The sequence below is a fragment of the Tenacibaculum aquaeponti genome (genome assembly GCF_057221555.1).
Genome location: NZ_CM170147.1, coordinates 3,756,715 through 3,961,830, shown reverse-complemented (window position 1 = coordinate 3,961,830; position 205,116 = coordinate 3,756,715). Strand labels below are relative to the sequence as shown.

Annotated in this window: 164 protein-coding genes (1 of these 164 only partly in view); 82 read left to right on the top strand and 82 right to left on the bottom strand. The window is 30.8% G+C overall.

Annotated features, from left to right (window positions below; all coding sequences use genetic code 11):
- The first annotated feature begins 178 nt into the window (after window positions 1-178).
- The 6 genes from AC2TEO_RS17915 (at window position 179) to AC2TEO_RS17890 (ending at window position 7,062) form a co-directional block, all read left to right on the top strand.
- Window positions 179-577 carry an acyl-CoA thioesterase gene (locus tag AC2TEO_RS17915; protein ID WP_442266130.1) on the top strand — a complete coding sequence of 133 codons (399 nt, stop codon included), beginning with the start codon at window positions 179-181 and terminating at the stop codon, window positions 575-577.
- Between the two features lie 15 nt (window positions 578-592).
- Complete coding sequence (locus AC2TEO_RS17910) at window positions 593-1,165, top strand: cob(I)yrinic acid a,c-diamide adenosyltransferase (protein WP_442266129.1); 573 nt, start codon at window positions 593-595, stop codon at window positions 1,163-1,165.
- 99 nt (window positions 1,166-1,264) lie between these two features.
- Window positions 1,265-1,486 carry a DUF2795 domain-containing protein gene (locus tag AC2TEO_RS17905; protein ID WP_075343250.1) on the top strand — a complete coding sequence of 74 codons (222 nt, stop codon included), beginning with the start codon at window positions 1,265-1,267 and terminating at the stop codon, window positions 1,484-1,486.
- 116 nt (window positions 1,487-1,602) lie between these two features.
- Complete coding sequence (gene secA, locus AC2TEO_RS17900) at window positions 1,603-4,953, top strand: preprotein translocase subunit SecA (protein ID WP_442266128.1); 3,351 nt, start codon at window positions 1,603-1,605, stop codon at window positions 4,951-4,953.
- A 209-nt stretch (window positions 4,954-5,162) separates the two neighbouring features.
- Window positions 5,163-6,041: a UDP-2,3-diacylglucosamine diphosphatase gene (locus AC2TEO_RS17895; RefSeq protein ID WP_442266127.1), complete on the top strand. Its 879-nt coding sequence runs from the start codon at window positions 5,163-5,165 to the stop codon at window positions 6,039-6,041.
- A 1-nt stretch (window position 6,042) separates the two neighbouring features.
- Window positions 6,043-7,062, top strand: a complete 1,020-nt coding sequence (locus AC2TEO_RS17890) for a glycosyltransferase family protein (protein WP_442266126.1) — start codon at window positions 6,043-6,045, stop codon at window positions 7,060-7,062.
- Here AC2TEO_RS17890 and AC2TEO_RS17885 read toward each other — a convergent pair.
- Window positions 7,049-7,714 (bottom strand): uracil-DNA glycosylase, encoded by a 666-nt coding sequence (locus AC2TEO_RS17885; RefSeq protein ID WP_442266125.1) that lies wholly within the window; start codon window positions 7,712-7,714, stop codon window positions 7,049-7,051. The genes AC2TEO_RS17890 and AC2TEO_RS17885 overlap by 14 nt on opposite strands.
- Window positions 7,715-7,748: 34 nt before the next feature.
- Here AC2TEO_RS17885 and AC2TEO_RS17880 point away from each other — a divergent pair, with 34 nt between their 5' ends.
- The gene (locus AC2TEO_RS17880) at window positions 7,749-9,959 is read left to right on the top strand and encodes an endonuclease MutS2 (RefSeq protein WP_442266124.1); all 2,211 of its coding nucleotides are present in this window, start codon (window positions 7,749-7,751) and stop codon (window positions 9,957-9,959) included.
- A gap of 17 nt (window positions 9,960-9,976) precedes the next feature.
- Here the strand turns inward: AC2TEO_RS17880 and AC2TEO_RS17875 are convergent, their stop codons facing one another.
- On the bottom strand, window positions 9,977-12,691 hold the full coding sequence (locus tag AC2TEO_RS17875; protein ID WP_442266123.1) for a carboxypeptidase-like regulatory domain-containing protein: 2,715 nt from the start codon (window positions 12,689-12,691) through the stop codon (window positions 9,977-9,979).
- Window positions 12,692-12,724: 33 nt separating this feature from the next.
- Window positions 12,725-13,552 carry a GLPGLI family protein gene (locus tag AC2TEO_RS17870; protein WP_442266122.1) on the bottom strand — a complete coding sequence of 276 codons (828 nt, stop codon included), beginning with the start codon at window positions 13,550-13,552 and terminating at the stop codon, window positions 12,725-12,727.
- Between the two features lie 160 nt (window positions 13,553-13,712).
- On the opposite strand from AC2TEO_RS17870, the gene AC2TEO_RS17865 reads away from it, so the two are divergent.
- From AC2TEO_RS17865 to AC2TEO_RS17850, 4 genes are all read left to right on the top strand, one after another.
- Window positions 13,713-15,563: a TetR/AcrR family transcriptional regulator gene (locus AC2TEO_RS17865; protein WP_442266121.1), complete on the top strand. Its 1,851-nt coding sequence runs from the start codon at window positions 13,713-13,715 to the stop codon at window positions 15,561-15,563.
- Window positions 15,564-15,625: 62 nt separating this feature from the next.
- The gene (locus tag AC2TEO_RS17860) at window positions 15,626-16,372 is read left to right on the top strand and encodes an SDR family NAD(P)-dependent oxidoreductase (protein WP_442266120.1); all 747 of its coding nucleotides are present in this window, start codon (window positions 15,626-15,628) and stop codon (window positions 16,370-16,372) included.
- A 10-nt stretch (window positions 16,373-16,382) separates the two neighbouring features.
- Window positions 16,383-16,691 carry a carboxymuconolactone decarboxylase family protein gene (locus tag AC2TEO_RS17855; protein ID WP_442266119.1) on the top strand — a complete coding sequence of 103 codons (309 nt, stop codon included), beginning with the start codon at window positions 16,383-16,385 and terminating at the stop codon, window positions 16,689-16,691.
- Window positions 16,692-16,740: 49 nt separating this feature from the next.
- Window positions 16,741-17,787, top strand: coding sequence for a flavin monoamine oxidase family protein (locus tag AC2TEO_RS17850; protein WP_442266118.1), 1,047 nt, complete (start codon window positions 16,741-16,743; stop codon window positions 17,785-17,787).
- Window positions 17,788-17,867: 80 nt separating this feature from the next.
- On the opposite strand, the gene AC2TEO_RS17845 is transcribed toward AC2TEO_RS17850, so the two are convergent.
- Both AC2TEO_RS17845 and AC2TEO_RS17840 read right to left on the bottom strand, forming a co-directional pair.
- Window positions 17,868-18,092, bottom strand: a complete 225-nt coding sequence (locus AC2TEO_RS17845; protein ID WP_442266117.1) for a DUF8828 family protein — start codon at window positions 18,090-18,092, stop codon at window positions 17,868-17,870.
- Window positions 18,079-19,467, bottom strand: a complete 1,389-nt coding sequence (locus tag AC2TEO_RS17840; RefSeq protein ID WP_442266116.1) for an MATE family efflux transporter — start codon at window positions 19,465-19,467, stop codon at window positions 18,079-18,081. The genes AC2TEO_RS17845 and AC2TEO_RS17840 overlap by 14 nt, the downstream gene beginning before the upstream one ends.
- A gap of 90 nt (window positions 19,468-19,557) precedes the next feature.
- Here AC2TEO_RS17840 and tpx point away from each other — a divergent pair, with 90 nt between their 5' ends.
- The 6 genes from tpx (at window position 19,558) to ribB (ending at window position 26,333) form a co-directional block, all read left to right on the top strand.
- Window positions 19,558-20,055 (top strand): thiol peroxidase, encoded by a 498-nt coding sequence (gene tpx, locus AC2TEO_RS17835; RefSeq protein ID WP_442266115.1) that lies wholly within the window; start codon window positions 19,558-19,560, stop codon window positions 20,053-20,055.
- Window positions 20,055-20,441, top strand: coding sequence for a diacylglycerol kinase (locus AC2TEO_RS17830; RefSeq protein WP_299682537.1), 387 nt, complete (start codon window positions 20,055-20,057; stop codon window positions 20,439-20,441). Before tpx ends, AC2TEO_RS17830 begins: the two co-directional genes overlap by 1 nt.
- 37 nt (window positions 20,442-20,478) lie before the next feature.
- Complete coding sequence (locus tag AC2TEO_RS17825) at window positions 20,479-22,953, top strand: FtsK/SpoIIIE family DNA translocase (protein WP_442266114.1); 2,475 nt, start codon at window positions 20,479-20,481, stop codon at window positions 22,951-22,953.
- A gap of 2 nt (window positions 22,954-22,955) precedes the next feature.
- Entirely contained in the window at window positions 22,956-23,630 is a 675-nt protein-coding gene (gene lolA1, locus AC2TEO_RS17820; RefSeq protein ID WP_442266113.1) for an outer membrane lipoprotein periplasmic chaperone LolA1, read from the top strand.
- 109 nt (window positions 23,631-23,739) lie between these two features.
- Window positions 23,740-25,194, top strand: a complete 1,455-nt coding sequence (locus AC2TEO_RS17815; RefSeq protein WP_442266112.1) for an LptF/LptG family permease — start codon at window positions 23,740-23,742, stop codon at window positions 25,192-25,194.
- Window positions 25,191-26,333, top strand: a complete 1,143-nt coding sequence (ribB, locus tag AC2TEO_RS17810) for a 3,4-dihydroxy-2-butanone-4-phosphate synthase (protein WP_442266111.1) — start codon at window positions 25,191-25,193, stop codon at window positions 26,331-26,333. Before AC2TEO_RS17815 ends, ribB begins: the two co-directional genes overlap by 4 nt.
- Before the next feature lie 54 nt (window positions 26,334-26,387).
- On the opposite strand, the gene AC2TEO_RS17805 is transcribed toward ribB, so the two are convergent.
- The 5 genes from AC2TEO_RS17805 to AC2TEO_RS17785 all read right to left on the bottom strand — a co-directional run bounded on the left by AC2TEO_RS17805 (window position 26,388) and on the right by AC2TEO_RS17785 (window position 30,570).
- On the bottom strand, window positions 26,388-26,819 hold the full coding sequence (locus AC2TEO_RS17805) for a hypothetical protein (protein ID WP_442266110.1): 432 nt from the start codon (window positions 26,817-26,819) through the stop codon (window positions 26,388-26,390).
- Between the two features lie 34 nt (window positions 26,820-26,853).
- On the bottom strand, window positions 26,854-27,798 hold the full coding sequence (locus AC2TEO_RS17800; RefSeq protein ID WP_442266109.1) for an NAD(P)H-dependent flavin oxidoreductase: 945 nt from the start codon (window positions 27,796-27,798) through the stop codon (window positions 26,854-26,856).
- A gap of 11 nt (window positions 27,799-27,809) precedes the next feature.
- On the bottom strand, window positions 27,810-28,433 hold the full coding sequence (locus AC2TEO_RS17795) for a hypothetical protein (protein ID WP_442266108.1): 624 nt from the start codon (window positions 28,431-28,433) through the stop codon (window positions 27,810-27,812).
- 159 nt (window positions 28,434-28,592) lie between these two features.
- On the bottom strand, window positions 28,593-29,780 hold the full coding sequence (gene mnmA / locus AC2TEO_RS17790) for a tRNA 2-thiouridine(34) synthase MnmA (RefSeq protein ID WP_442266107.1): 1,188 nt from the start codon (window positions 29,778-29,780) through the stop codon (window positions 28,593-28,595).
- Window positions 29,781-29,865: 85 nt separating this feature from the next.
- Window positions 29,866-30,570, bottom strand: a complete 705-nt coding sequence (locus tag AC2TEO_RS17785; RefSeq protein ID WP_442266106.1) for a toxin-antitoxin system YwqK family antitoxin — start codon at window positions 30,568-30,570, stop codon at window positions 29,866-29,868.
- A 63-nt stretch (window positions 30,571-30,633) separates the two neighbouring features.
- Here AC2TEO_RS17785 and AC2TEO_RS17780 point away from each other — a divergent pair, with 63 nt between their 5' ends.
- From AC2TEO_RS17780 to AC2TEO_RS17765, 4 genes are all read left to right on the top strand, one after another.
- Window positions 30,634-31,215: an adenylosuccinate lyase gene (locus AC2TEO_RS17780; RefSeq protein ID WP_442266105.1), complete on the top strand. Its 582-nt coding sequence runs from the start codon at window positions 30,634-30,636 to the stop codon at window positions 31,213-31,215.
- Window positions 31,216-31,238: 23 nt separating this feature from the next.
- Complete coding sequence (locus AC2TEO_RS17775) at window positions 31,239-32,207, top strand: hypothetical protein (protein ID WP_442266104.1); 969 nt, start codon at window positions 31,239-31,241, stop codon at window positions 32,205-32,207.
- 104 nt (window positions 32,208-32,311) lie between these two features.
- Window positions 32,312-32,545 carry a hypothetical protein gene (locus AC2TEO_RS17770; protein ID WP_442266103.1) on the top strand — a complete coding sequence of 78 codons (234 nt, stop codon included), beginning with the start codon at window positions 32,312-32,314 and terminating at the stop codon, window positions 32,543-32,545.
- 160 nt (window positions 32,546-32,705) lie between these two features.
- Window positions 32,706-32,957, top strand: coding sequence for a hypothetical protein (locus AC2TEO_RS17765; protein WP_442266102.1), 252 nt, complete (start codon window positions 32,706-32,708; stop codon window positions 32,955-32,957).
- A 41-nt stretch (window positions 32,958-32,998) separates the two neighbouring features.
- Here AC2TEO_RS17765 and AC2TEO_RS17760 read toward each other — a convergent pair whose 3' ends face one another.
- The 3 genes from AC2TEO_RS17760 to AC2TEO_RS17750 all read right to left on the bottom strand — a co-directional run bounded on the left by AC2TEO_RS17760 (window position 32,999) and on the right by AC2TEO_RS17750 (window position 36,137).
- Window positions 32,999-34,486 (bottom strand): ASH domain-containing protein, encoded by a 1,488-nt coding sequence (locus tag AC2TEO_RS17760; RefSeq protein WP_442266101.1) that lies wholly within the window; start codon window positions 34,484-34,486, stop codon window positions 32,999-33,001.
- Window positions 34,487-34,642: 156 nt separating this feature from the next.
- Window positions 34,643-35,479, bottom strand: a complete 837-nt coding sequence (locus AC2TEO_RS17755) for a sterol desaturase family protein (protein WP_442266100.1) — start codon at window positions 35,477-35,479, stop codon at window positions 34,643-34,645.
- Window positions 35,480-35,636: 157 nt separating this feature from the next.
- Entirely contained in the window at window positions 35,637-36,137 is a 501-nt protein-coding gene (locus tag AC2TEO_RS17750; protein ID WP_442266099.1) for a YkgJ family cysteine cluster protein, read from the bottom strand.
- 95 nt (window positions 36,138-36,232) lie between these two features.
- On the opposite strand from AC2TEO_RS17750, the gene argS reads away from it, so the two are divergent.
- The 6 genes from argS (at window position 36,233) to AC2TEO_RS17720 (ending at window position 42,125) form a co-directional block, all read left to right on the top strand.
- Entirely contained in the window at window positions 36,233-38,005 is a 1,773-nt protein-coding gene (gene argS, locus AC2TEO_RS17745; protein ID WP_442266098.1) for an arginine--tRNA ligase, read from the top strand.
- 9 nt (window positions 38,006-38,014) lie between these two features.
- On the top strand, window positions 38,015-38,602 hold the full coding sequence (locus AC2TEO_RS17740; RefSeq protein WP_442266097.1) for a hypothetical protein: 588 nt from the start codon (window positions 38,015-38,017) through the stop codon (window positions 38,600-38,602).
- 36 nt (window positions 38,603-38,638) lie between these two features.
- On the top strand, window positions 38,639-40,027 hold the full coding sequence (lpdA, locus tag AC2TEO_RS17735; protein ID WP_442266096.1) for a dihydrolipoyl dehydrogenase: 1,389 nt from the start codon (window positions 38,639-38,641) through the stop codon (window positions 40,025-40,027).
- 161 nt (window positions 40,028-40,188) lie between these two features.
- On the top strand, window positions 40,189-40,470 hold the full coding sequence (locus tag AC2TEO_RS17730; RefSeq protein ID WP_442266095.1) for a histidine kinase: 282 nt from the start codon (window positions 40,189-40,191) through the stop codon (window positions 40,468-40,470).
- A 76-nt stretch (window positions 40,471-40,546) separates the two neighbouring features.
- On the top strand, window positions 40,547-41,275 hold the full coding sequence (locus AC2TEO_RS17725) for a LytR/AlgR family response regulator transcription factor (RefSeq protein WP_442266094.1): 729 nt from the start codon (window positions 40,547-40,549) through the stop codon (window positions 41,273-41,275).
- A gap of 16 nt (window positions 41,276-41,291) precedes the next feature.
- On the top strand, window positions 41,292-42,125 hold the full coding sequence (locus tag AC2TEO_RS17720; protein ID WP_442266093.1) for a hypothetical protein: 834 nt from the start codon (window positions 41,292-41,294) through the stop codon (window positions 42,123-42,125).
- Window positions 42,126-42,152: 27 nt separating this feature from the next.
- Here AC2TEO_RS17720 and AC2TEO_RS17715 read toward each other — a convergent pair whose 3' ends face one another.
- The 7 genes from AC2TEO_RS17715 to AC2TEO_RS17685 form a co-directional block, all read right to left on the bottom strand.
- A complete protein-coding gene (locus AC2TEO_RS17715; protein WP_442266092.1) occupies window positions 42,153-44,489 on the bottom strand; it encodes a hypothetical protein in 2,337 nt (778 codons plus the stop codon).
- On the bottom strand, window positions 44,489-45,475 hold the full coding sequence (locus tag AC2TEO_RS17710) for a hypothetical protein (RefSeq protein WP_442266091.1): 987 nt from the start codon (window positions 45,473-45,475) through the stop codon (window positions 44,489-44,491). Before AC2TEO_RS17710 ends, AC2TEO_RS17715 begins: the two co-directional genes overlap by 1 nt.
- A gap of 56 nt (window positions 45,476-45,531) precedes the next feature.
- The gene (locus AC2TEO_RS17705) at window positions 45,532-46,047 is read right to left on the bottom strand and encodes a hypothetical protein (RefSeq protein WP_442266090.1); all 516 of its coding nucleotides are present in this window, start codon (window positions 46,045-46,047) and stop codon (window positions 45,532-45,534) included.
- A gap of 4 nt (window positions 46,048-46,051) precedes the next feature.
- Window positions 46,052-46,477, bottom strand: a complete 426-nt coding sequence (locus AC2TEO_RS17700) for a hypothetical protein (protein ID WP_442266089.1) — start codon at window positions 46,475-46,477, stop codon at window positions 46,052-46,054.
- A gap of 400 nt (window positions 46,478-46,877) precedes the next feature.
- The gene (locus AC2TEO_RS17695; protein WP_442266088.1) at window positions 46,878-47,255 is read right to left on the bottom strand and encodes a hypothetical protein; all 378 of its coding nucleotides are present in this window, start codon (window positions 47,253-47,255) and stop codon (window positions 46,878-46,880) included.
- A 12-nt stretch (window positions 47,256-47,267) separates the two neighbouring features.
- Window positions 47,268-47,504, bottom strand: a complete 237-nt coding sequence (locus tag AC2TEO_RS17690; protein WP_442266087.1) for a hypothetical protein — start codon at window positions 47,502-47,504, stop codon at window positions 47,268-47,270.
- Between the two features lie 369 nt (window positions 47,505-47,873).
- Complete coding sequence (locus AC2TEO_RS17685) at window positions 47,874-48,095, bottom strand: hypothetical protein (RefSeq protein WP_442266086.1); 222 nt, start codon at window positions 48,093-48,095, stop codon at window positions 47,874-47,876.
- A 186-nt stretch (window positions 48,096-48,281) separates the two neighbouring features.
- Between AC2TEO_RS17685 and AC2TEO_RS17680 the strand changes: the two genes are divergently transcribed.
- From AC2TEO_RS17680 to AC2TEO_RS17670, 3 genes are read left to right on the top strand one after another with little or no spacing between them, the layout of a single operon-like run.
- The gene (locus tag AC2TEO_RS17680) at window positions 48,282-48,455 is read left to right on the top strand and encodes a Lacal_2735 family protein (protein WP_442266085.1); all 174 of its coding nucleotides are present in this window, start codon (window positions 48,282-48,284) and stop codon (window positions 48,453-48,455) included.
- A gap of 1 nt (window position 48,456) precedes the next feature.
- A complete protein-coding gene (locus AC2TEO_RS17675; RefSeq protein ID WP_442266084.1) occupies window positions 48,457-48,861 on the top strand; it encodes a DUF2452 domain-containing protein in 405 nt (134 codons plus the stop codon).
- Between the two features lie 28 nt (window positions 48,862-48,889).
- Window positions 48,890-50,137, top strand: a complete 1,248-nt coding sequence (locus AC2TEO_RS17670; RefSeq protein ID WP_442266083.1) for an FAD-dependent oxidoreductase — start codon at window positions 48,890-48,892, stop codon at window positions 50,135-50,137.
- Between the two features lie 297 nt (window positions 50,138-50,434).
- Here the strand turns inward: AC2TEO_RS17670 and AC2TEO_RS17665 are convergent, their stop codons facing one another.
- From AC2TEO_RS17665 to AC2TEO_RS17620, 10 genes are all read right to left on the bottom strand, one after another.
- Window positions 50,435-51,208 carry a glycoside hydrolase family 16 protein gene (locus AC2TEO_RS17665; protein WP_442266082.1) on the bottom strand — a complete coding sequence of 258 codons (774 nt, stop codon included), beginning with the start codon at window positions 51,206-51,208 and terminating at the stop codon, window positions 50,435-50,437.
- Window positions 51,208-53,469 carry a beta-glucosidase BglX gene (gene bglX, locus AC2TEO_RS17660; protein ID WP_442266081.1) on the bottom strand — a complete coding sequence of 754 codons (2,262 nt, stop codon included), beginning with the start codon at window positions 53,467-53,469 and terminating at the stop codon, window positions 51,208-51,210. Before bglX ends, AC2TEO_RS17665 begins: the two co-directional genes overlap by 1 nt.
- Window positions 53,470-53,539: 70 nt before the next feature.
- Window positions 53,540-55,210 (bottom strand): glycoside hydrolase family 16 protein, encoded by a 1,671-nt coding sequence (locus tag AC2TEO_RS17655; RefSeq protein WP_442266080.1) that lies wholly within the window; start codon window positions 55,208-55,210, stop codon window positions 53,540-53,542.
- Window positions 55,211-55,223: 13 nt separating this feature from the next.
- A complete protein-coding gene (locus tag AC2TEO_RS17650) occupies window positions 55,224-57,275 on the bottom strand; it encodes a PKD domain-containing protein (RefSeq protein WP_442266079.1) in 2,052 nt (683 codons plus the stop codon).
- 14 nt (window positions 57,276-57,289) lie between these two features.
- Window positions 57,290-58,768, bottom strand: a complete 1,479-nt coding sequence (locus AC2TEO_RS17645; RefSeq protein ID WP_442266078.1) for a RagB/SusD family nutrient uptake outer membrane protein — start codon at window positions 58,766-58,768, stop codon at window positions 57,290-57,292.
- A gap of 11 nt (window positions 58,769-58,779) precedes the next feature.
- Window positions 58,780-61,806 carry a SusC/RagA family TonB-linked outer membrane protein gene (locus tag AC2TEO_RS17640; RefSeq protein ID WP_442266077.1) on the bottom strand — a complete coding sequence of 1,009 codons (3,027 nt, stop codon included), beginning with the start codon at window positions 61,804-61,806 and terminating at the stop codon, window positions 58,780-58,782.
- 198 nt (window positions 61,807-62,004) lie between these two features.
- Window positions 62,005-64,800, bottom strand: a complete 2,796-nt coding sequence (locus tag AC2TEO_RS17635) for a helix-turn-helix and ligand-binding sensor domain-containing protein (RefSeq protein ID WP_442266076.1) — start codon at window positions 64,798-64,800, stop codon at window positions 62,005-62,007.
- Window positions 64,801-66,453, bottom strand: a complete 1,653-nt coding sequence (locus AC2TEO_RS17630) for a solute:sodium symporter family transporter (RefSeq protein WP_442266075.1) — start codon at window positions 66,451-66,453, stop codon at window positions 64,801-64,803.
- A gap of 485 nt (window positions 66,454-66,938) precedes the next feature.
- Window positions 66,939-68,099, bottom strand: a complete 1,161-nt coding sequence (locus tag AC2TEO_RS17625) for a M12 family metallopeptidase (protein ID WP_442266074.1) — start codon at window positions 68,097-68,099, stop codon at window positions 66,939-66,941.
- A gap of 384 nt (window positions 68,100-68,483) precedes the next feature.
- Window positions 68,484-71,123: a valine--tRNA ligase gene (locus tag AC2TEO_RS17620; protein WP_442266073.1), complete on the bottom strand. Its 2,640-nt coding sequence runs from the start codon at window positions 71,121-71,123 to the stop codon at window positions 68,484-68,486.
- Between the two features lie 191 nt (window positions 71,124-71,314).
- Here AC2TEO_RS17620 and AC2TEO_RS17615 point away from each other — a divergent pair, with 191 nt between their 5' ends.
- Window positions 71,315-71,719, top strand: coding sequence for a DUF1573 domain-containing protein (locus tag AC2TEO_RS17615; protein WP_442266072.1), 405 nt, complete (start codon window positions 71,315-71,317; stop codon window positions 71,717-71,719).
- Window positions 71,720-71,772: 53 nt separating this feature from the next.
- Here the strand turns inward: AC2TEO_RS17615 and AC2TEO_RS17610 are convergent, their stop codons facing one another.
- Window positions 71,773-73,104: a retropepsin-like aspartic protease gene (locus tag AC2TEO_RS17610; protein ID WP_442267776.1), complete on the bottom strand. Its 1,332-nt coding sequence runs from the start codon at window positions 73,102-73,104 to the stop codon at window positions 71,773-71,775.
- Window positions 73,105-73,296: 192 nt separating this feature from the next.
- On the opposite strand from AC2TEO_RS17610, the gene AC2TEO_RS17605 reads away from it, so the two are divergent.
- Entirely contained in the window at window positions 73,297-74,487 is a 1,191-nt protein-coding gene (locus AC2TEO_RS17605) for a pyridoxal phosphate-dependent aminotransferase (protein WP_442266071.1), read from the top strand.
- 6 nt (window positions 74,488-74,493) lie between these two features.
- On the top strand, window positions 74,494-75,501 hold the full coding sequence (gene murB / locus AC2TEO_RS17600; protein WP_442266070.1) for a UDP-N-acetylmuramate dehydrogenase: 1,008 nt from the start codon (window positions 74,494-74,496) through the stop codon (window positions 75,499-75,501).
- On the opposite strand, the gene AC2TEO_RS17595 is transcribed toward murB, so the two are convergent.
- The 6 genes from AC2TEO_RS17595 to AC2TEO_RS17570 all read right to left on the bottom strand — a co-directional run bounded on the left by AC2TEO_RS17595 (window position 75,498) and on the right by AC2TEO_RS17570 (window position 80,018).
- Window positions 75,498-76,103, bottom strand: a complete 606-nt coding sequence (locus AC2TEO_RS17595; RefSeq protein ID WP_442266069.1) for a hypothetical protein — start codon at window positions 76,101-76,103, stop codon at window positions 75,498-75,500. The genes murB and AC2TEO_RS17595 overlap by 4 nt on opposite strands.
- 5 nt (window positions 76,104-76,108) lie before the next feature.
- Window positions 76,109-76,573, bottom strand: coding sequence for a hypothetical protein (locus AC2TEO_RS17590; protein ID WP_442266068.1), 465 nt, complete (start codon window positions 76,571-76,573; stop codon window positions 76,109-76,111).
- A gap of 151 nt (window positions 76,574-76,724) precedes the next feature.
- Entirely contained in the window at window positions 76,725-77,333 is a 609-nt protein-coding gene (locus AC2TEO_RS17585) for an SCO family protein (protein WP_484730870.1), read from the bottom strand.
- Between the two features lie 34 nt (window positions 77,334-77,367).
- Complete coding sequence (locus AC2TEO_RS17580) at window positions 77,368-77,931, bottom strand: toxin-antitoxin system YwqK family antitoxin (RefSeq protein WP_442266066.1); 564 nt, start codon at window positions 77,929-77,931, stop codon at window positions 77,368-77,370.
- Window positions 77,932-78,699, bottom strand: a complete 768-nt coding sequence (locus AC2TEO_RS17575; protein ID WP_442266065.1) for a YHYH protein — start codon at window positions 78,697-78,699, stop codon at window positions 77,932-77,934.
- 2 nt (window positions 78,700-78,701) lie between these two features.
- Complete coding sequence (locus AC2TEO_RS17570) at window positions 78,702-80,018, bottom strand: sulfatase-like hydrolase/transferase (protein WP_442266064.1); 1,317 nt, start codon at window positions 80,016-80,018, stop codon at window positions 78,702-78,704.
- Between the two features lie 390 nt (window positions 80,019-80,408).
- Here AC2TEO_RS17570 and AC2TEO_RS17565 point away from each other — a divergent pair, with 390 nt between their 5' ends.
- The 5 genes from AC2TEO_RS17565 to lipA all read left to right on the top strand — a co-directional run bounded on the left by AC2TEO_RS17565 (window position 80,409) and on the right by lipA (window position 83,897).
- A complete protein-coding gene (locus AC2TEO_RS17565; RefSeq protein ID WP_299682267.1) occupies window positions 80,409-80,612 on the top strand; it encodes a membrane or secreted protein in 204 nt (67 codons plus the stop codon).
- Between the two features lie 12 nt (window positions 80,613-80,624).
- Entirely contained in the window at window positions 80,625-81,185 is a 561-nt protein-coding gene (locus AC2TEO_RS17560; protein WP_442267775.1) for an RNA polymerase sigma factor, read from the top strand.
- Window positions 81,182-82,408, top strand: coding sequence for an NRAMP family divalent metal transporter (locus AC2TEO_RS17555; RefSeq protein ID WP_442266063.1), 1,227 nt, complete (start codon window positions 81,182-81,184; stop codon window positions 82,406-82,408). The genes AC2TEO_RS17560 and AC2TEO_RS17555 overlap by 4 nt, the downstream gene beginning before the upstream one ends.
- A 115-nt stretch (window positions 82,409-82,523) precedes the next feature.
- The gene (locus AC2TEO_RS17550; protein ID WP_442266062.1) at window positions 82,524-82,970 is read left to right on the top strand and encodes a hypothetical protein; all 447 of its coding nucleotides are present in this window, start codon (window positions 82,524-82,526) and stop codon (window positions 82,968-82,970) included.
- A gap of 42 nt (window positions 82,971-83,012) precedes the next feature.
- On the top strand, window positions 83,013-83,897 hold the full coding sequence (gene lipA, locus AC2TEO_RS17545; RefSeq protein WP_442266061.1) for a lipoyl synthase: 885 nt from the start codon (window positions 83,013-83,015) through the stop codon (window positions 83,895-83,897).
- A 541-nt stretch (window positions 83,898-84,438) separates the two neighbouring features.
- On the opposite strand, the gene AC2TEO_RS17540 is transcribed toward lipA, so the two are convergent.
- The 3 genes from AC2TEO_RS17540 to AC2TEO_RS17530 form a co-directional block, all read right to left on the bottom strand.
- Complete coding sequence (locus AC2TEO_RS17540) at window positions 84,439-85,419, bottom strand: PLP-dependent cysteine synthase family protein (protein WP_442266060.1); 981 nt, start codon at window positions 85,417-85,419, stop codon at window positions 84,439-84,441.
- A gap of 87 nt (window positions 85,420-85,506) precedes the next feature.
- Complete coding sequence (locus tag AC2TEO_RS17535) at window positions 85,507-86,067, bottom strand: hypothetical protein (protein WP_442266059.1); 561 nt, start codon at window positions 86,065-86,067, stop codon at window positions 85,507-85,509.
- 46 nt (window positions 86,068-86,113) lie between these two features.
- Window positions 86,114-87,637 (bottom strand): helicase HerA-like domain-containing protein, encoded by a 1,524-nt coding sequence (locus tag AC2TEO_RS17530; RefSeq protein ID WP_442266058.1) that lies wholly within the window; start codon window positions 87,635-87,637, stop codon window positions 86,114-86,116.
- Window positions 87,638-87,758: 121 nt separating this feature from the next.
- Here AC2TEO_RS17530 and AC2TEO_RS17525 point away from each other — a divergent pair, with 121 nt between their 5' ends.
- The 5 genes from AC2TEO_RS17525 to AC2TEO_RS17505 all read left to right on the top strand — a co-directional run bounded on the left by AC2TEO_RS17525 (window position 87,759) and on the right by AC2TEO_RS17505 (window position 93,231).
- The gene (locus AC2TEO_RS17525) at window positions 87,759-88,265 is read left to right on the top strand and encodes a RidA family protein (protein ID WP_442266057.1); all 507 of its coding nucleotides are present in this window, start codon (window positions 87,759-87,761) and stop codon (window positions 88,263-88,265) included.
- Window positions 88,237-88,866, top strand: a complete 630-nt coding sequence (locus AC2TEO_RS17520; protein WP_442266056.1) for a 7-carboxy-7-deazaguanine synthase QueE — start codon at window positions 88,237-88,239, stop codon at window positions 88,864-88,866. The genes AC2TEO_RS17525 and AC2TEO_RS17520 overlap by 29 nt, the downstream gene beginning before the upstream one ends.
- Before the next feature lie 1,402 nt (window positions 88,867-90,268).
- A complete protein-coding gene (locus tag AC2TEO_RS17515; RefSeq protein ID WP_442266055.1) occupies window positions 90,269-90,496 on the top strand; it encodes a hypothetical protein in 228 nt (75 codons plus the stop codon).
- A 48-nt stretch (window positions 90,497-90,544) separates the two neighbouring features.
- A complete protein-coding gene (locus AC2TEO_RS17510) occupies window positions 90,545-92,545 on the top strand; it encodes an ATP-binding protein (RefSeq protein ID WP_442266054.1) in 2,001 nt (666 codons plus the stop codon).
- A 2-nt stretch (window positions 92,546-92,547) separates the two neighbouring features.
- A complete protein-coding gene (locus tag AC2TEO_RS17505; protein ID WP_299682301.1) occupies window positions 92,548-93,231 on the top strand; it encodes a response regulator in 684 nt (227 codons plus the stop codon).
- A gap of 94 nt (window positions 93,232-93,325) precedes the next feature.
- On the opposite strand, the gene AC2TEO_RS17500 is transcribed toward AC2TEO_RS17505, so the two are convergent.
- The 9 genes from AC2TEO_RS17500 to AC2TEO_RS17460 all read right to left on the bottom strand — a co-directional run bounded on the left by AC2TEO_RS17500 (window position 93,326) and on the right by AC2TEO_RS17460 (window position 133,101).
- On the bottom strand, window positions 93,326-94,279 hold the full coding sequence (locus tag AC2TEO_RS17500; protein ID WP_442266053.1) for an acetyl-CoA carboxylase carboxyltransferase subunit alpha: 954 nt from the start codon (window positions 94,277-94,279) through the stop codon (window positions 93,326-93,328).
- 48 nt (window positions 94,280-94,327) lie between these two features.
- A complete protein-coding gene (locus AC2TEO_RS17495; RefSeq protein ID WP_442266052.1) occupies window positions 94,328-95,230 on the bottom strand; it encodes a DMT family transporter in 903 nt (300 codons plus the stop codon).
- Window positions 95,211-96,290 (bottom strand): LptF/LptG family permease, encoded by a 1,080-nt coding sequence (locus AC2TEO_RS17490; RefSeq protein WP_442266051.1) that lies wholly within the window; start codon window positions 96,288-96,290, stop codon window positions 95,211-95,213. The genes AC2TEO_RS17495 and AC2TEO_RS17490 overlap by 20 nt, the downstream gene beginning before the upstream one ends.
- A gap of 1 nt (window position 96,291) precedes the next feature.
- Window positions 96,292-97,422: a tRNA guanosine(34) transglycosylase Tgt gene (tgt, locus tag AC2TEO_RS17485; protein WP_299682315.1), complete on the bottom strand. Its 1,131-nt coding sequence runs from the start codon at window positions 97,420-97,422 to the stop codon at window positions 96,292-96,294.
- 79 nt (window positions 97,423-97,501) lie between these two features.
- A complete protein-coding gene (gene rluF, locus AC2TEO_RS17480; protein ID WP_442266050.1) occupies window positions 97,502-98,320 on the bottom strand; it encodes a 23S rRNA pseudouridine(2604) synthase RluF in 819 nt (272 codons plus the stop codon).
- A 73-nt stretch (window positions 98,321-98,393) separates the two neighbouring features.
- Window positions 98,394-99,359: a PorP/SprF family type IX secretion system membrane protein gene (locus AC2TEO_RS17475; RefSeq protein ID WP_442266049.1), complete on the bottom strand. Its 966-nt coding sequence runs from the start codon at window positions 99,357-99,359 to the stop codon at window positions 98,394-98,396.
- Between the two features lie 8 nt (window positions 99,360-99,367).
- Window positions 99,368-128,866: a T9SS type B sorting domain-containing protein gene (locus AC2TEO_RS17470; protein WP_442266048.1), complete on the bottom strand. Its 29,499-nt coding sequence runs from the start codon at window positions 128,864-128,866 to the stop codon at window positions 99,368-99,370.
- A gap of 119 nt (window positions 128,867-128,985) precedes the next feature.
- Window positions 128,986-130,878: a PorP/SprF family type IX secretion system membrane protein gene (locus AC2TEO_RS17465; RefSeq protein WP_442266047.1), complete on the bottom strand. Its 1,893-nt coding sequence runs from the start codon at window positions 130,876-130,878 to the stop codon at window positions 128,986-128,988.
- A 6-nt stretch (window positions 130,879-130,884) separates the two neighbouring features.
- Window positions 130,885-133,101: a T9SS type B sorting domain-containing protein gene (locus AC2TEO_RS17460; protein ID WP_442266046.1), complete on the bottom strand. Its 2,217-nt coding sequence runs from the start codon at window positions 133,099-133,101 to the stop codon at window positions 130,885-130,887.
- A gap of 163 nt (window positions 133,102-133,264) precedes the next feature.
- Here AC2TEO_RS17460 and porQ point away from each other — a divergent pair, with 163 nt between their 5' ends.
- Together porQ and cmk are read left to right on the top strand one after the other, a co-directional pair.
- On the top strand, window positions 133,265-134,311 hold the full coding sequence (gene porQ, locus AC2TEO_RS17455; protein ID WP_442266045.1) for a type IX secretion system protein PorQ: 1,047 nt from the start codon (window positions 133,265-133,267) through the stop codon (window positions 134,309-134,311).
- Between the two features lie 55 nt (window positions 134,312-134,366).
- Entirely contained in the window at window positions 134,367-135,059 is a 693-nt protein-coding gene (cmk, locus tag AC2TEO_RS17450; RefSeq protein WP_442266044.1) for a (d)CMP kinase, read from the top strand.
- 88 nt (window positions 135,060-135,147) lie between these two features.
- On the opposite strand, the gene AC2TEO_RS17445 is transcribed toward cmk, so the two are convergent.
- Both AC2TEO_RS17445 and AC2TEO_RS17440 read right to left on the bottom strand, forming a co-directional pair.
- The gene (locus AC2TEO_RS17445) at window positions 135,148-136,185 is read right to left on the bottom strand and encodes an RluA family pseudouridine synthase (RefSeq protein WP_442266043.1); all 1,038 of its coding nucleotides are present in this window, start codon (window positions 136,183-136,185) and stop codon (window positions 135,148-135,150) included.
- Window positions 136,186-136,206: 21 nt separating this feature from the next.
- The gene (locus AC2TEO_RS17440) at window positions 136,207-136,764 is read right to left on the bottom strand and encodes a PASTA domain-containing protein (protein WP_442266042.1); all 558 of its coding nucleotides are present in this window, start codon (window positions 136,762-136,764) and stop codon (window positions 136,207-136,209) included.
- A 109-nt stretch (window positions 136,765-136,873) separates the two neighbouring features.
- Here AC2TEO_RS17440 and AC2TEO_RS17435 point away from each other — a divergent pair, with 109 nt between their 5' ends.
- The 5 genes from AC2TEO_RS17435 (at window position 136,874) to AC2TEO_RS17415 (ending at window position 141,790) form a co-directional block, all read left to right on the top strand.
- Window positions 136,874-137,848, top strand: a complete 975-nt coding sequence (locus AC2TEO_RS17435) for a D-alanine--D-alanine ligase (RefSeq protein WP_442266041.1) — start codon at window positions 136,874-136,876, stop codon at window positions 137,846-137,848.
- 41 nt (window positions 137,849-137,889) lie between these two features.
- The gene (gene coaD, locus AC2TEO_RS17430) at window positions 137,890-138,342 is read left to right on the top strand and encodes a pantetheine-phosphate adenylyltransferase (RefSeq protein WP_299679770.1); all 453 of its coding nucleotides are present in this window, start codon (window positions 137,890-137,892) and stop codon (window positions 138,340-138,342) included.
- 115 nt (window positions 138,343-138,457) lie between these two features.
- Window positions 138,458-140,209 (top strand): M14 family metallopeptidase, encoded by a 1,752-nt coding sequence (locus AC2TEO_RS17425; RefSeq protein WP_442266040.1) that lies wholly within the window; start codon window positions 138,458-138,460, stop codon window positions 140,207-140,209.
- 194 nt (window positions 140,210-140,403) lie between these two features.
- Window positions 140,404-141,117 (top strand): PA3715 family protein, encoded by a 714-nt coding sequence (locus tag AC2TEO_RS17420; RefSeq protein WP_442266039.1) that lies wholly within the window; start codon window positions 140,404-140,406, stop codon window positions 141,115-141,117.
- A 37-nt stretch (window positions 141,118-141,154) separates the two neighbouring features.
- Complete coding sequence (locus tag AC2TEO_RS17415) at window positions 141,155-141,790, top strand: class I SAM-dependent methyltransferase (RefSeq protein ID WP_442266038.1); 636 nt, start codon at window positions 141,155-141,157, stop codon at window positions 141,788-141,790.
- Between the two features lie 197 nt (window positions 141,791-141,987).
- On the opposite strand, the gene AC2TEO_RS17410 is transcribed toward AC2TEO_RS17415, so the two are convergent.
- On the bottom strand, window positions 141,988-143,880 hold the full coding sequence (locus AC2TEO_RS17410; protein ID WP_442266037.1) for a SulP family inorganic anion transporter: 1,893 nt from the start codon (window positions 143,878-143,880) through the stop codon (window positions 141,988-141,990).
- 147 nt (window positions 143,881-144,027) lie between these two features.
- On the opposite strand from AC2TEO_RS17410, the gene pyrR reads away from it, so the two are divergent.
- Genes pyrR through AC2TEO_RS17385 form a run of 5 tightly spaced genes read left to right on the top strand, consistent with a single transcriptional unit; the run spans window position 144,028 to window position 147,131 of the window.
- Window positions 144,028-144,585, top strand: coding sequence for a bifunctional pyr operon transcriptional regulator/uracil phosphoribosyltransferase PyrR (pyrR, locus tag AC2TEO_RS17405; protein WP_442266036.1), 558 nt, complete (start codon window positions 144,028-144,030; stop codon window positions 144,583-144,585).
- Window positions 144,585-145,517, top strand: a complete 933-nt coding sequence (locus AC2TEO_RS17400) for an aspartate carbamoyltransferase catalytic subunit (protein WP_299679749.1) — start codon at window positions 144,585-144,587, stop codon at window positions 145,515-145,517. The genes pyrR and AC2TEO_RS17400 overlap by 1 nt, the downstream gene beginning before the upstream one ends.
- A gap of 3 nt (window positions 145,518-145,520) precedes the next feature.
- Entirely contained in the window at window positions 145,521-145,853 is a 333-nt protein-coding gene (locus AC2TEO_RS17395) for a hypothetical protein (RefSeq protein ID WP_442266035.1), read from the top strand.
- 19 nt (window positions 145,854-145,872) lie between these two features.
- Window positions 145,873-146,193: a T9SS type A sorting domain-containing protein gene (locus tag AC2TEO_RS17390; protein WP_442266034.1), complete on the top strand. Its 321-nt coding sequence runs from the start codon at window positions 145,873-145,875 to the stop codon at window positions 146,191-146,193.
- Window positions 146,190-147,131 (top strand): ribonuclease Z, encoded by a 942-nt coding sequence (locus AC2TEO_RS17385; RefSeq protein ID WP_442266033.1) that lies wholly within the window; start codon window positions 146,190-146,192, stop codon window positions 147,129-147,131. Before AC2TEO_RS17390 ends, AC2TEO_RS17385 begins: the two co-directional genes overlap by 4 nt.
- On the opposite strand, the gene AC2TEO_RS17380 is transcribed toward AC2TEO_RS17385, so the two are convergent.
- A complete protein-coding gene (locus AC2TEO_RS17380) occupies window positions 147,128-147,490 on the bottom strand; it encodes a CoA-binding protein (RefSeq protein ID WP_442266032.1) in 363 nt (120 codons plus the stop codon). The genes AC2TEO_RS17385 and AC2TEO_RS17380 overlap by 4 nt on opposite strands.
- A gap of 157 nt (window positions 147,491-147,647) precedes the next feature.
- Between AC2TEO_RS17380 and AC2TEO_RS17375 the strand changes: the two genes are divergently transcribed.
- On the top strand, window positions 147,648-150,059 hold the full coding sequence (locus tag AC2TEO_RS17375) for a TonB-dependent receptor (RefSeq protein ID WP_442266031.1): 2,412 nt from the start codon (window positions 147,648-147,650) through the stop codon (window positions 150,057-150,059).
- Between the two features lie 78 nt (window positions 150,060-150,137).
- Here the strand turns inward: AC2TEO_RS17375 and AC2TEO_RS17370 are convergent, their stop codons facing one another.
- The 6 genes from AC2TEO_RS17370 to rpmH form a co-directional block, all read right to left on the bottom strand.
- The gene (locus AC2TEO_RS17370; RefSeq protein ID WP_442266030.1) at window positions 150,138-151,463 is read right to left on the bottom strand and encodes a TolC family protein; all 1,326 of its coding nucleotides are present in this window, start codon (window positions 151,461-151,463) and stop codon (window positions 150,138-150,140) included.
- A complete protein-coding gene (locus tag AC2TEO_RS17365; protein ID WP_442266029.1) occupies window positions 151,464-154,634 on the bottom strand; it encodes an efflux RND transporter permease subunit in 3,171 nt (1,056 codons plus the stop codon).
- Between the two features lie 3 nt (window positions 154,635-154,637).
- Complete coding sequence (locus AC2TEO_RS17360) at window positions 154,638-155,771, bottom strand: efflux RND transporter periplasmic adaptor subunit (RefSeq protein ID WP_442266028.1); 1,134 nt, start codon at window positions 155,769-155,771, stop codon at window positions 154,638-154,640.
- Window positions 155,772-155,779: 8 nt separating this feature from the next.
- Window positions 155,780-156,235, bottom strand: a complete 456-nt coding sequence (locus tag AC2TEO_RS17355; RefSeq protein WP_442266027.1) for a MarR family winged helix-turn-helix transcriptional regulator — start codon at window positions 156,233-156,235, stop codon at window positions 155,780-155,782.
- A gap of 139 nt (window positions 156,236-156,374) precedes the next feature.
- A complete protein-coding gene (carB, locus tag AC2TEO_RS17350) occupies window positions 156,375-159,227 on the bottom strand; it encodes a carbamoyl-phosphate synthase large subunit (protein WP_442266026.1) in 2,853 nt (950 codons plus the stop codon).
- A gap of 104 nt (window positions 159,228-159,331) precedes the next feature.
- A complete protein-coding gene (rpmH, locus tag AC2TEO_RS17345) occupies window positions 159,332-159,493 on the bottom strand; it encodes a 50S ribosomal protein L34 (RefSeq protein ID WP_095072834.1) in 162 nt (53 codons plus the stop codon).
- 218 nt (window positions 159,494-159,711) lie between these two features.
- Between rpmH and pyrG the strand changes: the two genes are divergently transcribed.
- From pyrG to AC2TEO_RS17330, 3 genes are all read left to right on the top strand, one after another.
- Window positions 159,712-161,325: a CTP synthase gene (gene pyrG, locus AC2TEO_RS17340; RefSeq protein ID WP_442266025.1), complete on the top strand. Its 1,614-nt coding sequence runs from the start codon at window positions 159,712-159,714 to the stop codon at window positions 161,323-161,325.
- Window positions 161,326-161,482: 157 nt separating this feature from the next.
- Window positions 161,483-162,052 (top strand): Crp/Fnr family transcriptional regulator, encoded by a 570-nt coding sequence (locus tag AC2TEO_RS17335; protein WP_299679712.1) that lies wholly within the window; start codon window positions 161,483-161,485, stop codon window positions 162,050-162,052.
- A gap of 59 nt (window positions 162,053-162,111) precedes the next feature.
- The gene (locus tag AC2TEO_RS17330) at window positions 162,112-162,534 is read left to right on the top strand and encodes an SRPBCC domain-containing protein (protein WP_299679709.1); all 423 of its coding nucleotides are present in this window, start codon (window positions 162,112-162,114) and stop codon (window positions 162,532-162,534) included.
- A 128-nt stretch (window positions 162,535-162,662) separates the two neighbouring features.
- Here the strand turns inward: AC2TEO_RS17330 and AC2TEO_RS17325 are convergent, their stop codons facing one another.
- The 4 genes from AC2TEO_RS17325 to AC2TEO_RS17310 form a co-directional block, all read right to left on the bottom strand.
- The gene (locus tag AC2TEO_RS17325; protein ID WP_299679706.1) at window positions 162,663-162,884 is read right to left on the bottom strand and encodes a hypothetical protein; all 222 of its coding nucleotides are present in this window, start codon (window positions 162,882-162,884) and stop codon (window positions 162,663-162,665) included.
- Between the two features lie 87 nt (window positions 162,885-162,971).
- The gene (locus AC2TEO_RS17320) at window positions 162,972-164,240 is read right to left on the bottom strand and encodes a TlpA family protein disulfide reductase (RefSeq protein WP_442266024.1); all 1,269 of its coding nucleotides are present in this window, start codon (window positions 164,238-164,240) and stop codon (window positions 162,972-162,974) included.
- 450 nt (window positions 164,241-164,690) lie between these two features.
- The gene (locus tag AC2TEO_RS17315; protein ID WP_442266023.1) at window positions 164,691-164,930 is read right to left on the bottom strand and encodes a hypothetical protein; all 240 of its coding nucleotides are present in this window, start codon (window positions 164,928-164,930) and stop codon (window positions 164,691-164,693) included.
- Window positions 164,931-165,182: 252 nt separating this feature from the next.
- Complete coding sequence (locus AC2TEO_RS17310) at window positions 165,183-166,415, bottom strand: ABC transporter permease (RefSeq protein ID WP_442266022.1); 1,233 nt, start codon at window positions 166,413-166,415, stop codon at window positions 165,183-165,185.
- Window positions 166,416-166,419: 4 nt separating this feature from the next.
- Here AC2TEO_RS17310 and AC2TEO_RS17305 point away from each other — a divergent pair, with 4 nt between their 5' ends.
- Window positions 166,420-167,691: an exo-beta-N-acetylmuramidase NamZ family protein gene (locus tag AC2TEO_RS17305; RefSeq protein ID WP_442266021.1), complete on the top strand. Its 1,272-nt coding sequence runs from the start codon at window positions 166,420-166,422 to the stop codon at window positions 167,689-167,691.
- Here the strand turns inward: AC2TEO_RS17305 and capA are convergent.
- Both capA and AC2TEO_RS17295 read right to left on the bottom strand, forming a co-directional pair.
- Window positions 167,669-168,685 carry a cysteate synthase gene (gene capA / locus AC2TEO_RS17300; protein WP_442266020.1) on the bottom strand — a complete coding sequence of 339 codons (1,017 nt, stop codon included), beginning with the start codon at window positions 168,683-168,685 and terminating at the stop codon, window positions 167,669-167,671. The two genes, AC2TEO_RS17305 and capA, sit on opposite strands and share 23 nt — an antisense overlap.
- A gap of 109 nt (window positions 168,686-168,794) precedes the next feature.
- Window positions 168,795-170,891 carry a S9 family peptidase gene (locus tag AC2TEO_RS17295; protein ID WP_442266019.1) on the bottom strand — a complete coding sequence of 699 codons (2,097 nt, stop codon included), beginning with the start codon at window positions 170,889-170,891 and terminating at the stop codon, window positions 168,795-168,797.
- 132 nt (window positions 170,892-171,023) lie between these two features.
- Between AC2TEO_RS17295 and AC2TEO_RS17290 the strand changes: the two genes are divergently transcribed.
- The 5 genes from AC2TEO_RS17290 to AC2TEO_RS17270 all read left to right on the top strand — a co-directional run bounded on the left by AC2TEO_RS17290 (window position 171,024) and on the right by AC2TEO_RS17270 (window position 175,568).
- On the top strand, window positions 171,024-171,347 hold the full coding sequence (locus tag AC2TEO_RS17290; RefSeq protein WP_299679685.1) for a YbaB/EbfC family nucleoid-associated protein: 324 nt from the start codon (window positions 171,024-171,026) through the stop codon (window positions 171,345-171,347).
- 8 nt (window positions 171,348-171,355) lie between these two features.
- Window positions 171,356-171,733 (top strand): VOC family protein, encoded by a 378-nt coding sequence (locus AC2TEO_RS17285; RefSeq protein ID WP_442266018.1) that lies wholly within the window; start codon window positions 171,356-171,358, stop codon window positions 171,731-171,733.
- A 2-nt stretch (window positions 171,734-171,735) separates the two neighbouring features.
- Window positions 171,736-172,050, top strand: a complete 315-nt coding sequence (locus AC2TEO_RS17280) for a DUF2752 domain-containing protein (protein WP_442266017.1) — start codon at window positions 171,736-171,738, stop codon at window positions 172,048-172,050.
- Between the two features lie 14 nt (window positions 172,051-172,064).
- On the top strand, window positions 172,065-172,409 hold the full coding sequence (locus tag AC2TEO_RS17275) for a CCC motif membrane protein (RefSeq protein WP_442266016.1): 345 nt from the start codon (window positions 172,065-172,067) through the stop codon (window positions 172,407-172,409).
- A 183-nt stretch (window positions 172,410-172,592) separates the two neighbouring features.
- Window positions 172,593-175,568 (top strand): DEAD/DEAH box helicase, encoded by a 2,976-nt coding sequence (locus tag AC2TEO_RS17270; RefSeq protein ID WP_442266015.1) that lies wholly within the window; start codon window positions 172,593-172,595, stop codon window positions 175,566-175,568.
- A gap of 55 nt (window positions 175,569-175,623) precedes the next feature.
- On the opposite strand, the gene rocD is transcribed toward AC2TEO_RS17270, so the two are convergent.
- From rocD to AC2TEO_RS17255, 3 genes are all read right to left on the bottom strand, one after another.
- Window positions 175,624-176,868: an ornithine--oxo-acid transaminase gene (gene rocD / locus AC2TEO_RS17265; protein WP_442266014.1), complete on the bottom strand. Its 1,245-nt coding sequence runs from the start codon at window positions 176,866-176,868 to the stop codon at window positions 175,624-175,626.
- A 141-nt stretch (window positions 176,869-177,009) separates the two neighbouring features.
- Window positions 177,010-177,393, bottom strand: a complete 384-nt coding sequence (locus AC2TEO_RS17260; RefSeq protein ID WP_442266013.1) for a DUF6768 family protein — start codon at window positions 177,391-177,393, stop codon at window positions 177,010-177,012.
- 6 nt (window positions 177,394-177,399) lie between these two features.
- Entirely contained in the window at window positions 177,400-177,936 is a 537-nt protein-coding gene (locus AC2TEO_RS17255; protein WP_442266012.1) for an RNA polymerase sigma factor, read from the bottom strand.
- A 138-nt stretch (window positions 177,937-178,074) separates the two neighbouring features.
- On the opposite strand from AC2TEO_RS17255, the gene AC2TEO_RS17250 reads away from it, so the two are divergent.
- The 10 genes from AC2TEO_RS17250 (at window position 178,075) to AC2TEO_RS17205 (ending at window position 185,550) form a co-directional block, all read left to right on the top strand.
- Window positions 178,075-178,428 carry a hypothetical protein gene (locus AC2TEO_RS17250; RefSeq protein WP_442266011.1) on the top strand — a complete coding sequence of 118 codons (354 nt, stop codon included), beginning with the start codon at window positions 178,075-178,077 and terminating at the stop codon, window positions 178,426-178,428.
- Window positions 178,429-178,551: 123 nt separating this feature from the next.
- Window positions 178,552-180,003: a 23S rRNA (uracil(1939)-C(5))-methyltransferase RlmD gene (gene rlmD, locus AC2TEO_RS17245; RefSeq protein ID WP_442266010.1), complete on the top strand. Its 1,452-nt coding sequence runs from the start codon at window positions 178,552-178,554 to the stop codon at window positions 180,001-180,003.
- A 6-nt stretch (window positions 180,004-180,009) separates the two neighbouring features.
- Window positions 180,010-180,492: a DUF6452 family protein gene (locus tag AC2TEO_RS17240; RefSeq protein WP_442266009.1), complete on the top strand. Its 483-nt coding sequence runs from the start codon at window positions 180,010-180,012 to the stop codon at window positions 180,490-180,492.
- Window positions 180,467-181,189, top strand: a complete 723-nt coding sequence (locus AC2TEO_RS17235) for a DUF6048 family protein (RefSeq protein ID WP_442266008.1) — start codon at window positions 180,467-180,469, stop codon at window positions 181,187-181,189. Before AC2TEO_RS17240 ends, AC2TEO_RS17235 begins: the two co-directional genes overlap by 26 nt.
- Before the next feature lie 61 nt (window positions 181,190-181,250).
- Window positions 181,251-182,198 carry an isopenicillin N synthase family dioxygenase gene (locus tag AC2TEO_RS17230; RefSeq protein ID WP_442266007.1) on the top strand — a complete coding sequence of 316 codons (948 nt, stop codon included), beginning with the start codon at window positions 181,251-181,253 and terminating at the stop codon, window positions 182,196-182,198.
- 6 nt (window positions 182,199-182,204) lie between these two features.
- The gene (locus AC2TEO_RS17225) at window positions 182,205-182,528 is read left to right on the top strand and encodes a translation initiation factor (protein WP_442266006.1); all 324 of its coding nucleotides are present in this window, start codon (window positions 182,205-182,207) and stop codon (window positions 182,526-182,528) included.
- Between the two features lie 174 nt (window positions 182,529-182,702).
- Complete coding sequence (locus AC2TEO_RS17220) at window positions 182,703-183,635, top strand: DUF1835 domain-containing protein (RefSeq protein WP_442266005.1); 933 nt, start codon at window positions 182,703-182,705, stop codon at window positions 183,633-183,635.
- A 7-nt stretch (window positions 183,636-183,642) separates the two neighbouring features.
- Window positions 183,643-184,512: a nucleoside phosphorylase gene (locus AC2TEO_RS17215; protein WP_442266004.1), complete on the top strand. Its 870-nt coding sequence runs from the start codon at window positions 183,643-183,645 to the stop codon at window positions 184,510-184,512.
- Complete coding sequence (locus AC2TEO_RS17210; RefSeq protein WP_442266003.1) at window positions 184,513-185,367, top strand: substrate-binding domain-containing protein; 855 nt, start codon at window positions 184,513-184,515, stop codon at window positions 185,365-185,367.
- A gap of 24 nt (window positions 185,368-185,391) precedes the next feature.
- Window positions 185,392-185,550: a hypothetical protein gene (locus tag AC2TEO_RS17205; protein ID WP_157730221.1), complete on the top strand. Its 159-nt coding sequence runs from the start codon at window positions 185,392-185,394 to the stop codon at window positions 185,548-185,550.
- Between the two features lie 396 nt (window positions 185,551-185,946).
- Here the strand turns inward: AC2TEO_RS17205 and AC2TEO_RS17200 are convergent, their stop codons facing one another.
- Window positions 185,947-186,588: a protein-L-isoaspartate(D-aspartate) O-methyltransferase gene (locus AC2TEO_RS17200; RefSeq protein WP_442266002.1), complete on the bottom strand. Its 642-nt coding sequence runs from the start codon at window positions 186,586-186,588 to the stop codon at window positions 185,947-185,949.
- 117 nt (window positions 186,589-186,705) lie between these two features.
- Here AC2TEO_RS17200 and AC2TEO_RS17195 point away from each other — a divergent pair, with 117 nt between their 5' ends.
- Both AC2TEO_RS17195 and AC2TEO_RS17190 read left to right on the top strand, forming a co-directional pair.
- Complete coding sequence (locus tag AC2TEO_RS17195; RefSeq protein ID WP_442266001.1) at window positions 186,706-187,671, top strand: Gfo/Idh/MocA family protein; 966 nt, start codon at window positions 186,706-186,708, stop codon at window positions 187,669-187,671.
- A 32-nt stretch (window positions 187,672-187,703) separates the two neighbouring features.
- Window positions 187,704-188,591: a 3-hydroxybutyryl-CoA dehydrogenase gene (locus AC2TEO_RS17190; RefSeq protein ID WP_299679613.1), complete on the top strand. Its 888-nt coding sequence runs from the start codon at window positions 187,704-187,706 to the stop codon at window positions 188,589-188,591.
- A 145-nt stretch (window positions 188,592-188,736) separates the two neighbouring features.
- Here AC2TEO_RS17190 and AC2TEO_RS17185 read toward each other — a convergent pair whose 3' ends face one another.
- From AC2TEO_RS17185 to AC2TEO_RS17160, 6 genes are all read right to left on the bottom strand, one after another.
- Window positions 188,737-188,862, bottom strand: a complete 126-nt coding sequence (locus AC2TEO_RS17185) for a hypothetical protein (protein WP_442266000.1) — start codon at window positions 188,860-188,862, stop codon at window positions 188,737-188,739.
- Window positions 188,863-189,052: 190 nt separating this feature from the next.
- Window positions 189,053-191,641, bottom strand: a complete 2,589-nt coding sequence (locus AC2TEO_RS17180) for a DUF6923 family protein (protein WP_442265999.1) — start codon at window positions 191,639-191,641, stop codon at window positions 189,053-189,055.
- A 192-nt stretch (window positions 191,642-191,833) separates the two neighbouring features.
- Window positions 191,834-192,955 carry an efflux RND transporter periplasmic adaptor subunit gene (locus AC2TEO_RS17175; protein ID WP_442265998.1) on the bottom strand — a complete coding sequence of 374 codons (1,122 nt, stop codon included), beginning with the start codon at window positions 192,953-192,955 and terminating at the stop codon, window positions 191,834-191,836.
- Window positions 192,956-192,989: 34 nt separating this feature from the next.
- Complete coding sequence (locus AC2TEO_RS17170; RefSeq protein WP_442267774.1) at window positions 192,990-194,231, bottom strand: ABC transporter permease; 1,242 nt, start codon at window positions 194,229-194,231, stop codon at window positions 192,990-192,992.
- Between the two features lie 5 nt (window positions 194,232-194,236).
- On the bottom strand, window positions 194,237-195,466 hold the full coding sequence (locus AC2TEO_RS17165) for an ABC transporter permease (RefSeq protein WP_442265997.1): 1,230 nt from the start codon (window positions 195,464-195,466) through the stop codon (window positions 194,237-194,239).
- A gap of 1 nt (window position 195,467) precedes the next feature.
- Window positions 195,468-196,169 (bottom strand): ABC transporter ATP-binding protein, encoded by a 702-nt coding sequence (locus tag AC2TEO_RS17160; RefSeq protein WP_442265996.1) that lies wholly within the window; start codon window positions 196,167-196,169, stop codon window positions 195,468-195,470.
- Between the two features lie 136 nt (window positions 196,170-196,305).
- Here AC2TEO_RS17160 and AC2TEO_RS17155 point away from each other — a divergent pair, with 136 nt between their 5' ends.
- Genes AC2TEO_RS17155 through AC2TEO_RS17145 form a run of 3 tightly spaced genes read left to right on the top strand, consistent with a single transcriptional unit; the run spans window position 196,306 to window position 198,065 of the window.
- Window positions 196,306-196,722, top strand: a complete 417-nt coding sequence (locus AC2TEO_RS17155; RefSeq protein ID WP_442265995.1) for a thiol-disulfide oxidoreductase DCC family protein — start codon at window positions 196,306-196,308, stop codon at window positions 196,720-196,722.
- Window positions 196,723-197,373, top strand: coding sequence for an HAD family hydrolase (locus tag AC2TEO_RS17150; protein ID WP_442265994.1), 651 nt, complete (start codon window positions 196,723-196,725; stop codon window positions 197,371-197,373).
- The gene (locus AC2TEO_RS17145; RefSeq protein ID WP_442265993.1) at window positions 197,373-198,065 is read left to right on the top strand and encodes an SMI1/KNR4 family protein; all 693 of its coding nucleotides are present in this window, start codon (window positions 197,373-197,375) and stop codon (window positions 198,063-198,065) included. Before AC2TEO_RS17150 ends, AC2TEO_RS17145 begins: the two co-directional genes overlap by 1 nt.
- Window positions 198,066-198,069: 4 nt before the next feature.
- On the opposite strand, the gene AC2TEO_RS17140 is transcribed toward AC2TEO_RS17145, so the two are convergent.
- The 6 genes from AC2TEO_RS17140 to AC2TEO_RS17115 form a co-directional block, all read right to left on the bottom strand.
- Complete coding sequence (locus AC2TEO_RS17140; RefSeq protein WP_484730869.1) at window positions 198,070-199,224, bottom strand: peptidase MATCAP family protein; 1,155 nt, start codon at window positions 199,222-199,224, stop codon at window positions 198,070-198,072.
- Between the two features lie 29 nt (window positions 199,225-199,253).
- A complete protein-coding gene (locus AC2TEO_RS17135) occupies window positions 199,254-200,084 on the bottom strand; it encodes an N-formylglutamate amidohydrolase (RefSeq protein ID WP_442265991.1) in 831 nt (276 codons plus the stop codon).
- Window positions 200,085-200,411, bottom strand: coding sequence for a hypothetical protein (locus AC2TEO_RS17130; protein ID WP_442265990.1), 327 nt, complete (start codon window positions 200,409-200,411; stop codon window positions 200,085-200,087). It abuts the gene before it with no gap.
- A 2-nt stretch (window positions 200,412-200,413) separates the two neighbouring features.
- Window positions 200,414-201,253, bottom strand: a complete 840-nt coding sequence (locus AC2TEO_RS17125; protein ID WP_442265989.1) for a sulfurtransferase — start codon at window positions 201,251-201,253, stop codon at window positions 200,414-200,416.
- 11 nt (window positions 201,254-201,264) lie between these two features.
- Window positions 201,265-202,296: a glutathione synthase gene (gshB, locus tag AC2TEO_RS17120; protein WP_442265988.1), complete on the bottom strand. Its 1,032-nt coding sequence runs from the start codon at window positions 202,294-202,296 to the stop codon at window positions 201,265-201,267.
- A 124-nt stretch (window positions 202,297-202,420) separates the two neighbouring features.
- Complete coding sequence (locus AC2TEO_RS17115) at window positions 202,421-203,746, bottom strand: dicarboxylate/amino acid:cation symporter (protein WP_442265987.1); 1,326 nt, start codon at window positions 203,744-203,746, stop codon at window positions 202,421-202,423.
- A 141-nt stretch (window positions 203,747-203,887) separates the two neighbouring features.
- On the opposite strand from AC2TEO_RS17115, the gene AC2TEO_RS17110 reads away from it, so the two are divergent.
- Together AC2TEO_RS17110 and AC2TEO_RS17105 are read left to right on the top strand one after the other, a co-directional pair.
- Window positions 203,888-204,529, top strand: a complete 642-nt coding sequence (locus AC2TEO_RS17110) for a DUF937 domain-containing protein (protein WP_442265986.1) — start codon at window positions 203,888-203,890, stop codon at window positions 204,527-204,529.
- Window positions 204,530-204,617: 88 nt separating this feature from the next.
- Complete coding sequence (locus AC2TEO_RS17105) at window positions 204,618-204,923, top strand: DUF6787 family protein (protein WP_442265985.1); 306 nt, start codon at window positions 204,618-204,620, stop codon at window positions 204,921-204,923.
- Between the two features lies 1 nt (window position 204,924).
- Here the strand turns inward: AC2TEO_RS17105 and AC2TEO_RS17100 are convergent, their stop codons facing one another.
- Window positions 204,925-205,116, bottom strand: partial view of a hypothetical protein gene (locus AC2TEO_RS17100; RefSeq protein WP_442265984.1) — the 3' portion only. Its footprint extends 105 nt past the window's final position; 192 of the gene's 297 nt are visible here — the last part of the coding sequence; its start codon lies off the right edge, out of view; it ends in the stop codon at window positions 204,925-204,927.

The window sequence follows — 205,116 nt, the reverse complement described above, 5'->3', positions numbered from 1 at the left end:
CTAAGCTCTTCACAAATTTTCTATTTTTCCCACAAAAAAGCAGTAAAAAATAACGTTAAAAATCCTTCTGTTTTGGACGAACAAAAGTGTGAATAAATTTCAGTAAAAAAAAATCAAAATGGTATTGATTATTATTTTTTTTTTATGTAAGATTTGATTTAACAAATTACATACAATTTTGCCTGAACATTATTCAAACATTAGAGTCCGATATGCCGAAACAGATCAAATGGGGGTCGTTTATCACGGTAATTATGCGCAATATTTTGAAATTGGTAGAACAGAGTGGCTTCGTTCCTTAGGGGTGAATTACAAAGATATGGAAAAAAACGGAGTTATGCTTCCGGTAATTTCTTTAAATTGTAATTTTAAAAAATCAGCTTTATATGATGATAAACTTACTATAAAAACCATTTTAAAAAAAAAGCCATCTGTTAAAATCGAATTCGACTATGAAATAACGAATCAAGATCAAGAATTATTATGTGTAGGAAATACAACTTTAGCTTTTATTGATATTGAAACAAAAAAACCTACTCGTTGTCCTGAATATATTTTAAACAAACTTGATATTTAAACAAAAAACAACTAAATGAAAATATATACTAAAACTGGAGACAAAGGCACTACCGCTCTTTTTGGAGGAACTAGAGTTCCTAAAAACCATTTACGAATAGAAAGTTATGGAACAATTGATGAACTTAACTCATACATAGGTTTAATCCGAGATCAAGAAATTGACGATTTAACAAAGAATACTTTAATTAAGATTCAAAATGAACTTTTTACAGTTGGTGCAATGCTAGCTACTCCTCCAGAAAAAGAAACATTAAAAAACGGAAAAGAACGTTTAAACATCCCTAAAATTAATAATGAAGTTATTCAGTTCTTAGAAATAGAGATGGATAGAATGAATGATTTACTTCCTCAAATGACACATTTCATTTTACCTGGAGGACATCAAACAGTGTCATTTTGTCATATTGCTCGCTGTGTCTGTAGACGAGCTGAGCGCTTATCTGTTGCCTTAAGTCATGAAGATGATGTTAATTCTAACGTTTTAATGTATTTAAACCGACTATCTGACTACCTTTTTGTATTGGCACGGAAGTTGTCCAAAGACTTACAAGCAAACGAGGTTAAATGGATACCTAATAAGCTATAGAAAAAGTTCTTTATTTTATTGAATTCAGATTTTTAAGAAAAAACTTGACTTTTTCAGTTAAAATTTTATTTTTGCAGAAAACTAAAAACAGATTTAGAAATGTACTGGACACTTGAATTAGCATCTTATTTGGCTGATGCACCTTGGCCTGCAACTAAAGACGAATTAATTGATTATGCGATTCGTACTGGTGCTCCACTAGAGGTAGTAGAAAATTTACAAGATATTGAAGATGAAGGTGAAGTCTACGACTCTATCATAGAGATATGGCCCGATTATCCGACCGAAGAAGATTATCTTTGGAATGAGGATGAATATTAACACGAAAACAATAAAACTTAAAAGTCTCATATGAGGCTTTTTTTTTGCTTATTTTTAAGCATTTTATAATCAACGACATAAATAAGAAATAAAACTTCTTTATAAAACCACACAGAATGAGCATTTTAAACTCAATTATAAAAATTTTTGTTGGAGACAAACAACAAAAAGATTTAAAGAAATTACAACCTATTATAGACAATATAAAAGCTTTTGAAAGTGATTTATCTAAATTAAGTCACGATGAGTTAAGAGCTAAAACAATAGAGTTTAAATCTAAAATAAACGCAGCTACTAAATCTTTTGAAGATCAAGTATCTCAATTAGAAGAAGAAGCTAAAACAGCAAATATTGATAGACAAGAAGATATTTACACACAAATAGATAAACTAAAAGATGAAGCTTATGAAGCTTCTGAAGAAGTTTTAAAAAATATCATGTCTGAAGCTTTTGCTGTTGTTAAAGAAACAGCTAGACGTTTTGCCACAAATGAAAATATTGAAGTAAACGCAACTCCTTTTGATAGAGAACTTTCAGCTACAAAAGAACACATCACTCTAGATGGAGATAAAGCGCTTTGGGCAAATACTTGGGATGCTTCTGGTAAAGAAGTAACTTGGGATATGATTCATTACGATGTGCAGCTAATTGGTGGTTCTGTATTACATAATGGAAAAATTGCTGAAATGATGACTGGTGAAGGAAAAACTTTAGTTTCTACATTACCAGTGTACCTAAATGCACTTACAGGAAAAGGAGTTCACGTAGTAACTGTTAATGATTATCTAGCAAAACGTGACCGTGCTTGGATGGCTCCTATCTTCGAATTCCATGGTTTATCTACAGATTGTATTGATTTCCATCAACCAAATTCAGAAGAAAGAAGAAAAGCATATAACGCTGATATTACATACGGAACAAACAATGAATTTGGTTTCGACTATTTACGTGATAATATGGCTTCATCTAAAGAAGATTTAGTACAGCGTGCACCTAATTACGCTATTATTGATGAGGTAGACTCTGTTTTAATTGATGATGCACGAACTCCATTAATTATTTCTGGTCCAATTCCACAAGGAGATATTCATGAATTCAACGAATTAAAACCTTTAGTCGCTGATTTAGTTTCTTTACAAAGTAAATATTTAGTAGGTGTTTTATCTGAAGCAAAAAAATTACTTAAAGAAGGTGATACTAAAGAAGGTGGATTTTTATTATTAAGAGTTTATAGAGGTTTACCTAAAAATAAAGCTTTAATTAAGTTCTTATCTCAAGAAGGAATCAGACAAATTCTTCAAAAAACTGAAAACTTCTACATGCAGGATAATAATAAATTAATGCCTGAAGTTGATGCTGAACTATGGTTTACTATTGAAGAAAAAAACAACCAAATTAACTTAACAGATAAAGGAGTTGGTCATCTTTCAGAAAGAACACAAAATGATGCATTTTTCGTTTTACCAGACATCAGCATAAAAATAGCTGAAATTGATGGTAACGAAGGTACTCCAGAACAAAAAGCAGAATTAAAAGAAGAATTATATAGAGATTTTAGTGTGAAGAGTGAACGCATTCACACTATGAATCAACTTTTAAAAGCCTATACTTTATTTGAGAAAGATGTTGAATATGTAGTAGTAGATAATAAAGTAATGATTGTAGATGAGCAAACAGGTCGTATTATGGACGGTCGTCGTTACTCAGATGGTTTACACCAAGCAATTGAAGCTAAAGAAAATGTAAAAATTGAAGATGCTACACAAACGTTTGCTACAGTAACTTTACAAAATTACTTTAGAATGTATCGTAAATTATCTGGAATGACAGGTACCGCTGTTACTGAAGCTGGTGAATTCTGGGAAATTTATAAACTAGACGTTGTAGAAATTCCTACAAATAAACCAATTGCTCGTGACGATAGAGAAGATTTATTATATAAAACTACTCGCGAAAAGTATAATGCTGTAATTGAAGAAATTGTAAAATTAGTTGGAGAAAACAGACCTGTATTAGTAGGTACAACTTCTGTAGAAATTTCTGAATTGTTAGGTAGAATGCTTAAAATGCGTAAAATACCTCACAACATCTTAAATGCAAAATTACATAAAAAAGAAGCCGATATTGTTGCTGAAGCTGGTAAACCTGGACAAGTAACAATCGCTACAAACATGGCTGGTCGTGGTACCGATATCAAACTATCGGATGAAGTTAAAGCTGCTGGTGGTTTAGCTATTATTGGTACAGAACGTCATGATTCACGTCGTGTAGATCGTCAGTTACGTGGTCGTGCTGGTCGTCAAGGAGATGTTGGCTCTTCGCAATTCTTTGTTGCTTTAGATGATAACTTAATGCGTTTATTTGGTTCTGACCGTATTGCTAAAGTTATGGATAGATTAGGATTAAAAGAAGGTGAAGTTATTCAAGATAGAATGGTAACTAGATCTATCGAAAGAGCGCAGAAAAAAGTAGAAGAAAATAACTTTGGTATTCGTAAACGTTTATTAGAATATGATGATGTAATGAATGCTCAACGTGAATTCGTTTACAAACGTCGTCGTCATGCTTTAGATGGAAAGCGTTTACAGATAGATATCGCAAACATGATTTATGATACTTGTGATGCTGTTGTTCGTCAGAATAAATTAACGAAAGACTTTCAAAATTTCGAATTTGAATTGATTCGTTTCTCGTCAATGACTTCTCCTTTTACTGAAGATGAATTTAACGCTAAACCAGAACAAGAATTAATTGATCAGCTTTATAAATTAGTTACTGAAAACTATAAAGCAGATGCAGATAGAAATGCTTCTCAAGTTTATCCAGTAATCAAAGGAGTTTTTGAAAACGAAGGAGATCGTTACGAAAGAATCGTGGTTCCTTTTACTGATGGAACTAAAACGTTACGTGTAGTTACCAACTTAAAAGAGGCATACGAATCTGAAGGTAAATCATTAGTAAGCGATTTTGAAAAGAACATCACATTAGCGATTATTGATGAAAACTGGAAAGATCATTTACGCAAAATGGATGAATTAAAGCAAACTGTGCAAAATGCAACATATGAGCAAAAAGACCCATTATTAGTATATAAGTTCGAAGCTTTCGAATTATTCCAAAAAACAATCGATAAAGTAAACAAGGAAGTATTATCATTCTTATTCAAAGGAAAACTTCCTCAAGAAGATGAATCTCAAATTTCTGAAGCTCAAGAGCAAAAAAGAGAGCAATTAGACTTACGTAAAGACGAAGTTCAAAACTCTACTCAACAAGCTATCAGTAATGCTCGTCAACAACAAACTCAAGAACAACAAGCTATTGAAACTGTAGTTCGTGAGCAACCAAAAATAGGTAGAAACGAAAGAGTTACCATTAAAAACGTAATGTCTGGCGAAGAGAAGGAAGTTAAGTATAAACAAGCAATTCCTTTATTAGAGCAAGGAACTTGGGTTTTATACAATAAATAAAAATATACTTTTTTAAAAGAAAGCACTGAAGGAAACTTCGGTGCTTTTTTATTTACACAAAATTTACAATGTTTACTTTAAATTGAATTTTCACTAACAATCAATTAATTAAAGATTTACGATTACACTGCACTTAAACTATAATTTAGTACAAATTATTTTAACCTCTTTCTTTTTAAACTATCAAGAAGAAAACTATCAAACTTAAAATGAAAAAAAGTAAACGTCGTAAACTAGACATCGCTGTGATATCAGATGTACATTTAGGAACTTTTGGATGTAGAGCTACGGAACTGAATAATTACTTAAAAACAATAAATCCAAAAACATTAATCTTAAATGGAGATATTGTTGATATATGGCAGTTTAAAAAGAGGTATTTTCCTAAAGCTCATATGAAAGTTATTCGTCAACTAATGAGTTTTATTACTTCTGGTACAAAAGTCTATTATATCACAGGAAACCATGATGAGATGCTTCGTAAATTCAAAGGATTTCAATTAGGAAGTTTCGAAATTGTAAATAAGGTTGTTTTAGATATTGATGGAAAAAAAGGATGGTTTTTTCATGGAGATGTTTTTGATGTTACCATGCAACATTCTAAATGGCTTGCTAAACTTGGTAGTGTTGGGTACGATTTCTTAATCATGTTAAATACTGCTGTAAACTGGATTAGTGAAACTTTAGGATATAACAGATTATCTTTTAGTAAAAAGATAAAAAATGGTGTAAAAAGTGCAGTAAAATTCATTAATAATTTTGAAACCACAGCTGCTGAAATTGCTATTGATAACCAATACGATTATGTAGTGTGCGGACATATTCATCAACCAGAAATGCGTAGCATAGAAAATGATAAAGGAAAAACAATGTATTTAAATTCTGGTGATTGGATTGAAAACCTAACAGCATTAGAATACAGTAATAAAGAATGGAAATTATACGAATACGAAAAAGATAATTTGGCTAAAAAATTACCAAATAACATCGAAGTATCTGATGTAGAATTAATACAAGCTGAACAAAGTAATAGTCAGCTTTTTGAAGGATTATTAGAAGAGTTTAACATTCAAAAATTTTCAAAATAGTATGAAGATTTTATACGCAATTCAAGGTACAGGAAACGGACATGCAAGTAGAGCTTTAGAAATAGTTCCGCACTTACAAAAAAGAGCTGAAGTTGATGTTTTGGTAAGTGGATATCAATGTGAATTACAATTTCCTTTTGAAATTAAATACAAAATGTATGGCCTAAGTTTTATCTTTGGAAAAAAAGGTGGAGTTGATTTGGTAGAAACTTTAAAGAGATCGAAGCTCCGTAACTTATGGAAAGAAGTAAATTCTTTACCGGTTAAAGATTATGATCTAGTAATAAATGATTTTGAACCTGTTTCAGCTTGGGCTTGTAAATTAAGAAATACTCCTATTATTTCTTTAAGTCATCAAAATGCAGTTGCTGACGAAAATGCCCCTAAATATGGCAGCAAATTTAAATTAGAACGTTTTATTTTAAAGTACTATGCTCCTGCTAAAAATAGATTTGGTTTTCATTTTAAAACCTATTCTTCTGCAACGTTCTTACCTATAATAAGAAAAGAAATTCGTTATAAAAACATTACAAATAAAGGACATTATACTGTTTATCTTCCTGCATATGGAGATAAAAAATTAATACAATTATTATCTCAATTTAAAACTGTGAAATGGGAAATTTTTTCAAAACACACGAATCAGTTTCAATTACATAATAATATTATTATCAGACCAATTGATGGTAAAGAATTTATAAAAAGTATTGCTTCTTCTAGTGGTGTTTTATGTGGAGCTGGATTTGAAACACCTGCAGAAGCTTTATATTTAAGAAAAAAGCTAATGGTTATTCCTATGAAAAACCAATACGAACAACAATGTAATGCACTTGCTTTAAAAGAGATGGGAATTACTGTTCTTAAAAAGTTAAGTAAAAAACATCTTCCAAAAATTGAAAAGTGGTTAAAATCAAAATCGATAGTAGAAGTTAGATATCCAGATGTAACAGAAGATATTTTAGATGCAATAACACTGCCTTATTACAACAATACATTATTACCCGAGATTACCATTGTATAACTTCACTCCCATTTTCTAGTAAAATAGAATTAGTTTGTGAAAAATGTTTATTTCCAAACCAATATCCTCTATTAGCACTTAACGGAGATGGATGACCTGACTGTAAGAGTTTATGCTTTTTGACATCTATCTTCTTTCCTTTTTTCTTTGCGAAACCTCCCCAAAGTAAAAAGACAACATCAGATTTTTCTTCTGAAATTTTGCTAATAACGGCATCTGTGAACTCTTCCCAACCTTTTTTCTGATGACTTCCTGCTTCATGAGCTCTTACCGTTAGTGTTGCATTTAATAACAATACACCTTGCTTAGCCCATCTTGATAAATCACCTGATTTTGGGTAAGGAATACCCAAATCGGTTTCTATTTCCTTAAAGATATTAATTAAAGAAGGAGGATGTGTAATTCCATCATGAACAGAAAAACATAATCCGTTCGCCTGCCCTACTCCATGATATGGATCTTGACCAATAATTACAACTTTCACGTCTTCAAATGCACAATAATCAAACGCAGCAAAAATATCTGAGTCCTTAGGAAAACAGATATGATTTTCATATTCATTTTTCACAAAACTTGTTAATTCATTGAAATATGACTTATCAAATTCCTCTTTTAAAATATGTTTCCAGCTTTCAGCTATATTTACTTGCATTCTTATTATTTTTGTGCTCTCAAAAATAGCGATTTTGAAACATAATATTTCAGAAAAAACATTGCAAGATTTAGAATTCAACACTGTTTTACAACAAGTGGCTGAATTTAGTATTACATCTTTAGGAAAAGAAAACGTATTAAAAATAACCCCAATTCAATCTCAAGAAGAATTACTTTTTGAATTGCAATTGGTTAATGAATATTTAAGCTCTTTTGAAAACGAAAATAGGATTCCAAATCATGGATTCGATGATATCACAGAGTTTATCAAACGTTTGGCTATAGAAAATAGTTATTTAGAAACAGAAGCTTATTTAAAAATTGCTACTGTAGCCTCTATCGTTAATGAACAAAAGAAGTTTTTAAAAAAATTTAAAGAATACTACCCTAGTCTTTTTCAGCTTAGCGAAGAAATAGAATACACTACCTATGTTTCTGATGCAATACAGAAAATAATATTGCCACATGGAGAAATAGTAAATAACGCCTCTCCTACATTGAAACAATTACGAAAAGACATTAACCATGTTCGCGGAAAAATATCAGAAAGTTTCTCTAAAGCTTTAAGTAGTAGTATTGCTAATGGATATTTAGATGATATAAAGGAAACTATTATAGATAATCAACGTGTTTTAGCTGTTATCGCTATGCACAGAAGAAAGGTTAAAGGTAGTTTATTAGGTTCTTCTAAATCAGGGAATATTGTATATATAGCTCCACAGGCAACATTATCTTACAGTAGAGAATTACAGAATCTTTTGTATGAAGAAAAACAAGAAATTGTAAAAATTCTACGTGCATTAGCTGAAGAAATAAGACCTTTTACACCTTTATTAGAAGCATATCTTACTTTTTTAGTTCATTTAGATGTAATTGCTTCAAAAGCTAAATATGCCAGAGAAATTAACGGGTTATTACCTAAAATCTCTACTAAAAAAAGAGTATTTTTAAGAGATGCTTATCACCCAGTTTTATGGAGAAAAAATAAAGAAAAAGGAATAGCAACTATTTCTCAAACTATTGAGCTAAATACAAAACAGCAAATTATAGTTATTTCTGGTCCGAATGCTGGTGGTAAAAGTATTACATTAAAAACCATAGGTTTACTACAAACCATGCTACAAAGCGGAATGTTAATTCCTGTTCATGAACGAAGTGAGACTTGTATTTTTGGTACTATTTTAACTGATATTGGAGATAATCAATCTATAGAAAATCAATTAAGCACATACAGTTATCGTTTAAAAAACATGCGTTATTTCTTACGAAAATGTGATGATAATACATTATTTTTAATTGATGAATTTGGAACTGGATCTGACCCTGAATTAGGTGGTGCATTAGCAGAAATTTTCTTAGAAGAATTTTACGAAAAAAAATCCTTTGGAATTATTACTACGCATTATGCAAATTTGAAAGTATTAGCTAATGAACTTGAAAATGTTACGAATGCTAATATGCAATTTAATGAGCGTACTTTAGAACCAATGTATAAACTCTTTGTTGGTCAGGCTGGAAGTTCTTTTACGTTTGAGGTAGCTCAGAAAAACGGAATTCCTTATAGTTTAATTAACAGAGCTAAAAAGCGTGTTGAAAGTGAAAAAGTTCGTTTAGACAAAACCATTTCAAAACTTCAGAAAGAACGAAATAGACTTCAAAAAACGTCTGATAACTTAGAAAAACAAAAATCTAAAGGACAAGAACATATTGAAAGTTTACAGGAAAAAGAGCAACGTATTCAAGAAAAATTAGAAGGATTTCAGGAACTATATGATAACAATCAACGTATGTTATCTTTAGGTAGAAAACTGAATGAATTATTGAATAAATACTTTCAAACAAATAACAAGAAAGAATTATCTGCTAACTTTTTTAAATGGGTAGCTTCAGAAAAAACAAAATACACAAAGAAAAATCCACCTAAAAAACAAAGCAAACAACAAAAAGTTAAAGAAAAAGAAACTGAAGCAAAACAAAAAGAAGCTATAAAAAAAGTAGAACAAGAAGTACTTAAGAAAGTAGTTGAGGTTAGAAAAGAAAAGAAAGTTGAAGCTCAAAAAGAAGCAAAAGCTAGAGCTGAGTATGTATATAAAGTTGGAGATAGAGTACGTTTAATTGATGGAAATTCTGTTGGAACTATTGATAAAATTGAAAAGAAAAATGCATTTATCAATTACGGACTTTTCACCACCAAGACATCTTTAGAAAAAATAGAACTAGTAGAAAAAGCGAAGAAAAAATAATTTCTTCGCTTTATTTTTTATAGGTTATATACAAACCTAAAGGTTACAAAACGTGGTTGTATAAAAGTCTCTGAACTAAATACAGAGAAGTTATTTGCATTATTTCGTATCTGAGAATCGATATTTAACAAGTTCGTTGCTTTTATCTCATATTCCCATTTTGCATCATTATTTTTTCTGTATGAAAATGTTGCATTCCAATTTTGAAAAGATTGAGAATTCCCATCATTAGAACTCTGATTTGTATACGAATAATCTGTTCGAAAACTTACCGATTTCCATATGTAAGCATCAAATTCAATAGATGGTGTATTTGTTGTAAAAGTTGTTTTTCTACTACCTTGAATATTGGTAGACACACTGTAACGATATCTTAAATTTATGTTTGGTGCTTTTAAATAATTCGTTCTAATCCCTGGAGTATATGTTTGAACATAACGCTCATTTAACGATTGAATTCCTTGGATAAATTGATTGATCTTACTGTAGTTTAAACCTGTTCCAAAACTAGCTCTAATTTTACCAAATGTCTTTTGAATTCTTCCAAAAATATTAGCATTTTCATCTGCAAAATTGGAATTGAAAAATGTACTAGTTCGTATCACATTTTCAAAGTTTGTTAAACTCCTAATTTGATCTATATTTTTAGAATATGATGCTCTTGCAAATATATTTGTGTAGTTGAATAAATTAAAACTACTGTAAAATAAACTCAAATTATGTGATAAAGCATTCTGTAATTCTGGTTCTCCAAATTGAATATTATTAAAGTTATTCAACACTAATCCTTCTGCTAATCGAGTAACATCTGTAAATTGATTTCTCATTTCATAACGAAAAGTAAGTGCTTCACTTTTCTTGAATTGAACTCGTGTTTCAAAATCTGGTAGAACCCTAAAAAAACCTTCATCATAATTTACTCCAAATTGTGTATTGCTATTTCCATAAGCATGCAACGAAAAACCTGGTGTGATTGTGAAAATTCCCTTTTTTACTCTATAATGAACTCCTAAATAAACATCACTAAAATTATATGTAATGTTATTTCCTAACTTACCATCATTTATTGTTGGAGTCGGATTAAATTCTGATCCGTCATTTAAAAACTGAAATACATTAGAATCAAATTCTTGAGAACTTAAAATAGTTCCGAAAGTTAAATTGATATTACTTTTCGAGTTAATTAAATTGTAGTAATCTAGCTTAGCATCTAATTGATTCGATTTTATCCTTCTATTTTGATTGATATTATAATTATCTTGAGTTATATCTAACCCTAAAGCTCCAGCTGTTGTATCAAAAGGATCTGTAGTACTATTTGTATTTGCTAATACAGCATTATAGAAAGGATCTTCATTTTTAATTAAATGTTGCGCCTCTAAGGCAAAAATATTAGTATCATCTAAAGTGTAATAGTAATTCAAATTTTGATTGATACTGTAAGGCGAAACTTCATCAAATTGTGTTGTTGTTCCAATTACTGATGAAAACGAATTTTGATCTTGTTGATCTTTTGAAACTCGAGCTATTACATCATAATCTACCTGATTATTTACATTAGGCTTGTAAGATGCACTTAACTTTAATAATCCTTGATCTGAACGCTCTGTAGTAGATTGATCAGTTGCTTCATCTGGTATACCTAATTCTTGATTTGTATACTGAACAAAACTTGTTTCTCTAGATAATATTTTGCTATTGTTATAAATTAAAAAACCACTTAAATCTAAAGTAGATTTTGGCGAATAATTAAAATTCATCGTCGCCAGTTTGTTTTCTATTTTTAGTGCGTTACTCTGGTTCGTTAGAAAATTTAAACTATTATCTCCTAAATTTATACTCGTTCCACTACTCCTACTAGGAGCTCTAAATCCACCTCCGAAACCTCGAATATCTCTTCTGTTTAAAGCTACTTCTCCAATATTATTAATATCTCCAATGAAATTGATGCTATATTTTGGACTATAATAAAATAATTTTGGTTGTAATAAATACAAACCTTCGTCTGGAGACTTTCCTCCTCCTGCTGTTACGTTTCCAAACCAAAAATTCTCTTTTCCTTTTTTTAGTTTGATATTTAAAGCAACATTATCTTGATTATTTCTTACACTTCTTAACTGACCTACTTCTGCGTAATTTCTTAATACCTGAATTTTATCTACAGCTTTAGAAGGAATATTCTTTGTGGCTAATTTCGTATCGCCATCAAAGAAATCTTTACCATTCACCATGAGTTTATTTACCACCTTCCCTTCTACTTCTATTTGTCCGTCTTCATTAATTTCAACTCCAGGAAGTTTTTCTAAAACATCTTCAAGTTTTCGTTCTGTACCATTTTTAAAAGAATCTGCATTATAAATTAATGTATCTCCTTTTATAGTTACAGGCATTTCGTAAGTAATTTCAACTTCATCTAAAGAATTATCAGGTTTTAAAATGAAATCTTTTTTAAGATTCACTTCTTTTATCTGAATAACTTCTTCATAGGTTTTCATACCTATATAACTAATTTGAATTTTATAGGATTTATTTTTCGATAACTTAAGCTCAAACTTTCCTTTCGAATCAGTAATTCCGTATGATTCTAAGACTTTAGTTGTTTGGTTTATAGCAATAATATTTGCTAAGTCTAACGGAGTATTCAAAGTATCTTTAACTACTCCAGAAATAGTAACTTGGGAAAATGAATTACTGATTATCGAAAAGAAAAAAAGAAATATTATTTTCTTCATAAGAATACAATTAAGGTATTTATTATTAGTTTTTTATCTTCTCCTTCTACCTCTATTGTTTCTCATTTCAATCATTTTACCTTTTATGGTTTCTTGATATGCCATTTTAGTAATCTCTTTTCCTTTTTCAGGAGCTTCTATTTCTATCTTATCTTTAGGATTCATAATTACTTTAGAACATAACATGATTTGATTCCCTGCACTTACTTCTAAAATTAACCCTGGTAAACCCCAATATTCTGCTGGACCATGACTAACAGGAATTTGTGGTGTATACCAAGCTTCTACTTCAGTCATTTCTATTTTTGGTTCAACTGTGTTTCCTAAAGAATCTTTTTTCTGTTCAGTTTTTCTTAAATCACTCCAAGAAAAATTATACCAGGTTAATTCTTTTGTAGGAATAGAAGCTGTAGCTTTCATACATAAATAATTACCTATTTTTTTTGATTCGCTTCCTATTTTCCATTGAATTTTTTGTAATTGATCTTTTACTAAAAAACGTTTACCATAAAATTCTTGACTCTGAATTAACTCATTAGATTGAATATTTTTATACTGATCACCTGGTGAGAAATTTTTCCCCCAAGAATCTGTTGCGCCAGATATTGCATCAATTTTTTCTTCTTCTTTAAAAAAAGATTCTTTTCTATTAAATATTAATACATATTCTTTTTCTAATCTATTTTTTAATCTAGCTTTTATCTGTTTTTTCTGCATTTCACTCATTTTAGCTCCCCATCTTCCTAATTCCAACTTTGCTTTAGAAAAATAAATAGCTTTTCCTTGAAAAGTTTCATATTCAGGTTTAGTAAAACCTAAAACTAAGATTATAGCCAATAATTTAAAAAGTACTGATTTCATGATATTTGATTAGTTTTGTTTAACAAATATACAAAAAGAGTAAACGAAATAAATTTATTTTATTAAAGATTTAACAATCTTTGTGTTAAAACTGAAGATAATACTTAATCTATAGATGATCTATTTAAATACTTTATATTCGTAAAAATTACTTCTAGAAATGGAAAAAACAAATAAAAACTCTGCAAAACAATGGTTACAAAGATTAAAGGATGAAAGTTGGGAAGCCGAACTTTTAGTCTCTGCAGTAGCAATATTTGGTACATTTAAGCTTTTTGGTATTATTGGCTGGCTAACGAACAAGTTTATAGATATTATTAGTCCTGATTTATATTTTTCAGCTTACATGGTTGTATTCTTTGGTTTGTTTGCCATTAGTATTTTAGCTTCTATGTTTGTTATTCATTTCTCTTTAAGAGCCTATTGGATTGGATTAGTAGGGTTAAATTCTGTTTTTCCTGATTACAGTATAGAGGATAGTGCATATTCTAAAATATACACAGAAAAAATGTTAAAGATTTTACCTAAACTAAAAGATTCTATAGAAAAAGTAGACGAATTGTGTAGTGTGATTTTTTCTGTTGCTTTTACATTTTTACTTATTTACTCTTACTTTTCTTTCTTAGCGAGCATTTATATATTAATCTACAACGCATTTTCAGACACAGTTCCTTCTATGTATTTACTAATCCCTCTTATTATATTAGGAATAATGTTTGTCGTGCAAATGTTTCTTTCTATTTATGCTAACTTAAAAAATAATAAAGAAAAATATGAGCTTCAAGATTTTACTTTTAAAGTAAATAGGTATATTTCTATGATTACTTTCGGACCTCTATATAAATCAATTATGCAAGTAAGTATGATTTTTGGTTCAAACTTTAAAAAGAAAAAGAGATTAGCACTTTTAATGTTAGTATTCATATTTAGTGGAGCATTCACAGCCTTATACCAAATTACAGAAACTAATATTGTGTATTTAATTAACCCTGAGAAATATTACAATAACGATTTAATTCGTCCTGTTTTTTATGAAAATACTAATTCAGAAAATACATATTTAATTGGACCAGAAATTGAGTCAGAAAAAATAGATAGTAAATTGTTCAAAGTTTTTATTCCTCTATTTACTTATGAAAATAGGTTACGCAGAAAACTTTGTAAGTATAATGATGAAGATTTAGACAGTTATAATAAAAGTGAAATTTTACAAAATTGCTACAAAACTTATATTACTTTAAAAATAAATGACAAAAAAATCTTAACTCCGAATTACATCAGGCAAATACATTATAGAACTGATCAATTTGGTATTGTAACATACATTAATACTGAAGAATTAGCTATGGGACAGCATTACATTTCTGTAAAAAAAGGAGAACATAAAGAATGGAAAATTCCGTTTTTTTTAGAAAAACAGACAGACTTGTCTATTTTTTTATATCTTTGTCATGTGAAACGAGATGTAAGACAACATATTATTGCAAAAGCTTCTGATTTATTTTACAGAAATGGCTACAATTCTACAGGAATAAATGAAATTATTTCTGAATCTGGAATTGCAAAAGCAACTTTATATAATCATTTTAAATCAAAAGAAGATATTTGTTTGGCTTACTTACAACACAAGCACAATAAATTTACTCACGACATTAAAGCATTTTGTAGTTCTAAATCTTCTGGTGAAGATCAAGTTCTTGCTGTGTTTGATTTTTTAAGTTTATTCTTTAAAGAAAGAGACTTTAATGGTTGCTGGTGTATCAAAACGGTTTCTGAAATCCCAAAAGATAACGAAAGAATTAGAAATGAAATTCAAAGTCAGAAAAAACAATTAATAGGTTTCATTTCAGAATTAATTACCAAAAACTTAACTATTGTATCTGAAAAGGAATCAGAAAGTTTAGCTAAACAAATTTATTTATTATATGAAAGTGCTGTTGCAGAAAGTCATTTACATCAAGATAACTGGCCTATCGTGCAGGCTAAAAATATATGTCAAAAAATAATTTAAAAAATTTTACAACATAAAAGACAGACTTGTCTGTTCATTTAAAACAATTAAAATTAAATATTATGGGAAATTTTAACAACAAAGTAGCTATCGTAGTAGGTGGTACAAGTGGAATTGGTTATGCAACTACACAACAACTTTTAAACGAAGGTGCAATTGTACATATCGTAGGTAGAAGCATTAATAAAGTAGAACAACAAGAAAACTTAGTAAAACATAAAATCGATATTACCAACAAAGATGAAGTATCTAATTTAATCGATACTATTGGTGTATTAGATAATGTGGATTACTTAGTAAACGCTTCAGGTATTTTTGGTCCAAAACCTTTCTTAGATCATACTATAGCAGATTATGATTCTTATTTAGACTTAAACAGAGGGTTCTTTTTCATTACACAGGCAGTAGCTAAAAAAATGAAAGAAACTAATGGTGGATCTATTGTTAATGTTGGTTCAATGTGGGCTAAACAGGCGGTAAAAGCGACACCATCTTCTGCTTACTCAATGCAAAAAGCTGGTTTACATTCTTTAACTCAGCACTTAGCTATGGAATTAGCTGATCATAAAATTAGGGTAAATGCAGTTTCTCCTGCTGTTGTTCAAACACCTGTTTATCACGGAGTTTTTGGCAGTAAAAATGCTGCAGATGAAGCTTTAGAAGGATTTAATACTTTTCACCCAATTGGAAGAAATGGATTAGCAGATGATGTTGCTAATAGTATTACATTCTTATTATCAGATAAATCTTCTTGGGTTACCGGTGCTGTTTGGGATGTTGATGGTGGAGTAATTGCAGGTAGAAACTAATATTTTAAAAATGCATTTAACAATAAAAGAACTTTTTTCAAAACTAGGAAGTTTAGGAAAAAAATCTCCAAAATCAATGGAAGCTTTTCAACAATTTGATAAAGTAGCTATGGAAGATGGAGCAATTCCAGCAAAATATAAAGAATTAATAGCTTTAGGTGTAGCGTTAACGACACAATGTGTCTATTGCTTAGAAATCCACAAAGAAAAAGCTAAAAAAGCTGGTGCAACTCAAGAGGAAATTGCTGAAGTAACTTTTATCGCAGCTGCATTAAGAGCAGGTGCAGCTGTTACTCACGGTACACATATAATAGATTAATTTTTTAAGGTTAAGCTAAATTTGTTAGCTTAATCTTTTTTATAAATTCATGAAAAAAAACATCGCTATTCTTGGTGCTGGATTATCTGGCTTAACAACTGCTTATTTATTACAAAAAGAAGGGTTTTCAGTAAAAGTTTTAGAAGCTAATACTCGATTAGGTGGAAGAATTTTGACTAAGAAAAAAAACAATACCAAAATTGAATTAGGCGCAACTTGGTTATGGAAATATAACACAGCTTTAATTCAATTATGCAAGGAATTAAACATACAACTTTTTGAACAGAAAATGGATGGTGATGCTTTATTTGAAGTCATGAGTTCGCATCCTCCACAAAGGTTTAACTTACCTCCTAATCAAGAAATAAGTTATAGAATTGTAGATGGTACGCATACTATTATTGAAAAATTAGCTCTTAAAATTGGAAGAGAAAATATTTATCTTGATGAAAAAGTTACACACATAAATCAGTTTGAAAACCAATTAACAGTTACATCAAAAAATAAAACATATGAAGTTGATTATGTAATTTCTACTGTTCCTCCAAGATTATTAATGCAATCTATTATTTTTTCTCCTGAATTACCTAAAGATTTGATTACTATAGCCAATCAAACACATACATGGATGAAAGATTCTATAAAGTTTGCTGTTGTATTTGATACTCCATTCTGGAGAAAAAACGGACTTTCTGGTGTTGGCTTTAGTAATGTTGGTCCTTTTACCGAATTATACGATCATTGTACTATACAAGAAAACGGGTTTGCGTTAATGGGGTTTTTAAATGATGGGTTAGTAAAACTAACTAAAGAACAACGTGAAGCTAAAGTTATTTTACAATTAAAAAAGTTTTTTGGTGAACAAGTAAACAATTATTTAGTTTACGATGAAAAAATATGGAAAAAAGAAAAACTTACTTGTGTTTATGACAATGAGTTTATTTTTCCGCATCAAAACAATGGGCATGAAATATTTCAAGGCTCTTTTATGAAAGACAAATTGTATATATCTGGTACAGAAACTTCTAAAACACATGGTGGTTATATGGAAGGAGCAGTAAGGAGAGCTATTGAAATAATTAACACAATTATGTAGAATAAATACACATATGACTTTCTGGGGGAAGAAGTTTTTGTGTAAAAAAAGGTTAGATTTCAAAATCTAACCTTTTCCTTTTATTCATATTGTTTCATTTCCTGATCATAAAATGCTCCCGCTTGCTCAATTAAGCCTTCAAGCTCATTTGCTAATTCTTGCTCATTTTCATCAGCAATATCTTCAAACCATTCTACAGAATCATCTTTTAAGTTAATTAAAAACCTAGGATATTCTGTGTGTAATACGAAAATATCTTCTGCAAATTCACTATTATCAGCTAATAAAAATTTAGGTAAGTTCATTATGTTTTGTTTGTATCAATTTTTGAGTTAGATAATTAAAGCGTAAAAATAGTAATATTGAAGCAGAAGTTAATCCAGCTAATAATCCTAACCAAATTCCAAAACTTCCGTACATTTCCTCTTTCCCTAAGAAATAACTTACAGGAAAACCAATTAACCAATACGCTATAAATGTAATTAGTGTAGGTATAGCAACATCTTGTAAACCTCTTAATGCACCTAAAACCATTACTTGAATACTATCACTTATTTGGAAAAATGCAGCTGCAATTAATAATGTAGAAGCAATTTTAATTACTTCCATATTATCTGTATAATTTTGAGCATCATTTAAATCGACATAAACATTTGGTAAAATTTTATGAAAAGAGAAAAAGATAATTGCAAATCCGACAGCTAAAATTACACCTAAAAAGAAAATTGAAAATGCAATTCTTCTTAATTCAATATAATTTTGTAGTCCTTTCTGATTACCAACTCGTATCATAGCTGCAACACTTAATCCCATTGCTACCATAAATGTCATAGAAGATAAATTTAAAGCAATTTGATTTGCAGCTTGTGGATTTTTACCTAACAGTCCACTTAACCAAATAGCAGCAGTGAAAATAGCTACTTCAAAAAACATTTGCATTGCACTTGGAGCTCCCAGACTAATTATCTTTTTCAACATTAATTTATCTAACACAAAGAATTTTATGTTAGTAACCAATCGTTTTGTTCGCTCTTTTTGAGTTAATAACCACCATAAATACAACACCATAATAAAACGAGATAATAAGGTACCATAAGCTGCACCTACAATTCCCATTTCAGGAAAACCAAACTTTCCAAAAATTAACAAGTAGTTTAATATTACGTTAACAACATTAGCTATAATCGTTGCATACATTGGATAACGTGTCATAGACATTCCATCACTAAATTGTTTAAATGCTTGAAAAACAATTAAAGGAATTAAAGAAAACGCTACTAAATCTAAATAAGGAATCGCCAATTCAACAACTTCATTAGGTTGTTTCATTAAGTACAATAATGGTTTAGAAAAAAATACCATTAGAAACATTAAAATTCCAAGAGTTGTACACAAGAAAAGTCCGTGTTTAAATGTAGCCTTGGCCTTATCAAAATTTTCAGCAGCATCAGCTTCAGCAATTAGTGGTGTAATTGCTGTAGAAAAACCAATTCCTAAAGACATCGCAATAAACATAAAACTGTTTCCTAAAGAAACTGCTGCTAATTCAGCTGTTCCTAATTGTCCAACCATAATGTTATCAATAAAACTCACAAAAGTGTGTCCTAACATTCCTAACATTACAGGAGCAGCCAATTGCCAATTATATTTAAATTCAGATGTATATTTTGCTAAATTCACTAAATAAATCTTTCTTTTGAATAAGTACGCGAAGATACTTCAAATTGACAGATTTTAGTTATTTTTGATAGGAATAAAAACAAAAAACAAATGGCTACAGTAACGCTTAAAGGAAACGAAATACAAACTAACGGAAACTTACCAGAAGTAAACTCTAAAGCTCCTAACTTTAAATTAGTTGGCGGTGATTTATCTGTAAAATCTTTAGAAGATTACGCAGGTCAAAAATTAGTATTAAACATTTTTCCTAGTATAGATACAGGAACTTGTGCAACTTCTGTAAGAAACTTTAACAAAGAAGCTTCTCAGTTAGAAAACACAAAAGTGTTATGTATTTCTAGAGATTTACCTTTTGCTCAAAGTCGTTTTTGCGGTGCCGAAGGTATAGAAAACGTAGAAATGCTTTCTGATTATGTAAATGGTGATTTTGGTAAAAATTATGGTTTAGAGTTTACAAACGGACCTTTAAATGGTTTACACTCTCGTTGTATTGTTGTTATTAACGAAAACGGAGAGGTTACCTACACAGAGCAAGTTCCTGAGATTGTAGATGAGCCAAATTACTCTGAAGCTTTAAAAGCATTATAATGGAAACATCATCTAAAGATGGATTCATAAAGCGGCGAATAAAAGGTGTTAGTTATGCTTTTAAAGGCATGAGAATACTAACAACAACCGAAGATAGTATCAAAGCCCAATTTATTATTGGGCTTTTTGCTGTTGTATTAGGCTTTGTTTTTAATATTTCTGCTACAGAATGGATGATTCAACTTACCGTTTCTGGGTTAGTATTGGTTGCTGAAGCATTAAACACAGCTGTTGAAAAAGTTGCCGATTTTATTCATCCTGAGTTTAATAACAAAATAGGAATTATAAAAGATGTCGCTGCAGGAGCCGCCGGTTTTGCGGCAATAATTTCTATAATTGTGGGTTGTATTATATACATTCCAAAAATTACAAGCTTATTCTTGTAATATTTCTATATTTACAGGTCGAAATTTTTACTAGTTAATGGCAAAAAAAACAGTTTCAAAAAAAACAAAAAAAGTAGAGAAGCCTACTAAACCTTCTTTCTTTAAACAAGCTAACGAATTCTTTAAAAACAGGCAAACACAAACGATTTTAGGCGTTTTTCTAGTGCTTTTTGCTATTTTTTTATGTGTTGCTTTTATTTCATTTTTCTTTTCTTGGGAATATGATCAAAGTATTTTAACCGAATTCGGTAATAAACAACTAAAAGCTAAAAACTTATTAGGAAAAATAGGTTCTAGTCTAAGTCATGTATTGGTTTACAACGGTTTTGGATTAGCTGCTTTTATTCTTCCGTTTCTAATTCTTTTAACAGGTATTAGTTTTTTATTACAAACTCGATTAAAAAGTATGGTTGCCAGATGGAATTGGGGATTATTTAATATGTTATGGGTTTCTGTTGCTTTAGGATTTGTAGAAAAGAAATTGGCTTTGTTATCTGGTACGGTTGGTTACGAGTTAAATGAATATTTACAAACATTTATTGGTAAAACAGGCCTAGCAATAGTACTTATGTTTTTTCTACTTTCTTATGTAGTTGTTCGATTTAGAATGACTCCTGAAATGATTAGTGAAAAGATGAAAAAACATGAAAAAACAAATGACACTGTAATTGATAATTCTGTTGAAGTTATTCAAGATACTAACCCTCCTTCATCAGCTAAAGAAGAAGAAAAACAAACAGAAGAAACTGAAACAAATGAAAATAAATCTGATTTTGAACTTTCTGTAGAAAACTTGCAACCTACCATTGGAAATCATTCTACAATTGAAAAGAAAAAAGAAGATAACTTAAATTTAGAAATAAACACTCTTACTCCAACATATAAAAATGAAAATGAAACTATAATTTCTAATTCAAACAATGAAGTAGAAATAGCTATAGAAAAAATAGAAGAAGAAAAAAGTGTAACCGAAAATTTATCTGATCAATTAGTTCAAGATTTTGGTGAATTTGATCCTACTCTAGAGTTAGGTCAATATCGTTTTCCTACTTTTAACTTATTAAAAGAATACAACGAAAGTATTTCCATAGATCCAGAAGAATTAGAAGCTAATAAAAATCAGATTGTAGAAACATTAAAGAATTATAAAATTGGAATTGCACAAATAAAGGCAACTGTTGGACCTACAATTACCTTATATGAAATTGTACCAGAGGCTGGAATTCGTATTTCAAAAATTAAAAACCTAGAAGATGATATTGCTTTATCTCTTTCTGCTTTAGGAATCCGTATTATTGCTCCGATTCCGGGGAAAGGAACTATCGGTATAGAAGTCCCTAATAAAAAGGCCACAATTGTATCGATGCATTCGGTAATTACATCTAAGAGATTCCAAGAAAGTCAGATGGAATTACCTTTAGCTTTAGGTAAAACAATTTCAAACGAAACTTTAGTTGTCGATTTAGCTAAAATGCCTCACTTACTTATGGCAGGTGCAACAGGACAAGGTAAATCTGTTGGATTAAATGCAATATTAACTTCATTATTATATAGAAAACATCCAGCAGAAGTTAAATTCGTTCTTGTTGATCCTAAAAAAGTAGAACTTACTTTATTTAATAAAATAGAGCGTCATTATTTAGCTAAACTACCAGATTCTGAAGAAGCAATTATTACAGATACATCTAAAGTTGTAAATACTTTAAATTCTCTTTGTATAGAAATGGATAATCGTTACGATTTATTGAAAAATGCAATGGTTCGTAACATTAAAGAATATAACACTAAGTTTAGAGCTCGCAAATTAAACCCTGAAAACGGACACCAATTTTTACCTTACATTGTATTAGTTATTGATGAATTTGCTGATTTAATTATGACTGCGGGTAAAGAAGTAGAAACTCCTATTGCTCGTTTAGCCCAATTAGCCAGAGCAATTGGAATCCATTTAATTGTAGCAACTCAACGTCCATCTGTAAACGTAATTACAGGTATTATTAAAGCAAACTTCCCTTCTCGAATTGCCTTTAGAGTAACTTCTAAAATTGATAGTAGAACTATTTTAGATGCCCCTGGAGCGGATCAATTAATTGGTCGTGGAGATATGCTTTATTCTGGTGGAAATGACATTACTCGTATACAATGTGCCTTTGTTGACACGCCAGAAGTAGAAAAAATAACAGACTTTATTGGATCACAACGTGCTTACCCTGAAGCACATCTATTACCAGAATATGTTGGCGAGGAAGCTGGCACAACTATTGATAATAATATTGCAGATAGAGATAAACTGTTTAAAGAAGCAGCTGAAGTTATTGTAACCGCACAACAAGGTTCGGCATCATTATTGCAAAGAAAGCTGAAACTCGGTTATAATAGAGCAGGAAGGTTAATTGATCAGTTAGAAGCAGCTGGTATTGTTGGCCCTTTTGAAGGAAGTAAAGCTCGACAAGTTTTAGTTCCAGATTTAATTGCTCTAGAACAGTTATTAGAAAACGAAAAAAATATTTAATTTTGAATAATTTTAAGATCAATATGAGAAAATTAGGAATATTTATATTAGGATTGTGTCTTTCAATGAATGTAATGGCCCAAAATACATCTGAAAAGGCAAAGAATCTTTTAGATGAAGTTTCTACAAAAATGGGAGCTTATAAAAATATGAATATAGGTTTTACTTCTACCCTAGTTAACAAAGAAGCAGGTATCACAAACGATCCTCCTATTAGAGGTAATATCACTTTAGCTGGTGAAAAATATAATTTAAATTATTTAGGAAATAATTTTGTTTTCAACGGAAAACGTTTAGTTATTATTAATACTGATGAAAAAGAAGTTACTATAAACGATGGTGACTTAGAAGAAGAAGATGGATTTATTTACCCTTCTAAATTATTAACTTTTTATAAAGAAGGTTACAACTATGAAATGGGGGATTTAAAAAATAATCAAGGGAGAAAGGTTCAATATATTGATTTAACTCCTATAGATAGTAATTCTGACATTATTAAAGTTAGATTAGGTATAGACGCTAAAACTAAACATATTTATAAGTTAATTCAAATAGGATCTAATGGTGCCGAAACTACTTTTACTATCACTAAATTTAAAAGTAATCAAGCTATTTCAGAGAATTTATTTTCTTTTGACAAAGCTAAATATGAAAAACTAGGTTATTTAATAGATTAAATCAAGTTTTAAAATACAACATAAAAAAGTTTTGATAATTACTACATCTTAATTGTAATTAACAAAACTTTTTCTGTTTTTTAAAAGTAAGCTTGCTACATTTGCAATAGTGAAAAAACTAGACAGATACATATTAAAAAGTTTCTTAATTCCTTTTTTAGCAACTTTCTTTATTATACTTTTTGTATTAGTAATGCAAGCGCTTTGGCTAGCTTTTGATGATTTAGCTGGTAAAGGAATAAGTATTCTTATCATTTTAAAATTCCTTTGGTATACCACTTTAATTGTTGCTCCACAAGCCCTTCCTATTGGAATTTTATTATCATCAATTATGACTTTAGGTAGTTTATCTGAAAACTACGAGTTTGCAGCTACAAAATCCGCAGGTGTTTCTTTACAACGTATGGTGAGACCTTTGGTTTTCTTTGCAATACTAATGAGTTCAATCAATTTTGTTTTTCTAGATTATATATATCCATATGCAATCATGAAACAAATTAATTTGAAGATAAACATCAGAAAAAAACAACCTGCTTTAGCACTTGTACCTGGTAGTTTTAATACTGAAATTCCTAATTATCAAATTAAATTTGATGAAAAGTATGGAGAAGACGATAAACTTTTAAAAAATGTACTAATTTATGACTTATCAGCAGGTAGAGGTAATAATAAAATTATATCTGCTAAAAACGGAGAGTTCATTTCTGAAGAAGGAAGTAAATACCTTACTTTAAGACTAAAAGACGGGCATTTTTTTGAACATCATGTAAAAAACAGAACTGCATATAAAGAACGTTTCAGAATGAAATCTTCAAATGCAGATTTTGACGAATACACTATAAATATTGATATATCTTCTTTCAATAATGATAGTTTAGATGACACCAAACACAAGAATAACTTCAACATGCTTAGCTCAAAACAACTGAGAGATACTTTACCCAAGTTAAAAGTCAGTTATGACGAATATGTTGCTACAAGAGCAAGAAGCTTATATTTAAATACAAGTGCTAATAAGTTATATGAATATCCAGATTCTTTAAAATTAACAGATTTAAAGGGAAATATTTTAGACAATTTCGATTTAGAATCTAAATTAGAAGTTCTAAATAACTCCATATCTAAAATAGATAGATCAATTAATAATTTTACAGCTAATAAAGGTTCATTTAAACATCAACGAAAAATAATGAACCTCTACGATATAGAATATCATAACCGTTTTGCTTTTTCTTTATCTTGCTTACTGCTCTTTTTTATTGGAGCACCATTAGGTTCGATTATTAGAAAGGGTGGTATGGGACTTCCTATGATATTAGCCATTGCTATTTATGTTTCTTATTTCTTTTCTAACACATTTGGAAGAAACATGGCCGAAGAAAGTTCCATTTCTGCAATAGGAGGTTCTTGGTTAGCTGTAGCATTAATGTTACCTTTGGCAATAATATTAACAACAAGAGCAACACAAGATAAAGGGCTATTCGACATTAACAGTTTATTTGTTAGAATAGGTAATTTCTTTAAAAAAATCTTCTTTAACAAAGAAGAAAATTCAGACACATGACAACACAAACTAATCAAAAAATACAACTTAACACAATAGAAGAAGCTATTAATGATATCCGACAAGGAAAAGTTATTATAGTTGTAGACGATGAAGATAGAGAAAACGAAGGAGATTTTGTAGCAGCTGCCGAAAAAGTTACTCCAGAGATGATAAACTTTATGGCAACTCACGGAAGAGGTTTAATTTGTACTCCATTAACAGAAAATAGATGTAAAGAGTTAGAATTAGGAATGATGGTAAATAACAATACCGATCCTATGGAAACTGCATTTACTGTTTCTATTGACTTAAGAGGAAACGGTGTTACAACTGGTATTTCTGCTGCAGATAGATCTAAAACCATCGAAGCATTAATTAATGAAAACACAAAACCTTTTGATTTAGCAAGACCTGGACATATTTTTCCTTTACGTGCTAAAGAAGGTGGTGTTTTAAGAAGAACTGGACATACTGAAGCTGCTATAGATTTTGCTCGTTTAGCTGGTTTACAACCTGCTGGTGTAATTGTAGAAATAATGAACGAAGATGGAACTATGGCTCGTTTACCTCAATTAGTTGAAGTAGCTAAAAAGTTCGATTTAAAAATTGTTTCAATTGAAAATCTTGTAGCGTATCGAATGGAGCATGATTCTCTTATTGAAAAGAAAGAAGACTTTACAATTCAAACTCGTTTTGGAGATTTCAGATTAAGAGCATACCACCAAACTACTAATGATCAAATTCATATTGCTTTAACTAAAGGTGCATGGAATAAAAATGAACCTATTTTAACTCGTGTGAATTCTACTTTAGTTAATAATGATATTCTTGGAACATTAACAAACGATGCAGATCATAAATTAGATCGTATGTTTAAGGTTGTTAATGATGAAGGACGTGGGGCTATTTTATTTATTAATCAACAAAGTCAGTCTTTAAACTTATTAAATCGTTTACGTGGTTTAAAAGAAAATCAAACAAATGGAGAAATGAAAGCTCCTAGGATTACTTTAGATAACAAAGATTTTGGTATTGGAGCTCAAATATTACATGACTTAAATATTCATAAGTTAAAACTTGTATCGAACACAAAACAAGAAAAACGTGTTGGGATGATTGGTTACGGACTTGAAATTGTTGATTATATAAACTTCTAAAGAGTTTAAAAAAATATATAATGAAGCCTAGAAATAATAATTTCTAGGCTTTTTTTATCTATTTTTACTTAAAGTAAGTTTTTTTGCCGTTTGATAATCTATTCCAAAATCTTGAATAAGAATCCAAAATATTCTTTCTGAACTAAAACCTACATCTTTAATCTTTGATATTATTTCTTCTAACTTAAACGAATTTGAGTTATTTTTAAACTCTAAAGCTATTTCTTCTTTAAGATAATTCTTAGCAATTTGTACAGCAGCACTTCTTGCTAATTTTCCGTTTTTAAACGTTTCAGGATAATAATTATTGGACGAATCAATTTGTTTTTCCTTATTCAGTAAATCATAAACACTCCACCACCAAAAGTCTCCTTTCATCCATTCTGCTCTTAATAATAAACCACGCCATTTTGCATAACAATCATCAGTTAAATCTCCTTCCCAAATTAATTCTTGATTATAAAAACTTCTTTTTTGAAAAATCATTTCAAACAATATTAACAATATTGAAATAAAATTATTACAAACTTGGTAAGCTATTACTTAAAACAATATTATATTCTTCTATAATTTCATTTAAAACTTGGGCAGCAGGTTTTATTTCATGAATTAAACCAGCTACTTGTCCGATCTCTAATTCTCCTTCATCCAAATCTCCTTCAAACATACCTCGTTTTGCTCTGGCACGACCTAATAACTCTTTTATTTCTTCAACAGAAGGATCTTTTTGATATAATTCTTGAACGTCGTTAAAAAACTTATTACGAACTAAACGAACTGGTGCTAATTCTTTTAAAGTTAAATATGTATCTCCATCTTTGACTTTAACAATAGTATCTTTAAAATTATCGTGAGCAGAAGACTCTAAAGTAGCTGCAAATCTACTTCCAACCTGTACTCCATCAGCTCCTAAAACCATCGCTGCTAACATACCTCTACCCGATCCTATTCCTCCTGCAGCAATTACAGGAATTTTCACCTGTTCCTTTACCATAGGAATTAAAGTAAAAGTTGTTGTTTCTTCTCTTCCGTTATGACCTCCAGCTTCAAAACCTTCACAAACTACAGCATCTACTCCTGCAGCTTCGGCTTTTAAAGCAAATTTCACTGAACTTACCACATGAACTACAGTAATTCCCTTTACCTTTAAAAAGTTAGTCCAAGTCTTAGGATTTCCTGCCGAAGTAAAGACAATTTTAACTCCTTCTTCAACAATAATATCCATAATTTGTTCTATATCTGGATACAACATAGGAACATTAACTCCAAAAGGTTTATCTGTAGCTTTTTTACATTTCTGAATATGCTCACGTAAAACATCAGGATACATAGATCCAGCTCCAATAAGTCCTAATCCATCAGCATTAGAAACAGCTGAAGCTAATTTCCAACCAGAAACCCATATCATTCCACCCTGAACAACAGGATATTTTATATTAAAAAGTTCTGTAATTTTATTTGTCAAAATAGTATATTTTAGTTGATTAAATATAGGAAAAGTAAAAGTGCTGATAATGAAAAAAAGAAGAAAACTAACATTGGTATTTTTAATACTCTGAAAACAAAACTTATAAAAGTTTCCAATCCATTTGAGGTTGCAATAATGGTTTTCATATAAGAAGTATAAAGTTTTTGTTTATCTTCTAATGGTGATTCTACAAAGTCTTCTATATTATCTTCTTTAAACTCTAATTTATTTGAAACTATTGTTAAAACTCGTTTAATTAAACTACTAGCTATACCTCCTATAAATGGTATTTTGCTAGTAACAGATTTTGAAAGTAATGGAATGGTAACAATATGAATTATTCCTTTAAAAACTAAAGAAAGTACATCTTTCTTGTTCTCTTCCGTAATTTGATTATTAATTTTTGATATATCTTGAATTGCTAATTTTAAAATATCGAGCGAATAATCAACAATCTCCCAAATATCATTTTTCATCTTAAAAACTAAAGACAAAAAACCAAATGCAACACCAAAAACAACAAATAAACCAAAACCTATAACTGCATAAATTAAATACTCTACATGAACTAAATTAAAAGCATAAAATCCTAAAAAGTAAATAAAAAGAGAGAGCAAAATTGGTTTAATCACCCAAGAAACTATATAGTTTGGGAGTAAGAGAATTTCCACAAAATTTTCAACTACTTCTTCGTCTTTATACTTACTAACATCTAAACCAAGTTCTCGTTTTATTTTCTCTTGTTATTTTAGAACATCTTTTTTAGTTCTTACTTTCATATAATTATTCAATTAGGAAATCACACCAGACCCTAAGAGTTCTTCATTAGCATACCATGCAACGAATTGCCCTTCTTGTATGGCAGACTGAGCATTTACAAACTCAACATAAATTCCATTTCCTACTTTATACAATGTAGCTTTCTCTAAAGATTGACGGTAACGGATTCTTGCTTCAACTTCCATAGTTTCTCCTTCTTTTAAAGCTAAATCTTCTCTAACCCAATGTAATTCATCATTAGTAACAAAAAGCACATTTCTATATAATCCTTTATGGCTTTTTCCTTCTCCTGTATAAATAACATTTTCATCAACATCTGTTTCTATAACAAAAAGTGGCTCTTTGGTTCCTCCCACAGCTAAGCCTTTACGTTGACCTTTAGTGAAATAATGTGCGCCTTGATGTTTACCAACTATTTTTCCATCTGAAACTTGATATGCAAACTTCTTCGATTTATAATCGAGTTCAGCTATCTTATTTTCAAACTTAGGTAATGGTTTTGTGTAGGCATCAAAAGTTTCTGGAATTTGAACAATTACTCCTTCTTTAGGTTGTAATTTTTGTTGTAAAAAATCTGGTAATCTTACTTTACCAATAAAACATAATCCTTGAGAATCTTTCTTTTCAGCTGTAATTAAATCTGCTTCTTTAGCTATAGCTCTAACTTCTGGTTTAGTTAATTCTCCCACAGGGAATAAAGCCTTAGCTAATTGCTCTTGAGATAATTGACATAAAAAGTATGATTGATCTTTATTATTATCTTTTCCAGCTAATAACTTATAGACAGTTTGCCCATTAATTACCTCCTCTTGTTTTCTACAATAATGACCTGTAGCAACATAATCTGCTCCTAAACTTAAAGCAATATCCATAAAAACATCGAATTTTATTTCTCTGTTACAAAGTACATCTGGATTAGGAGTACGACCTTTTTCATACTCATCGAACATATAATCGACTATACGTTCTTTATATTGTTCACTTAAATCTACTGTTTGAAAAGGAATTCCTAATTTCTCAGCAACGATCATAGCATCGTTACTATCCTCTAACCAAGGACATTCATCTGAAATTGTCACAGAATCATCGTGCCAATTTTTCATAAACAAGCCTATAACATCATATCCTTGTTCTTTTAATAAATAAGCCGTTACACTACTATCTACACCACCTGAAAGTCCAACAACAACTCGTTTCATATCTTGCATAATTTAAGCTGCAAATTTACGAAATTGTTACTGATAGTTTAATTATTAAAGTTGATGATTGTATAAGAAGATGGTATTATTCTTTCTTTTTTTTCTTTTTTATACTAGTATCTGGTCTTCCTTTTTTAGATAATTCTCCATCAATATAGAATTCCCACTTTCCAATACGTTTACCATCTTTGTACATACCTTTCTCTTTAATAACTCCTTTTAAATCGTAATATCTGCCTTCACCTTCTAGATTGCCATTAACATAGTTTACAGCTTCTATTAAAATTCCTTCTTCTGTATAGATTTTAGATGAACCGTGTCTTTTTCCTTCTTTATATTCTGAAACTTCAGTTAGTTTTCCGTTGATGTAGTAATTTTTTAAAACACCATCTAGTTTTCCATCTTTATAGTTTTCTTCAGAAAATAATGTTTTTCCATCAGAGAAATAATATATCCACTTTCCTACTCTTTTTCTACCTACCATTTTTCCTTTAGTTTTCACTCTACTTTTATTGTAAAATTTAACTGAGGCTGTATCTGATTTTTCAGAAAATATTTTAATTATTGAAGGGTAAGCTCCGCCTCTTTCATAAAAAGAAAACACACCTATTTCTTTCCCATTTTTAAACTGTCCTTTATAGCGAATATCACCATTCTCATAATATTTACGCCATTCACCATTTCTTTTTCCATTAGCATCTACTTGATTCACTTTTTGAGCCATTGATACCAGCGTAAAAATCATTGTAAATACAAAACTTAAGACAACATATTCTCTATCTTTTACCATTACTATTCTTTTTGTTTTTATATTTAGTAAATTTTTCTGTAAAAGTACACAAACCGTACCAATATGAGTATCGATTTTTTAATTTCTACATTAAATTCAGTTGAAAACCCTAAAAGAATAAATCGAAATAAAGCTGCAAATATTGTATTAGAACATACTGAATTAATAGAGCATTTGGTAAATTTAACATTTAAAACGGAGGATAAAATATCAATAAAAGCTTCTTGGATTTTAGAATGGATTTGTACTCATCATGGAATTGATTATTTACTTCCTTACATAGAAACATTTATAAACAATATTAAAAACATACATTTTGATGGTGTACTTCGCACTTGTGCTAAAATCTGCGAACATTTAGCTATTGCTTTTGACGATAAGTTACCGAATAACACCAAAGAGACACTTACCAATAACCATATTGATACTATAATTGAAACTGGTTTTGATTGGTTAATAACTGATCAAAAAATTGCAGTAAAAGCTTATACAATGACTACTTTATTTCTTTTAGGAAAACATAGAGATTGGGTACATTCAGAACTTGAACATATTGTAAGAACTAAAGTGATTCATGAAAGTAAAGGTTGCGAAGCTAGAGGAAAAAAAATTCTTGCTTTGATTCATAAAAGGAATAATTCTTGATATAGTTTCCTATTAAAATTTATATGAAAAAGTTATTTTATATCTCTTTAGTTTTTTCTTTTATTTCTTGCTCAAAAACTATTAACAAAGAAGATTTACAAGGTGTTTGGATTTATGATTATAAAGAATATTCTAACTCTTTTTTTTACAAGGTTAATTTCAAAAAAGACTCTATAATATTAGTCGATTTTTTCGATTATAGTTTTAAAGGGAAATATGAAATCAAAGGAGATTCTTTAAAAGTTTATTTAAAAGACAAAACACTTACTAAGAAAATCAGTTTACAACCAGGTGATTCAATAGTAATTCTGAACAATAGTACTTTTTTAAGGCATCCGAATATTATTGAAAATGAATATACAAGTTATGATCTTTTAAATTTAGATTCTAAAATTAAAATGAGTTCAGATAGTTTATCAACAAACCATAAAACATTTAACTTAATTAAAAAAAACAATAAATATATACTTGAAGATTATAGTGGTTTTGATAGTTTAAATTTAAAACTTTATAATTACTCTGTACATTCAATTTTCATAACCTATAATATACTTCTAAATAAAGAAATAACTCTTAAAAAATTAAAAGGAATATTTTCAAAAATAAATCTTACTTATCATCGTAAAGTAAACTTAATTACCAAAATTGATTTACAAAAACAATTATACCATGTTTTTCCTTTAATTATAGATTTATGGGAAGAAGACATGAGAAAACTACAAAAAGAAAATAATGGTTTCCCACCTAGACCTCCAGTAACAGAATATGAGAATAAAGCATCATATATTAAAGCTTACCATCCTGAACTTTTACAAATAAAATCTATACAAGATTTTGACAAAATACAGTATATCAAACCTAACTCACACTATTTAATTAGTATTAATATCGAATTACCTATTGAAGAATATTTAAAACTAACTCAGCAGTTAAACATCATTAAAAAAGACAAAAATACTAGAATCCGAACTGAACTTATTGATTTTAATTAAACATATTAAATACTTCGTAAGTTTAAATCAGCAGTTCGGAAATAAACTATTATACATTTCTTTTACTCCTGATATCTTCATGATGAATTAAAACATATTTAATCATGAAAAAAAACATTTTAAACTTAGGCAAAACCTTAAGTAAATCAGCACAAAAAACTATTAATGGAGGAAGTAGAATCATTCCTTGTTTCGAATGGTGTGAATTAGGTTCTTATTACCAAAGTATAATTCCTAAACCTCTTTTTTGTAATTGTGGTTCAACTAGTACTGGTGGAGGAAACAATGGAGGAAACAGTGGAGGAAACAGTGGAAATGGCCCTATTGATAAAGTATAAAAGATTTATAGCTTCCTAATTACGATAATCAACATTTTTAATTGTGATAAATAGTTCAAAAAGTTAGATTTCAAAAGTTAAAAATAATGATTCAGAAATATTCTTCTCTAAGGATAATTAAATCGTAATAAATTCAGATTGAATTAAAAAAACATCAATCATGAAGAAAAACATTTTAAATTTAGGCAAAGCCCTAAACAAAAACACTCAGAAAGAAATTACTGGTGGTGGTGGACATCACAGTACGGGAAATTCTACAACTACTGGAACAACCTTAACTCCAAAAGACCCAGATTACTGGACTCCCGGAGGTAAATATGCTTGCTATACAAGATATGAAAACCCGAATAGTTTTAGTCATATTTCTCTTTATGATGAAACAGGAAAAGTTTATATCTGTTGGCCTTATTAGTAAACAAAAAAGCAAACCTCAATCGGTTTGCTTTTACTTTTTTATTGTTTACAATCTCCATTCTTCAAATCTTCTTTAGTTGGATTGTATAAATTATCTCTTATTGTTAACCCATAATCTGTAGTTTGATTTTGAACCACATTGGTTAAAGCACAATAATCTGATAAACTAGGATTATTTTTCACTATAACTGCTTTTATTTTCTTTAAGTTATTTAATCCCTCTAAACTTGTTAGTTGTGTTTCCTCTATATAAACAACTCCACTAAATTCTTCTACAGCGCTTAAAGCTAAAAGATCCTTTATCTGATTCCCTTTAATAAAAACTTCCCCAGAAATTTTTGTAAACCCTTTTTCTTTAAAAAAATCTAACCAATAAGATCCAGAAATTCTTGTTTGTACTCCATGATACTCATTTAATGGAACTAGCCTTTCACATTCGAATTGAATACTTCCTGGATTAAATCTATTACGATTCATTAAATAAAATGTTCCTTTAATTTCTCCATCAGTAACCAATGGAAGTAGACCACAAAAACTGTATAATGCTTGATTGTTACTAATAGAAAGATCTTCACCTATTAACTTAAGATTAGTTAATTCATTTAAATTTTCTATGCGTAAGTTACCTTGAATTCTTAAATCTTGTTCTACCTCTGTAACATTATTTAATCCTTCTAAATTAACTAATTTAACATTATCTACAACGCTTAACCAAAGGAATGATTTTACATGAATTAAGTCTTTTATATCTTCTAATTTATGATTCCCATTTAAATTTAAAGCAACACCAGTTTCTTTAGTTTCAGGAAATCCTTTAAGGTTTTTAAGCTCTCCATTGAAAGCTATTTGAACAAATCCTTCTATTTCTAAATTTTCAACTCCTTCTATACTAGTCAAAGTGGTATGAATGATATTTAACCCCTTTACAAATGTTACATCTTTTAACGGCATTAAATCATTAATAGCATAAGGGAAAGAATATCCATTGGTTCCATGTGCGCTACCAATATTAAGCTTTCCGTTTACTCTTTTGTATCCTCTAGAAACAAAATCTTCTAATTCTTCTTGATTTAATATATCAACATCTCCTTCATAAGTTTCACTAACTCCAATACCTTTAATACTAATTGGTGCATTACTAGATGTTGCATTACTAGCTATCTGTATAAAACCAGTATATTCTTTTTCTTCTGTTGGTGAAAAAGTTATCTCTAATTCCTTAATTTCATCAGGAGCTATTTCTATTAATGTAAAATTTATTGAAAAACCTTCAGGTAAAACTATCTCTTCTATTTTTAATACTGAATCTCCTTCATTTAAAATCTTAATAGGAAAAGATTTACTAACCGATTTTACAACATTACCAAAATTTAAATAATTTGCATTATTTTCTGTTTGGATGGTCAAAACAACTATTGGATCTGGATCAGGGATTATTATATCTACATCAATATTTTCTTCACTAGAATTATCTCCCCCACAAGCAATTAAACTTAATGTTACAAGTAAAAATATAAATTTTCTCATAGTATAATTAATACGTTTCTAAAGGCTTGCGAAATTAATTAAAAAAGTAAAGCAATAAATCACGAATTGTATTAAAAATTAAAGGAGAAACATTTTAAACCTAAATAAAATAGATAAATTTAGCATATACTCCATAATATCTGGTTAAAAATTTTATTATAACTCTTCTATGTTTGTAGGTTTTCTATAACCTTGAAAAGGTTGTTTTAATAATTCAACTAAATCTGAGTTTTTTACTTCATCTGGAAATGTATCTACACCATATACTATTTTTTCTCTATCCAATTCCATATAAGTTCCCAATAATCTATCCCAAATGGAAAAAATATTTCCGAAATTAGAATCGGTATATGGCAATAAATTATGATGATGAACTTTGTGCATATCAGGAGATACGATAATATAACTTAATATTTTATCTAACTTTCTCGGCATTTTTAAATTAGCATGATTAAATTGAGTAAACACTAAAGATAAAGACTGATAAAGCATAATAATGTAAAAAGGCGTACCTACTAAAAACACTCCTAATAGTGTAAATACAAAGCGAATTACACTTTCTATCGGATGATGTCTATTTGCTGTAGTAGTATCTACTTTATGATCTGAATGATGTACCAAATGTACCATCCATAAAGGTTTAACTTTGTGTTCAACCAAATGAGCTAGATATGCTCCGAAAAAATCTAAAAATAAAACACCTAAAATTATATATGTCCAAAGTGGTATTTCTGGCAACCAATTTATAAGTCCAAATTGATTTTCTTCTACCCAAAAAGATGTTTGTAATAATAAAAAAGCTAAAGCAAAATTAATAATTACAGTAGTTCCTGTAAAAAATAAATTAGGCCAAGCATGCTTCCACTTATTATATTTAAAATTAAATAGTGGTATTCCGCTTTCTAAAATCCAAAAAAAAGAAATCCCACCAACTAATAACATACTTCTATGTAAAGTTGGCATATTTTCAAAATAACTTTTTATAACCTCCATAAATAACATTGTAATTGTTTGATATAACAATGTTAATAAAAAAATTAGGTTACAAAATTTACCTCTGTTAAGAAAAACTACGAAATTGGTAATTTTAACTTAGATTTTCAACCAATTTCATAAACTTCATAGCATAATAACAAAATAAATTCAAAAACTAAGACTGTGGTAACCTCTTTTTCAACTCCTCAAGAATTCTATAAGTAGCAGGACAAATTTCAGTGTTTTTTATGGTAAGATTTGCTAATTGGATAAACTTTTTTCTATTCGTGTGAGGATATTCGGCACAAGCTTTCGGACGAACATCGTAAATAAAACAAGAATTATCATTTAAATCTAAAAAAGGACAAGGAGAAGTTTGCAACACATGAAAATCATCTTCATCAATACGCAAATATTGTGCAACAAAATCAGGTACTTTCATCCTTAAATGCTTAGCTATTCGTTCAATATCTTTATAAGTAAACATCGGACTTGTTGTTTTACAACAATTTCCACAGTTTAAACAATCTGTTCGTTCAAATTCTTCTTCGTGAATCTCTTGAACAACTAAATCTAGACGTTTAGGAGTACGCTTTTTTAATTTCTGAAAGTATTTTTTATTCTCTTGCAGCTTTTCTTGAGCTAATTCTCTAAGATTTTCAAGGTCTTTATCCATATTGCAAAACTACAGTAATATGACCAGAAATGAGCCAAATAAACCAATAAAATTATGTAATTTTGCTACTCGATTTAAAAGAAATAAGTCAACTAATGAACATACAATCGTTACTAGAAGCGAAGGTTAAAGAAGGGTTTGAAAAATTATACGAAACTGAAATTCCATCTGTTGAATTTCAAGCAACCCGAAAAGATTTTGAAGGTGATATAACTGTAGTAGTTTTCCCTTTATTACGATACAAAAAAGGAAATCCGGTTCAAATTGGAAACGATTTAGGTAATTACTTGGTAGAAAACGTACAAGAAGTATCTAATTTTAATGTTGTAAAAGGATTTTTAAACTTAGTTATTGATGATAGTTTTTACATCAATTTCTTTAACGAAATCGCTACTAACGAAAGGTATGGCTTTGTAACTTCTAGTACAGATGCTAGAATGGTTGAATATTCTTCTCCAAACACTAACAAACCTTTACACTTAGGTCATGTTCGTAATGTATTATTAGGATACGCTGTTTCAGAAATTTTAAAAGCTGCCGGACATAAAGTTTACAAAACTCAAATCATTAACGATAGAGGAATTCATATTTGTAAATCAATGTTAGCTTGGAAACGTTTTGGTAATGGTGAAACTCCAAAATCTACAGGATTAAAAGGAGATAAGTTAGTTGGAAATTACTACGTTAAATTCGATCAAGAATATAAAAAAGAAATCAGTGATTTAGTTGCTAACGGAATAAGTGAAGATGACGCTAAAAAACAAGCGCCTATTTTCTTAGAAGCTCAAGAAATGTTACGCAAATGGGAATCTGGTGATGAAGATACTGTATCACTTTGGAAAACGATGAACGGTTGGGTGTATGAAGGTTTTGATGTAACATACAAAAATATCGGTGTTGATTTTGATAAATTATATTACGAAAGTGACACCTATTTGTTAGGAAAAGATGTAATAGAACAAGGGTTGAAAGATGGAGTTTTCTTCAAAAAAGAAGATGGTTCTGTTTGGTGTGATTTAACTGAAGATGGCTTAGATGAGAAATTGGTATTACGTTCTGATGGAACCGCGGTATATATGACTCAAGATATCGGAACTGCAATTCAGCGTGCTAAAGATTTCACTGATTTAAACGGAATGGTTTACACAGTTGGTAACGAACAAGATTACCATTTTAAAGTATTGTTCTTAATCTTAAAGAAATTAGGTTACAATTGGGCTGATCAATTATATCACTTAAGCTACGGAATGGTTGATTTACCATCTGGAAAAATGAAATCTCGTGAAGGAACTGTTGTTGATGCTGATGATTTAATGAATGAAATGACGAATACAGCTCGTGAAATTTCTCAAGAATTAGGAAAACTAGAAGGCTATTCAAACGAGGAAAAAGAATCGTTATATAAAATTATCGGATTAGGAGCTTTAAAATATTTCATTTTAAAAGTAGACCCTAAGAAACGTATTTTATTTGACCCACAAGCTTCAGTAGATTTTCAAGGAAATACAGGACCCTTTGTACAGTATACTTTTGCTAGGATCCAATCAATTTTGAGAAAGGCTGACTTCGACTATTCTAAAACTATAACAGGAATTGAGTTACACGAAAAGGAAAAAGAATTAATCAAGCAGTTAGAGTTATATCCAGAAGTAATTCAGCAAGCAGCGAAGAATTATTCTCCTGCAGTAATTGCTAACTATACATATGATTTAGTTAAAGAATTTAATTCTTTCTATCAAAATGTTTCTATTCTTGGTGAAGAAAATGAAGATAAAAAGATTTTTAGAGTTCAATTAGCGAAGAAAGTAGCAGATACAATTGCTTCTGCTTTCCGTTTATTAGGTATTGATGTTCCTGAAAGAATGTAATTCTATACAATGAATAATGTAATTAAAATAATTTTAAAAAGTATAGTAAAGCTTATACTTGGTGGATTACTTATTGGTTTTTTCCACCAGTATGATCTTATTTTAGCCATACTTTTAGTTTTAAAAATTACACACTCATTTGTTAAAAACATAAGAAACAAAACATTTAATAGTAACCTAATTTTTGGTTTTCTATTAACTGCTATTATCGGATATATTTGTGAATATTTTGGAACAAAGTATCAATATTGGGAATATCACGATGTAGCTACAGAAATACCAAAATGGGTATTTTTCGCATGGGGAGCAGCTTTTATTCTTATTTACCAAACAGAATTGGAAATTAATAAGAAAACAACCGATATATCGTCTAAAACAAAAAAGCTATGGGTACTTTTTATAGTAACCGTCTTCCCTACTCTTGGTGAAATCATTACGATTAATCTGGGAACTTGGAGTTATAATGTGCCTTATAAAGTTTTCGGCGTACCTTTGGCAGCTATCGCAGCATTAATTATTATCCATTATGCTGTGAATATAATATTAGGATATACAAGTAAAAAATTCGGAATTAAAGATTTAGTCTTTAATCCTTAAACGATAAATAAACAACTAATAGATAAAACGCGAATTATGAAATATGATATCATAGTGATCGGATCTGGTCCTGGAGGTTATGTAACAGCCATTAGAGCTTCTCAGTTAGGTTTTAAAACCGCTGTAGTTGAAAAAGAAAGTTTAGGTGGTATTTGCTTAAACTGGGGATGTATCCCAACTAAAGCTTTATTAAAATCTGCTCAGGTTTACGATTACTTAAAGCATGTTGATGAATACGGTTTAAAAGCTGAGGCGATTGATAAAGATTTCGACGCTGTTATTAAAAGAAGTCGTGGTGTTGCTGAAGGAATGAGTAAAGGTGTTCAGTTCTTAATGAAGAAAAACAAAATCGATGTAATTAACGGTTTTGGAAAGATTAAAACTGGTAAAAAAGTAGATGTTACTGCTGAAGATGGAACTGTAACTGAATATTCTGCAGATCATATTATAATTGCAACTGGAGCTCGTTCTCGTGAATTACCAAGTTTACCTCAAGATGGTAAAAAAGTAATTGGATATAGAGAGGCGATGACATTACCTCAACAACCAAAATCTATGATTGTTGTTGGTTCTGGTGCAATTGGAGTTGAGTTTGCTCACTTCTACAATGCAATGGGGACAGAAGTAACTATTGTAGAATATATGCCAAATATTGTTCCTGTTGAAGATAAAGATGTTTCTAAACAAATGGAGCGTTCTTTCAAAAAAGCTGGAATTAAAGTAATGACTAACTCTTCTGTAGAGTCTGTTGATACTTCTGGTGATGGAGTAAAAGCTACAGTAAAAACTAAAAAAGGAGAGCAAGTTTTAGAAGCTGATATCGTTTTATCTGCTGTTGGTATTAAAACAAATATTGAAAACATCGGATTAGAAGATGTAGGAATTGTTACTGATAGAGATAAAATCTTAGTAAACGATTGGTACCAAACTAACATTCCTGGTTATTATGCTATTGGAGATGTAACTCCTGGTCCGGCTTTAGCTCACGTTGCTTCTGCTGAAGGAATAACTTGTGTTGAAAAAATCGCCGGTTTACATACAGAAACTATCGATTATGGAAATATTCCTGGATGTACATACGCAACTCCAGAAATCGCATCCGTTGGTTTAACTGAAGAAAAAGCTAAAGAACAAGGTTACGATATTAAAGTTGGTAAATTCCCTTTTTCTGCTTCTGGTAAAGCAAAAGCTGCTGGAACTCCAGAAGGTTTCGTTAAAGTAATCTTTGATGCTAAATACGGAGAGTGGTTAGGTTGCCATATGATTGGTGCAGGTGTAACTGATATGATTGCTGAAGCTGTTTTAGGTAGAAAATTAGAAACTACAGGACATGAAGTGTTAAAAGCTATTCACCCTCACCCAACAATGAGTGAAGCTGTTATGGAAGCTGTTGCTGATGCTTATGATGAAGTTATTCATTTATAAAGAAATAACAATAATAAAAAATAGTAAGTCGAAACTTAATTGTTTCGACTTTTTTTATACTTAAATCTAAATACAAAGAATTTAATTCTATCTATTCATATTCATTCATAACATTTTACTTTTTTTAGGTATCGTAACATTAGTCTACTTATAAAAATATTTTGATTGATAGAACTTTAAACAGGGTTAAACTAAAACCTAGTTACATAAACAATTCTATGAAATCTATACAAAACATGATTATTAATAACAATCCTAATAGGATTAAATATTTATCTAAATTTTCAAAATTTCTAAGATTGCTACTTGAAAACTCAAGAAGAATTACCGTGCTAATATCAAACGAAATAATCACCTTAAAACACTTGTTAGAAATACACCAAATAGAAAAAATGAAAGAACTCTTTTATACTTTTTCTAAAAAAATTAAATATTCCTTCTAAAATCACATTTAAAAATGTAAGTTACAAGAAAAAAAAAACTCTATCATACTTACTCTTCCTTATGCAATAGAAAATTATGATTAAAACATTAATAGTAGAAGACGAATTATATATTAGAAAAGGATTAATTTCTATGATAACTTCTTTAAAAAAAGAAATTGATATTATTGGAGAATGTGAATCTGTTAAGGAAGCTATAACTGTAACCAAAGCATGCAAACCCGATTTAATCTTCTTAGATATTAATTTAAAAGATGGTATTGCTTTTGACTTTTTAGATCAAGTTAAAGATCTTAATTTTCAAGTCATTTTTATTACAGCTTACGATCAATATGCTTTACAAGCCATTAAAAACGGTGCCATAGATTATATTTTAAAACCTGTAGATATTGATGAATTAAATGAAGCAATAGATAGAGTTAAATTGATAACAGATAATAGATCTAATCATTTAGAAATTGTAAAAAATCAATTAATTGAAAAGAGAAGAGAATATATTGTACTTCGTTTACAAGAAGGATATCAAATCGTTCGTTTTGATACTTTAATGTACTGTCAATCAGATAAAGGTTATACAACTTTTTATACAGAAGATAAAAAATCTTATATTGCATCTAAACCTATCAAAGATTTTGAAAATCAACTACCTGAAAATTTATTTTTAAGAACACATCAATCTTATGTAGTAAACTTGAAATTTATTGATAAATATGATAAAACAGGGTATGCATTCTTAAAATCTGGAGTTAAAATACCTGTTTCTATAAGAAAAAGAGAAGAGTTTGTTTCTCGTCTTTTGTTATAGTTTAAATAAAAAACAAATGATACGTTTCTATGTACTTTTATTAATTTTCTTTCTTCAAAGTTGTAAGGAACAAGATCAAAAAAGTTTCATTTTTAATATTTCAGAAAAATCCATCGAAAATTATACACCTTTAAATCGAAGCAAACTTTCTAAAGATTTATGGCGTAAACATGGACTTTTTAATATTGAAAGTTTTAATTCTAACTTCAATTACTACATAAGTCATAAAAGCGATTCTCTAAAAATTATTGAACGTATTTACGATACTGAAAACAGTACTTGGTTATGTCTTGTAAATAAAAATGGTTTTTATTTAGATCATATGCAAGTAGCTTATGATAACGCCGAAGGTTTTTTAACTGTTGAATCTGAAATGATTGACAAAAATGTAATCGTTAAAACCTGGAATGATTTTTCTGACATAAAACAAACTATAGATTCTATTAAAATCACAAATGAAACTTTTAGAAATCCTGCTAAAGAAAGAGCTGTTGTGGGACATTGGAAAAACGAAGTCTCTAATTTAAATTTTAAACTATTTGTAGCTAATAATCAATTAGAATATACATTTACTTCTCCAAAAAGATCTTTTAATGGAACGGCTCAAGTAACGGCGAACAATCTTATTATTTTTAATGACTTTGAATGGAGTGAATTTGCTGGCGGAGCTGTTGATGATGGCGGCGATGATAAAGAACAAGGACAACCTCCGCTACCTACAGAAATTGGTACAACTATAGATTTTGAAAGTGATGAATTTGTGATTCAAAATTATGGAAATGCAATGAATTACTTTACGAAAATAGAAGAAGCTAGTGAAAAGTATGTGAGCTTTAAAAAAGTTAAATAGTTAATTTTATTTTATCTAATAATATCTTTAATACGCATCATATTGTCTAAAAAAACTACATTTACTTCGTATCACTTCGTAAAACTTCGTGTTTTTATACTTTGTTTTTAAAGCTTTAAATCCAGAGTTTTCAAACTTTCTATATTCATTTCCTTCATAACCAGAATAATTTGAATCCCAACCATTATTGTAATATTCGTTCAATTCACACTTAGCTATCATGTAAGCACATCTTGCATTTAGTTCATTATCAGTTGAGATTTCAATTGTTTTTTCATAATAATATTTTGCTTTTTTAGCTAAACCATTGTAGGTATTTCTATATCCCCCGTAAGGAAAACTATAAGTTTTTTTCTTTGAAATTACATCGTTTATATCTGATCTGATTCTTCCGAAATCGTAGTTATAATAACGATCTTTTCCGTAATAAGTAAAAGCTCTATAATACCCTGTATTTGATGCATTATAAAAATAATTCCCAAGTAAATAATAGGCTAGTTTTTTCTTCCACTTCTTTGTGGTTTCATCTTGCGTCATATCCTCTAAAGTTTGAAGATTAACTAACAAGTCGTAAGTGTTCATCTTTCTGTTTAAAAAAGAATATGCACTAGCTTTATACACTTCATCTTCCATTACAGTTGCATCGTTACAATTAAAACACTCCATTGTATTATTACTGAAAATAGAAGCTGGTATATTTTTTACATCAGACGAACTAAAGTAATCTACTGCAATATTAAAATCTCCACTTCTGTAATACATTAACCCTTTTGCTTTTTCTGCTAAATTTAAAATTGACGAACTTTCTAATCCTTTATTTTTTAAACCTTTTAATAATAATTTTTCGAAATCATTTTTATTTTCCTTTTGAATGAATTTAATTATATCGTCTACTAAATCATGAGACGTTACTTCTTTTAAATCCTCTAAAGGGTTGTGTATTAAATAAGACTGCGCAATTTTGTTTTGTTGCAAATACAAATGACTTACTTGTTCTAGAATAATTCCTCTTAAATTACAAGACATACTCACTTGATTCACTTCATCTAATTGACATGGACCTAAAACTGTAACTCCGTTTTTATTTTTTTTGAATAGTTTAGACAACCATAACTCTCTTTCTTCATTAATTGTTGTCCACGAAAACACTTCAAATATTCTTGCTAAACTTTCTTTTTGTTCTTTAAACTTTCTTGAATTTACTAAGCTTAACTTATCACTTGCGGTTTTAAAATCTTGACGTAAAAACGAAAGATATGCATCTGTTAATTTCCAAAATTCTCTATTAGAAGTAGTACCTTCTAATTTTCTATCAATATAACTTTGTAACGCGATCAATTCATCTGCAACTTTATCTTCTACTTGAAAAATGGATTTTCTAAAATTTATATCTAAAATTGCTCTTTCTAAATTATTTATAATTCGAATAGCTAACAATTCTTGTTTATCTTCAGCAATACCTAAATCAGTTATATTTTCGAGATCCTGCATCGTATCTGAAAACTTTCTAATTGCCGTGATAAAAATCTGATTTGCTTTTTCTTCTTTGGTATTTAAGAATGATTTTCCTTCTGCATTTTTATATGTACAAAACTTATAACTTACAAAAGCAGATCGCTTCTTATCGATACTTTTATCAAAAACCTTTAAAAAAAGATAAGCTGCTTTTTCATATCTTTTAAGTTTATAATAACAACCAGCAACTTGATCTAAAATATAATAGTAGATTTCATTTTTAGATACTTTTGATTTTACTTCGTTGTTATAAAAATCAATGGCAGTTTGAAACTCATAATTGTATCGATACAACCGAATTAATTGATACGCATAACGAAGTTTTAAGTCAGCGTTTTTCTCTTTACTATATAATGATAAACCTTTACCAATTAATTCTGGTGCATTTTGCTTTCTCTTTTTAATTAACGCATCGTAATCCCAATAATAACTTTCATTACTTACTGTAATAGTTTCACAAGATTTTGCAAAACTCAAATAAGTTTTAGCAGCTTTTTCTTTTGCGGATTTCTCTTGAATTGTATAGAGTTTATTCTCTTTTCCGTAAAGAACCTCTACTAATTGATCTTTTGAATATTTTTCATTGAAAAAAGAATACCACTCGTGAACATTTTTAGAATCTTTTAAAGATTGATCTTCATAAAACGGATTCATATCTGTTCTTAAAAAAGGATAAAATGCTTTTTGAGATATATTTTCTTGATTGAATAAATTATAATAGAAAGAATCTGGATCGTAATACCAACCTCCACAAAAGTATTTTGGTGTATTTTCTGCAAATATTTTTGGTGTTGCTATTATTAGAAATAATAATGCGATTATATACTCTTTAAATACTATCTTCTTCATTATAACTTGGTGATTAATTCTTTAAAATTTAGTTCTTTAATTTCTGTTTCATCTAAATGATATAAAATTGTGTTTCTAATATTTAAATCGCTATTTTTAATTATATCATTAGATTTTACAATTTCTTCAATACTCGTTTTTTCTAACTTTAACTTAAAATCTTTATATAAATACTGACCTTTATATAGTTTCTTTTTGAGTACGATATATTGATGTTTTCCTAAACTTTTAAAATGTTCTGTATCGTTTTTAAAATCTTCTTCAATAACTCTATTTATAAGTCGAATATTGTCTTCTCTATTTTTAATTACAACCTGAGAAAATAAAGGTAAAGCTAAATCTAACTGTAATGGATATTCTGTACTTCCCTTTACATATTGAGATACTATCTTACTATTTAAAATTGAATTCTGATTAAAATCACCTAAATCACCAACATTATATAACATTAGAGCACCAAAATCTACTGGTGGAATACCTGTTTCTCTTTGAAATTTTATTTGGTGTAAACGAATAGTTACACTTACAGATATTCTTTCTTTTAGAAGTTCTAAAAATTTAAAATAAGTTTCTCTTGTAGTTTTAGTCCAATCGCAATCAATTTGGATTTCTAAAGCTTGTTTATTGAAGTATTTTTGATGAATTTGTTGAACTAGTTGTGCTACTTTATCTACTAAATTTTGGGTTGAATATTGATTTACTTTAAATACTGAATTACTGATAAAAACTACTGGTACAACTTGTACAGTATTAAAATAAGGGTCTATATCTTGAATTACGCTTACAGGATGACTTATTCCATCGGTTAATACAACATCGAAATAGTGAATAAATGTTTTCTTAGCGTGAGTGTTTTTTAAAGCTTCTTTTTCTACATCAGAAAGCTTTGCATCTGACTTCCAATGATAAAACTGAATTTCATAATCGTCTTTCTTACAAGCATATACTAGTAGTAAAATAAGCAGGCTACTTAGTACTTTCTTCATCTTTAATTTCTTTTACTTTTCAAGTCGAAAGATAAAATATATAGCTTACATAAATACTAACCTTTAACATACAATTTCTGATACTGTTCAATTACTAACTCTAATTTTTCTGCTTTAGTTTGTACAGGAATAATATCTTTCATTAACTCTTTGAGTAGTTCAAACTTTTTACCTACGAAGATCGAAGTATTCTTCTTTTTATTAGAATTTTTTTCTTGTTTATCTTTTTCTATTTCTTTTAAAAACGCTGTATACTTCGAACTATTAATTACTTCTTTGTAGGAAGTAAAAACAGTTATCATTTTTTCTTTTCCCTTTAAATCTTGATTAATTTCTTTACTCCTTTTTAAAGTTCTTATGCTTTGATTTAAAAAATCGTTGATAATTTCTCTTTCTTCTAGAACGTTTTGAGTGCTTTTTGTTGCTTTTCTTGAAAGACTAGAAGCTAAATTGTCGAAATCATTGAACATTTTCACTAATTTCTCTGCAAATTCTTCAGGTGTTTCTTTAATTTCCTTTTCACAAGAAATAAAAACCAAATTCAATATTAATATTTGTAATACTATTCTCATTAACTTATTTTAAAACAACTCCTCTACCTCCATACAAATGCATTGCCAAAACACTAAACTCTTCTTGTACAACTTCTTTTTTAATCCCGTAACGTTTTGAAATTTCTTTCAGTTCGTTTTTTACTTTTGAATTTTTACTCATAGCTATTATGGTTATAATTACAACTAAAATTATTAAAACTCCTATAATTGAAGTCTCTATTATCCTAATGTTGTTATAAACTTCATAATCGTAACGCTTTTTAGCAATAAAAATGTTGTGAATTACAATAAAAACTACATTTAATAAAAAAATGTTTTTTACCAAAGTTTTCATGGTTCCATATTCATTATACAACTTTAACGAATTTTGAATTTTATCTTTAGGAACTTTTTTAACAATTTCAAATTTATCTTCTACTTTCCTCTTAATTTTTATATTATTTTTCATAAATTCTTAACTAAAGTTAAAAATGAACCTACCCACCTTCGTTAGAGAGTGCTTTAAATTCCCAATTGACTCTCCAAACTTTTTTCACTTTAAAGCTTTTATTACAATCAATTCTGTTTCGTCTTTAAATTTTAAGTAGTCCTTTTCCTTAAATTTTTCCCTTATATTTATTTCTTTTCTATCTAAATTGGTTCTAAAAACATATAGATTTACTACTTACTTATTTTTAAACTAAACATAAATTTCATAACAGTTATTGAATTTGATGGGTAGAATTCATTAAAAAATTAGTAATTAATTTTCTCTACATATCATCATAAAGTTTGCATCAAAAATCAAAACTTGTATTAGTATTTAAACGATATTTTTCATGTGTTTTAAGGAAATTGTTCCTTTAAAATTAATTTTGAAATTTTTTGACATCTTTAAATTTCTTTAAAGAAAAAAACACTCCTAATACTATTAAAACAATCATACCATATTGAGATAAAAACTTGCCATCTTCATCTCTTACTATAGCTGGATTATTCTTATCATAATAGATTTTAATTATATCTCCTGTAGATTTAAAAGTTCCAATAACTGGAAGCCCTATCAATTCTACATAAGTTTCAGTAGTTTTTCCTTCTTCTGTTGTAAAGCTAACTATAGCAATAGTTTTTCCCCTACGTTTCTTTTCTATTTTTTTAATAGTTCCAGTTGTTTTCATCCATTCTTCTTGTGAGGAAGCTTGAACACTAAAAAAAAAGAAACATAGTAAATAGATAATTTTTTTCATAATAATTAAAAATTACACTATAATTCCTGTATAAATTTGTTCCATTTCATTAAAAGCTTTCTTTTGAGAATCTATTAATAAAGCATCTTTAATTTTACCTAAAATAATTTCATCAATACCTCTGTAAGCTTTTTGGCTTTTCCCAAACCATCCATGTAAAAAAACATTAAGAATTGTATAACTCAATTCTATTGTTAAATCATCTAAGAAGTAAACCTTTAACCCATGCATTGCACTTTTTTTAACCATAATACACTTTTGCATATTCCCCTCAGCATCTTTTCTAATTTCCCATTTATCGTATTGAATATTCGAATTGTATTCTGACTTTTTATTGATAACCCCTTGTAATTCCTCTAAAGAATTATACTCTTCTTTAATAGTTATTATTTTTTTATTCTAAATGATGTTTTGGTTATAAAGTTCAAAAGTATAAGAGAGAGCTTTAATTTAAATTACCAAACCCATATTCGTGAGGTTATAATAAATATTCGTAAAATGAATTAAAATCAAAAAAATGTAAATATCAATTAATAAAAAAAGCTAACCTAAGTTTATTAGATTAGCTCATTAATTGAGGGAAGAAAATTAGAAAAAGAAAGATTTTGTTGTAATAATCTATAACAGAGGTTTTCCTTTTAATCGTGATTCAATCTTTCTTTTCTTAACGGTTAAACGTTTCATTATATCCATTAGTTTAGCGTCTTTAGTTCTTTTATAGATTTCATTCAATGCTAACACTAATCTTTTTGCCTCTCTTGATGCAACTACTCTATCACTTGTAGTCATGTTTTTCATCTTGGCTTGTTCGAATGCTAATGCTTCACTTAGTATATCCATAATAATTTTGTTTAAACTTATTCAAATATAATTAAACATCATCACAAGATATGTTAATAAATTCCTATTGTTTATTAATTTGAATTATTTTAAATAAAGGAAATCCTTCATAATATTTTTTTGTTTAATTTTTACACAATAAATATAAACAAAAAAATTATCTTTGTTTTTATTAATTGTGTATTTATGTTTAATTTTTTCAAATCAAAATCACTAAAAGAAAAATTAGAAGATCGTTACAAAAAATTACTGGAAGAATCATATAAACTTTCTACAGTAAATAGAAAACTAAGTGATGAAAAGGCTTATGAAGCTGATCAAATTTTACAGCAAATAGAATCTTTAAACAAACAACAATAATATGGAAAAAGGAAAAAAGCCTGACTATGTTGTATACAACTATGAAACAGAATCGTATGATGCTGCTTTAAAACCTTATTCGACTTCTGTTGGCGCTCCTAAAATTACGATTGATGATAACACAGCTTGGAAAAACAGAGTTACTAATAAAGTAAATCATAAAATTAAAACGAAGTACGAAGAACTTAAAGAAGCTTATGCTAAAATGATGGAAGAGTTTGAATACAATAATTTGATTTTAAATGCTGAATTTTCTTTTGAACCAATTATTGGTCAAACATATCATTTGTACATCAACAAAAAAGGAATTCACTTTTTATCACTTATTGCACCAGATCAATGCAACTTTAATTTTGTGGGGAGTTTTATTTTAAATGCCGATCAAACTTGGGAAAAGGTAAGCTAAATTATTTTATATCTAATAAGTATTCGTTATGAAAAAAAATCTAGATATCACTATTGTAGGCGCTGGTGTTAGTGGCTTGGTAGCTGCTATTGTACTTGAACAACAAGGATATGCTCCAACTATAATTGAAACTACAGACAAAGTTGGTGGGCGTATAAAAACAGACTATATAAATAATTATCAGTTAGATCATGGTTTTCAAGTCCTTTTAACTTCTTATCCGCTTGCTAAAAAGTATTTAGATTATAATGATTTAGATCTTCAAAAAATATCACCTGGAGCCATTATTTTTAATAATAAATCTATGTCTGCTATTGGAGATCCTATAAGGGATTTATCATTCTTATTCTCCACTCTCTTTTCTAACTTACTTTCTTTTAAAGACAAGTTAAAGGTTTTTAAATTGAATCGTACTTTACAAAAGAAAACCATTAATAACATATATACAGATAAAGAAACTTCTACTTACAAATATTTAACAGATTTTGGTTTTTCTTCTAAAGCTATAGATAACTTTTTCCTTCCTTTTTTTAGTGGTATTTTTCTAGAAAACAACTTAGAAACGTCTAGTAGACTATTTGAGTTTATTTATAAAATGTTTGGTGAAGGTTATGCTGCAATTCCTAAAGCTGGTATGCAAGCAATTCCGAATCAACTAAAAAATAAACTAAAAAAAACAAATATCATATTTAATACCAAAGTAGAAAAAATAATTAATTCAGAGATTTATCTTAATAATGGAGAAATTATTAAAAGTAACTATAATGTATTAACTGTAAATCCTAATGAGATTTTAAATACTAATACTACTAAATTTTCAGAATGGAAATCTTGTCACACACTATACTTTGAAACATCATCTAAAATTATCGACAAAGCTCTAATAGGATTAATAACTAATAAAAAATCTTTAATTAACAATATATTTTATCATACAAGTTTAAAAACAGAAAAAACACCTAAAAATGAACTTTTATCTGTTACAGTTGTAAAAAATCATGAATTAAACCACGATGATCTAATAAAAAAAGTAATTCAGGAACTAGAAGAAATTTGCAATATAAAAGATCCTAAATTTATTAAAGATTATTCAATTCCATTAGCTCTTCCAAAAAATAAAACAATTACAAACACCAATAGTATTAAAATAAATAGTAATACTTTTTTAGCAGGTGATTATTTATTTAACGGCTCTTTAAATGCAGCTATGTACTCTGGAGAAAATGCTGCTAAAGAAATTATTAAAAACATAAATAATAAACACTTAAGCAACTAAATATATAATATTGTTTTTTTTAAAAAGTCACACTAAACAGTGTGACTTTATAAGTGGGGGAATAAGATATTTGGTATAAAACCGACGGCAAATATACTTACACACTTCTGTCAGCTAATTTAAAATTAGACATAAAACAATATTCTTTCGACAAAAGACTTAATACTTAGGTTAAACGAACAAAAAAACTCAAATAGAAAACTAAAAACCAACTCTTTAAAAATAAAAAAGATCATCCAAAAGATGATCTTTTTTGTAATTATGAAGATTTAAATTCAAACGAATTAAAATTAAATTTTAATTAGCGTAAATCTTTATATCATCTATAATGAATTCTTGAGGAAATATAGTATCATCTACTTCAGGACCTCCAAAATTTCCACCTATAGCCATGTTTAAAATCAAATAAAATGGTTTATCATAAGGCCAATTTTTTTCATCCTTTTTATTCGGAGCATATGTATAAACTTCCTCATCATCTATATAAAACACAATGGATTCTTTAGTCCATTTTGTCTTATAAAGATGAAAACCTTCTTCTATATTATCTATTACTGTTTTCTTGGAATTAATTGTATTTCCATAACTAGAGCTATTGTGTAAAGAATTGTAAATAGTACTTGGTTCTTTTCCTACATATTCCATAATATCAATTTCACCACAAGCTGGCCAAGTATTTTTATCGATATCGTACCCTAACATCCAAATAGCTGGCCATAAACCATGACCTTTAGGTAGTTTAGCTTTTACCTCAATAGTTCCATAGGTAAATTCGAATTTAGACTTTGTATGTATTTTTCCTGAGAAGTAAGACGAATCTTTCTTTGTTCCTTTTATAACAAGATTACCATCTTTTAATGACACATTCTCTTTAGTGTAAAGCTGGCGCTCATTATTACCCCAACCACATAAATTGGGACAACCATTACCAAGATCATAACTCCAAAACTTTGTATCTAAAACTTCTGAGTTAAAATCTTGGTGGAAAATCAGTTTCTTTTCATTCTTTTTTTCACATGAAAAAAATATGATTAGAAAAAATAAAACGTAAATGGGGGCTATTGTTTTCATTAGTAATTAAATATTGTTTCTAGTGAAGTTACTGAACTTCCACCTACAAAAACTTTAAACTCTCCTGGTTCAACAATAAATTCTCCCTTATTGTTAAAAAATCCAAGTTCATTTTTTGTAAGATTGAAAGTAATTTCTTTTGATGCTGAAGGTTCTAATTCAATAAGTTCAAAACCTTTTAATTCTTTTATTGGCCTTGTAACACTTCCTATTACATCTCTAAGATATAATTGTACAACTTCTTTTCCTTTCACTTTTCCAGTATTTGTTACCGTAACAGACACTTTAATGTTTTCTTTTAATGAAGTATCAACAGAAATATTTTCATATTTAAAAGTTGTATAACTTAATCCGTGCCCGAATGGATATAAAGGCGCGTTAGATTCATCTTGATAGTGCGACCAAAATACTTCTTTTTTAGGTCCTGGTCTACCAGTATTTTTCGGATTATAATATATTGGAACTTGACCAACAGCTCTAGGAAAAGTCATAGGTAATTTACCACTTGGATTATAATCTCCATATAAAACTTCTGCAATTGCATTTCCTGCCTGAGAACCTAATTGCCATGCTTCTACAATAGTAGGAATGTGCTCATCTGCCCAAGTAATAGTTAAAGGTCTTCCATTATTTAAGACTAAAACTATGTTTTTGTTTACTTTATAAATTTCTTCTAATAATTCTTGCTGAACACCAGGTAAACCTAGGTTTGCTCTACTTCGTGCTTCACCACTTTGAAAGCCAACTTCACCTAAAACCATAACTACAACATCTGCTTTTTTTGCATTCTGAATAGCTTCTTGAAATTTAGATGTATCTTTTGAATTAACTTCAACTTCATTAATAAAATTTGTATTTCCAAAAACTACTTTTGCTCCTTCTGAAAAAGTAAGTTGATTTCCTGAATATTTTTGCATTCCTTCTAAAACTGAAATTGCTGAATTGTCTTTTGCAGCTAATCTCCAACTTCCCAAAGGACTATTTTTATCTGCAGCTAAAGCTCCTATTAAAGCTATTTTTTTTCCTTCTTTCTCAAGAGGTAGTATATTATTTTCATTCTTTAATAAAACAATAGATTTTTTAGCCATATCTAACGCAGCATCGTGCATTTCTTTACTTCCAATAACTTCTTTTTCTCTTGTTTCATTACAATACTTATAAGGATCTTTAAATAACCCTAATTCGAATTTAACTTTTAAAATTCTTCTTGCTGCATCATTAATTACAGCTTCTGATACTTTACCTTCTTTAACCAGATTTGCTAATTCATTCACGTACGCATACGATTCCATATCCATATCAGAGCCAGCGTTTGCAGCTAACTCTGCAGCATGTTTTTTATCCTTAGCAAATCCATGATCCATCATTTCCATAATCGATCCCCAGTCTGAAACTACAAAACCATCAAAATTCCATTCTCCTTTTAAAATCTCTCTTTGTAAAAATTTGTCACCAGTAGCAGGAATACCATTAAGCTCATTAAATGAATTCATAAAAGTTCGTACTCCAGCATCTTTAGCAGCTTTAAAAGGTGGTAAAATTGTATTATATAATGTAGAAACTCCAACATCAGCTGTATTATAATCTTTTCCAGATTCAGCAAATCCATACGCTGCAAAATGTTTTGCACAAGCAACTAATGTTTCTTCATTTGATAAATCTTCTCCTTGAAATCCTTCTACTCTAGCAACAGCTATTTTACTTCCTAAATACACATCTTCTCCTGCTCCTTCCATAACTCTTCCCCATCTTGCATCTCTAGAAATATCTACCATCGGAGCAAAAGTCCAATTTATACCAGCAGCAGCAGCTTCTTTAGCAGCCATTTGTGCTGATTTTTTTATTGCTTCTAAATCCCAACTTGCAGATTCTGCTAAGGGAATTGGACTTTGGGTTTCATACCCGTGAATAACATCAAAACCAATAATTAAAGGAATTCCTAATCTGCTTTCTTCTACAGCTACTTTTTGAACTTTACGAACATTGGCTACTCCACGAACATTTAGCATAGATCCTACCAAGCCTTTTCTTAAATGATCATATTTCTTAGCTGCATCTCCTTCACTTGGAACTGGTCCAGTTACATCCCAAAAACCATTATACTGATTCATTTGTCCTATTTTCTCTTCTAAGGTCATTACACCCAATAGAGAATCTACTTTTTTATCTATATCACTTTTGGATTCAACATTTAGTTTTGACTCACTTTTACAATTAGCGAGCACAAAAAAAATGGATAGTAGTAGTATACATTTTTTCATAATTTAAATTTAAAAGAGGTTAAACAGTACTACTAATTTAACCTCTTTGAATTAATCAAACTAATTTACACTATTGAAATACTTTAACGTAATCAATTTCCATTGTAGCTTCTGAGAAGCTTGAATCAATAGAGCCACCTAAAGTTCCTCCCATTGCTACATTTAAGATCAAAAAGAAATTCTCATTGAATGGCAAAGCTGAAGTATTGGCTAATTCATAATATTTAACATTATCTAAATACATGCTAATACTAGACTCTGTCCATTCTAAAGTATATAAATGAAATTCTGATGTTGCATTAGTAATTGAAGTTGTTTGACCAAAATCTGCTTTTGTATTACTTGCTGTATCTTGCCAATGACAAGTTGCTAGAACTGTGTTTTTATCAGCTCCTGTTTGCTCCATAATGTCAATCTCGCCAGAAAAAGGCCAACCTACTGTAGGGAAATTAGAGCCTAGCATCCAAATTGCAGGCCAAGTACCAGCTCCTTCGGGCAACTTTGCTCTAACATCTACTCTACCGTATTTAAAATTAAATAGTCCCTGTGTTTTTAGTCTTGCTGAAGTGTAACCACTTCCTAAAAAGTTTTCTCGCTTTGCTGTAATTACCAGGTTTCCATTCACAACTACCGCATTATCTGCTCTATCTGTATAATATTGTACTTCATTATTTCCCCAACCATTTGTTCCTGTACCAATATCATAAGTCCATTTTGTTGGATCTGGTGCACCATTGGTTTCAAAATCATCTTCCCAAATTAATGTATTAAAGACAGAAGGAGAAGTTGACACAGGTTCTTCTGTCGTTAAAATAAAGAACCAACTTAAACCATCATTTCCTATAATCTTAACATTCATTTCTGTTGCTGACCTACTTAAAATTGAAAATGTTCCACTATTTCCCACATAAAAACCGAAAAAACCATTATTTGTTAGAGTTAAAGTTTCTTGCCCAGCCGGTGCAGTTAAACTCCATGTTCCCGTAAAATCATCTTTTGCATAATTCTCATGTTCGTTATTTCCGTTTGGTGTTAATCCCTGATCTCCAAAATCTTGATCTAATGGTCCTGCCTGCCCGAAAATTGTTCCAGAAGGATCTTCTGTAGGATCATCATTTACCGAGTTTGTAATAATCTTAAACGTTCCATCTGAATTGAAAACATAACGATCATCGTACATTCCAGTACTTGCTTTATCTCCTGGAGGAGCTGCGAACCAAATTGGTGATGTTTCTTCTGGAGGACCTACTCCAAAATGCGCATTTACTTCAGATTTCACTCTCCACGTTTTTGAAGTTACTGCATCTGGATTTGCTGGATCGAATCCGTATAACATTTGTTTTAAATCATCTGGTGCTTCATATAAAGCTAATACATCTACTTGTATTGTTTTACTTGATGAAACTCCTCCTGTACCTATTGCAACTACTGTTACTGTATATGTATTTACTCCTAATTCACTAAAATTATATGTGATTTTACCATCTGGTTTAGATGATTCAATACCATTATAAATAAATTTAAACGATAAAGCATTTTCTGCTGTGGCTCTAAAATTTACAACTCCACTACCATCGCCGTTAGGATTTGTAGTATCTTGACCAATGATTTCTGCTTCAATAGTAATATTACTCGGTGTAATAATATCTCCAAAATCATAGTTATTCTCTTCACAACTATTTAATAATAGCATTGTAAAAATTATGATAACTATTTGAGGTATATATTTCTGTATTTTCATTGCTATCCTTGGTTTAATTCGTTAATGTTAATTCGTCATAATAATACTCACTGCCATCTCCATTGACTCCGAAATCAAAGAAAATAACTACTCGAACATAATCGGCTGCTGGTGCACCACTAAAATCATAAATCAATTCTTCCCATGAATTGGAAACTGTAGTGTTTAAATCAACTTCATGTGTAATACTGGCATCTTGATTCTCTAATTTTAACTTCACTACTGCTCCTTGTTTGGGTGACCATGTTTTTACACTAATCTTTGAATAAGTAGTGAAATCTAATGCTGTATCTGTCTCAAAAAAAGCTCCTGCCCAAACTTCTGAACCACTTGTCTTTGTTAACTTTGCTACATTAGATGTAGTATTTACACCATTCATGTCTGGATTGGTAATGACTTCAACTCCAGCTATATTTCCGAATGATGTAAAACTTGGTGCTGTACCTTCAAAATCTTGGAATACTAACGAAGAAACTCCTGAATCGTTTACTAGGGTAATATCATCGTAATAATATTCACTACCATCTCCATTGACTCCAAAATCAAAGAAAATAACTATACGAACATAATCGGCCGTTGGGGCTCCACTGAAATCATAAATCAATTCTTCCCATGCATTAGAAACTGTAGTGTTTAAATCGACTTCATGTGTAATACTAGCATCTTGATTCTCTAATTTTAACTTCACTACTGCTCCTTGTTTAGGTGACCACGTTTTTACGCTAATTTTTGAAAAAGTAGCTAAATCTAATGGTGATGAAATTTCAAAGAATCCTCCTGCCCAAACTTCTGACCCTGAGCCTTTAGTTAATCTGGCAACATTAGCCGTAGCGTTAATTCCACTCATATCTGGATTAGATACAACCTCTACTCCTGCTCCTCCGAAACTTGTAAATACTGGTGCTGCTCCTTCAAACCCTTCTACAACTTGACTTGTAGTATTACTTGGATTTTTCCAGAAATAAACATTATCAATAAATACAATACCTGCTCCACTTGGATCGCTTGAGATAATATACTGATTGATATCTGAAAATGATTCCATTCCTGCTGCTGCAAAATCTGATAAAGGAATATCTAAAGAAACCCATTCTCCTTGAGTTGGAGTAAATGACAATTCCGCTTCGGTATCACCTGCTCCTCCAAAACCATCTCCTTTGAAATCAACTAATTTTAAACGGAAAGCTGTGATGTTTGGAGTCCAAACATCTAAGTGGATAAACTCCATCCCTGAAGCATCTACTGGTGAACTTACTGTTTCTATTCCATTAAAATTTAACCCAGTGTATTTCTTTGTCGCATTACCTGCAATCATAACATCTTCAAAACTTGCTGCACTCCAAACTGTATTCCAGGTATCGACACTAACATCAGTATAAGCATCACTAAATAATGAAATAACATCTGATTCAACTCTACTTCTTGGCGCAGCGGCCGCTGTAGTTGGTGCTAAAATTTCTGTAACCGTAAAAGTAGCTGTATATTCTGTAGTCGCAATTGCTGCTCCTTTTGCTACAACTCGAATATCGTAATCTCCTGGAGCTTGATAAACATAACTTAATGATTCTCCTATGTTGGCTGTAGCCACTGGTTGACTTACTCCTGATTCTCCTGAGTAAAACTCATACATAGTCGCGTAATCTGCTGTAGCTGTAATATCAACTTGCTTTGAAACACTTACACTATTTTCAATAGTAACCATTAAATTCTCTGGAGCTTTAAAAGAAACAACTAATTCTTGTGTTACTTCTGATTTTTTTCCACTGATATTAAAAGCCTCTATTTTTACCATGTAGGTCCCTTCTACATAAACATGAGAAACACTTTGACCAATAGCTACATCAGCAAAATCCGAACTACCATCTCCAAAATAAACTTTAAAACTATTTGCACCATCTGCTGTGGGCGTAATTGTAACCAAACCCGTATTGTCTTGCGCTAACGAATAAGTCGCCGAAACATTAGTAGGAGAAACCAAACTGTCTACAAAAGATAGATCACGATCTTCTTCTATACAACCTACTAAAACTAATAATCCTAATATGATATAATATATTTTCTTCATAATCTTATTTGTGTTTAATATCCTGGGTTTTGACTCCAATTTCCATTTGAAAACTGTATTTCTTCAATAGGAATAGGAAATAACTCATTCTTACCTACAGTAAATCCGTTAATTAAGTTTCCATTTCCTGTTCTTACCAAATCAAAAAATCTATGACCTTCGCCAACTAACTCTAATCGTCTTTCGTTATAAATTGCTTGAGTTAATGCACTTCCTGAATCTGAAATATCGTGATTCATATCCCCAAAAGCTCTTCTACGAACTCTATTTAAATACTCTTGTGCTCTTGTATCACTAATCCCTCCTCTATTTAATGCTTCAGCAGCCATTAACAATACATCTGCGTAACGAATAGCTCTATAATTATTAGGGTTTGTAAGATTTGCATCTCCCGTATTTAAATCCCCTTTTCTAGCGATGTATTTTCTATTGTAGAAACCAGTATGTTCGAAACCTTCCGAAAAAGTAGCTCCTGTACTAGCTGCCCAAGCATTTATATCTAAAATTGCAACATCTCTTCTGTTATCTCCTGTTTCAAATGCATCAAATACCTCTTGTACTGGTATATTAAAGCTGAAACCAGAATCGAATGTAGGTCCATTATAATTTCTTATTCCATTAAATCCTACAGCTACATTACCTTCACTACATTGTAAACATCCAAATCCTGCGCCTTCAACATCAGTATATTGAACTTCAAAAACAGATTCAATTCCGTTTTCACCGCTATGTTCAAAAATGACATTGTAGTCTGTAACCAAACCAAAAGGTCCGTTATTTATTAAATCTTCTAATACATTAGTAGCTTGAGCAAATTTATCTTGATACAAATATGCTTTCCCCAATAAAGCTTGAGCAGAACCTTTGTTAGCTCTTCCCACTTGCGGTGATGTATAAGACAAGTTTGCTACGGCAAATTGTAAATCCGCTTCAATAGAGGCATAAACTTCTGCAACTGTTGCACGTGGAATACTTTTTTCATCTCCAACATTAAATCTTGCATCTCCTTTCATTGGAATTCCTCCGAACCACTTAACCAATTCAAAGTGATAATATGCTCTTAAAAATCTAGCTTCAGCAATGATGATACTCTTTCCTTCGAAATCTGTTTTATCTTTAAACTCTAGAATATAATTTGCTCTATTAACACCAGCAAACATCCAATTCCAGATATCTCGCAAATTGCTATTTACTTCAGTGTGAATCATATCATCGATTTGTTGAAAACCAATAACATCTGTAGCACTTTCACCTCCACAAAGTGTATTATCGGAAGCTATTTCACCTAACATGGCATTAACATAAGTTGCTTGTAATAAATCGTAAGCTCCAATTAATGCTCTATAATAATCATCTTCTGAATTAAAAAAGTTTTCAGAATCGATACTAAATTCTTTTGTGTCATCTAGGAATTCATCCGAACACCCATAAAATGAAGCTCCTAGCATTAAAATTAATACCGTAAATACTATTGACTTTATATATTTTTTCATTTTCTATCGTTTTAAAAAGCTAAGTTTAATCCTAAAATATACTGACGAGATACAGGGTAAATTCCTCCATCGATACCTGAACCGATTGGATTAAACTGTGATGAACCTGCACTTGAAGCTGGATCGAAACCATTATAATTTGTAAACGTAAATAAGTTATTTACTGTAGTGTATAATCTGACTTTAGAAAAACCAATATTATCTAAAAGTGTTTGTGGTAAGCTATATCCTATTTGAATATTTTGAATTCTTAAGAAGGATGCATCTTCCACATAAAAGGAAGAAAACAAACTATTATTTGTTGCCCCTGTAGTAACTCTTGGTACTTCATTACTTGTACCTGGGCCTCTCCATCGATCTAAGTATAATGCCAATCTATTTACATTAGGTTGATTTCTTTCATAATTTCTAACCATATCTTTATTCAACTCTGCATATAAATAGCTTCTGAAATCCCAATTTTTATATTTAAAACCAAGGTTTAGTCCCATAATATATTCAGCTTGTGGATTACCTATATTCGTTTTATCATCAAAATTTATTACTCCATCTCCATTAACATCTACAAATTTTAAATCCCCCGGAACAGTATCAACTCCTAATAAACCTGATTGAGAAGGCGAGCTATTTATTTCTTCTACCGTTTGAAAAACTCCATCAGTTTGTAAACCATAAAAATAACCTATAGGTTGTCCTACTTCCATACGTGACGGTGCAGGTTGACCGACACCAAATGAACCTCCTTCTAAAAATACTCCTCCATTTACAGCTGTAACTTCACCATTTACTTTTGTTAAGTTATAGTTAAGATCATATGAAAAATGATCTCCAATTTCATCTTTATATTTTAATACAAATTCAAAACCTTTTACACGAGAAGAGCCTGCATTTACAGTTGGACCTCCAGAACCAGGTGCCGATATTCCTGTTATTCCAGAAACTGGTAAATTTGCTATTAATAAATCATTTCGATCTTCTCTGAAGTAATCTCCAGATACTTCTAGTTTATTATTAAAAAGAGTAATATCCAAACCGACATCTAATTTTTCACCTCTCTCCCATCTTGCCTCAGTATTTGGCAACCTTCCTACAGATACTCCGTTTACTAAAGCATCGTTAAGCACATATGTTGCTTCTCCATCTAATCGAGCTCTAAAAAGATTTCCTCCTGCATTGTTTCCTAAAAATCCATAACTAGCTCTTAGTTTTAAGAAATTAATAAATTTTAAATCTTTCATAAACTCTTCTTCAGACACTTTCCAACCTCCAGTTACAGAAGGAAAATAATCTACTCTATTTTCAGGAGTAAAATCTGAGGCTGCATCTCTACGAATCATTCCAGAAATTAAATACTTTCCTTTAAAATCGTATTGTACTCTTGCGAAATATGATAATAATCGATTATCAAAAACAAAAGAACCATTTGTTAATGCATCACTTATTCCATCAGCTAAAGCAATATCTGCAAACTCCCACGCATTATTCGGTACATCAAATCCCGTTGCAAAAAGTCCATCCCCCCAATTTTTTTGCATGCTTGTACCCAGTGTTACATCTACATTATGATCTTCATAAAAAGTTCTTTTGTAATTGATAAACGTCTCCCAGTTGTAATTATTAGAATTTGTTCTAGATTGATCTACTTGACTTCGATCTCTGTTGAATACTTTACCAGATCCATAATTTACGATAGGTAAAAAAGTTTTTCCTTTATCACTGTATATTTTATAACCTATTCTTGAAGTGATTGTTACATCTGAAAAAGGTTTATACTCTAGTTTAAACATTCCCTCTAATCCAGATCCGAAATATTCATTGTAAGTATCTCTTATTTGAGATAAAGGATTAATCACTTCGTTTCCTAAAAAACCACTAGAATCTTCTTGATCTAAAGCAAAAGTTGGTGCATAATTCAACGCATTGAATAACACAGAACCTAAACCGTTTTCTGCAATAGCTTTTCTATCGAATGTAAAATAATTGGTCGTTGTTGATAGCTTTACCTTATCACTTAAATCAATTCCTAAAGTAAGCCTGATGTTATTTCTAACAAAATTAGATTTATCTGGAGCGATAATTCCATCCTGTTCTAATCGAGAAGCTCCTAAATAATAATTCATCTTTTCTGCTCCTCCAGAAACGCTAATATTATGATTAGACATAAAAGCTGTTGTGAAAATTTGATCTTGCCAATCCGTATTGTTTGAAATACTTGTTACATCAGGAAAAGGAATAGTTTGACCTGCTGAAGCATAACTTTCATTTAAAAGAAATGCATATTCAGTAGCATTTAAATAATTTAATCTTTTTGATGTTTCTTGTATACCTGTATAACCATCGTAAGTAATTTTCATCTTTCCGTTTTTACGACCAGATTTTGTTGTTACTAAAATTACCCCGTTTGCTCCTTGAATACCATAAATTGCAGCTTGAGCATCTTTAAGAACTGTTACCGATTCGATATCACTTGGATTTAATGTATTCAAATTCGCTCCGGCTAATCCATCTATAACAATTAAAGGTCCATTTGAACTATTAGAACTAATACCTCGTATTAAAATATTAAAATCACCTCCTGGAGAACCAGATGCTTGATTAATTGATATACCTGTTGACGTTCCTTGTAGTGCTAAACTTGCATCAACTGGTTTTAAATCTTCTATAACTTCTGCTTCAACTAAAGAAACTGCACCAGTTACATCTTTTTTAGATTTTTTTCCATATCCAATAATTACAACTTCCTCTAATTGTTGAGAATCTTCAATTAAAGATACATTGATTAAATTACCACTAACTATTACAGATTTTGTAACATACCCTAAAGAATTGAATATTAAAAATTCACCTTTCTTTGTATTAATTGTATAGTTACCATCAAAATCTGTTTCTGTTCCTTTTTTTGTGTCTTTTATTATAACACTCACCCCAGGTATAGGTTCACCAGTTTTTGAATCTATTACTTTTCCACTAACACTAGTTTCTTGTGCATGAATTACAACTATAGCTATAGAAAATAATAGTGTAATTAGTTTTCTCATATAAAGAGTTTTTGATTATATCATAAAATTAGCGGTAGATTTTTATAAAATCGCTAACAAACCCCAATACAAAAAACATACAATTCAAAAAAGCACACTTATCCCAATAAATACCAATAGTTTAAAAACTTTTGAAATAAAAAAAAATAGTGTTGTTGTGGTAATGTATGGTTTACAACTTTTAGATGTTGTAGTGTATTATATTTCTAGTATATAAGAAGTTAGATTAATATTGTGTTCCAAATTCATTTTTTTACGCAAACGGTATCGTTTTACTTCTACACTTCTAGGAGAAATATTTAATAAAGGGGCTATTTCTTTAGAAGATAGGTTTAATCTTAAATAAGCACATAATCTTAAATCGTTTGGTGTAAGATCTGGATGGATTTTTTTAATCTTATTGATAAAGTCTTTATCGGCATTATTAAAAGCTTCTTCAAACATTTGCCAATCATCTGAATTATTTAAATTTTTATCAATTATTTTTATTACACTTTTTAAGCTTTTATCGTCTCCTTTTAAAATATCTTTCTTTAATGAACTTAATAACTCGTTTTTCTTTATCATACTCATCGTAGAAATAGCTAACTCTCTACTCTTACTCTCAACATCTAATCTTAATTGATCATTTTTCACCTTCATAAGTTCTCTTTCATTCTCTAAAGATTTTAACTGAAACTCTTTCTTTTGTTTGTATAATAAATCTTCTCTTTGCTTTCTGTAATATCGTTTATATAATCGATCCATAAAAAAAGAAAACAGAAATACTAAAAATACATAACCTATAATTGCCCAATTTGATATATACCATGCTCTATGAATAGTAAATGAATATTCTGCTACATTTTTTACAAGTTCATCTCCTATTTTAGCTCTAACTTTAAAAGTGTATTCTCCAAAAGGTAAATTTTTAAAAAATGAATTATTTTTAATACTCCAAGAACTCCAACCGTTAGTATACCCCTCTAAAAAATATTGATATTTAATTATAATATCTTTAGATAAATAAGGAACACTATAATCAAACTCTAAATTATTATGCTTTGACGACAGGCTTACTGGTTCATAATTATTTAATTTTAAACAAATTGGACTCCCATTTACGGTATAATTTTTTATAGAGTTTATTAAAATCTGATAATCTTCTTTGTCTTCATTTTTAAGGTTTGTAATTAAATATCCGTTTAAAGTTCCTAGTAAATATTGTTCGTTTTTAATCTTTTTAATGTTCTCATATCCTACAGCTCCTTTTCGCATTTTACTAGCAATACCTTTTCTCGTTATTATTGAATTAGAACTAAATTTATCTGGTCTTAAATAGTTTACATTTTCTTTAGAAAAACTAAATAATTTATTGTCTTGTTCTTCATAAACTAATACCCCCGATAAAAAATCATCTTGAGAAATTAATTCACTTAAAACATCGTCTTTTATAAACTTTTGAGCTTTATCTAAATATCTAAATACTCCTCCTTTGTAGGCGTATAAAATATTATTTTGATACTTTATTAAGCTAGAATGAGCTCCTTTAATTAAAGTACTATCAATAGTATACTTTTCTACGTTTTTAAACTTATCGTCTATTTTCAATTTGTAAACACCTTTATATTCGTGATTTACAAAAACGGTATTGTTGTGATGTAGTTCAAAAAATTTGCACGAGTTATTAAAACCCTCGATTTTGTGAGAAAAAGTCCATTTTCCATCTGACTTTTTTAGCACATAAAGTCCATCATAATTTCCTTGTAATAGTTTATCTTTTTGAATTTTTTTTACTCCCCAAGTACCTTGTATATTACTTATTTTAACAACTTCATCTTTTTCTACAATATAGGTTCCAGAATTATGTCCGCAGAATAATGTATTATCAATTAAAGTTAAATTCCAAACTTGACCTTGAGTGTTTTTTATAAATTTAAAGTTATCTTCTGAAGGATATTTTTTTACAAATAATCCCTGATTAGTTCCTAAATACAAGAATCCGTTATGGTACATAGAAGTATAAACCGTACCTAATTTCCCTTCTAAATCTTTATATATTTTGAATGAAGATGTAATATCAATTTTATTAATTCCGTTATCCAATCCTAACCAAATATCTCCTTTTTTGTCCTCAAAAGTGCATAAGACTGTATTATTAGAAAGTCCTTTATTTTGATTTAAACTATATATTAAATTTCCAGAAGCATCACAATACACTATACCATTAGAAATTGTTCCAATAATAAAATTTCCGTTATTAAATTGATGTGCACTATAAACTGATTTTCCTTTGAGGTATTCTGATAAATTTTCAGTTAGAATGAAGCCTCCTTTTTTAGTGTAAAAACCATTATTTTGAGTTAAATAAACTAATTCCTGATTCAATTTTAGTAAAAAAACAACTACATTATTTTGTACTTCTTCATCTGCCGAAACTAATTTAGCGATACCTTTTTCTATTTTAAAAATACCTTTACCTAACTCTTGAAAATAAATTGTGTCATCTACTTTAAACATTTTAGTTATAGATGTTTCTGAATTTATTGTTTTAGTAATTTTAGTTTCTAAATTATGAATATAAATTCTTTGAAGTGATTGAAAAATCATCCATCCATCTAATTCAAAAATATTCCAAAATTGCTCGTCAGGAAGTAATTGTATATTATTATCTCTTACTAATGATTTATAATGTAAAATTCCAAATTCATCTCTTTTCCAATAACCAAAATCCATGTAAAAACCTGTAAAAATCTTATCGTTTTCGACTTTTACAGATCGCATTATGGTTTGGTTTGGAGTTGGATATAAATTCCATTTTGCTCCATTAAACTCTAATAAACCTTTGTTATTAGCTACATAAACAAAACCATTTTCAGCTTGAGAAATAGACCAATTTTGTGACTCTGCATTGTAATCTTCAGGTAAAAAATGATTAATTAAAGGTAACTCCTGAGCTTGTAAGGATATAATACCAAAAATAAATAAGAAGTAATAAAATCTTAAATGTATCAACTAAGAAAAATAGATATAAATTAATATTACAATAATACAAATAAAAACACCAACATGCCTAGTATACTGCCATGGAGTAACATCTACTTGTTTCGATTCTTGCTGTTCATACGCTACTTTTTTAGAATAAAACCTTCCTATTAACAACATTATTATTGTATTCAAAACAAATAATATAGCCATCACATGGAGAAAATGAGGATATGCTTCTGCTTTAATAATTTCTTCATTAAAATTAAGTCCAGAACTTTTAGCTTTTTCTATTGCTGTATTAATACAATCTGGTCGAAGAAAAAATTCACTAATTATATACAAAACAGACCCAGTAATTAATCCTATTTTAGCTGCTATAGCAGGTACTTTCTTTGTAACAAACCCAATGAAAATAATAGTTAAAATAGGAATACTATACACTCCATTTACTTGTTGTAAATAAGCAAATATACTTTCTAAACTTGATAAAAAAGGAGCAATAAACATTGCAGCGATTGCTAATAAGATTCCAAATGTTTTTCCATATTTTACCACTTCTTTTTCGTTAGCTTCTGGTTTTATATGCTCTTTGTAAATATCAATCCCAAAAAGAGTTACAGAACTATTTAAAACACTATTAAAAGAACTTAAAATAGCACCAAATAAAACCGCTGCAAAGAATCCTATAAATTCCTTAGGTAAAATTTTTCTAACTAAAGCTCCATAAGCTTCATCTGGAGCACCAACTTCTAGCATACCTTGAGTAGACATGTAGTAAGCAATAATCCCTGGTAAAACTACAATTAATGGTCCTAAAATCTTTATAAATGCTCCTAATAATAATCCTTTCTGACCTTCTTTCAAATTTTTTGCTCCTAATGCTCTCTGAATGATCTGCTGATTGGTTCCCCAATAAAAAAGCTGTACTAACATCATTCCTGTAAAGATTGTAGCAAATGGAACTGATGCTGAAGAATCTCCTATGGAATTAAAATGATTTGGTATTTTATTTTGAAGTATTTCAATTCCATTTACTAAACTATTATCTCCAATATATAATAAACCAAACAAAGGAATTAAAATCCCTCCTATTAATAATCCTATAGCATTTATTGAATCTGAAACAGCAACAGCTTTTAAACCTCCAAAAACTGCATAAATAGATCCGATAATTCCAATAGACCAAACACATATCCATAATGCAACTTCTTTGGAAACTCCTAATAAAGATGGTATATCAAACATTCCACTAATTGCTAAAGAACCTGAATATAAAATAGTAGGCAATAAAACAATTGCATATCCACTCAAAAATAAGATTGAAGTTAATGTTTTGGTTGAAGTATCAAAACGTTCTGCTAAAAACTGAGGAATAGTAATTAATCCACTTTTCAAATAACGTGGTAATAAGAAAAAAGCTGTTACTACCATAGCTATTGCTGCTAAAGTTTCCCAAGCCATTACTAGAATTCCTTCAGTAAATGCTGCTCCATTTAAACCTACAATTTGTTCCGTAGATAGATTGGTAAGTAATAAAGATCCAGCTATAACACCCGCTGTTAAACTTCTTCCTCCTAAAAAATAGCCTTCAGAAGTACTTTCATTTGTTTTTCTAGTTGCACTCCATGAAATAACAGCAACAAGTACTGTAAAGCCTATAAATGATATTATTCCTAACATAAATTTGGTTATTTGATTCTACAATTTAAGATTATTTCTATTGAAATAGCTTAGAAAACAACTCTGTATAGTTCGTGTATAGGTAAATTGTTATTTATTCCTTTTAAATAAAAAAACAACTAATTAATTCTCGTGTTTTTTATTTTTAAAAGATTTAGACTACAGATTATTTTAATAAAATTAAAAAGATTGTATAACTAAATCACACTGTACTAAAAGAACAGAGGTTTCTTTACACTAGGAACTGAAAAATTCCTTTGTTTATTCTAATATAGAATTAGAATTACTTGAATTCATTTCTCTTTCAAGAAAACTTATTTTTAAATAATATTGAAAGTACTGCTATCAAATTACAGGGTTTAGAACTCTTTATTGAAACCAATAAAAAAGGCTGCCCTTTCGGGCAACCTAGATCCATTTTAATAATTAGGATTTGGGATAAGGATTTATTATTATTTACTTTCTTTCCTTTGTTTTTAATTCAATTAAGATCCACACTGACCTAAATTGTTCCAACCTCCAGATACTCTTTCATATAAAGATCCCTGATAAGTAACTCTTGAGCCAATACTATAGCTTGTTCCGCTTACATAAGCAGAAACTCCATCACAAATATCTGCACTTTGAGAACCACACTGCCCAAGGTTATTCCACCCTCCAGATACTCTTTCATATAAAGATCCTTGGTAAGTAACTCTTGAACCAATACTGTAACTTCTTCCACTAACATAAGCAGCTACACCTGCACAAATATCTCCACCACTAGTAGAAGGAGGATACATTTTATTGATTCCCTCAATATCACCAGCTGATAATCCATTTCTTTGAATACTATAGCTAGAACCATCTTTCTTTTCAATTGTTGGTTGCCCATTTTTAGAAAAGAATGTTGGCCCATACATCATAATAGAACCAAAGTCTAAAGCAGAAGTAAATTCATCTCCATCGAAACCTTGTTGAACATAAGTTTGGAAATTAAATGCTCGTCCATCTTGAATATTTTCAAAATTTATATTTACATAATTATCTCTATCTTTTCTACTTTGTTCATGCCATAAACCTACTGCATGACCAATTTCGTGTATCGTATTACCTGTAGTACAACCAGTAGCCAAATTAATATCTTGACGACCTCCTCTTCTTCCTACAAAAGAAGAACATCCAGAACCAGTTCTAAAATATATATAATCTGATTGGTTTGTTCTTTGAACAAACCTTAACGAGGTATTTCTTTCCCAATGTGCAATTGCATCTGTAACACGGCTTTTATTAGCTAAAGAAGATTCTACCGAATAATAAACAGTATTATTTGTCCATCTACTTCCTGTTCTACCAACAGATCTTCCTAATACTTCCACAGGGGAAGGTTCACCAACTTCAGCAGGGGTTTCTGTTAATTGGTTTATATCAAAAAGAATATCTCCATCCATTACATACATACCATTTACTTTTTCTACATTCACCTTACTAGAACCATAGTACATAGTTTGTGCTCTGCCACTTAATGCAGGAAACGCTTCTTCTGGATTAATTGTTTTTGCTTCAGGAGGAATAACTTCACTTAAATCGCTCGTATCTTCACTCTGACACGAAAAAATTAACAATGAACTTGCTAAAGCTAAAAATGGGAGTTTTAAGTTTTTCATAAAAAGGGTTTTTATTTGGTTATTAGAAATTTTCAACTAAAAATGTTAAAAAAAAATAATTCACTTACATAATGTGCTAATTTGTTAATTATTCTTTAAAAAATAAAAGAAATTACATGAGTTATATTTTAACAAAAACCATTAAAAAACAAAACAAAAAAAACGCTAAATAACTGATAAACAACACCTTTTCCTTTTTTTTTCTTTAGTTAAATTTTAATTTATAAAGTAAATTTTATATGAAGTGAATAATTAAAATTTAATAAAAAGTAAAGAAATTGTTGCTTATCGTAAATTTTGAAAAACATTGTAAAAACAAAAAAGCTAAAAAAAATTGCCTTTTACAACAATTTTTTTTAGCCTTAATTTATGATAACTTCCTTATTATTTCAAAGAAGCTAAACTTGCTTTTAATGTTTCAATTTTAGCTACAGCATCTGCTTCTTTCTTCTTTTCATTTGCTACAACTTGTTCTGGTGCATTATTCACAAATCTTTCATTAGAAAGCTTCTTTTGCACTGATTTTAGGAAACCTTCAGTATAATTTAACTCTTCAGTTATCTTTTTAATTTCCTCTTCTACATTAATACTATCAGCTGAAATTGGCACGAAATATTCGTTAGACTTTACTCTGAATGAAGCTCCGTCTACTTTTTCTGTTACATAACTTACTTCAGAAGCATTTACAAGCTTTTTAATTACACTATCAAAACGCTTTGTATAGTTTTCATTATTTACTACATAAAGTTCAATAACATCTTTAAAAGCTATATTTTTTTCTTTTCTGATCGTTCTGATTCCTGAAATAATGTTCGTTGCAAAATCAAACTCTTCAATAATTGACGAATCTTTAACTTCATTAATTTTTGGATACTTCGCTATAATTAAAGCTTCCTCTACTGTTCTTTCTGAAATTAACTGCCAAATTTCCTCTGTAATAAATGGCATAAAAGGATGTAATACTTTCAGATTATCTTCAAAAATAGCCATCACCTCATCATAAGTTTTCTTATCAATTGGTTGTTGATATGCTGGTTTTACAGCTTCTAATAACCAACCACAGAAATCGTCATTAATTAATTTGTAAATACTCATGATTACATCACTTAAACGGTATTTACTGTAATGATCTTCAATTTCAGCTAATGTTTTTTGGAGCTTCGTTTTATACCATTCAATAGTTATTTTACTATGTTCTGGTTGCTCAATTTCTTCAGAAACTTCCCATAAAGATGTTAAATAAAACGCACTCCAAACTTTATTCCCTAAACCTTTACCTTGTTGACATAAAGCTTCATCAAATAATAAATCGTTTCCAGCAGCAGAACTCAACAATAAACCAACACGTACTCCATCTGCTCCATATTCTTCAATCAATTTTAATGCATCAGGAGAATTCCCTAATGATTTACTCATTTTACGGCGTTGTTTATCTCTTACTAATCCTGTTAAATATACATTTTCAAACGGACGAGCATCTTTATATTCATATCCAGAAATAATCATACGTGCTACCCAAAAGAATAAAATATCTGGTCCTGTTACTAAATCATTCGTTGGATAATAATAATTGATTTCTTCATTCTCTGGATTTCTAATTCCATCGAAAACAGATATTGGCCATAACCAAGACGAGAACCAAGTATCTAAAACATCTGGATCTTGTCTTAAATCTGAAGCTTGAAGATTTGCGTTAGATGTTTTCTCTTTTGCTAATTCTAATGCTTTCTCTTTAGTTTCTGCTACTACGAAATCTTCTTTCCCATCTCCATAATAGAATGCAGGAATTTGTTGTCCCCACCATAACTGACGAGAAATATTCCAATCACGAATATTTTCCATCCAGTGACGGTATGTGTTTTCGAACTTTCTAGGATATAATTTTACATCTCTATCTTCACCTAAAACACCTTCAATCGCTGGTTTGGCTAAATCTTCCATTTTTAAGAACCATTGATCAGATAATCTAGGTTCGATTACTGCTTTTGTTCTTTCTGAAGTTCCAACTTTATTGGTATGTTGTTCTACTTTTACTAAATATCCTTTTTCTTCAAGTTCTTTAGCTATTTCTTTACGAACTACAAAACGATCTTTGCCTTCATAATGTAAACCGAAAGAATTTAAAGAAGCGTCTTCATTAAAAATATCGATTACTTCTAAATTGTGCTTATCTCCAAGAACCTTATCATTTTCATCGTGCGCAGGAGTTACTTTTAAACATCCTGTTCCGAATTCAACATCTACATAACTATCTTCAATTATTGGAATTTCACGATTACATAATGGTACAATCGCCTTCTTTCCTTTTAAATGCGTGAAACGTTCGTCTTCTGGATTGATACAAATTGCTGAATCTCCTAAAATAGTTTCAGGACGCGTAGTTGCAATGGTTACTTTTTCATCAGAACCTACAATATCGTATTGTAAATAATATAAGTTTCCTTGTCGCTCTTCATAAATTACCTCTTCGTCAGACAATGTAGTTTTAGCCTCAGGATCCCAATTTACCATTCTGAATCCACGGTAAATTAATCCTTTATTATAAAGATCAACAAAAACTTTGATCACAGCTTCACTCATATCATCATCCATGGTGAACTTAGTACGTTCCCAATCACATGAAGCTCCAAGCTTTTTTAACTGCTCTAAAATGATTCCTCCATATTTATCTTTCCACTCAAAAGCATGATTCAAGAACTCTTCTCTAGTTAAATCATTTTTATTAATTCCCTCTTCTTTCAATTTCGCCACAACTTTTGCTTCAGTAGCAATAGAAGCGTGATCTGTACCAGGAACCCAACAAGCATTTTTACCTAATAAACGAGCACGACGAATTAATACATCTTGAATTGTATTATTTAACATATGCCCCATATGTAAGACTCCAGTGACATTTGGTGGTGGTATTACAATTGTGTATGGTTCTCTCTCATCCACTTCAGAATGAAAATAATTGTTTTTCATCCAGTAATCGTACCATTTGCTTTCAATTTCGCTGGCGTTATATTTAGGTGAAATTTTCATATGCTCTCCTGTTAATCAAGTTGTTTATAGATTATAAAAATGATTTTTTTGGCATCATTTTTGAAATATAGTTGACAAAAATACAACTATCTAATCATGTATTGAAAATTTAGATGTTGATTTTTTTATAACTAAAAAATTATATTAAATTTGTAAACATAGGAAAATCCCTAAACAATTATTTTAACATTATGAGAACAATTTTATCAATTATCGCAGTATGTTTCATCACTTTATCTGTAAATGCTCAGGAATTTAAGTTTATTAATGAAGGTGGAGAAACTATTAACTATGGAAAAATAGCATTAGGTTCTGACGGTAAAAGAGTATTTGAATTTACAAACACAGGTGATGCTCCATTAATTATAAAAGATATTAAATCTACTTGTGGTTGTACAGTACCAAGTAAACCAGAAAAGCCAATTATGCCAGGAGAAAATGGAAAAATTGAAGTATCTTATGATACTAAAAGACCAGGAGGTTTCTCTAAAGCAATTACAATTTACTCTAACGCAAAACAAGAGAGAAAAATGTTAAAAATTAAAGGTTACATTGTTAAAGATTCAAAAGTTAAAGTTGAGAAATCTTCTATGTAACATAAAAACATACTACTATATAAAAAAAGAGTTCCAAATTTGGAACTCTTTTTTTATATCCTTCTTTCTAACCTTAGTTTGTATGTATAGTATATCCCATCTCTTTCGATTCCTAAAACTACTTTTCTTCCTGGTTTGTAACTAAATATACCATTTATTTCATCTAATGTAAATTGATAAGCAGGTTTCCCATTTATTTTCTTTATAATATCTCCTTTTTCTAAACCAACATAAAAAGCTGGAGAATCTTTAATTACTTCATAGACTTTGTAAGCTGGTTTAAATTCATATTTATAAGTTGTTATAACAGAAAACACATCTGGTTTGGTTGTTTTACTTTCAACTCCATATGAATTAATATTTGTTTGTTCTACTTCCTCTTTTATTAAATCTTTTCCTGAGTAAACTACTACTAAACCACTCATATTATAATAGAATCCTTTTTTTAAAGATCCATTTTTCTTCAAAACCATTCTTCTGTTAGGATAATCTAACCAAACTTTAAAACGTTTTAAAATATTTCCACCAATACTTCCGTTTCTACTTTTAAATTCTCTAGCATTAACTGTTGATGTTGTATCTAAAAAAGAAACCGTAGGTTCTGGAATTACAAATTTACCCAATCTAAATTCTGCTATCCTACTTCTATTCCCATAAATACTACCTGTTAAGCCTTCTCCTAGAATATCTTTAAAATATTTTTTTGGAGTTTTAATAGCATTATGAGTACCTTCAAACAACCAAATAGCATCACTACCTCCAGAGTCTACTAATAATTTTGTTTTAATTTTTTTATTAGTTATTGTATCTATTTGAGTAACTGTATTTATATAAGGTTTACTTCTATAAAATTCTAAAGGAAATTCTTCACATCTCCTACATTTTTTTAGTTTGTATTTTTTAGGATTATAAAAAGTTAATGTTTCATTACTGTAATCTATCTTTAAAATTACATCTTTTAATAAATCAAAACCTATAATTCCATGAATCGTAACTCCCATTTTAGAAGACATGTTAAAACTATCTCTTAAAATAACATATAAATCTTGACTAGAACTTACAATATTATTAATACGAAAATGATTGCTTTTAGATAATAATGCTTGAACAGCTTCTTGTTTTCCTAACCCTCTTAACTTAATTTTTTCAATATTATTTAACCCTAAACTATCATTCTGATTTAAATTAAACAAAATAGTTTTATTAACACCTGTGTCTAATATAAATGATAATTCTTTACCATTAATTTCTAATGGCATGACAATTAAATTATTAATATTTTTGAATTTAACTTTCTGTTTTACATCATCTTTACCAAAAAACTGAAATTTTCCTTGAGAAAAAATAGTATTAGATATAAAAAAAAGTACAAAAAAGAATAACACCTTCTTCAAGCTAGTAATTTTTATGTTCTATATATTCAATATACAATCAAATTCGTTAATTAGTGATATTTTAAGATACTTTTAACCATTTTCTTTCGGTGAAATGAAGTTTTTTTAAGGTTAAAGATTACACTATTTTAAATATTTTTTTTGCAACTTTGTCTTCAATAAACAACTATAAAATTTCTAATTATGCCATCAATTTCTGACAAAGGAAATTCAATGCCGCAATCTCCAATTCGTAAACTGGTTCCTTTTGCGGAAGATGCTAAAAAAAGAGGTATAAAAGTTTTCCATTTAAATATTGGACAACCTGATATTAAAACGCCTCAAGTAGCATTAGATGCTGTAAAAAACAATAATATAGAGGTATTATCTTACGCTCGATCTGAAGGTTCTGAAACATACAGGACTAAACTTTCTAACTATTATGCTAAAAATGGTATCTCTGTAACTGCAAATGATATTATTGCAACTACGGGCGGATCTGAAGCTTTATTATTTACTATTGGTAGTATTACTGATCCGGGAGATGAAATCATTATTCCTGAACCTTTTTATGCGAACTATAATGGTTTTTCTATTGCATCTGGTGTAAAAGTAGTTCCTGTAATTTCTTCTATCGACGATAATTTTGCTTTACCAAAGATTGAGGATTTTGAAAAATTAATTACTCCAAAAACTAAAGCAATTTTAATCTGTAATCCTGGAAATCCAACTGGATATTTATACAGTAAAGAAGAAATTCAAAAATTAAAAGAAATTGTTCTTAAACACGATTTATTTTTAATTGCTGATGAAGTTTACAGAGAATTTGCTTACGATGGTGCAGAACATCACTCTATTTTAAAAGAAGATGGTTTAGATAAAAATGCTATTGTTATTGATTCTGTTTCTAAACGTTACAGTATGTGTGGTGCAAGAATCGGATGTATTGTTTCTAAAAATCAAGAATTTGTTCAAACTGCAATTAAGTTTGCACAAGCAAGATTAAGTCCGCCTACTTATGCTTTAATCGCTAGTGAAGCAGCTTTAGATACGCCTCAAAGTTATTTTGATGATGTTATTGAAGAATATGTAGAACGTAGAAATACATTAATTTCTGAACTAGAAAAAATCGAAGGTGTAAAAGTTGCCAAACCAAAAGGTGCTTTTTATTGTATTGCTGAATTACCAGTTGAAAATTCAGAAGATTTTGCACAATGGATTTTAGAAAGTTTTAATCACAATAACGAAACTGTAATGGTTGCTCCTGCTGGAGGTTTTTACTCAACTAAAGGAGAAGGAAAAAATCAGGTTCGTATTGCCTATGTTTTAAACAAAGAAGATTTAAAACGTTGTGTTGCTATTTTAAAAGCAGCTTTAGAAGCTTACAATAAATAATTTCATTTGGAAATTCAACAAAATATATCATTAAAAAGTTATAACACGTTTGGCATTGATGTTAATGCCAAACGTTTTATTTCTATTCGTTCTGTTCATGAACTGCAAAAACTTGTAGTAAAAGAAAAATCTATTTTTTTAATTTCTGGAGGTAGTAATATGCTATTAACTAAAGATATTGAAGATTTAGTAGTTCATATTAATACTGAAGGAATTTGTATTGATAGAGAAGATGAAAACTCAGTTTATCTTACAGTAAATGCTGGAGAAAACTGGCACGATTTTGTTTTATGGTGCATTGATCAAAACTATGGTGGAATTGAAAATTTATCTTTAATTCCTGGAAATGTAGGTACATGTCCTATTCAAAATATTGGTGCATATGGTGTTGAAGTAAAAGATGTGATTACAAAAGTGGAAGCAGTTGCCATTGAAACTGGAAAACTGGTTCAGTTTTCAAATGCTGATTGTAAATTTGGTTACCGTAATTCTATTTTCAAGAATGAAGTTAAAGGAAAGTATATTATTACTTCTGTAAGTTTAAAACTTACAAAAAAGAATCACTTACTTAACACTTCTTACGGTGCTATTGAAACTGAACTTGCTTCTAAAAACATTACGAATCCAACGATTAAAAATATTTCTGATGCTGTTATAGCAATTAGACAATCTAAACTACCAGATCCTAAAGAAATTGGAAATAGCGGTAGTTTTTTCAAAAACCCAGTAATTTCTAAAAGTCTTTTTGAAAATTTAAAAGATAAGTTTCCAAATATTCCTAGTTATCCGGTATCTGAAACTGAAATTAAAGTTCCTGCTGGTTGGCTAATCGAACAAAGTGGATTTAAAGGGAAACGTTTTGGTGATTATGGTGTTCATGAAAAGCAAGCCTTAGTTTTAGTAAACTATGGAGATGCTTCTGGAGAAGACATTTACAATCTTGCTCGAAAAATACAAACTACAATTAAAGAAAATTTTAACATTGACCTTGAAATAGAGGTAAATGTGATTTAATTAATTTGTTGTTTAACCATTTTCCCATGAGAATCGATTTCTATTTCAAAGGTTTTTAATGTAGTGTTTTTAAAGTTATCATCATCATTTGAAACCAAAGTCTGACGAATTTCTTGTTGCTTCACTATAATTTTACTCTTTTGAATTGTAACATTAAGTTCACTGACAAAATATTCATTGCTTCCCATATTACTATTCTTACAAAAGCAACCTATTAACTCCTCTCCTATTATTTCTCCTTCATAATTCATAGTTACTACATATATACCTTTATTATCTATTCCAAAAGCTCCAGGTGAATAATAATGTGTGTAAATTAAACTTAAATATTTCTGATCGAAATACGCAAAACCGTAGTAATAACTTTCTGTTCCTACATATCCTATTTCATCAACAACTTCGACATTCAAGAAACGTTGTAATAATTTAGAATCTATTTCTTCTTCAATCCTAGGCTCTGAAAAATTAAATGGAGATTTAACCTTCTTAAAACTTTCAATAAATTTTTTAAGAGAATCATTTTGAATTTGATACAGATCTCTTTGAGATGACAACTCAAAATTAAAAAGTATACATGCTAAACAAATTATAATTCCTTTCATACTTTTCAATAGTTCTTAGTCTTAACAATTTCTCCACAACAATTATATTTCTTCCAAACTCCTATTTTCTTTCCTCTACTTTTTGCTCCTTCCCAAACTAAACAAGGTTGATTATCTTTAGAAACTTCATATTGTTTTTCATAAGTTTCAAAAATTAAATATTTAGATGACCCTAACGCTTTTCGTATATCATCTGATTTTGTGTCAATTTTTGTGGTTGTTAACTCTTTTGAAAGATTTCCATCTAATGTCATAGCACGGTAATACAATGCAGTTCCATAATTATCATATTTTATTTCCCAAAACAAATCGTCGTTTTTAAGCCATGAGGCACTGTAACCTGCATTAAATTTATAAATTTTACTTTTTCCTTTTATTTTATAAGTGTAAAGCGTCTCAATAAATTTACATTTCCCATTTTTATATTTCTTTTCGATCTTAATTGAATCTTGAAATATAAAATTCTCCATTAATTTTAAATACCTCTCGGTATGTTGAGAAAAGCTACTTATCGAAATAAAAAGTAGTATTAGTAAAATCTTTTTCATAAAACACGCATTAAACTCTACAAATTTAACTATTAACTAATAATTTAGAGTTTTTAAATTATGTTTCAGAAATTTATTTTTCTTTTTTCAATAAATTTATATGTCGTATTAGTCGTTGAATTTCTAGTTCGATTGTTCCATTATAAACACCTCGTATTCTTCCTTTTTTATCGACAAGGACAAAATTTTCGGTATGTATAAAAGCATCTTTATCTTGCGTTTTCACAAAGTCTTCATCCGCAAAATAAGATGTTCGTGCTAAATCGTAAATCAGATCTTTATCTCCTGTTACTAAATTCCACTTTTTAGAATTTATCCCATTTTCTAAAGCATATTGTTTTAAGACAGGAACAGAATCTTTAACAGGCATTACTGTGTGTGATAATAATTGGATTTCATCATCTTCTTTATATTCGTCTTGAAGTATACTCATATTCTTCTCTAAAATTGGACAAATACCTGGACAACTTACAAAGAAAAAATCTGCCACATAGATTTTACCTTTATAGTTTTCATTTGTGATCGTTTTTCCTTCTTGATTTATCAAACTAAAGTCAGCAATTTTATGAATACTTTTATACTCTATTGAGCTTTCTGCAATCCATTCAGGAGTAAAAATAGCTGAATTAAAAAAAGGTAAAGTAATAGACCTATCTACTTTAATTTCTTTCTTACAACTCACACAAAGTAGTGTGATACAAACAAATAAAATTATATTATTTATAGCTTTCATTAATCGTGTTTACTGTATAACATTTTTTGAGGCCAATTAAACCGAAACGATCTCCGTTTTTAGTTACAAAATTGGCTCTGATCTTTCCGTCATCTCTCCATAATTGTTGTTTTCCTTCTTCTTTCCCTTCTACAAAATGAAAAGCCTTCATCTGTTGTCCGTTTTTATACCACTCACTCACTTTTCCATCATAAGCTCCTTTAGCATTAAAATGGTATTCAAATCTTTTATTTCCATTACGCCACCAACCTCTATGAACACCACTTTTTTTTCCTTGAGTATAAAATCGTTCTTCAATTCTTAAAGTATCATTTAAATACTTTAATTCTTGTCCTTCTTTCTTACCTTTTAAGTAATTAGAAATCGTTTTTAATCTATTTAAACTATCATATTTAATTAACTCTCCTGAATATAAATTTTGTTTCAAAAAAAGTTCTCCATTTACTAATTTAAAATCAGTTGTATTGAAAATCTTGCTTTGATATTTAATTTCATCTCTTTTACAAGATAAAAACGTGACAAAAATTATTAAGAAAAGTCTCCTCATTTATTGAGATATATTTCCTGGAGTACCGAAATATCCATTTCCGTTAATATAAGGAGCTTCAGTAGTAACATGATAATGATAAATCCCGTTAGGAAAATCAGGTGTTACACCAACATGTCCATGAAATTCATCTAAATCTGAATTTGTAACTGGACTTCCATTTTCTTCTGGTCCGTATACAGGAAATCCATCTGCTAGTAATCCTAAAAATCCTGATTTCCCGAAAGTATCTGTTAAAAATGTTGGCTCTATATGATAATGATAATTTCCTCTAGCATCAGGATGACCTAAATATTGATCAAAAGAGTCTATTTCACTAGTTAAGGGTTGATTATTTGGTCCAGCATATTGATTATAAAAAACAACTCCATTTACACATACACCTATAGGCCCAAGAGGTGTCGCTGTATTACTTGAAGCTTCTTGTGGTTTTAAAGGAATTGTGAAAACTATATTTTGACTCTCAATTAAATTAGGATTTTTTCTCCAATCAGGATTATCTCCATTATAAGCTTCATACATTGGATTTGTTTGTTCCCAATAAGGACTTCCATGATTTGGTAAATCATCGGTAGTAATTTCAACAACATCTCCGTTTATCGCATAAGAAACACCTGGTACGTTATCAAATTTTGACAATACACTTGTTATATCATAAGATTCAGTTGGTGTTGTTGGAGTTTCATTGGTATTTTCATCATTATCAGAAGAACACGCCACAAATAAAATTAGAAGACTACCTATTAAAGTTTTATATATATTTCTCATAATTAACCTTTTATAATATTTATTCTATTTTTTAATTCAGTTAAAACAGTTTGTTCAGTTACACTTAGTGATGGATTATCTAACAGATTATTAGTTTCAAAAAAATCATTAAAAACATTATAAAAAGCTTCTGTTCCATCTGAAAAAAGGATGTATTTGTAATTTTCGTTTCTTACTGTAATATCTTCTGTACCAAAATCTCTACCAATTTCTGTGTAAGCATAATCTCTTAACATGATATTCGAATTATTAGATGCTATACTCCAAAAACTACGGCTATCGTTAATTGTACTTACATTTACCCCAGCTATATTTGCTATCGTTGCAAATAAATCGGTTGTATTTACTAAGGAAGATTCAGCTTCATTAAATCTATTTACATCTTTACCATATATAATCATAGGTACATTTACTCCCCCTTGATAAACTGTTCCTTTAACACGTCTATTTCTATACTCTTGAGCTACTTGATTTGGAGTTCCATTATCTCCAATAAATATGATAACTGTATTATTTCTTTCTTCTTCTGACATGGAATTCAATAAGCGACCTATTTCAGAATCCATAGCTTCTATCATTGCCATGTAATATGGTTGTGGATTAGCATCTATAATCGCTTCATCTGTTGGTAAATTTCCTTGAGAATGTAAATCTATTGGTGGCAAATGAAAAGGTGTATGAGGTGCATTATAAGCTAACCATAAAAACCATGGAGTATCTTGATCTTTAACCCAATCTATAGCTAAATCTGTAAATTTAGTTGTCGTATATTCTGTTGAATTATTTTGAACTCCATTTTCGGTTAAAGTCCAATTCCAATAAGAAGTAACTGCTCCATTCAATAAACCAGCATAATAATCTACACCTAATTCGTTTGGATGATTAGCGTCTCTTGATAAATGCCATTTACCTATAACAGCATTTTGATAACCAGCACCATTATCTTTTAAATATTTTTGAATTGAAGTTTCAGAAGTAGACAATTCATCATCTACTTTCATAACCCCAGTTCTAAAACCATATTTACCAGTTAAAATACTTGATCTAGTTGGTGTGCAAGTTGGATAGGACCATAAATTATCAAACCGAACTCCATTATTGATCATGCTTTGAAGATTTGGCATATTAGGCTTAATACTTCCGACAGAATAACCTGGCGTTGCATCCAATCCCATATCATCGGCTATGATTAATAAAATATTAGGTTTTGTGGCTTCTGAATTAGAATCAATTGGCGATTCTGTATCTACATTATCTTTACTACAAGAAGTAATCAGTAGTAATAGCACTAATAGTATTGGGGATAAAATCAATCTCATATATCGTACTTTTATTTTTAGACCATCAAGAGTTATAAAGGTTTAAAAATTTACTAAACAATACACAAAAAAAATCCAATGTAACTGATTTTAAAAATATTACATTAGATTAAAATTGATTTATATGTTAGTTTTTTTTAGAAAATAGATTAATTTCTAAATCTATTGTTATGGGAATTACTCTTCACTTTAATATAGTTAGGTTTTAAATCTTTATTATATCCTTCTGTTATAAAACCTATCAAACTATTTAAACATTTCACTAAAAATTCTTTCATGACTGAGGGATTTAATTTTTATCTTTCATAAATTAAGACACTTTCTTTTTCAAAAAGTCACTAACTATTTTAAAAATTAGTTTATGTATCTTTGTAGCTTAAAAATATTTTTATGAAATTAATTTTTTTAACAATAGGATTATTAGCTTTAGCTTTCGGTGGAATTGCTATTAAGATTTGGGCAAAAAAAGATGGTGAATTTGCAGGAACATGCGCAAGTCAAAATCCAATGTTGAATAAATCTGGTGAAGCTTGTGGCTTTTGTGGTAAAACACCAGATCAATTTGATACTTGTAATGAACCTCAACATCAATAAAAAAATAATCTCATAAAAAAGGAAATCCTTATACATATAGAACAAGCAAAAAAAGGCAATCAGGTTGCTTTTAATCACCTTTTGGATTTCTATTGGGGTAGTGTTTATGGATATCAGTTAAAAAATACTGGTAATGAAAATGATGCAGAAGATATAACTATTCAAACTTTTGCTAAAGCATTTAACAAAATTCATCTCTACAATGAAGATTATGAGTTTAATACTTGGTTAATTGCTATTTCAAAAAATTTATATCAAGATTTAGTAAGAAAACGAAAATCTTCAATTCATTTTAAAGTTTCTTCTGTAGAAGAAGATAAAATATATGATATTATTGATGATACTCCTTCTCCTGAAGATAAATTTATTAAAGAACAAAATTTAGCTAAACTCCTTAAAGACATTAAAAAACTTAAACCTAAGTATCAAGAAATTATAAACTTACGTTTCTTTCAAGAACTTTCTTATAAAGAAATTTCTATACAAATTAATGAACCTATTAATAATGTTAAAATTAAATTACTTAGAGCCAAAAAGTTATTAGCTGAAATTATTAAAAAAAATAACTCGTGAAAAAATCTATACTAAATGTACTTGGACCAGGTTTACTTTTTGCTGGTGCTGCAATTGGTGTATCACATTTAGTACAAGCTATAAGAGCAGGAGCAGATTATGGATTAGGTTTATTATGGGCTATTATTTTAGTACATATCTTTAAATATCCTTTTTTCAGATTTGGGCCTCAATATGCAGCTGCAACTGGAGAGAGCTTATTAGACGGGTATAAAAAATTAGGAACAATTTATTTGATAATATATGTTGTTGTAAATTTTATAACAATGTTTACAATTCAGGCTGCAGTAACAATTGTTACAGCAGGTCTTGCTAGTCAACTTTTTGGATTTACAAATGACCTTATATATTGGTCATACATACTTTTAATTGTTATTATTATAATTTTATTTTTAGGTAAATATTCATTTTTAGATCGGTTTATAAAATATATTATTTTATTTCTCACCATTAGCACTTTACTAGCTGTAAGCATCGCTTTTTTAAAAAACGAATCTACTTACTCTTTTCAACAAATATTACCTAAAAACGCATTAGAAATAAGTTTTTTAATAGCTTTCTTGGGTTGGATGCCTGCTCCTTTAGATATTTCAATATGGCATTCGCTTTGGTCTGTTGAAAAAAGCAAAACTATTTCAGAAAAAATTACAGTAAAAAAATCAATTTTTGATTTTAACGTTGGGTACTTAGGAACTTTATTTTTAGGAATTTGTTTTATTCTACTTGGAACCTTGGTCATGTTTAACACAGGAGAAACTTTTTCTTCTAGTGGAGGAAAATTTGCTATTCAATTAATAGATTTATATACTAAAAACCTAGGAAGTTATTCTAAAATAATAATTGGTATAGCCGCTTTTACAACCATGCTCAGCACTACAGTAACGACCTTAGATGCCTCTCCTAGAGCTATGAGTAAAAGCACCGAACTACTAGGTTTTAAAAAGTTAAATTATAGATTTTGGATACTTTTTCTTCTAATAGGTACTTGCATTATTTTAACTTTTTTTAAAAGCAACATGCTTACTTTGGTGAAAATAGCAACTATTTTCTCTTTTTTAACAGCTCCAATATTTGCTTTTCTCAATTTCAAGTTAATTACTAGTTCACATACACCAAAAGAATTTCAACCTAATATATTCTTAAAAATTATAAGTTTTTTAGGTTTTATTTTTCTTTTTCTATTCAGTATATGGTATTTAAAAACCTATATTACAACACATTAAATTTAATTCTGTTTATTTTTTTTAAAAAAAATCAAAAAAAAACAGAAAAAAAATTAAATTAGCATGCTTTTTGATTATTTCTATCGGAGCAAATAAAACCCCAATATTAAAAAAAATGAAAAACGTTATTATTAAAGCAGTTATTACAACTGTTCTATTATTTTCAGTTCATAATTCTTTTTCTCAAGGAGAAGATTTTAAAAATGCTTTGAATACTAAAGATTTGCATTTTACGGGTGTGTTACAACAGCAAAATGGAAAATTCCGTTACGATTATCATGACATTTATGAGAAAGATTCTGTAGCTAAAGATCTTCAAGCAAGTGGTTATCATGGAGGAGGACCTTCTTGGTTAGGAATTATTTATGGTGCATTTAAAGTTGGTGGAAGCGATTTAATTGATGGTTTAGAAATGAATGTTGAAGTTAGTGGTATTACATTTTGGAGTGCTAATAGAGATGATTTAGAAAAAATTGGAAGAATTGTATCTCTAGTAAAAACTAATGACAATGCATTACAAATGGCAATTGATAAAGCAACTGAACTAGATATTATGCAATAACAAACATTTCTTCGTAAATTTGTAATTCAAATTTATAATAGAATGTCTGATAATTTAGCTACAACAATTACTAACCCACCTAGTGAGAGAGTAAAAAAACCAAAATGGTTACGTGTTAAATTGCCTGTTGGTAAAAAATACACAGAACTTCGTGGCTTAGTTGATAAATATAAACTTAATACAATATGTACAAGTGGTAGTTGCCCTAACATGGGAGAATGTTGGGGAGAAGGTACTGCTACATTTATGATTTTAGGTAATATCTGTACAAGATCTTGCGGTTTTTGTGGAGTGAAAACAGGAAGACCTGAAACGGTAGAATGGGATGAACCAGAAAAGGTAGCTCGATCTATAAAAATCATGAATATTAAGCATGCTGTAATTACTTCTGTAGATCGTGATGATTTAAAAGATGGAGGCTCTATTATTTGGGCTGAAACTGTACAAGCCATCAGAAGAGCAAATCCAAATACTACTTTAGAAACTTTAATTCCAGATTTTCAAGGGAACGAAAAACTAATTGATCGTATTATAGAAGTCCACCCTGAAGTTGTTTCTCACAACATGGAAACCGTTCGTAGATTAACACGTGAAGTTAGAATCCAAGCAAAATATGATAGAAGCTTAGGTGTTTTAAAATATTTAAAAGAAAATGGAATGAGAACCAAATCAGGTATCATGCTTGGTTTAGGCGAAACTGAAGAGGAAGTAATACAAACTATGACAGATTTAAGAAATGTTGGGCTTGATGTCATAACTATAGGACAGTATTTACAGCCTACTAAAAATCACTTACCTGTTAAAGAATTTATAACACCGGATCAATTCAAGAAATATGAAGAGCTTGGTAAAGAAATGGGGTTTATGTATGTAGAGAGTGGGGCTTTAGTACGTTCATCATACAAAGCACACAAGCATGCTAGCTAAAATTTTCATTGTGAATCCCTTAACAAAACAGCTTCTTAAAGTTAAAAAATTGTAAACTATAAAATAAAACAAAAAACTTACAGTTATAATTCATAATTTTGGCACAGTAATTGAAAACCATTTATTGTATAACACAATAATGTTTTCATTGTGTAAATTATTTGAATTAGTTGATTAACAGAAGCCGTCTCAGTGAGATGGCTTTTGATTTTTATAGAATTGCGCTAAAAACATCAAATTAAAAAACAACATTTTTATTCAATAAAAAAACCACCTTTAAGGTGGTTTTATATTTTTAAACTATTTGTATCAAAAAGGTGATAAACACACACAAAACAAACATTAAGATGGTTAAGCTTGATACAAACAAGGTCTTTTTTAGATTACTATTAATATGATCTCTATAAAAAGTGGTTTTCCTAATTAGTAAATTCGATAAGTACACTAAAACAAATACAGGTAAACCGTAAAATATTACTAATACTAAAAGTAATTGTTGAATATTACTTGGACCTCCACATAAAAAATGAATCATAGAATATTATTCTAAGTATCCCATTTTTTTCATCCACTCGTCGTTGAACATTTTTCCAACATAACGACTTCCATGGTCATGGAATAAAACAACAACTATATCATCTTCATTAAAATGCCCTTTTAACTGCAATAAACCTTTCATTGCTGCTCCAGCAGAGTTCCCTAAGAACATTCCTTCTTTTTTAGCTAATAATTGCGTATAAACAGCAGCATCTTTATCGGTAACCTTTGTAAATCCATCAATAATACTAAAATCAACATTCTTTGGTAAAATATCTTCTCCAATTCCTTCTGTTACGTAAGGATAAATTTCATTTTCATCGAAAATACCAGTTTCATGATACTTTTTAAATACTGATCCGTAAGTATCAATTCCCCAAACTTTAACGTTAGGATTTTGCTCCTTTAAATACTTTCCTACTCCTGAAATAGTTCCTCCTGTTCCAACACCAACTACGAAATGAGTAATTTTTCCTTCAGTTTGCTCCCAAATTTCAGGTCCAGTACTTTCATAATGACCTTTTGCATTACTTGGGTTATCATATTGATTAACATACCAAGCATTCTCTGTTTCTTCCGCTAATCTTCTTGAAACCGAATAGTAACTTCTAGGATCATCTGGCTCAACATTAGTAGGGCAAACAACCACCTCTGCTCCTACTGCTTTTAAAATGTCAATTTTCTCTTTACTTTGTTTATCTGCCATCACAAATATACATTTGTATCCTTTTACAATAGCAGCTAAAGCTAGTCCCATTCCTGTATTACCTGAAGTCCCTTCAATTATAGTTCCTCCTGGCTTTAATCTTCCATCTGCTTCTGCATCTTCAATCATTTTTAAAGCCATTCTATCCTTTACAGAATTACCAGGATTAAACGTTTCGTATTTAGCTAAAACCAAACAAGGTAATTCTTCAGCTAATGTATTTATCTTAACTAAAGGTGTATTTCCTATAGTTTCTAGAATATTCTTTGCGTATTTCATTTCGTTAAGTTTGCTGTGCAAATATAGGTTTATCAAACGATAATATAAAGCCAATAAAAAATCCCGAAAAATCGGGATTTGTGTATTTTAGTTGAACCAAACAATAAAGGATTTAATCTTCGCTAAATCAGGTATTTGCTCGATACTAACTTTTTTCATATTAAACTCTTTTAAGCCCAATTCTTCTTTATCTATAGCAATTGTAGCATTTAAATCATCTATAAAAATAGTGGCTGAAGAAAATGACGTTTCTATTTTACTAATGGCATTGTTTGCATTTATGTCTCTAAAAGTAGAAAGTACATTTAACCCATTAACAGTTTTAAATCTTTCGTCAAATACTTCAATACTTTTAATTGTTGAAGTCGAATCTAATTGTTCTCTTGGAACTACAGTTAATAAGTGCTTACCTCCTTTTTCGAAAATTTGATATTCATCATCATCTTGGAAATAGTAATTTCCTTTGGCTCCTTCACTTAAAATTTTAACAATAGAATCTTTAGCAAAAATCTTATCTAAGTCTTGCATTGTAGTTTCTTTTGTGATTTGTCCTACTTTTCCTTTAGCAATCGTGTATTTATCTTTACTACACTGCGTACTAACAACTGCAACACAAACAACTAACACGATTTTTAATAATTTTCTCATTTAAATTAGTTTCTTATATAACGTTTATTTACTCTTTTTAGTTTAATTAGATTACTTTCTTTAAAATACCAAACACAGCACGAATAAATGTAGCGCTTGTTAACACTTTAACTACTGGGTTTTGACGTGTACTTCTTTGTGAACTACTTGAGCTTCTCTTTCTCCTTAATTTTTCTTCCTCTTTTCTTCTATCTTCTTCAGATTTTTTCTTGTTAATACTATCAATCTTCTCTCCCAACAATTCATAAGCACTTTCTCTATCGATTGTATCATTGTATTTCTTAGCTAATTTAGAATTTCCTATAACTTCTTGAATTTCTCTCTCGGTTAAAATATCCATTCTACTCATTGGAGCTCTTAACATTGTTCTTGCTAAAGGAGTAGGAATACCTTTTTCATTTAAAACAGTTACAAAAGCTTCACCAATTCCTAACTGAGTTAGTACTTCACTAGTATTATAAAAGTCTGAATCAGGATAATTCTCTGCAGCCAATTTTAACGCTTTTCTATCTTTTGCTGTGAATGCACGCAAAGCATGCTGTACTTTCATTCCTAATTGAGCCAAAACATCTTCGGGAACATCTTTAGGATTCTGAGTTACAAAATACAATCCTATTCCTTTTGATCGGATTAATTTAACGATACTTTCTATTTGACTTAATAACGCTTTTGAGGCTTCATCAAAAACCAAATGTGCTTCATCTATAAAAATAATTAACTCTGGTCTTCCACTATCACCTTGCTCTGGAAATGTTTCATAGACTTCTGCTAATAATTGTAACATAAATGTTGAAAACAACTTCGGTTTATCTTGAATATCTGTTAATCGTAATACAGATATCACTCCTCTACCATTTTCATCAACTCTTGTTAAATCATCAACTTCAAAAGATTTTTCACCAAAAAACAACTCACCTCCTTGTTGTTCTAATTCTACAATTTTTCTTAAAATCGCTCCTGTACTAGAAGTCGATATTCTTCCATATTCAGTAGAAATCTCTTCTTTTCCTTCTGCAGTAATGAATTGTAGCATCTTTTTAAAATCTTTTAGATCTAAAAGAGGTAATTGATTATCATCACAGTATTTAAAAATGATAGCTACAATTCCAGATTGTGTTTCTGTTAAATCTAAAATTCTTGATAATAAAACTGGACCAAATTCTGAAACAGTTGCTCGTAAACGAACTCCATCTTGTTCTGATATTGATAAAATTTCTATAGGAAATTTTTTAGCATCAAACGGAACACCTATTTTCTCATGACGTTCATCTATCTTTGGATGTCCTGGACTAGGCTGTGCTAATCCACTTAAATCACCTTTAACATCCATTAATAAAACAGGAATCCCTTTTTCAGACATATTCTCTGCTAAAATCTGTAAAGTTTTAGTTTTACCAGTTCCTGTTGCTCCAGCAATTAAACCATGTCTATTAAGTGTTTTTAAAGGTAAATTTACTAAGGCGTTAGTTACAGTTTCTTCACCTAACATTCCTGCACCCAACGTAATAAAATCTCCTTTGCATTTGTACCCTTCATTTATGTAGTTGAAGAACGACTCCGTTTGACTCATCTTTTATTATTTTTTGATAAAAATACTATTAATATCAGCATTTCAAAAAGTAGAGCAAAATAATTTTAAGGAACTTTTCTTAAGTTTTAAGTAAATTTGTATTCCAACTAAAAATTTTCACATGAAATTACTGAATGTCTTAACTTTAGCTATTACAATGCTAATTTCTTCATGTACTATGAAAAATGACACCAACAATACTCAAATATCTACTGAAAAAGAAGATTTAATTTTTCATAGTTCTAAATTAGAACGTAAAAAAAATGCTCCTTTTTCAGATGCTGTTGAAGTTGGCAATACATTGTATTTAGCAGGTCAGGTTGGTATTAATCCTGAAACCAATAAACTACCTGAAGGAGGCATTGGCCCAGAAACAAGACAAACTTTAGAAAACATAAAAGCTGTTTTAGCATCACATGATTCAGATTTAGAACATGTAGTAAAATGTACAGTAATTTTATCTACTACAGATGATTTTACAGCATTTAATAAAATTTTTCGTAAATATTTTCCTAAAAATAAGCCTGCAAGAACTACATTTGCAGCCGATTTGCTCGTAGGAGCAAAAATTGAGATTGATGTAATAGCGGTAAAAGCAGATGGATTTAAAGACGCAAGAGTTAATTAAAAAAGGTGAAATGCTTCCTTTAATGGAAGAGTTTTACACCATACAAGGAGAAGGAGCACATACAGGAACAGCAGCTTATTTTATAAGAATTGGTGGTTGTGATGTAGGTTGCCATTGGTGTGATGTTAAAGAGAGTTGGGATGCCAATTTACATCCGCCAACTTTAACTGATCTAATAGTTACCAATGCTAAAAAATATGCAGAAACTGTTGTTGTTACTGGTGGAGAACCTTTAATGTGGAGTTTAGATTACATTACTGAGCAATTGCAAGCAAAAGGTATTAAAACACATATAGAAACCTCAGGAGCTTATAAATTTTCTGGTGTTTGGGATTGGTTTTGTTTGTCTCCTAAAAAAACAAAACTGCCTTTAAATAAAGCTTATGAAGAAGCTGATGAACTTAAAATGATTATTCATAACAAAAATGATTTTGAGTTTGCTGAAGAACAAGCTGCAAAAGTTAATAATAATTGTAAACTTTATTTACAACCTGAATGGAGTAAACGTGATAAAATGATTCCTTTAATTATAGATTATGTAATGAATCATCCTAAGTGGAAAATCTCCTTACAAACACATAAATACTTAAATATTCCATAAACTAAAAAAACGTCCAACCTTGGACGTTTTTTAGTTTCAAACAATTTTACTCCTTTTTTTAGCTAAGTGCTTTTCTTCCATAGAATTTCCCCCGAACGACTATGGTATAAATTGTTTTTTATACCCGTAACCTTATATATAAGGACTTTTAACGTTGACAAAGATATAGTGCATATTTCTTACACTGGTACGGGCGACCCACACTTTTGGTGTGGGTGACCCGCACTTTTTTAAAAAACATTTGTTTTTTAACAGTTTTTAACATCTGATTTAAATTTTGTATATTTGACCCACATGAATAAATTGATTTTACATATACAAACGTGGGCTAATTATAGCTTAAGTAGTTTACAAGGATTTGGAAAACAATTCAGTAAAAATCGGAATGAAAATAATTACACTATACATTTATGATAATATAAATGTTAGTATAACAATATATAAAAGGCGTCCGATTTTCATCAGACGCCTTTTTTAATACAGTAATAAATGATAAATAGGTAAAAAAAGACATAAAGGTTGAAAGTTTTAAACATTGAAAAACTGTTTAGTTAGATAAACTAAAATTGAAAATATCTGGAAATTTTCCGGACAGTAAACCTATTGCTTAAAAACAACACAAACAACTAAAAATCAGTAATTTATATTTAAAAATTATTTGTAGATTTCAAAAAAAGTTATATATTTGTCATGTAATTAAATGAGAAAAAATCTCATTATTAATAAATAAAAAAATGAAAACATATTTTATGCACATTAGCTATAAAAATTTACCTGTAAGAGGTGTTCGTTTTGGCAGAGAGTTGCATAATGATGTTTTTTGTGATATACATATTTGATACAAGAATAATAACAAAGTATCGTTTATATACTCAAAAGGCATCTTATTTTAAAGATGCCTTTTTTAGTTTATTTTTTATTGAAAAATGAATGAATTAAGAAAAAGACGAAAAATTTGGTAACATTATTTAAATTTTGTATCTTATAAGTAAGAAATTGTTAAAGTTATGAAAAAATTAATATTGCTAACTCTAAATGAAAAAGGACGTTTACTCACTGAAACGTAACATTGGCTAAAAATTAGTTTGGTATAAAGTATACCGAACGTAATTTAATAAAAAAAATCAGCTAGCGTTACTAATAAAAATTGCAAAAACGCTTCCTTATTTACTAAAACTGTAGAATTTCCTGAAGCCTAAACTCAATAGGCCTTAGTAGTTCCAAGTCTTCATGAATTGATTTCAACTATCAATTCAATTCTACAAAAACCACCTGAAAACTCGGGATGGGACACTTATGCCTCGGTTTTACCGATGCAGATATATCGAAAAAAACATTCGATCAGCTATGTATGCCACAAATGTGGCCAAGAAAACTATTATTAAACACTAAAAATTGAATTATGAGAAATTTAAAATTTTTGCTATGTATTGTTGTATTTGTATTTACAGTAAGTTGTACAGATAACACAGAAGATCTTGTAACAAACACACAAACAATAGATGTTACAAACTCAGATATCGGAGGTGGAGATGACGACGCTATAGATATCCCTGTAGGTGGAAACGGAACTAATTACACAGGTGGCGATGAAAATGGAAATGGAAATGACGGAGGGAAAGGTAATTAATTGAATTTTATAGAACCTCTAACAAATTGTTAGAGGTTTTTTTTAGTTTTGTTACAACCAAAAAAACTAAGTGTTATCAAAACTTATTCTTTAAATTTTATTTTAATCTTTTTATTCTTCAACTATTGTTTTGCTTATCAAAAAAACGATTTAGACAGTATTGGTATTTGGATTAGAGAATCTAAAAATCAAAAAATAGACCTTGAGAATAAGAAAAAATTACTAGAAAGAGCTTACAAATATTACTTTAATCAAAATATAAAACAACCTATTAAATTAAGCACTATAGCTTATGAATTCTATAAATTAAAAGATTCAACTAATTTTTTCTTAATTAATCAAAAAGCATTATCAATATCAAAAAAGTTAAATGACAATTATACTTTAGGAGATTCACATTGGAATTATGCAACATTTTATATTAGAAAACAAATATACAATAAGGCATATTTTCATTTTAAGAAAGCTTATGATGCTTTTATAAAAGGTAAAAATAAAAAAGAAGCATCACAAGTTTTATTAGGTATGATTAATGTTAAGGTTAAATATCGAGATTACACTGGTAGTGAAGTACTGATAATTGAAGCTATAAAATTATTTAAAGAGCTTGGTAATAATAAAGATTTATGCAATTCTTATAACTATTTAGCTCAATTGCAACAAGATATAAAAGAATATGACAAAGCATTAGAATATTATAAAAAAGCATTGACGTACTTTAAAAAAAGTAAAATACAACCATTTGGTTTAGAAAATAATATTGCTAATATTTATGTTAAGAAAAAAGAGTACGAGAAAGCTATTAAATATTATAACATTGACTTAAATCAAAATATTACTAAAGCACACTATTATAGAGTTCTTGATAATAGAGCTTATTGTAAACTATTAATGAAGGACACTTCAGGTATAAAGAAAGACTTTTTTAAATCTCTGTACATAAGGGATAGTATGAATAATAAGGCAGGAATAGTAACTAGTAAAATAAGAATCTCAGATTATTATAAATACATAAAAGATACACTAAATGCTTTTAAATATGCTAAAGAGGCTAATAGTTTAGCTAAAAAATTAAAAAATAGTGTAGATTATTTGACAACTTTAAAGCAACTTTCTAATTTACAACCTAAAAATGCTAAAAAATATCTAGATCGTCATATCGAATTTAACGATAGCTTAATTACTGTTGAGCGTAAAGCTCAAAATAAATTTACTCGTATAGAGTTTGAAACCGACGAACATATAGAAGAAAAAGAACGTTTAGGTCAGCAATTAATATGGATCATTGGTGGAAGTATTAGTATTATTTTAATTTCTACCCTACTCTACTTTTTACGTGTACAAAAAGTAAGAAATGAGAAACTTCAGTTAGAAGCAGACCAACAAAAAGCAAATGAAGAAGTTTATGTATTAACACTTCAGCAACAGGCTAAATTAGAAGAAGAACGTGTAAAAGAACGTAATAGAATTTCAGCTGAATTACATGATGGTATTTTAGGTAAATTATTTGGAACACGTGTAAATCTTGGTTTTTTAGGAATGCAAATGAACATTGATACCCAAGAAAAACAACAAGCCTACTTAGATGAATTGCAAAGTATAGAAAAAGAAATTCGTGAAGTCTCACATAAATTAAGTGATAATTTTAATGATGCCAATATTAATTTTACCACTATTATTAAACAATTACTAGCTGATAAAAGTATTATTGGTCAGTTTACTACACATTTTGAAACGGATGACACCATTGCCTGGAGTGATATTAGTGAAGTTACAAAGGCCAATGTTTATCGAATAATTCAGGAAGCTTTACAGAATATTATTAAACATGCAAAGGCAAAAAATGTTACTTTAGCATTTTCTAATGAAAACGAAAAACTAGCTATACAAATTACTGATGATGGTGTTGGATTTGACACTAAAAAGAGCAGAAAAGGAATAGGAATTAAAAACATTAATTCAAGAGTTGCAAAATTACAGGGTAACGTTTCGTTTATTTCTGAACCTAATAAAGGAACAAATTTGCAAATTAAAATACCTATAACCTAAGCATGATAGCAAAGAAATACAATGCCTTAATTATTGATGATCATCCATTAATCGCTGAAGCTTATAAGAGTGCTTTTACTTTTATTGAAAGTCAGAAAGAAGGAGTATTCTTTAATATTTTAATGGCTAATGATTGTGATAGTGCCTGTGAAATTTTAAAAGATTATGCTAAAAACAACGATCGTTTAGATATTGTTTTTTTAGATATGCGTTTACCTGCTTCTAAAGATGGTACTATACTTTCTGGTGAAGATTTAGGAATTAGAATAAACGATATGCTACCAGATACTAGAATTATTGTATCTACAACTTTTAATGATAATTACAGAGTTCATAGCATTTTAAAAAATATTAATCCTGATGGATTTTTAGTAAAAAATGATATTACGCCTCCACAACTAGTACAGGCTATTGAGGAAGTTCTATGCGACCCTCCATTTTATAGCAAAACAGTAACAAAAATTATGCGTAATGAAGTATCTAGTGAATATTTTATTGACGATGTAGATAGAAAAATAATGTATCAGCTTTCTATTGGTACTATGATGAAAGATTTACCAGATATGGTGCATTTATCGTTAAGAGCTATAGAAAAGCGTAAAAGACAGCTTAAAAAGATTTTTGACATCACTAGTACAGACGATCGTGAATTAATTCATGTAGCAAAGGATAAAGGTTTTATTTAATCGGAAGTTGGAAAGCTAAAAATAATTTTTACTTATACATAAAACAAAAAACTCGCTGGAATCAGCGAGTTTTTTGTTTTATGTATTTAGTTTACTATTCTTTGTAAACTCCCATATTAGCATATTTATCCATTCTTTTGGCAATTAAACTAACTTCGTCTAAATCTCTTAATTCATCAAAAGCTTTTAAGATTTGCTCTTGAACTGCTTCAAAAGCACCTTGTCTATCGGCATGAGCTCCACCAACAGGTTCAGTAATGATTCCGTCAATAAGTTTTAACTTTTTCATATCATCACCAGTTAATTTTAAAGCAGCTGCAGCTTGTTCTTTAAACTCCCAACTACGCCATAAAATAGAAGAACAAGATTCAGGAGAAATTACAGTATACCAAGTATTTTCCATCATGTAAACACGATCTCCTACTCCTATACCTAATGCACCTCCAGAAGCTCCTTCACCAATAACAATAGTAATAATTGGAGTTTTTAAACGAGTCATTTCAAAGATATTTCTTGCGATAGCTTCACCTTGTCCACGCTCTTCAGCTTCTAAACCTGGATAAGCACCTGGAGTATCTAATAACGTTACTACAGGAATTCCAAACTTTTCAGCCATTTTCATTAAACGTAAGGCTTTTCGGTAACCTTCAGGATTTGCCATACCAAAATTACGGTACTGACGTGTTTTTGTATTGTATCCTTTTTGTTGGCCGATAAACATAAAAGATTGATCTCCGATTTTTCCTAAACCACCAATCATGGCTTTGTCATCACGAACATTTCTATCTCCATGTAACTCCATAAACGTATCTCCACAAATCGCTTTGATATAATCTAATGTGTATGGTCTGTTTGGATGACGAGATAATTGTACTCGTTGCCAAGGAGTTAAGTTTTTATAAATATCTTTCTTTGCCTTTTCTAACTTCTTTTCGATCTTACTACATGTTTCAGTAACATCTATCTCACTTTCTTTCCCAATATCATGACATTTTGCCAACTGGTCTTCTAACTCTTTAATTGGCATTTCAAAATCTAAATATTCCATTTATTAAAGTTTGATTTTATTTGCTGTTTGTTAAGCAAACATAATAAATTATCGTTGTAATTTCTTTTTAATTTTTGAAGAATTTTTCACTAGACCATTTAACAACACCACAAAAAGTACTATAAATGCTCCATAATAGAACTCTACATTCATCTGTTCCTTTTCTTTAAATATTATTAATGCTAGTATAATTGCATAAACTGGCTCTAAGTTTATCGTTAACATTACTGTATATGGAGTTAAATATTTCATCACTTTAACAGAAGCGATAAAAGCATAAGCTGTACATACACTCCCTAAAATAACTAGATATAACCAATCTGTAGCTAGTAAATTGAAAAACTCAGCTGTAAAACTTCCTGAAAAAGCTAGATATACAGTTACAAAAGCAACTCCAAAAAACAATTGATAAAACGAAATAGAATCAGCTTCATATTTTTTAACAAAGAGTCCGTTTAATACTGCAAATAAAGCAGATAAAAATGCAGAAATTAACGCATAAATAATACCTAAAGTGTATTTACTTTCGAAACTAAAAATGATATATAAGCCAAAAACAACTAGTAAGCCTAATATCATTTCTAGAGGTTTAATTCTTCGTTTGAAAAAAATTGGTTCTAGCAAAGAAGTAAAAAAAGCACCTGTACTCATGGTTACTAAAGCTACAGAAACGTTAGAAACTTTAATGGCTTTAAAAAAAGTAATCCAATGAATTGCAATGATAATTCCTGTGATTAAAAACTCTACGGCAGCTCTTTTAGTTAACGTAAAAGATCTATTATTGATTACAAAATATAAACCTATAAAACCTACAGCTATTAACATTCTATACCAAACTAAAGGAATAGCATCTATAGATATTAACTTTCCTAAAATGGCTGTAAATCCCCAGATAAATACGATTAAGTGTAGTAAAAGATAATTCTTAAGTTTATTTTCTTGATTTGACATAGAGATAAATAGCATATGTACCGAATATAAAATTCGGCATCCAAACATTAAGTAATGAATTAGCTCCAGCTACAGCTCCTAAAACTTCTGCTACTTTTAAGAAAAAGACATAAACAAACATAACTGCAATTCCAAAAGCTAAGTTTACACCTATTCCTCCCCTTCTCTTTTTATAAGCTAATGCTACAGCTATAATAGTTAAAATATATGATGCTAAAGGTAAACTAGTTCTTTTATATAATTCTACCCAATAAGCGTTTAAGTTTTTAACCCCTCTTTTCTTTGATATTTTTATGAATTCTTTTAACTCATTTGAAGGCATTTCTTGAGCCATTGCTGTTTTATAATTGAAATCCTTTGGAGTAAAACTAAATACAGTATCCATTGAAGTTCCAAACCAAATACTATCTCGATCTTTATAAATCTTTCGAGCTTTCCAATTTTGAAGTTTAAATATCGTATCCTTCCAACGAATATGATCAGCAATTAATTTGAATTTTAATTTTCTATCCTCATAAATTGATGTAGAAAAATTACTTCCTGAATTAGATTTTAAATTATAATTCTGCACATACATGTAAGTACTATCATTTAATTGCAGGCTAAATTCTTTTACAATTTGATCTTGATAACGTTTTTTCTTTAAATAAGTTCTTTCAAACTTTTTTCTTGTTTTACTACTACTTGGAACTACATAGTGATTCATTCCTAAAGCAATAATAGTAACAATAGTAGCTCCTATGAAATAAGGATACAGAAAACGTGTAAATGAAATTTGAGAACTGTTAATTGCTACAATTTCAGTATTATTTGCTAATCGAGAAGTAAATATAATTACCGCTAAAAACAGCGCCAAAGGCATAAAAGTGTTTGCATAGTAAATAATAAAATTCTTATAATAATCATTTACTACTTCGAAAAAGGTTAAGTTTTCGTGTCTTAAAAACTTATCGATTTTCTCTGCAATATCTATCGCTACTGCAATAGGTATTAAAATAAGCAGTGTAAACAGAAACGTAGTTAAGTAACGTTTTAATATGTACCAATCGAGTATTTTCAATTTACAATCGTTTACTCATTTGTTTTACCATTCTGTCTTTCCAAACTGCAAAATCTCCTTCTAAAATATGTTTTCTAGCTTCTCTAACCAACCACAAATAGAAACCTAAATTATGAATTGAAGCGATTTGTTTCCCTAATAATTCTTTTGAAGCAAATAAGTGACGTAAATAGGCTTTTGAGTATAGTGTATCTACAAAAGTAATTCCCATATCATCGATTGGAGAAAAGTCATTTTCCCACTTCTTATTTTTAATATTTATTGTTCCGTGTGCTGTAAATAACATACCATTTCTAGCATTTCTAGTAGGCATTACACAATCGAACATATCTACACCTAAAGCAATATTTTCAAGGATATTAATTGGAGTTCCAACTCCCATTAAATATCTCGGTTTATCTTCTGGTAAAATACTACAAACAACATCTGTCATTGCATACATTTCTTCTGCCGGCTCGCCTACAGATAATCCTCCAATTGCGTTTCCTTCTGCCTCTACTGAAGCTATAAATTCAGCTGATTGTTTACGCAAATCGGTATATGTACTTCCTTGAACAATTGGAAATAAAGTTTGATTGTAATCGTACTTAAGTGGCGTTTTTTCTAAGTGATTAATACAACGTTTTAACCAACGATGTGTCATATGCATCGAGTTCTTTGCATAGTTGTAATCACATGGATACGGAGTACATTCATCAAAAGCCATAATAATATCAGCTCCAATAGAACGTTGAATTTCCATTACATTTTCAGGTGTAAAAAAATGTGTAGAACCATCAATATGACTCTTAAATTTTACACCTTCTTCATTAATTTTTCTTCTTCCTGAAAGAGAATATACTTGATAACCACCACTATCAGTTAAAATATTTCTATCCCAATTCATGAATTTATGCAATCCACCGGCCTGCTCAAGAATATCTGTTTTTGGTCTTAAATATAAATGATAGGTGTTTCCTAAAATAATATCTGGATTAATCTCGTCTTTAAGTTCAGATTGATGTACTCCTTTTACTGAAGCTACTGTACCAACAGGCATAAATATTGGAGTTTCTATAGTACCATGATCGGTTGTTATTACTCCAGCTCTTGCCTTACTTTTAGGGTCTTTTTGTTTTAATTCGAATTGCATAGGCGACAAAGATACGCATGTAAGTTAAATGTTAAAAAGCACTTCGTTAAAAGTTTCTTATTTTTTGAAGAATATAGTATTATCTGTTTCTTCTTTGTCTACCAAATTTAGATTTAAAACTTTTAGGCTTTTGGGTGTTTTTTTTCTTTTGTGGTGCTTTTTCTTTTGAAGCTTCTTCTGTTTTTACAGAGCTTTTAACTAATTGATTAATCTTATCCATTTCGTGACTAGAAAGTTCTCTCCATTCTCCTGTTTTCAAACTTCCTAATTCAACATTCATTATACGAGTTCTTTTAAGCTTGGTTACTTCGTAATCTAAATACTCACACATTCTTCTAATTTGACGGTTTAAGCCTTGTGTTAGTATGATTTTAAATGTGTTGGGATTAATTTGAGTGACTTTACATTTTTTAGTTACTGTTCCTAAAATTGGAATTCCATTTCCCATTCTAGTTATAAAGCGATCATTAATCTCTTTGTTTACTGTAACTATATATTCTTTTTCATGATTGTTTCCTGCTCTTAATATCTTGTTTACGATATCTCCATCATTCGTTAAAAAAATTAACCCTTCAGAAGGTTTATCTAATCGTCCGATAGGAAATAACCGTTGCGGATGACCAACAAATTTTACAATATTCTTTCTCTCTTTACTATCAGTTGTACAAACTATACCAATAGGCTTGTTTAAAGCTATATAAATCGTCTTTGGTTTTGCTTTTAATGGTTTGCCATCAACTTTTACAATATCTCCTTCAAAAACTCTGTTTCCTAGTTGAGTTGGTTTTCCATTAATCGTAACTCTTCCTGCAACAATTAGTTTTTCTGCTTCTCTTCTAGAACAAATTCCTGTTGAACTAATAAATTTATTAAGATTTGTTGATTCACTATTATTCATCTCTGCAAAATTAGAATAAAAAAGCCTCAAGTTATCTTACTTGAGGCTTTTTTATTATTTATGATATGATTTCTTAGAACATAATCATCTTTCTTGTACATCGAGCCAAACTTGGTCTACGATCGTAATCGAACCCTAATGTTATCATATGAGTACCATTGTTGAATCCGATGATTTCATTTGTTGTGATACTGAAACCATAAGATAAATACAATTTATTCTTTTTTATACCAAATAATGGAGCTAACGCGTTTGGAGTAAAGAATTGATCGTTTAAGAAAGTATAACTTAATCCTCCCCAAATATATCCATCTCTAATACGTCTTCTTAATTTTACATTAATATCTGTTCTAGAACGTTGACTGGCTTCAAAATATTCTACAAAAGCAGAAGGTTCAAACTCTGTATTTCTATTTATCCTAAAATTATAATTTGTATAAACAGAATATCTTCTTAGTACTTCTGGTTCACCTGTTGTAAAATCATCTATCTTTTTATCTAACAAGTTTACAACATTACCACTAATAGCAAATCTTCCGAATCGATATAACATACTAATGTCAAAATTTGAAGAGTTTAAAACTCTATTAGGCAAATTCACAGGTGTTCCTGGACTTAAAGGATCTATAAAATCTGTAGTATCAATTCCAAACTGTATAAAACTATAACTCAAACCTAATGATAAAAAACTATCATAAAGATCACTTAATGTTAAATGGCTAGCTAAAGATAAACGTACACCTTTTTGTGTTGTAAATCCATTTTTATCATTAAAAATAGTTAATCCTCCTCCAAATCTTTCAGCTAACCTAGCTTCTAAACTTAAAGATTGAGTATCTGGAGCTTCTTTAACTCCTAACCATTGACTAACTCCATTTAATCGAAGCTGAAATCCAGCTCCAATACCTGCATAAGCGGGCGAAATTAAAAAAGGATTATCAGCCATATGATTGACATATTGGGGTAAGTCATTCTCTTGGCTTGATAAACGTGCTACTGAGAAAATCAGTAGCACAAATGCTAAAAATGTATTCTTCATTTTATTTTTTACCTATATAACGTAAAGTGTCCTATTAATCTTTTCTCTTCACCAGTAATTTCTGTAAATTCTATTGTATACCAGTAATCACCTGAAGGTAATGGTCTTCCTTGATATGTTCCATCCCAACCTTGTTGAACTCCTGAATATAATTGTAACTGTCTACCATACCTGTCATAAATATAAACTTTTAAATTATGATACGGTTGTACTTTAACAGGATACCAATAATCTTGTTGTGAATCTCCATTTGGTGTGAAATAGTTTGGAACTTCTATCGTAATAAATATTCCTCTTACAGTTACTGTTTCTTCACAACCTCTAGAATCTCTTACTGTTATTACATAATCTCTTGTTTGATTTATTATAAATGTATTCTCTGATGTAAAAGCACTTCCATCTATACTATACTCAAATGGTCCAATACCTCCTGAAGCATTTGCTATTAAAGTATTTAATTGTGAATCATCAATCGTTAATTGTAATGGCGATATTGCTGATACAGTAACTTGTTCTGAAGGAGGTGTACACCCTAATCCTACTGCATGTGTAACTTCAACAGTATAAGTTCCTGGTGTATTCACTTGGAAAATACCTGTATCGTTACTTGCACTTTCTGGACCAGTTAACATATAAACTACTTCATCTCTATAAATTTCAGCAACTGTAGCTGTAATAGTAGCTTGTTGTGAACAATCATAAGAAACAATTGGTGTTTCAAATCCTAAATCTACTGCTGCCTCGAACTGAACTCTTAAAGGATCTGGTATTCTACATCCTCTAGAGTCTGTAACGATAACTGCATAAGATTGACCAGAATTTAAGTTATTATATGTATAACTAGTTTCTGTTAATCCTAATGTTACTGGTGCGCTACCATCACTTAATCTTAATGTATATGGAGGTGTTCCTCCTGTAATATTGACTGTAAATGATGGTGCTGGATCTGTTACACATGGTTGTTGTACAACAGATGTAATATCTATTTCTGCATTTAAAACAGTTGGCTCAAATACTTCGACATCTAATATATTCGGACATCCATTTTCATCAAGCACAGTAATTCTATAGATACCTGCAGCTAAGTTATTGAACACATTTTCTGATTGGAATCTACCTGGAGCTGTATTTATCTCGTAAACATAAGCACCTGTACCTCCAATTGTATTTAAAGTGATACTACCGTCTGTTGATCCATTACAACTTACATTAACTACTGTTGGAGTAGTTACTAAAAGATCTGGATCAGTAATAGTAACTGGACGTGTATCAGCTGTACAATCTAAACTTGTTACTCTGATTAAATATTCACCAGGCCCAATATTTCTAAATATATTATCAGCCTGAGGACCAGCAACTGAAGCAGAAGTATTAACATCTATTAATTCATACATGTTACTTCCTAAACCACCTACTGTAGTTGCAGATAAAACGGCATCAGCATTACCATTACAAGTAATAAATCCTAAAGAATCATCTAATGTAGCCACTAATGGTTCTAAAGCTGGGATTGAGACTACAAATGGAACTGAAATACAATTATTCGCATCTCTAACATAAAAATTATAATCTCCTGCTGGTACTGTAAATACATTTGATGCTACGAACGTTGTTCCATCAATACTATACTCATAAGATCCAGTTCCACCAATTCCACTTACTTCTACTGTAGCGTTAGGAACAGTACATGTAATGTTTCCTGTAATAACCGCAGATGCAACAATTTCAGAAGGTTCATTAACCGTTACACTCAACGTATTTCTACAGTTAAATTCATCGTAAACTGTTACTTTATAAACTCCTGCACCTAATCCACTAAATACATTAGAAGACTGAATTGCTGTAGAAGTTCCATCAGGAAATTCTAAACTATAAGAATATACAGGTCTTGTTGTTTGAGCTCCTCCTGTTACTCCTGTCACAGTAACTACTGCAGTTTCATCACCCTCACATTCTATTTGAGTTGTTACTTGAGGGATAAAATCTATTGTTGTAGGATCTGTTAATGTAAATGTATCTACAAATGGACATCCATTGGCATCTCTAACAGTTACCTCGTAAGTTCCTGCTGTTAAACCTCCAATAATATTATTAGTTCCAAAAGCTTGAACTGTGGTCGAAGTCGTAGTATTTACTAATTGATATTCATATCCATTCCATCCGCCTACAGCATTAATTGTAACTTCACCACTATCATTAGTAGCACAATTAATTGGCGTAGTTGTTAATGTAGCATTTAAAACTGCAGCTGGACCTGCTATAGAAAATACTCCTGTATCTCTTGTACAGTCTGGGAATGCATTCATTACAACTCTAACAAAGTAATCTCCTGTTGATAAACCTGTAATTGTTTGAGGAGTATTTCCTGATGTAGCTGTTCCTGTAATAGCCGTAGCTGTTCCTGTACCTGCATCAAATACCGTATACGTATATCCGCCTGCATATGGAGAACTTGCATCAAATATAATATCTACTGCTGCTGTACTTGAACCGAAACAAACAACTGGTGCTGTTTGAGAAACATTAATAATATGATCTATAACATCCTCTACATTGTAAGTTGTAGTTAATTCACAACCTGTAGTTGGATGTGTGACAGTTATTGTATACACTCCTACTGCTAATCTTGTAGTATTTGTTACACTTACTCCACTATCAACATTATTGATCGTTTCAACTGTAGCGCCTGTATTATCTGAAATAACAACCATAGCTCCTGTTACTGTTAAACTTGAATTAAAGATTATATCGATTAATTCTCCGCCATTAACACAACTAATCGCATCATTCTGACTCGGGATGATATCTTGTAATTCATCAAATGCATTGATTGTAGTCATTGCTGAGAAACTCTCACACCCTTCACTATCTAATACCCTAATGTAATAGTTACCTCCTGCAGTATCAGATATACTGAAAGTTTTTACTGTTCCTGTTACTGTTACAGCTGTAATCTCTGTATCTAAACTTGTATCAAAATCTCCAAATGGGGCAACATCTAAGTATAACTCAACGGTGTTATACACTGTGCTTCCTCCTGAAATTCCTGAGCCTGATGCAGTATCGATACTTAATGTAGCATTATCAACAGTGTTACCTGTACTACATCCAAATTGAACTGCACTTGGTGCTACAACCGTTAATAATGGATTGTCATCTACTATAACTCCGGTAACATCTGTTGAACATCCATTTGCTCCAGTTAAAGTTACTGTATATGTTCCTGCTGGGACATTAGTAAAAGCGCCACTTCCCGAATCATAATCCCCTTCTCCTGCTCCTAAGCCTGATCCTGATGTTTGAACTAAACTGTATGTGAATGGAGTTAAGCCTGCTGTTACTGTTACTTCAATACGTCCTGTAGCACTTCCGTTACATGTAGCATCGATAGCATTTACTGTAAATACTGGATCAACTGGTGCAACTACTTCAAAGGTCTTGCTTACAACACAACTACCTGAACCTGTATCGGTAACTCTAACAGTATAAGTTCCTAATGCTGTACCTAATGGTAAAGTAAAGTTACTGCTTACTCCTGTTCCTACTGCTATTGTGCCAGTAGCAACACTTGTTGAACTTGGATCTTCAACTACATAACTGTAGCTTCCTGTTCCTGAATTAACCTCAATACTGTATTCTGGACCTCCAACACAACTTAAAATGCTTACTGGAGTAACATCAAAGTCTAAATCTGGATTAATTGTAATATTCTGTGCTCCTGCTGCTGGACAGTTATTACTGTCAACTACTGAAACCGTATAATCATCTGCTACTAAACCACTAAATACTAATGGACTCGCTCCTGTTAAAGTAAAGCTTGATCCTAATGCACCACTTAACGTTGCTGTGTATGGTGAACTTCCATCTGCAATAGTAACTGTAATCTCTCCTCCATCTGTACTACATGCATTGTCATTCTTGGTAACACTAAAGTTAACCTGAGTAACATCTGATACATTAACATTCTGTGCAACCTCACATCCATTGGTATCTCGTACAGTTACGATATAATCTCCTGGTAATAAATTCTCAAATAAGTTATTTCCACTGTAAGCAACTGCTGCTGTTCCTCCTGGGGTAGCTGAACCTGTGTCTGGAGCTAATTGGTATTCATAACCGCCCCATCCGCCTGTAACTGCGTCTACACGGATACTTCCATCACTATCGCCTGTACAGGTAATTCCTGTTGGAACCGCTGTATAACTAATAGCTCCTGTTGGACCTGATATGGTAAACGTAGCTGTATCTCTTGTACAGTCTGGGAACGCTGTCATAGCTACTCTAACAAAGTAATCGCCTGCGGCTAAACCTGTAATCGATTCTACTACATTTCCTGTTCCACTTCCTGTGATAGCAGTAGCTGTTCCTGTACCTGCATCAAATACTGTATAAGTATATCCGCCTGTATATGGGGTACTACTATCAAAGATAATCTCTACTGCTGCGGTACTTGAGCCGAAACAAACAACTGGTGCCGTTTGAGTTACATTGATTAAGTGATTTGGTACATCAACAACTTCATAACTCGAACTTAACTCACAACCTGTTACTGGATGAGTAACTGTTACTGTGTAAACTCCTGCTGCTAATCGTGTAGTATTTGTTACACTTACTCCACTATCAACATTATTGATCGTCTCAACTGTAGCGCCTGTATTATCTGAAATAACAACCGTAGCTCCTGTTACTGTTAAACTTGAATTAAAGATTATATCTATTAATTCTCCACCATTAACACAACTAATCGCATCATTCTGACTCGGGATGATATCTTGTAATTCATCAAATGCATTGATTGTAGTTATTGCTGAGAAACTCTCACACCCTTCGCTATCTACAACACGCACATAGAAATTCCCTCCTGATGTATCTGAGATACTGTATGTGTTAACACTTCCTGCAACTGTTACAGCTGTAATCTCTGTATCTAAACTTGTATCAAAATCTCCAAATGGGGCAACATCTAAGTATAACTCAACGGTGTTATACACTGTGCTTCCTCCTGAAATTCCTGAACCTGATGCAGTATCGATACTTAATGTAGCATTGTCAACGGTGTTACCTGTACTACATCCAAATTGAACTGCACTTGGTGCTACAACCGTTAATAATGGATTGTCATCTACTATAACTCCGGTAACATCTGTTGAACATCCATTTGCTCCAGTTAAAGTTACTGTATATGTTCCTGCTGGGACATTAGTAAAAGCGCCACTTACCGGATCATAATCCCCTTCTCCTGCTCCTAAGCCTGATCCTGATGTTTGAACTAAACTGTATGTGAATGGAGTTAAGCCTGCTGTTACTGTTACTTCAATACGTCCTGTAGCACTTCCGTTACATGTAGCATCGATAGCATTTACTGTAAATGCTGGATCAACCGGTGCAACTACTTCAAAGGTCTTGCTTACAACACAACTGCCTGAACCTGTATCGGTAACTCTAACAGTATACGTTCCTAATGCTGTACCTAATGGTAAATTAAAGTTACTGCTTACTCCTGTTCCTACTGCTATTGTGCCAGTAGCAACACTTGTTGAACTTGGATCTTCAACTACATAACTGTAGCTTCCTGTTCCTGAATTAACCTCAATACTGTATTCTGGACCTCCAACACAACTTAAAATGCTTACTGGAGTAACATCAAAGTCTAAATCTGGGTTAATTGTAATATTCTGTGCTCCTGCTGCTGGACAGTTATTACTGTCAACTACTGAAACCGTATAATCATCTGCTACTAAACCACTAAATACTAATGGACTCGCTCCTGTTAAAGTAAAGCTTGATCCTAATGCTCCACTTAACGTTGCTGTGTATGGTGAACTTCCATCTGCAATAGTAACTGTAATCTCTCCTCCATCTGTACTACATGCATTGTCATTCTTGGTAACACTAAAGTTAACCTGAGTAACATCTGATACATTAACATTCTGTGCAACCTCACATCCATTGGTATCTCGTACAGTTACGATATAATCTCCTGGTAATAAATTCTCAAATAAGTTATTTCCACTGTAAGCAACTGCTGCTGTTCCTCCTGGGGTAGCTGAACCTGTGTCTGGAGCTAATTGGTATTCATAACCGCCCCATCCGCCTGTAACTGCGTCTACACGGATACTTCCATCACTATCGCCTGTACAGGTAATTCCTGTTGGAACCGCTGTATAACTAATAGCTCCTGTTGGACCTGATATGGTAAACGTAGCTGTATCTCTTGTACAGTCTGGGAACGCTGTCATAGCTACTCTAACAAAGTAATCGCCTGCGGCTAAACCTGTAATCGATTCTACTACATTTCCTGTTCCACTTCCTGTGATAGCAGTAGCTGTTCCTGTACCTGCATCAAATACTGTATAAGTATATCCGCCTGTATATGGGGTACTACTATCAAAGATAATCTCTACTGCTGCGGTACTTGAGCCGAAACAAACAACTGGTGCCGTTTGAGTTACATTGATTAAGTGATTTGGTACATCAACAACTTCATAACTCGAACTTAACTCACAGCCTGTTACTGGATGAGTAACTGTTACTGTGTAAACTCCTGCTGCTAATCGTGTAGTATTTGTTACACTTACTCCACTATCAACATTATTGATCGTCTCAACTGTAGCGCCTGTATTATCTGAAATAACAACCGTAGCTCCTGTTACTGTTAAACTTGAATTAAAGATTATATCTATTAATTCTCCACCATTAACACAACTAATCGCATCATTCTGACTCGGGATGATATCTTGTAATTCATCAAATGCATTGATTGTAGTTATTGCTGAGAAACTCTCACACCCTTCGCTATCTACAACACGCACATAGAAATTCCCTCCTGATGTATCTGAGATACTGTATGTGTTAACACTTCCTGCAACTGTTACAGCTGTAATCTCTGTATCTAAACTTGTATCAAAATCTCCAAATGGGGCAACATCTAAGTATAACTCAACGGTGTTATACACTGTGCTTCCTCCTGAAATTCCTGAACCTGATGCAGTATCGATACTTAATGTAGCATTGTCAACGGTGTTACCTGTACTACATCCAAATTGAACTGCACTTGGTGCTACAACCGTTAATAATGGATTGTCATCTACTATAACTCCGGTAACATCTGTTGAACATCCATTTGCTCCAGTTAAAGTTACTGTATATGTTCCTGCTGGGACATTAGTAAAAGCGCCACTTACCGGATCATAATCCCCTTCTCCTGCTCCTAAGCCTGATCCTGATGTTTGAACTAAACTGTATGTGAATGGAGTTAAGCCTGCTGTTACTGTTACTTCAATACGCCCTGTAGCACTTCCGTTACATGTAGCATCGATAGCATTTACTGTAAATGCTGGATCAACCGGTGCAACTACTTCAAAGGTCTTGCTTACAACACAACTGCCTGAACCTGTATCGGTAACTCTAACAGTATAAGTTCCTAATGCTGTACCTAATGGTAAAGTAAAGTTACTGCTTACTCCTGTTCCTACTGCTATTGTGCCAGTAGCAACACTTGTTGAACTTGGATCTTCAACTACATAACTGTAGCTTCCTGTTCCTGAATTAACCTCAATACTGTATTCTGGACCTCCAACACAACTTAAAATGCTTACTGGAGTAACATCAAAGTCTAAATCTGGATTAATTGTAATATTCTGTGCTCCTGCTGCTGGACAGTTATTACTGTCAACTACTGAAACCGTATAATCATCTGCTACTAAACCACTAAATACTAATGGACTCGCTCCTGTTAAAGTAAAGCTTGATCCTAATGCTCCACTTAACGTTGCTGTGTATGGTGAACTTCCATCTGCAATAGTAACTGTAATCTCTCCTCCATCTGTACTACATGCATTGTCATTCTTGGTAACACTAAAGTTAACCTGAGTAACATCTGATACATTAACATTCTGTGCAACCTCACATCCATTGGTATCTCGTACAGTTACGATATAATCTCCTGGTAATAAATTCTCAAATAAGTTATTTCCACTGTAAGCAACTGCTGCTGTTCCTCCTGGGGTAGCTGAACCTGTGTCTGGAGCTAATTGGTATTCATAACCGCCCCATCCGCCTGTAACTGCGTCTACACGGATACTTCCATCACTATCGCCTGTACAGGTAATTCCTGTTGGAACCGCTGTATAACTAATAGCTCCTGTTGGACCTGATATGGTAAACGTAGCTGTATCTCTTGTACAGTCTGGGAACGCTGTCATAGCTACTCTAACAAAGTAATCGCCTGCGGCTAAACCTGTAATCGATTCTACTACATTTCCTGTTCCACTTCCTGTGATAGCAGTAGCTGTTCCTGTACCTGCATCAAATACTGTATAAGTATATCCGCCTGTATATGGGGTACTACTATCAAAGATAATCTCTACTGCTGCGGTACTTGAGCCGAAACAAACAACTGGTGCCGTTTGAGTTACATTGATTAAGTGATTTGGTACATCAACAACTTCATAACTCGAACTTAACTCACAGCCTGTTACTGGATGAGTAACTGTTACTGTGTAAACTCCTGCTGCTAATCGTGTAGTATTTGTTACACTTACTCCACTATCAACATTATTGATCGTCTCAACTGTAGCGCCTGTATTATCTGAAATAACAACCGTAGCTCCTGTTACTGTTAAACTTGAATTAAAGATTATATCTATTAATTCTCCACCATTAACACAACTAATCGCATCATTCTGACTCGGGATGATATCTTGTAATTCATCAAATGCATTGATTGTAGTCATTGCTGAGAAACTCTCACACCCTTCACTATCTACAACACGCACATAGAAATTCCCTCCTGATGTATCTGAGATACTGTATGTGTTAACACTTCCTGCAACTGTTACAGCTGTAATCTCTGTATCTAAACTTGTATCAAAATCTCCAAATGGGGCAACATCTAAGTATAACTCAACGGTGTTATACACTGTGCTTCCTCCTGAAATTCCTGAACCTGATGCAGTATCGATACTTAATGTAGCATTGTCAACGGTGTTACCTGTACTACATCCAAATTGAACTGCACTTGGTGCTACAACCGTTAATAATGGATTGTCATCTACTATAACTCCGGTAACATCTGTTGAACATCCATTTGCTCCAGTTAAAGTTACTGTATATGTTCCTGCTGGGACATTAGTAAAAGCGCCACTTACCGGATCATAATCCCCTTCTCCTGCTCCTAAGCCTGATCCTGATGTTTGAACTAAACTGTATGTGAATGGAGTTAAGCCTGCTGTTACTGTTACTTCAATACGTCCTGTAGCACTTCCGTTACATGTAGCATCGATAGCATTTACTGTAAATGCTGGATCAACTGGTGCAACTACTTCAAAGGTCTTGCTTACAACACAACTGCCTGAACCTGTATCGGTAACTCTAACAGTATACGTTCCTAATGCTGTACCTAATGGTAAATTAAAGTTACTGCTTACTCCTGTTCCTACTGCTATTGTGCCAGTAGCAACACTTGTTGAACTTGGATCTTCAACTACATAACTGTAGCTTCCTGTTCCTGAATTAACCTCAATACTGTATTCTGGACCTCCAACACAACTTAAAATGCTTACTGGAGTAACATCAAAGTCTAAATCTGGGTTAATTGTAATATTCTGTGCTCCTGCTGCTGGACAGTTATTACTGTCAACTACTGAAACCGTATAATCATCTGCTACTAAACCACTAAATACTAATGGACTCGCTCCTGTTAAAGTAAAGCTTGATCCTAATGCTCCACTTAACGTTGCTGTGTATGGTGAACTTCCATCTGCAATAGTAACTGTAATCTCTCCTCCATCTGTACTACATGCATTGTCATTCTTGGTAACACTAAAGTTAACCTGAGTAACATCTGATACATTAACATTCTGTGCAACCTCACATCCATTGGTATCTCGTACAGTTACGATATAATCTCCTGGTAATAAATTCTCAAATAAGTTATTTCCACTGTAAGCAACTGCTGCTGTTCCTCCTGGGGTAGCTGAACCTGTGTCTGGAGCTAATTGGTATTCATAACCGCCCCATCCGCCTGTAACTGCGTCTACACGGATACTTCCATCACTATCGCCTGTACAGGTAATTCCTGTTGGAACCGCTGTATAACTAATAGCTCCTGTTGGACCTGATATGGTAAACGTAGCTGTATCTCTTGTACAGTCTGGGAACGCTGTCATAGCTACTCTAACAAAGTAATCGCCTGCGGCTAAACCTGTAATCGATTCTACTACATTTCCTGTTCCACTTCCTGTGATAGCAGTAGCTGTTCCTGTACCTGCATCAAATACTGTATAAGTATATCCGCCTGTATATGGGGTACTACTATCAAAGATAATCTCTACTGCTGCGGTACTTGAGCCGAAACAAACAACTGGTGCCGTTTGAGTTACATTGATTAAGTGATTTGGTACATCAACAACTTCATAACTCGAACTTAACTCACAGCCTGTTACTGGATGAGTAACTGTTACTGTGTAAACTCCTGCTGCTAATCGTGTAGTATTTGTTACACTTACTCCACTATCAACATTATTGATCGTCTCAACTGTAGCGCCTGTATTATCTGAAATAACAACCGTAGCTCCTGTTACTGTTAAACTTGAATTAAAGATTATATCTATTAATTCTCCACCATTAACACAACTAATCGCATCATTCTGACTCGGGATGATATCTTGTAATTCATCAAATGCATTGATTGTAGTCATTGCTGAGAAACTCTCACACCCTTCACTATCTAATACCCTAATGTAATAGTTACCTCCTGCAGTATCAGATATACTGAAAGTTTTTACTGTTCCTGTTACTGTTACAGCTGTAATCTCTGTATCTAAACTTGTATCAAAATCTCCAAATGGGGCAACATCTAAGTATAACTCAACGGTGTTATACACTGTGCTTCCTCCTGAAATTCCTGAGCCTGATGCAGTATCGATACTTAATGTAGCATTATCAACAGTGTTACCTGTACTACATCCAAATTGAACTGCACTTGGTGCTACAACCGTTAATAATGGATTGTCATCTACTATAACTCCGGTAACATCTGTTGAACATCCATTTGCTCCAGTTAAAGTTACTGTATATGTTCCTGCTGGGACATTAGTAAAAGCGCCACTTACCGGATCATAATCCCCTTCTCCTGCTCCTAAGCCTGATCCTGATGTTTGAACTAAACTGTATGTGAATGGAGTTAAGCCTGCTGTTACTGTTACTTCAATACGTCCTGTAGCACTTCCGTTACATGTAGCATCGATAGCATTTACTGTAAATACTGGATCAACTGGTGCAACTACTTCAAAGGTCTTGCTTACAACACAACTACCTGAACCTGTATCGGTAACTCTAACAGTATAAGTTCCTAATGCTGTACCTAATGGTAAAGTAAAGTTACTGCTTACTCCTGTTCCTACTGCTATTGTGCCAGTAGCAACACTTGTTGAACTTGGATCTTCAACTACATAACTGTAGCTTCCTGTTCCTGAATTAACCTCAATACTGTATTCTGGACCTCCAACACAACTTAAAATGCTTACTGGAGTAACATCAAAGTCTAAATCTGGATTAATTGTAATATTCTGTGCTCCTGCTGCTGGACAGTTATTACTGTCAACTACTGAAACCGTATAATCATCTGCTACTAAACCACTAAATACTAATGGACTCGCTCCTGTTAAAGTAAAGCTTGATCCTAATGCACCACTTAACGTTGCTGTGTATGGTGAACTTCCATCTGCAATAGTAACTGTAATCTCTCCTCCATCTGTACTACATGCATTGTCATTCTTGGTAACACTAAAGTTAACCTGAGTAACATCTGATACATTAACATTCTGTGCAACCTCACATCCATTGGTATCTCGTACAGTTACGATATAATCTCCTGGTAATAAATTCTCAAATAAGTTATTTCCACTGTAAGCAACTGCTGCTGTTCCTCCTGGGGTAGCTGAACCTGTGTCTGGAGCTAATTGGTATTCATAACCGCCCCATCCGCCTGTAACTGCGTCTACACGGATACTTCCATCACTATCGCCTGTACAGGTAATTCCTGTTGGAACCGCTGTATAACTAATAGCTCCTGTTGGACCTGATATGGTAAACGTAGCTGTATCTCTTGTACAGTCTGGGAACGCTGTCATAGCTACTCTAACAAAGTAATCGCCTGCGGCTAAACCTGTAATCGATTCTACTACATTTCCTGTTCCACTTCCTGTGATAGCAGTAGCTGTTCCTGTACCTGCATCAAATACTGTATAAGTATATCCGCCTGTATATGGGGTACTACTATCAAAGATAATCTCTACTGCTGCGGTACTTGAGCCGAAACAAACAACTGGTGCCGTTTGAGTTACATTGATTAAGTGATTTGGTACATCAACAACTTCATAACTCGAACTTAACTCACAACCTGTTACTGGATGAGTAACTGTTACTGTGTAAACTCCTGCTGCTAATCGTGTAGTATTTGTTACACTTACTCCACTATCAACATTATTGATCGTCTCAACTGTAGCGCCTGTATTATCTGAAATAACAACCGTAGCTCCTGTTACTGTTAAACTTGAATTAAAGATTATATCTATTAATTCTCCACCATTAACACAACTAATCGCATCATTCTGACTCGGGATGATATCTTGTAATTCATCAAATGCATTGATTGTAGTTATTGCTGAGAAACTCTCACACCCTTCGCTATCTACAACACGCACATAGAAATTCCCTCCTGATGTATCTGAGATACTGTATGTGTTAACACTTCCTGCAACTGTTACAGCTGTAATCTCTGTATCTAAACTTGTATCAAAATCTCCAAATGGGGCAACATCTAAGTATAACTCAACGGTGTTATACACTGTGCTTCCTCCTGAAATTCCTGAACCTGATGCAGTATCGATACTTAATGTAGCATTGTCAACGGTGTTACCTGTACTACATCCAAATTGAACTGCACTTGGTGCTACAACCGTTAATAATGGATTGTCATCTACTATAACTCCGGTAACATCTGTTGAACATCCATTTGCTCCAGTTAAAGTTACTGTATATGTTCCTGCTGGGACATTAGTAAAAGCGCCACTTACCGGATCATAATCCCCTTCTCCTGCTCCTAAGCCTGATCCTGATGTTTGAACTAAACTGTATGTGAATGGAGTTAAGCCTGCTGTTACTGTTACTTCAATACGTCCTGTAGCACTTCCGTTACATGTAGCATCGATAGCATTTACTGTAAATGCTGGATCAACTGGTGCAACTACTTCAAAGGTCTTGCTTACAACACAACTACCTGAACCTGTATCGGTAACTCTAACAGTATACGTTCCTAATGCTGTACCTAATGGTAAAGTAAAGTTACTGCTTACTCCTGTTCCTACTACTATTGTGCCAGTAGCAACACTTGTTGAACTTGGATCTTCAACTACATAACTGTAGCTTCCTGTTCCTGAACTAACCTCAATACTGTATTCTGCTCCTACAGCACAAGTTAAAATGCTTACTGGAGTAATATCAAAGTCTAAATCTGGGTTAATTGTAATATTTTGCGTTGCTGGTGAACATCCATTTGTATCTTCAAAAGCTACTGTATATGTATCTGCTACTAAACCTGTGAAGTTAAAAGGTCCTGATCCTGTTAAAGTGAAACTTGATCCAAGAGCACCTGTTAATGTGGCTGTATAATTTCCTGTAGTGGCTCCTGTTACTGTTACTGTTACTTCACCTAAATCTGCTGTACAAGCATTATCATTCTTTGCAACTGAAAATGTAGGTATCTGACTAACAATTAATGTTTCTGGACCTAAGTCTGTTGTACAAACATTACCATTACTATCAGTAATTCTAATAAAAATATTAGTAACATCTGAAGTTATAGTACCGACAGCAGAATATGGGAACTCAATTTCGTTACCATTAACTATAGCACTAGCTACTGTAAAATTAGTTGCACTAACTAAAGAATATGTATAAGGAGGTGTACCTCCTGCAACACTTTCAACTCTTATTACACCATTTGCATTACAAGTAATATCTCTTATCGGATTTAAAACTCCTGTAATTGCTACTGATTCAAGAACTTCGAAATCTAGACTTCCCCAACTACATGTAGTAGGTGTTGCTGGATCTCTTTCAATTATTAAATAATATAAACCAGGATCTAAACCTGTAACAGGTAAATTGAAAGGATATGTTTCTGTATCTGCTATTGTACCTGTTATTGGTGTTGTTAATGGGGCATTAGTATTTCCGTCATATAATTCCCAAGCTATATTATTTCCTGCTAAAACTCCGTCAATGTCATCAATAGTAAAAGTTATTGCTCCATCATTAGATGCACCTGAACAAGATTGACTATTTACTACTCCTGTAATACTTACGTCAAATGTAGAATCTGGGAAAACTAAAGGCGTATCCGGATCATTTGTTTCTATACATCCAGTTGTTGTATCTCTTACATAAAATTGATAATCTAAACCTGGTATTATATCTGAGAAAATGTGTCTTCTAAAATCTGAATTTGGATTGGTTGGATCAAGATCTACTGGTCCAGCTTGAATTGCTGGTAACCAAGGTCCTGTTGATGAGTTAATAGAAAACTCAAATGGTCCAACTCCTCCTTGAGCAACTACAGTAACTATATAACCTGTTGCACAATCTCCTGTTGGTGTTACATCTACTACAATACCACTAACATTAAATGGTATAATAAATTGTCCGTTAAGTTCTATACATTTAACGACACCTGTTACTCCATCTCTAATTCTTAACCCCGGATAAACAACATCATCAGGGTCATATCCTCTAATTTGACCATCAGTAAATGCTAACCAAGTCGTTCCATTATCTACTGTATACTCTAAAATATCTCCAGGAAAATCTGTAGGACTAACATTTATAAAGTTAAAACCAGTTAATAAAGGTTCTGAAACTCCACAATTTGGTGGTGGAACTGGTTCAATATCTAAAACTAATGGATTGGGATTAACTAATGTTACAGAGTCAGAATCATTACATGTTAAACCATCTGTTATTCTCACTGTATAAGTATCAGCAGATAGATTAGGGAATGATAAAACAGTCCCTGTAAAATTATTTATTGTTTGTAAAACTGTTCCAACTGAATCTTCAATTGTTATTGTATGAGGAATTCTACCATTAGAAATTGTTACATCAATACTTCCTTCATCTCCATTACATAAAGGTTGAACTCCTGTTAATGATAATCCTACTGGTGGAACATTACCTACTATTACATCTTCAATAACAATTGTACAACCATTACTATCCCTTACAAATACATCATAAGTACCTGCACCTGCTGATATTGGATTAGTTCCTGAAAAACTTCCAGAAGGAGCACCTGCTGGGGTTGCAGCGTCGACTTCTACAGAAAAAGTATACCCACCAGATCCACCTGAAGGATTAATAGTGATAGAACCTGCATTACAGCTTGCATCTACAACAGTAACACCCGCTACCAATTGTGGTAAAATTGTTGTGCTTACTGTTTCTGTACAACCTTTATTATCAATAACTTCTATACTATATGTATTGGCTCCTAATCCTGTAAAAGTATGACTTGAACCTGTCACATTCTCAAAGGCTCCCCCATCTATACTTGCTCTAAATGGTGCCTCTCCACTAGTAATATTTAATGTAATCGATCCATTAGTGCCATCATAACATGTAACTGGTGTAGCTGTGAATAGTACTGGGTCAAAATTGTTTATTGTAAAACTAGCTGTAGCTGTACATCCATTATCATCTGTTACTCTAATTGTATGTGTTCCTGCTGGAATGTCGGTTAAACTTGTAATGAAAGCTCCCGCTCCATTTAATTGGTAATCATAGGTATATGGTGGAGTACCTCCCGTTACATCTCCTTCAATTGTCGCTCCTGTAGCTGGATCACATGTAACCTCTTTTAAAACATTAGCCGTTAAGCCTGTTAAAGCACTTGGCTCGGTGATACTTACATTGTTTACCGTAACAACACATTGTGAACCTCCTGATGAAACTGTAGAGGAACGAACTTCAACTGTGTAGGTTCCTGCTCCTAATGTAGTCGGTACTGTTAATGGACTTGTTGTATTTCCTGTTACCCAACCTAAACCATTAATATTGTACTCAAATGAAGCTCCAAAGTTAGTCGCTGTAATTGTTATATCTCCATCTGTATCACCATTACATGAAACTGCTGAACCTACAACACTCGCTGTAAATTCTTGATTATCTAATATAACTACTCCTATATCTGTACTACAGCCACTTCCGTAAGCTACTTCAACTGTATAACTTCCAACAGCTTGACCATTGAAAACTCCTGTACCATTTGTAGCAACTGTAGCTCCTGTTGAATCTAATAAAGTATAGGTATATGTTCCTACTGGGCTAGGTGTAATAGTAATATTACCTGTACCATCACAATTATAAACAACTGCTTCGCTTAACGTTGGGACTGCTGGTAAATCATCAATTGTAACTGTACCTGTAAATCCACTACAGCCATTAGTATCCTCTATAAGAACATCATAAGTTCCTGATGATAAGCCTGTAACTGGTGAAGTTGTACTACTTAAGAATGTAGCACTACTTGTTAATTTGTAGAAATAAACATATGAGCCTGTTCCTCCTGTTGGATCTGTGAAACTAATGCTTCCTAAGTTCGTTCCTCCTGTTGGAGTACAACTTAAATCTGTCTCACTTGCTCCGCCACCACTTAAAGCAACTGGAACTGTAATTGTTCCTGTTGTTGTAAAATTACATCCTTCTGAATCTACAACTTCTATATTATAGGTACCATCTCCTAAGCCTGTGAAATTCTCTGATGTAGTTCCAACTCCTGTTCGTGTAATAGTAGAAGCTCCTGTTATATTAATTGTATATGGTGGAGTTCCTTGAGATACTGTAATACTTAAACTTCCTGTATCTGTTGAACAGCTTGGCTGAGTATCTGACACACTTGCTGTTACTGGTAAAACACTTCCTACTACAACATCTTGGAAAACTCCACGACATCCGTTACTATCCTCTACATAAACATCATAAGTTCCAGCTGCTCTATCAACTGAAGCATTACCTGATGAAAAATCGCCTGCAACTGGTGTAACTCCATCTGCAACTACGGCATAAACATATCCTGTTCCTGTTCCCCCTGCACCTACTGAAGTAATCGTACCTAAGTTACAATCCTCTGGTGTACTAGTAGCTGTTACCGTAACTTGTGGTAAAATTGTTGTGCTTACTGTTTCTGTACAACCTTTATTATCAATAACTTCTATACTATATGTATTGGCTCCTAATCCTGTAAAAGTATGACTTGAACCTGTTACATTCTCAAAGGCTCCGCCATCTATACTTGCTCTAAATGGTGCCTCTCCACTAGTAATATTTAATGTAATCGATCCATTAGTGCCATCATAACATGTAACTGGTGTAGCTGTGAATAGTACTGGATCAAAATTGTTTATTGTAAAACTAGCTGTAGCTGTACATCCATTATCATCTGTTACTCTAATTGTATGTGTTCCTGCTGGAATGTCGGTTAAACTTGTAATGAAAGCTCCCGCTCCATTTAATTGGTAATCATAGGTATATGGTGGAGTACCTCCCGTTACATCTCCTTCAATTGTCGCTCCTGTAGCTGGATCACATGTAACCTCTTTTAAAACATTAGCCGTTAAACCTGTTAAAGCACTTGGCTCGGTGATACTTACATTGTTTACCGTAACAACACATTGTGAACCTCCTGATGAAACTGTAGAGGAACGAACTTCAACTGTGTAGGTTCCTGCTCCTAATGTAGTCGGTACTGTTAATGGACTTGTTGTATTTCCTGTTACCCAACCTAAACCATTAATATTGTACTCAAATGAAGCTCCAAAGTTAGTCGCTGTAATTGTTATATCTCCATCTGTATCACCATTACATGAAACTGCTGAACCTACAACACTCGCTGTAAATTCTTGATTATCTAATATAACTACTCCTATATCTGTACTACAGCCACTTCCGTAAGCTACTTCAACTGTATAACTTCCAACAGCTTGACCATTGAAAACTCCTGTACCATTTGTAGCAACTGTAGCTCCTGTTGAATCTAATAAAGTATAGGTATATGTTCCTACTGGGCTAGGTGTAATAGTAATATTACCTGTACCATCACAATTATAAACAACTGCTTCGCTTAACGTTGGGACTGCTGGTAAATCATCAATTGTAACTGTACCTGTAAATCCACTACAGCCATTAGTATCCTCTATAAGAACATCATAAGTTCCTGATGATAAGCCTGTAACTGGTGAAGTTGTACTACTTAAGAATGTAGCACTACTTGTTAATTTGTAGAAATAAACATATGAGCCTGTTCCTCCTGTTGGATCTGTGAAACTAATGCTTCCTAAGTTCGTTCCTCCTGTTGGAGTACAACTTAAATCTGTCTCACTTGCTCCGCCACCACTTAAAGCAACTGGAACTGTAATTGTTCCTGTTGTTGTAAAATTACATCCTTCTGAATCTACAACTTCTATATTATAGGTACCATCTCCTAAGCCTGTGAAATTCTCTGATGTAGTTCCAACTCCTGTTCGTGTAATAGTAGAAGCTCCTGTTATATTAATTGTATATGGTGGAGTTCCTTGAGATACTGTAATACTTAAACTTCCTGTATCTGTTGAACAGCTTGGCTGAGTATCTGACACACTTGCTGTTACTGGTAAAACACTTCCTACTACAACATCTTGGAAAACTCCACGACATCCGTTACTATCCTCTACATAAACATCATAAGTTCCAGCTGCTCTATCAACTGAAGCATTACCTGATGAAAAATCGCCTGCAACTGGTGTAACTCCATCTGCAACTACGGCATAAACATATCCTGTTCCTGTTCCCCCTGCACCTACTGAAGTAATCGTACCTAAGTTACAATCCTCTGGTGTACTAGTAGCTGTTACCGTAACTTGTGGTAAAATTGTTGTGCTTACTGTTTCTGTACAACCTTTATTATCAATAACTTCTATACTATATGTATTGGCTCCTAATCCTGTAAAAGTATGACTTGAACCTGTTACATTCTCAAAGGCTCCCCCATCTATACTTGCTCTAAATGGTGCCTCTCCACTAGTAATATTTAATGTAATCGATCCATTAGTGCCATCATAACATGTAACTGGTGTAGCTGTGAATAGTACTGGGTCAAAATTGTTTATTGTAAAACTAGCTGTAGCTGTACATCCATTATCATCTGTTACTCTAATTGTATGTGTTCCTGCTGGAATGTCGGTTAAACTTGTAATGAAAGCTCCCGCTCCATTTAATTGGTAATCATAGGTATATGGTGGAGTACCTCCCGTTACATCTCCTTCAATTGTCGCTCCTGTAGCTGGATCACATGTAACCTCTTTTAAAACATTAGCCGTTAAGCCTGTTAAAGCACTTGGCTCGGTGATACTTACATTGTTTACCGTAACAACACATTGTGAACCTCCTGATGAAACTGTAGAGGAACGAACTTCAACTGTGTAGGTTCCTGCTCCTAATGTAGTCGGTACTGTTAATGGACTTGTTGTATTTCCTGTTACCCAACCTAAACCATTAATATTGTACTCAAATGAAGCTCCAAAGTTAGTCGCTGTAATTGTTATATCTCCATCTGTATCACCATTACATGAAACTGCTGAACCTACAACACTCGCTGTAAATTCTTGATTATCTAATATAACTACTCCTATATCTGTACTACAGCCACTTCCGTAAGCTACTTCAACTGTATAACTTCCAACAGCTTGACCATTGAAAACTCCTGTACCATTTGTAGCAACTGTAGCTCCTGTTGAATCTAATAAAGTATAGGTATATGTTCCTACTGGGCTAGGTGTAATAGTAATATTACCTGTACCATCACAATTATAAACAACTGCTTCGCTTAACGTTGGTACTGCTGGTAAATCATCAATTGTAACTGTACCTGTAAATCCACTACAGCCATTAGTATCCTCTATAAGAACATCATAAGTTCCTGATGATAAGCCTGTAACTGGTGAAGTTGTACTACTTAAGAATGTAGCACTACTTGTTAATTTGTAGAAATAAACATATGAGCCTGTTCCTCCTGTTGGATCTGTGAAACTAATGCTTCCTAAGTTCGTTCCTCCTGTTGGAGTACAACTTAAATCTGTCTCACTTGCTCCGCCACCACTTAAAGCAACTGGAACTGTAATTGTTCCTGTTGTTGTAAAATTACATCCTTCTGAATCTACAACTTCTATATTATAGGTACCATCTCCTAAGCCTGTGAAATTCTCTGATGTAGTTCCAACTCCTGTTCGTGTAATAGTAGAAGCTCCTGTTATATTAATTGTATATGGTGGAGTTCCTTGAGATACTGTAATACTTAAACTACCCGTATCTGTTGAACAGCTTGGCTGAGTATCTGACACACTTGCTGTTACTGGTAAAACACTTCCTACTACAACATCTTGGAAAACTCCACGACATCCGTTACTATCCTCTACATAAACATCATAAGTTCCAGCTGCTCTATCAACTGAAGCATTACCTGATGAAAAATCGCCTGCAACTGGTGTAACTCCATCTGCAACTACGGCATAAACATATCCTGTTCCTGTTCCCCCTGCACCTACTGAAGTAATCGTACCTAAGTTACAATCCTCTGGTGTACTGGTAGCTGTTACCGTAACTTGTGGTAGAATTGTTGTGCTTACTGTTTCTGTACAACCTTTATTATCAATAACTTCTATACTATATGTATTGGCTCCTAATCCTGTAAAAGTATGACTTGAACCTGTTACATTCTCAAAGGCTCCCCCATCTATACTTGCTCTAAATGGTGCCTCTCCACTAGTAATATTTAATGTAATCGATCCATTAGTGCCATCATAACATGTAACTGGTGTAGCTGTAAATAGTACTGGATCAAAATTGTTTATTGTAAAACTAGCTGTAGCTGTACATCCATTATCATCTGTTACTCTAATTGTATGTGTTCCTGCTGGAATGTCGGTTAAACTTGTAATGAAAGCTCCCGCTCCATTTAATTGGTAATCATAGCTATATGGTGGAGTACCTCCCGTTACATCTCCTTCAATTGTCGCTCCTGTAGCTGGGTCACATGTAACCTCTTTTAAAACATTAGCCGTTAAACCTGTTAAAGCACTTGGCTCGGTGATACTTACATTGTTTACCGTAACAACACATTGTGAACCTCCTGATGAAACTGTAGAGGAACGAACTTCAACTGTGTAGGTTCCTGCTCCTAATGTAGTCGGTACTGTTAATGGACTTGTTGTATTTCCTGTTACCCAACCTAAACCATTAATATTGTACTCAAATGAAGCTCCAAAGTTAGTCGCTGTAATTGTTATATCTCCATCTGTATCACCATTACATGAAACTGCTGAACCTACAACACTCGCTGTAAATTCTTGATTATCTAATATAACTACTCCTATATCTGTACTACAGCCACTTCCGTAAGCTACTTCAACTGTATAACTTCCAACAGCTTGACCATTGAAAACTCCTGTACCATTTGTAGCAACTGTAGCTCCTGTTGAATCTAATAAAGTATAGGTATATGTTCCTACTGGGCTAGGTGTAATAGTAATATTACCTGTACCATCACAATTATAAACAACTGCTTCGCTTAACGTTGGTACTGCTGGTAAATCATCAATTGTAACTGTACCTGTAAATCCACTACAGCCATTAGTATCCTCTATAAGAACATCATAAGTCCCTGATGATAAGCCTGTAACTGGTGAAGTTGTACTACTTAAGAATGTAGCACTACTTGTTAATTTGTAGAAATAAACATATGAGCCTGTTCCTCCTGTTGGATCTGTGAAACTAATGCTTCCTAAGTTCGTTCCTCCTGTTGGTGTACAACTTAAATCTGTCTCACTTGCTCCGCCACCACTTAAAGCAACTGGAACTGTAATTGTTCCTGTTGTTGTAAAATTACATCCTTCTGAATCTACAACTTCTATATTATAGGTACCATCTCCTAAGCCTGTGAAATTCTCTGATGTAGTTCCAACTCCTGTTCGTGTAATAGTAGAAGCTCCTGTTATATTAATTGTATATGGTGGAGTTCCTTGAGATACTGTAATACTTAAACTACCCGTATCTGTTGAACAGCTTGGCTGAGTATCTGACACACTTGCTGTTACTGGTAAAACACTTCCTACTACAACATCTTGGAAAACTCCACGACATCCGTTACTATCCTCTACATAAACATCATAAGTTCCAGCTGCTCTATCAACTGAAGCATTACCTGATGAAAAATCGCCTGCAACTGGTGTAACTCCATCTGCAACTACGGCATAAACATATCCTGTTCCTGTTCCCCCTGCACCTACTGAAGTAATCGTACCTAAGTTACAATCCTCTGGTGTACTGGTAGCTGTTACCGTAACTTGTGGTAGAATTGTTGTGTTTACTGTTTCTGTACAACCTTTATTATCAATAACTTCTATACTATATGTATTGGCTCCTAATCCTGTAAAAGTATGACTTGAACCTGTTACATTCTCAAAGGCTCCCCCATCTATACTTGCTCTAAATGGTGCCTCTCCACTAGTAATATTTAATGTAATCGATCCATTAGTGCCATCATAACATGTAACTGGTGTAGCTGTAAATAGTACTGGATCAAAATTGTTTATTGTAAAACTAGCTGTAGCTGTACATCCATTATCATCTGTTACTCTAATTGTATGTGTTCCTGCTGGAATGTCGGTTAAACTTGTAATGAAAGCTCCCGCTCCATTTAATTGGTAATCATAGGTATATGGTGGAGTACCTCCCGTTACATCTCCTTCAATTGTCGCTCCTGTAGCTGGATCACATGTAACCTCTTTTAAAACATTAGCCGTTAAGCCTGTTAAAGCACTTGGCTCGGTGATACTTACATTGTTTACCGTAACAACACATTGTGAACCTCCTGATGAAACTGTAGAGGAACGAACTTCAACTGTGTAGGTTCCTGCTCCTAATGTAGTCGGTACTGTTAATGGACTTGTTGTATTTCCTGTTACCCAACCTAAACCATTAATATTGTACTCAAATGAAACTCCAAAGTTAGTCGCTGTAATTGTTATATCTCCATCTGTATCACCATTACATGAAACTGCTGAACCTACAACACTCGCTGTAAATTCTTGATTATCTAATATAACTACTCCTATATCTGTACTACAGCCACTTCCGTAAGCTACTTCAACTGTATAACTTCCAACAGCTTGACCATTGAAAACTCCTGTACCATTTGTAGCAACTGTAGCTCCTGTTGAATCTAATAAAGTATAGGTATATGTTCCTACTGGGCTAGGTGTAATAGTAATATTACCTGTACCATCACAATTATAAACAACTGCTTCGCTTAACGTTGGTACTGCTGGTAAATCATCAATTGTAACTGTACCTGTAAATCCACTACAGCCATTAGTATCCTCTATAAGAACATCATAAGTTCCTGATGATAAGCCTGTAACTGGTGAAGTTGTACTACTTAAGAATGTAGCACTACTTGTTAATTTGTAGAAATAAACATATGAGCCTGTTCCTCCTGTTGGATCTGTGAAACTAATGCTTCCTAAGTTCGTTCCTCCTGTTGGAGTACAACTTAAATCTGTCTCACTTGCTCCGCCACCGCTTAAAGCAACTGGAACTGTAATTGTTCCTGTTGTTGTAAAATTACATCCTTCTGAATCTACAACTTCTATATTATAGGTACCATCTCCTAAGCCTGTGAAATTCTCTGATGTAGTTCCAACTCCTGTTCGTGTAATAGTAGAAGCTCCTGTTATATTAATTGTATATGGTGAAGTTCCTTGAGATACTGTAATACTTAAACTTCCTGTATCTGTTGAACAGCTTGGCTGAGTATCTGACACACTTGCTGTTACTGGTAAAACACTTCCTACTACAACATCTTGGAAAACTCCACGACATCCGTTACTATCCTCTACATAAACATCATAAGTTCCAGCTGCTCTATCAACTGAAGCATTACCTGATGAAAAATCGCCTGCAACTGGTGTAACTCCATCTGCAACTACGGCATAAACATATCCTGTTCCTGTTCCCCCTGCACCTACTGAAGTAATCGTACCTAAGTTACAATCCTCTGGTGTGCTAGTAGCTGTTACTGTAATCTGTGGTAGAATTGTTGTGGAAATTGAGTTTGTACAACCTTTATTATCAACAACTTCTATATTATATGTATTGGCTCCTAATCCTGTAAAAGTATGACTTGATCCTGTTACATTCTCAAAAGTTCCTCCGTTTAAACGTACTCTAAATGGTGCTTCTCCACTAGTAATATTTAATGTAATCTCTCCATTAGTTCCATCATAACATGTAACTGGTGTAGCTGTAAATAATACTGGATCTGGATTTGGAACATCAATAGTAAAAGGAACACAACCTACAGCATTTACTGTCATTCTAACATTATCTATAAAATTACCTACAGATAAACTACCAGATGCAGTAGAGATTGCAACAAAAGAAATCACTGTTGTTGTTTGTCCCGCAGGAACTGTATAAGAACCTGAGTATGATCCCCATGAAGAATTACCATCTGACATTGTTTGTGTAAAGTTCGAAGTAGTTAAGTTTCCTCCAATTCTTACTTCTGCTACATCTGTACCACTTCTTCCTCTATGATCTAAAGACCAATTAATTACATCTCCAGGTATTGTACAAAATTCTTGATATAAAGCTGATGGTAAATTTGCATTTAATTCAGCAAAATAATTTCCATCAGAAGCAGGAACTCCATTGAACCCACTTCTCCAAATTTCTAATTGATTGTCGCTAGCCGTACTGTCCCAACCATCTAATTGATTTTCATCAACAATTCTAAAAGTTGTTATACCAGAAGGTACAGTTTCAAAACTTCCATTGATGAAAGGATCTGTTGAACAACCACATTCTGTACAATTATTGGTATCTCTTACACTTATAGTATAAGTTCCTGATGATAAACCTGTAAATATATTAGATGATTGCCATGTTGCTCCATCATCTATGCTATATTCATATGGTGCTGTACCACCTGTAGCTTGAACCGTTATAGATGCAGAATTTGGTCCTGTACAATTTGCAGTCGTTGTTATTGAACCTGTTACATTTAAAGGATCTGGTTCTGTTATCGTTACATTTCCTAAGTCTAATTCACAAACTATTGAACCTGAATCTTCTCTAATTCTAACGTTATGATTTCCTGCTGGAACACCAACAATCCTGAAAGGATTATCAGCTGTTGAAGACCAACTACCTCCACCATCTATAGAGTATTCATAACTTCCTCCTGTAAAATTATTTGCTTGAATCGTAATTGTTCCATTATTAGAAGCATTACATTCTGAATTTGTACTTCCAGTAATACTACCTGAAAACCCTTGATTTGGTAGAACATCAACAATAAAATCTCTCGGACATGCTCTATCAGCTGTAACTGTAAATGTATGAGTGGCAGCACTTACGTTTGTAAATACATTAGATGTTTGAGGTGTACCTCCATCCATACTATAACTATATGTTAATGATGGTGTAGCAGGTGGGTTGAAAGTTACTGTTGCTGTTCCATCACAATTATAATCTATAGCACTTGGAATATTAGGAATTGTTGGAAAAGGATCAACAACAATTTGTGGTAACACTTGAGAAGTACATCCATTTGAATCTCTTACTAATAAATCGTAGGTACCTGGACCAACAGTATTAAATATTGTTGAACTTTGCCATGTAGTTCCATTATTTATACTATACTGGTAACCAGTACCTGAACCTCCTGTTGCATCTGTAAATGTAATTACTCCGTTCGGTTGAGTACAAGTTGCATCTGGATTTAAAGTAGCAGAACTAGATGGTGAAGAAGGATTAGCAATAGTGATTGGACCAACAGTATAACTACAAACTGAAGCTCCTTTTGTTGCTCTTATAGTAATTGTATAATCACCAGGTGCCAAAGCTGTAAATGAATTTGAAGCTTGAAATGTTGTTCCTCCATCATCACTATATTCTAAAGAATATGCTAATGAACCTGGTGGCGTATCTGTGATAATTGTAATCGTTCCATCTATATTTCCTGAACATGTAGTATCTGTATGGTTTTCAGAAAATTGTAAAGCATCTTCTAAACTTATAATTACAGGTGAAGAAATATCTGTACAGTTATTGTCATCTACAACAATAAATTCATAAGTTCCTTCACTTCCATTTGGGATGTTATATGTTGTGTTTGTTGTAAAACCTTCAAAAGTTGTAGCGTCATATGTAGCTGGAATAGCACTAAAATCAGCATAACTTATTGCTGTTTTTGTTGCTGTACTAGCAGGTGTATAAGACCATAAAGCATAAGTATAACCACTGCCTCCTATAGTACCTCCATTAGCAGATAATGTAATTATTCCATTAGAACAATCTATATCTTTTGTATTCACAGCATTAATATTTAACGCCGGTGGTACTGTTATTGCAGGTAAAGTTTCTGTATAAGTACAACTACTTGTAGTTGATGTTATTTCTACTGTGTATGTTCCTGATGCACTAATTGGGAAAGTTCTAGAACGATCTGTTGTTGGTCCAAAAGTACTTACAACCGATCCTCCGCTAGTAATATTATATACATATTGTTCAGATGTTGGAGCGTTTATTTGAATATTAATTTCCCCAGAATCACCAGCACATAATATTGGAGTAGTTGTTACGTCTACATCCATAGTTACCTCTCCTACAGACTGATTAGGGTAAGGAAACACACAAGAAATAGCTACATTTCTTATATAAACATCGTAATTTCCAGCTGTAGAAATTGGAAAGACATTTGATGCTTGATAAGCTCCAACTGCTGGTGCTGGATCACCTGCTGGTACTATAGCATATTCATATCCTGCAGGTACGCTGTTAATTGTTATACTACCGTTTGTAGAACAAATAATATCTTCAGTAACAATTGTTGGGTTAACTGTTCCTTTAAAAACATTAAAATAATAACGTTCGAAACACCCTCCTGGTTCTTCTACAATTAACCTATATTGACCTGCATCAGAAAAAGTTCGTGTTGTACTATTTACATCTGTTGCTACATCTACCCAAGTTCCTCCTACATCTGGACAAGTAACATCTGGAGTTGGTGTACTTCCTGAACTTAAAACTTGCCATCTTACGGTAGTAGGAGCTGCTACTCCAGTAGGAATTGAACGAGAATCAGAACTACCACATAAATAAATTTCTGCTAACTCTAAAGTAGGATCATTTACACAAGTTACAACTCTATCAGCAACAGCAGCAATAGGATTAACTCCTGAACCAAAAGGCCCTACCACAAAGGTTTCGTCAAAAGGCACACAAGCAGCAGGAGCTCCTGGTGGATTTGTCTTTGTTACTGTATAAGTTCCTGTTGATGTAACCGTTATAGTTCTTGTACTAGCTTCATCTCCTGAAGCAATAATGTTACCAGAACCATCTCTCCATTCATAATTACCAAAACCTGCACCAGCAGTTAAATCAACCGAAGATCCACACAATGAAACATTTTGAGAGAAATTATTACAACTTGAAATATCAACTAAAAAATTTGTTGATCCAACAATTCCAAAATTACATGCATCTATTCCTGAAACACTAGGAGCATCATTTACCGAAACTCCACCCGTAACACCATCATATCTTGCAAACGCTTGATTTTCAACAACATTAGAACATACATCTGTCAATAAGCTACAATCTGAAACAACTTGAACATGAAATCGTATATTATGAACAGCACCACCTTCTTCAACTAAAGAATCATCAACTTCAAATGTTAATTCACCTCTAAAACCATTACCTGCTGAAGGTGGAACATAATTTGTTAATGTTACCCCCGTAGGAGTAATAACATCTGCTGGAACTAAATTTACGTTTCTAGGAAGTCTATCTGTAATTACAGTATTCGTAGCATCATCTGTTCCTGTATTCTGAAAAGAAACATTATACCACAAGTCACTTCCTAACCCTAAAGTTACTCCGGCTAAATCTGTACCAGCATTATCATCAACAGTTTTTACAAGTTGAATAACTGGTTCAATAATTTCAATTGCAAATACATTTAAAAATGGCCAATATACATCTCCTCCAGTTGTAAATCTTGCATCTAAACTAGTTTGATTATTGGCTATATTTGTATTTAATGGGTTATCAACATTAAATAAATCTACATCAAATCCTAAAGTGTTTTCACTATCAGGGTTTCTTGAAGTAGTGTGTGCATCATATTGTGTGATACTTCCATTAAAAAAGTTATCAACTGGATTTGTTGTAGGCGTGCTAACATTAACAAAATTCCCAGATGTATTTCTTATTTGAAAGTTATCATTAAAAATAAAACCATCTCCTTCTAAAGCAGCAGTTAAAAATTGAGCTCTTACTGGACCAGAAGGAATTGTATTAAAACCTGTAAAATTAACATCAGCATTATTAGTACCATCTATGGTAGCAAAACCATCAAAGATTGAAATATTTTTACTAGAGTCAGTTTCATTTTCATAAATAACAACCATTACCCATCCTGCAGCACCTCCTAAACCATTTCTACTATCGCGACCAATTGTTGCTCTAATATTTCCTGCATAATAATCTCCATTTGGATTAGATAACCCTTGTACCATAGATGTTACATCTTTATAACATACATAAGGTCTTTGTGTTGCTATACCACTATCATATAGAACTTCATCACTTGTTATATCTTGATAAGGTTCTCCAGGTAACTTAAATTTTATATTTCTGTAGTCTCCAGGTCTAGAATTTTCAGTTTCCCAAGATTCATAAGGAAAAACACCTGCCCAATATAAACTTGCATGTACAACTCTTGAACAATTTGGTAAATTTAATGTTGATTTAGACGAAGAAAACGTATCCCCATTTCCAGCGATTCCTTCATCATCATCAATATCTATATAATTCATATAAATATTACCATTATTGAACTGTGCATCATTAACATTAATAAAAAATGCTCTATTACAACCATTAATAGAATTTATAACATACAAATCGTCTCCAACAGTATTATTTGGATGCGGTTCATTAGCATCTACAGTCTGTGTTGTGGGAGTATAAGTATAGTCTCTATACCATCTACCACATCGATCTCTAAACCAAGACATTGTAGAACTTCTAGTGTATAAAGTAAACTCTCTAAAATCTCTATTTAAAATATTGTTACCTACAAAAGTAACATTACCTCTAATATTAATACCTCCAGGTGGTAATCTTCTTTCATCAAAGGCTACATCAGGTCTCCTTCTTGCCATTAAATTATTCGGCGGAGTTTCAGAAATTCCTTTTTTCTGAGTAGCTTCTTGATTTAAGATTTGCCCAATATTTTCTGGCAATACTTGAACTTTAGCTTCTTTTTCTGATTGACTTCCATCATCTTGTGAAAATCCTAGAACTGAAGTTAAAGCAATAAATAGAAAAAGTAACTTTTTTTTCATTTTTGGGGATTTTTGCTTTCTTATAAAAAACTTATAATCAAAATTTTATAACACTTCTAAACGGTATCTCTATAAAGATAAGTATTTTAACACAATTTTAAAAACTGATTTTCAATACCTTATCTTACATGGACAATATTTTTTCTATCGTAATATTTTCCGTTTAAATTACTATTGTATAATTTTATTATCTCTTGTCTATCGTTAGATTTATGAATATATACATGTCTGTATCCAGTTTTTGGATTTATAAAATAACCTGCATTTATACCATCACTTTCTAATTCATCTAACAGTCTATCTGCATATGGCTTTTTAGAAAATACTCCTACTTGCATATAATAACCTGGTTCTAAGCCATCTACCAAACTCATTGTTTGTACTCTTGCTTTTGGCTGTGTTTTAGGCACTTTATATGTTTCTCCTTCAGGCCCAAGAGTTACTTTCATTACATATACTCTATCTTTTCCTGAAGAATTACCACTTGAAGTACTAATTCCTAGGCCTCCACCTACTTCATCATCACTCTCTGTTTCTTTTTTAATCGCTCCATTAATTTCATCACGTTGTTCTTCAGCTTCTTCTTTCTTTCCATGACGATCTATATATACTACATATACATTATATTTTGGATCTCTAACATATCTAGCTCTTACTTTTTTCTTATGAGTTTTATTATATTGTTTAACACTCTTTTTATTATTGTAAAACTTAACTTCTTCTTGAGCTTTTTTCAATGATTTAAATTGCTCTATTGCAACATAATACATTGTACCTCCTCCTCCTCTTTCTGTTACTGTAGTTTCTCTCCAAGGCCTATCACTTCTTCTAGGTAAAGATTGATCTCTTGTTTCGGTAGGCTCAGAAGGTGAAACCTCTCTAATAATTTCTGTAGTTTTAGTATTTGTAGGTTGATTTTCTAATTTCTTTAAAATTTCATCTACTTTCTTATTTAATTTATCTATAGAATCCTGAGCGATTCTTATTTCATCTGATAAATCGTTATGTTCAGGGTTTTCGTATTCTTCCTCTCTTCTATCTATTATTGGTTTAATCGAATTATCAGGAATACTAACAGTAACATTACCTGTTTTTCTTGATTTTCTTTTCCCTAAACGATAAATTAAACCAACCTCGTTTGTTCCACTTAAGTTTTGTTGCTTTTCATATGTAAAACCAATTGATAATCTTTTATTCAGATTAATACCAAAACCAGCATTTAAACCAAATAACTTATCATAACCAACTTTTAACCAACCTACTTTAGGCAAATCAGCTAATACAGTAGCAGCATAAGAAAAACCATCTACTTTTGTTCTTCTTCCAATACCTAATCCTCTAATCGTTGTTCCAGAAAACAAACCACTAGTATTTTGCAATCTATAAGTATAGGCAGCATGAGCAGAGATTGTTTTATCTCCAAATTCTGTTACAAATTCACTACTTTTTAAATTAAAATCTCCTAAGTTTTCAAAGAATAATCCAACATCAAAATTACCAAAAGAAACTGTAGCTGCTGGCTGAAAAACTACTACGGGTCTGTCTTGATAATTATTGATTAAAGGTTCTGGTGTATTAGTTAACACTCTGGGCTCATCTAAACTTCTTCTGCTGTAAAAAAAGTTGAATCCAAAAGTTAAATGAGTTTTTTCTGATAAATTGATTTGATAGGCATAATTTGCCATGGCACCAAAATCTTTAAAAACCCCTATTTCTTGTTGGAATACAGCTATTCCTGCACCAACATTAGATTGCATTTTACCTGAATAGCTTAAAATATGTAGACGAGAAGCATCCTCAAAATCAATATTTGAGCTTCTACTAATCGCTTCTATTGTAGATGTTTCTCTATGAAGTAAAGAAAATGTAGGAACTGTCATGAAGTTATTAAACTTCATAAAGCTCCTTGATGAAAAACCATTATAAGAATCTTCACTAGCAATACTCGTTTGAGCATAAGCTAGTAAATTCATAAATACACATAGTGTTAATAAAGTAATTTTCTTTACCATATATTATTATTGCAATATAGAAATTGTACCTGCTTTAATTAAGTTATTATCTTGAATAACTCTGAAATAGAATAACATTCCATCTTTCAAATTATTATTTACTGGCCAATTATTTTGATAATCCGTTGTATTTAATACTTCCTTACCTCTTGAGTTATAAATAATTACTTGAACATTATTTTGAAAAGCAAATCTATTTGGAAGCTCCCAAGTATCGTTAATTCCATCTCCATTAAAAGGAGTTATTATATTTGGTATAACTAATTTACCATCATCCTCTACTACATTTATATCTCTTTGTGCTCTACACCCTCCAACAGTACCAAAAACTGTATATGTTCCTAATGCATTAACATCAAGAGTTTCATTTGAAGACAACAAATTTCCAGCTTGATCAAACCATTCATAAGAATCAGCTCCACTTGCCTCCAACGTAATTGTTTGACCGGGCTCTAAAACTGCTGTAGAAGAAGGACTTACTTCTAAAACTGTATCATCAAATTCTACTACATTAATTTCAGCTACATTATTTAGACAACCAAACCCTTCATAAGTCACACTATATATTCCAATTTCGTTTACAACTAAAGTGCTTGGATCTGATAAAACTATCTCTTCACCATCTTTAAACCAAGTATAAACAAAACCTGGTACTATGTTCATATTAAACGTTATTGATTCTCCAGGACATAATGCATTTGAAATAGATGATGATTGAATTTCAACTCCTGTTAACGTTAACAAAACATCTAAAGGATTAGAATCAAAATTCAGTGTTGCACTTATTATAGCATTTAAAACGTATTCTCCATTATCATTATAAGAATCTATAGTTAATTGATTTAAAGTTTCTCCCGCTAAATCTGCTCCGTCTTTTTTCCATTGAAAATCTAAACTATCAATCTGATCTTGTGTTAAATCATAATCATTTCCATCTGTAGCTGTAGCTGTTACTCCAACAATTGACAAAGTTGTACTATCATTGCTACAATCTGAATAATTTGAAGCAGCTCTAATCTCAGGTGTAATAGAAACCACATCTAATACTGTATAAACAGCAGAATTTTTAGAAGTAGGACATGTTGAAGAATTATCAACAACCTCTGCAAAATATTCTCCTTCCTCAACAGCATTTATTGTTAAAGAATTACTTGAAGAAGGTAATGGATCACCATCTTTAAACCAAGTAATTGTTGCCGAGCTAGATGTATGAGTAATAACTAACTCAATGGTTTCTCTTGGCAACCTAACTCTTACAGCTGGATTTTCAATATTCACATCAAAATCAACTCCCGCTCTTTGTTCTATTGTAACATCCTGTGAACGTGATGAACAACCTCCTACTTCGATCTCTAAATGATACACACCAAATTGATTACTACTTGGTGTTGTATATCTAGGTGTGTAAGCTGGCAAAGCATCTATCAAAGTACCATCTTTATACCATTTATAATTAAAAGTTGGATCATCAACACTTGCTACTAATTCATAAGTTTCGTTAGCACAAATTTCTACAGAATTCGGACCTTCAATAACTAAACTAGTTGGTGCTATCTCTGTAACATCAATAATATTTGAACGAACTCCAGCCCCAGACTGTGTACATTGCCCATAATTGATAGCTGCATAATATCTACCTCCATCAGAAAGACTAATAGAAGCTCCTGTTTCTCCGGGAATTAACACATCTCTACCTCCCTCTACCTTATACCACAAATAAGTTAAATCTGGTTCTATTTCGTTTACAGAAACTGTTTGTGCTCCGCCACATAAAACAACATCATTAAAATCATTTAAAACTAATTGTTCAGAAGTTGTATAAAAAGCTTCAAATGGACCAAAAGAAGGTCCTTCCATTGCAGGTATACTTGATATTATTCTTATTCTATAATTAAATCCATAAGTATCTGTTGGAAAGGCAAAATTCGCAGAAATATCAAAGAAACTATCGTTTTCACCAGATATGGTTGCAAGGTTTTTATTATTTCCTGAATCAAAATCACCATTTGGATCTGAAAGTTGAACTGTAAAAACATTATTTGGATCAAATGCCATACCTGAAAAATCAAATAACAAACTAAAGTTATTTGAACCTTCCTTAGCACATGCAAAAGTAAAGTTAGGTCTTGGCACCTCAAGTGTTTGCCCATAAATAACACTACTAAACAATAAAGCTAGTAGTAAAAAAAGATGCTGTACTTTATTTTTTTTACACTTAAACATAATTGATGGGGACCATTAAATATTTTAATGCTTGAACACACTTATAACATACAAATATATTCATTTTAAAATAAAAAAAAATTTTATTATTTAAAAACTATTTAAACACTATCCTTAAAATTAATACGTTAATTTTACAAACTTATTATATCAAAGTTAAAAAATGCTAAAACATTTTATAATTGCTAGTTTATTTTCTTTTTCTTTAGGTCATGCTCAAGTTGGTGGAACTAGTGTTTTTTCTTTCCTTAACACAACAACAAATGCCAGACAAGCTGCTTTGGGTGGAAAGATTTTAACTTTAGTTGATGATGTTGACCAAGCAACTTGGAACCCTTCAATTATAAATTTAGATTTAGACAGAAAACTTTCTATTAACTACACTAGTTATTTAGCTGATATTTCTGTGGGATCTGTTTCTTACGCACATCGTTTTTCTAGATATTCAGAAACCATACACGGAAACATTACTTATATTAATTATGGAACTTTAATTCAAGCTGACGCTGAAGGAAATGAAACTGGTACTTTTGGAGCTAGTGATATTGCTTTGTCTGTCGGATATGCATATCGTATACCAAACACTAGCATTTATTTAGGAGCCAACCTTAGATTGATTAATTCTTCTATTGCTAATTTTTCATCTTTTGGAGTTTCTTCTGATTTAGCTGCCACGTACTACAATGATCAGAAACCTTATATTTTCTCAATAGCATTAAGAAACATTGGAACACAGATTACTTCTTTTAATGGAGAAAAAGAAAAACTTCCTTTCGAAATAGCTCTAGGAGCTTCTTACTTGTTAGAAAATGTTCCGTTACGTTGGTATTTAACTGCAGATAATCTTCAACAATGGAACATTAGCGTTGCTAATCCTTCAAATCAAACTTCTGATTTAGATGGAAATATTACTGAGGAAAAAATATCTTTTATTGATAATTTATTCAGACATTTAAGCATAGGAGCTGAATTATTTCCTAAACGTGCCGTTAACTTCAGAATAGGATATAATTTCAGAAGAGGAAAAGAATTACAGTTACAAAACGTAAGATCGTTTGGAGGTATTTCTTTCGGGTTTGGTTTACGAATGAATAAAGTAAAGTTAAACTATGCATACTCAAGATTTCATACTGCTTCTAATGTAAGCACCTTTGGTATTTCTATAGATTTAAACAGAGGGAAAAACTACCATCATAAAACTAAATATTAGTTTGTTTTTTCTTCTTTCTACTTTAACTTTTATCTTTGTTCCACATACTTTTTAAATGAATATAAATAAAATAATTATCGCAATAGATGGTTTTTCTTCTACTGGAAAAAGTACTATTGCTAAACAACTTGCTAAACAACTGAATTATATTTATGTAGATACTGGTGCTATGTACAGAGCTGTTACTTTATATGCAATGCGTAAAAATTATGTTTCTGATGATAAACTCTTAACAGATCAACTTATAAATGATCTCGAAAACATTAAATTATCTTTTCTTTTTAATTCTAATTTAGGGTTTGCTGAAATGTATTTAAATAATGAAAACGTTGAAAGAGAAATACGCACTATAGAAGTTTCAAAATTAGTAAGTAAAGTTTCAACTATACCTGAAGTAAGAAGAAAACTTGTTCTTGAACAACAAAAAATGGGGACTGAAAAAGGAATTGTAATGGATGGTAGAGATATTGGAACTGTTGTTTTTCCTAATGCTGAATTGAAGTTATTTATGACTGCTTCTGCAGATAAAAGAGCTACAAGACGCTACAAAGAACTATTAGATAGAGGTGATAAAGTAAATTACGAAGAAGTTTTATTCAATGTTCAAGAAAGAGATAGAATTGATTCTACTAGAAAAGATTCTCCACTGGTTAAAGCTGATGATGCTGTTGAGTTTGATAATTCTGATATGGGATTAGAAGAACAATTTGAACGTATAATGAGTTTAGTAAACGATAGAGTTAAATAACTTAAAAAAACATAACAACTGAGAATCGCGTATTCTGTATATATCATAAGATTTTTTGAAATACGCGATTCTCAGTAAATAGCTTTTTTTAACTTTCAAATGTTGAATTCGTAGAATATTTCCTCCACTTTTCCAAACAAGCTGTAATATCTTCTGGAACTTCGGAATTAAATTGCATAAACTCTCCAGTAGTTGGATGAACAAATCCTAAAGTTTTTGCATGTAGTGCCTGTCTTGGTAATAACTTAAAACAATTATCTACAAATTGTTTGTATTTAGAAAATGTAGTTCCTTTTAAAATTTGATCCCCTCCATAACGCTCATCATTAAATAAAGTATGACCAATATATTTAAAATGTGCTCTGATCTGATGTGTACGTCCTGTTTCTAATCGACATTCCACTAAGGTAACATAAGTAAAACGTTCAATAACCTTATAATGTGTTACTGCTGCTTTTCCATAATCTCCATCAGGGTATACTGCCATTTGCATTCTATCTTTAGCACTTCGCCCAATATGTCCTTCAATAGTTCCTTCATCATTCTCTACACTTCCCCAAACTAACGCATAATACAAACGTTCTGTAGTTTTATCAAAAAATTGCTTCGATAAATGCGCCATAGCAAATTCAGTTTTAGCCACAACTAATAAACCACTGGTATCTTTATCAATTCTATGAACTAAACCCGGACGTTCATTACTATTCTTTGGTAAGTTTTCGATATGATGAATTAATCCGTTTACTAAAGTTCCTGAATAATTTCCATGACCTGGATGAACCACCATACCTGGCTCTTTGTTCACCACTATAACATCATCATCTTCATATACAATATTAATTGGTATATCTTGAGCTACTAATAAGTTTTCGTGTGGTGGATGTGCTAAAACTACACGAACTACGTCTTTTGGTTTTACTTTGTAGTTCGATTTTACAGCTTTATCATTCACTAAAATGTTTCCTGCCTTAGCCGCTTGTTGAATTTTATTTCGTGTAGCATTCTCAATAAAGTTCATCAAAAATTTATCTACACGTAAAGGATCTTGTCCTTCTGTAGCTGTAAAACGATAATGTTCATATAATTCAGAACTTTCGTCTTGAATATCATAATTCTCCTCCTGCATCTAATCTCTATTTAAAAAAGTTTAATTTAAAGATCCATCACCTAAAATAAGATCAATCACAGATTTTTTAGGTAATTTATCTCCTAAGCCTACTTGCTTTCCTTTGTATTTTAACCCTCTTACAACATCTTTTCCTATATCTGGAACATATGTGAATTTTTCTCCAACAGAAAAACCTATTGAACGTAAATGTGTAATTGCCTGACGCTTTGTTTTCCCATTTAAATCAGGAATTGTAACATCTTTATATTTTGATGGATTTAATGTCAAATAAATTTTTCTTTTTTCTTTTACGAAATCTCCAGCTTCAGGATTTTGCTCCATTACTGATTTTCTTGGAAAATCTGGATTATAACTAGCACTGTCAATCACAATAAAATCTAAACTTAACTCATCTAGTAATTGTTTTACTTCAGCAATACTTTTCTTTTCTAAGTTTGGTACTTGAATTTTCTGATTATGATTTGTAGTATACCCTAACCACCATTGTAATAAAAACACAAATAGTAGCAATCCAATTATAGCAATTATAATTTGTTTTACGAAAACCTTGCTCTTTAAAAACTGTAACAATTTCATTATTGATTTTTTGAAAGATTCAACAAATGTACATTAAAAATAATACTAATTTAAAAACATTAATTTTTAAAATACTTTTTTGGTAAGTTTGTAAGGTTAATTATTGAAAATGAAAAAAAATATTGCCATTATCATGGGCGGCTACTCTTCTGAAGTAGCTATTTCTCTAAAGAGCGGAAATGTTGTATATCAACATATAGACAGATATAAATTCAATCCTTACTGTATTCATATTTTAAAAGAAGGTTGGTTTTTAGTTGAAGATAAACAAAAGTTCCCTGTAAACAAACATGATTTCTCTGTTGATTTTAAAGGAAATAAATTAACTTTTGATTGTGTTTTTAATGCAATTCATGGTGCACCAGGTGAAAACGGAGTGATTTTAGCATATTTCGATTTATTAGGAATTAAACATACCTCTGCCCCTTTTTATCAAATGGCTTTAACTTTCAATAAAAGAGATACATTAAGTATTTTAAGAAAGTATGATATACCAACAGCAATCTCAGTATATTTAAACCAAGGTGAAACTGTTGATGTAGATACAATTATAAAAAAAGTAGGCTTACCTTGTTTTGTAAAACCTAACAATGCTGGGTCGAGTTTTGGTATTTCTAAGGCACATACAAAAGAAGACATTCTCCCTGCGATAGAAAAAGCTTATAAAGAAGACAATGAAATTTTAATCGAAAGTTTTTTAGATGGTAAAGAAGTTTCTGTTGGAGTTATTCAATACAAGACTGAAACTATAGTTTTACCAATTACTGAAATTGTTTCCGAAAATGATTTCTTCGATTATGAAGCTAAATATGAAGGTAAATCTCAAGAAATTACTCCAGCAAGACTAACTTCAGAAGAAGAATTTAAAGTACGTGAAGTTGCTAAAAAAGTATATACCGTTTTAAATATGAGTGGGTTTTCTAGATCTGAATATATCTTTGTAAATGGTGTACCTCACTTTTTAGAAATGAATACCGTTCCTGGATTAACTGAGGAAAGTATTTTACCACAGCAAGCACAAGAAGCAGGAATTAGTTTAACTGAACTATTTGGAAACGCAATAGAAAGCAGCCTAAATTCCTAAACAAAATATAAATAACACAACCATTAACAACATAATTAAAAATGAAACGCGCTATTTTCCCAGGATCTTTTGACCCTATTACTTTAGGGCATTTAGATATTATTGAAAGAGGCATCACTTTATTCGATGAACTTATTATTGCAATTGGAGTGAATGCTGATAAAAAATACATGTTTCCTTTAGAAAAAAGAAAACAGTTTATTGAAGAAACTTTTAAAAACGAACCAAAGATAAAAGTAGTTACATATAAAGGCTTAACTGTAAATTTCTGTAAAGAAATCGACGCTCAATTTATTTTAAGAGGACTTCGTAATCCTGCAGATTTTGAGTTCGAAAAAGCTATAGCGCATACAAATAGAAAACTTTCAGAAATAGAAACTGTATTTTTACTTACTTCTTCTGGTAAAAGTTACATTTCTTCATCTATTGTTAGAGATGTTATTAGAAATGGTGGAGATTATACTGGTTTAGTTCCTGATTCTGTGAGATCATAATTATAATTCTAAATCAGCAAATTTTAGAATCAAAGTTTAAGAAGTTAAAAGAATGACATAGTTTGATTTAAAATTATTTTGAAAGATTTATATTTGGTGAAACCAAGAACCAAAAATGAAAAAAACAATACTACTCTCTTTAGTAATTTGTATTCTTTCTTGTCATAAAACTGAAACTAAATCTTCTAAAGACTTTACAACTACATTTGAAAAATCTAATGGGTTAGAAACTCCAGAATATAATGAAGTAATTTCTTATTATTCTGACTTAGCAGATACATATTCTGAAGTTTCTTTACTCGAATTTGGAACTACAGATAGCGGTAATCCCTTACATTTAGTAGTTTATAATCCAAAAGGAAAAACTAAAAAAAATCAAATAAAAGATTCAAAAAAAAATCGAATCTTAATCAATAATGGAATTCATCCAGGAGAATCAGACGGTATTGATGCTTCTATGCTTCTACTAAGAGATATTGTACAAAATGATTCTTTACAAGAAGCTTATAAAAACTCTTTAATTTGTGTAATTCCTGTATACAATATTGGTGGAGCTTTAAATAGAAATGCTCACACACGTGCAAATCAAAATGGACCAAAAGAATATGGTTTTAGAGGAAATTCTAGAAACTTTGATTTAAATCGTGATTTTGTAAAACAAGACACCAAAAACGCTGCAAGTTTTGCTGAAATTTTTCATACTGTAAGTCCTGATATATTTATAGACAATCACGTAAGTAATGGAGCCGATTATCAGTACGCAATTACCCATTTATTTACACAACATAATAAATTAGGTGGTGAACTTGGCGCTTACCTAGAACAAGAAATGCGTCCGTTTTTAGAACAATCTTTAGCTAAAAAAGGAATTCCAATTACCCCATATGTAAATGTTTGGAGCTCGACACCAGATAAAGGTTGGAGTCAATTTATGGATTCTCCAAGATATTCAACTGGCTACACAACTTTGTTTAACACTTTTGGTATGATGGTAGAAACACACATGTTAAAACCTTATAAAATTCGTGTAGAACAAACTTACGAACTTATGAAATCGATGCTCGACTTCACTGAGAAAAATAGTAGTCAAATAAAATCGTTAAGAACTGAAGCTGTTCAAAATATTATTAATAAAAAAAACTACGCTATTCAATTTAAAGTTGATTTAGACAATCCTACTGAATTCAATTTTAAAGCTTACAAAGGAAGTTATATTGATAGTAAAGTAACCAATGGAAAACGTTTATTTTATGATAAAAATAAACCTTACGAAGTTCCTGTAAAATACTACAACAACTTTAAGACTACTAAAAATATAACTATTCCAAAGGCATATGTAATTCCGAAAGGTTGGCATAATGTTATTTCTCGTTTACAGAATAACAATATTGAGCTTATTCGTTTTGAAAAAGATACTATTTTAAATGTGGAAGTAAATCACATTAAAGACTTTAAAACAGTTAGTTCTCCATTTGAAGGACATTATTTGCATTACAATACTGAAGTAAACTCTTCTTTTCAAGACATTAAATTTCAAAAAGGAGATTACATAATTCCTACGAATCAGAATGGAATTCGTTATTTACTAGAAACATTAGAAGCTGAAGCAATGGATAGTTTTTTTAATTGGAATTTTTTTGATACAATTTTACAACGTAAAGAAGGATTTTCTAGTTATGTTTTTGAAGACAAAGCTGAAGCTTTTTTAAATGAGAATCCACTTGTAAAAGCAGAATTTGATCAGAAAATGAGTATGGATTCTACTTTCAATAAAAATCCAAGAGCACAATTAAATTGGATTTATACCAAAACACAACATTATGAAAAAGCTCATTTAAGACTACCTGTTTTTAAAATTATGAAATAATGTACAAGACTTTCCTTTCTTTCATAATATTAGGTTTAATTCTTATGAATTGTGGTACAAAAAAGAACAATAAAAAAGAAATTACTTCTAAAATAAAAAAGGAAATAAGAAAAGAACATTAGGACAACAATAATTTGATTACAAACATTAAATGGGATAAAAACGGCCAAATCACAACGAACAAGTAATTTTTTATGAAAATAAAACTCACAGCTTTTTTACTCTTAGTATTAACTTATAATGCCTACAGTCAAACAAATTTTGACTTAGATAAAGTTTTACATCAATTAAGTTTAAAAAGAAGTCAATGTGAAGTTGGATTTATAGTTTCTAAACAACTACCAAATACTAAGAATGAAACAATAGTTGTCATACCAGAAATTATTAAAAGTGATGATACAACAGAAGAATATAATGGATATATATTAATTATAGACAGCAATACTAGTAAAATAAAACATAAATATTTTCAGCCTTCATATTGGACTTCTGATGCTTTAATTTTATCTGAAATAAAAATTGATACTGCCCCATATTATGTATCAAAAGATAAAAGAGCATTCGGAATTCGTTCTTCATATTACACTTTATCTAAACCAAACCCATATAGCTCTGAAACACTTACTTTATTTTTAAAAAAAGAAGAAAAACTGATTCCAGTACTAGATCATTTTGAGAGCAAAGAATATGTTGGTGAATGGGATATGCAATGTGCTGGATGGAGTATTAATGAAGAAAAGACTTTGATTTTATCTAAAAATAAAACAGATGGTTTTTTCGATATTATCGTAAATAATAAAATCACCAATAGAAAATCTGACACTGATGAAACTGGTGAATGTATAGATGAAGAAAAAATATCATTTCAAAAAACAGTTTTAAAATTTAATGGAAAAGTATATAAATAACCTATTTACCTTTGACTAGAAATACGCAGAAAAACCAATGAAAAAAATCGTCATAAAAAGATTTTTAACCAGATTAAACTTGTTACCATTAGTTGAACAAATTAATTTCTATCGTCAAAAATTTAAAAACAGAGAAGATAACAGAAAGTTTTTATTAGATAATCCTGATGTAAAACTTCCTCCTGATTTTTATATTTATGAGACTTTTCAATTAAACTACAAGAAATTTTACACAAATGGTCTTCCTACTGCACAATGGATTTACGATTATGTAAATGAATTTAAATCGTTAAAAAACGTTAGTATTTTAGATTGGGGATGTGGAACAAGTAGGATATTAAGACATTTACCTACTGTAGCTGGTACAACTAATAATTATTTTGGTTGCGATTATAATCCTAAATATGTTAAATGGTGTCAAAATAATTTAAATGGAATTGATTTTAAACTCAATAACATCACTCCTCCTCTACCTTACGACAGAGAAAAATTTGATTTAGTATATGGTATTTCCATCTTTACTCACCTTTCTTTAGCCCAACATCATTCATGGTTTGAAGAACTTTATAGCGTTTTAAAACCTAATGGTATCTTATTTTTAACTACACACGGAAATGCTCATCAATTTAAACTGACAGCTAAAGAACTTGAAAATATAAAGAAGGAAAACTAATTGTACATGATTTTAAAAAAGAAGGAAATCGTTTATTTTCTGCATATCAGTCTGAATCTTTTATGTTAGAAATTGCTAAACAATATGGTTTAAAGATTCTAAAACATGTTCCAGGAAAAATAGAAGACGGAAAACCTCAACAAGATGTTTGGTTATTTCAGAAATAAAAAATCCTGCTAAATGCAGGATTTTTTTATTTAAAAAGTATATTCTCTTAATGGCTTTGGAAAAGCTTCTGGATTCGCCGCTAAATGATAACGAGGATCGTCTACATCATCAATTATAACATCTCTAAATGTATCACTTGCCTTATACATTAAAACTTTACAATCTTCACTTAAATGTTTCATTTTAATAGTTTTTCCTGCTGCTTGATATTTCTCTACTAAAACAAACAACGCTTCTAAAGCAGAGTGATCTGAAATTCTACTTTCAACAAAATCAATAACTACGTTATCCGGATCATTTTTTACATCAAATTTTTCATTAAATGAAGTAATACTTCCAAAGAATAAAGGCCCCCAAATTTCATATACTTTGGTTCCATCTTCAAGCATACGCTTTCTGGCTCTAATTCTTTTGGCATTTTCCCAAGAAAAAGATAATGCAGAAATTATTACACCTACGAAAACAGCTATTGCTAAATCAAAAAATACAGTAACCGCAGAAACAACAATTAATACAACAGCATCTGAAATTGGAATTTTCTTTAATATTCTAAAACTAGACCAAGCAAATGTTTCTATCACCATCATAAACATTACTCCAACTAGAGCTGCAATTGGTACTTGTTCGATATATTTATCTGCAAACAAAATAAAAACTAACAAAGTAACAGCCATTGAAACTCCAGATAATCTTCCTCTTCCTCCTGCATTAATGTTGATTACAGTTTGTCCAATCATACCACAACCTCCAGTACCACCAAACATTCCACTTAAAATATTTCCTGCTCCTTGAGCCACACATTCTTTATTTCCATTTCCTCTAGAATCTGTTAACTCATCAACCAAATTCATTGTCATTAATGTTTCAATTAATCCAACAGAAGCAGCTAAAAACGCATAAGGTGCAATAAATTTTAAAGTGTCTAAATTGAATGGAAGATGACTCCATAATTCGAAAATATTTAATTTCTTAGAAATTTCGTCTACCCCGTTTAAACCAGCTCCACCACCTTCTCTAATAAAATCTCCTACATTTATAGAATTAATTCCACCTAAAATAACAACTAAAGAAACAATTAGAATTGCTGTTAATGCAGCTGGAACTTTTTTAGTCAATTTTGGTAATCCCCAAACTATTAACATTGTAAGTAACACTAAACCAATCATAGTATATAAATCTTTACCAGTCATAGTTTCTTTTACTACACCATGATCTTTTACAGAGTAAAAACCTTGATCAGTAACATTAAAAGCTACTTTTTTAGTATTTACATCAAAAACCTGACCTTCAGAAATAAGATATGCTTCTTTTTTGGTCTCTGCATTCACTACAGAGTTTTCATTAATGGTAAATAAAACTGTATTAGAAGCCAAATCTTTAACTTGATTATTTTGTACGTTATAAACTAATTCTTTAGAAATAGTTTTTCTTTTATTTTCTCCATATACATTCTTCACATGCTCTTTAAACATTCCTAATTGTGCTATGAAAATGACGATTGCCAAACCGTTTACAAACCCCATCATTACAGAATGAGGAATTAAACGAACAAACTTTCCTAACTTAAAAACACCTGCCAATACTTGAATAATTCCCATTAATACAACCGCTGCCAATAAATAAAAGTACCCCATGTTTTCTACAGGTTGTCCAAACAAGAGGCCTTTTGCGTGTCCTTCTTGAATCATATTTACAAAAATAACAGCTACAGCTCCAGCTGCTCCAGATATTAAACCTGGTCTTCCTCCAAAAATTGCAGCAATTAAACCGATTACAAAAGCACCAAAAAGTGCTACTATTGGACTAATTTGTGCTACAAAGGCAAAGGCTACAACTTCAGGGATCATTGCTAAAGAAACTGTAATACCAGCTAATGCATCATCTTTAACGTTAATCTTCTTATTTCTAATGTATTTCATCATAATATCACAAGTCTTTTCTAAAAGTTGGCAAATGTAAAAATAATTTTATTGATACACTTTTTAGTTTCGTTAACTTTAAATTTTGCTTACTTATTTTTTTACTTTAATTTTGACCCCAATAACTATCAAGAAAATTGGTAGCAACTCATGAGCAGAAAAACCTTACTTACTTCAAAAGAAATCGACATAATTCTGCATCGTTTAGCTTGTCAGTTAATCGAAAATCATAACGACTTTTCAAATACTGTTTTAATAGGTTTACAACCGAGAGGAACTTATTTAGCGCAACGTTTAAAGAAGATTCTTATTGAAGATTATCAAATAGAAAATTTAAAGCTTGGTCTTTTAGACATCACTTTTTATCGTGATGATTTTAGAAGAAAAGACGAACCTTTAGAAGCAACTCCTACTAAAATTGACTTTTTAATTGAAAACAAAAAAGTAGTAATTATAGACGATGTTTTATATTCTGGCCGAAGTGTAAGAGCAGCCTTAACTGCATTACAAGCTTTTGGTAGACCTGTAAACATTGAACTTTTAGTTTTAATTGACAGAAGGTTTAGTAGACATTTACCAATTCAACCCAATTATAGAGGTAGACAAGTAGATGCTATTAATGAAGAAAAAGTAGTAGTAAACTGGGAAGAAACACATTCCAAAGACGAAATTTATTTAATACCAAAACTACCTAAGATAGATAACTAATGAAGCAGTTAAGTGTTGAACATTTATTAGGGATTAAATATTTACAAGAAAATGATTTAGAACTCATTTTCGAAACCGCAGCTCATTTTAAGGAAGTTATTAATCGTCCGATTAAAAAAGTTCCTTCTTTACGAGATATCACAATAGCAAACTTATTTTTTGAAAATAGTACGCGAACAAAATTATCTTTTGAATTAGCTGAGAAAAGATTATCTGCTGATGTAATTAATTTCTCTGCAGGACAATCCTCTGTTAAAAAAGGAGAAACCTTAATTGATACTGTTAACAATATTCTTTCTATGAAAGTTGATATTGTTGTTATGCGTCATGGTAATGTAGGAGCTGGAGTTTTTCTTTCTAAACATGTAGATGCAAAAATAGTTAATGCTGGAGATGGAACTCATGAACACCCTACACAAGCACTATTAGATAGTTTTTCTATGCGGGAAGCATTAAATTCTAATTTGAAAGGAAAAAAGATCGTAATTGTTGGTGATATTTTACACTCTAGAGTAGCTTTATCTAACATTTTTGCTTTACAAATGCAAGGTGCGAAAGTAAAAGTATGCGGACCAACAACTTTAATTCCAAGATATATTACAAGTTTAGGTGTAGAAGTTGAAACTAACCTTAAAAAAGCTTTAGAATGGTGTGATGTAGCCAATGTTTTACGTGTACAACACGAAAGAATGGCTATAAAATATTTCCCTTCTACCAGAGAATACACTCAACTTTTTGGAATTAACAAAGAAATATTAGATAACATTGGCAAGGATATTGTAATTATGCACCCAGGACCTATAAACAGAGGTGTTGAATTAACAAGTGATGTAGCTGATAGTAAACAATCTATTATATTAAATCAAGTAGAAAATGGTGTTGCAGTTAGAATGGCTGTTTTATATTTGCTAGCACAACAAATTAAGAGATAAAAAATGAAATTCGAAGAAAAAGACGATTACATACTATTTACTTCTCAAGAAGAGAGTTTTAAAGAATTTTACGATTATTTCACAGTTAATCATAAAAATCTTACAGAAAACAATGTAATAATTGACCTTTCGTCGAAACTTAATGTACAATCATCGGAAATTTCATTATTTTTAGAATATGCAAATTTACATCATAAAAGCGGCACAACTTTTGTTCTAATTTATCCTGATGTAGATATTGATAGTTTTCCTGAAACATTTAATATTGTTCCAACATTAGTTGAAGCAGAAGATGTTTTAGAAATGGAAAACATTCAAAGAGATCTAGGTTTTTAACTAATTATAATCCCCAATTATGATAAGAAAAATACTCTTAATTCTTTGTATAGCTTGTTTTGCTAGTGCTTTTTCGCAAGAAAAATCTGTGAATAAACTAGTAGCATCTCAAAACTCATACAACTCAATAACCAACATATCATTTAACTCAACTAACAAACAAAAAGTTATTATTAGTGTAAAAAACGTATTAGGTAAAACTGTTTTTTTCAAGAAAATCGTTGCTCATAAAGGCAAAAACACGATTCATTTTGATAGAAACAATTTAAAATCTGGTATTTACATCTACGCTATTCAAACGAACAATGAATTAATGTCGAAACGTTTTGTAATTAAATGAGTTTACAGTTAACAATTTTAGGATGTCACTCTGCCACACCAAGAGTAAATGCCTACCCCACTTCTCAATATCTTGAGATTAATAACCGTCATTTTTTAATTGACTGTGGTGAAGGTACGCAAAGACAAATGAGAAAATACAAAGTTGGTTTTTCTAAAATCAATCATATATTCATTTCTCATTTGCATGGAGATCATTTTTTTGGTTTAATAGGATTAATATCAACCTTTGGTATTTTAAACCGGGAGAAAGAATTACATATTTATGGCCCTAAAGGAATTAAAGAACTAACTCTATTACAACTAAAACTTTCCCAGTCTCATGTCAGATATTCTATTATTTTTCATGAATTAACATCTAAAAAAAGCGAATTAATTTTTGAAGATGATAAGGTTTCTGTAAGAACAATACCTCTTAATCATAGAGTATATACTAATGGTTTTTTATTTACTGAAAAACCTAAAGCAAGGCATTTACATTTAGACAATATTAAACAATACGACGAAATAGAAATTTGTGATTACCACAACTTAAAAGCTGGTAAAGATTTCATTTTAAGTTCAGGGGAAATTATTCCTAACGACGAATTAACAGTATCCCCAGAAGCTCCAAAAAGCTACGCATATTGTAGCGATACTACTTTTAAACCGGATATTATTCCGATTATCAAAAATGTCGATTTATTATATCATGAATCAACATTTTTAAAAGAATTAGAACATCTTTGTGAGCGCACAAAACATTCTACTGCTGAGCAAGCTGCTATTATTGCTAAAGAAGCTAATGTTGGAAAATTAATTTTAGGGCATTATTCAAGCCGTTATTCAGATGTGACATGCTTTAAAGAAGAAGCTGAAAACGTTTTTAATAATGTTGAGTTAGGAGAAGTTGGAAAAAAGTACACCACATTAAAACCTTGCAATGAATTGGTTAACTAATATTGATCAATTCCTAACAAAACTAATGTACAAGCAACTTCGGTCTCTATATTTTCTTTACGCAATAACTTTATAAATTCAAAATTTTCTGTTCCTGGATTAAAAATTACACGTTTAGGTTGTAAACCAATAATATAATTATAGTACTGTTTTTGTCTTGACGGATTTAAATATAATGTTACAGTATGTATATCTTTATAAAGCTTCAATTCAGTATCAATAGCAACATCTAGAACATTTCCAGCTCTTAAACCAATAGCTTTTACTTCAATAGTTTTACTCCTTAATCTTTTAATCGCTTTATTCGAATATCGCTCAGGTTTTACCGAGGCTCCAATCACTAATGTTGTTTTTTTCATACTTGTTAATTTAAGTTAAATAAAACTTAAAAGGGAATTTTTGGGTAACAATTTTCTCACCAAAATGTCTAGTCGGTATAACAACTAAAAGATTACAACAATGCAAAAAGCACTATGCATATTCATTATTTTAATAAGTACATTTTCATTCTCTCAGATGAAAAAAGAAAATTTACCCAGGCCAGGAAAAGTTAGTGGTAAGGTTATAGATAAAACTTCAAAAGAACCTCTTCCATATGTTAACATTATTATTAGAGATATTTCAAAAAAAGTAATAACTGGTGGTATTACAGATGAGAAAGGAGTATTTAATGTTCCTAAAATTCCTGAAGGGAAAAGTATTTTAGAAGTTCAATTTATTGGTTATAAAACTATCAGTAAAGAAATTACAATTAAAAGCGGTAATAGAAATATTAAACTAGGAACAATTTCTTTAGAAGAAGATACAACTACATTAGATGAGGTAGAAATTAGGGCAGAAACTTCTACTGTAGTTCAAAAAGTAGATAGAAAAGTAATTAATGTTGGTAAAGATTTAACTTCAGCCGGAGCAACAGCTTCTGAATTATTAAACAACGTACAATCTGTAAGTGTAGACAGCCAAACTGGAAATATTAGCTTGCGTGGTAACGAAAATGTTAGAGTTTTAGTAGACGGAAGACCTACAAATGTTCCTGTAGCACAATTGCTAAGACAATTACCTTCTTCTTCTATAAAAAGTGTAGAATTAATTACAAATCCTTCTGCAAAATATAATCCTGAAGGAATGAGTGGAATCATAAATATTATTTTAAATAAAAATGCAAATATTGGTTTTAATGGTTCTTTAAATACTGGAGTTGAAACAGGGCATTATGTTCGTTACAATGCTTCTACTAATATGAATTATAAAACTGGAAAAGTAAATTTCTTCAGTAACTATGGATTTAATGGAGGTAAACAATTTAATTTTGGTTTTGTGAATAGAGCTGGAGTAAACCTTCAAGATTTTCTTTTCAAAAACAATAATGAATCACATCTTTTTAAAATTGGAGCAGATATATATATCGACGATAAAAACACTTTTTCTTTATATACAACACAGAATTGGGCTGAAACTATTGGAAACGGACGTGTATTAATTACTGATAATACTAATTCATTAATAAACAATTCACCTAACATTCAAAACTCAGATAGTCACAATCAAACCTATAACATTAACTATAAACATGATTTTAATGATAAAGGACACAATATAGAATTTGAAACTACTTACTCTTTAAACAATAATCCACAGTTTTTAGATAATTCTGATTTATTATTAAACTCTACGGATAGAGATTATAGATTATTAAACTATTCTAATGATATAAATAACGAAGGGGAAAATATTTTAATAAACTTAGATTACACAAATCCTATTTCTAAAAAAGGAAAATTAGAAGTTGGTTTAGAGTACAGAAGTAATGAAACTGACAATACAAACATTACTAATCAAGAAAGACATGTGTTTACAGGAAATACAATTACAGGTACTACCCCTATAGGAAACTCTAGTTTTACTTATGATAGAAAAATTTACTCTGGTTATGTAAATTACGGCCATCAATTTGGTAAACTAAAGATGCAATTAGGTGCACGTATAGAACAATATGAAATTGAAGGGAATTTTACAGGGTTAGATGATAATTCTGTTCTAACAACTGAAGTTGTAACCGATGACATATTCTCTATTTATCCTTCTGCTTTCTTTACCTACAATCCTTCTGAAAAGAATCAATTTCAATTAAGTTATAGTAGAAGAGTTGATCGACCAAGTATACAACAAGTAAACCCTATTAGAGAATGGAGTACACCTTTAATCACTTCTATTGGTAATGAGAATTTAGTTCCGCAATTCACTAACTCACTTGAATTAAATTATACAAGAAGAATTAAAGGAGGATCTATCACTTTAGGAACTTTCTATAGAAATATTAATGATGTTATTTCTAGAGTTACATATAAAGATCCTACAGATGTTTCTGATGTTCGTCAATTACTAACATTCCAAAACTTTGACGATACAGATGCATACGGAATTGAACTTTCTGCTAATTATAAAATTGCTAATTGGTGGAGAGCAAATGCAAGTGCTGATTTTTATTCTCAGAAACAATTTGGTATTGCAGATTTAAATAATCCTAACGCTCAGAGATTAGAAGTTCAAAACGAAGTTTTTAATGCTCGAATTAGTAATAGTTTTACGGTATCAAAAAAACTACGTTTACAATTATTTGCAATGTATCGTGGCGCACAAGAAGATATTCAATGGAAAGTAGACCCAATGAAAATGGTAAACTTAGGCGCAAATTATACTGTATTTAAAGGACAAGGTAATATTACTTTTAGAGTAAATGATATTTTTAATACGATGCGTTTCCAATTTCAATCTAGTAATCCATTTGTTCAAAACGGTAGATTTAAATGGGAGAGTAGAACGGCATACTTAGGCTTTAATTATAGGTTTGGTGGTGGTAAAAACAAAGCTAAATCAAGAAGACGAAGAGATAGTAACGAGAAACAAGGTGGCGGAGGTTTCTTTTAATTGAAAGGGTGAAGTATTAACGCTAAAAATCCGAAGTTAAACTTCGGATTTTTTTATTATGTATTTATTTTACAACTATTAAAAGTTATTATTTTCAAGCAAACTTCCTGCTAATTGTAACAACTGAAGTTCTGCATTTTTAGCTACATATTTAGCATTATTTCTATTTAGCTCTGCATTTATAAGATTTATTTGTGCTTGTCGAAAATCTATTGATGAAATTTGACCTAATTTATATCGCTCATTTGAACGCTCAAAATTTAATTTATTGGTTTGCACATTTTGCTCTTGAACCTTAAGTGAAAACAAACTGTTTTGATAAGTTTCCCAGGCATTATTTACATCTCTTTCTAATTGTTCTTTTAATTGATTTTTACGAATCTCCTGTGTATCTAAAGCTATTCTTGCATTGGTTACGTTTGTCCTAGTTCTACCTCCATCGAATATATTCCAAGATAAATTTACGCCTGCATTTAAACCTGTTCTAGTATTACTTATTGGACTAAATGCATTTGTTGCATCACTATTACTTTTATTCCAAGCATAAGAACTTGTTAAACTCACGTTTGGCATCCAACCAGATTGATTAATTTTTACATCTAACTTACTTAGTTCTATATTCTTTTGAGATTGCAATAAATTAGCATTATTAGCATTGGCTTGAGATAAAATAGTATTAAACACCAAATCTTCATTATACAAGACATTAGTATCTACAGTAACAGGTGTATTTACTTTTCTACCTAAAACGACATTTAAATCTCTTTTAGCATTATTTAATTGTCTTTTTACATCGATATAAGTTATACTATCATTGTTCACATCAACTTCAGCATTTAAAACTTCGAGCTTTGTACTTTGTCCATAATCAAAACTATACTTGGCTCTTTTTAAACGCTCTTTTGATATCGTTAATGCTTGTTTTTGAGTACTTTCATTTTCTGTTAATCTTCCAACTTCATAATAAGCAATAAACAACGTAATTAACGTATTTTCCATTACTTGACGAGCCTGTAATTCGGTTAAATTATAACTTTCTTTTAACCTTTTAAAAGTATTCTTTCTATTAAACCCGTTAAAAAGGGTGTAGTTTAATCCAACCGAAGCATTATACGATTTAGATTCTGCTCCAGTAACAGAATTAATAGTACCATCTTGGAATTCAAGATCTGTATCATTATTTGTATAATTTGCTCCAGCATTTCCAGTAACAGTAGGTAAATAACCACTATTATAAATACTTTTATTGTTTTTAGCTGTTTCTAAATTATTCTTAGTAATTCGTATATCGTAATTATTTTCTAACGTTAACTCTACCGCCTTTTCTTTACTTAATAATTCTTGAGCATGAAAAGAATAACCCGTTATTAAAAATCCTAATATGATTCCTATTTTATTTCTCATTTATATCTCTTTTATGCTAATTTCTTCACTTTCTGATTTTAATTCTTTTATAGCTCTTTCTACCTCTTCTCTACTTGGTTTTTTCCCTTCCCAGAACCATTTCACGTATACTTTTGCATAATTAGATATTGAAAGTAAAACTGGTAATGTTAGTAATGTTAAGAAAGTAGCTATTACAATTCCATACGCAATAGAAATTGCCATAGGAATTAAAAACTGAGCTTGTCTACTTTCTTCAAAAATTAAAGGTGCTAATCCAGCTACTGTAGTAATTGTCGTTAAGAAAATAGCTCTAAATCTCGATTTTCCAGCTGCAAATAAAGCCTCTTCATACTTTAATCCTTCTTTTAAATAACTGTTGAATTTACTAATCAGTACTAAACCGTCATTTACCATAATACCGATTAAAGCAATGATTCCTAAAAGAGATAAAATATTTACTGCGAAACCATGAAAATAATGTCCCCAAGCAACTCCAATTAAACTAAAAGGAACCATTATTAATAACATAAAAGGTTGTCCGTAAGAACGGAATGTAAATACAATAACAATGTAGATTAACAATAAAATAACTGGTCCTACAACTGCTGCTGACCCTGAAACTTTTGACGCTTCTCTATTTTGACCTTCATATAAAGCAGTTACTGAAGGATATTTTGCTGTGATTTCTGGCATTATTCGTTCTTGAATATCTGTTAAAGCGTCTGTTGCACTCGCTTGTGCATCTTTCATATCTGCCTCTACCTTAATCTCTCGCTGTCCTTCAAGATGATTTATTGAAATCTCTCCTCTTTCAATCTCATAAGTCGCTATTTCAGCTAAAGGAACTCTATTTCCTGAAGGAGTTGCGATTCGCATTTCATCTAAGTTTTTAATAGATGAACGTTCTTTCTTATCGTAACGCACCCAAACTTTAATTTCATCTTGTCCTCTTTGAAAACGTTGTGCTTGTCTACCAAAGAAACCACTTCTAATTTGAGACATTACTTCATTTAAATTCAAACCTAAGAGATATGCGTTGTCTTTTAATTGAATCTTAATTTCTTTAATCCCTTGCGGATCATTATCAGTAACATCTTTTAGCTCTTGATTTTTTTTCAGTTCTTCTTTCAGTTCTAATTTAGCTGCTTTTAGTTCTTTTATATTATTACTTAATAAAGAAACAGAAACTGGACTTCCTCCAAAATTTCCTCCTGAACCAAATGTTAAAGATTCTACTCCATAAACCTCTCCTACTCTATCACGAATTACATTTGTGATTTCTCTAGAGCTAAAAGTTCTTTCTTCACCTGGTAATAAATTAATTCGCAGAGAAGCTTGAGCAGAACCTGGACCAATTTGTTTTAATATATTTTCTACAACTGGTTCTCCATCAACTCCATATTTTTCTGTAAACTCTTTCTCCACTTCCCAAACTTTAGCCTCAACAACAGAAATAATACTATCTGTAATTTTCTCATTAGTTCCTTGAGGCATTGTTAGATTTACTGAAACACGATCACTTGCTATAGACGGAAAAAATGTTCCTCTAATAATACCACCTTTAAATGCACCTGTAGTAATTAATAATAATGCGAAAGGAATTACTAAACCTATTACTTTATAATTTAGAACAAATTTTAATGCTGGCGCATAAATATTATCACGCATAAAATCCATAGCGATTTCTGCGTATTTGTTTAGTGTATATAATTTTTGATTTCTGTCTAAGGATTTGGAATGTGCTACGTGAGCAGGAAGAATTATTAATGCTTCCACCAAAGAAAGAATTAATGTAAGCGCTACTACTGTTGCTACTTCCCCAAAGAACTCTCCAATATTACCATCTAAAAAGAAGAAAACCGAAAAAGCTAAAACTGTTGTTGTTATTGCTGAAATAATTGGAGGAACAACTTCCATAGTTCCATCAATTGCTGCACGAATTGGATTTTTACCTTGCTCGAAATGATGATAAATATTCTCGGATATTACAATTCCATCATCCACCAAAATTCCGATTACGATAATCATACCGAATAATGATAACACATTAATTGTAATATTGAAATATCCTGCTAACATAAACATTCCAAAGAATGCTACTGGTAAACCTGCTGCTACCCAAAATGCTAATCGTGGACGTAAGAATAATGATAAAAACAACATTACTAACAACATTCCTTGCCAAGCATTTTTAAATAATAGTTCGGTACGTTGATTTAAAGTGATAGAAGAATCTCGTGTAATTTCTACTTTAACAGTATCATGCTCTTCATTAAACTTTTCTACATACTCATTAATTTTCTTAGCCGAACTTAAAAGATCTTCATTGTTTGTATTACTTACCTGTACTCTTACCGCTAAATTTCCATTATAATAGTTTCTATTTGGGGTTTCATTCCAAATATCTCTAACTGTAGCTACATCTTTTAATCGGATAATTCTTCCAGAAACATCTGCTCTAACTACCAAATTATCTAACTCATCTCCGTAGTACGATCTATTATTCGCTCTAATTAAATATTCTTCAGCGTCTGTTTTTACAGAACCTCCTGTAGTTAAAATATTTGATGCAGAAACTGCACTTGCAACTTGATTAAAAGTTAAATTATAAGCGATTAAATCATTCTCTCGAACTGCTATTTCTATTTCTTCAGCAGGATAACCTGAAACTGTTATTTGAGAAATTCCATCAATTCTACGAATATCATTTTCTATATTTCTTGCAATATCTTTTAATGATTTTAATGGAATTTTATCTCCAGTAACTACGAAACTTATGGTCTCCGCAACATTTTCAACTTTGGCTACAACTGGAGGTTCCATTCCTGTAGGAAAATTCGGAACTTTATCAACCGCATTCTTCACATCAGCTAAAACTACATTTATATCGTAATCTTTAAGCGTTTCTACTCGAATACTAGCAGAATTTTCAGAAGATGTAGATGTAACTCGATCTACTCCAACTAAACCTTTTAAATTGTCTTCTATTTTAAGTACAACTCCTTCTTCTATTTCTTGAGGAGAAGCACCCGGATACACAACATTAATATTGATAAACTTTGCTCTTGTTAAAGGAAAGAATGATGATTTTAAGGTTGAAAAACCAAAGTATCCTAAAATTACAAAAGCAATTATAATAATGTTTACCGCAACAGGATACTTAATAAAATATGCTATTATTTTCTTCATTCCTTACTTTTTTACTTCTTGTTTTGTTTCAGAAAATAATTTCACTGGCATACCAGCATAAGCTCCTGGAACAGGCTTTGAAACTAACTGTGTTCCATTTGCCAATCCTTTTATAATAACTGTATTTTCATTAAAATGAACAGGATTAATATCTACCAAATCTAATTGATTGTTGTTAACTACATAAACAGCTTTATTTTCTACCAATAACTTTCTGTTGATTTCTAAAGCATCTTGAACAGATTTTGTAGCAACACTCGCTTCTAAATACATCCCTTCACGTAAACCTTTTCCTTTTACCTCAATAAAAACCTGAACAGTTTGTGAAGTTTGATCTATTTTCCCATTAATTCTGGTTACTATTCCTTCCCAAGTTTTTGTTTTTTCAAGATTATATAAAACTACTTTTTTTCCTTTCTCTAAAAGATCAGCAAAACTTGCACTTACTGACAAAGGAAGCTCTAATACCGAAGTATCGATAAACTCACCCATTCTTTGTCCAGATCTTACTAAAGTTCCATTAGTAACTAAAGCTTCAGTTAAAATTCCATTAAAAGGAGCTCTAATATTATATTTTCCTAAATGAACTTCTAAATTTTTAATGTTATAGAACGTTGTATAAATATTCTTACCTGAAATGAAGTACTTTTCTTTATCTGACTTTGGTTCTGGTAATGGTTTTAAAGTTGAATTAATATCAAAGTTTTTTAAATAAGTATCCCAAGCTTGGAAAGATTCAGAATAATCTAATCGAATGTCTGGCATTACAGAAGCTATTAAATTCTGTAAAGAGCTTCTTTGAGATTGTATAGAAGCATAAAACTCTTGATTATTTATTCTTAATAAAGTTTGTCCTTTTTTATATGAAGTTCCTACTCTAAAATCCTTTCCAGCAGTTTGTAAAACTCCTTGAACTTCAGAATAAATATCTACTTTATTTTTTGCTATTAAATTACCATTTGCAGTAATCTTAATTGGAATTTCACTGTTTTTAACTGATTCAACAAAAACGGTTTTTTCTACTTTTGTTGCCTTTTTTTTCGGCGTCTTTTTACTACTTTCAAATCGTTTTGATATAATTACTGCTAAGGCTAAGATTAATATTCCTACTCCTATTGATATGATTAGTTTTCTCATGTTTATATTTAGTTGCTAATACAACTGTTATCTGATTTAGCTATTAAATTTTCTTGTACTTTTTTGATGACTTTTATTGTTGCTTTTATCTCTTCCTCAGAAATATTTTCTTGTAACGACTGTGCAAAGTCTTCTATAATTGGTAATGTTTCTTTAAATAATAATTCTCCTTTTTTAGTTAAAAAAATATGGTTAATTCTCTTATCTAATTTTGATGGGATTCTTGCTACCAAACTCTTCTTTTCCATAGTATTTATTAAACGAGTTAATGAGGTTTTATCTCGTCCTGTTAAAAATGCTAACTCTTGTTGTGGCACACCATCTTTCTCGTCTAATTTCTTCAACAATATCCATTGTGTTTTCGTAAGCTTAATATCTTGCTCATGAAATATATCTTGAATATGATTATCAATCATTTTCGTTGTTTTACCTAACCAAGGTGCTAATGTATTTTCTAATCCCATAAAAGCTATTTATAGGACGCAAAATTACAGCTAAGGTTTAATTTAGTTGCATATACAACAAGTTAAGTTTCTGTTAAAAAAAGACAAAAAAAAACCTGAAAATTAACTTTTCAGGTTTTTGATTTTTATGCAGTAATTATTATTTGCTTAAATACATTTTTCTTCTAGAATATAAATCGTAGAAATCATCGTCTCTTAAATTATCTATAAATAAAATGCTCTCTCCTGTACTCTTCATTTCTGGTCCTAGATTCTTATTTACATTTGGAAATTTATTAAAAGAGAATACCGGTTGCTTGATTGCAAACCCTTCCAACTGTGGATTAAAATCAAAATCAGTCACTTTTTTATCTCCTAACATTACCTTCGTAGCGTAGTTTACATAAGGTTCTTTATAAGCTTTTGCTATAAACGGAACAGTTCTAGATGCTCTAGGGTTTGCTTCAATGATGTATACTTTATCATCTTTAATAGCAAACTGAATATTAATTAATCCAACAGTATCTAATGCTAGTGCTATTGTTTTTGTATACTCTCTTATTTGATCTAATACTAACTCACCTAAGTTAAAAGCAGGTAATGTAGCATTAGAATCTCCTGAGTGAATTCCACATGGCTCAATGTGCTCCATAATTCCGATGATGTACACATTTTCTCCATCGCAAATTGCATCAGCTTCTGCTTCAATTGCTCCTTCTAAATAGTGATCTAATAATAATTTGTTATTTGGAATCTTACGCAATAAATCTACTACATGCTCTAATAACTCTTCTTTATTAATTACAATCTTCATTCCTTGACCTCCTAATACATATGAAGGACGTACTAAAATTGGAAAATCCAACTCATCTGCCAACTTTAATGCCTCATCAGCATTTTCTGCCACACCAAATTCTGGATAAGGAATGTTGTTTTCTTTTAATAATGTTGAGAAACTTCCTCTATCTTCCGCTAAATCTAACGCTTTGTAACTTGTTCCAATAATTGGAATTCCGTAACGATCTAATTTCTCAGCTAATTTTAAAGCAGTTTGTCCACCTAACTGAACAATTACACCTTCTGGTTTCTCATGCTTAATGATATCGTAGATGTGCTCCCAGAAAACAGGCTCGAAGTATAACTTATCAGCTGTATCAAAATCTGTAGAAACAGTTTCTGGGTTACAGTTAATCATGATTGTTTCGTAACCAGCTTCTTTTGCTGCATAAACTCCGTGAACACAACAATAATCAAATTCAATACCTTGACCGATACGGTTTGGTCCTGAACCTAAAACGATAATCTTTTTCTTGTCAGATACTTTACTCTCATTTGCTACATAACGTTCTCCATCAGCAGTTTCAATCTCTTGCTCGAATGTTGAATAGTAGTAAGGAGTTTGTGCTTTAAATTCAGCAGCACAAGTATCAACTAATTTATAAACACGTTTGATTTTGTAATCTTCACGTTTCTTATATACTTCACTTTCTAAACAGTTTAACATGTGAGCGATCTGACGGTCTCCATATCCTTTTTGTTTAGCTTCAAGTAATAACTCTCTATCTAAAGTATCAATTGTATATGTAGAAATTTCCTTCTCTAAGTGGAATAACTCTTCGTATTGTTTTAAATACCACATATCAATCTTAGTGATATCGTAAATCTTACTTAAAGGAATTCCCATAGCAATAGCATCGTAGATTGCAAAAACACGATCCCAACTTGCGTGAGTTAATTTATCTATTACTTGGTTATAATCTTTATATCCTTTTCCGTCTGCTCCTAAACCATTACGCTTAATCTCTAAAGATTGAGTTGCTTTGTGTAACGCTTCTTGGAACGAACGTCCAATTCCCATTACTTCTCCTACTGCTTTCATTTGTAATCCTAAAGTTCTATCAGAACCTTCGAACTTATCAAAATTCCAACGAGGGATTTTCACGATTACATAATCTAAAGTTGGCTCAAATAATGCAGAAGTAGACTTTGTAATTTGGTTATCTAATTCATCTAAAGTATAACCGATTGCTAATTTAGAAGCGATTTTTGCAATTGGATATCCTGTTGCCTTACTTGCTAAAGCAGAAGAACGAGATACACGTGGATTAATTTCAATTGCAATGATATCTTCTTTCTCATCTGGAGAAACTGCGAACTGTACATTACATCCACCTGCAAATTCACCAATACTACGCATCATTTTAATTGCCATATCACGCATTTTCTGATATGTTTTATCAGATAATGTCATTGCTGGAGCAACTGTAATTGAATCACCAGTATGAATTCCCATTGGATCCATATTTTCGATAGAACAGATAATAACAACATTATCATTATCATCACGAAGTAATTCTAACTCGTATTCTTTCCATCCCATCATGGCTTTATCAATCATAACTTCGTGGATTGGAGAAATCTCTAAACCTCTAGTTAATGATTTTTCAAACTCTTCTTCATTATATACGATAGAAGCTCCTGCTCCACCTAATGTAAATGACGCTCTAATACATAATGGAAAACCAAACTCTTGAGCTATTTCTTTACCTTTTAAATATGAAGTAGCTGTAGCTTGTGGTGCCATCGGTACATCGATAGTTTCCATTAACTCTCTAAACTTCTCTCTATCTTCTGTGATATTAATAGCATCAATATCTACTCCGATAATCTCTACTCCAAAATCTTCCCAAATACCTTTTTCATCAGCCTCGATACATAAGTTTAATGCTGTTTGACCTCCCATAGTTGGTAAAACTGCATCTATTTGTGGGTGTTCTTTTAAAATTTTAATTATAGAACGAGTATTAAGAGGCAATAAGTAAACGTGATCCGCCATTGAAGGATCAGTCATTATCGTTGCAGGATTAGAATTGATTAATATCGTTTCAATTCCATCTTCTCGTAACGAACGTAACGCTTGCGACCCTGAATAGTCAAATTCACACGCTTGTCCGATTACAATCGGTCCAGATCCAATAATTAAAATCGATTTTAGTTCTTCTCTCTTAGGCATTTGTGTTGTATTGTGTTGTTTATGTAAAAATATAAAATTGATTAGGTATAAAAAAAGGTGTTACTAATAAAAAGTAACACCTCTATATAATTGAATAACAATCATTATTTCTTTGGTCTCGTTTCAGATGAAACTGATAATTTTTTTCTTCCTTTTGCTCTTCTTCTAGCTAATACTTTTCTACCATTAGCAGAAGCCATTCTTTCGCGGAAACCGTGTTTGTTTCTTCTCTTTCTTTTTGATGGTTGGTAGGTTCTCTTACTCATTTTAAATAAATCTTAAAATTTTTCTAAACTTATCTTTTGCTAATAGTGAAATTCGACTGCTAAAAGCGTGGGCAAATATACAACAGTTTTTCGTTCTGACAAATCTTAAAAAGTTTTTTTTTAGAATATTTTTTTTAGACTGATTTTCACACATTTTTTTACACTTTTTCGTTGCAAAATCTATCATTGTTATTACTTTTGCGCAAACCTAATACTACATGAACAACACTAAATATGTATTCGTAACAGGTGGTGTAACTTCGTCACTTGGTAAAGGAATTATTGCAGCTTCTTTAGCTAAGTTACTTCAAGAACGTGGATACTCTGTTACAATTCAAAAACTAGATCCTTATATTAATATAGATCCAGGTACTTTGAATCCATATGAACATGGGGAATGCTATGTTACAGATGACGGGGCAGAAACGGACTTAGATTTAGGTCACTATGAGCGCTTTTTAAACATTCCTACTTCACAAGCTAATAATGTTACAACTGGTAGAATATACCAATCTGTAATTAATAAAGAAAGAAGAGGAGATTTCTTAGGAAAGACTGTTCAGGTTATTCCTCATATTACTGATGAAATTAAACATCGTATTAAGATTTTAGGAAATACTGGCGATTATGATATTGTAATTACTGAAATTGGTGGAACTGTTGGTGATATTGAATCATTACCTTACATAGAAGCTGTTCGTCAATTACAATGGGAACTTGGTGAAGACAACGCTATTGTTATTCATTTAACATTAGTCCCTTATTTAGCTGCTGCAGGTGAATTAAAGACTAAGCCAACACAACACTCTGTAAAAATGTTAATGCAAAGCGGTATTGGTCCGAATATCTTAGTATGTAGATCTGAACATGAAATTTCTGAAGACATTAAGAGAAAACTTGCTTTGTTCTGTAATGTAAAGAAAGAAGATGTGATTCAATCTTTAGATGCTGAAACAATATACGATGTTCCTAATTTAATGTTTGAAGAAGGTTTAGATCGTGTAGTTTTAAATAAACTAGATCTTTCTACAGAAAAACAACCAGAACTTGTTGATTGGAACTGTTTCGTTAAAAAGTATAAGAACCCAAAACGCACTTTAGAAATTGGGTTAATTGGAAAATATGTAGAATTACACGATTCTTATAAATCGATTACTGAAGCATTTATTCATGCTGGTTCTACTCACGACGCTAAAGTTAATATTCGTTGGATTCATTCTGAAGAGTTATCTGTTGACAATATCAAAGAACATTTAGAAGGTTTAAATGGTATGTTAGTTGCTCCTGGTTTTGGTGAACGTGGAATTGAAGGTAAAATTGAAGCTGTTAAATATGCTAGAGAAAATAACATTCCTTTCTTAGGAATTTGTTTAGGAATGCAAATGGCAGTTATTGAATTCGCTAGAAACGTATTAAATTTATCTGATGCAAATTCAACTGAAATGAATGAAGAAACTTCTGCTCCTGTGATTAATTTAATGGAAGAGCAGAAAGATATTACCAACATGGGAGGTACGATGCGTTTAGGAGCATGGGATTGTGAATTGATTAAAAATTCTAAAGCTTTTGAAGCTTATAATTCTCTTGCAATAAGTGAAAGACATCGCCATAGGTATGAATTTAATAGTGACTACAAAGAGCAAATTGAAGCTGCAGGTATGAAGGCAACTGGTATAAATCCTAAAACTGGACTTGTAGAAGTTGTTGAAATCCCAAATCATCCTTGGTTTGTTGGAGTACAATACCATCCAGAATATAAGAGCACAGTTTTAAATCCGCATCCTTTATTCTTAAGCTTTATTAAAGCAGCGATTACATATTCTGAAAATTAATTTTTCTAAATTAAATAGATTAACAAGGCTATCTGAAAGATAATTTTTCATCAATTTATTCTTATTTCAAATTGATAATATTGAAACTTTTTAGATAGCTTTTTTATGTGTGAAAAAATATTTTTAGCTTTAACTATCGATTAACCTAATTTCGTATATGCTTTCTTTACAACAACAGCTTCGATCTTATTTTGGAATTACTTCTGATGAATTTAAAGCTATTGAACATTTATTTTTAAGACATCAATTAAATAAGGACAGTTATTTTGTTAAAAAAAAGCAATATTGTAAAAAATTAAGCTTTGTTGAACATGGATATATTCGTGTTTTTGCAAATGTAAAAGACAAAGAAGTTACACAATGGATTACTACTAGTAGTTATTTTATTACAGACTTACATAGTTTCTTTTTTGATCAAAGATCACGCTGGAATATGCAAGCTTTAACAGATTGTACTTTATATACCATTTCTAAAGAAGATTATAAGCAACTGAGCAACAAAATACCGAACTGGTATAACGTAGAGAAAAATTTTATTTCTTCTTGTTTTTCAACATTAGAAGATCGTGTTTTTGATCATTTATCTTTAAATACAGAAGAACGCTACCTTAAATTCTTCAATCAAAATAAAATATTATTTAACGAAGTACCTTTACAATACTTAGCTTCAATGCTAGGTATGACACCTGAAACTTTAAGTAGAATTCGTAAAAAAATTAATTCTTGATTTATATCAAGTAGAACAATTGTATTCTTCTTGAAATTTGTATTCATAAAACTATTTTTATGCATACAGAAATCACAACTTCTATCCATATCAAAGCAACTCCTGAAAAAATTTGGAAAGTACTTTTAGATTCTGAAACCTACCCTAGTTGGAATCCTTTTATTTCTTCAATAGTTGGTGTCCCTCAAACTGGAAATACTATCGAAGTTAATATTGGAACTATGACATTTAAACCTATAATTCTCGAATCCAATCCCAATATCGAATTAAAATGGAAAGGAAAATTACTTTTTAAAGGGTTATTCGATGGTGAGCATCGATTCTACCTTCAAGATAATAACAACGGTACCACTACTTTTATCCAAAGCGAAAAGTTTAATGGGATTTTGATTCTTTTATTTAAGAAAAAGATACATACCGACGTGAAAAATGGTTTTAATAGTATGAACAACGCTTTAAAAAGTATGGTTGAAGAGCGTTAAGTTTATTCGCTACTCAAACTTAATTGCTTTAGATGGCTACTACTATATATTCTGAAAATTAATAAAAGAGGATTGAAAACTAATTTTCAATCCTCTTTATTTTCTACAAGAAAATATGCTTTGTTATTCTAACATTTTAACTCTTTCTTTTTTCCTCCACTAACTGTAAAACAACCAACTCCATCGACTGCTACACACCCAGCACCAGTACACTTTACAGTAACTCCTCCTGCGCATTTTGCTTCACATGTTGCGAATTCTCCTTGAGAAAAAGACGGAGCTAATCCTCCTAAAATATTCTTTAATTCATTCTTTTTTAAAACTCTTTTAATTTCAAAATTTAATTTCATTTTCAATATTATTTAAGTAAAACTTATTGTTTTTTATAGACATAATAAGATCTAATGTCTTCCTTTTATATATTTTGATTTTTTTTATTATTTTTCTAAATAATTGTTTACAAATTGAACTAAACTATCAAACGATTCATCATTACCATACGACTTATATAAAATATTCAATTCTTTATCTACTAAAATAAAAGTAGGATAACCAATAATCCTTAACTCTCTAATTAAAGGAGATTTAGAAATATTATTAGTTTTTGGCTTCTCTTTGACAATACCATTAAACCATTTAATATCATTATCTAAATTATACTTTTTTACAGGTTCAATATCCTCTTGATAAGCTACACTAACTAAACCCAAATTGTCATTGAGTGATTTATTTAATTGAATAAGTCTAGGTGTAAGCTCTTTACAAGGTTCACACCAAGTTCCCCAGAAATCAAGTAATAAAAGTTTTTGATTTCCAATAAATAAACTAGAAACCTTATTTTTATCTCCTTCTAAATTTTCTATTCCATAATCTTTCATTTTAAACCCTGGTCTAAAACCAAACTGTTTGATTTTATTGTTCTTTTTGAGCTTCAACTGAAATTTAGGGTCTAATATTAAAGTGTCAATTACATAGAACTCTTTTCCAATTTTTACATCATCCTTTAACAAATAAGAATCATAAAAAGCATTCGAGAACTTTTGGTTCTGATTTGAGAATTTAAATTCATCTCCGAAAAAACCGTCTTTATTTACTCTTACTTTAAATTGTTCTTTTGGACTTGCTGAAAACTCTCCATAAAAATAAGATGATTCTTCCGTAATTAATTGTAATCTATTTTTCAATTCAACATTTTTATTTGACTCAGGATAGTCAAAATAATTAGCATCTGGATAAAATCTTAAAGACACTGTATCTTTATATATAAAATCCTTAGTAACTTTTGAAACTGGAATTAAATAATTTCTGAATAAACTATCTATTAACTTATTGTTATTTGCAGTAAGATTTGTTATTTGTTTATCAAAAAAAACTACTTCATCATCTTTAAAAGAAAAGTTCATATTCTCATCAACTATGAAAAATTGTTTGTCTTCTGATAAGCCTGAAATCAAATAAATTCTAGACTTAAAATCTTGATATTCTTCCTCTGATATTTTCTTCTCTTTAAATAGTTTTTTTATTTTTTCATTTGGTGTAATCTCAAAATATCCTACTCTCGATAAGCTATCTGATGTATATACATCTTTCAGTTTCTCGGGTATTGAATTCAAAAAAGAGACTGGTGTTAATATTGTTGATGATGGGTCACCATGTCTTTTATATAAATCTATTATTAAATCATTCTTATTTTTACATGATATCATAAAAAATATAATGTATAACAAATAAAATCTTTTTCTAATTTTATTCATGTTTGATCTATTTTATTAATACAATGGATAGTAAAAGTTCTCCATTTTTATTTTAATATTTAATTACAAAATTTTTTAGTATTAATCCGTTAGAACATGCCTCACAAAAGTCTTTCAAGCACCTCTCAATCTAGAGTAAATACATTTATTATCTTAAGTATATTTCGCCCATCTCTACATTTAACAGGATAATTTTCCATATTCAAACTGTTTAGAAATTAATCCTTTCAAAATATTTTTAAGTTCACTCTTTTCCCTTACTTTTTTTAATTCAAAATTTAGTTTTTTCATTGTTTGTAATTTTAATAGTAGAATTAAGAAATCTATATATAACTGTTATATTTATAGTATATATTAAATGCTAGAAAGGAGAGTGAAAAAACCTCCTTTCTAGCAAATCCTTTAAGATTTACAGGTTTTTTTAACTTTTTTACCATTAGAACTTGCTTCACAAAATCCTTTAGCTGACCCTATTGTATCTACGGCAGAACATCCACCTCCACTACAAGATACTTTGGTACCATCTCCACATATAGCTGAACAATTACCTCCGGCAAAGAACTGAGGTACTAAACCTCCAGTAATAGATTTTAACTCATCTTTTTTAAGCACTCTTTTTACTTCAAAATTTACTTTTTTCATTATTTAATTTTAATAGTTAGACTTAGAAATTTATAGACACCTAAGATTTTTGTCTTTTACAAAATATATAAAAGATTTTAACATCCGTTAAAACGAATTAACTTAACAACTAATAATAAAGACTATAGCTAGATTTAAGGTCGACTTAACCTAAATTTTATCTTTCTTCTCATCAATTTAAAATCTAAAATAAGTAATTATCATGCAAAATCCAAAATATATTGTAATAATTAAAATTAAGAATTAAAATATTTAATCAAATTTAATTGCTTTTGAAGGTTGTATTTTAGAAATTATCATTGAAGGTACCAATAACATTAATAAACACAAAAACAAAGTACCTATATTCAATAAAAAGAGATAGAAAAAGTTAAATTCTACAGGAACTGTAGACACATTATAAGTTTGTGGATTTAAACTTATTATTCTAAAATATTTTTGAATAAACAATAGAACAAAAGAAATTAAATTACCCCAAAGCAATCCTTTTAAAATTAAATAAGAGGCATTGTATAAAAAAATCTTCCTTATTTCTGTGTTTTTACTACCAAGCGACTTTAATATTCCAATCATTTGAACACGCTCAAGGATTAGAACTAATAAAGCAGTTATCATATTAATTCCAGCAACTAAAATCATAATTCCAAGAATAAACCACACATTATTATCGAACAACTTCAACCAATCAAAAAGTTGCCAAAATGTTTGCAACAAGGTATTTGCCTGTAAAGTTGGACTAATATTCATGTTTATCTCCTCTCCTTTTTCTTTCAAATCATCAAAATCATCGATTAACACTTCAAAACCTCCAACTTCATCATCTTCCCATTTATTTATTCGTTGAACTTCTTTTAAATCTCCTACTATTATAGAGTTATCAAATTCAGCAAAACCAGTTTTATAAATCCCAACAATTATTGGTTTTCTTGATTTGAAACCTGTAGAAGATTCTACTTGAAATCCAATATTTATGGTATCATTTAATTTCAGTTCTAACTGATCTACGACGGATTTTGATATTAATATTTCTCGATTACGTGGTTGATCATAATTTGGTAATCGTCCACTAACTAAAAACTCTTCGAAAAAAGAAAAATCATAATCTTTATTTACTCCTTTAAATACAATTCCTTGAAAGTTATTCTTTGTTCTAATTAAACCTGCTTTATTAATGTAAGGTTGAACTTTTTTTATTCCAGAAACAGAAGTGAAATTTGGGTAAAAATCTTGGTTTAAACTTAAAGGTACCGTAGAAACATCAGAATAATTATTGTCATAATTTGTAATCTGAACGTGGCCTTTAAACCCAGCTATTTTCTCACGAATTTTATTTTTAAAACCTAAACTTACAGATACTGAAATAGACATAATCGCAATTCCTAAACTAATAGCAACAATTGCTATTTTTATTATTGGAGATGATACACTATTTTTATGCTCTTTACCAGCAATTATTCGTTTTGCAATAAATAATTCGTAATTCAAAGAAATGTTTTTTAATACAATCAAAAGTACATATTTATTCTTGTTTTTAACTACGATTTTTTCTCTTAGTTCTTGTAAACAAACTTCTCACATATCTGTTCAAGAAAAAAAGGAAAAAGAAATTGTTATTGAGAAAAAAAACACGCTAATTCTTACAGCAGCAGATCAGACTGGAATTTACATTCCTAAAATTTTAAATAAAAATATTGGAATTGTAGCTAATCAAACTTCGATAATCAATAAAGTTTCTAAATTCAATCCAGACATTACTCAAATTCACTTAGTTGATTACTTGCATAATTCAACAAAAATTAATGTAAAAAAAGTATTTGCTCCTGAGCACGGATTCAGAGGAAAAGCAGATGCAGGAGAAAAAGTAAAAGATGGTATTGATACCAAAACAGGATTACCAATTATTTCTTTGTATGGAAAAAACAAAAAACCTTCAAAAAAACAATTAGAAGACATAGATCTTATGATTTTTGATATTCAAGATGTAGGAGCACGTTTTTACACTTACATTTCTACCTTACATTATGTAATGGAAGCATGTGCTGAAAATAATATTCCTTTATTTGTTTTAGATCGTCCAAATCCGAATGCTCATTATATAGGTGGCCCTATTTTAGAACCTAAACACAAAAGTTTTATTGGTTTACATAAAGTTCCTGTTGTTTACGGGATGACAATTGGTGAATATGGTAAAATGATTAACGGAGAAAAATGGTTAAAAAATGGAATTCAATGTGATTTAACAGTAATACCTAATAAAAACTACACTCATCAATCTAGTTATAGCTTACCTGTAAAACCTTCTCCCAATTTACCAAACGACACTTCTATTAATTTATATCCTAGTTTGTGTTTTTTTGAAGGAACAAATGTTTCTGTAGGTAGAGGAACTTCGAAGCAATTCCAAGTTGTAGGTAGTCCATTTCACCATTTAGAAAACCATAAATATAGTTTTATTCCTAAACCAAATGAAGGTGCGAAATATCCAAAACACGAAAACAAGAAATGTTTTGGTTACGATTTGTCTTCAGAAAAAAAATTAGAGCAACTGAGTTTAAAATGGTTAATTGAGTTTTACAATGCTCATAAAGAGCATTCAAAAGAAAAAGCGTTTTTCACTTCATTCTTTACTAAATTAGCTGGAACTAAACTATTACAAGAACAAATAGAGAATGGCTTATCTGAAGAAGAAATCAGAACAACCTGGCAAAAAGATTTGGATGAATTTAAAAAAGTAAGAGCTAAATATTTACTTTACGAGTAATAGAAAAACCTTGAGCTTTCATCCATTCATCTGAATAAATTTTATCCATATAACGAATTCCGTGATCTGGAAGAATAACAACTACAAAACTATCCGATTTAAACATTCCTTTTTCGGCGTATTGTTGCGTTGCTTGAATTACTGCTCCAGAAGTATAACCGCATAATAAACCTTCTGAACGAACTAATTCTCTTGCTGCTAAAGCGGCATCTTCATCTGTTACCTTTTCGTAAATATCAATAATATCAAAATCTGTTGAAGTAGGAATTAAATTCTTACCTAAGCCTTCTATTTTGTATGGTGAAATTTCCTTTGGATCAAATTCTTTTGTTTCGTGAAATTTTTTAATTGCTGAACCAACAGCATCTACACCTAAAATTTTTATATCAGGATTTTGTTCCTTCAAAAACCTTCCTGTTCCAGAAATAGTTCCTCCAGTTCCACTAGCAGCAACTAAATGAGTAATCTTACCTTCTGTTTGTTTCCAAATTTCTGGTCCAGTTGTCGCATAATGAGCTTCAATATTTAACTCATTAAAATATTGATTGATATAAATTGAATTTGGAGTTTCTTTATGGATTCGTTTTGCTGTTTCATAATAAGATCTAGGATCATCTGCCGCAACATTAGCTGGACAAATATGAACCTCTGCTCCCATTGTTTTTAAAACATCAATCTTATTTTTTGAAGATTTATCGCTTACAGCCAAAATACAACGATAGCCTTTTACTAAACTAATCATAGCTAAACTAAATCCTGTATTTCCTGAAGTAGTTTCTACAATAGTATCACCTGGAGTTAAAATCCCCTTCTTCTCAGCATTTTCTATAATATGAAGTGCAATTCTATCTTTTGCTGATTGTCCTGGATTAAAAGATTCTAATTTCGCAAAAAAATCTCCTTGTAAATCTTTAGTAACACTATGTAATTTAACTATTGGAGTTTCTCCTACTAAATCTAAAACCGAATTTACTATTGTTTTATTCCTATTCATTCTATATATAAAGAAACGTTATTGTAATAATTGAATCATCTATTTATAATTGAGATGTTTGTTTTTTACAATAACGTTTACATTTACTCAATCGAGGGCAAAAATATAATTATTTTTCTAACTTGTCTTCTAAAGCTAATAAGAAAGTATACTCTCTGGCGGTTTCTTTTAATGAATCGAACCTTCCAGAAGCACCTCCATGACCAGCTTCCATGTTTGTATGTAAAAACAATAAATTACTATCTGTCTTTACTTCACGTAATTTAGCCACCCATTTAGCTGGTTCCCAATACTGTACCTGACTATCATGTAATCCTGTAGTGACTAACATATTTGGATATGATTTCGATTCTACTTGATCATAAGGTGAATATGATTTAATGTAATCATAATATTGCTTGTCGTTTGGATTTCCCCATTCGTCATATTCTCCAGTCGTTAACGGAATACTATCATCTAACATAGTAGAAATAACATCAACAAAAGGTACTGCTGCTATAACTCCATTATATAATTCAGAATTTGTATTTACTACAGCTCCCATTAACAAACCTCCTGCAGAACCTCCCATAGCATACAAATGCTTTGAAGAAGTATAACCGTTATCAATTAAATATTTAGAACAATCGACAAAATCGTTAAATGTATTCTTTTTATTCAACATTTTTCCATCATCGTACCATTCCCTTCCTAAATATTGGCTTCCTCTAATATGTGCTAAAGCGAAAATAAAACCACGATCTAACAGACTTAAACGTGTCGTTGAAAATCCGTCAGAAACCGTATATCCATAAGAACCATAAGCATATTGCAATACAGGTGTATTTTCATCAATCTTTGTATCTTTTCTATAAACAATAGAAAGTGCAACTTTTTTACCATCTCTGGCTGTTACCCATAAACGTTTACTTTCGTAATTATTTTTATCAAACTTTCCTCCTAATACTTCTTGTTCTTTTTTGATTTCTTTAGATTGATCTTTCATATTGAAGTCAATCACAGAACTTGGAGTCGTCATTGAGTTATACGAATAACGAATTATATCTGTATCAAATTCGGGATTTGAATATACTCCGGCAGAATATGTTTCTTCTTCAAAAGGTAAATAGTAATCCTCTGCTCCATCCCAACGTTTTATTCTAATTTTAAATAATCCGTTATTTCTTTCTTCTAGAACTAAATAGTCTTTAAATATTGAAAAATCTTCTAAAAACGTATCTTTTCTATGCGGAATTACATCTACCCAATTTTCTTTAGCAGTATTATTTTCAGGAGTTTTCATAACTTTAAAATTAGTTGCTCCATCAATATTTGTCTTGATATAGAAATGATCTTCATAATGAGCAATATCATATTCTAAATCACGCTCACGTGGTTGAATTAAACGAAACTCACCATTTGGATTATCAGCTTCTAAAACTTGGTACTCACTAGAAACTGTACTGTAAGAACCTATGACTAAATATTTTCTCGACTTTGTTTTGGTTACAAAGACCCCAAAAGTTTCATCTTTTTCTTCAAAAACCAAAACATCTTCAGAAGTATCTGTTCCTAAAATATGTTTATAAATTTTAGAACTTCGTAATGTTACAGGATCTTTCTTTGTGTAGAATAATGTTTTATTATCATTGGCCCAAACACTTCCTCCTGTTGTATTTTCTATTTTATCACTGTAAACTTCACCTGTTTCAAGATTCTTTACTTTAATAAAATACTGGCGTCTACTAACTGTATCCGTTGCATAGGCTACCAACTTATTATCTGAAGATACATTTAATCCGCCTAATTGAAAATAATCATGTCCTTCCGCTTCTTTATTAACATCAAACATTATCTCTTCTTCTACTTCTAAACTACCTTTCTTTCGAGAATAAATAGGGTATTGTTGCCCTTTTTCATATCTAGTAATATAGAAATACCCATTCTTTTTATAAGGCACAGATTCATCATCTTCTTTAATTCTTCCTTTCATTTCTTCAAATAAAGATTCCTGAAAGTTATTCGTATGCCCCATTACCTTATCAAAATAGGTATTTTCAGCTTCTAAATAATCGTAAACTTTTTGAGTTTGTTCGTCTTTTTTTTCTGCGTTCTTCTGTTCATCTGTTAAACGCATCCAGAAATAATTATCTATTCTTACATCACCATGTTTCTCTAACTTTTCTGGACTTTTATCAGCTACAGGTGGTTTTATATTATTCTCCATCTTTTCTTTTTTGCAGAACGCAAAAGTAACATTTATAGCAATACTTAATATAAGATTTTTTGGGTTTCATTAATTTTTAGTAGTGTAAAGTAGTAATTTTGCAATGAAACATTATTTAAAATCATATAACTTATGTTCGGAGATTTATCTGGAATGATGGATAAGCTTAAACAAGCACAACAAAAAGTTGAAGAAACAAAACAGCGTTTAAACACTGTATTAATTGATGAAAACGGTGCTGACGGGAAAATTAAAGTTACTGTTACTGCTAACAGAGAAATTAGAGCAATTAGTGTTGATGATACTTTATTACAAGATGCTGAAGAATTAGAAGACTATTTAGTGTTAACTTTAAATAAAGCACTAAAAAGAGCAGGAGAAATAAATGAACAAGAAATGGCTATCGCTGCTAAAAGCGGAATGCCAAATATTCCAGGTATGGATATGTTCAAATAACTACAAAAATGAATTTAAATCAAATTACTGTTCCTTCTTTAGACTTAACTAAATCAATTCCTTTTTACGAGCAATTAGGTTTAAAACTAATTGTTAAAGCTCTTCCACATTATGCTAGGTTTGAATGCCCAGATGGAAATGCTACTTTTTCAATTCATTTGGTTGAAGAATTACCTGTTGGAGATGGAATTTATGTCTATTTTGAATGTGAGAATTTAGATACTCAAGTTAAAATTCTTAAAGAAAAAGGAATCGTTTTTGATCAAGACCCAGTAGATCAAACTTGGCTTTGGCGAGAAGCTAGGTTAAAAGATTTAGGTGGGAATAAAATCATCTTATTTTACGGTGGAGACAATAGATTAAATCCGCCCTGGAGAATTAAATAAAAATGCAAGAAGCAAAAGAAAATAAAAAAGCTGAAGATTACATGCTACCTTGTTTAAACAAGAAAATGTTTGGAATTGATTGCCCTGGTTGTGGTTTTCAAAGGTCGGCTGTTTTAGTTGCTAAAGGTGAGTTTAAACAAGCCTTTAATTTATTTCCAGCTATTTACACTTCTATTTTTTTTATTTTAGCCATCGGTTTTCATTTTTTCAGTAAGAAGAAAATCTCAGCAAAAATATTGCTTATTGTAGCTATCATTAATGTTTTAACTTTAATGGCAGCGTATCTAATAAAAATGAATAAACTATTTTTCAATTAAATAAACTTTAAAATATGTTCGAATTTGAAGAAAGAAAGCTGCCTAATGCTACAGCCGTACTAGTTCTTGGTATTTTTTCTATACTAACTTGTTGTTGCTATGGTGTTCCTGGAATATTATTAGGAATTATAGCCTTAATTTTATACAAAAAAGATAAAGATTTGTATTTATCCAACCCAAGTGTTTATACAAATTACTCAAACTTAAATACAGGATTTATTTTATCTATTATCGGAATTGTTTTAAGTTTCATTTTTATCTTAATGATTGTTTGGGCAATTTCTATGGTAGGTTGGGATGCTTTACAAGATCCTGAATTAATGAGAGAGCGAATGGAACAATTAGAACAAATGCAGTAAAACTAGCTCTTAAAAAACTTAATAAAACTTTAAAGTGATTACTCTATCACTTTTAACAATACGAAAAGCAGGCCTTTATAAAAAGTCTGCTTTTCGTTAATAAAAAACTTCCAAAAAGCAACTTCCTATTTTATTATTATTCTATTTTCGCCAGCTTTAGTTTAAGATTACGGGGATTATATAATGAACGAAAAAAACTGGTTACACTATTACAAAAATAGCTTAACAGATAGTGAAAATTTAGCAGTTGATATTGCTAAAATTAAAAATTTGTATCATCAAAACAATTCAGATTTAAGTAATGCTTTTATAAACAACAAGCAAGCTACTGAATTGATAGATGCAGAGGAAAGAAGAATTAATAGATTACGTGGTATTTTAAAAAAAGATAGTAGTAATTGGCACGAAATTGATCAAACAAAAATTTTAATAGCTCCTTTCCATTTAGAATATCAAACAGATAACCCTAAATTCAAACAAAAATTAATTCATCCTTTTTGGATTTATGCTACTGTAAATAGATTAGGACAGTTATCTGCTCCTAAAGATATTTTCCCGCTAATTGTTCGTAATTACATGACGCCAATGGCAGATGTAAAAAATGATTTCATTTTCACTTCTATCGACACAGTATTAGATGCTAAAGAAATTGAACCTCCAATGCCAGAATATGAAGATGAAGTGGTTCCTTGGAATGAATACTGGGACTATATTAATGAGGTTTTTAAAGCTATTACTTATAAAAACTTATACCAATATAGAGCTGAAAAATACACTACACAGTTTAAGTTAACTTACTTTTCTGTAAGCTCTAAAATATCTACAGCAAAAAGTATATTATTTTTATACGAGAACTTATTAAATTATGATGAAGAGTTACCATTACTATCTAAAATAATTACTCCTGAACAAGTTGTAAAAAGAGATGCCATTACTGATGAAGATTTTTTAAACTTCAACCACCTACATTTAGGTCAAATGTCAGATAGTTTCCCTTTATCTGTAAGTCAACGTAAAACTTTATTATCCTATTTATCTGCAGAAAAAAGCTCTGTTACCGCAGTTAATGGACCTCCAGGAACTGGAAAAACAACTTTATTGCAGAGTTTAGTAGCTACAGAAGTAGTAAGAAGTGCAATTATTGGTGAAGAGCCTCCAATTGTTTTAGCTTGTTCAAACAACAATCAAGCTGTTACAAATATTATAGATAGTTTTATTAATTCTGAAAGTAGCTTGACAGAATTATCTAAAAGATGGATCCCAAACTTTAAAGGTTATGCCACTTATTTACCTTCAAACGGAAAAAATGAAAAGTATTTGGGGGATATTAATTTCTTAAAAGGTAATTTATTCGGACATGAAGGAACTTTATGTAATCTTGAAAATGAAGAATATTTAGAAGATGCAGAATATAATTTCTTAACCGAATACTGTAATTATTTTAATATACAGAGTAATTCTATAGAAGATGCCATTGATCATATTCAAGATGAAATTTTAATTATTGAAGAACAATTGATTGACAGTGTTGATTTTCCTAGAAATCATATAAAATCAATTAATTTCATTAATAAATCATTACTAAATGAAGAAGATCATGTTACTCGAGAAAACTTCAATATTGGTAAACTTACTGCTTGGAGAACAACTTTAAGTTCTTTAAAGGCTAGTTACAAAAAAGCTGATTTTCTTTCTTTAGTAAAAGAACACTTTAAAGTTAATAATGAAGAACCTACAGAACATAAAAATTGGATTTTTAAAATAGATGAAATCACAATTAACGATAAAGAAAAAACGAATACATATTTAAAAGAGCTTATTAATCATTTAAATATCGCGCTTCAAACCAATTTAAAATTGAAAAGTTGGAGAAAGCAAATAAACATTGAAAGCTTCCCTATTTTGAAGGAAGAAGAATTATGGGCTTCTGAATTTGAAAAATTAAATTCAAAAAACACAACTCCTCGTTTTTACTATGATGAACTAGACGTTTCTTTACGTCACAAAGCTTTTTTATTAGCAACACATTACTGGGAAGGGAGATGGTTATTAGCCACAAGAGAAGCTTTAGAAGAAGATACTGAGAGAGGAACAGGAGAACAAGCCATTATGTTAAAATGGAAACGTAGAGCAATGTTAACACCTTGTTTTGTGGCAACTTTTTACATGGCGCCAAGTCACTTTTTATATAGCCAATATCAAGGAGAAAATGAAAATGGAAAACCTATTTTTGAATATTTTCCGCTATATAATTTTATCGATTTATTAATTATTGATGAGGCCGGACAAGTTACTCCTGAAGTAAGTATTCCTGTTTTTGCGATAGCCAAAAAAGCTTTCGTCGTTGGTGATTTAAAACAAATTGAACCTATTTGGTCTATTCCTTCTAGAATTGATAAAGGAAATTTATCTAGCTTAAATATCATTCAGCAAGAACAAGACATGTATTCTTTAGAAAATTCAGGTTTTTTAGCTTCCAATGGATGTATTATGAAAATGGCTCAAAACTCTTGTGAGTATGAAACACCAATTAATAATACCAAAGAACAAGGTTTAATTCTTTTAGAACACAGAAGGTGTAATGATGAAATTATTGATTTCTGTAACGAATTGGCTTATGGTGGTATTTTAAAACCAATGAAAGGTAAAGCTAGAGAAGAACAAGCTTTTCCTTCGATGATGGCTTATCACATTAACGGCGTAAGTGAACGTAAATATAATAGCCGACAAAACATACAGGAAGTAAAAGCTATTATTACTTGGTTACAACAAAATAAAGAAAAAATACAAGATGCTTACAATGTAGATCATATTGAAGAAGTTTTAGGAATCATCACTCCATTTGCAAGTCAAAAAGGAGAACTGTCTAAAGCTTTAATTGAAGCTGGTTTTAAAGTTAGTAATATTAAACTAGGAACAGTGCACGCATTACAAGGTGCAGAAAGAAGTATTATTTTATTTAGTTCTGTATACACCAACGAAGATGAAGGTACTATGTTCTTTGAAAAAGATAATAAGCCGAATATGCTAAATGTTTCTGTTTCTAGAGCAAAAGATAGTTTTATTTTATTTGGAGATACTAGAATTTTTGACGAAACAAAAAACACTCCTTCAGGAGTTCTGAAGAAACATTTGAATATTTATGAAATGGCAACTTAAAAGCTAAAAAAAGCCTCATAATATGATATAATGAGGCTTTTTTATACTTTATTTGTTATTTATCAAACTCTAAAATTGTTTTCTTAATAATAGAAATACAATCTCTAAGCTCTTCTTCATTCATTACTAATGGTGGTGCAAAACGAATAATATTTCCGTGAGTTGGCTTTGCTAACAATCCGTTATCTCGTAATCTCATACAGATATTCCACGCAGTTTCACTCTCTTCAGAATCGTTAATTACAATCGCATTTAACAATCCTTTTCCTCTTACTAAAGTAACTAATTCAGTTTCTTTAACTAATTTACCAATTTCTTCTCTAAAGATTTTCCCTAATCGATCTGCATTTTCAGCTAGTTTCTCTTCTTTAACTACATCTAAAGCTGCAATAGCAACTGCTGCTGCGATAGGATTTCCTCCAAAAGTAGAACCGTGGTTTCCAGGACGAATTACATTCATAATTTCGTCATTTGCTAATACTGCAGATACTGGATAAGCTCCTCCACTTAATGCCTTTCCTAAGATTAAGATGTTCGGTTTTACTTCTTCGTGATCTACAGCCAATAATTTCCCTGTTCTAGCAATTCCTGTTTGTACTTCATCTGCAATAAATAACACATTATACTTTTCACATAATGCTTTTGCTGCTGCTAAATACCCTTCAGAAGGAACATAAACTCCAGCTTCACCTTGAATTGGCTCAGCCATAAACCCAGCTACATTTTTATTATTTGCTAGTGCTTCTTCTAAAGCTTGTAAATTATCGTATTCAATTTTGATGAAACCATTTGTAAATGGACCAAAGTTTTTACGAGCAACAGGATCGTTTGAAAATGAAATAATTGTTGTAGTTCTACCGTGGAAATTGTTCTTACATACAATAATTTCGGCTTCATTCTCGTCAATTCCTTTAACTTCGTAAGCCCATTTTCTACAAATTTTTAATGCAGTTTCAACAGCTTCTGCTCCAGTATTCATTGGTAACAACTTGTCAAAACCAAAATACTCTGTAGCATATTTCTCATACTGTCCTAACATATCGTTGTAAAAAGCTCTAGACGTTAATGTTAACGTTTTAGCTTGTTCAACCATTGCATTTACGATTTTCGGATGACAATGTCCTTGATTTACGGCAGAATAAGCAGATAAGAAATCATAATATTTTTTTCCTTCTACATCCCAAACATACACTCCTTCACCTTTACTTAAAACTACTGGTAACGGATGGTAATTATGAGCTCCATACTTGTTTTCTAAATCGATTGCTTGCTGTGACGTTAATTTTTCTAAAACAGCCATTTCTTTAATTTTTTAAAATTTATAAAATAACCATTCCTACTGTACCTTTATTCTTTCGAAGAAGTTCGAAAAAGCAGCGTGGGAGAGAAATCACCCCTAAGAGGTTCGCAAATTAATAAATATTCATCGGCTGATAAAATCTTACTTCAAGCTTTTTGATGCTAATGATAAGATTTGCACTTCTAATCTTTTTATTTCTCTTAATAAAGCATTTTTATCCATTTGCATCCAAGCAAATACTTTCAACATACTTACGCCAAGTAAAAAAATTACTGCTCCCGTAGCCCACTTTATTAACTCTTTAACTTCTGATGCTTCAAAAAATTGAACAAGACAGAATATAAAAAATCCGAAAAAGATTAATGTAACTATATTCATAGCTACTAAAATCCATTTATTTTTCCCTTTAAATAAGCCAAATACCATCTGCCAAATGGTTTGCTCTTCTAGCTCTTGATAAAAAACAGCTTCTTCTTCTGTTAATGTTTCTTTTATTAATTTATCAATATCTTCTGTAAATTTCATAATGTATTATTTTATTGTATTCTTTAATTTTTCTCTTGCATGAAATAATCTAGATTTCACAGTACCTACCGAAACTTTTAATAATTCACTTATTTCAGTTAATGATCTTTCTTCAACGTAAAAAAGACGTATCACTTGCTGATGTGCTATCGTTAATTCTTTTATTGCTTTACTTAATTTATCTTTCTTATCATTTATCGATTCTTGAAATTCTTCTTCTATTTCAACATCTTCTTTATAAAATGTGATATGTTTCGTTTGTCTTTGTTTTTTTCTTAAATAATCTAAAGCTTTCCTTTTTACGATTTGTATTGCCCAACTCTTAAACTTGTTTGCATCCTCTAAAGTCTTCAACTTATTTATTATAACCACCCAACTTTCTTGAGCTATATCTTTTGCTACAACTGAACTATTCACATATGAAAAAGCGATTTTACAAAAAGGTTGATGCCATTTTTTTACCAAAATCATAAGTGCTTTTTTATCTCCTTTTAAATACATTTGAACAAGCTCTTTATCTGTATGTAGAATTTTATTTTTCATAAGTTGTATTCACTTACATGACGTGTAATTTTGCAAAAGGTTCATTTTTTTTTTTTATATTGAAATAATTATGGTGACTTAATTAAAATATAAAGTGTCATAAAAAAAACAATTAATAACAATTAAAAGGTGTTAACTATGAATTTATTAAAAAAAATTACCCCTATTTTTTTTATCTCCTTAATGTTAATTTTACAGAGTTGTTCTAGCTGCGATAACGAAAATCCTACAGCAAGAGTTACTAACCAAGGAACAGATGACGTAAGTGTTCAAGTAAAAACATCAGGAGGAAATACCGAAAACATAAATAATATTGCTTCTGGCCAATCTTCAGTAACTACAAGTTACGCTCCTGGAGAAATTACTTATACAGTAGTTTTAAAAAACGGAACTGAATTAGTAAAAAAAATAGATGTAAATTTTTGTGAAGATTATGTAGTAATAGTGAAAAGCGATAACACAATTGATATCACTTCTACTCCACGAGATTAGAAAAACAATATAAAAAACAATGAAGACCTTTTAAAATTACTTTTAAGAGGTCTTTTTATATTAAATTCGATAATAAACCCATAAGTATTTTCTAATTTTGCAATCTTTAAAATCAATATAAAGATGCCAAGAAGAGAACGTAACAAGTTTGTTAAAAGAGGAGAGATTATTGAAATTCTTATTGAAGATTATGCCTTTGGTGGAAAAGGTATAGGACGTATTCGTAACGAACACGGAGAATTTGTAGTTTTTGTTCCGAATACTTTACCTGGACAAACAGTAAAAGCTAGGGTTACGAAATCTCAGAAGAAATATGCTGAATGTAAATTAATTGATGTTCTAAAAGCTTCTGAAGATGAAATTTCTTCAAATTATCAAGAAGTTCCTGGTGCACCTTATATTCAACTTCCTATAGAAAAACAACACGAGTACAAATACACAAGTACCATGTCTTTATTCAAAAAAATAGGAAAAATTGAAAATATCGAAGATTACTTTGATGAATTTGTGAGTTCACCAAACGTATTTCATTATAGAAATAAAATGGAATATAGTTTTTCTGCTATTGGTTACGATCGTGAACAAAAAACAGATGTAGATGAATTTACATTAGGTTTTAAAAGACGTGGTGTTTGGTGGATGGGTGAAAACCTAGATAAAGATAGCGGACTTTTTGATGCTGACTTTGAAAATAGTTTAAAAACAATACGAACTTTCTGTGAAGAAACAGGTTTAGCACCTTGGCATGGACCAAAAAAAGAAGGTTTTTTCAGATATTTTGTAGTACGAAAATCTTACAAAACAAACGAGTTGTTATGCAATCTTGTTACTACTTCTAAAGATTTAGATAAATTTAGTTTCCCAAAATTTATAGCGCTTTTACAAGAATTGTTTGGTGAGCGTTTAGCTGGTTTATTACATACTATAAATGATGAAACCGGAGATAGAACAATTGCTACTTCTGGAAGTATTGATTTAGTATATGGTAAAGATAAAATCGTAGAGGAATTACTTGGATTGAACTTTGAAATAAGTATGAAAAGTTTTTTTCAAACAAATCCGAAGTCTGCTGAAAAATTATATAACAAAGTAGTAGATTATGCCTTAGAGAATAAAGAAGCTGTTGATAATACAATTGTTATGGATTTATTCTGTGGAACAGGAACTATCGGACAGATTTTAGCTTCTCGTAGTGAAAATGCAAAAATTGTTGGTGTTGATATTGTCGCTTCTGCTATTGAAGATGCTAGAGAAAATGCCAAACGAAATAATATTGAAGGTGTTGAATTCTATGCTGCCGATGTAGGAAAGTTTTTATTAGAACAACCTCAATTCAAAAATAAAATCAAGACTATTATTTTAGATCCTGCTCGTGCTGGTATAGCTCCTAAAACACTTAAAAAAATCATAAATCTAAACGCAGATAGAATGGTTTATGTATCTTGTAACCCAGCTACTCAAGCAAGAGATACAGAGCAATTACAGGAAGCAGGTTATACTATTAAGAAAATAAGTTTAGTAGATCAATTTCCACATACAGCTCATATCGAAACTGTAGTTTTATTTGAAAAATAATAGTTTATGAGATTTCTAAAATATGCTATCATTTTATTTGTAGCAGCAATTTGTTTTTTATCGTGTGAGAAAGATGATTTTTGCACGCAAAACCCTGTAACCCCTAATCTTATTTTGCGTTTTTACGATAATACTACTTTAACGGAATTTAAAGAAGTAAAACGTTTTACTATGTCTACTGGAGGAATTACTTTATTTTCAGATATAGCAACAGATTCTATAGCCATACCTTTAAATACAATAGCGGAAGAAACTGTTTTTACTTTAACAAGAAATGAAACTAATAATGTAGATAATACTGGAGATGAAACAGCCACTTTAACCGTAAAATATACTCCAGAAAATGAATATGTTTCTAGATCTTGTGGTTTTAGAGTAATTTTTAATAATGTTACCTTCGAAGCAACTGGTTGGATAGATCGTTTATCTGTAACTGAATTAGAATCAATAAAAAATCAAGCGAATGCGCACGTTAACATTTTCCATTAAGGTATTCATTTTCTTATTTGCAGTTAACTTACAAGCTCAAAAAGCTTCAAAAAAAGAAACTCCAAAAGATAGTGTAGTTTATAAAACGGGATACGGTTTACGTTTAGGAATAGATTTAAGTAAACCTGGATTAAGTTTTATTGATAAAAGCTATACTGGTTTTGAAATTGTTGGTGATTATAGAGTTTCTAAAAATTGGTATGTTGCTGCTGAAATTGGTCATGAAGAAGAAATTACATTTGAAGATTTTACAACCTCTACTTCAAAAGGAAATTATATTCGTTTAGGCGCTAACTTAAACACCTATAATAATTGGTTAGATATGAATAACGAAGTATATGTTGGTGGTAGATATGGCTTAGCTATATTTGAACATACTTTAAATGAATTTACTCCTAATATTTCTACTGGAAGTACAGATACACCAATAATATTTCCTAATCAACCTATCACAACACCAGTAAGTGAATCTGGACTAACAGCTCATTGGTTCGAATTTCAAATCGGTATAAAGGTCGAAACTTTCAAAAACTTGTTTGTCGGTTTTCATGGATCATACAAAATTGGTTTAAGTATCGATGATCAAAAAAACTTTAAAACCTTATACGCACCAGGTTTTAATAGAGTATTTGAAAGTAATACTGGATTTGGTTTTAATTACACAATTTCTTATTTAATCCCTTTTGTTAATAAATAATTTTAAAGCGTACCCGCTATTTTAGTACCTTTACAAAAAGTATTAAACAAACTTATTAACAATGGACAGAATACCTAGCGTTGATCTAAGAGACTTTTTATCTGAAGATGAAAGTAGAAAACAAAAATTTATAAAGGAAATTGGAAATGCATATGAAACAATAGGTTTTGTTGCGTTGAAAGGTCACTTTTTAGATGATGCTTTAGTTGACAACTTATATGCACAAATCAAAAAGTTTTTTGATTTGCCTGTCGACACAAAACAGAAGTATGAAATACCTGGTATTGGAGGACAACGTGGTTACGTTTCTTTTGGTAAAGAAAGTGCTAAAGGTAAAAAAGAAGGAGACTTAAAAGAGTTTTGGCACTTTGGGCAATATGTAGAGAACAATCCTGCTTTAGAAGAAGAGTACCCAAAAAATGTAATTGTTGAAGAATTACCTGAATTTAATGAGATTGGAAAACAAACTTATAAAATGTTAGAAAAAACAGCTAAATACGTTTTACGATCTTTAGCCTTGTTTTTAAACTTAGATGAAGAATACTTCGACAATTATATATTGAATGGTAATAGTATTTTAAGACCTATTCACTATCCTCCTATTCATGAAGAACCAAAAGGAGCTGTTAGAGCTGCTGCACATGGCGATATTAACTTAATTACACTTTTAATGGGAGCTCATGGTAAAGGATTACAAGTTCAAAACCATGATGGAGAATGGATTGATGCAATTGCACAACCCGATGAATTAATGATTAATGTTGGAGACATGTTATCTAGACATAGTAACAACAAATTAAAATCTACAATACATAGAGTAGTTAACCCACCTAAAGAGCTTTGGGGAACATCGAGATATTCTATTCCATTTTTTATGCACCCTGTTTCTGAAATGAAATTAAATGTTTTAGAAAACTGTATCGACGAAAACAACCCTAAACAATTTGAAGATATTACTGCTGGAGAATTCTTAAATGAACGTTTACGTGAATTAGGATTAATAAAATAACAGGTAATGGACCTACAAGATCAATTAAAAAATCTTTTTCCAGATCATAAATTCGAAGAACCAAAACAGGAAGAAAAACCAGATGTTTGGTTACAAGATGAACCTTTACTTTGCAAGTATGAAAAACGTAAAGGTAAGCCTATTACAATTATAGATGGTTACAATGGAGCTACTGAGGACTTTAAAAAATTAGCTAAAGAAATTAAAACTAAATTTTCTGTTGGTGGTAGCTTTAAAGATGACAAAATTATAATTCAAGGTGATTATCGTGATAAAATTATGGAACTGTTAAAAGAAAAAGGCTTTAATGTTAAAAGAGTTGGTGGTTAATACTTTTAAAAGTATTAACCATTTTTATTAAAACGCCTTTAATCAATTAAATAAAAATCACTTTTTTAACAAAAAAAACAATAAATACTTAAAAATTAAACCAAAACTAAATAATATTCTCAGAATATTATTTTTTTTATTAATATTGGAGTGCATTTTTTTAAGTCCCTATTAATGAGCACTTTTTTACATATAACTAACGGTGATGTTACTACTCAAATTTTAAAAAATTTAAAAATAGAGGGTGAAATCATTACTTGGAGAGAGATGTTGTGTGAAGGAAAAACTACTACAGATGTAGGTAGTGAAGATTTTTGGAAAATTCGTTACGATTTTTTAAGTTCTGCTTATAAAGTAACCAAAAAAACTTTTATAGATTTTACTTTAAAGGAATATAGAAATCTTTGCAAACAAAATCAAGATGAAATTGTATTATGGTTCGATCATGATCTATTTTGTCAAGTTAATTTAGTTGCAGTAGTTAGTTGGCTTAAGAAATATAGAAAAGGCAGAAAAATTACTTTAGTCCAAACTAATATTAGCGATCAATCTCAAAGTAGATATGGTTTTTCTGGAATTTCTAAAGATGAATTAACAGTATTATATAATAATAGAGTAACATTATCACAAGACGATATTGAATATGCCGACTACATTTGGCAATTGTATTGTTCCGATAGTCCTTTACGATTAGAAACAGTTCATAAATTCAATCCTTCTTCTCCATTTATCTACTTAACAGATGCTATAAATGCTCATCTAAGACGTTTTCCTTCTTTAGAAAACGGACTAAACAAAATAGAGAATACAATTTTACATACGGTTAACACTTCAAACTTAAAGAACGAGAATGATTTAATACGCTCTTTATTAACTAATCAAAAAGTTTATGGCTTTGGAGATGTTCAATATTCTAACAAAATAAAAGAATTAAAAACACTTTTTTCTTCACTAAATCCTGTAAAGCTTAGTGAGTCTGGAATTAAAGTGCTTCATAATCAATTAAATTACTATAGAGAATTACGTTCTGATTTTTCGTATCTTGGCGGGGCTAAAAAATACAGTTATTTGTATGTAAACGCTACAGACAAGTTACTGAAATTATAACATCTTAATGAAGATTAAAAATTCTGAACTAATTTTAAATAGTGATGGTAGTATTTACCATTTAAACTTAAGACCTGAACATATTTCAACAGATATTATATTTGTTGGAGATCAATATAGAGTAGAAAAAGTGACAAAACACTTCGATTCAATCGAGTTTTCTACTCAAAAAAGAGAATTTAAAACAACAACTGGAATTTATAAAGGAAAACGAATTTCAGTCGTTTCAACAGGTATTGGCCCAGATAATATTGATATTGTTTTAAACGAACTAGACGCCTTAGTTAATATTGATTTTGAAACTCGAGAAATCAAAAAAAATCACACTCAATTAAATATTACTCGTATTGGAACTTCTGGTTCTTTACAAGACGATATTCCTGTAGATAGCTTTTTACTAAGTAGTCATGCTATAGATTTAAACGGTATGTTACAAGCTTATGACTTAAAAGATATCGCACATCCAGATATTGAAGAAGCATTTGTAAAACAAACCGATTGGTCGGAAAGAAAGGCATATCCTGTTGTAATTGCTAATTCTGAAGAGCTCGCTAATAAATTAAGTTCTGAAAAAACTCATCAAGGAATTACAGCTACTGCTGGTGGTTTTTACGGACCTCAAGGAAGAGTTTTACGATTACAACTTCAAGATCCTGAACAAAATTCTAAAATTGATAATTTTTCATATCAAAACCATAGAATTACAAACTTAGAAATGGAAACTTCAGCTATTTATGGACTTTCAAAATTATTAGGTCATAATGCATGTTCTATGAATGCTATCTTAGCAAATAGAGCAAATGGAACTTTTAGTGAAAACCCAAGTGTAGTTGTAGAAAAATTAATTTTATATACCCTAGATAAATTAGTTGAATAAATGTTGAATTTAAAAGTTGGTGGTGTTCCAGAACACTTTAATTACCCATGGTACATCACTCTAAAAAATAAAGAATACACTAAGCAAAACATCAATTTACGTTGGCAAGATTTCCCAGGTGGAACTGGAGCAATGTGTAAAGCTTTACGCGAAAAAAAAATTGATATTGCAATTGTTTTAACTGAAGGAATTATTAAAGATATTATCAATGGTAATCCTTCAAAAATTATTCAAACCTTTGTAAAAAGTCCTTTAATCTGGGGAATTCACGTAGGAGCTAAATCTAAATTTCAATCTATTGATGACTTAGAAAACGCAACTGTAGCTATTAGTAGATATGGTTCTGGCTCTCACCTAATGGCTATTGTAAACGCTTATAATAATGGATGGGATATTGATAAACTGAAGTTTAAAGTTGTTAAAAATTTACAAGGAGGAATTGATGCTTTAACTGATGGAGAAGCCGATTATTTTATGTGGGAACATTTTACAACAAAACCTTTAGTAGATAATGGTACTTTTAGAAGAGTTGGTGACTGCCCTACTCCATGGCCTTGCTTTGTTGTTGCTATTCGAGAAGAAATATTAGAAAATCATCCTGAAGAAGTAAAAACAGTATTAGATATTATTAATAATTGTACTTCAGATTTCAAATCTATTGAAAACATAGATGAAACACTTTCTATACGATATGAACAACAATTAGAAGACATCCAAAAATGGTTATCTATTACCGAATGGAATGATGGAAAACCAATGTCTGAAAATTTATTAACCAGTATTCAAAATAAGATGGTAACATTTAACGTTATTGAAGAGAAAATTGATTCTGGTAAATTGATTAAAATTTTATAAATTAGCATTTCTAAAAGTAAAAAAATGAAAAGAGTAGTATTTATTGCAATTTGTGTAGTTGGTTTATTAGGATTAACATCTTGTGGAAGCACAGCTCCTTGTGGCTTATCACAAACAAAAACTAAGCAAACTCAACAAAACTATCAACAAGAAGTTGTTGTTGCAGATGCAACAGCAGAATAAGTTGATTGTTCTTTTTTCAAATTCAATAAATCCGCTTCTTTAGCGGATTTTTTTTATTACAAAATTTACCAGAATTAAAAATAAATACGAATATGGTTTAGATTGTGGAACTGGAGCTGGTTCTTTTTCTATTAATCTATATGAAAGTTTTTCTTCTAAAGTACCTCATAAACAACTTTTAGTTCCATATTATTTAGGGGCTTACCATCAAAATGATACTAGTGGAGACACAATAAATGATTTAATTTATAATATGCTCAACTATATTTGCCTGTATTTTCTTATGATAGAAAGGACTTCATCTTATATTAAATCAAATTATATTAATCTATCTTACAAAGACATAATTAATCTTATGATCCAAGAAAAAAGTCGAGTTTTTAAACAAGTTTATGATTAATTCTTCTTCTGTAGCATCGGTACAAACTTGAAATCACCAAGTTCATGTTTTTCAAATTCTTTAAGAGATTTACGGATTAACAAAGTCATAATTTGAGTTCCTTCACCTACAGGAATTAACAACTTTCCTCCTACTTTTAATTGTCCTAATAAAGGTTTAGGAATAAAAGGTGCTCCAGCCGTGACTATAATTTTATCAAACGGTGCTTGTTCTGGCAAACCTTTGTAACCATCTCCAAAAATGAAACGTTTCGGCTTATAACCAATTTTAGGCAAAAACAAAGATGTTCTCTTAAATAATTCATGTTGTCTTTCTATGGTATAAACCTCTGCTTTTAACTCTAATAACACAGCTGTTTGATAACCAGAACCTGTACCAATTTCTAATACTTTTTCACCTTCTTTAATTTCCAATACCTGTGATTGAAATGCTACTGTATATGGATGAGAAATAGTTTGGTTCGCTGCTATTGGAAAAGCCTTATCTTGATAGGCATGATCTTCGAAACTACTATCGATAAATAGGTGACGTGGAATTTTTCTAACAGCATTTAATACTTTTTCATCTACTATTCCTTTTTTGTTTAACACAGTAGCTAATTGATTTCTAAGTCCTTGATGTTTGGTAGTATCTCTCACAACATGTAAATTTTCAGCAGGCTAAAAGTAGCAATAAATACCAAAAAAAGTCTATAAAAGTGTATCTTTGTTAACACTGATTTGTAAATCAGTTCAATAAAAATAAATCTGAAATTTATGCTAAAAGCTGGAGTTTTAGGTGCAGGTCATTTAGGAAAAATTCACCTACGCCTTTTACAAGAATCTGATAAATACGAACTCGTTGGATTTTACGATCCTAACAAAGAAAATGCAGATAAAGTAGTTACTGAATACGGCTACAAATATTTTGACACTGTAGAAAGCTTAATCGATGCAGTTGATGTTGTCGATATTGTAACTCCCACACTTTCTCATTTCGATTGTGCAAAACAAGCTATAGAGAAAGGAAAACACATTTTTATTGAAAAACCTATCACAAATACCATACAAGAAGCAGAAGCAATTCGAACTTTAGCAAGTCAGAATCATGTACGCGGGCAAGTAGGACATGTAGAACGTTTTAATCCTGCTTTTACTGCAGTAAAAGACATCATCGAAAATCCTATGTTTATTGAAACTCATCGATTAGCCGAATTTAATCCTAGAGGAACAGATGTTCCTGTAGTATTAGATTTAATGATTCATGACATTGATATTATTCTTTCTGTAGTAAAATCTAAAGTAAAAAATATTTCCGCAAGTGGTGTTTCTGTTATTTCTGAAACTCCAGATATCGCAAACGCCAGAATAGAATTTGAAAATGGTTGTGTTGCCAATTTAACTTCGAGTAGAATTTCAATGAAGAATATGAGAAAAACGCGCTTTTTTCAAAAAGATGCTTACATTTCTGTCGACTTTTTAGAAAAGAAATCTGAAGTAGTTAAAATGAAAGACGCGCCTGAAATACCAGATGATTTTGCTATGATTTTGCAAAATGCTGAAGGAATAAAAAAACAAATCTATTTTGAAAACCCAAAGATAGAATCAAACAATGCGATTTTAGATGAGTTGAATTCGTTTGCAGATGCAATTCACAATAAAACTACTCCGATCGTTTCCTTAACTCAAGGAACAGAAGCTTTACGAGTGGCACATCAAATTATCGATTGTTTTTCAAAATAATAATCCAAAACAACACTAAAATTAAATCTTACATGAAAAATATTGCAGTAATTGGTGCAGGTACTATGGGAAATGGAATTGCCCACACATTTGCTCAATTTGGTTACAATGTTCAATTAATAGACATATCTCAAGCAGCTTTAGACAAAGGTTTAGCTACGATTTCTAAAAACTTAGATCGTATGGTAGCTAAAGAAAAAATATCTGCTCAAGATAAAGAAGATACTTTAAGCAACATTACCACTCATACATCTATTAAAGAAGGTGTACAATCGGTTGGTTTAGTTGTTGAAGCTGCTACTGAAAACATCGATTTAAAATTAAAAATTTTTAAAGATTTAGATGAGGTTTGTGGGGAAGATACTATTCTTGCAACAAACACTTCTTCTATCTCAATTACACAAATCGCTGCCGCTACAAACAGACCAGAAAAAGTAATAGGAATGCATTTTATGAATCCTGTTCCTATTATGAAGTTAGTAGAAATTATTAGAGGATATAATACTTCTGATGAAGTAAACAACACTATAGTAGAACTTACTGAAAAGATAAAAAAAGTTCCTGTAGAAGTAAATGATTATCCAGGTTTTGTGGCTAATAGAATTTTAATGCCAATGATTAATGAATCTATTGAAACTTTATACAATGGAGTTGCTGGTGTTAAAGAAATAGATACCGTAATGAAATTAGGTATGGCACATCCAATGGGACCATTACAATTAGCTGATTTTATTGGTTTAGATGTATGTTTATCTATTTTAAACGTAATGTATGATGGATTTAAAAATCCAAAATACGCACCATGTCCATTATTAGTAAATATGGTAACTGCTGGTAAATTAGGAGTAAAATCTGGAGAAGGTTTTTATGACTATAGCGAAAGTAGAAAAGCTGAAAACGTTGCTAAAATGTTTCAATAAACTTTTAGTTTTAATTATACAAATGAAAAAGGAACTCTAAAATAAGAGTTCCTTTTTTTTGTTGGGGAATTACATGTTCTTTAGATGCAATAAGGGGAAAACATTTAAATGTGATAATTGGGGATTATACGAACATTTGTAGTTTTTATTTATTAAAAGGGTATTTATTTTCATTTGAATAAACTGGAATCTTTTGTACACTCATTTTTGATGTATTCTCTGCTGTAAATAATCTAACTAATATTTCATTTAACATTTGAAAAACTCTCATAATTTTGTTTTTTTTGGGATTCTTACTTACTTCTTACACTGGCTAAATTACAAAAGCTTTAAGGTTGATAAATTAGTTTTTAGACTTTTAGTAGCTATTTAATCGATAAGTGGTATTAATCACTCGTTAAACCAAATTAAGATAATTATCTTGTTTATAAACGTAAAACAATAAAGCTACCTTACTTATTTTATTTAAAAATTAATTTACCATTCATCTCTCTTTCTTTAGAACTGATTCTATAAAAATAAATACCAGAAGCTAATTGATTTCTATTAAAGAATATTGTGTTACTTCCAACTTTAGCTATAATTTTTTCTTTGTGAACTTGCTTTCCTAAAACATTAAATATTTCAAAACTATAGTCGTTGGTATTTACTGAATTAAAAGTGAATATTGTACTTTCTATAACTGGATTAGGACTTACTTTTGCAGTTTCTAACTGAGATTCATTTTTTACAGAAGCGGTTGCTTGTTTAGAGAACTTGAAATTGGCAAGCTCTAAACTCTTATCAACCATACTACCATCTTCAGCTACTAAAGTTATAAATAACATCTTTACATCATTCAAATTTACTTCACCGCTTAAATTAGAAACAATATCTCCTTTAAACAATACATAGTTCTTTAAATGCTCCGTTAGATTAACCGTTATATATGGTTGATCTTCCCAATTTGCTATACTCTCTTTAACAAAAAGTATTTTCATTTTTCCAACTCCTTTGGCATCAAAAGAAATTTGATCGAATTCAGATAAATTAACCCCTTCAAATTTTGGTGTTAAAGATCTATAAATAGAAACATCTTGGTTTGTTGTTGCTGTAAGGTTAATATTTCTTTCAATTTTATATACATTTTCTTCTTCAGATTCATTATTTACAATTACGTTAAATGTATTTATAAAAGTCTGAGAACTATTATCTATTCCCCAAGTACCATCTGAAAGAAATAAATCATCGGGTGTTAAATCGTACTGATTACGAAGTCTGAAACCAAAGTCATAAATATTTCCAATATCTAAAGTTACATTATTAATATAACCAGTTAAATCAACATTAAAAGTTACTGACTCGCTTGCTGCTGTTTCGGTTACTCTTTTATTACCTTCAATTATAATTGTTGATGGTTTTAAATTATTGATAATTTCTAAATCGATCTTACCTCCTCTTTTATATGCTGCTTTTTTTATAAATACAGGAGGTGCCTCTGAACTTCTGTACTCACTAATTGGTTTTTGAACCTCTAGAAGATTCAATACTTCTTGAGAAAGGTTATATAAATCATCTATAGAACTAGCCCAAACTTGAAAATTATAATACCCTTTATCTTCATATTTATCTAAATTCCAATGAGATTCAACTATAAAAGAAGTATTATCATCTGACTCTCTAACAGAAAAACTAGCAACAAACTCAACAGAACCATCTGGTTGTTTTACTCTAGATTTAATAAAAAGACCATCATTTATTTCCATATTTGATACCGATAATAACTCAGCACCTGTAAAACGATCACAAATATGCTTTGTATGTTCATACACTTTATTTTCTGTCTTTAATAATAATAAAGTACCATATCCTTTGTTATCTCTTATATAATCAACTGAAACTATATCTGTTGCATTAGTAATATCTACCAAATCATCTGGAGAACTTTCCACCGCTGTTGTTCCAGATATAACATCCATTGGAACTAAATCCCAAAGTGATATATTTTGATTATTTGATCTTCTAGCATAAAAACTATTTTTTTCAATCTTCCTAGCTTTTGCTACATCAAAAGTATAATTAGCTTTTATCCTATTAATATTTCTTTTATTAATTTGAATTGATAAGCGATTATTACTTTCTAAACCTCCTCCATTACCGCTTGATGTCGGAGAAATAGTTGGACAGCTTGCAACACCAGAACAAGAAGGATCATCACAATCTACCAATCCGTCTCCGTCGTCATCTAATCCATTACTACAATCTTCTTGGGGAACTGGAGCTGTAGGACATCTTGCACCATCATTACTATTACTAGACGGCCCAAATGCAAACAAATTAGAATTCATATCGAGACTACTAGTAACATTTTGAACTTCTTTTATAATATAAACAGTACCCGTTTGATTTGCTGAAACATAAAAATTCCCATCAACATCAAAATATACAGCTCCATATGTATAACTTAAACCTGATAAAATTGGAACTTCTCCTAATGTTTCTACTACATTTGTATTTGTATCAATTCTGTATAAATTATTCGTATTCTTTTCAACAGTATATAATTTTCCATCAACTGCATTAAAAGCCCAATCATGAACATTTATGGACTTACTAATTGTTTGGGTTCCTAATTTAGTTAAATATGTAGGAGAACTTGGATCTAAATCTATTGTGTAATAAGAATTACTAGAATTTCTTAAATAGTATATCCCGTTTTGGTTTACATCACCAACATAAGAATAAGAAGCTCCGGGTATTAAAAAAGTAGTTGTACTATAATCTTTTCCTACTCTAATAATCGTATTATCTGGAAATCGTAAAGATCCCCATATATACCCATCCTTTTCATTATATCCTACAGCATTAATATTATCTAACGCTAAATCTATTCCATCTAATGAAGAACTACCAGAAGCTAAATTTACAGTATAAACATCGTTTGTTTGAAATAAATATGCTTCAGTTACACAGTTAAAAGGCTCATTAATTTGCGTAAAAGTATTTTGATGAAATAAAACTATTAATATTAAAATTAATTTTTTAGTGATTATTGGGGAAAAATTCTTCATGACAAAGTAGTTTATTGGGGGTTAACAATAATGTTTACAGCAATTTACAACTTTAACATTCCTTTTGTAAAGGAAAAATACTGTTTTGCACTTTATACACGTTCAAATACACAAATAATCAGACAAACTTCATTATAAACAACAAAAGGAGCTATTTAATAGCTCCTTTTGTTGTTTATCTATAATAATTTATTAATTATCCTTTTCTTTGTCTTTTTTATCTTTAGATGCTTTATTCCATATTTTTATTTCATCTGCTGAAGTAACACCAGATTTCACCTCAATATTTACACCATCTGAAATACCTAACTCTAATTCTTTCTTTTCAAACTTTCCATCTTCCTTCTTAATTTCAACATAAGGTTTTTCTGTTTTTTTATCAAAACGTAATAAAGCCTCTTTTATAGCTAAAACACTATCTTTTTTCTCTAAAACAATATCTGCATTAGCAGAATATCCGGCTCTTATAAAGTTACTATCATCTAAAGTAACATCTGCTTTAATTTTAAACTGAACTGCTCCTGCTTCTTCTGTTCCTTTAGGTGCTATGAAATTCAATTCAGCTGGAAACTTTTTATTTTCAATGGCTCCGAGAGACACTTGAAGCTTTGTTCCTCTTACTAGCTTTCCAACTTCAGATTCATCTACTTTTCCTTCGAAAATCATTTTATTCATATCAGCGATAGTCGCAATTGTAGTTCCTGCATTAAAACTATTACTTTGAATTACTTGATATCCTTTTTTAACTGGTATTTCAACAATCATTCCTGAAGAAGTTGCTCTAATATTTGTATTTGCAGCACTTCCTAATCCAGCTGTAGTACCTCTTTTAATAATATCCATATTAGATTTTGCATTCGATAAACGTTGCTTTGCATTATTGAACGACAACTCCGAATTTTCAAATTCTTGCCTAGAAATCACCCCTTTTTCAAAAAGGCTTCTATTACGATCAAATTGTGTTTTGGCATTTTCGTATGACAATTGTGCATTTTTTATTTCGTTATTTGCTGAATTTAATGCTTCAACATTTGGTACCACTCTCACAGTTGCTATTAAATCTCCTGCTTTAACTATTTGACCTTCTTCTACTAAAACTCGATCTACGATTCCTGCAATTTGAGGCTTAATTTCAACTTCTTCTAATGGTATAACCTTACCTGTTGCTACTGTTTTTTTAACGATACTAGTTTTAAACGGTTTCTCGGTTTCATACTCAACCACGTTCTTCTTGTTCTTTTTCGCAAACCAGATTAAAACGGCTGCAAACAGAATTGCTACAATTATTAATATAATTTTGGCTCTTTTACTCATTTTATTTGTTTATAAAGTCTGATTACTATTTTTTTTATTCTTCTCTTAATGCTTCTATTGGTTTTATTAATGTTGCCATATAAGCTGGTATTAATCCTATTGAAGTTCCTAATACTATAAGAATTCCAAATGCTATTAAAATAATTGGAATATTTACTGTAGGATTTAATAAGGCCGCATCTGGACCTGTTGCAAATGCTTTATCTATTCCATAAAGGACAAGACCTCCGAAAATGATTCCTAACATTCCTGCAACAACAGTTAAGAAAATTGATTCTAGTATTACTTGTAATCTAATTTCTATTGGAGTTGCTCCTAGTGCTCTTCGTATTCCAATTTCTTTGGTTCTCTCTTTCACCGTAATCAATAAGATATTTCCAATTGCAAAAACTCCTGCTATTAATGTTGCGATTCCTACAAACCAAGTTAAAAATTGCATTCCAGTAAGGAAACCTGTAAATTTTCCTATTTCTTTTCCTAAGTTGATCCCACCTAATGCTTTATTATCTTCAGGATCTACCGTATGTAGGTTTTTTAAAGCTAATTGAATATCTAATTCAAACTGTTCAATATCTATTCCTTCTTCAGCAGTAATCATCATCCAATCAATTCTATTTCCTCTATTATAAATTTGTTGAAAAGTAGTAAATGGTATGTAAGCTGTATCACCATCAAAATCAATTGCTCCAGATTTATAAACTCCAACTACTTTATAGTTTACATTATTAATAATGATATATTGATTGATCGGATCTTCATTTTTTTCAAATAACTGTTTATAAATATTTTCTTCTATTACAGTCACTTTAGTTTTATTATCAATATCATTCTGATTTAGAAATCTTCCGTAAATCAAATTTTTCTTCTGTACTTTATCAAGTACTGGATAATCTCCACTAACTTGAAAATCTCCAGATTTAAAACCATTTACCATTAAATTCATGGTTTGACATCTTGGTACAATATACTTTAAACGTCCTTTAAATTCTTCTTGTAATACATCAACATCTTTTGTTTTTAATTGTATTCTTCGACCTTTTTGAAATCCTTTAAAAGGTTTTTCAGTTCTTTGTGTCCAAACTACTAGGCTGTTTGTTGCAAAATCACCAAATAAATTTTTAAAATTATTTTCCATTCCTCTTGCAGCTCCTAAAAGAACAACTAACAAGAATATTCCCCAAAGCACTCCAATAATCGTAATCACTGTACGAGTTTTGTTTTTACGAATTCCTCCGTAAATCTCTTGCCAAGTATCTGAATCAAATAAAAATTTAATCATAATTAATCTGCTCTTAGTGCTACAATTGGTTTGATTTGTGCGGCTCTTTTTGCTGGCAAATACCCTGCAAGTAAACCAGCTAATATTAAAATAATTGTAGCTCCTACAACTATTCCTGTACTTACACTAGGATTATAAATGAAATATTTCTCTAATCCATCTCCTATTTGATCCAGTATAAAAGTTCCGAGTAAAAGTCCAAAATACCCAGCTAAACCAGTTATTAAAAGTGATTCTTTTACCACCATTCCTATTATTGAAACGGGCTTAGCTCCCAATGCCTTTCTTATCCCAAATTCTTTTGTTCTTTCTTTAATAGAAAAAATCATAATATTACTAATTCCAATAATTCCTGCTATTAATGTTCCAGAACCTACAAAAATCACAATAAAGAATAATGCTGTTGTTAACTGACCTACCCCTTTATTCGCTTCGGCCATATTTCTAATAAACAAAGCGCTTTGATCATCAGGATGTATATCTAATCGTTGTTTTAAATCTCTTTCTAATCCATTTCCAAATGATAAGGCTCTATCAATCGTAAGTCTCGGATTATATCCAATTAAAATATTATCTATAAAATCATTATTCCCATATAATTTTTGTGCAGTTGTAATTGGCATATATATATTTCGCTCTTCTCTATCTCCTCCTTCATCAGAAAAAACCCCAACTATTTTATAGGATATATCATTAACGTTAACATATTTACCTAAAGCTACTCGTTCACCAAAAAGATCTTTTTTTACTAAACGACCTATAACTATAACTTTATTTTTCTGATTTAAATCTAACTGATTAATAAATCTTCCTTCATCAATGATCGTTTTTTCTAAATATCTATGATCTGGATGAACTGCTCTAATGTTATAATTATCTTGATTATTTTTATAAACAACCTGAGCACTTAAGTATTTTCTTGCTGATATATATTGAATCTTATCAGAATAATTATCTACGATATAATCTAAATCTTTATTTCTAAGTTTTATTCGTCTACCAGATTGTAACCCTTTATACGGTTTAGTAGTTTTCCAAACTCTTACAAACATTGAATTATTTGCGTCATCAACAAAAGCTTGAGTAAAAAAATTCTGAAGTCCATTTACAATTCCAAAAAGTAATGTAAATAATAATATTGCAAATGAAATTGTAAACCCAGAAAGTATAGTTCTAAGTTTATTTTTGTTGATACTTTGAAATATCTCTCGCCAAGAATCTAAATCGAACATACTAATAAACTTTTTTCAAATCGTGTTTTTTTGTATACTCGTCACTTATAATTACTCCATCTTTTAATCGAACAATTCTATTGGTTTGTTCTGCTACATCTTCCTCATGAGTAATTACAAAAACTGTCATCCCTTCATCATTAATTCCTTTTAAAAGATCCATAACAGAATCTGTTGTTTTAGAATCTAATGCTCCAGTTGGCTCATCAGCTAAGATTACTTTAGGTTTTGTTACTAGAGCTCTAGCAATTGCCACTCTCTGTTTTTGTCCTCCAGATAATTCATTAGGTAAGTGATTAGCCCAAGGTCCAAGCTCTACCTTTTCTAAATATTCTTGAGCTATTTTTAATCGTTCTTTTCTCCCCATACCTTTATAGTACAATGGAAGTGCTACATTTTCAACAGCTGTCTTGTATGAAATCAAATTAAAAGATTGAAAAACAAACCCAAGAAACTTATTTCTTAAAATAGCAGCCTTTTTTTCGTTTAGGTTTTGAATTAGTTGTCCGTTTAAGTAATAATTCCCTTCATCATGGCTATCTAATAAACCAACGATATTTAATAATGTTGATTTTCCAGAACCTGAAGATCCCATAATAGATACAAATTCACCCTCTTTAATATGTAAATCAAGTCCTTTTAATACATGTAGCGATTCTTTTCCTATTGGATAAGATTTGTGTAGTCCTTCTATTCGAATCATATGGTTAGTTAGTTTTACTTTAAAATAAGTACACAAAAAACCTAATATTGCATACATACAAACACTAGACGCTGACAATTAAAATTTGTTACAAGAAGTTATCGTAATTTTGTAAAAAAGATTAAAACATTGTTTTATGATTGATTTCCCAAAGGATAAACAAATCATACTTTTTGATGGTATTTGTAATCTATGTAATGATTTTGTGCTTAAAGTTATTAGGTACGATAAGAAGAATAACTTTTTATTTACATCTTTACAATCTGAAACTGGAAAAACAATACTTGAACATTTAAAAATTAATACTTCAGAAATAGATTCAATTATCCTTTATAAACCGTCCTCTTCTTATTACATTAAATCTTCTGCAGCATTAAAAATTATGAATAGCTTCGGAAGTATTTGGAAATTAACTTATTTTTTTTGGTTAATTCCAAAACCTTTGCGTAATCTTGCCTACGATTTTATAGCCAAAAATCGTTATAAATGGTTTGGTAAAAAAGAACAGTGTATGATACCAACCCCAGAGTTAACATCTAAATTTTTAAATTAAATGGTACAAGATTTAAAATGTGTAATTTTTGATATGGATGGTGTAATAATAGATTCAGAAGAATTACATAAAAAAGCTTATTATCAAGTTTTTGAATCTTTAAACCTTGAAGTTAACGAAACTTTGTATACATCATTTACAGGTTCTTCAACTTTAAATGCATTCCAAAAATTAGTAGCACATTTTAATTTAAATGAGCAACCAGAAGATTTAGTTTTAAATAAAAGAAAACGATATGTTGATTTTTTTGAAACTGATCCAAATTTAAAATTGATAGATGGCGTTGAAGATTTAATTAAATACTTTTATAGTAAAGGATATGTTTTAGTTTTAGCATCTTCTTCTGCTATGGTTAATATAAATAGAGTATTTGACAGGTTTAATCTTCAGAAATATTTTAAAGCTAAAATTAGCGGAGCAGATTTAAAGGCCTCTAAACCACACCCTGAGATATTTGAAAAAGCTGTACATTTGGGAGGTTATAATAAAGAGGAATGTATAGTAATTGAAGATTCAGACAACGGTATTAAAGCAGCAAATGACGCTGGTGTGTTTGTTGTAGGTTATGATAATCCTATAGTTACAAACCAAACTTTAGAAAATGCCGATATGGTAATCTCTGATTACAAAGAATTAATTGATTTATTTTAATGAAAGCAACGTCATTAAAAGCGTTTTTTATTACGCTTATTTTTATATTATCATTTGGAGGTTTGTCTATATACATATCTAAAAGATCGAAATCCAATGCAGAAAAGAAAAATGTAGCCGAGAAACTTCAGATGGTAAAAAAAGTTAGAGATCAGATTGATTCTGTTACTTTAGATACTAAAACTGAAGATTACACTATGGAGCAAATAATTAAATTGCTCGATGATTATGAAAAGCATCAAAAAATAGGAAAAAAACTGAAGAACACTGATATTAAAGAATTTGAACTAAAATTAGATTTAATTTTTCCGAAATCTTATATTACTTTTTTAGAACATTTTGGCAACGGAGGTTCAGTATACAATAATAAAATTTTAAGTATAGAAAAACCAATATTTTTATCTAAATATCTAAAAACTACAGATCGAAAAATTGAAGATGAAGATGGATTTAAAATAAATACTAATTCTATCTTATGTTTAACCTCAGAAGATTCTAAAGATGGTATTTGGTGTTGGTTAACTGAAGATGAATCTAATAAAAACGGTGAATGGCCAATAGCTTATTTCAATAATAAAGAGAAGAAACTCTATTATGGAGTTGATAATTTTAACCAATGGTTAGATTTACTTTTAACTCACAAATCTGAAATCTCAACCGTTATCAGCAACGATTCAACTTCTGTTGAATAATCTTTTACTTTAAATTATCTAAAATAAAGTTTATCGTTGTATTTGAATTATCATTCACTGCATAAGAATCTGTAATGAATTTTGATGGTACAGCATAACCTTGATTTATTAAATACTTAATATCATCTGCAAATTCCAGTGTTACTTTTCCTGTTAATAATATTCCTAAATCTTTACCTTCTTTATGATAATTATAAATCTTTTTTAACCCAGTTAGATATAAATAATCTTTTGTAAAACCTCCTCCTCTATAAGCTCTTAAAGTTATATAAAAAGCAGCTTCTCTATCTAAATCGTAAGTATTATGAAGCAATCTAAATGTTTTGGAAAACGAATATCCTTTTGCTAAACCATTCACAGCTAAAACTCGATAAGCTAATTCTTTTAATCGCTTTATCGTTAAATTTCCAGACATATATTCACTAAAAACTGCTAAACCTTCTTGAGTTTCTTCGTTATTTGGAAATCCATGAGAAAAGACTTTTAAATCATGTTCTAAACCATTCATTGTAGTCACCATATGAACTCCAATTTCATGATTGGTTAAAATGGCCATTTCATTTTCAGAATAGGTATGATTGCTATTAACAACTAAACTCTTTGTACTATTTAACACCATTGCTATAGCACTCATAGTTGAAGAATGTTTGATATTAAAATCAAAGTCATACTTCTCTCCATAAGTTTTAAAGATTGCCTCGGCTTCTGATGGTGAATATTTTGGTTGAAAAATAGAATTGTTTTCCGTATCATCTTCAAAATGAAGAATGAATTTTGCATTTTCTACATCGGTCTCTGTAGGAGAACCAAAAGATCGCAAACTATTGTAGTAAAACTTCTTTCCTTCTCCAATTGTTTCTATACATTGAATTAATCCTGAGTAGAAATAAATAATTTCTTCATATAAATTTCTAATTCTCTCGTCTTGTATAGCCTCTAGTTCTAAAGCAAAAAACTGACTATGCAATTTAAATTTATCGAAATCTCTTTTTGGATATTTAAAATCTGGATCTGTTAAATATTTTGAAGCAAAAAACTTTTGTTTTTCCTCTTCTATATTAACAGGATTTACATATCTCAATAATTCAATTTTCTTAACAAGCGTATCTATTTGCTTGTCTATATCCAATAGTTTTTGTGCTTTTACAGAAGTATCCATTATCATTAAAAAAACTCAATACAGCAAAGTTAAGATTTATGTTTAGCATAAAAAGTTTCTGCATGTTCTTTTAACATTACATCTAAATAAACTTTTACAGCGTGTACAACTTCAGGATATATAATTTGATTGAGTTCATCGCAATAAACTTTAGCTATTTCAGTAGCCAAAACCAAAGTGTTCTTAAAGTTTTGAGTAATATATTTTAAGAAATACCCATTTCCTTGAAAAGTATCATTAATTTTTGAAGTAGATTTTATTCCTTTAGGCAAAGGCATTTCTTCTAAAATTGCTCGCCAACTTTCTATTTCTTGTTTAAAACGAATTTGATCAACATTAGATGTACCTAAATTCCAAGTTGGCACTTCTCTATCCCAACGTTGCCAATTATAACTATGCATATCATAAACAATACACATGCCGAATTTATCTTCTATTTTATGTATTAAAGCATGAACAACTTTATAAAATGCAGAATGTTTTTGTAAACTTTTACTTTTCTGTTCACCTGGTAATGAAGTTTTCCAAAGTTGTTTTCCCCAGGCATCTTCATAAATTGCATTATCTGGAGCTCTATTTAAATCGTATTCAAATCGAGAATCTAAACCAGCAATAACAATCGGGTGAAATGCTATCATTTGTTTTGTACAAGGATCTTCTTCATACCAACGATCATATTCAGTATGCAAACAATTACTCCACAATTCTTTTCTAAATTGATGTCCATCATGTACTGCTCCACAAACATATGGTACATAACTATCAATCTTTATAGTAAATGAATAATCTTTTGAAACGGCTTCAAAAACCTCTTCAGAAGTAATTTTTCGAATAATTTCTTGAACTGATAATCTCTCCATTTAATTCAATATCTTTTGTAGTGTTTTAAAGATCGACTTCTCAACTTTATCTACGGTTCCATCTGCAAAAAAGACTTCTTTTATATCTTTAATTAATGCTCTTTTTTCTTCTTGAGCATATTTATGAATTACCAAATACTCTTTAATATTTTCTATAATATCTTCTTCTTTATCAAAAACAATTTGAGTATGTATTTTGTTAAATGTTCTCTCATCTACTTTAGAAAGAATATATTCTCTTTCTTCTTCTGTTTCTATGATATTACATTGTGCTGCATATAATAAAACGTATGCTTCAAACTCAGTTTTTGTCCAATCTATACTCATATTTATATTTCAATTGGTAAGTTTAGGGAACTTCCCCACTCTGTCCACGAACCGTCGTAAACAGTATAATTATTTTCTCCTGTAATCTCCAATCCTAAAGCAAGAATACAAGCTGTTATTCCTGTTCCACAAGAAAAGATAAATGATTTATTTGTAGGATTTATAGTTTTAAAAATATCCTTCAATTGACTCATAGTTTTCATCTTCCCTTTTTCTTTTAATTCTGTATGTGGTAAACTACATGAGCCTGGAATATGACCGCCTCGTAATCCTTCTCGTGGCTCCTTTACTTCTGCATAAAAACGCTCTTTAGATCTAGCATCTGCTAAACAATAATTTTTCTTTTCAATGTTCGATAAAACATCTTTAGTAAATGTTACTTTTTTGCTTTGAAATTCAGCTTTAAAATTTCCTCTATTTAGTTTAGTAGTAAATTCTTCTTGAATTGGTAAATTTTGATTTTTCCATTCAGGAAGACCACCATCTAAGACAGCAATATTACTAAAACCAAAAGTTTTGAATAAGAACCAAACCCGTGCTGAAGAATAAATTCCTAAGTCATCGTAAACTACGATACAACTATCTTTATTCACTCCTATTTCTTGAGCTTTTTCTTCAAAATAAGATGTTTCTGGAAAAGTATTAGGAAATTTACCATCTTTATCTAAAAACACTCCTTTTAAATCAAAAAATATTGCTTTAGGAATAATTTCTTTTTTAGTATTAGAAATAGTATTAGAAGTTACCTTAGGTATAGTTGCATCAAAAATAATTAAATCATTATTATCTATATTTTCATGAAGCCATTGTACAGAAACTATAGGCTTTTCTATTTGTAACATTACTAATAATTTTAAGCTTCTTCTACTCTACGCTTTAAATCTGTCATTCTTCTGAAAGAAGCATTCTTCTCTAACACTTTACTTTCTAAAAAATCGATTACTTTTTCTTGAAGTTTTACTTTTGAAACTTTATTGATATAAGTTATTCCACCAGGACTCATTACATTCACTTCAACTAACTTTCCATTAATCACATCAATTCCAACAAAATACAATCCATCCTTAACTAATTTCGGACCAATTTTTTTACATAAGATTTTCTCTGCTGGTGTTAACCGATGCTTTTCAACTCTACCTCCTGCTGTTATATTTGATCTATGATCTTTTTCTCCTGGAATACGTTTCATGGCTCCAATTGGCAATCCGTTTAACATTAAAATACGAACATCTCCTTTTTCAGCACCTTCAATATACTCCTGTAAAATTACATAATCAGAAGACCCATCACTTTTACTAATGTAGAAATCTAACAAGGAATTAATATTGCCCATTGCGGATTTTTCAATTAGAATTACTCCAGAACCTCCATACCCGTTTAAAGGTTTTAATATCATCTTATCTGAATTCGACTCTTCTATAGTTTTGATCAGATAATTCTTATTTTTCGACACGTGAGTAACAGGAATTATCTCATTATTAGGATCCTCAAAAACAGCCGTATATAATTTATTATTTGCTTCTCTCATTCCTTGAACAGAATTGATAACAAATACATCATCTTTAACTGAATCTAAAAAATTTAACATTAATGGATCTAAAGGAGGGTTTGCTCTCATAAAAATAGCATCAAACCCAGCTAAAGGCAACATTTCTTCTCTTGTTGTTGCTTTTTTATAATATGATTTTATAGAAGATGGTACTTTATCCATTCTATTAATAATTGTACAAAAAGCGTTTGTTACACTATTTCGTATTGTTAAATTAGAAGGAGTACAAATGGCAACACCATGACCTCTTTTTGCGCATTCGTAAATAAGAGTAAGAGAAGAATCTTTATCTGGATTAATCTCTTCCCAAGGATACATTAAAAAACAAATATTCATCTAAGAATTATTGATTTAGTTAGTTTATTTTTTGGTTATTATAGATTAAAAAACACCAAGTACTTTATAGAGTATTGGTGTTTATAAAATTACTATTTTTTTATTTACAAGAAAGAAATAAAAATTATTTTACTTCATCGTAATGATCATCCCAGTTTTTTGGTTTTGGTTCACCAAGTTTTCCTACTGATTTTGCTATCATTGTAGCTACAGTTGCATCACCTGTAACATTAATTACTGTTCTACACATATCCAATGGCCTATCAACAGCAAAAATTAATGCTAAACCTATAGGTAACAATTCACTTGGAAATCCTACAGATTCTAAAACAATAACTAGCATTACCATTCCTGCACTTGGAACAGCTGCAGAACCTATTGATGCTAATAAGGCAGTTAAAATGATAGTTAATTGGTTTGTAAATGTTAATCCTTCAGGCCAAATTACTTGCATTATAAAAACAGCTGCAATCCCTTGATATAAACTGGTACCATCCATATTTACTGTTGCTCCAACTGGCAATACAAAACCAGAAACTTCTTTATCCACTCCTACATGTTCTTCTACACGTTCCATAGTTACTGGTAAAGTTGCAGCACTCGAACTCGTTGAAAACGCTAATAATTGTGCTGGACTAATCTTTTGTAAAAACCATAGTGGAGATTTTTTTACATAAACTTTAATTAATAAAAGATAAAAACCTACCATTAAAGCTAAACCAAAAACAACACACATTGAATACCATAATAATTTTACTAATATTTCAGTGTCATCAAACGCAATTATAACATTAGCCAATAAAGCGAAAACAGCATAAGGAGCAAATAACATTATTAAATCTACCATCTTCATTACAACTTCATTTAATGAGTCGAAAAAACTAATTAAAGGTTTTGCTTTTTCTTCTGCAATTAATAGTAAACTAATTCCAACAAAAAGTGCGAAAAAGATCACCTGTAACATTGAAGCATTTACAAATGACTTAAAAATATTACTAGGAAAAATATCAACTAAAGCTTGTAAAGGTCCTGCTCCTCTTTGATCTGAAGCTTTTTGTAACTTATCTGCAACACCAGCATCACTTGCATATTTTTCTTTAATCTTTTCTATTGTTTCTTTGGACATTCCAACCCCTGGTTTCACTGTATTTACAATACCTAAACCTATAATAATAGCAACTAAGGTAGTAGTAACGTATATACCTAATGTTCTTAACCCCATTGATTTTATCTTAGAGATATCTTTCAAATCCGAAATACCTTTTATAAGTGATGCTAAGATCAAAGGTACTGCTATCAATTTAAGCAGATTAATGAAAATTTTTCCAAAAGGTGCAATCCAACTTGAGACAAATCCTTTACCTCCATCTATAGTATTCATTAAAAAACCGAAAATTATACCAAGAATCATTCCTATGATAATTTTCCAGTGTAATGCTAATTTCTTCATTTGTTTATTTTGGTTTGAGTAATGTTTGTAAAAATATAAAATTGAATACAATTAGCATATCTATAATTTACAAGAAAATTGTGACTTTGTTTTTGTATATTGTGTCAGTATAACTGTATAATTAATATTAAAATCAAAAAAATGGAAGGAATTTTAGACTTACTAAATAGCCCAATGGGTAAAACTATCATTAATGGAGTTGCTGGATCTACGGGACAAGATAGCAGTAAAACAGGAAGCGTTTTAACAATGGCTTTACCTGTTTTAATGAAAGCAATGCAACGTAATGCAGCTACACCTCAAGGAGCTGAAGGATTAATGGGAGCTTTAAATAAACACGATGGTGGAATATTAGACAACCTTGGTGATTTGTTTAATGGTGGTGTAAACAATGATGTAGTTAATGATGGTGGTAAAATTTTAGGACATGTTTTAGGGTCTAAACAACAAGGAGTTGAACAAGTTATTGGTCAGAAAACTGGAATGGATATTGGTGCTGTTGGAAATATTTTAAAAACTGCTGCTCCAATCTTAATGGGAGTTTTAGGAAAGCAATCAAGACAAAACGGAGTAAGCAATGCTGGTGGAATTGGTGATTTGTTAGGTGGAATGTTAGGCGGAAATAGTAATCAACAAGAACAAAGTTTCTTAGAGAAAATTTTAGATGCAGATGGTGACGGTAGTGTTATCGATGATGTTGCTGGTATGATATTAGGTGGTAGTCAGAAAAAATCTGGAGGTTTACTTGGTGGACTTTTAGGTGGTTTATTTGGTAAGAAATAAGATTCAGTTTATATAACAACAAAAGGGTAAACATGCTTGTTTACCCTTTTTCTTTTGTATACATTTGCCCTTTATTTAATTTTTTTCTGTGGATAAATTAAAAGAACGTTGGGGACTTAAAACAACTTGGGATGTAGTTGCCGTCTTAATAGTATTTGCCATTAATGGTTCATTTTCTGCTTGGGTTGCTAAACCAATTACAAGTTTTCTTGGTTTATCACCAGAAACTTTAAACCCTTGGATTTATTATCCTTTAAGAATACTATTAATATTCCCTATTTATCAAACTACTTTACCAATAGTTGGTTGGTTATTCGGTCAGTTTAAATTCTTTTGGGAATTTGAAAAGAAATTTCTATCTCGACTAGGTTTAGGTTTCTTATTCAAGAAATAACTTAAACATCAATTATTTTCTTAGTTTCTTTTTTTCCTTTTAACACATAAGTATATAGCCACATTAAAGTAAAAGTTGGTATGATATCTAATCCTGGTAAAATTTCTTCAATAAAAGAAATTGCTCCGGCTATCTTTCCTTGATTTCCTTTATACATTTTGGTCATAATATAAGCTGAAGCAGGTGCCCAAAT

Excerpts from the sequence above, each read along its gene's own strand:
- AC2TEO_RS17910 (WP_442266129.1), top strand. The coding sequence starts at position 593 with ATGAAAATATATACTAAAACTGGAGACAAAGGCACTACCGCTCTTTTT.
- AC2TEO_RS17905 (WP_075343250.1), top strand. The coding sequence starts at position 1,265 with ATGTACTGGACACTTGAATTAGCATCTTATTTGGCTGATGCACCTTGG.
- secA (WP_442266128.1), top strand. The coding sequence starts at position 1,603 with ATGAGCATTTTAAACTCAATTATAAAAATTTTTGTTGGAGACAAACAA.
- AC2TEO_RS17895 (WP_442266127.1), top strand. The coding sequence starts at position 5,163 with ATGAAAAAAAGTAAACGTCGTAAACTAGACATCGCTGTGATATCAGAT.
- AC2TEO_RS17890 (WP_442266126.1), top strand. The coding sequence starts at position 6,043 with ATGAAGATTTTATACGCAATTCAAGGTACAGGAAACGGACATGCAAGT.
- AC2TEO_RS17885 (WP_442266125.1), bottom strand. The coding sequence starts at position 7,714 with ATGCAAGTAAATATAGCTGAAAGCTGGAAACATATTTTAAAAGAGGAA.
- AC2TEO_RS17875 (WP_442266123.1), bottom strand. The coding sequence starts at position 12,691 with ATGAAGAAAATAATATTTCTTTTTTTCTTTTCGATAATCAGTAATTCA.
- AC2TEO_RS17870 (WP_442266122.1), bottom strand. The coding sequence starts at position 13,552 with ATGAAATCAGTACTTTTTAAATTATTGGCTATAATCTTAGTTTTAGGT.
- AC2TEO_RS17865 (WP_442266121.1), top strand. The coding sequence starts at position 13,713 with ATGGAAAAAACAAATAAAAACTCTGCAAAACAATGGTTACAAAGATTA.
- AC2TEO_RS17860 (WP_442266120.1), top strand. The coding sequence starts at position 15,626 with ATGGGAAATTTTAACAACAAAGTAGCTATCGTAGTAGGTGGTACAAGT.
- AC2TEO_RS17855 (WP_442266119.1), top strand. The coding sequence starts at position 16,383 with ATGCATTTAACAATAAAAGAACTTTTTTCAAAACTAGGAAGTTTAGGA.
- AC2TEO_RS17850 (WP_442266118.1), top strand. The coding sequence starts at position 16,741 with ATGAAAAAAAACATCGCTATTCTTGGTGCTGGATTATCTGGCTTAACA.
- AC2TEO_RS17845 (WP_442266117.1), bottom strand. The coding sequence starts at position 18,092 with ATGAACTTACCTAAATTTTTATTAGCTGATAATAGTGAATTTGCAGAA.
- tpx (WP_442266115.1), top strand. The coding sequence starts at position 19,558 with ATGGCTACAGTAACGCTTAAAGGAAACGAAATACAAACTAACGGAAAC.
- AC2TEO_RS17830 (WP_299682537.1), top strand. The coding sequence starts at position 20,055 with ATGGAAACATCATCTAAAGATGGATTCATAAAGCGGCGAATAAAAGGT.
- AC2TEO_RS17825 (WP_442266114.1), top strand. The coding sequence starts at position 20,479 with ATGGCAAAAAAAACAGTTTCAAAAAAAACAAAAAAAGTAGAGAAGCCT.
- ribB (WP_442266111.1), top strand. The coding sequence starts at position 25,191 with ATGACAACACAAACTAATCAAAAAATACAACTTAACACAATAGAAGAA.
- AC2TEO_RS17805 (WP_442266110.1), bottom strand. The coding sequence starts at position 26,819 with ATGATTTTTCAAAAAAGAAGTTTTTATAATCAAGAATTAATTTGGGAA.
- mnmA (WP_442266107.1), bottom strand. The coding sequence starts at position 29,780 with ATGAAACGAGTTGTTGTTGGACTTTCAGGTGGTGTAGATAGTAGTGTA.
- AC2TEO_RS17785 (WP_442266106.1), bottom strand. The coding sequence starts at position 30,570 with ATGGTAAAAGATAGAGAATATGTTGTCTTAAGTTTTGTATTTACAATG.
- AC2TEO_RS17780 (WP_442266105.1), top strand. The coding sequence starts at position 30,634 with ATGAGTATCGATTTTTTAATTTCTACATTAAATTCAGTTGAAAACCCT.
- AC2TEO_RS17775 (WP_442266104.1), top strand. The coding sequence starts at position 31,239 with ATGAAAAAGTTATTTTATATCTCTTTAGTTTTTTCTTTTATTTCTTGC.
- AC2TEO_RS17770 (WP_442266103.1), top strand. The coding sequence starts at position 32,312 with ATGAAAAAAAACATTTTAAACTTAGGCAAAACCTTAAGTAAATCAGCA.
- AC2TEO_RS17765 (WP_442266102.1), top strand. The coding sequence starts at position 32,706 with ATGAAGAAAAACATTTTAAATTTAGGCAAAGCCCTAAACAAAAACACT.
- AC2TEO_RS17760 (WP_442266101.1), bottom strand. The coding sequence starts at position 34,486 with ATGAGAAAATTTATATTTTTACTTGTAACATTAAGTTTAATTGCTTGT.
- AC2TEO_RS17755 (WP_442266100.1), bottom strand. The coding sequence starts at position 35,479 with ATGGAGGTTATAAAAAGTTATTTTGAAAATATGCCAACTTTACATAGA.
- AC2TEO_RS17750 (WP_442266099.1), bottom strand. The coding sequence starts at position 36,137 with ATGGATAAAGACCTTGAAAATCTTAGAGAATTAGCTCAAGAAAAGCTG.
- argS (WP_442266098.1), top strand. The coding sequence starts at position 36,233 with ATGAACATACAATCGTTACTAGAAGCGAAGGTTAAAGAAGGGTTTGAA.
- AC2TEO_RS17740 (WP_442266097.1), top strand. The coding sequence starts at position 38,015 with ATGAATAATGTAATTAAAATAATTTTAAAAAGTATAGTAAAGCTTATA.
- lpdA (WP_442266096.1), top strand. The coding sequence starts at position 38,639 with ATGAAATATGATATCATAGTGATCGGATCTGGTCCTGGAGGTTATGTA.
- AC2TEO_RS17725 (WP_442266094.1), top strand. The coding sequence starts at position 40,547 with ATGATTAAAACATTAATAGTAGAAGACGAATTATATATTAGAAAAGGA.
- AC2TEO_RS17720 (WP_442266093.1), top strand. The coding sequence starts at position 41,292 with ATGATACGTTTCTATGTACTTTTATTAATTTTCTTTCTTCAAAGTTGT.
- AC2TEO_RS17715 (WP_442266092.1), bottom strand. The coding sequence starts at position 44,489 with ATGAAGAAGATAGTATTTAAAGAGTATATAATCGCATTATTATTTCTA.
- AC2TEO_RS17710 (WP_442266091.1), bottom strand. The coding sequence starts at position 45,475 with ATGAAGAAAGTACTAAGTAGCCTGCTTATTTTACTACTAGTATATGCT.
- AC2TEO_RS17705 (WP_442266090.1), bottom strand. The coding sequence starts at position 46,047 with ATGAGAATAGTATTACAAATATTAATATTGAATTTGGTTTTTATTTCT.
- AC2TEO_RS17700 (WP_442266089.1), bottom strand. The coding sequence starts at position 46,477 with ATGAAAAATAATATAAAAATTAAGAGGAAAGTAGAAGATAAATTTGAA.
- AC2TEO_RS17695 (WP_442266088.1), bottom strand. The coding sequence starts at position 47,255 with ATGAAAAAAATTATCTATTTACTATGTTTCTTTTTTTTTAGTGTTCAA.
- AC2TEO_RS17690 (WP_442266087.1), bottom strand. The coding sequence starts at position 47,504 with ATGGTTAAAAAAAGTGCAATGCATGGGTTAAAGGTTTACTTCTTAGAT.
- AC2TEO_RS17685 (WP_442266086.1), bottom strand. The coding sequence starts at position 48,095 with ATGGATATACTAAGTGAAGCATTAGCATTCGAACAAGCCAAGATGAAA.
- AC2TEO_RS17680 (WP_442266085.1), top strand. The coding sequence starts at position 48,282 with ATGTTTAATTTTTTCAAATCAAAATCACTAAAAGAAAAATTAGAAGAT.
- AC2TEO_RS17675 (WP_442266084.1), top strand. The coding sequence starts at position 48,457 with ATGGAAAAAGGAAAAAAGCCTGACTATGTTGTATACAACTATGAAACA.
- AC2TEO_RS17670 (WP_442266083.1), top strand. The coding sequence starts at position 48,890 with ATGAAAAAAAATCTAGATATCACTATTGTAGGCGCTGGTGTTAGTGGC.
- AC2TEO_RS17665 (WP_442266082.1), bottom strand. The coding sequence starts at position 51,208 with ATGAAAACAATAGCCCCCATTTACGTTTTATTTTTTCTAATCATATTT.
- bglX (WP_442266081.1), bottom strand. The coding sequence starts at position 53,469 with ATGAAAAAATGTATACTACTACTATCCATTTTTTTTGTGCTCGCTAAT.
- AC2TEO_RS17655 (WP_442266080.1), bottom strand. The coding sequence starts at position 55,210 with ATGAAAATACAGAAATATATACCTCAAATAGTTATCATAATTTTTACA.
- AC2TEO_RS17650 (WP_442266079.1), bottom strand. The coding sequence starts at position 57,275 with ATGAAGAAAATATATTATATCATATTAGGATTATTAGTTTTAGTAGGT.
- AC2TEO_RS17645 (WP_442266078.1), bottom strand. The coding sequence starts at position 58,768 with ATGAAAAAATATATAAAGTCAATAGTATTTACGGTATTAATTTTAATG.
- AC2TEO_RS17640 (WP_442266077.1), bottom strand. The coding sequence starts at position 61,806 with ATGAGAAAACTAATTACACTATTATTTTCTATAGCTATAGTTGTAATT.
- AC2TEO_RS17630 (WP_442266075.1), bottom strand. The coding sequence starts at position 66,453 with ATGTTAGGAATAATATCATTTATAGGCTTTACAGTACTTGTTGCTGTT.
- AC2TEO_RS17625 (WP_442266074.1), bottom strand. The coding sequence starts at position 68,099 with ATGAAAAACTTAAAACTCCCATTTTTAGCTTTAGCAAGTTCATTGTTA.
- AC2TEO_RS17620 (WP_442266073.1), bottom strand. The coding sequence starts at position 71,123 with ATGAAAATTTCACCTAAATATAACGCCAGCGAAATTGAAAGCAAATGG.
- AC2TEO_RS17615 (WP_442266072.1), top strand. The coding sequence starts at position 71,315 with ATGAGAACAATTTTATCAATTATCGCAGTATGTTTCATCACTTTATCT.
- AC2TEO_RS17605 (WP_442266071.1), top strand. The coding sequence starts at position 73,297 with ATGCCATCAATTTCTGACAAAGGAAATTCAATGCCGCAATCTCCAATT.
- AC2TEO_RS17595 (WP_442266069.1), bottom strand. The coding sequence starts at position 76,103 with ATGAAAGGAATTATAATTTGTTTAGCATGTATACTTTTTAATTTTGAG.
- AC2TEO_RS17590 (WP_442266068.1), bottom strand. The coding sequence starts at position 76,573 with ATGGAGAATTTTATATTTCAAGATTCAATTAAGATCGAAAAGAAATAT.
- AC2TEO_RS17580 (WP_442266066.1), bottom strand. The coding sequence starts at position 77,931 with ATGAGGAGACTTTTCTTAATAATTTTTGTCACGTTTTTATCTTGTAAA.
- AC2TEO_RS17575 (WP_442266065.1), bottom strand. The coding sequence starts at position 78,699 with ATGAGAAATATATATAAAACTTTAATAGGTAGTCTTCTAATTTTATTT.
- AC2TEO_RS17570 (WP_442266064.1), bottom strand. The coding sequence starts at position 80,018 with ATGAGATTGATTTTATCCCCAATACTATTAGTGCTATTACTACTGATT.
- AC2TEO_RS17565 (WP_299682267.1), top strand. The coding sequence starts at position 80,409 with ATGAAATTAATTTTTTTAACAATAGGATTATTAGCTTTAGCTTTCGGT.
- AC2TEO_RS17550 (WP_442266062.1), top strand. The coding sequence starts at position 82,524 with ATGAAAAACGTTATTATTAAAGCAGTTATTACAACTGTTCTATTATTT.
- lipA (WP_442266061.1), top strand. The coding sequence starts at position 83,013 with ATGTCTGATAATTTAGCTACAACAATTACTAACCCACCTAGTGAGAGA.
- AC2TEO_RS17540 (WP_442266060.1), bottom strand. The coding sequence starts at position 85,419 with ATGAAATACGCAAAGAATATTCTAGAAACTATAGGAAATACACCTTTA.
- AC2TEO_RS17535 (WP_442266059.1), bottom strand. The coding sequence starts at position 86,067 with ATGAGAAAATTATTAAAAATCGTGTTAGTTGTTTGTGTTGCAGTTGTT.
- AC2TEO_RS17530 (WP_442266058.1), bottom strand. The coding sequence starts at position 87,637 with ATGAGTCAAACGGAGTCGTTCTTCAACTACATAAATGAAGGGTACAAA.
- AC2TEO_RS17525 (WP_442266057.1), top strand. The coding sequence starts at position 87,759 with ATGAAATTACTGAATGTCTTAACTTTAGCTATTACAATGCTAATTTCT.
- AC2TEO_RS17520 (WP_442266056.1), top strand. The coding sequence starts at position 88,237 with ATGGATTTAAAGACGCAAGAGTTAATTAAAAAAGGTGAAATGCTTCCT.
- AC2TEO_RS17515 (WP_442266055.1), top strand. The coding sequence starts at position 90,269 with ATGAGAAATTTAAAATTTTTGCTATGTATTGTTGTATTTGTATTTACA.
- AC2TEO_RS17505 (WP_299682301.1), top strand. The coding sequence starts at position 92,548 with ATGATAGCAAAGAAATACAATGCCTTAATTATTGATGATCATCCATTA.
- AC2TEO_RS17500 (WP_442266053.1), bottom strand. The coding sequence starts at position 94,279 with ATGGAATATTTAGATTTTGAAATGCCAATTAAAGAGTTAGAAGACCAG.
- AC2TEO_RS17495 (WP_442266052.1), bottom strand. The coding sequence starts at position 95,230 with ATGTCAAATCAAGAAAATAAACTTAAGAATTATCTTTTACTACACTTA.
- tgt (WP_299682315.1), bottom strand. The coding sequence starts at position 97,422 with ATGCAATTCGAATTAAAACAAAAAGACCCTAAAAGTAAGGCAAGAGCT.
- rluF (WP_442266050.1), bottom strand. The coding sequence starts at position 98,320 with ATGAATAATAGTGAATCAACAAATCTTAATAAATTTATTAGTTCAACA.
- AC2TEO_RS17475 (WP_442266049.1), bottom strand. The coding sequence starts at position 99,359 with ATGAAGAATACATTTTTAGCATTTGTGCTACTGATTTTCTCAGTAGCA.
- AC2TEO_RS17470 (WP_442266048.1), bottom strand. The coding sequence starts at position 128,866 with ATGAAAAAAAAGTTACTTTTTCTATTTATTGCTTTAACTTCAGTTCTA.
- AC2TEO_RS17465 (WP_442266047.1), bottom strand. The coding sequence starts at position 130,878 with ATGGTAAAGAAAATTACTTTATTAACACTATGTGTATTTATGAATTTA.
- AC2TEO_RS17460 (WP_442266046.1), bottom strand. The coding sequence starts at position 133,101 with ATGTTTAAGTGTAAAAAAAATAAAGTACAGCATCTTTTTTTACTACTA.
- porQ (WP_442266045.1), top strand. The coding sequence starts at position 133,265 with ATGCTAAAACATTTTATAATTGCTAGTTTATTTTCTTTTTCTTTAGGT.
- cmk (WP_442266044.1), top strand. The coding sequence starts at position 134,367 with ATGAATATAAATAAAATAATTATCGCAATAGATGGTTTTTCTTCTACT.
- AC2TEO_RS17445 (WP_442266043.1), bottom strand. The coding sequence starts at position 136,185 with ATGCAGGAGGAGAATTATGATATTCAAGACGAAAGTTCTGAATTATAT.
- AC2TEO_RS17440 (WP_442266042.1), bottom strand. The coding sequence starts at position 136,764 with ATGAAATTGTTACAGTTTTTAAAGAGCAAGGTTTTCGTAAAACAAATT.
- AC2TEO_RS17435 (WP_442266041.1), top strand. The coding sequence starts at position 136,874 with ATGAAAAAAAATATTGCCATTATCATGGGCGGCTACTCTTCTGAAGTA.
- coaD (WP_299679770.1), top strand. The coding sequence starts at position 137,890 with ATGAAACGCGCTATTTTCCCAGGATCTTTTGACCCTATTACTTTAGGG.
- AC2TEO_RS17425 (WP_442266040.1), top strand. The coding sequence starts at position 138,458 with ATGAAAAAAACAATACTACTCTCTTTAGTAATTTGTATTCTTTCTTGT.
- AC2TEO_RS17420 (WP_442266039.1), top strand. The coding sequence starts at position 140,404 with ATGAAAATAAAACTCACAGCTTTTTTACTCTTAGTATTAACTTATAAT.
- AC2TEO_RS17415 (WP_442266038.1), top strand. The coding sequence starts at position 141,155 with ATGAAAAAAATCGTCATAAAAAGATTTTTAACCAGATTAAACTTGTTA.
- AC2TEO_RS17410 (WP_442266037.1), bottom strand. The coding sequence starts at position 143,880 with ATGATGAAATACATTAGAAATAAGAAGATTAACGTTAAAGATGATGCA.
- pyrR (WP_442266036.1), top strand. The coding sequence starts at position 144,028 with ATGAGCAGAAAAACCTTACTTACTTCAAAAGAAATCGACATAATTCTG.
- AC2TEO_RS17400 (WP_299679749.1), top strand. The coding sequence starts at position 144,585 with ATGAAGCAGTTAAGTGTTGAACATTTATTAGGGATTAAATATTTACAA.
- AC2TEO_RS17395 (WP_442266035.1), top strand. The coding sequence starts at position 145,521 with ATGAAATTCGAAGAAAAAGACGATTACATACTATTTACTTCTCAAGAA.
- AC2TEO_RS17390 (WP_442266034.1), top strand. The coding sequence starts at position 145,873 with ATGATAAGAAAAATACTCTTAATTCTTTGTATAGCTTGTTTTGCTAGT.
- AC2TEO_RS17385 (WP_442266033.1), top strand. The coding sequence starts at position 146,190 with ATGAGTTTACAGTTAACAATTTTAGGATGTCACTCTGCCACACCAAGA.
- AC2TEO_RS17380 (WP_442266032.1), bottom strand. The coding sequence starts at position 147,490 with ATGAAAAAAACAACATTAGTGATTGGAGCCTCGGTAAAACCTGAGCGA.
- AC2TEO_RS17375 (WP_442266031.1), top strand. The coding sequence starts at position 147,648 with ATGAAAAAAGAAAATTTACCCAGGCCAGGAAAAGTTAGTGGTAAGGTT.
- AC2TEO_RS17370 (WP_442266030.1), bottom strand. The coding sequence starts at position 151,463 with ATGAGAAATAAAATAGGAATCATATTAGGATTTTTAATAACGGGTTAT.
- AC2TEO_RS17365 (WP_442266029.1), bottom strand. The coding sequence starts at position 154,634 with ATGAAGAAAATAATAGCATATTTTATTAAGTATCCTGTTGCGGTAAAC.
- AC2TEO_RS17360 (WP_442266028.1), bottom strand. The coding sequence starts at position 155,771 with ATGAGAAAACTAATCATATCAATAGGAGTAGGAATATTAATCTTAGCC.
- AC2TEO_RS17355 (WP_442266027.1), bottom strand. The coding sequence starts at position 156,235 with ATGGGATTAGAAAATACATTAGCACCTTGGTTAGGTAAAACAACGAAA.
- carB (WP_442266026.1), bottom strand. The coding sequence starts at position 159,227 with ATGCCTAAGAGAGAAGAACTAAAATCGATTTTAATTATTGGATCTGGA.
- rpmH (WP_095072834.1), bottom strand. The coding sequence starts at position 159,493 with ATGAGTAAGAGAACCTACCAACCATCAAAAAGAAAGAGAAGAAACAAA.
- pyrG (WP_442266025.1), top strand. The coding sequence starts at position 159,712 with ATGAACAACACTAAATATGTATTCGTAACAGGTGGTGTAACTTCGTCA.
- AC2TEO_RS17335 (WP_299679712.1), top strand. The coding sequence starts at position 161,483 with ATGCTTTCTTTACAACAACAGCTTCGATCTTATTTTGGAATTACTTCT.
- AC2TEO_RS17330 (WP_299679709.1), top strand. The coding sequence starts at position 162,112 with ATGCATACAGAAATCACAACTTCTATCCATATCAAAGCAACTCCTGAA.
- AC2TEO_RS17325 (WP_299679706.1), bottom strand. The coding sequence starts at position 162,884 with ATGAAATTAAATTTTGAAATTAAAAGAGTTTTAAAAAAGAATGAATTA.
- AC2TEO_RS17320 (WP_442266024.1), bottom strand. The coding sequence starts at position 164,240 with ATGATATCATGTAAAAATAAGAATGATTTAATAATAGATTTATATAAA.
- AC2TEO_RS17315 (WP_442266023.1), bottom strand. The coding sequence starts at position 164,930 with ATGAAAAAAGTAAATTTTGAAGTAAAAAGAGTGCTTAAAAAAGATGAG.
- AC2TEO_RS17305 (WP_442266021.1), top strand. The coding sequence starts at position 166,420 with ATGTTTTTTAATACAATCAAAAGTACATATTTATTCTTGTTTTTAACT.
- capA (WP_442266020.1), bottom strand. The coding sequence starts at position 168,685 with ATGAATAGGAATAAAACAATAGTAAATTCGGTTTTAGATTTAGTAGGA.
- AC2TEO_RS17295 (WP_442266019.1), bottom strand. The coding sequence starts at position 170,891 with ATGGAGAATAATATAAAACCACCTGTAGCTGATAAAAGTCCAGAAAAG.
- AC2TEO_RS17290 (WP_299679685.1), top strand. The coding sequence starts at position 171,024 with ATGTTCGGAGATTTATCTGGAATGATGGATAAGCTTAAACAAGCACAA.
- AC2TEO_RS17285 (WP_442266018.1), top strand. The coding sequence starts at position 171,356 with ATGAATTTAAATCAAATTACTGTTCCTTCTTTAGACTTAACTAAATCA.
- AC2TEO_RS17280 (WP_442266017.1), top strand. The coding sequence starts at position 171,736 with ATGCAAGAAGCAAAAGAAAATAAAAAAGCTGAAGATTACATGCTACCT.
- AC2TEO_RS17275 (WP_442266016.1), top strand. The coding sequence starts at position 172,065 with ATGTTCGAATTTGAAGAAAGAAAGCTGCCTAATGCTACAGCCGTACTA.
- AC2TEO_RS17270 (WP_442266015.1), top strand. The coding sequence starts at position 172,593 with ATGAACGAAAAAAACTGGTTACACTATTACAAAAATAGCTTAACAGAT.
- rocD (WP_442266014.1), bottom strand. The coding sequence starts at position 176,868 with ATGGCTGTTTTAGAAAAATTAACGTCACAGCAAGCAATCGATTTAGAA.
- AC2TEO_RS17260 (WP_442266013.1), bottom strand. The coding sequence starts at position 177,393 with ATGAAATTTACAGAAGATATTGATAAATTAATAAAAGAAACATTAACA.
- AC2TEO_RS17255 (WP_442266012.1), bottom strand. The coding sequence starts at position 177,936 with ATGAAAAATAAAATTCTACATACAGATAAAGAGCTTGTTCAAATGTAT.
- AC2TEO_RS17250 (WP_442266011.1), top strand. The coding sequence starts at position 178,075 with ATGAATTTATTAAAAAAAATTACCCCTATTTTTTTTATCTCCTTAATG.
- rlmD (WP_442266010.1), top strand. The coding sequence starts at position 178,552 with ATGCCAAGAAGAGAACGTAACAAGTTTGTTAAAAGAGGAGAGATTATT.
- AC2TEO_RS17240 (WP_442266009.1), top strand. The coding sequence starts at position 180,010 with ATGAGATTTCTAAAATATGCTATCATTTTATTTGTAGCAGCAATTTGT.
- AC2TEO_RS17235 (WP_442266008.1), top strand. The coding sequence starts at position 180,467 with ATGCGCACGTTAACATTTTCCATTAAGGTATTCATTTTCTTATTTGCA.
- AC2TEO_RS17230 (WP_442266007.1), top strand. The coding sequence starts at position 181,251 with ATGGACAGAATACCTAGCGTTGATCTAAGAGACTTTTTATCTGAAGAT.
- AC2TEO_RS17225 (WP_442266006.1), top strand. The coding sequence starts at position 182,205 with ATGGACCTACAAGATCAATTAAAAAATCTTTTTCCAGATCATAAATTC.
- AC2TEO_RS17220 (WP_442266005.1), top strand. The coding sequence starts at position 182,703 with ATGAGCACTTTTTTACATATAACTAACGGTGATGTTACTACTCAAATT.
- AC2TEO_RS17215 (WP_442266004.1), top strand. The coding sequence starts at position 183,643 with ATGAAGATTAAAAATTCTGAACTAATTTTAAATAGTGATGGTAGTATT.
- AC2TEO_RS17210 (WP_442266003.1), top strand. The coding sequence starts at position 184,513 with ATGTTGAATTTAAAAGTTGGTGGTGTTCCAGAACACTTTAATTACCCA.
- AC2TEO_RS17205 (WP_157730221.1), top strand. The coding sequence starts at position 185,392 with ATGAAAAGAGTAGTATTTATTGCAATTTGTGTAGTTGGTTTATTAGGA.
- AC2TEO_RS17195 (WP_442266001.1), top strand. The coding sequence starts at position 186,706 with ATGCTAAAAGCTGGAGTTTTAGGTGCAGGTCATTTAGGAAAAATTCAC.
- AC2TEO_RS17190 (WP_299679613.1), top strand. The coding sequence starts at position 187,704 with ATGAAAAATATTGCAGTAATTGGTGCAGGTACTATGGGAAATGGAATT.
- AC2TEO_RS17185 (WP_442266000.1), bottom strand. The coding sequence starts at position 188,862 with ATGAGAGTTTTTCAAATGTTAAATGAAATATTAGTTAGATTATTTACA.
- AC2TEO_RS17180 (WP_442265999.1), bottom strand. The coding sequence starts at position 191,641 with ATGAAGAATTTTTCCCCAATAATCACTAAAAAATTAATTTTAATATTA.
- AC2TEO_RS17175 (WP_442265998.1), bottom strand. The coding sequence starts at position 192,955 with ATGAGTAAAAGAGCCAAAATTATATTAATAATTGTAGCAATTCTGTTT.
- AC2TEO_RS17165 (WP_442265997.1), bottom strand. The coding sequence starts at position 195,466 with ATGTTCGATTTAGATTCTTGGCGAGAGATATTTCAAAGTATCAACAAA.
- AC2TEO_RS17160 (WP_442265996.1), bottom strand. The coding sequence starts at position 196,169 with ATGATTCGAATAGAAGGACTACACAAATCTTATCCAATAGGAAAAGAA.
- AC2TEO_RS17155 (WP_442265995.1), top strand. The coding sequence starts at position 196,306 with ATGATTGATTTCCCAAAGGATAAACAAATCATACTTTTTGATGGTATT.
- AC2TEO_RS17150 (WP_442265994.1), top strand. The coding sequence starts at position 196,723 with ATGGTACAAGATTTAAAATGTGTAATTTTTGATATGGATGGTGTAATA.
- AC2TEO_RS17145 (WP_442265993.1), top strand. The coding sequence starts at position 197,373 with ATGAAAGCAACGTCATTAAAAGCGTTTTTTATTACGCTTATTTTTATA.
- AC2TEO_RS17140 (WP_484730869.1), bottom strand. The coding sequence starts at position 199,224 with ATGGATACTTCTGTAAAAGCACAAAAACTATTGGATATAGACAAGCAA.
- AC2TEO_RS17135 (WP_442265991.1), bottom strand. The coding sequence starts at position 200,084 with ATGGAGAGATTATCAGTTCAAGAAATTATTCGAAAAATTACTTCTGAA.
- AC2TEO_RS17130 (WP_442265990.1), bottom strand. The coding sequence starts at position 200,411 with ATGAGTATAGATTGGACAAAAACTGAGTTTGAAGCATACGTTTTATTA.
- AC2TEO_RS17125 (WP_442265989.1), bottom strand. The coding sequence starts at position 201,253 with ATGTTACAAATAGAAAAGCCTATAGTTTCTGTACAATGGCTTCATGAA.
- gshB (WP_442265988.1), bottom strand. The coding sequence starts at position 202,296 with ATGAATATTTGTTTTTTAATGTATCCTTGGGAAGAGATTAATCCAGAT.
- AC2TEO_RS17115 (WP_442265987.1), bottom strand. The coding sequence starts at position 203,746 with ATGAAGAAATTAGCATTACACTGGAAAATTATCATAGGAATGATTCTT.
- AC2TEO_RS17110 (WP_442265986.1), top strand. The coding sequence starts at position 203,888 with ATGGAAGGAATTTTAGACTTACTAAATAGCCCAATGGGTAAAACTATC.